Annotated in this window: 142 protein-coding genes, 4 tRNA genes, 4 pseudogenes and 2 riboswitches; of the genes and pseudogenes, 69 read left to right on the top strand and 81 right to left on the bottom strand. The window is 59.0% G+C overall.

From position 1 onward, the window contains the following. Nucleotides 1–108: 108 nt before the first annotated feature. The 7 genes and pseudogenes from ltrA to ACM6J5_RS03640 form a co-directional block, all read right to left on the bottom strand. Nucleotides 109–1,565: pseudogene (ltrA, locus tag ACM6J5_RS03670) on the bottom strand (group II intron reverse transcriptase/maturase). A 548-nt stretch (nucleotides 1,566–2,113) separates the two neighbouring features. Next, complete coding sequence (locus ACM6J5_RS03665; RefSeq protein ID WP_414927846.1) at nucleotides 2,114–2,971, bottom strand: hypothetical protein; 858 nt, start codon at nucleotides 2,969–2,971, stop codon at nucleotides 2,114–2,116. A 188-nt stretch (nucleotides 2,972–3,159) separates the two neighbouring features. Then, the gene (locus ACM6J5_RS03660; protein WP_414927845.1) at nucleotides 3,160–3,543 is read right to left on the bottom strand and encodes a nuclear transport factor 2 family protein; all 384 of its coding nucleotides are present in this window, start codon (nucleotides 3,541–3,543) and stop codon (nucleotides 3,160–3,162) included. Between the two features lie 69 nt (nucleotides 3,544–3,612). Then, complete coding sequence (locus ACM6J5_RS03655) at nucleotides 3,613–4,848, bottom strand: MFS transporter (protein ID WP_414927849.1); 1,236 nt, start codon at nucleotides 4,846–4,848, stop codon at nucleotides 3,613–3,615. Nucleotides 4,849–4,961: 113 nt separating this feature from the next. Then, a complete protein-coding gene (locus ACM6J5_RS03650; protein ID WP_414927844.1) occupies nucleotides 4,962–5,585 on the bottom strand; it encodes a malonic semialdehyde reductase in 624 nt (207 codons plus the stop codon). Nucleotides 5,586–5,608: 23 nt separating this feature from the next. Beyond that, the gene (locus ACM6J5_RS03645) at nucleotides 5,609–6,604 is read right to left on the bottom strand and encodes a 2,4,5-trihydroxytoluene oxygenase (RefSeq protein ID WP_414927843.1); all 996 of its coding nucleotides are present in this window, start codon (nucleotides 6,602–6,604) and stop codon (nucleotides 5,609–5,611) included. Between the two features lie 264 nt (nucleotides 6,605–6,868). Beyond that, a complete protein-coding gene (locus ACM6J5_RS03640) occupies nucleotides 6,869–7,735 on the bottom strand; it encodes a fumarylacetoacetate hydrolase family protein (protein WP_414927842.1) in 867 nt (288 codons plus the stop codon). Nucleotides 7,736–7,971: 236 nt separating this feature from the next. Between ACM6J5_RS03640 and ACM6J5_RS03635 the strand changes: the two genes are divergently transcribed. After that, the gene (locus ACM6J5_RS03635) at nucleotides 7,972–8,592 is read left to right on the top strand and encodes a TetR/AcrR family transcriptional regulator (RefSeq protein WP_414927841.1); all 621 of its coding nucleotides are present in this window, start codon (nucleotides 7,972–7,974) and stop codon (nucleotides 8,590–8,592) included. A 35-nt stretch (nucleotides 8,593–8,627) separates the two neighbouring features. Here the strand turns inward: ACM6J5_RS03635 and ACM6J5_RS03630 are convergent, their stop codons facing one another. After that, entirely contained in the window at nucleotides 8,628–9,362 is a 735-nt protein-coding gene (locus ACM6J5_RS03630) for a GntR family transcriptional regulator (RefSeq protein WP_414927840.1), read from the bottom strand. Nucleotides 9,363–9,546: 184 nt separating this feature from the next. Between ACM6J5_RS03630 and ACM6J5_RS03625 the strand changes: the two genes are divergently transcribed. The 5 genes from ACM6J5_RS03625 to ACM6J5_RS03605 all read left to right on the top strand — a co-directional run bounded on the left by ACM6J5_RS03625 (nucleotide 9,547) and on the right by ACM6J5_RS03605 (nucleotide 16,017). Further along, nucleotides 9,547–10,380 carry a fumarylacetoacetate hydrolase family protein gene (locus ACM6J5_RS03625; RefSeq protein ID WP_414927839.1) on the top strand — a complete coding sequence of 278 codons (834 nt, stop codon included), beginning with the start codon at nucleotides 9,547–9,549 and terminating at the stop codon, nucleotides 10,378–10,380. Nucleotides 10,381–10,465: 85 nt separating this feature from the next. Then, nucleotides 10,466–11,404: a VOC family protein gene (locus ACM6J5_RS03620; protein ID WP_414927838.1), complete on the top strand. Its 939-nt coding sequence runs from the start codon at nucleotides 10,466–10,468 to the stop codon at nucleotides 11,402–11,404. A gap of 40 nt (nucleotides 11,405–11,444) precedes the next feature. Further along, nucleotides 11,445–13,211 (top strand): FAD-dependent monooxygenase, encoded by a 1,767-nt coding sequence (locus tag ACM6J5_RS03615; protein ID WP_414927837.1) that lies wholly within the window; start codon nucleotides 11,445–11,447, stop codon nucleotides 13,209–13,211. Between the two features lie 134 nt (nucleotides 13,212–13,345). After that, entirely contained in the window at nucleotides 13,346–14,704 is a 1,359-nt protein-coding gene (locus tag ACM6J5_RS03610; RefSeq protein WP_414927836.1) for an outer membrane beta-barrel protein, read from the top strand. Between the two features lie 68 nt (nucleotides 14,705–14,772). Further along, entirely contained in the window at nucleotides 14,773–16,017 is a 1,245-nt protein-coding gene (locus tag ACM6J5_RS03605) for an MFS transporter (RefSeq protein WP_414927835.1), read from the top strand. 604 nt (nucleotides 16,018–16,621) lie between these two features. Here the strand turns inward: ACM6J5_RS03605 and ACM6J5_RS03600 are convergent. The 3 genes from ACM6J5_RS03600 to ACM6J5_RS03590 form a co-directional block, all read right to left on the bottom strand. Continuing rightward, nucleotides 16,622–16,708 (bottom strand) — tRNA-Leu (locus tag ACM6J5_RS03600). A 609-nt stretch (nucleotides 16,709–17,317) separates the two neighbouring features. Further along, nucleotides 17,318–17,707 (bottom strand): YkvA family protein, encoded by a 390-nt coding sequence (locus ACM6J5_RS03595; protein ID WP_095946377.1) that lies wholly within the window; start codon nucleotides 17,705–17,707, stop codon nucleotides 17,318–17,320. Between the two features lie 115 nt (nucleotides 17,708–17,822). Beyond that, nucleotides 17,823–19,322 carry a sensor domain-containing diguanylate cyclase gene (locus ACM6J5_RS03590; RefSeq protein WP_150673984.1) on the bottom strand — a complete coding sequence of 500 codons (1,500 nt, stop codon included), beginning with the start codon at nucleotides 19,320–19,322 and terminating at the stop codon, nucleotides 17,823–17,825. Between the two features lie 351 nt (nucleotides 19,323–19,673). On the opposite strand from ACM6J5_RS03590, the gene ACM6J5_RS03585 reads away from it, so the two are divergent. Then, complete coding sequence (locus tag ACM6J5_RS03585; RefSeq protein ID WP_150673985.1) at nucleotides 19,674–20,087, top strand: CBS domain-containing protein; 414 nt, start codon at nucleotides 19,674–19,676, stop codon at nucleotides 20,085–20,087. Between the two features lie 432 nt (nucleotides 20,088–20,519). Here ACM6J5_RS03585 and ACM6J5_RS03580 read toward each other — a convergent pair whose 3' ends face one another. The 8 genes and pseudogenes from ACM6J5_RS03580 to ACM6J5_RS03545 form a co-directional block, all read right to left on the bottom strand. Next, a complete protein-coding gene (locus ACM6J5_RS03580) occupies nucleotides 20,520–21,470 on the bottom strand; it encodes a hypothetical protein (protein ID WP_414927834.1) in 951 nt (316 codons plus the stop codon). Continuing rightward, complete coding sequence (locus tag ACM6J5_RS03575) at nucleotides 21,437–21,946, bottom strand: response regulator (protein ID WP_150673988.1); 510 nt, start codon at nucleotides 21,944–21,946, stop codon at nucleotides 21,437–21,439. Before ACM6J5_RS03575 ends, ACM6J5_RS03580 begins: the two co-directional genes overlap by 34 nt. Nucleotides 21,947–22,252: 306 nt before the next feature. After that, a tRNA-Cys gene (locus tag ACM6J5_RS03570) sits at nucleotides 22,253–22,326 on the bottom strand. 46 nt (nucleotides 22,327–22,372) lie between these two features. Next, nucleotides 22,373–22,448: transfer RNA gene (locus ACM6J5_RS03565), tRNA-Gly, on the bottom strand. A 63-nt stretch (nucleotides 22,449–22,511) separates the two neighbouring features. After that, nucleotides 22,512–23,072 carry a CDP-diacylglycerol--glycerol-3-phosphate 3-phosphatidyltransferase gene (gene pgsA, locus ACM6J5_RS03560; protein ID WP_150673989.1) on the bottom strand — a complete coding sequence of 187 codons (561 nt, stop codon included), beginning with the start codon at nucleotides 23,070–23,072 and terminating at the stop codon, nucleotides 22,512–22,514. Nucleotides 23,073–23,104: 32 nt separating this feature from the next. Continuing rightward, entirely contained in the window at nucleotides 23,105–24,928 is a 1,824-nt protein-coding gene (gene uvrC / locus ACM6J5_RS03555; RefSeq protein WP_150673990.1) for an excinuclease ABC subunit UvrC, read from the bottom strand. Between the two features lie 2 nt (nucleotides 24,929–24,930). Further along, entirely contained in the window at nucleotides 24,931–25,572 is a 642-nt protein-coding gene (gene uvrY / locus ACM6J5_RS03550; protein WP_032829778.1) for a UvrY/SirA/GacA family response regulator transcription factor, read from the bottom strand. A 96-nt stretch (nucleotides 25,573–25,668) separates the two neighbouring features. Next, nucleotides 25,669–25,908 (bottom strand): annotated as a pseudogene (locus tag ACM6J5_RS03545) (GNAT family N-acetyltransferase); the annotation flags it as partial. 559 nt (nucleotides 25,909–26,467) lie between these two features. Here ACM6J5_RS03545 and ACM6J5_RS03540 point away from each other — a divergent pair. After that, the gene (locus ACM6J5_RS03540) at nucleotides 26,468–27,544 is read left to right on the top strand and encodes a 3-deoxy-7-phosphoheptulonate synthase (RefSeq protein ID WP_095941914.1); all 1,077 of its coding nucleotides are present in this window, start codon (nucleotides 26,468–26,470) and stop codon (nucleotides 27,542–27,544) included. A gap of 61 nt (nucleotides 27,545–27,605) precedes the next feature. On the opposite strand, the gene ACM6J5_RS03535 is transcribed toward ACM6J5_RS03540, so the two are convergent. After that, complete coding sequence (locus ACM6J5_RS03535; RefSeq protein ID WP_414927833.1) at nucleotides 27,606–28,670, bottom strand: hypothetical protein; 1,065 nt, start codon at nucleotides 28,668–28,670, stop codon at nucleotides 27,606–27,608. A 335-nt stretch (nucleotides 28,671–29,005) separates the two neighbouring features. Here ACM6J5_RS03535 and ACM6J5_RS03530 point away from each other — a divergent pair, with 335 nt between their 5' ends. The 12 genes from ACM6J5_RS03530 to ACM6J5_RS03475 all read left to right on the top strand — a co-directional run bounded on the left by ACM6J5_RS03530 (nucleotide 29,006) and on the right by ACM6J5_RS03475 (nucleotide 45,146). Further along, nucleotides 29,006–29,887, top strand: coding sequence for an esterase/lipase family protein (locus ACM6J5_RS03530; protein WP_095941924.1), 882 nt, complete (start codon nucleotides 29,006–29,008; stop codon nucleotides 29,885–29,887). A 107-nt stretch (nucleotides 29,888–29,994) separates the two neighbouring features. Beyond that, a complete protein-coding gene (locus tag ACM6J5_RS03525) occupies nucleotides 29,995–30,276 on the top strand; it encodes a peptidylprolyl isomerase (RefSeq protein WP_008051985.1) in 282 nt (93 codons plus the stop codon). Nucleotides 30,277–30,411: 135 nt separating this feature from the next. Continuing rightward, nucleotides 30,412–32,280, top strand: a complete 1,869-nt coding sequence (locus tag ACM6J5_RS03520; RefSeq protein WP_150673993.1) for an extracellular solute-binding protein — start codon at nucleotides 30,412–30,414, stop codon at nucleotides 32,278–32,280. Next, nucleotides 32,280–33,341, top strand: coding sequence for a microcin C ABC transporter permease YejB (locus ACM6J5_RS03515; RefSeq protein WP_150673994.1), 1,062 nt, complete (start codon nucleotides 32,280–32,282; stop codon nucleotides 33,339–33,341). Before ACM6J5_RS03520 ends, ACM6J5_RS03515 begins: the two co-directional genes overlap by 1 nt. Next, nucleotides 33,341–34,363, top strand: coding sequence for an ABC transporter permease (locus tag ACM6J5_RS03510; protein WP_172435287.1), 1,023 nt, complete (start codon nucleotides 33,341–33,343; stop codon nucleotides 34,361–34,363). Before ACM6J5_RS03515 ends, ACM6J5_RS03510 begins: the two co-directional genes overlap by 1 nt. Before the next feature lie 27 nt (nucleotides 34,364–34,390). Further along, entirely contained in the window at nucleotides 34,391–35,968 is a 1,578-nt protein-coding gene (locus tag ACM6J5_RS03505; protein ID WP_414927832.1) for an ABC transporter ATP-binding protein, read from the top strand. A gap of 141 nt (nucleotides 35,969–36,109) precedes the next feature. Next, nucleotides 36,110–37,525 (top strand): sigma-54 interaction domain-containing protein, encoded by a 1,416-nt coding sequence (locus ACM6J5_RS03500; RefSeq protein ID WP_414927831.1) that lies wholly within the window; start codon nucleotides 36,110–36,112, stop codon nucleotides 37,523–37,525. Nucleotides 37,526–37,810: 285 nt separating this feature from the next. Continuing rightward, nucleotides 37,811–39,202, top strand: coding sequence for a GntP family permease (locus ACM6J5_RS03495; protein ID WP_095941907.1), 1,392 nt, complete (start codon nucleotides 37,811–37,813; stop codon nucleotides 39,200–39,202). Nucleotides 39,203–39,209: 7 nt separating this feature from the next. After that, complete coding sequence (locus tag ACM6J5_RS03490; protein WP_095941906.1) at nucleotides 39,210–39,983, top strand: 3-hydroxybutyrate dehydrogenase; 774 nt, start codon at nucleotides 39,210–39,212, stop codon at nucleotides 39,981–39,983. A gap of 123 nt (nucleotides 39,984–40,106) precedes the next feature. Further along, the gene (locus tag ACM6J5_RS03485; protein WP_414927830.1) at nucleotides 40,107–42,062 is read left to right on the top strand and encodes an acetoacetate--CoA ligase; all 1,956 of its coding nucleotides are present in this window, start codon (nucleotides 40,107–40,109) and stop codon (nucleotides 42,060–42,062) included. A gap of 191 nt (nucleotides 42,063–42,253) precedes the next feature. Beyond that, on the top strand, nucleotides 42,254–44,791 hold the full coding sequence (locus tag ACM6J5_RS03480; protein WP_414927829.1) for a PAS domain S-box protein: 2,538 nt from the start codon (nucleotides 42,254–42,256) through the stop codon (nucleotides 44,789–44,791). Between the two features lie 79 nt (nucleotides 44,792–44,870). Then, nucleotides 44,871–45,146 carry a peptidylprolyl isomerase gene (locus ACM6J5_RS03475; RefSeq protein WP_007898282.1) on the top strand — a complete coding sequence of 92 codons (276 nt, stop codon included), beginning with the start codon at nucleotides 44,871–44,873 and terminating at the stop codon, nucleotides 45,144–45,146. 125 nt (nucleotides 45,147–45,271) lie between these two features. Here ACM6J5_RS03475 and ACM6J5_RS03470 read toward each other — a convergent pair whose 3' ends face one another. The 8 genes from ACM6J5_RS03470 to ACM6J5_RS03435 all read right to left on the bottom strand — a co-directional run bounded on the left by ACM6J5_RS03470 (nucleotide 45,272) and on the right by ACM6J5_RS03435 (nucleotide 51,948). Beyond that, on the bottom strand, nucleotides 45,272–46,204 hold the full coding sequence (locus ACM6J5_RS03470) for a sugar kinase (protein WP_414927828.1): 933 nt from the start codon (nucleotides 46,202–46,204) through the stop codon (nucleotides 45,272–45,274). A 132-nt stretch (nucleotides 46,205–46,336) separates the two neighbouring features. Next, the gene (locus ACM6J5_RS03465; protein WP_414927827.1) at nucleotides 46,337–47,554 is read right to left on the bottom strand and encodes an amino acid deaminase; all 1,218 of its coding nucleotides are present in this window, start codon (nucleotides 47,552–47,554) and stop codon (nucleotides 46,337–46,339) included. Nucleotides 47,555–47,593: 39 nt separating this feature from the next. Further along, entirely contained in the window at nucleotides 47,594–48,358 is a 765-nt protein-coding gene (locus tag ACM6J5_RS03460) for an IclR family transcriptional regulator (protein ID WP_095941901.1), read from the bottom strand. 144 nt (nucleotides 48,359–48,502) lie between these two features. Next, nucleotides 48,503–48,892 carry a RidA family protein gene (locus tag ACM6J5_RS03455; protein ID WP_150723638.1) on the bottom strand — a complete coding sequence of 130 codons (390 nt, stop codon included), beginning with the start codon at nucleotides 48,890–48,892 and terminating at the stop codon, nucleotides 48,503–48,505. A gap of 30 nt (nucleotides 48,893–48,922) precedes the next feature. Then, on the bottom strand, nucleotides 48,923–49,717 hold the full coding sequence (locus ACM6J5_RS03450) for an amino acid ABC transporter ATP-binding protein (protein ID WP_414927826.1): 795 nt from the start codon (nucleotides 49,715–49,717) through the stop codon (nucleotides 48,923–48,925). Continuing rightward, a complete protein-coding gene (locus ACM6J5_RS03445) occupies nucleotides 49,714–50,376 on the bottom strand; it encodes an amino acid ABC transporter permease (protein ID WP_414927825.1) in 663 nt (220 codons plus the stop codon). Before ACM6J5_RS03445 ends, ACM6J5_RS03450 begins: the two co-directional genes overlap by 4 nt. A 9-nt stretch (nucleotides 50,377–50,385) precedes the next feature. Next, nucleotides 50,386–51,048 carry an amino acid ABC transporter permease gene (locus ACM6J5_RS03440; protein WP_032829783.1) on the bottom strand — a complete coding sequence of 221 codons (663 nt, stop codon included), beginning with the start codon at nucleotides 51,046–51,048 and terminating at the stop codon, nucleotides 50,386–50,388. A gap of 51 nt (nucleotides 51,049–51,099) precedes the next feature. After that, complete coding sequence (locus ACM6J5_RS03435) at nucleotides 51,100–51,948, bottom strand: transporter substrate-binding domain-containing protein (RefSeq protein WP_414927824.1); 849 nt, start codon at nucleotides 51,946–51,948, stop codon at nucleotides 51,100–51,102. A gap of 444 nt (nucleotides 51,949–52,392) precedes the next feature. On the opposite strand from ACM6J5_RS03435, the gene ACM6J5_RS03430 reads away from it, so the two are divergent. Further along, complete coding sequence (locus tag ACM6J5_RS03430) at nucleotides 52,393–53,121, top strand: hypothetical protein (RefSeq protein ID WP_095941897.1); 729 nt, start codon at nucleotides 52,393–52,395, stop codon at nucleotides 53,119–53,121. A gap of 86 nt (nucleotides 53,122–53,207) precedes the next feature. On the opposite strand, the gene ACM6J5_RS03425 is transcribed toward ACM6J5_RS03430, so the two are convergent. Further along, a complete protein-coding gene (locus tag ACM6J5_RS03425) occupies nucleotides 53,208–53,612 on the bottom strand; it encodes a MerR family transcriptional regulator (protein WP_150673394.1) in 405 nt (134 codons plus the stop codon). A 77-nt stretch (nucleotides 53,613–53,689) separates the two neighbouring features. Between ACM6J5_RS03425 and ACM6J5_RS03420 the strand changes: the two genes are divergently transcribed. Continuing rightward, nucleotides 53,690–54,916 (top strand): NADH:flavin oxidoreductase/NADH oxidase family protein, encoded by a 1,227-nt coding sequence (locus ACM6J5_RS03420; protein ID WP_414927823.1) that lies wholly within the window; start codon nucleotides 53,690–53,692, stop codon nucleotides 54,914–54,916. Between the two features lie 7 nt (nucleotides 54,917–54,923). Here the strand turns inward: ACM6J5_RS03420 and ACM6J5_RS03415 are convergent, their stop codons facing one another. The 5 genes from ACM6J5_RS03415 to cobW form a co-directional block, all read right to left on the bottom strand. Further along, nucleotides 54,924–56,570, bottom strand: coding sequence for a phospholipase D-like domain-containing protein (locus ACM6J5_RS03415; RefSeq protein ID WP_414927822.1), 1,647 nt, complete (start codon nucleotides 56,568–56,570; stop codon nucleotides 54,924–54,926). A 188-nt stretch (nucleotides 56,571–56,758) separates the two neighbouring features. Further along, nucleotides 56,759–57,304, bottom strand: a complete 546-nt coding sequence (locus tag ACM6J5_RS03410; RefSeq protein WP_414927821.1) for a vWA domain-containing protein — start codon at nucleotides 57,302–57,304, stop codon at nucleotides 56,759–56,761. A gap of 119 nt (nucleotides 57,305–57,423) precedes the next feature. Next, nucleotides 57,424–58,431, bottom strand: coding sequence for an ATP-binding protein (locus tag ACM6J5_RS03405; RefSeq protein WP_095941892.1), 1,008 nt, complete (start codon nucleotides 58,429–58,431; stop codon nucleotides 57,424–57,426). A gap of 160 nt (nucleotides 58,432–58,591) precedes the next feature. Then, complete coding sequence (gene cobN / locus ACM6J5_RS03400) at nucleotides 58,592–62,419, bottom strand: cobaltochelatase subunit CobN (protein ID WP_414927820.1); 3,828 nt, start codon at nucleotides 62,417–62,419, stop codon at nucleotides 58,592–58,594. A 3-nt stretch (nucleotides 62,420–62,422) separates the two neighbouring features. Continuing rightward, complete coding sequence (gene cobW / locus ACM6J5_RS03395) at nucleotides 62,423–63,493, bottom strand: cobalamin biosynthesis protein CobW (RefSeq protein ID WP_095941890.1); 1,071 nt, start codon at nucleotides 63,491–63,493, stop codon at nucleotides 62,423–62,425. 102 nt (nucleotides 63,494–63,595) lie between these two features. Further along, nucleotides 63,596–63,809: riboswitch (cobalamin riboswitch) on the bottom strand. A 173-nt stretch (nucleotides 63,810–63,982) separates the two neighbouring features. Beyond that, nucleotides 63,983–64,209, top strand: a riboswitch (cobalamin riboswitch). Nucleotides 64,210–64,329: 120 nt separating this feature from the next. Here cobW and ACM6J5_RS03390 point away from each other — a divergent pair. From ACM6J5_RS03390 to cobM, 4 genes are all read left to right on the top strand, one after another. Next, a complete protein-coding gene (locus tag ACM6J5_RS03390) occupies nucleotides 64,330–64,521 on the top strand; it encodes a CbtB domain-containing protein (protein WP_095941889.1) in 192 nt (63 codons plus the stop codon). 11 nt (nucleotides 64,522–64,532) lie between these two features. Beyond that, nucleotides 64,533–65,240 (top strand): CbtA family protein, encoded by a 708-nt coding sequence (locus ACM6J5_RS03385; RefSeq protein ID WP_150673388.1) that lies wholly within the window; start codon nucleotides 64,533–64,535, stop codon nucleotides 65,238–65,240. Beyond that, nucleotides 65,237–65,650, top strand: a complete 414-nt coding sequence (locus tag ACM6J5_RS03380) for a cobalamin biosynthesis protein (protein WP_095941887.1) — start codon at nucleotides 65,237–65,239, stop codon at nucleotides 65,648–65,650. The genes ACM6J5_RS03385 and ACM6J5_RS03380 overlap by 4 nt, the downstream gene beginning before the upstream one ends. A gap of 83 nt (nucleotides 65,651–65,733) precedes the next feature. Then, nucleotides 65,734–66,480 (top strand): precorrin-4 C(11)-methyltransferase, encoded by a 747-nt coding sequence (gene cobM / locus ACM6J5_RS03375; protein WP_414927819.1) that lies wholly within the window; start codon nucleotides 65,734–65,736, stop codon nucleotides 66,478–66,480. Nucleotides 66,481–66,645: 165 nt separating this feature from the next. Here cobM and nfuA read toward each other — a convergent pair whose 3' ends face one another. Together nfuA and ACM6J5_RS03365 are read right to left on the bottom strand one after the other, a co-directional pair. Further along, nucleotides 66,646–67,230: a Fe-S biogenesis protein NfuA gene (nfuA, locus tag ACM6J5_RS03370; protein ID WP_007912592.1), complete on the bottom strand. Its 585-nt coding sequence runs from the start codon at nucleotides 67,228–67,230 to the stop codon at nucleotides 66,646–66,648. Between the two features lie 218 nt (nucleotides 67,231–67,448). Then, the gene (locus ACM6J5_RS03365) at nucleotides 67,449–69,746 is read right to left on the bottom strand and encodes a fatty acid cis/trans isomerase (protein ID WP_414927818.1); all 2,298 of its coding nucleotides are present in this window, start codon (nucleotides 69,744–69,746) and stop codon (nucleotides 67,449–67,451) included. A 156-nt stretch (nucleotides 69,747–69,902) separates the two neighbouring features. Between ACM6J5_RS03365 and metH the strand changes: the two genes are divergently transcribed. After that, the gene (gene metH / locus ACM6J5_RS03360) at nucleotides 69,903–73,613 is read left to right on the top strand and encodes a methionine synthase (protein WP_095941884.1); all 3,711 of its coding nucleotides are present in this window, start codon (nucleotides 69,903–69,905) and stop codon (nucleotides 73,611–73,613) included. Nucleotides 73,614–73,761: 148 nt separating this feature from the next. Here metH and ACM6J5_RS03355 read toward each other — a convergent pair whose 3' ends face one another. Further along, nucleotides 73,762–80,424 carry an NEL-type E3 ubiquitin ligase domain-containing protein gene (locus tag ACM6J5_RS03355; protein WP_414927817.1) on the bottom strand — a complete coding sequence of 2,221 codons (6,663 nt, stop codon included), beginning with the start codon at nucleotides 80,422–80,424 and terminating at the stop codon, nucleotides 73,762–73,764. A 167-nt stretch (nucleotides 80,425–80,591) separates the two neighbouring features. Between ACM6J5_RS03355 and ACM6J5_RS03350 the strand changes: the two genes are divergently transcribed. After that, a complete protein-coding gene (locus ACM6J5_RS03350) occupies nucleotides 80,592–80,810 on the top strand; it encodes a DUF2970 domain-containing protein (RefSeq protein WP_095941882.1) in 219 nt (72 codons plus the stop codon). 6 nt (nucleotides 80,811–80,816) lie between these two features. On the opposite strand, the gene ACM6J5_RS03345 is transcribed toward ACM6J5_RS03350, so the two are convergent. Continuing rightward, nucleotides 80,817–81,902, bottom strand: coding sequence for an ABC transporter substrate-binding protein (locus ACM6J5_RS03345; RefSeq protein ID WP_150673383.1), 1,086 nt, complete (start codon nucleotides 81,900–81,902; stop codon nucleotides 80,817–80,819). Nucleotides 81,903–82,424: 522 nt separating this feature from the next. Here ACM6J5_RS03345 and ACM6J5_RS03340 point away from each other — a divergent pair. Beyond that, complete coding sequence (locus tag ACM6J5_RS03340; protein WP_095941880.1) at nucleotides 82,425–84,083, top strand: nitrite/sulfite reductase; 1,659 nt, start codon at nucleotides 82,425–82,427, stop codon at nucleotides 84,081–84,083. Beyond that, nucleotides 84,067–84,561, top strand: a complete 495-nt coding sequence (locus ACM6J5_RS03335) for a DUF934 domain-containing protein (protein WP_095941879.1) — start codon at nucleotides 84,067–84,069, stop codon at nucleotides 84,559–84,561. Before ACM6J5_RS03340 ends, ACM6J5_RS03335 begins: the two co-directional genes overlap by 17 nt. A 51-nt stretch (nucleotides 84,562–84,612) precedes the next feature. Here ACM6J5_RS03335 and ACM6J5_RS03330 read toward each other — a convergent pair whose 3' ends face one another. Then, the gene (locus tag ACM6J5_RS03330; RefSeq protein WP_414927816.1) at nucleotides 84,613–88,500 is read right to left on the bottom strand and encodes a dermonecrotic toxin domain-containing protein; all 3,888 of its coding nucleotides are present in this window, start codon (nucleotides 88,498–88,500) and stop codon (nucleotides 84,613–84,615) included. Nucleotides 88,501–88,786: 286 nt separating this feature from the next. Here ACM6J5_RS03330 and ACM6J5_RS03325 point away from each other — a divergent pair, with 286 nt between their 5' ends. Further along, on the top strand, nucleotides 88,787–89,374 hold the full coding sequence (locus ACM6J5_RS03325; RefSeq protein WP_414927815.1) for a hypothetical protein: 588 nt from the start codon (nucleotides 88,787–88,789) through the stop codon (nucleotides 89,372–89,374). 142 nt (nucleotides 89,375–89,516) lie between these two features. Here ACM6J5_RS03325 and sohB read toward each other — a convergent pair whose 3' ends face one another. Then, nucleotides 89,517–90,539 (bottom strand): protease SohB, encoded by a 1,023-nt coding sequence (sohB, locus tag ACM6J5_RS03320; RefSeq protein WP_414927814.1) that lies wholly within the window; start codon nucleotides 90,537–90,539, stop codon nucleotides 89,517–89,519. A gap of 201 nt (nucleotides 90,540–90,740) precedes the next feature. Between sohB and ACM6J5_RS03315 the strand changes: the two genes are divergently transcribed. The 5 genes from ACM6J5_RS03315 to ACM6J5_RS03295 all read left to right on the top strand — a co-directional run bounded on the left by ACM6J5_RS03315 (nucleotide 90,741) and on the right by ACM6J5_RS03295 (nucleotide 95,161). Continuing rightward, nucleotides 90,741–91,451: a histidine phosphatase family protein gene (locus ACM6J5_RS03315; protein ID WP_095941875.1), complete on the top strand. Its 711-nt coding sequence runs from the start codon at nucleotides 90,741–90,743 to the stop codon at nucleotides 91,449–91,451. 64 nt (nucleotides 91,452–91,515) lie between these two features. Next, on the top strand, nucleotides 91,516–91,830 hold the full coding sequence (locus ACM6J5_RS03310; protein WP_007946492.1) for an SCP2 sterol-binding domain-containing protein: 315 nt from the start codon (nucleotides 91,516–91,518) through the stop codon (nucleotides 91,828–91,830). Between the two features lie 139 nt (nucleotides 91,831–91,969). Continuing rightward, a complete protein-coding gene (locus ACM6J5_RS03305; protein ID WP_095941874.1) occupies nucleotides 91,970–92,833 on the top strand; it encodes a LysR family transcriptional regulator in 864 nt (287 codons plus the stop codon). Between the two features lie 106 nt (nucleotides 92,834–92,939). Then, nucleotides 92,940–94,085, top strand: coding sequence for a sterol desaturase/SRPBCC family protein (locus ACM6J5_RS03300; RefSeq protein WP_150673381.1), 1,146 nt, complete (start codon nucleotides 92,940–92,942; stop codon nucleotides 94,083–94,085). After that, nucleotides 94,082–95,161, top strand: coding sequence for an SMP-30/gluconolactonase/LRE family protein (locus tag ACM6J5_RS03295; RefSeq protein WP_150673380.1), 1,080 nt, complete (start codon nucleotides 94,082–94,084; stop codon nucleotides 95,159–95,161). The genes ACM6J5_RS03300 and ACM6J5_RS03295 overlap by 4 nt, the downstream gene beginning before the upstream one ends. Before the next feature lie 272 nt (nucleotides 95,162–95,433). Here the strand turns inward: ACM6J5_RS03295 and ACM6J5_RS03290 are convergent, their stop codons facing one another. The 3 genes from ACM6J5_RS03290 to ACM6J5_RS03280 form a co-directional block, all read right to left on the bottom strand. Then, nucleotides 95,434–95,667 (bottom strand): DUF465 domain-containing protein, encoded by a 234-nt coding sequence (locus tag ACM6J5_RS03290; protein ID WP_095941871.1) that lies wholly within the window; start codon nucleotides 95,665–95,667, stop codon nucleotides 95,434–95,436. 164 nt (nucleotides 95,668–95,831) lie between these two features. After that, nucleotides 95,832–97,943 (bottom strand): ATP-binding protein, encoded by a 2,112-nt coding sequence (locus tag ACM6J5_RS03285; protein ID WP_414927813.1) that lies wholly within the window; start codon nucleotides 97,941–97,943, stop codon nucleotides 95,832–95,834. Between the two features lie 213 nt (nucleotides 97,944–98,156). Then, nucleotides 98,157–98,846, bottom strand: coding sequence for a GntR family transcriptional regulator (locus tag ACM6J5_RS03280; protein ID WP_007973313.1), 690 nt, complete (start codon nucleotides 98,844–98,846; stop codon nucleotides 98,157–98,159). A 140-nt stretch (nucleotides 98,847–98,986) separates the two neighbouring features. Between ACM6J5_RS03280 and ACM6J5_RS03275 the strand changes: the two genes are divergently transcribed. From ACM6J5_RS03275 to ACM6J5_RS03245, 7 genes are all read left to right on the top strand, one after another. Then, entirely contained in the window at nucleotides 98,987–100,072 is a 1,086-nt protein-coding gene (locus ACM6J5_RS03275; RefSeq protein WP_095941869.1) for an ABC transporter ATP-binding protein, read from the top strand. Between the two features lies 1 nt (nucleotide 100,073). Then, nucleotides 100,074–100,991 carry an ABC transporter permease gene (locus ACM6J5_RS03270; protein WP_414927812.1) on the top strand — a complete coding sequence of 306 codons (918 nt, stop codon included), beginning with the start codon at nucleotides 100,074–100,076 and terminating at the stop codon, nucleotides 100,989–100,991. Beyond that, complete coding sequence (locus ACM6J5_RS03265) at nucleotides 100,988–101,776, top strand: ABC transporter permease (protein ID WP_008050662.1); 789 nt, start codon at nucleotides 100,988–100,990, stop codon at nucleotides 101,774–101,776. The genes ACM6J5_RS03270 and ACM6J5_RS03265 overlap by 4 nt, the downstream gene beginning before the upstream one ends. Nucleotides 101,777–101,790: 14 nt before the next feature. Then, nucleotides 101,791–102,843 carry an extracellular solute-binding protein gene (locus tag ACM6J5_RS03260; protein WP_150673378.1) on the top strand — a complete coding sequence of 351 codons (1,053 nt, stop codon included), beginning with the start codon at nucleotides 101,791–101,793 and terminating at the stop codon, nucleotides 102,841–102,843. A gap of 140 nt (nucleotides 102,844–102,983) precedes the next feature. Next, nucleotides 102,984–104,180 (top strand): amidohydrolase family protein, encoded by a 1,197-nt coding sequence (locus tag ACM6J5_RS03255; RefSeq protein WP_414927811.1) that lies wholly within the window; start codon nucleotides 102,984–102,986, stop codon nucleotides 104,178–104,180. Then, entirely contained in the window at nucleotides 104,177–105,664 is a 1,488-nt protein-coding gene (locus tag ACM6J5_RS03250; RefSeq protein WP_095941865.1) for an amidohydrolase family protein, read from the top strand. Before ACM6J5_RS03255 ends, ACM6J5_RS03250 begins: the two co-directional genes overlap by 4 nt. 12 nt (nucleotides 105,665–105,676) lie before the next feature. Continuing rightward, nucleotides 105,677–106,363 carry a flavin reductase family protein gene (locus ACM6J5_RS03245; protein WP_095941864.1) on the top strand — a complete coding sequence of 229 codons (687 nt, stop codon included), beginning with the start codon at nucleotides 105,677–105,679 and terminating at the stop codon, nucleotides 106,361–106,363. 80 nt (nucleotides 106,364–106,443) lie between these two features. Here the strand turns inward: ACM6J5_RS03245 and ACM6J5_RS03240 are convergent, their stop codons facing one another. The 6 genes and pseudogenes from ACM6J5_RS03240 to ACM6J5_RS03215 all read right to left on the bottom strand — a co-directional run. After that, nucleotides 106,444–109,542, bottom strand: coding sequence for an error-prone DNA polymerase (locus ACM6J5_RS03240; RefSeq protein ID WP_414927810.1), 3,099 nt, complete (start codon nucleotides 109,540–109,542; stop codon nucleotides 106,444–106,446). Further along, a complete protein-coding gene (locus ACM6J5_RS03235) occupies nucleotides 109,518–110,933 on the bottom strand; it encodes a Y-family DNA polymerase (RefSeq protein ID WP_414927809.1) in 1,416 nt (471 codons plus the stop codon). Before ACM6J5_RS03235 ends, ACM6J5_RS03240 begins: the two co-directional genes overlap by 25 nt. A 7-nt stretch (nucleotides 110,934–110,940) precedes the next feature. Beyond that, nucleotides 110,941–111,558 (bottom strand): translesion DNA synthesis-associated protein ImuA, encoded by a 618-nt coding sequence (gene imuA / locus ACM6J5_RS03230; protein ID WP_414927808.1) that lies wholly within the window; start codon nucleotides 111,556–111,558, stop codon nucleotides 110,941–110,943. Continuing rightward, nucleotides 111,558–112,175: a transcriptional repressor LexA gene (gene lexA / locus ACM6J5_RS03225; protein WP_095941860.1), complete on the bottom strand. Its 618-nt coding sequence runs from the start codon at nucleotides 112,173–112,175 to the stop codon at nucleotides 111,558–111,560. Before lexA ends, imuA begins: the two co-directional genes overlap by 1 nt. Before the next feature lie 175 nt (nucleotides 112,176–112,350). After that, nucleotides 112,351–112,782, bottom strand: a pseudogene (locus ACM6J5_RS03220) (DUF3010 family protein). A 21-nt stretch (nucleotides 112,783–112,803) separates the two neighbouring features. After that, nucleotides 112,804–112,962: pseudogene (locus tag ACM6J5_RS03215) on the bottom strand (helix-turn-helix domain-containing protein); the annotation flags it as partial. 210 nt (nucleotides 112,963–113,172) lie between these two features. Here ACM6J5_RS03215 and ACM6J5_RS03210 point away from each other — a divergent pair. The 9 genes from ACM6J5_RS03210 (at nucleotide 113,173) to ACM6J5_RS03170 (ending at nucleotide 123,634) form a co-directional block, all read left to right on the top strand. Then, complete coding sequence (locus ACM6J5_RS03210) at nucleotides 113,173–113,397, top strand: hypothetical protein (protein WP_414927807.1); 225 nt, start codon at nucleotides 113,173–113,175, stop codon at nucleotides 113,395–113,397. Beyond that, on the top strand, nucleotides 113,394–114,785 hold the full coding sequence (locus ACM6J5_RS03205) for an ATP-grasp domain-containing protein (protein ID WP_095941858.1): 1,392 nt from the start codon (nucleotides 113,394–113,396) through the stop codon (nucleotides 114,783–114,785). The genes ACM6J5_RS03210 and ACM6J5_RS03205 overlap by 4 nt, the downstream gene beginning before the upstream one ends. Continuing rightward, nucleotides 114,786–116,348 carry an asparagine synthetase B family protein gene (locus tag ACM6J5_RS03200; protein ID WP_095941857.1) on the top strand — a complete coding sequence of 521 codons (1,563 nt, stop codon included), beginning with the start codon at nucleotides 114,786–114,788 and terminating at the stop codon, nucleotides 116,346–116,348. It abuts the gene before it with no gap. Between the two features lie 5 nt (nucleotides 116,349–116,353). Next, nucleotides 116,354–117,466, top strand: coding sequence for an arginine 2,3-aminomutase (gene blsG / locus ACM6J5_RS03195; protein ID WP_414927806.1), 1,113 nt, complete (start codon nucleotides 116,354–116,356; stop codon nucleotides 117,464–117,466). A gap of 75 nt (nucleotides 117,467–117,541) precedes the next feature. Then, nucleotides 117,542–118,381, top strand: a complete 840-nt coding sequence (locus ACM6J5_RS03190) for a hypothetical protein (protein WP_414927805.1) — start codon at nucleotides 117,542–117,544, stop codon at nucleotides 118,379–118,381. Nucleotides 118,382–118,418: 37 nt separating this feature from the next. Further along, nucleotides 118,419–119,759, top strand: a complete 1,341-nt coding sequence (locus ACM6J5_RS03185; protein WP_095941854.1) for an MATE family efflux transporter — start codon at nucleotides 118,419–118,421, stop codon at nucleotides 119,757–119,759. A 128-nt stretch (nucleotides 119,760–119,887) separates the two neighbouring features. Then, on the top strand, nucleotides 119,888–120,976 hold the full coding sequence (locus ACM6J5_RS03180) for an aspartyl/asparaginyl beta-hydroxylase domain-containing protein (RefSeq protein WP_172435285.1): 1,089 nt from the start codon (nucleotides 119,888–119,890) through the stop codon (nucleotides 120,974–120,976). A gap of 18 nt (nucleotides 120,977–120,994) precedes the next feature. Continuing rightward, entirely contained in the window at nucleotides 120,995–122,122 is a 1,128-nt protein-coding gene (locus ACM6J5_RS03175; RefSeq protein ID WP_414927804.1) for a pyridoxal phosphate-dependent aminotransferase, read from the top strand. Between the two features lie 162 nt (nucleotides 122,123–122,284). Beyond that, nucleotides 122,285–123,634, top strand: coding sequence for a KamA family radical SAM protein (locus ACM6J5_RS03170; protein WP_218194537.1), 1,350 nt, complete (start codon nucleotides 122,285–122,287; stop codon nucleotides 123,632–123,634). Nucleotides 123,635–123,947: 313 nt separating this feature from the next. Here the strand turns inward: ACM6J5_RS03170 and ACM6J5_RS03165 are convergent, their stop codons facing one another. The 11 genes from ACM6J5_RS03165 to ACM6J5_RS03115 form a co-directional block, all read right to left on the bottom strand. Continuing rightward, on the bottom strand, nucleotides 123,948–124,226 hold the full coding sequence (locus tag ACM6J5_RS03165; RefSeq protein ID WP_414927803.1) for a DUF971 domain-containing protein: 279 nt from the start codon (nucleotides 124,224–124,226) through the stop codon (nucleotides 123,948–123,950). Then, complete coding sequence (locus tag ACM6J5_RS03160) at nucleotides 124,223–125,185, bottom strand: HEAT repeat domain-containing protein (protein ID WP_414927802.1); 963 nt, start codon at nucleotides 125,183–125,185, stop codon at nucleotides 124,223–124,225. Before ACM6J5_RS03160 ends, ACM6J5_RS03165 begins: the two co-directional genes overlap by 4 nt. Beyond that, complete coding sequence (locus ACM6J5_RS03155) at nucleotides 125,182–126,030, bottom strand: ABC transporter ATP-binding protein (RefSeq protein WP_150673364.1); 849 nt, start codon at nucleotides 126,028–126,030, stop codon at nucleotides 125,182–125,184. Before ACM6J5_RS03155 ends, ACM6J5_RS03160 begins: the two co-directional genes overlap by 4 nt. Continuing rightward, nucleotides 126,030–126,812 carry an ABC transporter permease gene (locus ACM6J5_RS03150; protein WP_414927801.1) on the bottom strand — a complete coding sequence of 261 codons (783 nt, stop codon included), beginning with the start codon at nucleotides 126,810–126,812 and terminating at the stop codon, nucleotides 126,030–126,032. The genes ACM6J5_RS03155 and ACM6J5_RS03150 overlap by 1 nt, the downstream gene beginning before the upstream one ends. A gap of 137 nt (nucleotides 126,813–126,949) precedes the next feature. Beyond that, on the bottom strand, nucleotides 126,950–128,356 hold the full coding sequence (locus ACM6J5_RS03145; RefSeq protein WP_191628403.1) for an ABC transporter substrate-binding protein: 1,407 nt from the start codon (nucleotides 128,354–128,356) through the stop codon (nucleotides 126,950–126,952). A gap of 241 nt (nucleotides 128,357–128,597) precedes the next feature. Then, complete coding sequence (locus ACM6J5_RS03140; protein WP_008050632.1) at nucleotides 128,598–128,843, bottom strand: ferredoxin family protein; 246 nt, start codon at nucleotides 128,841–128,843, stop codon at nucleotides 128,598–128,600. A 26-nt stretch (nucleotides 128,844–128,869) separates the two neighbouring features. Next, on the bottom strand, nucleotides 128,870–130,600 hold the full coding sequence (locus ACM6J5_RS03135; RefSeq protein WP_095941846.1) for a fumarate reductase/succinate dehydrogenase flavoprotein subunit: 1,731 nt from the start codon (nucleotides 130,598–130,600) through the stop codon (nucleotides 128,870–128,872). Beyond that, on the bottom strand, nucleotides 130,597–131,349 hold the full coding sequence (locus tag ACM6J5_RS03130; protein WP_095941845.1) for a GntR family transcriptional regulator: 753 nt from the start codon (nucleotides 131,347–131,349) through the stop codon (nucleotides 130,597–130,599). Before ACM6J5_RS03130 ends, ACM6J5_RS03135 begins: the two co-directional genes overlap by 4 nt. Nucleotides 131,350–131,569: 220 nt before the next feature. After that, complete coding sequence (locus ACM6J5_RS03125; RefSeq protein WP_414927800.1) at nucleotides 131,570–132,538, bottom strand: Gfo/Idh/MocA family protein; 969 nt, start codon at nucleotides 132,536–132,538, stop codon at nucleotides 131,570–131,572. Nucleotides 132,539–132,554: 16 nt separating this feature from the next. Further along, on the bottom strand, nucleotides 132,555–133,442 hold the full coding sequence (locus ACM6J5_RS03120; RefSeq protein WP_095941843.1) for a Dyp-type peroxidase: 888 nt from the start codon (nucleotides 133,440–133,442) through the stop codon (nucleotides 132,555–132,557). A 90-nt stretch (nucleotides 133,443–133,532) separates the two neighbouring features. Then, nucleotides 133,533–134,573, bottom strand: a complete 1,041-nt coding sequence (locus ACM6J5_RS03115; RefSeq protein WP_414927799.1) for an AraC family transcriptional regulator — start codon at nucleotides 134,571–134,573, stop codon at nucleotides 133,533–133,535. A gap of 238 nt (nucleotides 134,574–134,811) precedes the next feature. Here ACM6J5_RS03115 and ACM6J5_RS03110 point away from each other — a divergent pair, with 238 nt between their 5' ends. Beyond that, a complete protein-coding gene (locus tag ACM6J5_RS03110) occupies nucleotides 134,812–135,729 on the top strand; it encodes a transporter (protein WP_371918206.1) in 918 nt (305 codons plus the stop codon). A gap of 105 nt (nucleotides 135,730–135,834) precedes the next feature. Here the strand turns inward: ACM6J5_RS03110 and ACM6J5_RS03105 are convergent, their stop codons facing one another. From ACM6J5_RS03105 to ACM6J5_RS03095, 3 genes are all read right to left on the bottom strand, one after another. Further along, on the bottom strand, nucleotides 135,835–137,043 hold the full coding sequence (locus ACM6J5_RS03105; RefSeq protein WP_414927848.1) for a DSD1 family PLP-dependent enzyme: 1,209 nt from the start codon (nucleotides 137,041–137,043) through the stop codon (nucleotides 135,835–135,837). 74 nt (nucleotides 137,044–137,117) lie between these two features. Continuing rightward, complete coding sequence (locus ACM6J5_RS03100; protein WP_414927798.1) at nucleotides 137,118–138,512, bottom strand: D-arabinono-1,4-lactone oxidase; 1,395 nt, start codon at nucleotides 138,510–138,512, stop codon at nucleotides 137,118–137,120. 22 nt (nucleotides 138,513–138,534) lie between these two features. Continuing rightward, nucleotides 138,535–138,921 (bottom strand): c-type cytochrome, encoded by a 387-nt coding sequence (locus ACM6J5_RS03095; protein WP_095941838.1) that lies wholly within the window; start codon nucleotides 138,919–138,921, stop codon nucleotides 138,535–138,537. Between the two features lie 264 nt (nucleotides 138,922–139,185). On the opposite strand from ACM6J5_RS03095, the gene ACM6J5_RS03090 reads away from it, so the two are divergent. After that, nucleotides 139,186–140,811, top strand: coding sequence for an NADP-dependent glyceraldehyde-3-phosphate dehydrogenase (locus ACM6J5_RS03090; protein WP_414927797.1), 1,626 nt, complete (start codon nucleotides 139,186–139,188; stop codon nucleotides 140,809–140,811). 68 nt (nucleotides 140,812–140,879) lie between these two features. On the opposite strand, the gene ACM6J5_RS03085 is transcribed toward ACM6J5_RS03090, so the two are convergent. After that, the gene (locus ACM6J5_RS03085; RefSeq protein WP_095941836.1) at nucleotides 140,880–141,773 is read right to left on the bottom strand and encodes a DMT family transporter; all 894 of its coding nucleotides are present in this window, start codon (nucleotides 141,771–141,773) and stop codon (nucleotides 140,880–140,882) included. Nucleotides 141,774–141,909: 136 nt separating this feature from the next. Between ACM6J5_RS03085 and ACM6J5_RS03080 the strand changes: the two genes are divergently transcribed. Then, on the top strand, nucleotides 141,910–142,347 hold the full coding sequence (locus ACM6J5_RS03080) for an Lrp/AsnC family transcriptional regulator (RefSeq protein WP_007987480.1): 438 nt from the start codon (nucleotides 141,910–141,912) through the stop codon (nucleotides 142,345–142,347). A gap of 56 nt (nucleotides 142,348–142,403) precedes the next feature. Beyond that, nucleotides 142,404–142,733 carry a YceK/YidQ family lipoprotein gene (locus ACM6J5_RS03075; protein ID WP_095941835.1) on the top strand — a complete coding sequence of 110 codons (330 nt, stop codon included), beginning with the start codon at nucleotides 142,404–142,406 and terminating at the stop codon, nucleotides 142,731–142,733. A 59-nt stretch (nucleotides 142,734–142,792) separates the two neighbouring features. Here ACM6J5_RS03075 and ACM6J5_RS03070 read toward each other — a convergent pair whose 3' ends face one another. Further along, nucleotides 142,793–143,464, bottom strand: coding sequence for a Bax inhibitor-1/YccA family protein (locus ACM6J5_RS03070; RefSeq protein ID WP_056724337.1), 672 nt, complete (start codon nucleotides 143,462–143,464; stop codon nucleotides 142,793–142,795). Nucleotides 143,465–143,587: 123 nt separating this feature from the next. Between ACM6J5_RS03070 and ACM6J5_RS03065 the strand changes: the two genes are divergently transcribed. The 7 genes from ACM6J5_RS03065 to ACM6J5_RS03035 all read left to right on the top strand — a co-directional run bounded on the left by ACM6J5_RS03065 (nucleotide 143,588) and on the right by ACM6J5_RS03035 (nucleotide 149,259). Further along, nucleotides 143,588–143,675: transfer RNA gene (locus ACM6J5_RS03065), tRNA-Ser, on the top strand. A 571-nt stretch (nucleotides 143,676–144,246) separates the two neighbouring features. Beyond that, entirely contained in the window at nucleotides 144,247–145,080 is an 834-nt protein-coding gene (locus ACM6J5_RS03060) for a phytanoyl-CoA dioxygenase family protein (RefSeq protein ID WP_414927796.1), read from the top strand. 14 nt (nucleotides 145,081–145,094) lie between these two features. Continuing rightward, nucleotides 145,095–145,511 (top strand): RidA family protein, encoded by a 417-nt coding sequence (locus tag ACM6J5_RS03055; protein WP_414927795.1) that lies wholly within the window; start codon nucleotides 145,095–145,097, stop codon nucleotides 145,509–145,511. 83 nt (nucleotides 145,512–145,594) lie between these two features. Next, a complete protein-coding gene (locus ACM6J5_RS03050) occupies nucleotides 145,595–145,891 on the top strand; it encodes an EthD family reductase (RefSeq protein WP_414927794.1) in 297 nt (98 codons plus the stop codon). Nucleotides 145,892–146,071: 180 nt separating this feature from the next. Then, the gene (locus ACM6J5_RS03045; RefSeq protein ID WP_414927793.1) at nucleotides 146,072–146,779 is read left to right on the top strand and encodes a TetR/AcrR family transcriptional regulator; all 708 of its coding nucleotides are present in this window, start codon (nucleotides 146,072–146,074) and stop codon (nucleotides 146,777–146,779) included. A gap of 315 nt (nucleotides 146,780–147,094) precedes the next feature. Then, nucleotides 147,095–148,582: a flavin monoamine oxidase family protein gene (locus ACM6J5_RS03040; protein WP_414927792.1), complete on the top strand. Its 1,488-nt coding sequence runs from the start codon at nucleotides 147,095–147,097 to the stop codon at nucleotides 148,580–148,582. Further along, on the top strand, nucleotides 148,582–149,259 hold the full coding sequence (locus ACM6J5_RS03035; RefSeq protein WP_414927791.1) for a c-type cytochrome: 678 nt from the start codon (nucleotides 148,582–148,584) through the stop codon (nucleotides 149,257–149,259). The genes ACM6J5_RS03040 and ACM6J5_RS03035 overlap by 1 nt, the downstream gene beginning before the upstream one ends. Before the next feature lie 148 nt (nucleotides 149,260–149,407). On the opposite strand, the gene ACM6J5_RS03030 is transcribed toward ACM6J5_RS03035, so the two are convergent. The 14 genes from ACM6J5_RS03030 to ACM6J5_RS02965 form a co-directional block, all read right to left on the bottom strand. Beyond that, the gene (locus tag ACM6J5_RS03030; RefSeq protein ID WP_414927790.1) at nucleotides 149,408–150,070 is read right to left on the bottom strand and encodes a hypothetical protein; all 663 of its coding nucleotides are present in this window, start codon (nucleotides 150,068–150,070) and stop codon (nucleotides 149,408–149,410) included. Between the two features lie 35 nt (nucleotides 150,071–150,105). Continuing rightward, nucleotides 150,106–150,762 carry a c-type cytochrome gene (locus ACM6J5_RS03025; protein WP_414927789.1) on the bottom strand — a complete coding sequence of 219 codons (657 nt, stop codon included), beginning with the start codon at nucleotides 150,760–150,762 and terminating at the stop codon, nucleotides 150,106–150,108. Between the two features lie 9 nt (nucleotides 150,763–150,771). Beyond that, complete coding sequence (locus tag ACM6J5_RS03020; protein WP_414927788.1) at nucleotides 150,772–152,250, bottom strand: flavin monoamine oxidase family protein; 1,479 nt, start codon at nucleotides 152,248–152,250, stop codon at nucleotides 150,772–150,774. A 114-nt stretch (nucleotides 152,251–152,364) separates the two neighbouring features. After that, a complete protein-coding gene (locus tag ACM6J5_RS03015; RefSeq protein ID WP_414927787.1) occupies nucleotides 152,365–153,729 on the bottom strand; it encodes an NAD(P)/FAD-dependent oxidoreductase in 1,365 nt (454 codons plus the stop codon). A gap of 11 nt (nucleotides 153,730–153,740) precedes the next feature. Then, entirely contained in the window at nucleotides 153,741–154,979 is a 1,239-nt protein-coding gene (locus tag ACM6J5_RS03010) for a thiolase family protein (RefSeq protein ID WP_414927786.1), read from the bottom strand. Between the two features lie 17 nt (nucleotides 154,980–154,996). Further along, on the bottom strand, nucleotides 154,997–156,556 hold the full coding sequence (locus tag ACM6J5_RS03005) for an AMP-binding protein (protein ID WP_414927785.1): 1,560 nt from the start codon (nucleotides 156,554–156,556) through the stop codon (nucleotides 154,997–154,999). A 10-nt stretch (nucleotides 156,557–156,566) separates the two neighbouring features. Beyond that, a complete protein-coding gene (locus ACM6J5_RS03000; protein WP_414927784.1) occupies nucleotides 156,567–157,700 on the bottom strand; it encodes a saccharopine dehydrogenase family protein in 1,134 nt (377 codons plus the stop codon). A gap of 54 nt (nucleotides 157,701–157,754) precedes the next feature. Further along, on the bottom strand, nucleotides 157,755–159,038 hold the full coding sequence (locus ACM6J5_RS02995; protein ID WP_414927783.1) for an acyl-CoA dehydrogenase family protein: 1,284 nt from the start codon (nucleotides 159,036–159,038) through the stop codon (nucleotides 157,755–157,757). Next, nucleotides 159,038–159,196, bottom strand: coding sequence for a hypothetical protein (locus ACM6J5_RS02990; RefSeq protein WP_414877149.1), 159 nt, complete (start codon nucleotides 159,194–159,196; stop codon nucleotides 159,038–159,040). The genes ACM6J5_RS02995 and ACM6J5_RS02990 overlap by 1 nt, the downstream gene beginning before the upstream one ends. A 308-nt stretch (nucleotides 159,197–159,504) precedes the next feature. Continuing rightward, entirely contained in the window at nucleotides 159,505–160,488 is a 984-nt protein-coding gene (locus tag ACM6J5_RS02985; protein ID WP_414927782.1) for a PAS domain-containing methyl-accepting chemotaxis protein, read from the bottom strand. A 165-nt stretch (nucleotides 160,489–160,653) separates the two neighbouring features. Beyond that, nucleotides 160,654–161,619, bottom strand: a complete 966-nt coding sequence (locus ACM6J5_RS02980) for a WD40/YVTN/BNR-like repeat-containing protein (RefSeq protein WP_414927781.1) — start codon at nucleotides 161,617–161,619, stop codon at nucleotides 160,654–160,656. A 13-nt stretch (nucleotides 161,620–161,632) separates the two neighbouring features. Then, complete coding sequence (locus ACM6J5_RS02975) at nucleotides 161,633–164,047, bottom strand: efflux RND transporter permease subunit (protein ID WP_414927780.1); 2,415 nt, start codon at nucleotides 164,045–164,047, stop codon at nucleotides 161,633–161,635. Nucleotides 164,048–164,055: 8 nt separating this feature from the next. After that, nucleotides 164,056–165,702, bottom strand: coding sequence for a DUF1302 domain-containing protein (locus ACM6J5_RS02970; protein ID WP_414927779.1), 1,647 nt, complete (start codon nucleotides 165,700–165,702; stop codon nucleotides 164,056–164,058). 23 nt (nucleotides 165,703–165,725) lie between these two features. Next, complete coding sequence (locus ACM6J5_RS02965) at nucleotides 165,726–167,150, bottom strand: DUF1329 domain-containing protein (protein WP_414927778.1); 1,425 nt, start codon at nucleotides 167,148–167,150, stop codon at nucleotides 165,726–165,728. A 148-nt stretch (nucleotides 167,151–167,298) separates the two neighbouring features. Here ACM6J5_RS02965 and ACM6J5_RS02960 point away from each other — a divergent pair, with 148 nt between their 5' ends. The 3 genes from ACM6J5_RS02960 (at nucleotide 167,299) to ACM6J5_RS02950 (ending at nucleotide 169,428) form a co-directional block, all read left to right on the top strand. Continuing rightward, nucleotides 167,299–167,595, top strand: coding sequence for a hypothetical protein (locus ACM6J5_RS02960; protein WP_414927777.1), 297 nt, complete (start codon nucleotides 167,299–167,301; stop codon nucleotides 167,593–167,595). Nucleotides 167,596–167,597: 2 nt separating this feature from the next. Then, nucleotides 167,598–168,179, top strand: a complete 582-nt coding sequence (locus ACM6J5_RS02955; protein WP_414927847.1) for a TetR/AcrR family transcriptional regulator — start codon at nucleotides 167,598–167,600, stop codon at nucleotides 168,177–168,179. A 349-nt stretch (nucleotides 168,180–168,528) separates the two neighbouring features. Next, entirely contained in the window at nucleotides 168,529–169,428 is a 900-nt protein-coding gene (locus ACM6J5_RS02950; protein WP_414927776.1) for a lytic transglycosylase domain-containing protein, read from the top strand. A 134-nt stretch (nucleotides 169,429–169,562) separates the two neighbouring features. Here the strand turns inward: ACM6J5_RS02950 and ACM6J5_RS02945 are convergent, their stop codons facing one another. Beyond that, entirely contained in the window at nucleotides 169,563–171,017 is a 1,455-nt protein-coding gene (locus tag ACM6J5_RS02945; protein WP_414927775.1) for a TrkH family potassium uptake protein, read from the bottom strand. A 306-nt stretch (nucleotides 171,018–171,323) separates the two neighbouring features. Here ACM6J5_RS02945 and ACM6J5_RS02940 point away from each other — a divergent pair, with 306 nt between their 5' ends. From ACM6J5_RS02940 to ACM6J5_RS02930, 3 genes are all read left to right on the top strand, one after another. Further along, nucleotides 171,324–172,736 carry an NAD(P)/FAD-dependent oxidoreductase gene (locus ACM6J5_RS02940; RefSeq protein WP_414927774.1) on the top strand — a complete coding sequence of 471 codons (1,413 nt, stop codon included), beginning with the start codon at nucleotides 171,324–171,326 and terminating at the stop codon, nucleotides 172,734–172,736. A gap of 16 nt (nucleotides 172,737–172,752) precedes the next feature. Then, entirely contained in the window at nucleotides 172,753–173,724 is a 972-nt protein-coding gene (locus ACM6J5_RS02935) for an alpha/beta fold hydrolase (RefSeq protein WP_095941831.1), read from the top strand. Nucleotides 173,725–173,816: 92 nt separating this feature from the next. Next, the gene (locus tag ACM6J5_RS02930) at nucleotides 173,817–173,966 is read left to right on the top strand and encodes a hypothetical protein (RefSeq protein WP_172435280.1); all 150 of its coding nucleotides are present in this window, start codon (nucleotides 173,817–173,819) and stop codon (nucleotides 173,964–173,966) included. Between the two features lie 26 nt (nucleotides 173,967–173,992). On the opposite strand, the gene ACM6J5_RS02925 is transcribed toward ACM6J5_RS02930, so the two are convergent. Continuing rightward, a complete protein-coding gene (locus ACM6J5_RS02925) occupies nucleotides 173,993–174,433 on the bottom strand; it encodes a CBS domain-containing protein (protein WP_095941830.1) in 441 nt (146 codons plus the stop codon). Between the last annotated feature and the right edge of the window lies 1 nt (nucleotide 174,434).

The following is a 174,434-nucleotide window of genomic DNA, read 5'->3' as shown; positions in this document are numbered from 1 at the left end:
AGAGCGCCATGCTGGCTTTAGCCCAAAACGGAAACGGTGAGGATTCCACCGAAAGCCAACCGTTTTGTAGGGGTAAAAACGTTATAAAATCGGTATAGGGGACGGCCTTCATAGGCCGTTCCCCTGCCACACCACCCGGCATGCGGGTCCGCACCGGGCGGTTCGAGAGATTGAGGTCAGGAGAGACGCGGTAAACCCGTTCTGTCGAACCACGCTATATCGAGCACTCGGTTGAGTTCAAGAGCGCTATTGCGCCACCAGCAGCGAGAGCTTCCCGCTACTTTGCGAGCAGTAGCCTCACTTGCACCCAACCTGCGTAGCTCTCGATAGATTGTTGAACTACGCCGCCATTGCTTGAGCTGGATTGCTCGTAGTCGGTGTCGTATCCATTCATCTAACTCTCGCCAGATTCTGGGAGTTTGCGACAAGCCGAAATACCCCTTCCAGCCAAGCATGTAGGGCCTTAATCGGTCGACAACTTGTTGCAAGCTGCGGCCACCTGAGCACCGGGTAAACCAGCGGATGCACTGTTTGAAGCGCTGACGCGCTTTGACCGCTACTGTCCTTTTGACGCCTTGTGGAGAAGCCCAGAACGCGTAGCCCAGAAATTTGCGACCAAATACACTCGCCACCGCACTCTTGCTCTCGTTGACGCTCAAGTGCAGCTTTTCATACAGACGCTTGAGCAAGGCCATCACTCGCTGCCCGGCCTTCTTGCTGCGAACATACACGTTCGCATCGTCGGCATAGCGCACGAAGCAATGACCTCGATGTTCAAGCTCCCGATCCACTTCGTCCAGCAGCACATTTGCCAGCAGCGGCGACAGTGGGCCGCCTTGCGGCGTCCCTTCTTGCCGTCGGCTAGCGATACCTCCCGACATGATCCCGGCCTCGAGGTAACGGCGGATCAGCCTGAGCACTCGTTTGTCGTCGACTTGACGCTCTATATGGGCCATCAAAACGTCGTGATTAACTCGATCAAAGAACTTTTCAAGATCAAGTTCCACGCACCAGCGGTGTCCCGCCGCCACATGGCCGCGAGCGGTTTCGATGGCTTGATGAGCGCTTCTGCCCGGACGGAAGCCGTAGCTGTAGTCCGAAAACAGAGGATCGAAGATCGGCGTGAGCTGTTGCAGCAAAGCCTGCTGAATCAGGCGGTCCACGACGCAGGGAATGCCCAGCTGCCTTGTACCGCCTTTGGGTTTGGGGATGTTGACGGCGCGCACACCTTGCGGGTGATACTCGCCAGCCAGCAGCCGAGTCTTGAGGATCGGCCAATACTGTTTAACGTAGCCTGCCAATTCGTCGACCGTCATGCCATCGGCACCCGGCGCACCCTTGTTGCTGACCACGCGGTGATACGCACGCTTGAGGTTGGTCGGTGCAAGCACCCGCTCCATCAGCGTGTCCGGCTCCGCGTTCGCCCACGTCACAGACGCCGCTGTTACCTGTGCGCTGTCAGCCGTCATCCTCGGATTCTGTCCGGGACTCGGAGTGACAGTCTTCTCTGGGAGAAATTTCTGCATTTCGGTATTCAACGAGACTCTGACGCCTACTGACGGCATAACCTGTTCGGCCCTTGGTGACGGAGTTACTCGTCACTTACTACGGCTTCGGCTGACTTCTGCACGTTCATCCCGTCGCCTCTCGACGCTCGGTAGCACAGTGGCAAACGTGCAGATCTCCCAGGGTAATTCGCGCGACCTTCCTGCTTATGCCTGTCGGATTTACGTCACAGCGTTCCGTGCAAGTATTGGGCTTTGACGATTTGGGCCGTCTTACCCCGCTGCGCCGCCTCTATCCGCTTCCTGTTCGTCAGGCCAGCATTTTGCCTCGGGCTTCCTTCAGATTCGCGGTCGCCCGCGACACCCTTGCCTCTGGCTAACACTTCCCCTTGCCGGGTGTGTAGAGGACTTTCACCTCCAAGTCACCAGCGTGGCCACCACAGCCAAGCTGGTTGCGCTTGCGCGCAACGCGCTATACCTGGCGCACCCAAAAAAAGGCGCCACCAGGGCGCCTAAAACCGCTTCCAACCAAGGGAGCAAAAAGGAAGCAGTTACTGCCTGGTCAGCGAACGCGTTGAACAGGGGTCGCCAGCACTAGGCGGGTCGGTTCAAAAGTGCCACTCAAGATGCACTGTGGGTGCGTAGGTGTCGGTACCCGGTTTGTTGATAGATCCATATTTGTGTTTCCAGTACTCGTAGCCCGGCCCGATCAGCAGTTTGTTCTTGCTGCCGAAGGTCATTTGCCCCACATCGACCATCAACGAAGCACGAACCAGGCTTTCCTCGCCGGTATCCTGTTTAAAGTAATCCTTGCCCTTCTGCGTCTTGTAGCTGGCGAACCCCTGGAACTTGAGCGGCACGCTGCCCATCTGAAATGGGAAACCCCACACCATGTGCAGCACGTAATACGGATCAAACTGAATGTTCTCGGTCTGGCAAGCGTTCAACCCACAATGGTTCCATTCAATGGCGTAAAGCAGGCTGATATCCAGGTATCCGGGCACATCGAACTTGAGTGTCGGACCCACCACCAGCATGCGCTTACGGGTCGCGAATTCGGTGTTCTTGTAGTTGAGTTCGACCCCACTGCTCAGCGCCACTTCCTTGACCGGACCGAAAGCCATTGAACGGTCAAAGACCTTGCTCAGAAACAGTTGATGGCGATAGACCAGGTAGGCTTCCGTCGCACCAGAGTTACTGTCCTTCTTCGGGTCATTACTGTCGGACTTCAGGACATCCAGATTGAAGAAGTTGGAACCTGTGTCATTGCCGCTGACATGACCCAGCTGGTAGATCTCCTTCTGGACCTTACCCCGCACGCTGGGTTCGGTGAAGTCGGTACCATAGCGAAACCCGACAAAGGTATCGCTCCATTCCTTGGCGTTTACGCTAGTCGTGGCCAGGCTCATTACGCCAGCAGCCAGAAGTGCCTTGAAATACGTTTTTTGTAGTTGTTGTACGTACATGGTCAAGATTCCAATGAGTTCGGCCGTGGGTCGGCCGCATCAACAGTGCTTCCAGCGCTATGGATTTCAGGCATGAGCGTGCCGTGCCCGATTAGCGATAACGACCGGGATCAAACGATCAAATGCATTGTTAGTGACTAAAAACTGTCGGGCGCAGACCGTGAAACAGTTGCGCATTCAAACCAACTTCAAGCTTTGGAATATCGAGTGGACTGCCAGGCCATCATCTGCCAACCAGCGCCGCCCTCTCTCCAGAGACTGATATAGCGCGAGTTCAATAGCATGGGCTCACCCCGAATAATCACATCCATGTCGATCAACCCGGTAATGACGGCGCAGGTTCCTACCATACGAATGCGCTCTTGCTGGCTTTCGAAACTTCGATAGTGCCAGATCCCTGCGCGCATTCCCTGAAGATAGCCACTCTTGCTATCGCTCTTACCATCGGAGTGGCTATAAGTAAGATCGTCGGTATAGATGCCTTCCAGAAAGTCCATGTCCAAATCGATCATCGCCTGACGACGGCGTACTTCAAGTGCTTCAATGTGTTGTTTTATGTGTTGCTCTAACATGCTTGAAACTCCGTGCTTGGCAGTTGATCGCGTACGCGAATAGCGGAATGACCGAATGAGTAATCTCGTCTACAAATGGCTGGTTCCCAATGGCGCACTTTGCGCAGGATTTACCTGGGGGATTTCCGCGTGGGGCATGAAGAACATGGTGATCGCTGCCAAGGCAAAGAAGCCTGCGCAAACCAGCAACCCCAATGCCAGGCTGTAACTGGTGGCAATACCACTCAACAGTAACGGGGCAAACGCCGCCAGGCCGCGGCCGAAGTTGAAGCAGAAGCCGGCACCCATAGTGCGTACCCGGGTGGGGTAAAGGGCGCTGAAGTACGACGCGAACAGACTGGCAAAAGCATAGAAGAAGGCATAGACCGGCCCCAGCCAGAACAGGATGGCGTTCTGTGTGGTCAGGGCATAAATCGACAGCATGACAGCACTGCCCAGCAGCGAAAGCAACGTAGCGTTTCTTTTGCCGATGTGGTCGGCAATGAAGCCGAACGCGTTAATCCCGATGAACGCGCCGATGTTCAGGATCGCCATGAAATTGGCCATCATGCCCATGTTCAGACCACGCTCTTGCACCAGGTAGGTCGGCAACCAAGTGCTCGCGCCCCAGAAGCCGATGACTGCGCAACTGGCTGCCAGGGTACCCAACAGGGTCAGCCGCAGCAGTTCAAGGGAAAAGATTTCGCTGACCGAGACGCGCCTATGCAGCTTGGGGCTGGCAAGGCTTTTGGCCTTCTGTTCCTGCCATTCCCGGGATTCTGGAACAAAGAAAAAGAGGTAGGCCACAGGAATCAGCGTCGAGATTCCCGCCACCATAAACAACATCTGCCAGTCCGGCAGGTAGCTTGCCGCGGCCATTGCCGCGATGGCAGCCCCGATCGGGAAGGAACTCAGCACAAAACCAGTCGCTCTTGCACGCTGATGCGCAGGCCAGGTCTCCGTCACATAGGCCGAGACAATTCCCCAGACACCACCCAGCCCTAACCCGGAAAGGAAGCGAAGCAGCAGGAGCAAGGCCCAGCTGTGGGTAGTTGCAACCAGGGTGGTCAGTACACCAAACACAATCAGCGATATGAGCAGCGCCTTGCGCCGTCCAAAGTTATCGGAATACCAGCCGGTGGTGATGCTGCTAAAACCGATACCCAGCAGTGTCGCCGAAGCGAGCATGCCGGCCTCGTTGAAGCTCAGGCCGAGATCCTGACGGATCACCGGCAGCGCGATGGTCAGCAGGATGATTTCCATGGCATCGAACAGATACGCCAGGAAGCCGCCGACAAGCACATGCCATTTCGAAATGGATTTCATCGTGGTTTTCCTTATTTTTGTTGTTGTGCCAGTCCGATGGATCGGGCGCGATGTGTCGCAGCGCGCAATCAGTCGGGCTGGAGGATTTACTGGTTTTACGGATGCGTAGTCAGCTACAGGAGCAGGCAAGCTTCCTCAAATTCGAGGCGTGGGCTGCGTGCAAACAACTTGCCGGTATCGCCATAACCGAGGTTGCAGAGGAAGTTTGATTTGATCTGCATGCCGGCAAAGGCAGGCGGCCGGTCGGTGTCAGGGGCAAAAAACGCTTGATCCACACATTGATGATCAAACCCGGACATGGGTCCGCAGTCGAGCCCCAGCGCACGCGCCGCAAGGATGAAGTAGCCACCTTGCATCGAACTGTTGCGCAGCGCCGTTGACTCGATCAACTCCGGCTGCCCGGCGAACCAATCGCGCACGCCGCGGTTGTGTGGAAACAGCTTGGGCAATTGCTCGTGGAATAGCGTGTCGTATCCAATGATGGCCGTCACCGGTGCACTTAACGTCTTTTCGACGTTGCCGGCGCTCAGCGCCGGAAGCAGGCGCTGTTTAGCCTCGGCGCTGCGCACAAACACGATACGTGCCGGACAACCATTAGCGCTGGTCGGTCCCCAACGCATCAAGTCGTACAGGTTTTTGAGAGTGTCATCGCTCACTGTTTTATCGAGCCAGCCGTTCTGGCTGCGGGCCTGGCGAAACAGCAGGTCGAGCCCCTGCTCGGTCATTGCTTTGTTCATGGCATCGGTCCTTTTGAGAAAGATCAATTGCGCCGCTGGCGGGACGCCGCAGACCGAGCTCCGGTCTGTTGCGTTTCACACTTGCCGCCAAGGAAATACTCCACCGACATCGGTGGCCCCCACTGATAGAGGCTATCGTCACAGGCTTGGGTGAAGCCTTCCGGTGAGTCCTGGTTGAACAAGTCGCCGTCCGTGAAATGCTCGATGAGGTTGCCGGACGGGTCGCTCCAGTAATCGAAGATCTGGCTGCCCAGCACATGCCGGCCCACCCCCCAAAATGGCGACCAGCCTTGCTGGGTCATCCAGGCATGTCCCAGGCACTGCGCATCGAAGTCTTGAACCTCGTAGGAAACGTGATGGACAAAGTCTTTTTCCGCCTGGAACAGTGCAATGGTGTGATGGTCGGTCCATGCACTCCCACGGTTCAATCGCAGGAAGGCGGCAGCCGGGCAGTCCCGATTGGGTTCTTCAACCACCAGATCGGAGGGCAGCATGCCCAGCACCTGCTTGTACCAGTCCAGATGCGCGACCATGTCCTGTACGCCGATTGCCGCGTGCCCGAGACGCAGCACCTGCGCGGCACCTTTATCGGGGCGTTGCACATCGCCGAAGCGCTGTTTCTCTTGCGCCGAATTGAGGGTCAACGCCGCGCGCAGGGTTAACGACCCCACCGGTTCAATGCCGTAGACCAACTCGATCCGGCGGCCGGACGGATCATGCAGCGCGACATATTGCCCCCCCCCTGGCCCTTCCAATGCGTGAATGGTTGACGCACCTGGCAGTTGTGTTGCCTGGTGCAGGTCGTCGAGACTCTCGACAGCGAACGCGATGGCGCCAAAGCTGCTGTGTTCGGACTTCTCGGCGATATACACATAGGGCAGCGAACAGGCCCCACGCAGGTACAGCCGTTGTTCGGTTCGATGCATGACGACCAGGCCGAAATCGGTCAGGAAGCGTTCGATCACCGCGAGATCGGGGTGACGGTAGACGACGTGGTTGATGTCTTTTATCTGCAACACAATAGTTCCTCCTCGGCCGCTTTCAGAGTGCTGTCTCTAAAAAGGGCCATCAGCAAAGGTGAAGGCTGCCTGGCCAAGTATTTGCGAGCTCACCATTCAATTAAACCGAGTAACAGACCGGTCGATTTGAAGGCAGCCGAGTCCGAGAACTGCAAAGCAATTCGCAAGAAAGTTGGCCACTATGAATAGCAGTCTCGGCGGTCTCCCCCAGGTGCAGTCGGGGCAGTTACTCCGCAATCTCGAAAGTAAGGCAGATGCTTGGCTTCAGGCCGGTGAATGCTCGTCGGCGATCAAATTGCTTAGCATGCCGAGCCTTTCGATTTCTACGGTGCACAGATCACCAGGCTTCATGAACAGCGGCGGACGACGCGCCCAGCCGATCCCCGCAGGCGTGCCGGTGACGATGACATCACCGGGCTCCAGGGTGACCGCTTCACTGAGGATGGCAATCAGGTCGACGACACTGAAAACCATGTCGGCGGTATTGCCCTGCTGCACGATCACACCATTGAGGCGAGTTACCAACCTCAGGCCGCTGGCACCTGGCGGCAATTCGTCGGCACTGACGAATGTCGGGCCAAATGCGCCCGTGGCATCGAAGTTCTTGCCGATCGTCCATTGCGGCGATTTGAACTGGTAATCGCGGATTGAAGCTTCATTGAAAATCGCGTAACCGGCGACATGTTCCAGCGCACGATCCTTGGCGATGTGCCGGCCACCGGTACCAATGACGACCGCCAGTTCACCTTCGAAATCCAGTTGTTCGGAGACACGGGGACGAACGATGGGTTCGCCATGGCCAATCAGACTTGAGGTGAAACGAGGAAAAAAGGTTGGGTAGGACGGCTGCTCGTACGGGCTTTCCTTGGTGTGATCGGCATAGTTCAAGCCGACACAGACAATCTTGCTCGGACGCTCCAGAGGTGGCAGGTAACGTATTGTCGACGGATCAAGCAAACGCGCATCACTCAAGCGCTCGTGGGCGGTTTTCAATGCGCCCTTGCCTGCCTGGAGCAGCTCGTGGAGCGAGCCCGGGTAGCCGGCATCATTTTCATTCAAACCGCGCAGAACCCCATCTTGCTCAATACCCAGGCCTTTGGAAGTGCCTTCCACGAATTGTACAAAACGCATGATCTGTACCTCTATTGTTCTTATTTGCTGGCGTGATGGTACGGTACGTTACCGTACCCTTACGACGAAAGGTGCACCCAAACGAAAAGCTGGTCAAGAGTGGTGAACATCTTTTTTTGTAAATTTTTTGGCTGATTTAAACGGTCGAAGCACACCTGCCCGGCTGGAAGGCACACCTGGAGCGGCGTACGCTATGGCGAACTTCGCAGCGTACTTTTCAGGAATACCCGAGCCACATGGAAACCCCTACCCCCAAACAGGCAGCAAAGCGGCAAAGCATTCTCAAAGTAGCGACTGACATGTTCCTGACGGATGGGTACTCCGGGGTCAGCGTCGATGGGCTTATTGCGAAAACCGGTGGCTCAAAGCGTACGATCTACAGCTACTTTGGCGGCAAGGAGGGACTGTTTTCGGCGATTATCGAGCAGCTCTGTGCAGAGAATGTCAGCCCCCTCACCCACATGGATCTCAAGCAACAACCCTTGCAAGATGCCCTGTCGACCATTGCGAAGATCTTCCTTGATGTGGTGCTTTCACCTCGCACCATCGCCCTGCACCGCCTGATTGTTGCCGAAGCGCTGCGTGCTCCGGAGGCAGCGCAGTCGTTCTTTGACGCAGCACCAGCAACGGCTTACAACTGCCTGGCCGAGTACTTCAACTGGGCCGAAGAGGCCGGGCTGATCACCCCGGGCAACGCCCATACCCGCGCAAAGATTTTCCTCGATGCGCTGACAGGCGACCTGCAACTGCGTTGTCTCCTCGGGCTTGGCAAGTGCCCATCGAAATCGGAAAGGGCGCACCTGATCACAGAGACCATTTCCATTTTCACCAACGGGTTGTTGCCGAAGGGGCGCTAGGCCGTGCGATTGCCTGGCGCCGGATCCTTGTCCTGTCAGACTTTCCGAGTTTTCGCCGAACCTGTACTGCCCTGAAGCAACTCATGACTCAGTACACGCTGAGTAGTTTCTTCATAGTGCGCAGAGAGGATCTCACAGGCAGCCTTGACGTCTTTACTCAGAGCAGCGTCAAGCAAGCTCTTGTGCTCGCCCCTTACGTCGCGTGACTCACTGTCGTCGTAATGCATGGAGAGCAGACGATAACGCGCCGTCTGGTCGCGCAGCGTTGCGGCAAAACGCAACAGCCAAGATGAGCCGCAGCTGGACAATAGTGCTTTGTGAAAGGCGTCGTGGGCGATTTCCCACTCGGGTTTGAGAAGGCGCTCTGGGCCCTCGATAACCGGCAAACGATCAAGGCGATGGTGCGCCGCGAGCACCCTGCTCTCCCACTCTACATCGCCCTGACTGATCGATAATGCGAGCGCCCTGCACTCGATATGCAGACGCGTGTCCGTGATGTCACGGATCTCCTGCGCGGAAATGCGCCCAACGCTGAAACCCTTCTGATCCTCCGCGTCAACAAATCCCGTCGCCGCCAATCGCGATAGCGCCTCGCGCAACGGAATTACGCCGGCTTCGTAGAAGTCCGCGAGTTCCTTGAGCCGCAATCGGCTACCGGGTACCAGCCGGCCATTGATGATGTCCAGGCGAACACGCACCTCCAGCTGCGACGCCATGGTGCGCTTTTCAAGGGGCTCGCTTCTATCGGGCCATTGTTCGGGTTGATTCATGGGAAAACATCATCCTGCGACGGGTCATGGCCAAATCATACACAGGGGCAGGATTAATAGAAAATACCCTTAAAATATATTTTTTGTTGACGTTATATTTTTATGGCGTTAGCTTTTTGTCCTACAAACCGCCGTGTCCTGGTGGTCGCTCCAACCCAAACAACCACAACAAGAGGTTCACCCCATGCGATACGTTTACTTCAACCATCAGGGCCGCGCCGTACTGGGCGTACGCACCGCCGATGGCGTCAAAGTGCTGGGCGAAGAGACGCTGGAGTCCCTGCTTGAGCGTGGCGTGAATTTGGCCACCTACGGTGCGAACGCCCCGGGGCCTGTTGTTGAAATCGGTGAACAGGACTACCTGCCGCTGATGCGTAAACCGGGGAAGATCATTTGCGTCGGCCTCAACTACGCGGATCACACCAAGGAATCTCCCTATGCCCAGCCGGACTATCCGACGCTCTTCCCGCGTTTCAACAGCAGCCTGACCGCCCACAACAAACCGCTAATTCGTCCAAAAATATCCGACACCCTGGACTACGAAGGCGAAATGGCCGTGGTCTTGAAGAGCGGCGGTCGCCACATCCCGAAAGACCAAGCCCTGGAGCACGTCGCCGGCTACGCGCTGTTCAATGAAGGTTCGGTACGTGATTACCAGTTCAAATCGCCGCAATGGACCGTGGGCAAGAACTTTGACGATACCGGTGCATTCGGCCCGGATCTGGTCACCGCCGACGAACTCCCTGCCGGTGGCAAGGGCCTGTTGCTGGAGACCCGGGTCAACGGCAAAGTCGTTCAATCCGCCAATACCAATGACATGCTTTTTGACGTCGCGACCGTCATCTCCACCCTCAGCGAAGCGGTCACCCTGCAAGCGGGCGACGTCATCGTCAGCGGCACCCCGGCCGGTGTCGGTTTCGGCATGAACCCCAAGGTCTACCTCAAACCGGGTGACATGGTTGAGGTGTCGATCGAAGGTATCGGCAAGCTGGTCAACCCGGTCGTTGACGAAGCGTAGAGGCAGAACAGCCCATGCCGACCCGGCATGGCTCGACAACAAGAAAGCGGCCCGATGCAGGCCGCGACAGTTGGAGGAATACGTAATGACCTTGTCCGACAAGGCATTGGACGGTTCGCCCCGCCCGTTGGGAGTCCACTCGCTGGACCACTACGCCCTGGATGTACCCTGCCTGGACACTGCCCGGGATTTCTACACCTGCTTTGGCCTGGATGCGCGCGAAGAGAACGGAGCGTTGGTGCTACGTACTTTCGGTGATCCGCACCCGTGGGCCTACCTTCACAACGGCCCCGGCAAAAAGCTTCGGCATATCGCTTTTGGTGCCTACGCCGAGGATCTGCCCGCATTGCGAGCACAAGTCGAGGCCGAGGGGAGCGAAGTGTCACCACTCGCCGACCAAGGCTTCCGCTTCGTCGCCCCGGATGGCACGCAGGTCGAGGTGCGGCTTGCCGCCAAGGTCACGCCCGATTGCAAGCCCGCCGTCAGTTTCGAAAGTGCCAGCGGTGGTGAGCGTGGGTCACCTTATCGCCGTCACGCACCGCCAGTTCGGCCGCGGCGCTTGTCGCACATCATGCTGTTCACCCCGGACCTGGCGCGCATCATCGGGTTTTACCAACGCGCGCTGGGTATTCGCCTGTCGGATCGCTCGGAACACGTTGTCGCCTTCATGCACACCGTGCACGGCGCTGACCATCACACCGTTGCCTTCGTGCAGTCGCAAGCCACTGGCTTCCACCATTGCAGTTGGGATGTCGCGTCAATCAACGAAGTCGGCCTCGGTGCCATGCGCATGGCTGACCAAGGCTGGAAGCAAGGGTGGGGGTTCGGCAGGCACGTGCTGGGTTCCAACTACTTCTATTACGTGCGCGACCCATGGGGCAGCTACAGCGAGTACTCCTGCGATATCGACTTCGTCCCGGCGGGTGTCAAGTGGGAAGCCGGCAACCACCCACCAGAGGATTCGCTGTACCTCTGGGGGCCGGATGTGCCCGACGAGTTCATCGTCAACTACGAAGCGCTATGAATCGGCCCGTTACACAAGAACAAGATTGCGGAGCAAAGAAATGAATCAGCAACACTCCACCGAAATCCTCGAAGTTCCTGTATTGATCATTGGCGGAGGGCCGGCCGGCCTTGCCGCCTCGCTACTGCTGTCGCGCTATGGCATCAAAAGCCTGTTGATCAACAAGTACCGCTGGACGGCCAACAGCCCACGGGCACACATCACCAATCAGCGCACCGTCGAAGTGTTCCGCGATGCCGGTGTTGAAGCCCAGGTCGTTGCCGCCGCCTCGCCACACGAACTGATGGCCAATAACGTGTGGGCCACCAGTTTTGCCGGGCAGGAACTGGGCCGTCTGCTGACCTGGGGCAATGCCATTGAGCGCAAGTCCGACTATGAGACGGCCAGCCCTTCGGCGATGTGCAATATCCCTCAGCACATACTAGAACCCATCATTGCCAACGAAGCGCTACGAGCCGGTAGCGAGATGCGCTTCAACAGCGAACTGCTCGACTTCACCCAGGATGCCGACGGTGTCACCGCACGCATTCTCGATCGCACCGTGGGCCACGAGTATCAGGTTCGCGCCCAGTACATGATCGGCGCCGACGGCGCGCGCAGCCGAGTGATGGAGCTGCTCGGAATCCCGCTGGAAGGCGAAACGGGCCTGGGTTGCGCCGTAAACGTCTGGCTGCGCGCCGACCTGCGTCGCTACTGTGAGAGCCGTCCCGGCGTTCTTTACTGGATGGTCCAGCCGGGTAACGACTATTGGGTGGGCAGCGGCACCTTCATCTGTGTAAAACCATGGACTGAATGGGTGATGCTCTACATGTACGACCCCGCTCAGGGCGAGCCGGACCTGAGTGAGGCCGCCGTCATCGAACGCGCGCGCCGGGTCATCGGCGACGCCGACATCCCTGTCGAAGTTCTCTCCACCAGCAAGTGGCAGATCAACCATGTGGTCGCCAACCGCTACGCCCAAGGGCGGGTGTTCTGTGCGGGCGACGCGGTTCACCGCCACCCGCCAGCCAACGGTCTGGGTACGAACACCTCGGTGCAAGACGTCTACAACCTGGCCTGGAAACTCGCCATGGTGCTCAAGGGGCAGGCCGGTCCCGGCTTGCTGGACAGCTACAACGCGGAACGCCAACCAGTCGGCCGGCAGGTCGTGGACCGAGCGATGGCCAGCGTGCGCAACATGCTGCCGATTGCCAATGCCTTGGGCTTCAAGCCAGGACAAAGTGAAGAAGAAGGCTGGGCCAGCCTGGGCGAGTTGTATGCCGAAAGCGAACTCGGTCGTGAGCGCCGCGCCGAACTGAACCAGGCCATTGCCCTGCAAAACTACCAGTTCAACTGCCATGGAGTGGAACTGGGCCAGCGCTATCGGAGCTCGGCGGTCATCGACGATGGCAGCGAACAACCGGCCTATACCCGCGACCGCGAGCTGTATTACCACCCCACCACCTGGCCCGGCGCGCGCCTGCCCCATGCCTGGCTTAACGATACGCAAGGGCGTCAGGTGTCGACACTGGATATCTGCGGCAAGGGTCACCTGACCCTGCTCACCGGCCATGGGGGCACGGTCTGGTGCCAGGCCGTCGAGTCGGCGGCCCGTGAGCTGGGCATCGAGGTGCAAGTTCGGCGCATCGGTATCGGCCTGGACTATGCCGACAGCTATGGCGACTGGGCCCGCCTGCGCGAGATCGAAGAGGACGGTTGCCTGTTGGTACGCCCTGACAATCACGTCGGTTGGCGTGCACAGAACGGCAAGCACGCCAACGGGGCGGTTCTGCTCGATGTACTCAAGAACCTTCTCGACCGCCGCTAAACCGCTACACCACCTGAACGCATGAGTTTTCGCGCGGGCTGGCAACGGCCCGCCACGGGCATCGCTCGCCCGTGAAAAGACACGTGTGACGGTTTCGCGTCACCGGCAATAACAACAATAAAAAGAGGCAGGTTATGTTAACCATCGGCAAAAAAATGCTCGGTGCGGGTTTGCTCGCCCTCGCATCCCTGCATGTGCAGGCGCAAGCACAGGAAAAGGGTGAGGGCTCGCTGGTACGCGGTCTTTTTGGCCCAAGCCTGGAGCAGGATTATGGAATCAAGGTGTCAGGGCTGCTCGACATCGGTTATGTGCGCAACAACCGTTCTACCGGCGATGAGCGCGACGATGGCCTGAGCAACCTGCCGTTGACCGGATACTCCGATGAGGGCCTGGAACTGGCGTCAGTCCACGTGTTTGTCGACAAACCATTGGTTGCCAACGTCATCCCCCGCGTCACACCACTGCCGGGACCAAGTCCGGAGCAGTTTTCCTTCGGTTTCAGCATGGAAACCCTTTACGGGCGCAATGGACAGTTCGCCCGTACCTTCGGCTGGGATATGCACTGGGATGCCAATTCGCCTGGTGACGATGACGCTGACTCGGCCAAACGCCACAAGCAGAAATTCGTCGCCACGCCCAACCTGTTCGCCTCGATGTACATGCCGTACGGCCCCGGCGTCAGTGTGATGGCAGGGATCTTCGGCCCGGCCATCGGCTACGAAATTCCACCGAACATCCGTGAGGCACGCAACCCGTTTGCCAGCAAGACCTACGCCTTCGTCACGGAACCCAGCACTGTATCCGGCGTTCTTGCCAGCACTCGTCTGTTCAATGGCGAAAGCAGTCTGCTCGGTGCCGAGCTGGGGGTGGTGCAAGGCTGGAACAATTTGCGCGACAACAACCACGGTAAATCGGTGATGGGTGCCCTGCGTTGGCGTACAGCAGACATGCGCACCTGGGTCGACTACGAGTTCATGGTGGGTGACGAGGAAAACCATAACGTCGACGACGTGCAAGCACCCACTGCACGGCTGATTTCGCCCCACGGTCAACTTCGTCAACAACATTCGCTGAACGGTTGGCACGCCTTTGACACGCAATGGTCGATGGGTGCCGAGTTGGTTTACGGCCAGCAGTCCGGCGATGGCAAGACCGATACCGTGGACATCGTCACCGGTCCTGGTTTCGACGGTGCTTCCTGGTGGGGCGTCAACAGCGTGCTGACCTACCAGTCGCGCCCAGATCTGGCGTTCTCGCTACGCGGTGAACACTTCAGGGACCATGACGGTTTCGTGCTGTTCCCCACCAGCACTGCGCGAGGCGATTTCAACGCCCTGACCGTCGGCTTTCGCTGGGACGTCAGCAAAAACGTCAGCCTGCGTCCCGAACTGCGCTACGACTGGTTCGAACCCCTTGAGCACGATCGCATCTACGGCAACGGCCGCGACCGTACGCAAATGACCGGGCTGGTCGAGGCCCTCGTTTATTTCTGACCCTTCTATTGTGCGTCGACTTTCGTCGGCGCCCTGTCCACCCATGCCCGCAAGGGCGGAGAACTGCCATGAACAACAAGAAATGGGACTCGGCTTACGAATGGAAAGCCGTCGCGCTACTCGCGCTGGGCTTCGGCCTGGTTGGCCTGGATCGATTCATCATTCTGCCGCTGTTCCCGGTGATGATGCGTGACCTCAACCTCAACTATCAGGACCTGGGCAACATCTCTGCGGTGCTGGCCCTCGCGTGGGGGATTTCCTCGATTTTCATGGGACGCATGTCCGACCGGATCGGCCGGCGCAAGGTGATCATTCCTTCTGTGATCATGTTTTCGTTACTGGCTGGTTTGTCTGGCCTGGCAACAGGTGTCGGGGCGCTGTTGCTGATCCGCGCGGTCATGGGTGTCGCCGAGGGGGCTTTCACACCGACCTCTATCGCCGCCACTGCCGAGGCTTCCCACCCAAAGCGACTGGGCATGAACATCGGTATCCAGCAAGCCTTCTTCCCCCTGTTAGGGCTCGGTCTGGCGCCGATCGTCGCGACCCAATTGCTGCTGATCGTGCCGTCCTGGCGTTGGGTGTTCGTGCTGGTGTCAGTCCCGGGATTCCTGATCGCCTGGGCGCTGTACCGTGTACTGCGTGAACCCCACAAGACTGCGCCGGCGGTGCAACATGTAGAAACGCCCAACACTCGCTGGACGACGGTACTGCGCCAACGCAATGTGTTGCTCAACATCGCCTGCATGTTCTGCATGCTGACTTGCTTGTTCGTCAGTTCGGTCATGCTGCCTAACTACCTGACTGACTACCTGCACATGGGCATGCAGCAGATGGGGTTCGTCATGTCGGCCATCGGTTTTGGTGGTTTCTTCGGCATGGTGGTGATGCCCACCCTCTCCGACCGACTGGGGCGCAAACCGGTGGCACTGCTTTCTTGCCTGGCCACAGGCTTGGCACTTTGGCTGATGATCCAAACGGGAGCCGAACCGGTGAAACTATTCCTGCTGCTGTTCGCGACCACCTTCTTCAACTTCAGCATGATCTGCCTGACAGTCGGTCCACTCACCAGCGAGTCAGTGCCGCCAGCTTTGGTCTCTACGGCCACAGGGCTGGTCGTTGGCATTGGGGAGGTGTTCGGTGGCGGCGTTGCGCCGGCGCTGGCTGGGTACATTGCCCAGCACCACGGTATTGAAAACACGCTCTACCTGGCCCTGAGTGGCGCGGTACTGGGCCTGGTCGTTGCGTTGCTCCTGCGCGAAACGGCGCCTCATCGCATCATGTTGAAAACCAAAATCAAAGCGGAAGCGGCATAACCAGGTCACGTCTTTCGCGAGACAAAAGCAAAGCAATTCACTCTCCCACCGGAGAAGACAGGACGTCGGAATGGAATATACACCATTGAAACAAAGTAGATTCCGAGCCATGCACAGGAAGTGTGTATGCCATCGCCCTGCGCCACAAACGACGAGCGATGTTTAACTCTCTTAATGCATCAATGCTTGATAGGCAGCCGCCAAAAGCCGCTGCCTCATTTAAGCCGACGTACGTTAAAAGGTATGTTGGAGTCAACTAAACATGCTTCTCATTTATGGAGGGTCACGAGCCTCGTTCTATCATTTCCGACAAATTAGGGCGACCCCCTTTATCTCGGCTCCGCTGGCGATTTCCTTGCCGTCCGCCACCGCCATGCTGTCAGCCCCCAGAGCAGCAGCCTCATTAAAGGCCAGAGCAGTTGTGCGCGACATAAGGGTATCATCCTTAATCGAACCAAAGACTACCCCTAACTCTACCCTCTAAATGACTGGATTCCAGAAGAATGGACGAGAATCCGACGGAATGCTAAAACGAAAAAACCCGCCAGAAGGCAGGTTTTTCAGGGCTTCCAAAGAACTCAAAAGCGCTCAGTGGAATGCAAGATGGTGCCCGAAGCCGGAATCGAACCGGCACGCCCTTACGAGCGGGGGATTTTAAGTCCCATGCGTCTACCAGTTTCGCCATTCGGGCGGTAGCGCGGTGAAGCGTTCAGGTTTTGCCAGATAACGACCCGGCAGATCTGACGCTTGTGCAGCAGAGGTGGAAATATATACATCCCGCCCCGGTGAAGCAAGTTCGCAAATACCCTTTTCAAGACTAAATCTTGCAGGCTATGCAAATAAAAAAGCTACGTAAATCATGGATCTACGAAGCTTGTTTATTAGTGGAGGCCGAGGTCGGAATCGAACCGGCGTTGGCCGATTGGTAATCGACCAACAAAGCCAAGTAGATCAATAGGTTAGCATGACATGCATTGCGCAAGCTACTGATTTACAACGAGCTACGTCCAACGGTATTCAACAAGCGGGTTTTAAGTTCTGGAGCCATTTTCCGGTGCTAGCCGCACTCAACCTCATCAAGGTTGTCCTTGGGCCGATGACAGAAAACAGCGAACCATTGGCATATCATCCGCTTTGGTGGGCCGATTGCGCGGACCTCATGATTTTGCATCTCCCCGTTGCAGCGCAATTTTCGACGGTTATGCTGAACTGACCACGAAGAATTCACGATGCCTGACTGAAACCTGCGCCCTTCCCGGCTCTTCAAAATCAATGAAAACCAACTCGTCCCTGGCGATCTCTATTCAAAAAAGCAAGCCCCAAAGATCCCCGCAGTAACGAACCAAACCAATACAACGATTACCGCAGCAAATATGTTGATTGGCCGTTTCACATGGCTTTTCTCCCACTCACTCGCTTTGACCTGACACTCATCGAGCACCTGCGCAGGTATCAAGCGAATAGCGAGCAGAATGCCAAGCGGCAAAATGATCACGTCGTCCAGGTATCCAAGTACAGGAATGAAATCAGGAATGAGGTCGATTGGGCTCAACGCATACGCCACGACAAAAACCGAAATCCATTTGGGTAACCAAGGTGTTTGTGGATGCTGATAGCAAAACCAGAGAACCATGGTTTGCCGTTTTAGCTTTCTGGCCCAGCCACGTAAACGATCAAGTATGCGTTTCATGTCGTAATTGTCAGTACCTTAAGGAGCGTGCGAGCGTAGCGCCTTGGGTGATAAACGGCTATGGGTCGAGGCGGTGTAAAAACCGTCAATGCTGCGTGTCATTCCTTACAGTGCTTCAGTGCTTCACAACCTGGTTTCGTCCAAGTGCCTTGGCGCTATACAGCGCCTGATCTGCAGCTTCGATTAAACCTTGCAATCGGTCCAATCGGGAACCAGCGGCAGCGGCGATCCCTATACTTAGACTCACTTGACCCAATGGGCTGGCTTCGTGGGAAATGTTCTCTTGTTTCAATCGGTCCAGGATGAGTTGCGCCACAATCTGCGCACCATATATGTCCGTATCAGGCATGATTACGGCCATCTCTTCACCACCATATCGCGCCACTAGATCCGATGGTCGACGTACGCACGCCTCCACGATCTTGCCGACACTTTGCAGACAGGCGTCGCCGGCAACATGCCCATAGGAATCGTTGAACAGCTTGAAATAGTCGATATCAATCATCAGTAGCGCCAAAGACGTCCCCTCTCGCTGTGCTCGTCGCGCCTCCATGGCCAATGTGACATCAAAGTAGCGTCGATTCGCCAAACCGGTAAGGGCATCCTTCATCGCCAGTAGCTCCAGTTGCCGATTCGATGAGAGCAATTGCTGCTGAGTGCCCCTTAACCGACCTTCAACCTTGGTTCGCCGACGGATATCCAGGATCAAAAACCAACCGATGAGACCGGTAAGCCCCAGCAGACCAGACACCACTATTGCCGACAACAGTGCCTCTATTCGCCATGCAGTGAGCGCTTCGCGCCTCCCGATAGCGACGGTAGTTATCAGCGGCAGCTTGTCACTCTTTCGGAACGCATAGAGCCGCTCCACACCGTCCAGGCTGGAGGTAAACGAGGCGGTGCCAACTGTTTGGTCCACAAGATACTTGGCATAGATTGGCGACTTCGAAAAGTTGCGCCCCATGTCCTGCTCGCGGAAGGGATAGCGAACCAGCAATGTACCATCGGTATAGGATAGCCCGATGGCTCCCTCCTGCCCCACGTCGATCTTTCCAAACAGCCGCAGGAAGTTTTCTATTCCCAATGTTACCGCCACCACCCCGGCAAACTCTCCGTGAGCATCATTGAAACGTCGACTGACTGTGATCACCCACTCGTGATTGGAACGGCTTTGGATGGGTGGACCGATAAAGGTCTCACCGGACGGATCGTCGCGATGATGAATGAAATAGGCACGATCACTGCTATTCGCCCCGACCGGAATCGGCCGATTGGAGGACATTAACCAACGTCCCTGATTGTCGTAGATGGTAATACCACTGAGTTGTGGCATCAGAGGCTGCTGCTTACTGACCAGTGCACTTAGCCGCTGGATCTGTATTGGGCCACTACCTTCAGTTTCCAGGCGTTCGACGAGACCGAGCAAAAGCAAGGAACTTTGGCGCACAATGCCTTCGGAGTAGGTTGCCAGTGCCTGGGTAAGATTCAATCCGTGGACACTCACATCCTCCAACGCTCGATCACGGGAGGCCAGCACCTTCCAGACAGTCAGTGATGCCAGAGAACAGCAGATAACCAACAGCAAAAGCACAACCAGGCGGGTATCACGCTTCACATCTCTACCTTATGGAAAGTCCGGTTTTCCGTTCCAGTTGCTGTTGGAGCATGGCCATAACGGCAACTGCTTATTCTCGTCCTGAATAAGAATACAAGCAGTGACGCATAGTTGCAGCAACAGATTATGGCGTCTCAAGACAACGACTCTCATCAGTCAAAAACCACCAAATCAATTCGAACTATTCACAGGACAATTTTTCAACACCAGTATGGTGTCACCAAACCAACGCCATCCTTGATTCAGAAATAGGTTTACCTATGACCGTCTCATTGAATACTCAAATACCTCACTAATTATTTGTATCTATCAAAAGGGGTATCCATCAAGAATTCGCCAATGGAGAACATCATGAAAATCAGCGAAATCATGAGCCGCGAAGTACGCACTGTAACGCCTTCGACCACCTTGCGTGAGGCCGCCGAAATCATGCGGCAGGCAGATATTGGTGCTTTGGTGATTAATGACAACGATAGAATGAGCGGCGTCATAACCGACCGCGACATTGTCATTCGGGGCGTGGCAGATGGCTTGGACTTGTCTACCCACATCAACGCTCTCATGAGCGACGATGTGTGCTTTTGCTACGACGATGAAGAGGTCGATCACGTAGCGAAGAACATGGCACAGATCGAAAAACGCCGACTACCAGTCGTCAATCGGGATAAACGCTTGGTAGGCATAATCTCGCTAGCCAATATCGCTACGTGTAACACCGATAAACTTAGCGCCAATTTGCTCCGCAGTGTTGCGCAAGCACATTGATACCCAATACTTTCGGCATTTTGCAAGCCGGTGAAGTTTGCCGCCTATCCAGGCAATGATGGGAGTAAATATAGAAAGCAAGACCTTTACTGTATGGACAAACAGATTGCAGGACTGCAGCGTTTCATGTATGAAAAAAGAGCCTTGGCGGGACTTGCAGGGAGCATCTGCAGGGACCGCGACCGGGCCGGATGTTGATGCATCCAGTCCGGTCGCTCTTCTTGTCCTGATACTTGGTCGCCACCGCCTTGTGCGCATTGCGATCGCCCAGACGGAAGTGCCAGCAGCTGACATCGCCGCTCACACAATCAATAGCCGATCATCATGATCTCCTCCATTTAAAACATTGATTCAACATGAATGCAGCGTGCACTCCGTGCTCAACTTGCGAATACCGATTCCTGAGTCTTTTCTGACCCGTGCAATTTGGTCTCACGCATATCCTGAAGCGGACGAGAAGGTTCGGGCGGCCGCCAGGGGGGGAGATGCGGGATCATAAATGGAGAGCCCGAGTGGAGCTCGCTCAGTCTCGCTGCCAGTGTTCGCATCCCGCCGGACCAGCTCGGCGGCGTCGAAGTCATATTCCCAGTGGCCTGCCTCATTCCATTTGTGGAGAAAGAAGGTATAAAACGGCACAAACAGTCCCTGGCTCGGCTCTGCGTATTGCAGCCCGAACACGTACTCGGGCTGGTCCTTCATTTCACGACCACTATGGCAATGCTGGACCCAGGCAAGGTCGTCGAGGACGACAACCTTCCAGAACGGGTCGTGGTCGTAGAACTTCAGCGAAACTTTCTTTCCACTTCTGCGGCACTCGTTCAGGAACGCAATGCTGGCGGCAAGTTCCTCTTGAAAGGTCAGGGTCGTAATTTCCTCTAGTAGTGAGTCGACTCGCCTGCATGCTGCTTCGCTGAGCGGATTAAGCAGCATGACGCGGATTTCATACGCCGTCGCGAAGACGCCCTTCAACAAGCTATCCGGAGCAGTCAGGGTTTCGTATCCCGTGAGAGAAAGGATGGAGGCATCACGCGCCGCCGGTAAAGAGCGGACCAGACTCCGTTCCTGAAGGCTCGAAAGCCATCCCTTGCGAGGATGCCTCGTGAAGAGCAGAGAGGCCATCTTCGCGCTTGTCAGACGATGGCGGTTGTCCCATGCGCGCTTGCACAGATAGAACAGAACCATCAAGGTTGAGGCCATCGCGATTTCTGTTGCAAGCAGCAGATTGGCGTTCAACTCCACGCGCGGCCACCATACATAGAGGATGTACCGCGCAGCACCCGGCGTGGCAAACGCTATGGCCATTGCGAGCAAGGTGATGACGCCATGTGATACGACCTGCTGCAGCACGGCTAGAAAGTCGTGTTCTTTGCTGATTGGTTCCATGGGGTACTACTCCCATTTGGTGATGATTGCCAACAGGAAAAATAATTTGATAGCAGGGACTTGGCTAAACGCTCCAACATGCGGCGCATGATGGCAAGTTCATGGTTCTTGTCGTAGAAGGCGTAGGCTCCCGCTTTTGTAAAGTACTTCCAATGTGTCGGATCCGCGCAATTGCTGACCACTATGACTTTGGTCAGCGGATACTCGGCTGCGACCACACGCAATACTTCCATGGCATTACCGTCGCTGAGGTTGATGTCCAGCAAGACGACATCGGGTGGTTCATGCCGGATGGCGTCGATGGCGGTCGATGCGCGATGGAACACCCCGGCAAGTGACAGGCCCGCGATCGGCGGCGACAGCGTGCGCCGCAGCGCTCGCACGACGTTCGAATCCTCAACGACAAACAGGCGCAAAGGGCCTGAACTTCTGGCAGGCATCAGTGCAGTCGATGGTTCTGTGTTGGTGACCTGCATGATTTCACCTCACTTTTTTGACATGGCGATACAAGACGCTGATAGAAGACGACTCCATTCAGCGAACGAAATTTTGCGCAGGGGTAAATATGCTTAAGCAGAATGGAGCCCACTATCGACGTTAACAGGACGTTTTTGTGGAGATATCGGCCAAGCGCTTGTAGTGATTCCCACTACAGGCAGGCTGGATCGAAACGATTCAATGATGCCCGGGCGTTTACCGCAGAGTGCGGAGATCGGGTGGGAACACTTTTTTGAAGATGATAAAAAACCCCGTAGATCACTGATCTACGGGGTTGTTTATAGTGGAGGCCGAGGTCGGAATCGAACCGGCGTAGGCGGATTTGCAATCCGCTGCATAACCATTTTGCTACTCGGCCTCAAAACATTTGTTGTCAGTAGCGCGACATCAAATGCGTACAAACTTGGAGCGGGAAACGAGACTCGAACTCGCGACCCCGACCTTGGCAAGGTCGTGCTCTACCAACTGAGCTATTCCCGCGTCTTGGTGTGGCGCATTCTATAGAATCCAGAAGCCCCGTCAACCCTTTGATTCAAAAAAGTTTTATTTCTTTTCAACGTCGGTCTTCAGATGTGGCCAGGCAGCCCGCAAGTACTGGACCATCGACCACAAAGTCAGGCCAGCCGACACCATCAGCAAGGTGTAGCCCAGCAAGACCCAGAAACTGAAATCCTTGGGATTGGCCAGCAGGATCACCAGCGCCAACATTTGCGCGGCGGTTTTCCATTTGCCCAGGTTCGAAACGGCGACGTGGGCGCGAGCGCCCAGTTCGGCCATCCATTCGCGCAGTGCCGAGACGACAATCTCGCGACCGATGATCACGGCAGCCGGCAGCGTGAGCCACAGGCTTCCGTGTTCCTGCACCAACAGGACCAATGCAACCGCAACCATCAGCTTGTCGGCAACCGGATCGAGGAAAGCCCCGAACGGTGTGCTTTGTTCCAGACGGCGGGCCAGATACCCGTCCAGCCAGTCGGTCGCCGCAGCGAACGCGAAGACCGAAGCGGAGGCCAGGTAGCTCCATTGGTAAGGCAGGTAGAACAGCAAAATGAAGATCGGTATGAGTAGAACGCGTAGAACGGTAATCAGATTAGGGATATTCATCGGCACAACTGGCTACGAGGTGAGGGGGCATTCTACTCGCTGTGCAGATTTGCATAAATCAACTCTGCGAGCTTTTTACTGATCCCGGGGGCTTTGGCAATTTCTTCGATGCTTGCACGAGACAGCTCCTGCAATCCACCAAAATGTTTCAACAAATCACGCCGACGTGTGGGTCCGACGCCGGCGATGCCTTCCAGTGTAGACGTTCGGCGGGTTTTTCCACGCCGCGCGCGGTGCCCGGTTATGGCAAACCGGTGGGCTTCGTCGCGAATCTGCTGGATCAGGTGCAGCGCGGGAGAATCACCGCGCAAGGTAAACTCATGCGCAGCGTCGTTCAGGTACAGGGTTTCGAAACCGGCCTTGCGCGTCGCACCTTTCGCCACGCCCAACAGAATGAGATCAGGCACGGCCAATTCATCGAGCACGTCGCGGGCCATGGACAACTGACCTTTACCGCCGTCCACCAACAGGATATCCGGCAGCTTGCCCTCCCCGTCCTTCAGTTTGCTGAAGCGTCGGGTCAACGCCTGGTGCATCGCCGCGTAATCATCGCCGGCCGTAACGCCCTCGATGTTGTACCGGCGGTAATCGGCCTTGATCGGGCCTTCGGGGCCGAAGACCACGCAGGACGCCACCGTCGCCTCGCCGCTGGAGTGACTGATGTCGTAGCACTCAAGCCGCTGTGGAGGCTCATCGAGCTTCAGCACCTCGGCCAGCGCATCGAAGCGTGCCGTAATGTGCTGACGGTTCGCCAGGCGCGCACTCAGTGCCTGCTCGGCATTGGTCACCGCCAATTGCTGCCAGCGCGCCCGCGTGCCCCGCACGCGATGGCTGATGGTCAGTTCACGACCGCGCAACTCGTCGATGGCGGCGATCAGTGTGGGAAAGTCATCATGGACCACGTTGACGATCAACTCGCTGGGCAAGTCGCGTTCAGGGCTGCTGATGAAGTACTGGCCGAGAAACGCTGCCATGACTTCACTGACGTCTTCCTCAATACCGACCTGAGGGAAGAAGTTCTTGCTTCCCAGTACCCGCCCGCCCCGCACGCTGATCAAGTGAACACAGGCACCGCCCGGGTTGACGAAGGCGGCAACCACATCGACGTCCCCGGTCCCGCCTTCCATGCTCTGTTGATCCTGGACCCGGCGCAGTAACGCAATCTGGTCCCGCAACTCGGCTGCTCGTTCGAATTCGAGATTGATCGCCGCCTCTTCCATCCCGGCGGACAACTCGTCAGTCAGCGCATTGCTGCGCCCTTCAAGAAACATCACCGAATGGCGCACATCCTCGGCGTACACCTGGGGTTCCACCAGCCCGACGCAGGGCGCCTTGCAGCGTTTGATCTGGTATTGCAGGCAAGGGCGCGTGCGGTTCTTGTAAAAACTGTCTTCGCATTGGCGAACGAAAAACGTCTTTTGCAGCAGGCTCAGGCTTTCGCGGATCGCACCGGCACTCGGGTAAGGACCGAAGTACTTGCCTTTGGCCTTTTTCGCACCACGATGAATGCTCAGGCGCGGAAACTCTCCGTCGGAGAGAAAGACGTAGGGGTAGGACTTATCGTCGCGCAGCAGGATGTTATAGGGCGGGCGCCATTCCTTGATCAGCGTCTGCTCAAGCAGCAAGGCCTCGGTTTCATTGGCGGTGATCGTCGTCTCGACCTGAGCGATACGCGCTACCAGTGCGGCGGTCTTGGGGGCAAGCCCGGTCTTGCGAAAGTAACTCGACAGACGATTCTTGAGGTTCTTCGCCTTGCCGACGTAGAGCAACCGCGCTTCGCTGTCGAACATGCGGTACACGCCGGGGCGCCCGCTAACGGTCGACAGAAAGGCGCTCGGATCAAAGGTGTCGTTCATTTTCAGAGGCTGGCGTCGACCATGCCATGACGAACCGCCAACAGCGTCAACTCGACATCACTGCTGATCGAAAGCTTTTCGAAGATGCGGTAACGGTAGGTGTTCACGGTTTTCGGGGACAGGCACAATTTGTCGGAAATGATCTGTACTTTCTGGCAACCGACGATCATCAGCGCGATCTGGATTTCCCGCTCCGACAAGGCATCGAAAGGCGAATCATTGGTGGGCTGGAAGGACTTGATCGCCAGTTGCTGGGCAATTTGCGGGCTGATATAGCGTTGCCCGGCAAACACCAGGCGGATGGCCTGGACCATTTCCGGCAAACCTGCCCCTTTGGTCAGGTAACCTGCCGCACCGGCCTGCAACAGCCGCGTAGGAAACGGGTCCTCTTCACACACGGTCACCGCGACGACCTTGATATCCGGATGACTACGCAATAATTTGCGAGTCGCTTCAAGACCGCCGATACCCGGCATCTTGACGTCCATCAACACCACATCGGGTTTCAGCTCGCGCGCCTTGATCAGGGATTCCTCACCCGACTCGGCCTGGCCGACTACTTGCAGGCCATCGATGTCAGCCAGCATTCGTGTAATGCCTGTACGAACGAGATCATGGTCATCGACTACTAGCACCCTAATCAAGCAGACACCTCGCGATATGGTCTTATTGGTTGCCAGACACCTTAGCAAAAAGCATCTGGCAGACCTAGCGGAAAGCGTCAGATTAAAAGTTTCAATTCATCTTGAAAGGCTTGTCGCAAGCGTGTCGCAGCGATCCAGGCCGGGGATATCCAGCTGCATCCTCAGGAAACACTCGTCCTTGCCCACCACCCTCAATCCCTTGCGCTCGTACAACGCTTGCGCCGGGTTGTTTTCGATAACCGTCAGGCGCAACGCCGGGCGCCGCTCCTGGCGCGCCAGAGCCAGTACCTGATCGATCGCCCAGGATCCAGCACCCTGCCCACGAAACGCTTCGACGAATAGAGAGCGCCGTCGTTGGCCGATAGTATTTTCTGATTGAATCTGCGTACCTGCCTCTAGTAAGCTCGGACCATCCATCGGAGACAGACCATGTTCAACGCCCTCTTACAGCTTCGTACCGCCAGCGCCCTGCGCTCGGTTGCGGCTGCCCGGGTGAACGAGGGTTGTGCTCCGGTCAGCTTTTATTTTGGGTATTGGTTTAGCCACTGGCGCGCCTGATACCCACACGGCGCCCACTTTAAACGGGTCGCCACCAGAGAATTCTCAACCCCCGGTCGGCCTCCCGACCGGGGGTTTTGTTTTTTCAGCCCCAACACATTTAACGACACACCAGACATTCAGAGGATTCAGAACATGAACTACGCCACTTATTACCGCTACGACAGTTTTACCGCCTGGCGATTTACCACCCTCCGCTCGGGACAGCCTGCCGCCTCCGATCGGTCACCCACAGGTGGCAAGCACACACACGCAGCCAATCCGGCCAATTGTCGAACACCCCAGTAGGGCCGAGCGCGCGGGCACGAACCCGCCGCCAGCCCAGGAAGCCTTGAATATGAACTCGTCCGTCTCTGCACTGCCGCTGTCCACCTTGAGCCCTGCCAATGAAGCGCTGACCCTGCGCCTGCCCAGCTCATTGCAACTCAAACAGCAATTGCCCCTCAGCAGCGCCCTGACCCGGCAAGTCACCGCCCACCGCCAGGCGGTTCGCGCGATCCTCAACGGTGAAGATTCCCGCTTGTTGGTCATCGTCGGCCCCTGCTCGATACACGATCCGGAATCAGCCCTCGAATACGCCGGTAACCTTGCCCGCCTCGCCGCCGAAGTCAGCGACGAAATGCTGCTGGTGATGCGCGCCTACGTCGAAAAGCCCCGCACCACGATTGGCTGGAAAGGCCTGGCCTACGACCCGCACCTCGATGGCAGCGATGACATGGCTGCCGGCCTGACGCTGTCCCGCGAGCTGATGCGCGAAATGCTCCGCCTGGGCCTGCCCGTCGCCACCGAACTGTTGCAACCGATGGCGGCCGGTTACTTCGACGACCTGCTGAGTTGGGTGGCGATTGGCGCACGCACGACGGAGTCGCAGATCCATCGGGAAATGGCCAGCGGCCTGGGCATGCCGGTAGGGTTCAAGAACGGGACAGATGGCGGTGTCGGTGTCGCCAGCGACGCCATGCGCTCCGCCGCCCATCCTCATCGCCATTTCGGTGTCGATAGCCAGGGACATCCGGCGATCATTCAAACCCCGGGCAATGCGGACACACACCTGGTATTGCGCGGCGGCCATCACGGGCCGAACTACGACAGCGCCAGCGTCGCCCAGGTGAACAGCGACCTGACCAGGTTGAAGATTCCGGCTCGAATCATGGTCGATTGCAGTCACGCCAACAGCGGCAAAAACCCGTTGCGCCAGCCAGCCGTTTTCAACGATGTACTTGAACAACGCCTGCAAGGTGATCGTTCGCTGATCGGCATGATGATCGAGAGTCATTTGTTCGAAGGCTGCCAGCCGCTGGGTTCGACGCTGCAATACGGCGTGTCGGTAACCGATGGTTGCCTTGGTTGGGCCGAGACAGAACAACTGTTGCTTGAAGCAGCAGACCGGCTGCGAGCGTCAAACAACGCCTGATCATCGGCATCCTCCGTGCGCCCTCCAGCCTTCATGGAAAGACTGGAGGGCAAATGGTAAATCAATGCCCCAACAGGGACTGCACTTGAACCAGTGTCACCCCCGATTGCTGACGGGTGCCGTCAAGGCGCTGGACTGAACAGGAAACACGGATCGCGCAATCTCGATGTTCCCTCCAGAACGGGTAGGGAACGATGAACACCAACGGCTCGCCTGCGGTGTCCCTGGTTATTTCACGGTCGTCATGGTGATTGAGTTTCTCCCCATCGCACTCCAGGTAAATCCGTTCGCCTTTTTCAGCCCCGGGGTTTTCGATGACGACGGTCACGCCATCCTGCGCATCATGCAGGTCCACCCAACCTTCGTCGGCTTCCAGCACAGCGGGTGCTTGCAGTGGTCGCCGTTCCAGGATGCCAATCATCAGTGCCGTTACTTCAGAATAACGAGGCCCCTGCCCTGCCTGCTTGACGCAATAGTCGACGGACACGCAAGAGCCCAGATTGAGCGCAATGCACTCTGGACTGACCCAGAACGACAGTTCGTCCCCCACAGCGAAAGCCTCGACCTTGAGTGCATCACTGAAGCTTGCTTCGACCGTAACGCCCGCCCAGGTCAGCAACACCCAGTCGCCCGCCGCCATGCGCGCATAGGGTTTGATCGTAACGATCGCCCCTTCCTTCACCCGATCCGGATCAAGCGTTCGACCCACCGTATCGCCCACCGTCGCGGGCAACAGGTCGCATTGCACATCACCGACACTCAACTGCAAACGATGGGAGTGCACCGGCCCGGTAAATCGAGTGCTCGTGAGTGAGTAACCGATGTCCAGTGAACCGCCCTCAAGCGCAGCGATATGTGCGCACCCCACGGCAAAAATCATATCCTCGCCAACCCGTTCCTCACTGACAAAACGCGCAACCTGATGATTGTGAGCGAAGCCATCGGCATCCAGCCCCGCCCAATTCAATAGCAGTTTGTCGCCGCAGGTCATGCCGGGATATGGCCGGACCCTGATGACGGCTTTTATGTCAGAGGGGTTCAGAACGCCATTTTGCGCCTGCTCAAGCATGGGAGGTGGTAATGGTTGCTGCGCGAGATTCGAGGTGTCGGGTTCATAAACAGTCATTCATTCGCTCCATTCCCTGGAATAAACACCGGTCAGTTGGCCGGCTCCGGACGGTTATTTAACCCCATGGCAAACAGTCGCGATGTCGGCCTCTCACTCTGGTCCGCTCGGAAAGTCGATACATGCAAAGTAGGTCTTTGATCAGTAGCAACCTGATTGGCGCGAAAAGTCCTCAAACTATTCCGACCAAGGCTTCAGCCACCCTTGAGCATTCGCACTTGTTCTATTCCGTTTTCCGCAAGTTTCGGCGGACTTTTCATACATCGTGCCAACCTCGAGTGTTTTAGAGTGAAGCGCCATGCAGTCCCAATGAACTTCTGCGTAAAGGTATGAACATGCAAAGGAATGCAAGCACCTGTTATCCAATCCTGCTGGTCCACGGCCTTTTCGGCTTCGAAAGAATCGGCAAATTCGAGCTCTTTCACGACATCAGGCAGGCGCTGAGGAACGCCGGAGCGAGGGTGTTCGTCCCCCACTTGTCGGCCGTCCATGACAACGAGGTACGCGGAGACCAATTGCTCGCACAGATCGAGCGGGTACTGGAGGGAACCGGTGCACGCAAAGTCAACCTCATAGGCCATAGCCAGGGCGCACTGACCGCACGTTATGCCGCAGCGATTGCGCCACACAGCGTGGCGTCGGTCACCTCCGTCAGCGGGCCGAACCATGGTTCGGAACTGGCCGATTTCCTGCGCAAGGCATTGACACCGGGCGACCTGCCGGAACATGTGGCCGAGACGGTGGTGACCCTGTTCGCCGACTTCCTCGCGACATTAAGCGACCATCAGTATCAACCGCGCAGCGCCATTGCCGCCCTCAATGCGCTGACCACCGAAGGCGTACGCGCATTCAACGACAAATACCCGCAAGGACTGCCCACCACCTGGGGTGGCAAGGGCTGCGAACAGGTCAACGGTGTTCGTTACTACTCGTGGAGCGGCGTGCTGTTGCCGAATGTTCTCGAAGAAGGGCTCTATGCGCTCGATCCGCTCAACGCCTTCTGCCGGGCCCTTTCCGGTTATTTCGTCACGGAAAGCGAGCAGAACGACGGTTTGGTCGGTCGTTTCAGTTCCCACCTGGGCACGGTTATCCGGTCCGACTATGCGCTGGATCATCTGGACACCATTGGCCAGCCGGCCGGTCAGTTGCGCACAGGTGTCGACCCGGTTGAACTGTATGTCCAGCATGCCAGACGCCTGAAGGACGCCGGCCTTTGAGGTCCCGCCTGCCGTGGATCCCGCGCGGAACGGAACTTTGAGGAGAAATAGCTCACTGAATCCGGTAGGCTCAGCACTTTATCGAGTATTGAAAGGAGTATTTTCCCATGGCTAAAGCCACTGCCCGTCACATCCTTGTTGCCTCCGAAGCCAAGTGCAACGAACTCAAGGCCCAAATCGAGGCTGGCGCCGATTTCGCCGAAGTTGCCAAGGCAAACTCCACTTGCCCATCCAGCCGCCAGGGCGGTGACCTGGGTTCGTTCGGTCCGGGCCAGATGGTCAAGGAATTCGACACCGTGGTCTTCAGCGCACCGCTCAACGTGGTCCAGGGCCCGGTCAAGACCCAGTTCGGTTTCCACCTGCTGGAAGTGACCAGCCGTCAGGACTGATTGACGCCTGAGCTATTCACACGACGGCCCGCCTATTGGTGGGCCGTTGTGTTTGTGATGCGCAATACGGCTGGCGAGGGACGCGCCGCTAGCGTACAAATTGTCGTTAACGACCACCCGGCTCTAAGGCTGACAATGCGACTGGCTTTCCCTACCTTGCTGTTCACGGCCGTGGCCCTGCTGATGGGTACCCCGGGTGTGCATGCGGCACCGCAACCGTCAATGACCGTATACGGCGAACCGGCGAAATACCCTGCCGGCTTCAGTCATTTCGCCTACACCAACCCGCAGGCCCCCAAGGGCGGCACGATGCGACGCTCGGCGATCGAAATCGGTCAGTTCGACCATGTCTTGCCTTACATCGACAAAGGCATCGGCGTTACACAGATCGACGGCTTGCTCTATTCACCGCTGGCCCAACGCTCCCTGGACGAGCCTTACACCGTGTACGGCCTGGTGGCGGAGAAGATGGAGCGCTCCGAGGACGGCCTGTCCCTGCGCTTTTACCTCAACCCCAAGGCACGTTTTGCCGATGGTAAACCCATTACCGCCCAAGACGTGCGATACACCTTCGACCTGCTGATGACCCAGGGCAGCCTGCGCTACCGCACCCAGTTCGCCGACGTCAAAAGCGTCGACGTGGAATCGCCACTGACCGTGCGTTTTGATTTCAAGAACAACGAAAACCGCACCCTGCCCCTGGATATCGCGACCCTGCCCGTGTTTCCCGAACACTGGTGGAAGAGCCGCGATTTTGCCGGTGGCGGTGGTTATGAAGCGCCGTTGGGCAGCGGCCCCTATAAGGTCGGCAAGATCGATTCGGGGCGCAGCATCACCTTCGAGCGCAATCCCGACTGGTGGGGCAAGGACCTGCCGGTCAGCCGTGGCCTGTACAACTTCGATCATTTCAGCATCGAGTACTTCGGCGATACCGACGTGGCGCGCCAGGTCCTGCGCGGGGGCGCCTATGACTACAATCGCGAATTTTCCGCCACCGGCTATTCCATCGGCTACGACAGCCCTGCCCTGAGCGACGGGCGCCTGCAAAAGGCTCACCTCGCCACCGAGGCGCCGCAGCCATCCCAGGGGTTTGTCTTCAACCTGCAAAAACCCATGTTCCAGGACCGTCGCGTGCGCCAGGCGCTGGCGATGCTGTGGGACTTCGAATGGAGCAACCGGCAGATGATGCGCGACATGTACATCCGCCAGCAGAGCTTCTTTTCCAATACCGACCTCGCCGCCCGGCAACTGCCGGATGCCGGTGAGCTGGCGATTCTCGAACCGTTGCGCGGGCAGATTCCCGATGAAGTCTTCACCCAGGTGTTCGAGGCGCCGAAGACCGATGGCAGCGGCGTGATTCGCGACAAGCAACTGCAAGCCCTGGACTTGCTCGAACAGGCCGGCTGGAAACCCGATGGCGACCAACTGGTCAATGCCGCCGGCGAGCCGCTGAGCTTCACCTTCCTGGTCAGCCAGAACGGCATGGACCGCCTGCTGTTGCCCTATAAACGCACGTTGAAACAGATCGGCATCGACCTGAACATCCGTCGTATCGACTCGTCCCAGTACGTCAATCGCCTGATGAGCCGCGACTACGACATGATCGTCACCGGCTACCCGGTCACCACCTCTCCAGGAGGTGAACTGGTCAATTATTTCGGCTCGGCGGCGGCTACCGACCCAGGCTCCAACAACTACATGGTGTTGAAGAACCCGGCGGTGGACACCCTGATCACCGGGCTGATCCGCGCCAATACTCAGGCTGACATGTTGCACTACGCCCATGCCCTGGACCGGGTGCTGCAATGGAATTACTACTGGATTCCCAACTATTACCCACCGGGCACCTCGACGGTGTGGTGGAACCGCTTCGGCATCCCGAACGTACAGGCGAGCAATGACGAAGCCATCGAAAGCTGGTGGGAAATGAGCACCACGCCATTGACCAACCAACAGATGACGGCCGAGCGTATCAGCCGTGGCAAACCCGGAGGGCCGCACTGATGTGGGCTTACATATTGCGGCGTCTGCTGTTGATCATTCCGACCCTGGTGATCATTCTCCTGGTCAACTTTGTCATCGTCCAGGCCGCGCCGGGCGGGCCGGTGGAACAGGCCATCGCGCACCTGCAAGGCATTGGCGGCGCCGCGGTTGGCGGCGGTTCCGGCGACTCCATGAGCGGCAAGTCCCGCTCCAGCCGCGGGCTCGATCCGCAGCTGATCAAGGACATTGAAAAACAGTACGGCTTCGACAAACCGGCACACGAACGCCTCTGGCTGATGCTCACCAGCTACGCGCGCCTGGACTTCGGCAAGAGCTTCTTCCGCGGCGCCACCGTCACCGACCTGATCCTCGAAAAAATGCCCGTGACCCTATCCCTCGGGCTCTGGGCGACGCTGATCACCTACCTCGTGTCGATTCCCCTGGGCATCCGCAAGGCCGTGCACCATGGCAGCCATTTCGACATCTGGAGCAGTACCGCGATCATCATCGGCTATGCCATGCCGGCGTTCCTGTTTGCGATGTTCCTGATCGTGGTCTTTGCCGGCGGCACTTCGCTGAACTGGTTTCCGGTTCGCGGGTTGGTCTCGGACAACTTCGAATCGCTGTCGACCCTTGGCAAGGTGGCCGACTATTTCTGGCATCTGGTGTTGCCTGTGACCTCGCTGGTGATCGGCGGATTCGCCACACTGACCATCCTGACCAAGAACTCGTTCCTCAATGAAATCACCCGCCAGTACGTGGTCACTGCCCGGGCCAAGGGCTTGAGTGAACGACGGGTGCTCTACGGACACGTGTTCCGCAACGCCATGCTACTGGTGGTGTCGGGCATTCCCCAGGCGTTCATCAGTGTGTTTTTTGCCGGCTCCCTGCTGATCGAGGTGATCTTCTCCCTCGACGGCCTGGGCCGCATGAGCTACGAAGCGGCGGTATCCCGGGACTATCCGGTGGTGTTCGGCTCGCTGTTCATCTTCACCCTGTTCGGCCTTCTGATAAAACTGGTCGGCGACCTCTGCTACACCCTGGTCGACCCGCGTATCGACTTCGCCGCGAGGAACGCCTGATGCTCAAGCTTTCACCGCTGGCGCGTCGCCGCTTCGAACGCTTCAAGAAAAACCGTCGGGGCTGGTGGTCGCTGTGGCTGTTTATCGGTCTGTTCGCATTGACCCTGGGCGGTGAGTTGATCGCCAACGACAAGCCGCTGATGGTCAGCTATCAGGGCCAGTGGTACTTCCCGGTCTTCAAGCGCTACACCGAACAGGCCTTCGGCGGGCACCTGCCGTTCCAGGCCGACTACCGCAGCGACTACGTGCAGAAACTGATCAAGAAGGATGGCGGCTGGTTGCTGTTTCCACCGATTCCGTTCAGTGACGACACACCCAACTACGACCTGAACACGCCCGCCCCCAGCCCGCCCTCAGGCGTCAATTGGCTGGGCACCGACGACCAGGCGCGGGACGTTCTGGCCCGGGTGATCTTCGGTGCCCGGGTGTCGATCCTGTTTGCCTTGATGCTGACCTTTGTCAGTGCCCTGATCGGCATCGCGGCCGGGGCTCTGCAAGGCTATTACGGCGGCTGGGTGGACTTGCTCGGCCAGCGTCTGCTGGAGGTGTGGTCCGGGTTGCCGGTGCTGTACCTGCTGATCATCCTGTCGGGCTTCGTCGAGCCGAATTTCTGGTGGCTGCTGGGGATCATGGCGCTGTTTACCTGGCTGGCCCTGGTGGACGTGGTGCGCGCCGAGTTCCTGCGCGGGCGCAACCTGGAATACGTCAAGGCCGCCCGCGCGCTGGGCCTGACCGACCGCAAGGTGATCGTGCGGCACATTCTGCCCAACGCCATGAACGCGACCTTGAGCTACTTGCCGTTCATTCTGACCGGGGCGATTTCCACCCTGACGGCGCTGGACTTCCTCGGTTTCGGCATGCCTGCGGGCAGCGCTTCACTGGGCGAACTGATCGGCCAGGGCAAGCAGAACCTGCAAGCGCCGTGGCTGGGCCTGACGGCGTTTTTCACCCTGGCGCTGATTCTTTCTTTACTGGTGTTCATTGGCGAAGCGCTACGCGACGCTTTTGATCCGCGGTCTTGACCCGCGTTCTTGATTCGGAATGTTGAAATGATCAACCTGATCGAAATCCGTGACCTCAGCGTGGCCTTCAGCGGCCAGACCGTGGTGCGCAATCTGTGCCTGGACATCCGCCCCGGCGAATGCCTGGCGCTGGTGGGTGAGTCGGGCTCGGGCAAGTCGGTGACGGCCCACTCGATCCTGCAATTGCTGCCGCAAACCGAGTCCGAGACGACGGGCAGCATCCGCTATCGCGGTCAGGAACTGGTGGGCGCCGATACCGGCAAGTTGCGACAACTGCGCGGCAATCGCATCGCGATGATCTTCCAGGAGCCGATGACCTCCCTCAACCCGCTGCACAGCATTGAAAAACAGATCGGCGAAACCTTGCTGGTGCACAAAGGCCTGGCGGGCAAAGCGGCGCAAGCGCGGATCCTCGAATTGCTGCACCTGGTGGGCATCCAGAAACCCGAGGAACGTCTCAAGGCCTATCCTCATCAATTGTCCGGCGGGCAGCGCCAGCGGGTGATGATCGCCATGGCCCTGGCGTGCGAACCGGAACTGCTGATTGCCGACGAACCGACCACCGCACTGGATGTGACGGTGCAGCGCAAGATCCTGCTGCTGCTCAAATCCCTGCAACAGCGGCTGGGCATGTCGCTGCTGCTGATCAGCCATGACCTCAATCTGGTGCGCAGCATCGCTCAGCGGGTGTGCGTGATGAAGGCTGGGGAAATCGTCGAGCAGGCGCCTTGCGAAACACTGTTCACCGAACCCAAACACCCTTACAGCTGCGTATTGCTGCACGCCGAACCCGAGGGCGAAGCCTTACCCCGGGACGAGCGCGAAAACGTACTGGAGGTGGACAACCTGCAGGTGCGGTTTCCCGTCGGTGGCGGCCTGTTTCAGCGCAAGACCTGGTTGCGGGCCGTGGATGGCATCAGCCTGAACATTCAGCGCGGCAAGACCCTTGGCATCGTCGGCGAGTCCGGTTCGGGCAAGTCCACCCTGGGTCAGGCGATTCTGCGCTTGCTCGACTCCGAAGGCGGCATCCGCTTTCAGGGCCAGGCGCTGGATGGCCTGACGCAAAAACAGCTACGGCCGTGGCGCAAGAAGATGCAGGTGGTGTTCCAGGACCCCTTCGGCAGCCTCAGCCCGCGAATGTCGGTCGCGCAGATCATCAGCGAAGGCCTGGAAGTGCACAGCCAGTTGAGCACTGAAGAGTGCAATGCCGAAGTGATCCGGGCACTGAGCGAAGTCGGCCTTGACCCGCAAAGTCGTCATCGCTATCCCCACGAGTTCTCCGGCGGCCAGCGTCAACGCATCGCCATCGCCCGGGCGCTGGTGCTCAAGCCGGCGCTGATCCTGCTGGACGAACCAACCTCGGCGCTGGACCGCACGGTGCAAAAACAAGTGGTCGCCCTGCTCCGCCAGCTTCAGGAAAAATACGGTTTGACCTATCTGTTCATCAGCCATGACCTGGCTGTGGTGCGCGCCCTGGCCCACGACATGATCGTGATCAAGGACGGCAAAGTGGTGGAGCGCGGCGCCAGCCATGAGGTGTTTGCCTCACCACAGCATCCGTACACCAAGGAGCTGTTGGCGGCGGCGATGTTGGGGCAGGCATAATCTGGTCGTTAGACCGCATCGCAGCCATCGCGAGCAGGCTCGCTCCCACAGGGGATTTGTGAACGACGCAGATCAACTGTAGGAGCGAGCCTGCTCGCGAAGAGGCCGGCACAGGCAATACACAACCAGGATCATGTACCGATGAACACCACCGAAAGCCTCAAGGACTACCAGCGCGTTCGCCTGCTGGCGATCCGTTCGTTGTTCGAAATCATCGAGCAATCGAGTGAAGGCACGGTGATTGTCGACCGCGATGCCAACATCGTCTGGATGAATGAGCGATACGCCCGGCGCTTCGGCCTGCCATCGGCCGAAGTCGCGATCGGCAAGCCCTGTGAAAGCGTGATCCCCGGCAGCCTGCTGCGTGAAGTGGTGCGCACCGGCCGGCCGATTCTGCTGGATATGCAGGACACCCCCAAAGAGCCGCTGGTGGTCATGCGCCTGCCGATTCACGACGATGCTGGCGTAGTCATCGGCGCCATCGGATTCGCCCTGTTCGACGAGTTGCGCAGCCTGTCGCCGATGCTCAAGCGCTACATGAGCATGCAAGAAGAACTGGCCTCCACCCGCTCGCTGCTGCGGGCGCGGCAGACCAAATACAACTTCGCCCACTTCATCGGCACCAGCGCCGCCAGCCTGGAAGTCAAGCGCCGCGCCCGGCGCAGTGCGAGCACCGAATCGCCGGTGTTGCTGCTCGGCGAAACCGGCACCGGTAAGGAATTGCTGGCCCAGGCGATCCACAATGCCTCGCCCCGCGCGCACAAGGCGTTTGTGAGCATCAACAGCGCGGCGATTCCCGAATCGTTGCTGGAGGCCGAATTCTTCGGTACCGCCCCGGGCGCGTTTACCGGTGCCGACCGCAAGGGCCGCGCCGGCAAATTGCAGATCGCCCAGGGCGGCACACTGTTCCTCGACGAAATCGGCGACATGCCGCTGCCCCTGCAGAGCAAACTGCTGCGAGTGTTGCAGGAAAAGGAATTCGAACCGGTGGGCTCCAACGAAGTGATCCAGAGCGATGTACGGGTGATCGCCGCGACCTCTACGGACCTGGAAGCGGCCATCAAACGCGGCGAATTCCGCGCCGACTTGTACTACCGGCTCAACGTGCTGCCGATCCAGGTCCCGCCCCTGCGCGACCGCCTCGATGACGTGCCGGCGCTCAGCGAAGCCATTCTCGAAGAACTGCGCAGCCAGCATGAACTGCACCACGAAGCCCTGGAACTGTTGGGCCAACACGCCTGGCCGGGAAACATCCGGGAACTGCGCAACGTGCTGGAGCGGGCCGCGCTGCTCAGCGATGACTTGCGCCTGACGACAGCGGATATCCGCGCGGCGATTGGTACATTCACACCGGTGGAACGCGAGGCACCCTTGACCATCGAACCGCTTGCCCATGAGACATTCAGCGCGGCGCGGGAGCGGTTTGACCGGCAGCTGATCGAAGCGACCCTCGCGCAATGCGGGGGCAAGGTGGTTGATGCGGCGGCGCGGCTGGGGCTTGGGCGGTCGACGTTGTACAAGAAGATGGCGGCGTTGGGGATCGCAGAGTCTCCATAAAGAGACATGCATCTCCATTGTTAGACAGACCTTCGCGAGCCGGCTCGCTCCCACAGGAGATGGTGCTCTACCGATCAACTCGGTCAACTGTGGGAGCGAGCCTGCTCGCGATGAGGCCAGCACTAGCGCCAGAAATCTCAGATTAGAGACAAAGCATTCAAACCCAGCCCACAACAATCAACTATATCCTTATATTTCAACAACTTAACAAGATGGCACAAAACTCGCTATACGCCTCTCCTACAAAGTTTCACCCAACAAAAATAACAACCCAGGAGACACACCATGAGTGTGATCATTGCCTTGGCAGCCCTCGCGCTGCTGATGCTGGCTGCCTACCGTGGCTATAGCGTTATCCTTTTTGCCCCGATTGCCGCCCTCGGCGCTGTCCTGCTGACCGACCCGTCTGCCGTCGCCCCCGCTTTCACTGGGGTGTTCATGGAAAAAATGGTCGGTTTCATCAAACTGTATTTCCCGGTGTTCCTGCTCGGCGCGGTGTTCGGCAAGCTGATCGAACTGTCCGGTTTCTCGCGCTCCATCGTCGCGGCGGCGATTCGCCTGCTCGGCACCCGCCAGGCGATGCTGGTGATCGTGCTGGTCTGCGCCCTGCTGACCTACGGCGGCGTCTCGTTGTTTGTGGTGGTGTTCGCGGTCTATCCGTTTGCCGCAGAAATGTTCCGCCAGAGCAACATCCCCAAACGGCTGATCCCGGCGACCATTGCCCTGGGCGCCTTCTCGTTCACCATGGACGCCCTGCCCGGCACGCCACAAATCCAGAACATCATCCCCAGCACTTTCTTCAACACCACCGCCTGGGCGGCGCCGTGGCTGGGGGTGATCGGCACGATCTTCGTGTTCTGCGCCGGCATGCTGTTTCTGCAGCGCCAGCGCAACAAGGCCCAGCGTGCCGGTGAAGGTTATGGTTCGGACCTGCGCAACGAACCGGAAACCGCCGCCGACCTCAAGCTGCCCAACCCGTGGCTGGCGCTCTCGCCACTGCTGGCGGTGGGCATCATGAACCTGCTGTTCACCCACTGGATTCCACAGGTGTACGGCAAGACCCACAGCCTCGCGCTGCCGGGCATGGCCGCGCCGGTGACCACGGACATTGCCAAACTCACGGCGATCTGGGCGGTCCAGGCAGCCTTGCTGGTCGGTATCCTCATGGTCCTGGCGTTCGGCTACAAGGCGATCAGCCGCAAGCTGGCCGAAGGCAGTAAAAGCGCGGTCAGCGGTGCGCTGCTGGCGGCGATGAACACCGCCTCGGAATATGGTTTCGGTGCCGTGATTGCGTCCTTGCCGGGCTTTCTGGTACTGGCCGACTGGCTCAAGAGCATTCCCAACCCACTGGTCAACGAAGCGATTACCGTAACCCTGCTGGCCGGCATCACCGGCTCCGCCTCGGGCGGCATGAGCATCGCGCTGGCGGCGATGTCCGAGCAGTTCATCAGCGCCGCCCATGCGGCGAACATTCCCCTGGAAGTGCTGCACCGGGTCGCCGCGATGGCCAGCGGCGGCATGGACACCCTGCCGCACAACGGCGCGGTGATTACCCTGCTGGCGGTCACCGGCCTGACCCACCGCGAAGCTTACAAAGACATTTTCTGTATTACGCTGATCAAGACCCTGGCGGTTTTCGTGGTGATCGGCACTTTCTACGCCACTGGCATTGTGTGAGGTATTCATGACGACTCTTTCGGGCAAGACCGCACTGGTCACCGGTTCCACCAGCGGCATCGGCCTGGGGATCGCCCTCAGCCTGGCCAAGGCTGGAGCCAACCTGATCCTCAATGGTTTCGGCGATGCCTCCAAGGTGATTGCCGAAGTCGAACAGTTTGGTGGCAAGGTCGGCCACCACCCGGCCGATGTCAGCGATCCGGCACAGATTGCCGACATGATCGCCTACGCCGAGCGCGAGTTCGGCGGCGTCGACATTCTGGTCAACAACGCCGGCATTCAACACGTGGCGGCGGTGGATGAGTTCCCGGTGGAGCGCTGGGATTCGATCATCGCCATCAACCTGTCGTCGGTGTTCCACAGCACCCGCTTGAGCCTGCCGGGCATGCGTGCCAAGGGCTGGGGCCGGGTGATCAACATTGCCTCGGTGCATGGCCTGGTGGGCTCGGTGGGCAAGTCAGCCTATGTCGCCGCCAAGCACGGGGTGATCGGCCTGACCAAAGTGGTCGCGCTGGAAACCGCGACCACCCAGGTCACCTGCAACGCTATCTGCCCTGGCTGGGTATTGACGCCGCTGGTGCAAAAGCAGATTGATGATCGTGCCGCCAGTGGAGTTGACCCGCAGCAGGCGCAGCATGATCTGCTGGCTGAAAAGCAGCCATCACTGGAGTTCGTGACACCGCCGCAACTGGGTGAACTGGTATTGTTTTTGTGCAGCGAAGCCGGCAGCCAGGTACGCGGCGCGGCGTGGAATGTTGATGGTGGTTGGTTGGCGCAGTAATCATCTGCCAGACCGCGTTATCGTTCTTCGCGAGCAGGCTCCCACAGGGGATCGCATCTCCTTGTGGGAGCGAGCCTGCTCGCGATCGAGTGCACAGCACTCGCCAACAAAAAGAGGCAAACCATGTCCGACATCCTCTGGCAACCCGACGCCAAACGCATTGGCAAGACCCGCATGGAGGCCTTCCGGCGCTTCATCAATCAGCGACACCACCTCAAGATCGACGACTACCCTGCCCTGCACCAATGGTCCATCGACCAACGCCCGGACTTCTGGCAGGCCATCGTCGACTTCTTCGACATCCGCTTCCACGAGCAACCCGACGCCGTGCTGCTCGAAGGCCCACGGATGCCCAGCGCCCAGTGGTTCCCCGGCGCAACACTGAACTTTGCCGAGCACCTGCTACAGCGTCGCGATGATGCTATCGCCGTGGTAGCCGTTGGTGAAAACGGTCAGCGTGAACATTTGACCTGGGCCGAACTCGCGGAACATGTTGCCGGCTTTCAAAACGGTCTGATAGCGGCCGGTGTCGGGGTTGGCGACCGGGTCGCCGCCTGTATGCCCAACACCTGGCAAACCCTGGTGGCCATGCTCGCCACCACCAGCCTTGGCGCCATCTGGTCCTGTTCTTCGCCAGACTTCGGCACCCAGGGGGTGGTTGACCGTTTCGGCCAGATCGAACCGAAAGTGCTGGTGACCTGCGCCGGCTACCACTATGCCGGCAAGAAGATCGACCAGACCGCCAAGGTCAACGAGATCCTTGAGCGCCTGCCTTCGCTGCAACAGCTGATCGTCGTGCCTTACGCACGTCCACACGCACACATCGAAGAATTCCGCACCCAGGCCAACGTGACGCTGTGGGACGAGTTCTACGAACCCGGCGGCGAACCGGATTTCGTCCCCGTACCCTTCGCCCATCCGCTGTACATCCTCTACTCCAGCGGCACCACCGGTGTGCCCAAATGCATCATCCACAGTACCGGCGGCGTGTTGCTGCAACACGTCAAGGAGCACGGCCTGCATGGTGATCTCGGCCCCGGTGAACGGCTGTTCTACTACACCACCTGCGGCTGGATGATGTGGAACTGGCTGGTATCGGCGCTGGCGACAGGCAGCTCCGTGGTGCTGTACGACGGCTCACCGTTCCACTCCGAGCCGCAACGTTTGATCGACCTGATCGACGACGAACGCATCAGCGTCTTCGGCACCAGCCCCAAATACCTCGCGACCCTGGAAAGCAGCGGTATCAAACCCCGTGACAGTCATGACCTGAGCAGCCTCAAGACGTTGCTCTGCACCGGCTCGGCACTGTCGCCCCACAGTTACGACTACGTCTATCGCGACTTCAAGGCTGACGTGTGCCTGGCCTCGATGTCCGGTGGCACCGACATCGTCTCGTGCTTCGTCAACGGCAACCCGATGTCGCCCGTGCGGCGCGGCGAAATCATGGGCAAGAGCCTGGGTATGGCCGTCGAAGTGTGGAACGACGAGGGCCAGCCGGTGATCGGCGAAAAAGGCGAACTGGTTTGTACCCGTCATTTCCCGGCGATGCCCATTGGTCTGTGGAACGACCCCGATGGCGAGAAACTGCGCCAATCCTATTTCAGCCTGTTCCCCGGCGTCTGGGCCCAGGGTGACTACGCCGAACAACTGCCCCATGGCGGGATGATGATCCACGGTCGCTCGGATGCCGTGCTCAACCCCGGCGGCGTGCGCATCGGCACGGCGGAAATCTATCGTCAGGTGGAGAAAGTCCCCCAGGTGCTCGACAGCGTGGCCATCGGTCAGCAGTGGCAGGACGACGTGCGGGTGGTGCTGTTCGTACGCTTGCGCGACGGGCTCGAACTGGACGAAGCCCTGCAACAGCAGATCCGCCAGGTGATTCGCGCCAACACCACGCCGCGTCATGTGCCGGCGAAAATTGTTGCAGTCACGGACATTCCCCGGACCATCAGCGGCAAGGTCGTTGAGCTGGCGGTGCGCAATGTGGTGCATGGACAGAAAGTGAAGAACACTGATGCGCTGGCCAATCCCGAGGCGCTGGAGCAATTTCGCGACCGGCCCGAACTGATGGATTGAAATGAGATTACCTGTGGGAGCGAGCCTGCTCGCGATGGCGTAGCGTCAGGCGACATTGACTTTGAGTGGATCGCCCTCTTCGCGAGCAGGCTCGCTCCCACATTTACCGCTCAGACCTCTGAATCAACCTGCGCCTGCCACCTGTGCAAGAATAGACGTCAGCCAAAGCGACTCATGTGCAGGACTCCCGGATGAACGCAACACCCACCGCCAGCGATGCCCAGGCCTTGATCGCCCGAATCGACTGGGCAAGCAGCCCGCTGGGCGCTGCCAGCACTTGGCCACAAAGCCTGCGAACCGCCGTGGACATCGTCATTCACTCACCGATGCCGATGCTGCTGCTATGGGGCCCACAGCTGACGCAGATCTACAACGACGGCTTCGCCCTGCTCGCCGGAAGCAAGCATCCACACGCCTTTGGTCAACCGACGCACCTGATCTGGCCAGAGTTGCAAGACTTTACCGACCCGATCTACAGCGCCGTCCTGCAAGGTCAGGTGCGAACCTACAGCGAGCAACGCTTTACGCTGCAGCGCGGGGGACGGGAATCTGACGTCTGGCTCGACCTGACCTACAGCCCGATCCGCGATGAAGGCGCAGAGGTGGCCGGGATCCTGGTCACCGCCATCGAAACCAACGAACGCCGGCGTATCGCCCTCGAACTCGAACAGCGCTCGGCGGCCAGCCTCAAGGCCCAGCGCGAAACCGAGGAACGCCTGCAACTGGCCCTCGCCGCCACCGATGCGGTCGGCACCTGGGACTGGGACATCAGCGAGGACCGCTTCATCGCCGATGCGCATTTTGCCCAGTTGCACGGCATCGACCCGGTCATGGCCAGTCAGTTGCCGATCAGTGAATACCTGCACGGCGTACACCCCGAAGACCGCGCCCTGATCGCCCGCAGCATCAAGCATTGCATCACCCACGGCACCGAATACGCCGAGGAATATCGCCTGCTGCAGACCGACGGCCAGATGCGCTGGGTGTTTGCCCGCGGTCGCTGCTACAAGGACCACCACGGCCGGCCGATGCGCTTCCTCGGCGCCGCTTTGGACCTGACCGAGCGCAAACACACCGAACAGGCCCTGCGCCAGAGCCAGACCGAGCTGCAACTGATCATCAACGCCATGCCGGTCCTGATCAGCTACGTCGACCGCGAAGAACGCTTTCGTCTGAACAATGCGGCGTACCTCGACTGGTACGGGCTGACGCCGCAAGAGCTTTACGGGCGAACCATTCTTGAAGTGATTGGCGAAGAAGCCTATGCGCTGCGCGCCCCGTACATCATTGAGGCACTGTCCGGCCGGCCCTGCTGTTTCAGCATCAGCACACCACACCGCGACGGCAGCATCCGCCAGGCCTTGATGAATTACCTGCCACGCCACGGCGCGGATGGCGCGGTGAACGGTTTCTACATCTTCGTGATCGACGAAACCGAGCGCAAAAAGACCGAAGAAGCCCTGCGCATCCTCAACGAAACCCTTGAAGAGCGGGTTGCCGCCCGCACCCGCCAACTGGCCGAGGCCAACGAGCGTCTGCAAAACGAGATGTTTGAGCGCGAACGTGCCGAAGACGCCCTGCGTCATGCACAGAAAATGGAAGCGGTCGGCCAGCTTACCGGCGGCATCGCCCATGACTTCAACAACATGCTCACCGGCATCATCGGCAGCCTCGACTTGATGCAACGCTACATTGCCGACGGCCGCACCAGCGAGATAGGCAGGTTCACCGAGGCGGCCGTGTCCTCGGCCAACCGTGCCGCCGCCCTCACCCATCGCTTGCTGGCGTTCTCCCGGCGCCAGTCGCTCAACCGCAAGCCGCTGAACCCCAACGAGTTGATACATTCGCTCGAAGACTTGTTCAGGCGTACCAAGGGCGACCACATTGAACTCAAACTGCAACTGGCCGAGGACATCTGGCGGGTCAGCACCGATGTCAGCCAGTTGGAAAACGCCTTGCTCAACCTGGTGATCAATGCCCGGGACGCCATGCCCGATGGAGGCGAGCTGCAGATCGAAACCGCCAATGTGTACCTCGACGGTAGCGACATCACCACCCTGGAACCGGTCAAGGCCGGTGACTATGTGATGATTGCCGTCAGCGACAACGGCACCGGCATGACGCCCACGGTGCTGTCCAAGGCATTCGACCCGTTCTTCACCACCAAACCCATCGGCCAGGGCACCGGTTTGGGCTTGTCGATGATTTACGGTTTTGCCCAGCAAACGGGGGGCCACGTCAGCCTGTTCAGCCTGCCCGGACGGGGCACCAGCGTGCGCGTGTACCTGCCGCGCCTGCATTCGAGCGAGCCGGAAAAAGTCCTGTCGACCGTCGCCGGCGAGGCACCGGCGGCGATTGCCGGCGAAACCGTGATGCTGGTCGAGGACGATGCGGCCGTGCGCATGCTGGTGCTGGACCTGCTCAAGGAGCTCGGTTACCGCGCCCATGAAGCCGAAGATGCCAAGGGCGCCCTGCCGCTGCTGGAATCGGACCTGCGGGTGGACCTGCTGGTGACCGACGTCGGGCTGCCGGGCATGAACGGCCGCCAACTAGCGGAAATCGCCCGCCAGCACCGTCCCGAACTGAAGGTGTTGTTCATGACCGGTTACGCCGAGATCGCGGCCGAACGCCAGGGTTTTCTCGAAGAGGGCATGGACATGGTGGCCAAGCCGTTTTCCATCGACCTGCTGGCCAACAAGATTCGCACGATGATCAGTCAACCGGACTGAGTTGAGGCATAATCGCGCGCCCCCGCTGGCACCCACATAGCCGCCCACATAGCCACCACCGTTGCAAGGTAACCGCCCCATGAAAGCTCAAGCCCGCCATATTCTGGTGAAAACCTCGGAAGAAGCCGAGCAGCTCAAACAACGCATCGCCAAGGGTGAAGCGTTCGATGTGCTGGCCAAGAAATATTCGACCTGCCCATCAGGCAAGCGCGGCGGCGATCTTGGTGAAGTGCGGCCGGGGCAGATGGTTGGCGTGATCGATGCAGTGATCTTCAAGAAACCGCTGCGGGTGGTGCATGGGCCGATCAAGAGCAAGTTCGGGTATCACCTGGTACAGGTGTTTTACCGGGATTGATCGGTTGGCTTTAGTGCGCCATCGCGAGCAAGCTCGCTCCCACAGGGGATCCGCGCCGTGCACAAATCAAATGTGGGAGCGAGCTTGCTCGCGATCCGATGGCGCAGCCAACGGCCATTCACCGCTCACCTTGGAATCAACGCCCCCGGCACCTGAATCACCCGGCTCGCCAACCGATGCCCGGCCTCGGCGGCGTCTTCAGGGCTACCGCCCTTGAGCCGCGAAGCCAGGTACGCCGCGCTGAACGAATCACCCGCCGCCGTGGTGTCGATCACCCGCTCGACCTTCTGCGCCGGCACCTCGAATGACTCGCCATCACAACGAATCAGGCACGCTTGGGCGCCGCGCTTGAGCACCACTTCCGGCGTGCCGATCTGCTCGTACGCGGCAAACACCGCCTCACAATCGGCATAACCAAACAACGCCTGTTCGTCATCCACCGTCAGCAACGCCAGGTCGACATGCGCCAGCACACGGCGATACGCCCTTTGTGCCTCCTCGAGCGATGCCCACAGCCGCGGCCGGTAGTTGTTGTCGAACACGATCCGCGCATCGCGCTGACGGGCTTCGATCAGGGTTTCCAGCAGTTTTTCCCGGCCTTGCACGCCGAGTACCGCCAGGGTGATGCCGCTGAAATACAGCACATCGTAATCCGGCAGCGCAGCGAGGATCGGCGCGGCAGCCGGGGTGGTGAAGCAATCGCGGACGGCCGCTTCGTTGCGCCAATACAGAAAGCGTCGCTCACCGGCGGCGTCAGTCTGGATGCAATACAAACCCGGCAGGCGTCCGGGCAGACGCTGGACCATGCCGAGCCCGATATTTTCCGCCGCCCAGCTCTGGCACATCGCGTCGCTGAAACTGTCATCGCCCAGTGCGGTGACGTAGTCCACGGCGCCGTCCTCTCCCAGTTCCCGGGACAGGTACACCGCCGTATTCAAGGTATCGCCACCGAAGCTTTGTTGCAGACTGCCGTCGGCGCGATGCTGCAACTCGATCATGCATTCGCCGATCAGGGCGATGCGTGGAATGTTGGGGCCCAGGGTGTTGATGGTGTTCATTGTTGTGGGGGTCTCTGGTGTTTCTTTGTTGTCTGGGCCGCCGCTATCGCGAGCAGGCTCGCTCCCACATTGGGATGCATTCCCCTGTGGGAGCGAGCTTGCTCGCGATGGCCGCAACTCGGTCTCAAACCCTTAGAAACAGGTTTCCATGGTCTCGATGACATTCAGTTGCTCATCCACCAGGCAGCCGACACGCCACTTGTCGAACGTCAGGCACGGGTGCGAAGTACCGAACGAAATGATGTCGCCCACCCGCAGATCAACCCCCGGCGCCACAGTCATGAACGCATGTTGGTCCATCACTGCGGTCACTTTGCAGGCGCTCACATCATCGCCTTTGTCCGGCACGGCGCCTGCCTTGTAACGCAGCAATGGCACCGGCAAACCAGCGTCGTAGGCCACGTCGCGTTTGCCCAGGGCAATCACCGCAAACCCCGGCTCCGGCAAAGACTGCACGTGCGCCCATACTTCCAGCGCCGGACGCAGGCCTTCGTGCAGGTCGCTGCGACGGTCGAGCACGCAGCACTGCGCTTCCTTGTAGATGCCATGGTCGTGAGCCACATAACTGCCCGGACGCAGTACGCTGAGGAAACGCCCGGCGGCGTTCTGTGCCTCGAAGGACTCGGCAATCAGGTCATACCAGGCGGACCCCGACGCGGTGATGATCGGCTTGGCAATGGCGAAGGCTCCGCTGTCCTGCAATTGCACCGCCAGACGCACCAGTGACGCGGCGAAATCGCGAATGCCGGTCACGGCGTGATCACCATGGATCACGCCTTCGTAGCCCTCGATCCCGGTCAGGGCCAGGGCCGGTTGCGCGGCGATGGCCTTGGCCAGATCGAGCACTTCCTGCTCGCTGCGGCAACCGCAACGACCACCGACCACGCCGTATTCGATCATCACGTTCAAGCGTACGCCGCGTGAGGCGAAATAGGCGCCGAGGTCGGCGACGTTGTCCGGGTGGTCGACCATGCAATAGAAGTCGAACGTCGGGTCGGCCAGCAGGTCGGCAATCAGCGCCATGTTCGGCGTGCCGACCAACTGGTTGGCCATCAGCACCCGTCGCACGCCATGGGCGTAGGCCGCGCGAGTTTGCGTGGCGCTCGCCAGGGTGATGCCCCAGGCACCGGCGTCCAGTTGGCGGCGGAACAACGCCGGGGTCATGCTGGTCTTGCCATGGGGCGCCAGTTCCGCGCCACTGTCGCTGACGAACGCCTGCATCCAGCGAATGTTGTGTTCCAGCGCCTCGCGGTGCAGTACCAGCGCGGGCAGGCTGACGTCACGCACCAGGCTGGCACCGATCGGGGCAGCGCCTTTGTCGACGTTGGCAGTATGGGGGGCAGAAGACATGGTCGAACTCCTCGTTCACGCGGCCGCAGGCAGCCGCTGTTACTCGTTGATGCGACGGGCCAGGCTGTTGGCGCTTTCGATCAGCACCTGGCGATAGTCGTTGTAGTTTTTCTTCGCATCCGCCCGTGGGGCGACGATGCACAGGGTCGCGATGGCCACGCCGTTGGGGTCTTTGACCGGCGCGGCGAAGCAATGGGTAAAGGTGTCGGCGACGCTATCGAAGGAAAAGAAGCCATCGATACCGGCCTGACGGATTTCCTTGAGAAACTGCTCCAGAGGCAAGCGTTCGCCGTCGGGCAGAATGAAGTCGTCGTGGTCGATCAGGTCGACGATTGCCTGGTCGCTCAGGTGCGCCAGCAGCAGGCGCCCGGATGCGGTCCAGGGGATGGGCGCGTTTTCGCCGATGTCCGAGGAAATGCGGAAGTGCCGCTCCCCCTCCTTCATCAGCGCAACGGTGTACTTTCGCCCGTTGAGCAGGCACATCTGCGCCGTTTCATGGGTCTGGCTGACGATGTCCTGCAAGGCGTGATCGGCCTCGCGAGTCAGGTCGAAATGGCGCAGGTGTGCCTGCCCGAGAAAGTACAACTGACGACCGAGGTAGACATGACCGTCCTTGCCCACCGGCTCCAGGATCCGTCGTTCCAGCAGCGAGGCCACCAGTTCGTAGACCGTGGATTTTGGGCTGCCGATACCGTTGGCGATGTCGTTCGGGCGCAGGGGCTGGCCGATCTCCTTGAGGAAATCGAGGATATCGAACGCCCGGTCCAGACCGCGTGCCCGGCGCTTGATGGTGTCTTCGGTCATATCAGTGGTTCCCATTCGTAATGCCGGGAGTTTACCCAGAGTGCGGCGGCGACTGTTAGGCCGCCATCGCCAGCAGGCTGGCTCCCACAGGGAAACGCATTCCAAATGTGGGAGCCAGCCTGCTGGCGATGAAGCCACCTCGGTTCAGGCCTTTTTCTTGTAGGCAATACAGTCGATCTCGACCTTGCAGTCGACCATCATGTTCGCCTGCACACAGGCCCGCGCCGGGGCGTGCTCGGGTTTGAAGTACTCGGAAAAGACCTTGTTGAAACTGGTGAAATCCCGCGGATCCTCCAGCCATACGCCAGCACGCACCACGTCTTCCAGGCCATAACCGGCCTCCTCCAGAATGCCGATCAGGTTCTTCATGGTCTGGTGGGTCTGTTCGACAATGCCGCCAGTAATGATCTCGCCGTCCACCGCCGGCACCTGCCCGGACACGTGCAGCCAGCCATCGGCTTCAACGGCGCGGGCGAAAGGGCGAGGCTGACCGCCCGCGGCGGTGCTGCCGGTGCCGTAACGAGTAATGCTCATGAGTGTTTCTCCTGATTGAAAATTGAAGGATCAAAAACGGGTACTTTTGAGAAATTCCGCCAATCGTGGCGACTGCGGGCGTTCGAACAGGTCCTTGGGCGGCCCCTGCTCTTCGATACGCCCCTGATTCATGAATACGATCTTGTCCGAAACCTCGAAGGCAAAGCGCATTTCGTGGGTCACGAGCAGCATGGTCATGCCGTCTTCGGCCAGGCCCTTGATCACGCTCAACACTTCGCCCACCAGTTCCGGGTCCAGCGCCGAGGTCACTTCGTCGAACAGCATCAGGCTCGGGTTCATCGCAATCGCCCGGGCGATCGCCACGCGCTGCTGCTGACCGCCAGACAACTGACCGGGAAAGTGATCGCGCCGTTCCAGCAGGCCAACGCGCTCCAGCCATTTCTCGGCCAGGGCCACGGCCTCGTCCTTGTGCAGCTTCTTGACCTTGAGCAGGCCCAGGGTGACGTTCTGCAATGCGCTCAGGTGCGGAAACAGGTTGAACTGCTGGAACGCCATGCCGGTCATGGCGCGATGGCGGGCAATGACTTTTTCCGCGTGGCGAATGCGTTTGCCGTTGACCTCGTCATAACCGATGGATTCACCGTCGAGCAGGATCTGCCCGCCCTGGAACTCTTCAAGCATGTTCACGCAGCGCAGCAGCGTAGTCTTGCCCGAACCGCTGGAGCCGATCAACGTCACCACGTTGCCGCGCTGCATGCTCAGGTCGACGCCCTTGAGCACTTCGAGCTGGTCGTAACGCTTATGCAGGCCGCGAATGTCCAGCAACGGCTGACCGTTTTGTGCATTGGTTTGAGTCTGAGTCATGGCAAAGCCACCCGCTTTTCAATGTGCCGGCCGAGTAACTCGATGCCGTAGTTGATGACGAAGAACAGGAAACCGGCGAACAGGTAAAACTCCAGGGTCATGAACGTCCGGGCAATGATCTGCTGGGTACTGAGCAGCAATTCCGCCACGCCGATCACCGACAACAGGGTCGAGGCCTTGACGATCTCGGTGGACGAGTTGACCCAGGTTGGCAGGATCTGCCGCAACGCCTGGGGCAACAGCACGTAACCGAGCGCCTGGTAGAACGTCAGGCCGATGGCCTTGCTCGCCTCCATCTGCCCGTTCGGCAATGCCTGCAACGCACCGCGCACGATCTCGGCGACGTGGGAGCCGCAGAACAGCGTCAAACCCAGCGCACCGGCCTGGAAGGCGCTGATCTGCCAGCCCAGTGCCGGCGCCATGTAAAAGCACGCCAGCACCAGCACGAACACCGGCGTGCCGCGAATCACATCGACATAAAAACGAAACGGCGCGCGCATCCAGAACTTACCGTAGGTCAGCACCAGACCGGTGACGACACCTACGAGCGTGCCGAGCAAAATCGCCAGCACCGACACCTGGACACTGGTCAGGAAGCCTTGCCACAGCACTTCCCGCGCCACCCACAACTCATGCAACCAACTGGGGGATTCGTACATGGGGGCCTCCTATCGGCGAATCGCCAGACGCTGTTCGAGGTAACGCAGCATCATGGCAATGAGGTAACAGGCCGCCACATACAGCGCCGTGGTCACCAGCCAGGTTTCGATCACCCGGTAGCTCTCGACATTGATCTTGCGCGCGTAATAGGTCAGCTCCGGTACGGCAATCGCGGCCGCCAACGAGGTGTCCTTGAACAGCGAAATGAAATTGTTCGACAGCGCCGGCAACACATTGCGCAGCATCACCGGCACGGTGACGTAGGCCTTGACCTGCCACTCACCCAGGCCAATGGCCAACCCGGCTTCACGCAGGCCCTTGGGAATGCTTAGCAGACCACCACGGAACACTTCGGTCAGGTACGCCCCGGCATACAGCGACAGGGTGATGATGAACGAGGGGATCTTGTCCAGCCGGATCCCCAGGCTCGGCAACGCAAAGTAGATCAACAGGATCAACACCAGGATCGGCGTGTTACGGATCACCGTGACATACACCGACGCCAGCACCCGCAATGCGCGGTGCTTCGACAGCAAAGCAAACGCCATCATCAGGCCGATCACGCAGCCGATGGCGATCGACACCAGGGCCAGTTCAAGGCCCATGCCGAGCCCCGCCAGCAAGGTGTCGAAATCGCGCCACACGGCGGCAAAGTTCAACTGATAGTTCATGGTCAGCAGTACCTTGAGCGAGGCGACTCAAATCGCCCCGCTCTCACGGGATCATTTGAATTCGACGGGGAAGCCGATGGCCGGGGTCGGCAGCTCTACGCCGAACCACTGTTTGAACGACGCCGCGTAAGTCGGGAACTCAACACCGGTCATGGCTTCGTGCAGGGTGGTATTGACGAAGTTCAGCCAGTCCTGATCGCCGCGTTTGACCGCGCAGGCATAGGTCTGCGGGCTCCAGGCGTAGGCCGGGCTGCGGTAGCGGCCAGGGTTCTGCACCATCAGGTACTTCACCGAAGACTGGTCGGTGGCCGCCGCGTCGGCGCGGCCGGAGTTCACGGCCTGGTACATCAGGTCCACGCTGTCGTACTGATCGACCTTGGCCTTGGGCAGCGCCTGGTGCACCAGTTCTTCGGCATAGACATTTTGCAGCACCGCCACGGTGAGACTGTCACCGGCGGCTCTCATGTCATCGATTTCCTTGTACTTGCTGTTCGCCGGCAGCAGCAGGCCGACACCTTCGCGGTAGTACGGCAGGGTGAACGCCACTTGCTGGGCGCGGCTGGCCGTCACGGTGATGAACTGGCAGCTGATGTCGACCTTGTCAGTCAAAAGGTTGGGAATCCGCGCATCGGACGACTGCACCACGTACTCAACCTTGGTCGGATCGTTGAACAAACCCTTGGCGATCATGTGCCCGATATCGATATCGAACCCCTGCAATTTGCCGTCCGCGCCCTGGAAGTGCCACGGCGCGTTGGTGCTGCCGGTGCCGACAATCAGTTTGCCACGGGCCAGAACGCTATCGAGCTTGCTGTCCGCCGCCTGGGCCACGCCCATGGCAGCGGCAGAAGCCGCGAACAGAAAAACACACGCTTTGAACAAGGAAGGTCGGCGATGCATGGCAAGCACTCCAGGGTAATGTTTATTCCGCTATACCGGAACTTGGTATGTAACAACGGAATAGACAGCAGAAAGTGTGCCACAGGATGTGGAGGGAATGTGAGGGGGAATGAAATTTGTTTTGAATCAGGGGGATGCATGCAAACTGGAAAAAACGTTACCAAACGCACGGAACCCTGACCGCTACCGTTGGCTACAAAGGGCGGGTATCTGGTTCACAACCGGGCGCGCAATGAACCAATTCAAGACAATCAAAAAATGATCTATCCCACCCTCGGCACATAGCGTTTCTCATCACTAGCCGAACGCTGTGTGCCCATTGAAAAACATCTGTTTAAACCCGGACAAACTGATCACTACTGTCAACTATGACAGTAGACGCTTCGGAGTAGGCGAGGAAATACTGGCGGCGTATCTGACTGTCGACACCAAAGGGAATCGAACATGAATACGGCGAAAACTTTATTTTTTTGCGCGACGCTGGGAATGGGTTTGACAGCTTGCAACGTTGATCCCGACGCGACTGTTTCCACGGTCAGCGAAGAATGCAGCAGCTTGGTCAATGGAAAGTTCATCGGCCAGAATGGCCCTGAAGTTTGTGTCACGACACCACTTTCAAAAAGTGCCACATCCATTTCGGGGACTATCGTTGGAACCACGTTTGCAGGTCCTTTCATGGTAACGGCGGTAACCAGTGATGGCGTCATCTTGAAGCAGGTATCCACGCTGTCTAACGGCGACTTCACGATGTCTCAATTGAATCTGCAAAACCTGCCGGGAAAGGGCATTTCATTTTCGGTGTTTGTAAACGGTATCAGCTCACCGCCCACCAAACTGGTCGTCGGGCAGGAGCCACCGTCAACATGCTCCCGTAACGATCCAAACTATCCGTTATGTGGCACTTATCCAAGTGCGATCTTTTTTCCAATCAAAACCTCCATCACCACCATTTTTTCTGTTTCACCTGGGGAATTTTATACCGGGGCTACCTTGCTCCCGTATCTCATGGGTTTATATACAACGCGCTGGAGTGAAGACCGATACATCAGTTCTTTTCCTAACGTTCCTGCTCCCATAAAGCCAGGAGATGAGCAGACCGTTTATGCGACTATCGATAACACCGAGTCTTTTGCCTATCCAGTCAAACAAACTGTTTTGCCCGTTCAACAGTAAAAGTCCTGCGAACAATGTGTTCACAGTCGGACGCACGTGGGGCCGCTACGCTGATGCGCAATCCGGTTCCCGTGTCCCTGCCCGACCTAGTGTTTGAATGTCGTCATCACCCTCTCGGCATTTTCATCGCAGCTCATGCCTTCGGGCCTGGCCTGTATGGTGTCGATCCAGCCCAGCAACTGCGCCTTGCTATGGGCCAGGTGCCGTTGCATCTCGTCGATCTGCTCGATCTTGCGATGCAGGCCGGCCATCAACTCGTCGTGCTTGAACGCGCCCGTCACAGTATCCGGCAGCAACTGCTTGAGTTCCTCCAGGCTGAAACCGGCTTGTTGTGCGCATTGGATGAGTTGCAGGGTTTGCAGCGCCTGTTGCGAGTAACGCCGATAACCGTTGGAAGAACGCTCGACCTGCCGGATCAAGCCCTGAGACTCGTAAAAACGGATGCGTGATGCGGTCAACCCGCTCAACTGCGCCAATTCGCCAATTTTCATTGCGGCCTCATTTTACCTGCTTGACATTAAAGTTAACTTTAAGCTTAGCCTCTGCTCATCACTTTGAGGAGTCAAGCATGTCACCCTTCCAAACCTTGAATTTGCCCAACGGCCAGACCATCGGCAATCGCATTGCCAAAGCCGCGATGGAAGAGAACCTCGCCAACACCGATCAGGTGCCCGACCAGGCGCTGTTGCGCCTGTATCAGGCCTGGGCCGAGGGTGAAGCCGGCTTGTTGCTGACCGGCAATGTGATGATCGACCGCCGCGCCATGACCGGCCCCGGCGGTGTAGCCCTGGAAGACGAGCGCCACCTGGATCGTTTCCGCCAGTGGGCCAGTGTCGGTCGGGCCGGCGGTGCGCACTTCTGGGTGCAGCTCAACCATCCTGGCCGCCAGACCATGGCCAACCTCGGCCAGCAAGCCTTGGCGCCATCGGCGGTCGCGCTGGATCTCGGCCAGTTTTCGAAGATGTTCGCCGAACCCAAGCCCATGACCGAGGACGACATCCAGGAGGTGATCCGACGCTTCGCCGCCAGCGCCGCACTGGCCGAGAAAGCCGGTTTTACCGGGGTGCAGATCCACGCCGCCCACGGTTACCTGATCAGCCAGTTCCTTTCGCCACTCACCAATCGGCGCACCGATCAATGGGGCGGCGCCCTGGAAAATCGCGCGCGTCTGCTGTTGTCCGTTGTCGAGGCGGTTCGCCAGGCGGTGTCGCCGCAATTTTGTGTGTCGGTGAAGCTCAATTCAGCGGACTTCCAGCGCGGTGGTTTCGATGCCGATGATGCACGGCAAGTGATCCAGTGGCTCAACGAACAAGCGATCGACCTGCTGGAGCTCTCCGGTGGCAGTTACGAAGCACCGGCCATGCAAGGCGAAGCGCGCGACGGCCGGACCCTGGCACGGGAGGCGTACTTTCTGGAAATGGCCGGTGAATTGGCCAGCGTGGCGCGGATGCCGGTGATGGTGACCGGCGGGATCCGCCGTTTGGCAATCGTCGAACAGGTGCTCGACAGCGGCATTGCCATGGCTGGCATCGGCACCGCACTGGCCGTGGAACCGCACCTGGTCAAGCACTGGCGCGAAGGCCGGGACAGTCATCCGCAACTGCCGCCGATCCGCTGGAAGCGCAAGCCCCTGGCGGCGCTGGCGAGCATGGCGGTGGTCAAGTTCCAGCTGCATCGCTTGAGCCGTGGGCGCAAAACCCGACCCAAGGTTTCGGCGTTGTTGGCGTTGATTATTGATCAGTTATACATCGCCAAACGCACGCGTCAGTATCGCCGGGCCATGAGCGCGCAATGATGGATCGCTATTGGCCGGTAAACCGCAGTCGCGACAACATCCGTAGATTCCCCGCGCGGTAATAGTCATCAGTCCAGCTGTTATCCGTCGCCAACGGCTGGACCTGCTTGAGCGCTAGCTTTTTCGCGAAATAGCGAAAGCGGTAATGCTCGTAGAACCGCAGCAACTCCAGGCCATAACGGTCTGCCAGATCGGTATCGCCGCGAATGATCAGATAGTTTTCGTCATTGCCGTTGCTGGCTGCGGCGCTGAGGTTGTGGCTACCGCTGATGATCGTCGGCGCATCACTGGTGAAGTCAGTGACGATGGCTTTGGTGTGCACCAGGATATTACCCTTCTGACCCTCCCTGCTTTCCTGGAGCCAGCCTTCCAGCCCTTTGTCGAGCAGGGCAACGGTGGTGAATTCAGCGGTGCGGTCGGCGTGAAACCCGGTGATTTCGCTGGTGGTATTTTGCAGGCCATAGCGCAGGATGTCGTCATGGGGCAAGCCGAGCAAGGCGTTGAGGATAGCGTCGGGCAAGGCGAACGCAGTGACGAACAGCACGTCCTTTTTCGCGGCATTGATGATCGAGACGAATTCATCCAGATCCCCCCCGCCCGAGCGCGGCGAGAACCCGGCGAAAAGGGCCTGCGTCGGATCCATCGGGTTGTGCTGCGTGATCCATTGCCGCGTGGCGCCGACATCTGCCGGCGTGCTCCAGACCTGCTCGAAGGTTTGCAGATAAAGGGTACTGAGCCGCGTATCGTCCAGCACATGCACCACGTTGGCCTGACGGTAAACGCCGTTGGGGGTGAAGTTGGTGCTGCCGCAGAGTACCGCTTCGGGCTGATGCTGCCCCGCTGCGTCAAGCCGACTCAAGACCATGAACTTGTTGTGAAAGATATTGTGGGTGACCCGCCCGCGTTTGTTCGCCTGGGGGATATTTTTCAGACTGACCTCGTTCAAGGCGGTAGTGTCTTCGCCCGGTTGCGCGTGATAAAGGACGCGAACTTTCACGCCGCGTTCCAGCGCAGCCTCCACTGCGTCGACAATCACCTGCAACTGGTACTCATAGATGGCGATATCCAGCGCCCACTGGCCATCGACAGCACGCTCGATAAACCCCAACAAGCGCCCGAGCAAACCGTTCTCCAACCATCTACGCGGGGCATCGGGCCAGGCTTCGATGGGCAGCTTGTGCTTTTTGCCGATGAGTGCATCGAGATCGGGAAACTTGCGCTCGAACGCCTGACTGGCGGCTACTGCGCGGTTGAAGTTGACGCTTTGGTTGCCAGGATGGCCATCGTCGGAGGTGACCGTTACCGCCAGGCACTCACCCAGTTGTGGCGCATTGTGGCTGCCGTAGACCGGATAGACCCGATAGTGGATCGTCATCCCCGGATTGACCGCGTAATCGGCCCAACGGAATTTCTGTAACGGCGCAATATCGCTGGGCGTGGCGTGGAACCGGGGGAAGGTATGGTCCTTGTCCGGGAATGTCAGGCTATTGAACAGAAACATCCAGGGTTTGCTGCCCTGCTGTTTTTCAATGGCAAAACCCAACAGGCCAATGCGACGGGATTCGGCCAGGTCCATGGCCAACAGCACGCCATTGGTGCCGGCGTAGGCTTTGACACGAAAATCGTCCTGATCATTGCGGGTTAGAACGCGCATGGGTCACTCCTGTGGATGGCTTGCTTACAGCAGCATAGGGCAGCGATGCGGGTAACCGTAATTATCCAATACCCGAGGGATGCCATCGCGAGCAGGTCGAATCGTCGCACCGTCGCTCCCACAGGAGAGTGCATTCCAATGTGGCAGCGAGCCTGCTCGCGATGGGGCCGGCACTGTCAGCACAAAACTCAACCTGAAATCAGCTCATCGATGTGTCGATAATCAACCTGCATCTGCGCTGCCAACACCTTTGCCCGGCCAAGGTGAATCGGCCCGCGTTCGATGTCGATCACCAGCCCTGGACATTCGATTGCCGGCAGCATGGACCAGTCCTTCAGCCGCCCATCGGTCACCAATAAAAATCTTTGCTGTTCCGCCGGAAAACGCTTTTGCCGCGCGGCCAGCCAGTGCCTCGCCTCACCCAGCGCCGCCAGCAACGGCGTTCCGCCGCCTGCGCCGAGCCCATCGAGCCAATGGCGCAAACCGTTGGAAGCCTTCAACCCTTGCACCTGCCACTTGGGCACCGAGCCGCTGGCGGTCAGCAACGCCAGTCGCGCACGTTGGCGGTAGGCATCATCGAACAGCTGCGCCAGCAAGCCTTTGGCATCACTCAACGCCTGATGACGGCGGGTTGAAGCCGACGCATCGACAATCACCAGCCACAGTTCATGGGGCGAGCGAGTACGCAGGTGAAACAACAGGTCGTCGCGCTGACGCGGTCGGCCATTGAGCAATGTGCCAGGCCAGTTGACGGAGCCGCCGGGGGCTGCGTGTCGCTTGCCCTGTTTGCCGTGGTCCAGCCGCCCGGCACGGGGTCTGGCATTCGCCCCCGCGTCGCAGCGAAGGCGAATGCCTAGGGCTTTTTTGGCCAGCTCGGCACTTCACGTCGTGCGCCGACCGAGAGCGCCTGGGCAGGCAACTCGCCCCACTGGCCCTGACCTTCGCTCGGATTGGCGTTCTGCGGTGCAGCGGGTTGCGCAGCCTGGGATGGCTGAGGTGCCGGTGGTGAATGCTCGCGACGACGATGGCGCAAGGCGAACTCGGCAACGGCGTCGATATCGTCCTCGGCGATGGTATGCGCCCCGCGCCAGGCGGCGTGTGCCCGGGCGGCACGCAGCCAGACCAGGTCGGCGCGCAAGCCATCGACGCCGGCGGCAAAGCAGCGCTCAGTGATGTGTGCCAGCGCTTGGTCATCGAGAGGAATCTTTGCCAGTGCGTTGCGTGCGTTCTGGCAACGTTCGCGCAGAGACGCCTGCGCGGATTCCCATTCGGCGCAGAAACCTTGCGGATCGCTGTCGAAATCCAGGCGACGGCGGATGATCTGGCCGCGCTCGGTCGGCGCGGTGTGGCCACCGAGGGCGACGTTCAAGCCGAAACGATCCAGCAATTGCGGACGCAGTTCACCCTCTTCCGGGTTCATGGTGCCAATCAGCACGAACTTCGCCGAATGCCTATGGGAAATACCGTCACGTTCCACCAGATTGGTGCCGCTGGCGGCCACATCGAGCAGCAGGTCAACGAGGTGATCGGGCAACAGATTGACTTCGTCGACGTAGAGCACGCCTCCGTCAGCCTTGGCCAGTACGCCGGGGGAAAACTGTGCGCGACCTTCGCCCAGCGCCGCGTCGAGATCGAGGGTGCCGACCAGCCGCTCCTCGGTGGCGCCCAGCGGCAAGGTGACGAACTGACCGCTGGCCAGCAGGTCCGCCAGACCACGGGCCAGGGTCGATTTGGCCATGCCACGCGGGCCTTCGATCAGTACGCCACCGATTTTCGGGTCGATGGCGGTCAGGTACAGGGCCAGTTTCAAATCGTCGGCGCCGACCACGGCGGAGAGCGGGAAATGCGGGATGTCGGTCATTGTTTTATCTCGGTCATGGTCGGTGATCTCACAGGCACCCCAATCTCTCTAGGAGCGAGCTTGCTCGCGATGGTCGTTAACGATGACGCGTGTTTACTGGAAAAACGCGTCGCCCTTAAGTCCATCGCGAGCAAGCTCGCTCCTACAGGATTTGCGGTAATTAGCCGTCTTCTTCTATATCCAGCAACAAATTCTCCAGCGCCTCGCGGTACTCGCCGGGCTCCTTCCACATCCCGCGCTGTTGCGCCTCGAGCATGCGCTCGGTCATGTCGCGCAAGGCATGGGGATTGTGTTCGCGAACAAAATCCCGGGTGTCCGGATCGAGCAGATAGGCATCGGCCAGCAACGCGTACTGGTGATCGTCGATCAACTGCGTGGTGGCGTCGAAGGCGAACAGGTTGTCGACCGTCGCGGCCATTTCGAACGCCCCTTTGTAGCCGTGACGCTTAACGCCTTCGAGCCACTTCGGATTGGCCGCCCGGGAGCGGATCACCCGGTTCAGCTCTTCCTTCAAGGTGCGAATCTTCGGCAGGTCCGGCTGACTGTGGTCGCCATGATAGCTGGCCGCCGTCTCGCCCTTCAGGCTTTCCACCGCCGCGAGCATGCCGCCCTGGAACTGGTAGTAATCGTTGGAGTCGAGCAGATCGTGCTCGCGGTTATCCTGGTTTTGCAGCACCGCCTGTACCTGGCTCAGGCGCTGGCTGAACTGTTCGCGGGCGGCGGTGCCTTCGTCGGAACCGCCGTAAGCGTAGCCGCCCCAGTTGAGGTAGACCTCCGCCAAGTCCTCACGGCTCTGCCACAGGCGACCGTCGATGGCGCCCTGCACGCCCGCGCCGTAGGCACCGGGCTTGGCTCCGAATATCCGCCAGCCGGCCTGACGTCGCGCAGCCTCTTCATCGAGCCCTGACTGCAGCAAGGCTGCACGCTCGGCGCGTACCTTGGCCGCCAACGGGTTGAGGTCGTCCGGCTCATCGAGGTCGGCCACCGCTTGCACCGCCGCGTCGAACAAGCGAATCAGATTGGCAAAGGCATCCCGGAAGAAACCGGACACGCGCAAAGTCACGTCCACCCGCGGACGGTCGAGCAAACTCAACGGCAGAATCTCGAAATCGTCGACCCGCTGGCTGCCGGTGGCCCAGACCGGACGCACGCCCATCAGCGCCATCGCTTGGGCGATGTCATCACCGCCAGTGCGCATGGTCGCGGTGCCCCACACCGACAGGCCGAGCTGGCGCAAATGATCGCCGTGGTCTTGCAGGTGCCGCTCGAGGATCAGGTTGGCCGACTGGAACCCGATGCGCCACGCCGTGGTGGTCGGCAGGTTGCGCACGTCCACCGAATAGAAATTGCGACCGGTGGGCAGCACGTCCAGGCGACCACGACTCGGCGCGCCGCTGGGACCGGCCGGGACGAAGCGACCGCCCAGGGCATCGAGCAATCCGCGCATTTCCGCCGGACCGCAGGCGTCCAGACGCGGGGCGACCACCTCGCGCAGGTTGTCGATGATGGCTTGCACCTCGTGTAGGAGCGAGCCTGCTCGCGATGGAGTGTCAGTTGGCATCAATGTGGCTGACACTCCATCGCGAGCAGGCTCGCTCCTACATGGGTCGGCCAATGCCTGCGAGATCAGTTGTGTGGCGAACAGCTCGAGGCGTTCGCGGGTATCCCCCGCCGTACGCCAAGACTCGTCGCTGACCAGCAAAAGCGGCTCGGGACGCGGCCCCGTCCACGGCTCGGCCAGCGCGCAATCCAGTGGGTCGAAGCCCAACCCGAACGCCTTGGCCAGCGCCCGCAGCAGGCTCGACTGCGCCCCCCGGCCATCGCCTCGTGGAATGCGCAGCAACGCCAGCAAGGTATCGATGCGCAAACGACCGGTGGGCGATTCGCCGAACACATGCAGGCCGTCGCGGATCTGCGACTCTTTCAAGTCGCACAGGTAGGTGTCGAGCCGCGGCAACCAGATCGCCGCGTCGGCATCGCTGTCGAGCTGCTCGTCCAGTTGCAGTTCGCGGTCGATGTGGGTGTCACGCACCAGCTGCAGGATGTCGCGCTGCAACTCTCGGGCACGACGTGGGTCCAGCAACTGCGCTTCGTAATATTCATCGGCCAACAATTCGAGGTTGCGCAGCGGGCCGTAGGTTTCGGCGCGGGTCAAAGGTGGCATCAGATGATCGATGATCACCGCCTGGGTGCGCCGCTTGGCCTGGGCGCCCTCGCCCGGGTCGTTGACAATGAACGGATAGATGTTCGGCAGCGGCCCGAGCAAAGCATCTGGCCAACAATGTTCCGACAGCCCGACGCCTTTGCCCGGCAGCCATTCGAGGTTGCCGTGCTTGCCGACGTGGATCACACCGTGGGCGCCGTAGGCGTTGCGCAGCCAGAAGTAGAACGCCAGGTAACCGTGGGGCGGCACCAGGTCCGGGTCGTGATACACCGCGCTCGGATCGACCTGATAACCCCTCGCCGGTTGAATGCCGACGAAGGTCAGGCCCAAGCGCAGGCCGGCGATCATCATCCGTCCGCTGCGGCACATCGGGTCGCTTTCCGGCGCGCCCCAACGTTCGAGCACCGCCGCACGGTTGGCTTCGGGCAGTGCGTTGAACATCGCCAGATAATCATCCATGCCCAGGCTTTGCTGGCACGGGCGCAGGTCGAGGGTCTCAAGATCGTTGCTGACGCCACCCAGCAACTGCTGGATCAGCGCGGTGCCGCTGTCCGGCAACTCAGCCGGCAACGGATAACCTTCGGCATGCAGCGCCCGCAGGATATTCAGCGCGGCGGCCGGGGTATCGAGGCCGACGCCATTGCCGATGCGGCCGTCGCGGGTCGGGTAATTGGCGAGAATCAAGGCAATGCGTTTTTCAGCATTGGGCACCCGCGCCAGATCGACCCAGCGCCGCGCCAGTTCGGCAACGAAGTCCATGCGCTCAGGTTGGGCCCGGTAGCAGACCACATCCGACTGACTGCGCTCACTGCGCCACGCCAGGTCCTTGAAACTGATCGGGCGGCTGATGATGCGTCCGTCCAGTTCAGGCAAGGCTATGTGCATCGCCAGATCACGGGGGCCAAGGCCCTGTTCGCTGGCGCGCCAACCCGGTTCGTTGTCCTGGGCGCAAATCGCCTGGATCACCGGAATATCGCGGCGAAACGGGCGCAGATGCGGTGCTTCGGGACTGGATTGGGCGAAGCCAGTGGTGTTCAGGATCACCGAGACGCTGGCCTCGTCCAGCCAGTCCTCGACCACGCCAAGGCAACCGGGCTCTTTCAGGCTGGCCAGGGCAATCGGCAACGGATTCAACCCCGCCGCCTGCAAACGCTGGCAAAAAACATCAATGAACGCGGTGTTCGCCGCCTGCAAATGCGAGCGATAGAACAACACCGCCGCCACCGGTTGACCGGCCTGCCAGTCGGCCTGCCAGTCGCTCAGTGCGGCAGAATGTTTGTGCGGATGGTAAACCGCCGTGCGTGGCAGGGTTTGCGGCTCGCCCCAGGTGTAATCACGGGCCAGCCAGCGGTTGGCCAGGCAGCGGAAGAAATCGAGGGCGTTGCCCATACCGCCCTGACGCAGAAACTGCCAGAGCCGGTCGCGATCTTCGGCACCGACGGTGCTCAGGTCACTGAGCTCCGGGTCCGGGCGATCATCGCCCGGCACCAGAATCACCTGCACACCGCGCTGCGACAGCTCGACCAGGCGCTCGATGCCATAACGCCAATAGGCGATGCCGCCGTGCAGCGAAATCAGGATCACCCTGGCGTGACGCAGCACTTCATCGACGTACAAATCCACCGAGGCATGGTTTTGCACCTGCATCGGGTTGGCCAGGCGCACGCTCGGGTAATCGTCGGGCAACTGTTGCGCCGCTTCGGCAAGCAGCGCCAGGCTGGAATCGCCGCTGCACAGGACAACCAGCTCGGCGGGGGTTTGTCCAAGGTCGGCGATATTGTCATCCGACACGAAACCGCCGGGCTGGGTCCTGAGCAGGTGCATGGCTTACACGCTGAGCGCGGCGCGCAATTGCGCTTCGAGAACAGTGGCGTCCAGTTGCTGGCCGATCAGCACCAGGCGGGTGACTCGCGCTTCTTCGGCGCCCCACTGGCGGTCGAAATGCTTGTCGAAACGCGTGCCCACGCCCTGGATCAGCAGGCGCATCGGCTTGTTCGGAATCGCCGCAAAACCCTTGACCCGCAGGATGCCGTGCTGGACCACCAGTTGGGTCAGCGCGTCCAGCAGCAGGCTTTCATCGGCTTGCGGCAGTTCGATGGAGATCGAATCGAAGGCGTCGTGATCGTGGTCGTCATGATCGTCGTCGCCATCGTGATGATGGTCGTGGTGGCTGTGACGGCCGTCGATGTGTTCTTCGGAGCCGGCACCCAGGCCGATCAGCACGTCCAGCGGCAGGCGACCGCTGCTGGCTTCGATGATTTTCACCGCTGGCGGCAATTCCTCGGCGACTTCCAGGCGCACGCGGGCCAGGTCCGCCGGGGTGATCAGGTCAGCCTTGTTGAGGATCACCAGGTCAGCACTGGCCAGTTGGTCGGCGAACAGTTCGTGCAACGGCGATTCGTGGTCCAGGTTCGGGTCAAGTTTGCGCTGGGCGTCGACCTGATCCGGGAACGCGGCGAAGGTGCCGGCGGCCACGGCCGGGCTGTCGACCACGGTGATCACCGCATCCACCGTGCAGGCACTGCGGATTTCCGGCCACTGGAAGGCCTGCACCAGCGGCTTTGGCAGCGCCAGGCCGGACGTTTCGATGAGAATGTGGTCCAGATCGCCGCGACGGGCCACCAGTTCGCGCATCACCGGGAAGAATTCTTCCTGGACGGTGCAGCACAGGCAGCCGTTGGCCAGCTCATAGACACGGCCGTTGGCTTCTTCTTCGGTGCAACCGATGGAGCACTGCTTGAGGATTTCGCCGTCGATGCCCAGCTCGCCAAATTCGTTGACGATCACCGCGATGCGGCGACCCTGGGCGTTGTCGAGCATGTGCCGCAGCAGCGTGGTTTTACCCGAGCCGAGAAAGCCGGTGACGATGGTGACGGGGAGTTTGGCCAGTGTTTTCATCGGATGCCCTATGGCTTAAGTGGCGGGCATACGGGACGACGACCGGCAACACGGACGCGCGTGCCTGAAGAGTTCGCCACCGGATCACCCCGCCCGGTTGAAAGTGAGAATCTGTGACGAGGCAGGTCTCCTGGCTGACGGTGTGCCGGCCTTGAGCCTGGCATTCGCTGCGCCTTCCCGCCGGCCTCATGATTTGAGCCTGCAGTGGCGTGGCAACGAACATCACCGTTCACAGTTGCGGGGGCAGCCGCGGCATCGACCGCGTTCCCTTCTTAGCTTCGACAAACGCCGAAGAACCTCGAAAGCGCAAGGCTACGCATGGTCTTGGGGCGGGTCAATGTCTTGTAGCGCCGCCGGCCCCATCGCGAGCAGGCTCGCTCCTACAGTTGATCGCATTCCCCGGTAGGAGCGAGCCTGCTCGCGATGAAGTCACCTCGGTTTCGAGTTGAGAACCCTTGCCAATTGACGCCCAACCCCCGCCCATGCTCTCCTACACGCCTTGTTACGGGTGCCCTTCACAGGGTGAAACGGGAAACCGGTGAATCATGTGCTTTACTCTTAAGCCATGTCAGTCCGGTGCTGCCCCCGCAACGGTAAGCGAGCGAAGCGTCAGATCCACTGTGCCTGCAAGGCATGGGAAGGTGATGTTTTCAGGTTCAGGCCAAAGCCTTTGCCCCTCGTGAGCCCGGAGACCGGCCCGCAACACAAAGTGACCAGTACGGTCACTGAACCAACAAACCCGCGGTGGGCGGGCGCTGTTTGAACCTCTGCGCGCCTGGTCGTGCGGGTTTTTGCATGCGCTCTTATTCCCCGCTGACAGACCAGAGGGAAACGCCATGTCGATCATCAGCAGCGCCGAACACACAGCCGCGAGCACCACCTCAACCCTGACCCAACGTCTGACCGCCGCCGTCTGCGCGTCGATTCTGGGCGCCTGCCTTGTGTATTTCGCCGGTTTCTCGCACATCGAAGCGGTGCACAACGCCGCCCATGATACCCGTCACAGCTCCGCGTTCCCGTGCCATTGAGAGCTGTCGACATGATCAAGCGTATTGCGCAAACCGCAGGTTTCACAGGGCTGCTGGCCGCCCTGTTGTTGACCCTGCTGCAAAGCTTCTGGGTCGCCCCGCTGATTTTGCAGGCCGAGACCTACGAAAAATCCGAACCGGCCGCTGTTGAAATGCATGAACACGCCGACGGTGCGACGGCTGCCCACACTCACGATGCGCAAGCCTGGGAGCCGGAAGACGGCTGGCAGCGCGTGCTGTCGACCACTGGCGGCAACCTGGTGGTGGCCGTCGGTTTCGCCCTGATGCTCGCTGGCCTGTACACCTTGCGTGCGCCGACCAGAACCTCGCAAGGCCTGCTCTGGGGCCTGGCCGGTTACGCGACCTTCGTGCTCGCGCCGACCCTCGGCCTGCCACCTGAACTGCCCGGCACCGCCGCCGCCGACCTGGCACAACGGCAACTGTGGTGGGTCGGTACCGCCGCCTCCACCGCCGTCGGTATCGCACTGATCGTGTTCAGCCGTCACTGGCTGATGAAAGTCCTGGGTGCAGCGATCCTCGCCGTTCCCCATGTGATTGGCGCACCGCAACCGGAAGTGCATTCGATGCTCGCTCCAGAGGCGCTGGAAACCCGGTTCAAAATCGCTTCGCAACTGACCAACGTGGCGTTCTGGCTGGCCCTGGGCCTGATCAGCGCCTGGTTGTTCCGTCGCAAAAGCGATGGTCAATACCACGCATGATCGATATCAGCACAGCGCCGACCCTGGTGGTCGGCCTGGGCTGCCAGCGAGGCTGCCCTGTCAGCACGTTGTTGGCGCTGCTCGATCAGGCGCTGGAGGCGCACCAGATTGGGCGTCAGGAAATCAAGGCACTGGCCAGCATCGATTCGAAGCGCGACGAACCTGCGTTAATCGAACTGGCTCAGCAGCTTGGCCTGGAATTGATGTATTTCAGCAGTGAACAACTGGCCGCTTATGAACCGCAACTCAGTCATCAATCGCAAATAGCGTTTGAACGCACCGGTTGCTACGGCGTGGCGGAAAGCGCCGCACTGGCCCTGGCGGAACAACTGGCCCAGGCCCCGGCAAAACTGCTGATTCCACGACAAAAATACGCCCAGGCAACACTGGCATTGGCCGGCGCTGCGTAAAAAACCGATAATCCCCGCCTTTGATCATGAACATTCTTCATCTGAAGCCCTGTTCAGCCTCTATTTCCCCACAGGAACCGACCATGACCGTCTACTTCATTGGCGCAGGTCCCGGCGACCCCGAACTGATTACCGTCAAGGGCCAGCGGCTGATTCGCAGCTGCCCGGTGATCATTTATGCCGGCTCCCTGGTGCCCGCCGCCGTGCTGGAAGGTCACTGTGCCGAACAGGTGGTCAACAGCGCCGAACTGCATCTGGAACAGATCATCGACCTGATCAGGAGCGCCCACGCCAAAGGCCAGGATGTCGCCCGGGTGCACTCCGGCGATCCGAGCCTGTATGGCGCCATTGGCGAGCAGATTCGCTATCTGCGTGAGCTGGGCATTGCGTTCGAAATCGTACCCGGCGTGACGGCCACCGCCGCTTGCGCGGCGCTCCTGGGCGCGGAGCTGACCCTGCCGGACATTTCGCAGAGCGTGATCCTGACTCGCTACGCCGACAAGACCGCCATGCCACCGGGAGAGGAATTCTCCAGCCTGGCGCAGCACGGCGCGACCATGGCAATTCATTTGGGGGTCAATCACCTGGCGAAGATCGTTGAGGAACTGCTACCTCATTACGGCGCCGATTGCCCGATTGCGGTGGTGCACCGCGCAAGCTGGCCGGATCAGGATTGGGTGGTGGGCACGCTGGAGGATATTGCCGGGAAGGTTGAAGCCAGGGGCTTTCGCCGTACGGCATTGATTCTGGTGGGTCGGGTTCTGGGCAATGATCAATTCAGCGAGTCATCGTTGTATCGCGCCGGGCATGCGCATCTCTATCGCCCATAAGCCCCCTTCGCGAGCAGGCTCGCTCCCACAATGGTCTGTGCGGGGCACAAGTCCCTGGTTACTGAAGATCTACTGTGGGAGCCTGCTCGCGAAGGCGTCAGTGAATTCAACCCGTAAAAAAACGGCGCTCACGGGGCGCCGTTTTTTCATTTCGCAGCGAACACCTTAGTAGTAGGCGTTTTCTTTCTGCGTGTGGTCGGTCACGTCGCGAACGCCTTTGAGCTCCGGAATGCGCTCGAGCAAGGTGCGCTCGATGCCTTCCTTCAGCGTCACGTCGGCCTGGCCGCAGCCCTGGCAACCACCGCCGAACTGCAGGACAGCGATGCCGTCTTCGACCACATCGATCAGGCTGACCTGACCGCCGTGGCTGGCCAGCCCCGGGTTGATCTCGGTTTGCAGGTAGTAGTTGATGCGCTCGTTGACCGGGCTGTCGGCGTTGACCATCGGTACTTTGGCATTTGGCGCCTTGATGGTCAGCTGGCCGCCCATGCGGTCAGTGGCGTAGTCGACAACGGCATCGTCCAGGAAGGCTTCGCTGAAGTGGTCGATGTACGCGGTGAAGCTTTTGAGCCCCAGCGCGGTGTCTTCGGGTTTTTCTTCGCCCGGCTTGCAGTAGGCAATGCAGGTTTCGGCGTACTGGGTGCCAGGCTGGGTGATGAAGACGCGGATGCCGATGCCCGGGGTGTTCTGCTTGGAGAGCAGATCAGCCAGGTAATCGTGGGCGGCGTCGGTGATGGTAATAGCGGTCATGGAAACTCCTCGCAGGCTTGGGCGCAGTTTACGCCAATCAACGCGCCGGACAAAGTCCTAGTATTTTTGTCGGGAAAGATTCCGACTATTCCCCTGGTTTTCTGTAGGAGCGAGCTTGCTCGCGATGGTCGCCAACGATAACGCGCACTCCCGGGTTTACGCGGAGCACTTAAGACCATCGCGAGCGAACTCGCTCCTACAAGGGGATTTGTGGCGGATCAGAGGTTCTCGTAGCGGTTCATGTCCAGCACGCCCTCTTCCACCGGATCGTTTTCCTGGATATAGCGGCTCAGGTCATGGAAATAGAACCAGAATTGCGCATGACTGCGGCGTATTCCCCAACGTTCGACGATTTTCTCCAAGCTGTCGCTGTCCTTGGCGCTTTCCATCGCATCCACAAAGGCCGGCACTTGCCCGGCCGGGATGTTGAACATGAAGTTCGGGTAGCTGCTGAGCACACCCGGGAAAATCGTCAGGGTGTCGAGACCTGGTTGGTAGCGCAGTGACTCACCGAGCAAAAACGCCACATTGCTGTGCGCACGATTGCGTAGCAGGCTATAGACCTCTCGCTTGCCGCTACTGGTTTCGATACGCAGCAGGGTGGCTTCCGGCAACTGATCGATGACCTTCAGCCCGGCGGCCGGACGCGAAGTCAGGCGGCTCAACGCCTGCTCGGCACTTTGCAGGTCCGGGTCGATGTTCGGCCGCGAACAGTAAGCGCCATCGCAACGGTTGATCGGGTCGGGCCTGGCATTAAGGTCGCCGTATCGGGCCAGCAACTGATGGGCAAAGTCACGCTTGGGATCAGCCGGGCTCAGACTCAGCGCGGTCGGTTTATCGTCATCGATGGTCTCGTAGTCCAGCCACATCTTGAACTTGCCACTATTCTGATACCAGTCATCCAGGTAGTCGTCCCGGGAATCGGCGGGCATCAGGCGCAGGAAATTTTGCTCGGCACCGTTGCGGATCAGGTCGAAATACAGGCGCGTCTGGGCCTGGTGGGACAGGTTACCGAACACATCGAAGTTCACCGCCAGTTGATAGTAGGTGCGCTCCAGCAGCGGATAGTCGAACAGCCATATGGTTTGCGGCACCTCACCGATCAGGCCTTTGGTCACCGAAGCGCTGTCGAAATGGCGGAAGATGCTCAGTAACGCATTGTCGTTGCCGGCCCACAGGGTCGACCAGCTCGGCGCCGGCTCATCGGCGTAGCTGTCCCGGCGCAAGGCTTCGTATTCGTTGCGCTTGTCGCGGTAGTCGTGCCACAGGCTGAGGACGCTGCCGACATCATCGTTCTGCCCCGGCATGGCCAGCAACGGCGTGGCTTGCCCGCGATAGTTCGGATCGGTGACATACAGGTCGTGCTCGGGCGCCTGGAACAGCGCCCAGAAATTATCGCGGATCACGTCCGTGGCGATCTGACCACGACACACCGGCCCACGGATAAAGGTGCGCACGAAGTACTCGGCATTATCGAGCATGAACTGATAGCGCGCCTGGGCCGGAATCGCTTCGAAGGTGGCAAACGGGTTGGCCCGGCTCTGCGGTCCATAGCCCGGCAACGCGTCGACCTGCCAGTTGCCGCTGTAGAACAGGCTCTTGACCCGCGCCAGCTTTGCTGGACTCAGCGGATAGGTGATGTGGGTCTTGTGCACGATCACGCCCTGCACCGGCCACAAGCGATAGTAGAACTCCGTGCCCGGATCATCGTTGGGGCGACGGGTGTTGATCAGGTCGATCGGCTGGCCGCTCGGGGTGCGCGAACGCACCCACTGGAAGAAATGCCCAGGCTCGCCGTCCCTGAAGTAGAGATGGGCGAGGAACCAGTGCTCGTACAGCCAGCGCCCCACCAGACTTTCCCGGGCGCCCGGCGAATTGAGCAGATTTTCCCATTGCACCACCTGCAAGGCTTCCCTGGCGCTGGGCGCCAGCGCCTGCTGATCAATCGGCGCGCCCGCCGCCAGCCAGCGTTGCAGCGTCTGGTACTGCTGGTCGGTCAGGCCGGTCACTGCCAGCGGCATGCCCTCCTTCGGATGCCTGGCGGCGTAGCCGTCGAACTCTGCGGGCATGGCACACATGTTTTCCCGATTCAGGCCCAGGACGATGTCCTCCGGCAGTTTCGCGTTGGGTTGCAACGAAGTCCTGTGGCCAAGCTCCAGCATCCGCGCCATCAGTGCAGCCTGGCTGCCCTGGGCATCGAGCACCGAATAGAAGCCCTTTTGCTGCCAGGCCTGTTTGCCGGAGGCGTCATAGAACAGTCGGGTCGGTGCCACCGCTTTAGTGCGGTCACCGTCATAAACCGGGACTTTCGTCGCACCACGTGCCGCGCCCTCACCGCTGCCCAGGTTGAGCTGACAGGCGGCGTCGTTGCAGGCGTGGCAGGCCACGCACTTTTCAGTGAAGATCGGTTGAATGTCGCGGCTGTATGAAATGGCAGAGGAAATCGCCGGTCCTTGCGCCACGGCGCCCCAGCTTGAAAACAGCAGCAATGTGCCGATGACGAAGCGATACGACATGTCCCTGGTCCTGAATCCTGAAAAAACGCCGCGATTCTACCGGTCTGTCATCCTTACCAACATGAACGATATTCATGCAAATTCGAGTCATGCTCCAAAAGCGCACAGGTTTGCTATCATCCCGGCCCTTCGTCATGGTCTTACCGAGTAGTCCAAATGTCCGATCGCAGCGTTCGCCTTCAAGCTCTCAAGCACGCCCTCAAAGAGCGCATCCTGATTCTCGATGGCGGTATGGGCACGATGATCCAGAGCTACAAGCTCGAAGAGCAGGATTACCGTGGCAAACGCTTCGCTGACTGGCCAAGCGACGTCAAAGGCAACAACGACCTGTTGGTACTGACTCGTCCGGACGTGATTGGCGGCATTGAAAAAGCCTACCTGGACGCCGGTGCCGACATTCTGGAAACCAATACCTTCAACGCCACCCGGATTTCCCTGGCTGACTACGGCATGCAAGGCCTGACGTATGAGTTAAACGTAGAAGGCGCACGCCTGGCGCGCAAGGTTGCCGACGCCAAGACCCTCGAAACCCCGGACAAGCCGCGCTTCGTCGCCGGCGTGCTCGGCCCGACCAGCCGTACCTGCTCGTTGTCCCCGGATGTGAACAACCCCGGCTACCGCAACGTGACCTTCGATGAACTGGTGGAGAACTACACCGAGTCCACCAAAGGCCTGATCGAAGGCGGCGCCGACCTGATCCTGATCGAAACCATTTTCGACACCCTCAACGCCAAGGCCGCGATCTTCGCCGTGCAAGGCGTGTTCGAGGAGTTGGGCATTGAATTGCCGATCATGATTTCCGGCACCATCACCGATGCCTCGGGCCGCACCCTGTCGGGCCAGACCACCGAAGCGTTCTGGAACTCCGTGGCCCACGCCAAGCCGATTTCCGTCGGCCTGAACTGCGCTCTCGGCGCCCGCGAATTGCGCCCGTACCTCGAAGAACTGTCGAACAAGGCAGGCACCCACGTTTCCGCGCACCCGAACGCCGGCCTGCCGAACGAATTCGGTGAGTACGACGAACTGCCGTCGGAAACCGCCAAGGTCATCGAAGAGTTCGCCCAGAGCGGCTTCCTCAACATCGTCGGCGGCTGCTGCGGCACCACGCCGGGCCACATCGAAGCCATCGCCAAGGCCGTGGCCGGTTATGCGCCGCGCGAGATTCCGGACATCCCGAAGGCTTGCCGCCTCTCGGGCCTTGAGCCGTTCACCATCGATCGCAGCTCGCTGTTCGTCAATGTCGGCGAGCGCACCAACATCACCGGTTCCGCCAAGTTCGCCCGCCTGATCCGCGAAGACAACTACACCGAAGCCCTGGAAGTCGCCCTGCAGCAGGTCGAAGCCGGTGCCCAGGTGATCGACATCAACATGGACGAAGGGATGCTCGATTCGAAGAAGGCCATGGTGACCTTCCTCAATCTGATTGCCGGCGAGCCGGACATCTCCCGCGTACCGATCATGATCGACTCCTCCAAGTGGGAAGTGATCGAAGCCGGCCTCAAGTGCATCCAGGGCAAGGGCATCGTCAACTCGATCAGCATGAAGGAAGGCGTTGAACAGTTCATCCATCACGCCAAGCTGTGCAAGCGCTATGGCGCTGCGGTGGTGGTGATGGCCTTCGACGAAGCCGGCCAGGCCGACACCGAAGCGCGCAAGAAGGAAATCTGCAAACGCTCCTACGACATTCTGGTCAACGAAGTGGACTTCCCGCCGGAAGACATCATCTTCGACCCGAACATCTTCGCCGTCGCCACCGGTATCGAAGAACACAACAACTACGCCGTCGATTTCATCAACGCCTGTGCCTATATCCGTGACGAACTGCCGTATGCGCTGACCTCCGGTGGCGTGTCCAACGTGTCGTTCTCGTTCCGTGGCAACAACCCGGTGCGCGAGGCGATTCACTCGGTGTTCCTGCTCTACGCGATCCGCGCCGGGTTGACCATGGGCATCGTCAACGCCGGGCAACTGGAGATCTACGACCAGATCCCGGCGGAGCTGCGCGACGCCGTCGAAGACGTGATCCTCAACCGCACCCCGGAAGGCACCGACGCCCTCCTCGCCATCGCCGACAAGTACAAGGGCGACGGCAGCGTCAAGGAAGCCGAGACCGAAGAGTGGCGCAACTGGGACGTCAACAAGCGTCTGGAGCATGCGCTGGTCAAAGGCATCACCACCCATATCGTTGAAGACACCGAAGAGTCGCGCCAGTCCTTCGCCCGCCCGATCGAAGTGATCGAAGGCCCGTTGATGGCCGGCATGAACATCGTCGGCGACCTGTTCGGCGCCGGTAAAATGTTCCTGCCGCAAGTGGTGAAATCCGCTCGCGTGATGAAGCAGGCCGTGGCGCACCTGATCCCGTTCATCGAACTGGAAAAAGGCGACAAGCCAGAGGCCAAGGGCAAGATCCTGATGGCGACCGTCAAAGGCGACGTGCACGACATCGGCAAGAACATCGTTGGCGTGGTGCTGGGTTGCAACGGCTATGACATCGTCGACCTCGGCGTGATGGTGCCGGCGGAAAAAATCCTGCAAGTGGCCAAAGAACAGAAGTGCGACATCATTGGCCTGTCCGGCCTGATCACCCCGTCGCTGGATGAGATGGTCCACGTTGCCCGCGAAATGCAGCGACAGGACTTCCACCTGCCGTTGATGATCGGTGGTGCGACCACGTCCAAGGCGCACACAGCGGTGAAGATCGAGCCCAAGTACAGCAACGATGCCGTGATCTACGTCACCGACGCCTCCCGCGCCGTGGGCGTGGCGACGCAGTTGCTGTCCAAGGAGCTCAAGGCCGGTTTCGTCGAGAAGACCCGCCAGGACTACATCGAGGTTCGCGAGCGCACTGCCAACCGCAGCGCCCGCACCGAACGCCTGAGCTATGGCGCGGCCATCGCCAAGAAGCCGCAATTCGACTGGGCCAGCTACACACCGGTCAAGCCGACCTTCACCGGCACCCGGGTGCTGGACAACATCGACCTCAACGTCCTGGCCGAGTACATCGACTGGACACCGTTTTTCATATCCTGGGATCTGGCCGGCAAGTTCCCGCGCATCCTCCAGGACGAAGTGGTCGGTGAAGCCGCCACCTCGCTCTATAAAGACGCTCGGGAAATGCTGACCAAACTGATCGACGAGAAGCTGATCAGCGCCCGCGCAGTGTTCGGTTTCTGGCCGGCCAACCAGGTGCATGACGACGACATCGAGCTCTATGGCGATGACGGCAAGCCGATGGCCAAGCTGCATCACCTGCGCCAGCAGATCATCAAGACCGACGGCAAGCCGAACTTCTCCCTGGCCGACTTTGTCGCGCCAAAGGACAGTGAAGTGACCGACTACGTGGGTGGTTTCATCACCACCGCGGGGATCGGCGCCGAAGAAGTGGCCAAGGCCTACCAGGACGCCGGCGACGATTACAACTCGATCATGGTCAAGGCCCTGGCCGACCGCCTGGCCGAGGCCTGCGCCGAGTGGCTGCACCAGCAGGTGCGTAAAGACTACTGGGGTTATGCCAAGGATGAAGCGCTGGATAACGAGGCACTGATCAAGGAGCAGTACAGCGGTATCCGTCCGGCACCGGGCTACCCGGCTTGCCCGGATCACACCGAGAAAGCCCAACTGTTCGCCCTGCTTGATCCAGAGGCCCAGGAAATGCGCGCAGGCCGCAGCGGCGTGTTCCTCACCGAGCACTACGCGATGTTCCCGGCGGCGGCAGTCAGCGGCTGGTACTTTGCCCACCCGCAGGCGCAATACTTTGCCGTGGGCAAGGTCGACAAGGACCAGGTGCAGAGCTACACCTCGCGTAAAGGTCAGGAATTGAGCGTGACCGAGCGCTGGCTGGCGCCGAACCTGGGTTACGACAACTAAACTGCTTTGCCGACCACAACATCGTGGTCGGTAAAGATCCCTTGTGCGAGCCTGCTCGCGATGACGGAGTAACATTCAACATTAATGTTGACTGATAGACCGCTATCGCGAGCAGGCTCGCTCCTACATTAGTTAGCCAGCGGCTGATTTAGCTATTCCTGGCCGATGTCCCTGGTTGCGGTTCTTCACCCGCCAGCTCCGAGACTTCCTTGCGGGACAACTCGATCATCTTCGCGTTGCGCGCCGCCGCCTGTTCGAACAGCAGGTTCAGGAATGCACCATCATCGGCGCTATCGGCACCGTCATCCTCCCCTGCCTGACTCTGCGCCTCATCGAGTGCCCTGAACTCTTCAGGGTATTTCTCCTTGAGGTAATCCACCCAATAGTCGCGCTGGATCAAGTCTTCGAAAAACCCGTCGGACCGCTCCGCATTACCGACCTCCACGCGCGCGTCCACCAGTTGTTGCCGCGTGACACCAGAGGCATAGGTCATGTGTTTCGGCTGCCCCGGCAAGGTCAGACCGTCATCCCAGCCTGAAGTCAGGCCGATTCGATAGCCCAGGCGCACCTCGGCCTCATCCTCGCCGGTATTCGCCGCGGCCTTGGTCGCCAGATCATCGATCCTGTCCAGTCGAAACAACTGCCTGGACAGTTTCAGCAATGCCTGGCCCTTCACACTCAAGCCTCCAGGCGGCATGTCGAGCAAGGCATTGTGGGTGAACACTTTGCTTTCCAGCCCGCTGAACGTGAGGATTCGCCCGTCGACACAGGTGCCATGGGTAGCCGAACTGGCGAACAGGACTTCCCGAAGTTCGCTGTTACTGGCCGCGGCTTCCATCACTGTCCAGACCCGTCGCGTCAAGTCGGCATTGGCCACCCGGAACTCCTGGGTGTCCTGCAATCGTGATAGCAAATGAAAGAACGCGGCATTGTCCGGCTCGGCCGCCAGTTGATCCCAGATCCGGCTTTTACCGGCCAACTCCTCCGGGGTCAAATTGGTTAACCAAGGGGCCTTTTGCGCGGAATCAGGCTCAACCTCAGGCAGCTCTTCATCCGACTCGATGCTGTCGCTTTGGTCGTGAGCATCATCCAGCGCCTCGTCGAGTTCAGTCCGCGAGATCCCCAGCACGGTGTCCCGTGCTCCCGAGTCTCGGTAGGCCCTCAAGCGCTCGAGACTCTCGAGCGCCAGGTTGTTGTCACTCAGGTCGATGCCGATCATAAGGACATTGTGATTGCCATCCAGAACCTGCGCCGGAACCGATGTGATGTAGTTACCACTCAGATTCAGGACTCTGAGGTGGGCCGCATCCAGCACGCCCCCCGGCCATTGCGTCAGATAGTTATTGCGCAGATCGAGTGTCACCAGCGCTTCGAAAATGTCGAGATCGAAGGAGTCCAGTTCGTTGTAGCCCAGGTCAAGACGGTTCAGACGTTCCAGATTGCTCAACGAGGCGTACAGGTGTTCGGCATCACTCAGCCGGTTCGAAGTCAGTTCAAGGCGTTCGAGCGTACCCATGTGCTGGACCGGCTCGGGTATGGCCTCCAGCCCATTGCCGTTGAGTTCCAGGGTCTTGAGCCGGGTAAAGGCGGTGAGGAACCCGTCGGAGCCTGCCCGGGTCAGTACTACACCGGTCAGGTTCAACCTGCCGACGTGCTCGAACGTTGTCGGCATCTCCGGGAGATCACCCAGTTGCAGGCCGCTCAGATCCAATACGGCATCGGCTACCCTCTCCACGCCAGCCAGGCCTTCGCGCCAGCATTCGAGGATGCGCAAGGCGCCCAACCTGCGAATGCTTGAGGACGTTGTCCAGCCTGTGCCGCGGACTCCCCGTGTAAAGATCCAGCCATTCAACTGACGGATAAGCGCTTCGAAGCTTTGTTCCCAACCGGCAAGGCGCTCGCTGATTTGCACCTCGGTCGCCCCGCGCTCACGCATCTGTTCCAGTGCTTGCAAGGCTTCATCATCGGCCAGTGTCGGCTTCAAACGTTGCAGGCGTTTTGTCAGAACCTCGCCCCCCTCTCCCGCCGGAACCTCAGGCAGCACCAGCAAATGCTGCGCAATGGAAAACCCACTCTCGGGCGGAGGGAAAGCAAGCGGTATCGGTTCCATGTCGAACCGCTGCAGGGTGCCCTCTGGCAGCCCCCTGGCCAATTCCGTTCGCTGCCAGGCGGTCCGGAGCATTGCGCCAGCCTGAGGGGTCAATGGCGAACCGCCGAGATTGGTTTTGAGCAACACCTCGTTTTCCAGCACCGCCACCGGCAGCTCGGAAATCCTGCTGTCGCGCAAGTCCAGCCAGGTCAGCTCCGGCAAGCTCTGAGCACCTGCCGGCCATTCCCTCAGCCCAGTCGCGCGCAGGTTCAAGGCCTTGAGGTGAGCCATTGCGCTGAGGTCCAGGGTGTTCAGGGGGTTGCTGCTCAGGTCCAGATACTCAAGCGTCTGCAACCCATCAAGACCTTGCTGAACCCCTGGATCGACAACAATCCCGTTACTGGAGAGATCCAGCTGAGTCAATTTTCCGAGATCGCCGGGGCCGATGGGGATTTCAGTCAGGCCGCAACTACGCAAGTCGAGTGCTTGAAGACCGGAAAACCCGCTGATGAAACCGCGAATCTGTGCTGCGGGCGCTTTACTCCCCCTCAGATACAACGTTCGCACCTCTTGGAAAGCACCGGCCGGCAGCTCGGGAAAATCACTGAGCCCCAGATTGGGCAAGTCGAGCACCGAGGCATTGACTGTGGCGCCGTAGCGCTTGAAAACGCCGTTGCGCCAGCAGGCTCTCAGGGAATTCGCCGCCAATGTCCGACCTGTCATTTCGTTGATCGCCGTCGGTACCTTAAACACACGATAGGACCAGTCGTTGAGGTTGCGGTTGAGTACATGGTGTTGCTCACTCAAGGCTTCGATCGCCCCGTACCTCGCCTCGGCGTCCTGCCACTGCTCGACAAACTGAGTGAGTAACGCCTCGTAATTCTCGTTGGAGCCATCCCCAAGGCGTCTCAACTCACCCTTGCTGTAATCACTGACCATTGTCTCGAGATCAACACGGTGTGGGGATTGCCGTTTGGCGTACTCATACGCCGGCCTGAAGTTTTCACGAAGGAAATTCGACCAGTCCAGCGACAGTCCGGACCAGAGTTTTTCATGTCCGCTGAAAATGCCGTCGGGCAAGGTTCTGATCCCGGTGCCCTTGAGATTCAATCGCTCAAGTCGCGGCAGATCGAGAACCCCGGCGGGCCATTCAAACAACGAAGGTGCAAGCACTTCCAACAGGCGCAGATTGCGCAATTGGCTGACATCCAGCGCAATCGGCGCGAACCCCGAACAATGGACATTGAGGTACTCAAGCCTGGTCAGCGCACCCAGCCTCGACGGCATGTCGGCGGCGTAGGGAGCGGATGAATACAGGTTCAGGTCGGTGAGCTCCGGCATCCTGCCGATGACCTCGGGCACATTGCTGAACTGATTACCCGTGGCGGTGATCCGCAGTTTTCTCAACCTGGGGAAATTGCCCAGCAGTGCATCGGCATTGGCGTCGGTGATGCACCGGCCCCGGACGTACAGATCACGCACATGGGAGAAATCCGCCGACAACGCAGGCAGCGCTTCATCACAGGTCAGGTCAAGCAATGTGAAGCGCGCGTGCTCCGCGGCCAACGGCGAGTTGCGCCAGCTATCCTTGAGACTCTGCGCGACCGAGGCCTTGCCGCCCAACATGCGCTCCAGGGCAGAGCCCGACGATGGCTCGCCAACCCAATGATCGAGCGTCGTTTCCAGCGCCTCCCACTCGCGCAGGCGGGCCTGCAACAAACCGTAAATCTGCGCGTCGGTTTTTCCCGCCCGCAACTGCGCCAGGACAAATCCGTTGGCCTGCTGTTCGGTCAGCGCCGGATAGACATCCCGTACCCGCGTTGCCAGCGAAGGGTTGATCCCTTGCCCGCGCCCGCTGGCGTAGTACCCCACCAACCGTTCGTTGACCCGAACCGGCGGCCTGAACGTCGCATGCTTGTCAGTACGTGCCTCCAGGCTCTGTGCCAGCTCGGCACGATGGGCGAAGGCATGGTCGATGATTGCCGTGCGCAACTGGCTGCCCTGAGTCACATGGGGAACGCCCAGCGCCTGGCGCGCCTCGTCGGGCAAGGCATGCATGATCGACGAGTAAAAATTGTCGCCATCTCGAGGAATGCCGTTGAGCGCCTCACCGCGCTCATCAAACGCCTGGTAAGCCGGCCCTTTCTTGACCACATATTTGCGCGTGTCGGCAGTCTCACTGCCAATGCCATCGATCAGCGGCCCCTCGACGTGGCCGTCGCGCACTTCCAGGCGCACGCTGTCGGACCAGCCCGGCAGCTTTTCCAGGGAATGCAGTGCAAGCCATCGGCTGTCCGCCGACGCCATGCGCTCCAGAGGCAACCCGGCAAATGCACGGTTGACGCGCCCTTGCCGCGCATACCAGCGGGCCTCTTCAAGCATGTTCAAGGGGATCCGCCGCGTCGCTTGCCACCGCGCCAGTTCCTCGGCATTGGCATCGAGCAACACCCTGTGGGCAGCGGATTCACTCAGCCCCGGGCAAGCACGCTGCAACATCGCCACCGGCCCCTTGCCCGCCTCGGTGCTCCCCGGGCCAGCCTCGAACGCCGACAACAAATCGGCCAGCCCCGGAGGTGGAGGCAGGTGATCCAAGTGCATCTTGCGCAGGGCATTGTCACTGATACCGCTGGCATCGGCGATGGTGAGCAGTTGTTCGTCCGTCAGGGCTTCGGTCGCATGGCCCATGCGCCGCAACAGGGTCAGTCGGTCCCACTTCAGAGGACGCTCCAGCGTATGGCGCCAGGCACCGTGGCCGTTGTGTTCGAGAATCGGTCGCCAGGCCCCGGTATCGGAAGGGTGTTTGATGCGCCACTTTCTCACCGATGAATCAAAGGTGATCTCATACACCTTGCCCGCCTGGCGGATGTAAGTCCTGCGGTTCGCACGAAACTGTCCCAGGGCATTGGGGGCGATTTCATCGTCCAACACAACGCTGGACTCATAGGCCTTCAGGTCGGGTTTCCACAGCCGTGTCGCACCATCGGGGCGCTTGATGGCGTCCAGCCCTTCGATCATGGGCTCGGGTGCAACCCGCACCCTCTTGCCCAGTACCTTGCCGCCCCCGGCCATTACCGCCATCAGCGCCAGGTTTTCTGCCACATCGACCAAATGCGCCTTGGCAGCAACGCGATCACCTTCGCTCCATTCGATAACCCCTTCGAACGATTCATACAGCAATTGCCCGGCCATCACCGTCAGCATGATCTCACCCAGCACCGGCACGAACATCGACACCATGTTCAAGCCCAGCATGCCGATTTCCAGCAGGTGATTGAGCTTTTCTGCCCGCACCTTTGCATCGACGTCAGCCGAGGGCACGGCATGGCTGCGCGCATCGGCAATGACCTTCGCGCGGTTTTGCTCGTAGAGATAAGTCCACAGATCGGTGTTGGCGGACCAGATTCCGGCTACGTCTTTACGCGTCGTGCCCATTGGGTCCAGGTAAGGATCTTCCACCGGTTCGCGCTTGCCCTGGGTCTCAGGGGGCAGTTCCTTGATACCGACGAACGTAGAGGCCGGTGGAATGTACCGGGCGACCTTGACCCAGATGGAGTGCAACGGATCGCTCGGAGAATCCGCGGCCTTGCGGGTGAACTGGCTGAAGTAGTAAGGGCGGTCGGCGTAAGCCACGAATTGACTGAAAAACCGCTGGTGCGCGGTCGGCTTGCCATCGCTTGCGGACCGTGAATTGCCGGCCGTGAACTGGCGCTTGAATTCGTCACGCAACTGCGCCGAGGTGTAGCGCTTGAGCGGATGCTCGGGATCATGGGGAATGTAGACGATGAAATCGCTGGTGTAGCGATACTGTTCGCTGATGCTGAACACCACACAGCCGGTCATCCGGCGCTTCATCAAGATGAGGTCGCGGAACCAGACCTGTCTGTCGCCCATCCGGGGATGGACTTCCCCGCCAATGACCGAAAGGATCATCGAATAGTCTTGCGGTTCGATGTCCTTTTTCAACAACGCCAACTCGGCAGCCGCCCTCATCGCGGTTTTCTGGCTGTCGATGAATTGCTCGCGCAGGTTGGCTTGCGCCTGCGTATCGGCTGGCTGGAAAAATCCGTTCACGCAGGTTTGATACTGTGCTCCGATGTCCAGGGTTCTGCACAGCGACAAGAACTGCCTGACCGTCATGTCCAGCGCAACATCCCGGAATGTACCGGGGGTCGACGTTTCGACGACGAAGCCTGAATCACGGTGGAAGGCCCCTTCTTCACACTCCGAGGCCTCAAAGTTGTGCAATGCTGCCTGGAGCAAGGACAGCTTCAACACCTCGAAAGACGTGATTTCGACTTCGAGCACGCCAACCTCCAGGGGGCGCCGCAGGCACACCCAGGTCTTGTTGACATCGACGTCGATCGAGAACCTGTCCTTGAGAGCCTTGGTCAATATCGGCCCGGCGAATGTTTCGGCATCGTGCAGCGCGGACATTGCCTGGTCCAGCCGGGTCTGCGAGATAAAACTGGCGTTGAAGCATTCCCTCAGTGCCTGCTGTTGCGCGCCGGATGCGTGCCGGTACCAGTCAGGCAGGCGTGTTGCGCTATCTTTGATCGCGGCGCGCCTTGGCGACGTGGCGTCGATCAACCAATCGGGGGTCATGCGTTCAAGCAATTCACTGTGCATACTGCTTTTGCCGGGCAGCAACGGCTTCGACACTGAACCTTCAATAGGCGACTGCACCTTCGACGTCGGGGACGAAGTGCGGGATGAAATGCTCATACTGTCTCTCCTGGTAAATGGAGCGACAGGACACCACCCCGAGCCTGGACACCTGCGGTACATAGTTACCGCAAGTTCGAAAAGGCGAGACAAAGCGTTTCAGGCAGCCACGGCATGAATCGGCAGATTGGCTATGCTGTGGGGACCCAATTTCAGGCGAGGGTTTTATGGACGATCCGGGCAACAACAAGCCACCGACCTTCTGGCAAATGCTGCACAGTGTCATGGCGGCGGCGTTCGGGGTGCAGAGCGGGAAGAACCGGGCCCGTGATTTCACTCACGGCAAGCCGAGTCATTTCGTGATTCTGGGGATTGTGTTCACGGCGGTGTTTGCATTGACGCTGTTCGGCATCGTCAAGCTGGTACTGCTTCTGGCCGGGGTTTGACGGTATTCAGTGCATCAGGGTCTGCAGGGTGAACGGGTAACGCCAGGACGCGGGACGCCCCTTGGCCGAGAGTTTGTGGAAATCCACGCCGAAGTCCTGCGCAGTGCCCATCGCCAGCAGTCGCCTGGCCTGTGTCCGATCGATCAGTTGCAACAACGGGATCTGGCGATCACGGCCACCGTACTGGCTGAAGTCCACGCCTTCATCGTAGTCATGCAATTGCACCAGCGCCCAGCCACCGAGGCTGAAGTGCCCGCCCAGCAAGACACTCAGGCGATGGTCCAGCAGTGCCTGCAACGCCGCGGGTGAATTGTTGATCGCGCCGAACAGCGCGCCCTTGCCTGGCACACCTCCCGCTTCGACATACGCCTGCATCACGCCGAACACCATTTCGTCATTCGCGGCCCAGACCAGCGACGTCTGCGGGTAGCGCTTGAACAGCAACCTGGCCTGCTCATAGGCACGCTGCCGGGTCCAGCCGCCGTACACCAGTTGCCGTAAACGCACCTCGGGGTGCTCGGCCAAGGCACGCCGCATGCCCTTCTCACGAAATTGCGCGGACGGGGTGATCTTCAATCCGGAAAAAGCCAGCAACTCGATGGTCTGGCCGGGGGCCACCGGGCCGTGCTGGCGGATCAACTCCTTGAGCATCAGGTAGCCGCCCTCCTCGTCGTTGGGCACCAGGCTGCCGAGCAAATCGGGATATTTGTCTGGACGGGCGTCGATCAGCTTCATCTGATCCGGAGTCAGGGCGTTGTTGACCATGAACAGCTTCACGCCACTGCCTTTGGCCAGCCGCAGGATTTCGGGGGCGATGTATTGCTCGTTGACGAAGACCAGGTAGTCGGGGCGATGGTGGCCCTGAAGGGCTTCGCGAGCCTGGCCGATGGTGTTTTCAGAGATGCGGTCGGAATACTGGATGCGCAAATCCATCCCCAGGTCGGTCGCCGCGGCCTGCATGAACTGCGAGTAACTCATCCAGAACGCTTCCGTGGGGGTTCCCGGGTTCAGGAACAGCACAGACGCCGCCTGGGCACAATGTCCCACCACCATGCCCAGTGTCAGTAATATGCCACACAGCAACTTCAACATTGGTCGTCCGAGCCCCGGAAATTCGCCGCGCATTATAGCCAGCGAACATCCGCAAAACGGCGATTTTTCCGGTTTTTGTCAGACAATCGTCGGAACCGGGCCCGGACGGGGTCGCTTACTGATGACTGACCCAGAAAACAGCCGTCCCCACGACCAGAATGATCAGGAACAAAATGGCCCATGCATCAACAGTGCTATCGCTTTTCCGTGCTTTGGTTGGGTTGCTCATTGCATCGCCTCTTGTCGGTTTTATCGGTGATTGCATAAAGACTCGAGCAGAGTAAAGACGACGATTGCCCGCATCACAAACAGGGTCTTTGCAACAACGATTCTCATTAGGCGATTTGGTTCTTTACATATGCTCAAACATCACTTTTACGCATAACTGCAAACTGGTATCTTGCCCCGGCTCCGTAGGGAGTGCGCGGCCGTGCGCGCAGAATTGCCGAGGTTTTATCGGACGCCAGCAAGCCAAAATACGCCGCTGTTTCCGACCGGCCCAAGCCTGAGAACAGGACTTATATGTACGTATACGACGAATACGATCAGCGGATCATCGAGGACCGCGTCAAGCAGTTCCGTGATCAGACCCGACGCTATCTGGCAGGCGAGCTGAGCGAAGAAGAATTCCGCCCCCTGCGCCTGCAAAATGGCCTTTACATCCAGCGTTTCGCGCCGATGTTGCGAGTCGCCGTGCCTTACGGCCAACTGACTTCGCGCCAGGTGCGAATGATGGCCAGGATTGCCCGCGACTACGACAAGGGCTACGCCCACATCAGTACCCGGCAGAACGTGCAGTTCAACTGGCCGGCCGTGGAAGACATTCCGGACATTCTCGCTGAACTGGCCACCGTGCAGATGCACGCGATCCAGACCAGCGGCAACTGCCTGCGCAACGTCACCACCGACCAGTTTGCCGGTGTCGCCGCCGACGAACTGATCGACCCGCGCCCATGGTGCGAGATCGTGCGCCAGTGGACCACGTTCCACCCGGAATTCGCCTACCTGCCGCGCAAATTCAAGATTGCCGTCAACGGTTCGACTTCCGACCGCGCCGCCATCGAAGTCCATGACATCGGCCTTGAGCCGGTGCACAACGCCGCGGGCGAACTGGGCTTCCGTGTCCTGGTCGGCGGTGGCCTGGGCCGTACGCCGGTGGTGGGTGCATTCATCAATGAATTCCTGCCGTGGCAAGACCTGTTGAGCTACCTCGACGCCATCCTGCGGGTCTACAACCGCTATGGCCGTCGCGACAACAAGTACAAGGCGCGGATCAAGATTCTGGTCAAGGCGTTGACGCCTGAAGTCTTCGCACAGAAAGTCGATGCGGAAATGGAGCACCTTCGCGGTGGCCAGACCACGCTGACCGAAGCCGAAGTGCAGCGCGTCGCCAAGCATTTCGTCGACCCGGACTACAAGGCCCTGGACAATCAGAGCGCCGCCCTGGCCGAACTCGACCAGCAGCACCCGGGCTTCGCCCGCTGGCGCGTGCGCAACACCCTGGCCCACAAGAAGCCGGGCTATGTGGCCGTGACCTTGTCCCTGAAGCCAACCGGCGTTGCACCGGGCGACATCACCGACAAACAGCTCGACGCCGTGGCCGATCTGGCCGACCGCTACAGCTTCGGTCAACTGCGCACCTCTCACGAGCAGAACATCATCCTGGCCGACGTCGAGCAGGACAAGCTGTTCGCCATGTGGGGCGAATTGCGCGAGCAAGGCTTCGCCACGCCGAACATCGGCCTGCTGACCGACATCATCTGCTGCCCGGGCGGCGACTTCTGCTCCCTGGCCAACGCCAAGTCGATCCCGATCGCCGAATCGATCCAGCGCCGTTTCGACGACCTGGACTACCTGTTCGACATCGGCGAACTGGACCTGAACATCTCCGGTTGCATGAACGCCTGTGGTCACCACCACGTCGGCCACATCGGCATCCTGGGGGTGGACAAGAAAGGCGAAGAGTTCTATCAGGTTTCCCTCGGCGGCAGCGCCAGCCGTGACGCCAGCCTGGGCAAGATCCTCGGCCCGTCCTTTGCCCAGGAAGCCATGCCTGACGTGATCGAAAAGCTGATCGACGTGTACATCGAACAACGTACCGAAGACGAACGCTTCATCGACACCTATCAGCGTATTGGTATCGACCTCTTCAAGGAGCGTGTCTATGCAGCGAATCATTAAGAACAACGAGGTCGTCGACGAGACCTGGCACCTGCTGCCCAAGGACTTCAACATCGATGAGATCAGCAACTGCGACGACCTCATCGTGCCGTTGCAGCTGTGGCGCGAACACAGCCGCATGCTCCTGGCCCGCGATGGCGGCCTGGGCATCTGGCTGGACGCCGATGAAGAAGCCGAGGAAATCGGCGAAGACGTGGCACAGTTCCAGGTCATTGCCCTGAACTTCCCGGCATTCACCGATGGCCGCAACTACTCCAACGCCCGCCTGCTGCGTGACCGTTACGGTTTCAAGGGCGAGTTGCGGGCCATTGGCGACGTGCTGCGTGACCAGTTGTACTACATGCATCGCTGTGGTTTCGACGCGTTTGCCATTCGCGCCGACAAAGACCCGCACGAAGCCCTTGAAGGCCTCAAGGACTTCTCGGTGACCTACCAGGCCGCTACCGACGAACCGCTGCCGCTGTTCCGTCGTCGCTGACCGTTACGCCTTGAACCCAGGCTAAGGGTTCAAGGCGCTTCACCCTCCCCGTTAAAACAGCGGATAGTCGGCCAGCGGCATTGGCCGCCCCATGGCGACCCAATCGCGGTACAGCCGGACTCGATCCTCCAGCACCACGAACAACCGGAACGGATTCTGCGCATCGCCCCTCCGCGTTTCGACACACTGACGCAACCAACCCCATAACTCTTCTGACGTATCCGCTTCCTGCAGCAAGCGCCATACCCGTGCCTGCAACGACCGGTAGCCGACCTGGAAATCCGCCGTCAGGCTCAATCCATCCATGACCCGGAGCAACGCACTGCCCGATGGCTTGACGACCAATCGTTGCCAGATCTGTTGCCGCGCTTCGCGAACGCTTTCATCACTCTCCTCCAGCCAGGGCGTCGCACTGCCATAATCGGCACCCGGCTCGCTCAGCCACAGATTGATGCCGGTGCGTTCACGATGATCGACCAGACGCAGCAACGTCTCTTCATCCGTCAGTGGATTACCCCACAGTTTCACCCGGTCCCGGGAGACCGCCTGATTGAGTATCGCGTAGGGAACCCGGCTGATCCGGTTGCCTTGCAAGTCCAGGGAAGTGAAACAAGGCTGATCGGCGATACCAATCGGGCAATGGCTGATCCCGGTGTTTCTCAGGTTCAACACACGCAACTCATTCATCCCCAATACCACGGGCGGGACAGTCAACGGGTTTTCACTCAGATCCAGCGTTTGCAAATTCACCAGATCACGAAACTGCGAAGCCGTGTTCTCCTGAAGCCGAAGAAAGGTGGAACTCAGGTTGAGCGTTGTGAGTCGAGTCATTTGCCGAACAGGTGGAGGCAATACCGCCTCCAGCACATCATCTGCATTGAACCGACGCAGATCGACGCTTTTCAGGTTAAGTGTGTGCAGATTGGGGAAACTATCGAGAAAAGCGTTCAGGCTCTCCCGCTCGACGATATGCAGGCGCGGCATCGAAAGCTCTACGACTTCATTGAAGCGAACGTTCATTGTCGGCAAGCGGTGGTAGTCCAGATACCCCAGGTCCAGTCTGTAACCGAGCAACACTTCGCCGGACAAGACTCGATTGATCTGGGGCGGGCACTTTTGCCAGATGCTCATCAGTTCGTCGCCCAGTTCGGTTCGCATTTCACGCTCGTAGTCGATCACGTTTTGCAGCAGTTCGGCATTGTGCGCCGCCACCTGCTGAGGACTCATCCCCGCCGCGTCATCATCGCCCACCGCGAGAAAATCCACGTCCATGTCATTGACATCCAGCACGGCCTGGTCAACCCAGTGACGCAGATCGGCATGCAACTGCCGCACCTCGAGCGTCAGGCGATCCAACAGCGCCAGGGCCCCGGCACCCGCCGTCAGGAGTAACTCGTCCGCCTGGGCATTGGAGAATTCCGGATACAGATCCCTGACCTGCATGCGCATGATTTCGTGAGCCAGCACAGCGCCCGGTGGCGTGTTCGGAAAGCCGCCGCCGCGCAATCCCCCGGCTTCGAACGACAGCCGCGAATCCATTCGATCCAGGCCGAGCAACAGTTCGGCGCGGGACAAGGCATGCGCGCCAATACGCAAACGCAACTGGCTGGCTGTGTCGGACGCGCTTAGCGACATCGCCGCGCGTTCCTCCCCGGACAATAGATCGACCAGCGCGGTAAACAGATCCGAACCCTCGCCGTCGGTAGCTGCCACCCTGGTAGGCCGATAGCGATCACCGACCTTGATCAAGCGCCGGCAATCCGCTGAATCACGAGGGCCACAACGGTCCAGGACCCGGCCACTGATCGACCCGTCGAGCACCTCGATGCGCAAGCCTTTCGGCCAACCGGGCAGACGCTGCAGGGAATGCAGCGCCAGGACATCGGAATCGGGATGACTGATCGAGCGCAAGTACAGGCCCTCATAGGCCCGGTTGAGTCGTACATGCTGCTGATACTCGCGCGCCTTGTTGTCCAGGCGCTTGAACAGTTGCAGTGCCTCGACAGCATCAATGGGCCGATCGATGTCAACTCCCGAACGGTCGAGGATCTGCTCCACGGCACTTTTCGGCAAACCCTGGTACTCGCGCTGGAACAGGCGAATCCAATCCTGATCCGTGTGCTGGAGCGCCTGATAGCGGGCATTGAACAATCCGGCCCGCGCTTGCGGATCGGCGACGGCCTCGAGCGCCTGATCGAGCTTGAAGCGAGTGATGGTGTCGGCAAGCATCGGCGTCGGCGCGCGACCGGTCTGCATCAGGCGCAACATATCGTCGTCGACCGTGCTGACCCGGGCGATCTGCGCCAATACCTCGTCACTGAAGGCAGCAAGCGGTGCGCAAACGCCTCGCATCAGCTCCACACGCGTCGGCATGGGCACCGCAGACGAACCGGGCGTGGGCTCGGCCGGCGCTCCGGGATGAGGTTCGCTCCCCGGTTCCCCCGGCTCGTGCAGCGTTCCGGCGATTTTTTCTTCGCCCTTGAGTGCCGCCACCGCCCCGGCCAACGGGAGCGCATTGAGCAAGCCGAACACCGTGCGCGTCACGCCCTCGGAGCGCTGCCCGGGTGTTTTACCGTTGATGGCCTGATTGAGGCCGTAACCGGCGTCGATCAGACCGGCCAGCACCAGGACGCCCTCACCGCCCGGAATGAACAATGCCAAAGGCCCCAGCCGGTTGATCCACTGCACGAGCGGCTCCACCACCGCGCTCAGGTTGTCGCGATTGACCTGGGCATCGTCGCGGATGGTTTTGACGCTGGCCATGGAAGCCTGCTTCATGGTCAGCACCAGTTGCGCGAACGGATCGGTATCGGACGGCGCACGCTCAAGGTCTATGTAGTCCTGCGGGTCCCAGAAACCATCGTTGTTGAAGAACCCCGCGTTCTTTTTCAGCCAGTGTTCCTTCGGGTACACCGCCATGCCGTCCAGCGCCGTCAACACGCCCGCATGGAAAGTGCCGTCTTCACGATCGTCCTCCGCAAAATGCGCGACCAGCGCTTGCCGTGTCGCGACAACCCGGCCTTGGGCCACGACCCATTGGCGCAGCTGCGACCAGTCGGCGAACTCATGCAAGGGTGAGGAGTTGCCGGGGATATTCAACAAGATCCGGCCGCTGCGGCGGTGGCAATAACACCAGATATCGTCCGATGTGTAACGATAGATCGTCAGCCGCCCGACCTCGATCGGCGGGCTGACGCGAGTGGGTGCCTGTACCTGTTCGATGGTCAACGCACTCCAGGCCTGCTCCGCTGGCAAACCGGCGGCCTGCATGGCCAGGGCCAGCCCCTCCTGACTCAAACTGCCCTCCTGATGTTGCAGGCAGGCGCTCATGATGAAAGCGGCCCTGGCCGAGGTTCTCAGATCGAAAGGCGCCGCCTGGAGGATTCGCTTATCGGAGGGCCAGGCGCGATCAAGGTAAGCCTGATAGCGGGTCTGCAGATCCAGATCCCATACCCACTGTTTGAACGCCGCCGGCCTCAGGGCAATTTGTGTTGCCGGCCCATACACCTGGGGCGTGGTCCGGCGATAGATGCCTTCGTAGGTGTGGTGGTTGCCGTTGCCGTGGTCGGCGAATTCATCGACATGATCCACGATGCGAATGGACGGACCGACATCGGGCGGCGTGAACAAGCCAAACAGACTTTCGGCAAAACGCCCGTCACCGACACTCTGGTAGTTCTTCAGCAACGCCTGCACCAGGGTTTGCGAATTTGCCACCTGGCCTTGCTCGATACCGTCCTGCGGCGGGTGCCCGCGATAGCGATAATCCAGGGTGACCAGCAGCGCTGTGTGCGGATCGATGTCCTGCCCCCATTTTTCCTTGATCAACTGTGCACCGAACTGCTCGGGAGACTGCGGCAAAGCCGCGCTCACCACAGACTTGAGTGTTTCGCCCAGCGGCAGATGTTCGGCGTGAAGCGGTGTCCGATGGTCATTCATGTGCGTTCCATGGCAACTGTTTTTGGAACACCAACATAACCAGCCGCTACCTTGCCGAAAGCAGGAACGGTCGCCTGCTGCCTACGGAGATTTCGCCAGGCCGTGGAGGACATCGGGCAAGCGTTCGCAGGCAAAAAAACGGGACACAACTCAAACCAGCTAATCGGCCAGACAGCCAACGTCGCAATATTGACTTGAAAACCCCAGTAATAAACTCCGAGCAATACTTTTAAGTTTTTCGCGATAGAGTTTGCCCCACCAACTAACCGCAAAAGGATTTTGCACAATGTATATTTCCGATCAAGCCCGAAACTCCGCATTCAAGACACTTTGGAAAGAAGAAGATCTTAGTTATCTCGCCATTTTATACTGCGATGCCAATGGCGATATTGGCTACACTCCCATCAAGACTGATAACACTCTCATCTATATTAAACACGAGGAATGGCCAAAAATTGACGATGTTCGCTTCAAGAGCCTCGATAACCTGCTTGATGCCCTGGAGGCAAATGGCTTTAAACAGGTTCCAGGTGAAATGGACAGCTTAGAGCTGCCATGGTCTTCATATCCTGATCTACCGACTACATTACAAGAGCAACTCAATGAACCCGGGATGTTTATGCTCGACCGCCTCTATAAATTCCAGTTTCAGTTCAATCGCCATGCGCCAGGACCATCGGCGTTTCCAATATCGGTTGATGACGATAGTGTTTATCTGAGAAAAGGACTGATCAGCGCCATGGATGAAATTCGCTTTGCCGACATCGATTCACTGATCAAGGCGTCGGCCACTTATGGCGATAATGGAAGGATCCTGGATTGGAATATCAATAACAGCCTTGTCCGAACTCCAAAAATAACATGGCAGCACTGAGCAACGGATAAACACTTGCCCCCTTAAGTTTTCAGTCTCCATAAAAAAGGCCTTGAATATTGCCTGCATGGCATCGTTCAAGGCCTTTTAATCGTTCATGGTACAAAAGCGGACAATAGCGTTTAGTTGATTGAGCGCATAATTACCAGAAGCGTTGCTGGGTCAAACGGCTCCACCAGCTCAGCAACACGCGATCGACCGAACCGCTGGCCGCCATGCCGATACGCTCTTGCAGGCTCTTACGCTCGGCGTAGTGCAAGTGATAGAGCTCGGACTGCTTGGCGCGCTCTGCCAGGTATTCGTCACTGGTCTTGAGTTCATCGACCAGGCGCTTGTCCAGCGCCGCGACACCGAGCCAGATTTCGCCGGTGGCCACCTCATCGATCGCCAGCTGCGGGCGATAGCGCGACACGAAGTTCTTGAACAGTTGATGGGTGATGTCCAGGTCTTGCTGGAATTTCTCCCGGCCTTTCTCGGTGTTTTCACCAAACACGGTCAGGGTGCGTTTGTATTCACCGGCGGTCAGCACTTCAAAGTCGATGTCGTGCTTTTTCAGCAAGCGGTTGACGTTGGGCAACTGCGCCACCACGCCGATCGAACCCAGAATAGCGAACGGTGCGCTGATGATCTTCTCGCCGATGCACGCCATCATGTAGCCGCCGCTGGCTGCCACCTTGTCGATGCACACGGTCAGCGGCACGCCAGCCTCACGGATACGCGCCAGTTGCGAAGACGCCAGGCCGTAGCTGTGAACCATGCCGCCGCCGCTTTCCAGGCGCAGTACCACTTCATCTTTTGGCGTGGCGAGCGTCAGCAGCGCAGTGATTTCGTGACGCAAGCTGTCGGTAGCTGACGCCTTGATGTCACCGTCGAAGTCCAGCACGAAAACCCGTGGTTTGGCCTCGGGTTTTTTCTTCTGTTTTTTCTCGGTCTTGACCTGCGATTTGCGCAGCGCCTTGAGCTGGTCCTTGTCGAGCAAGGTCTGCTCCAGGCGTTCGCGCAGCCCTTTGTAGAAATCATTGAGCTTGCTGACCTGCAACTGGCCGGACGACTTGCGCCGTCCCTTGCTGCGCAAGGCCGCAAAACTGGCCAGGACCACCAGAATGGCGATCACCAGGGTCACGGTCTTGGCCAGAAAAATGGCGTACTCGGAAAAAAACTCCACAGGGACTCCTCAAACGATGCGCGGCATGATCGCGCGCGGGATACCTCCAGCATACCCATGCGCCGACCTTGCGACCAGCCGTGAAACCTCTGGCAATAGGCCTGTAACAAGCATTTCAAACAAGCGTATGTTTTTTCATTGACAGCACACCGCCATCCTCATAACCTCGCCAAACCTTCAACGTACCGGGAAGACGCGGACGTGGGCAGCATCTATTTGATTCGACATGGCCAGGCCTCCTTCGGTGCAGACGACTACGACGTCCTGTCGCCGACCGGCATTCGTCAGGCTGAAATCCTTGGCCGGCACCTGGCCGAACTCGGGATCAGCTTCGACCGCTGCCTGGCGGGGGACCTGCGTCGCCAGCAGCACACGGCCAACAGCGCACTGGAACAATTCGCCGCGGCGGGCCTGCCGGTGCCGCTGCTGGAAACCGACTCCGCCTTCAACGAGTTCGACGCCGATGCGGTGATCCGCGCGCTGTTGCCGGCCATGCTGCCGGACGAACCCGAAGCCCTGGACATCCTGCGCAACGCCACGCAAAACCGTGGTGAATTCCAGCGTATCTTCGCCCTGATCATCGAGCGCTGGCTGGCCGGAACCTATGACACACCGGGCCTGGAAAGCTGGCTGGGGTTTGTCGAGCGGGTGCAGGCGGGCTTGCAGCGCATCCTCGACCAGGCCGACAACACTCAGAAAATCGCCGTGTTCACCTCCGGCGGCACCATCACCGCCCTGCTCCACCTGATTACGCAAATGCCTGCCCGGCAGGCCTTTGAATTGAACTGGCAAATCGTCAACACCTCGCTCAACCAGCTTAAGTTTCGTGGTCGCGAGGTGTCGCTGGCTTCCTTCAACAGTCATGCACACCTGCAACTGTTGAAGGCCCCGGAACTCATCACATTTCGCTGAGTCCGGACTATTGTGACCCTGGCTGTAATCACCCAGCTCTTATTACCCAAGAAAGGATCGAACCATGACCTCCGTAGCTGATGCCGTACAAGCAATGAAAGCCAAGTTCAACCCAGCCGCCGCTGCCGGTCTGGACCTGGTCTTCGGTTTCCGCATCGACGACACCAAGAACTTCTCGCTGATCGTCAAGGACAGCACCTGCGAGCTGCAGGAAGGCGAGAACCCGGACGCCCAAGTGACTCTGGTGATGGACGGCGAAACCCTGCAAGGCATCGTCGATGGTTCGACTGACGGCATGCAAGCGTTCATGGGCGGCAAACTGCGCGCTGAAGGCGACATGATGCTGGCGATGAAACTGTCCGAGCTGTTCCCGTCGTAAGCACCTGACTCCCGGCTGTCGGGAGCGTGCCTGCTGTAAACGAATCCCGCCCTTAGTGGCGGGATTCGTCGTTTTTGCCCCCTCGCCACAGGTTCGGTGGTGCTCATACAATATCCGCACTCCCCACACCGGCCACCCCATGGACATCGACCTCGCCCGCACCTTCCTCGAAATCGTCCGCCATGGCAGCCTGGCTGGCGCCGCGGAAAAACTCCACGTCACCCAGACAGCGATCACCGCACGGGTGCAAAAACTCGAGAGCCAACTGGGCGGCACCCTGTTCGTGCGCAACCGTGCCGGCGCCCGTCTGACGCCCAACGGCGAAGCCTTCGTGGTGTACGCCAATCAGCTGGTGCAAACCTGGGAAGCCGCGCGGCGTGATTTGCCGTTGCCCGAGGGTTATCGCGATGTGCTGCACATCGGTGGCGAGGTGAGTCTGTGCAACCCGCTGATGCTCGGCTGGGCCGGCGAAATCCGCAAGAACATCCCCAGCCACGCCCTGCGCATGGAAATCCGCGACGGCGAAAACCTGCTGCGGCAACTGGAGCTGGGCGTTCTGGATGCCGCGCTGGTGTATCAGCCCGAGTACTGGCCGCGTCTGCAGGTCGAGCAGATTCTCGAAGAAAAGCTGATTCTCGTGCGCCAGGCCGACAAGCCCGATCCTTATGTGTACATCGATTGGGGCGCTGATTTCCGGCGCCAGCACGATGCCGCGCTGCCGGAAAAAGCCAAGGCTGCGCTGAGCTTCAATCTCGGTCCGCTGGGCTTGCAGTACCTTCTCGAAAACGGCGGCAGTGGCTACTTTCGCACCCGCGTCGTGCAGAGTTATCTGCAAAGCGGCGCCCTGGAACGGGTGCCCAAGGCACCGGAATTCAACTACCCGACCTATCTGGTCTACTCGCGCGATCGTGACTCGCCGACGCTGCAACACGCCTTCGACCTGCTGCGCAAGGTCATCGACTCCGACGAAGACTGGTCGCAGCGCTGGGATCCGCTGACCTGAGACCGGTTTGCACCGGATCATGGCCGTTGTGTCCTCAAGGTTCGGTCCGTCAAATCACCGGGATCGGCTAATCTGAGAGAGATAACAAAAACGACAGGTGATTGCAGTGAGGCAGACCACCGAAGGATTCCGCAGTCGTTACCGCGCCGACATTCATCCGCTCTACAACCCCTGGCTGCACGGCGCGTTTGTCCTGATGTTCGGGGCAGTGGCGATGAGCGTCTTCTGGAGCAACGTACATCAGGTGCGGCCAGCGGAATGGCTGGCAGTGCCGGTCACGCTGCTGTTGTTCAACCTCGGCGTGTACACGGTGCATCGCCACCTGGGGCATCATAAAAAGAGCTTCGCCCGGCTGTTTTATGCCCGTCACGCAGTCGACCACCACAGCTTTTTCACCCCCGGCCACATGACCTACGACAGCGCCCGCGACTGGCGGGTGATCCTGTTTCCGGCGTGGCTGATCGTGCTGCACACCCTCGCCGTCGCCCTGCCCCTCTGGTGGCTGCTCAAGCACATCAATAGCAACGTCGCCGGGTTGGTCGGCGGCCTTCTTGTCCTCGGTTACCTGACTTACGAAGTGTTTCATGCCTGCGAGCACCTGCCGTCGCGCAACCCGCTCACACGGCTGCCGTGGATCCGCCAGATGCGCCGGCTGCACGAGCTGCATCACCGTCGCGAACTGATGCAGGAGCGTAATTTCAACATCGTGTTCCCGCTGATGGATTACCTGTTCGGCACCCTCTACTGGGAGCCGGAACCCGAGCCGCTCAACCCGACGAGCCCCCCCATGACCCGCATGCAGCATCAGATTGTCATTGCCGCAAACCCGGTAAACGTACTGGCCTACGCCAGTACCGTGACCCTTTGGCCGCAATGGCATCCGTCTTCGCTGCACATTGATGGGCCAAAAGGTCCGTTGCATGCCGGTGCACGTTTCGAGGAAGACATTCGTGCCGGCGGGCGCGACGGGCACTTGCGCTGGGAGGTGGCGGAGTACCTGCCCGGGCGGCGCTGGAGCGCCGATGCCCGGGGTGACCACGGCCTATCGCTGGTGGTGACCTATGAATGCGAGGCCACGGGCGAGGCCACACGCTTTGTCCGCACCCTTGAGTATCAATTCAGCGGCCTGGCGATGCGGCTTGCCAACCGCTTGTTGCTCAAGCGGCGCATCGATCGGGAATCGGCGGCGTCGATGCTGGCGTTGCGCGACATGGCGCAGAAGTATCTGGCGGTGACGGGGGGCGGCGCGTGAGCAGAACTTCCAAATGTCTGTTGCTGGCCGTCGTCGCCGTCGGCGCCTTCCTGCTGCTGATGCCAACCAAGGTGCGACCGGTCGCCTGGACGCCACAACCTGCACCGTCCCTGACCAGCGGAATCTACGCCGACAATCAGCGGCTCAAGGACGTGGAACGCGTGGGTGCCGCCAACATCGACGGGCCGGAAGCCTTGTTGCTCGAAAACGACACGCTCATCACCGGCCTGCACGACGGTCGCCTGATCCGCACGAGCCTGGACGGCAAGACCACCAAAGTTCTGGCCGTAACCGGTGGCCGGCCACTGGGCCTGGCCCGGCATCCCAATGGTCTGCTGGTGATCGCCGATGCCGTCAAAGGCTTGTTGTCCCTCGATGCCCAGGGACGTCTGGTGGCCTTGGCCACAGAGGCCGGCGGCGTTCCCTTCGGTTTTACCGACGATGTGGTCATCGACAAATCCGGTCACTACGCTTATTTCAGCGATGCTTCGAGCCGCTTCGGCTATGGGCACGACGGTGAGGCCGTGATCGAACACGGTGGCGATGGTCGCCTGCTGCGCTACGACTTCCAGACCGGCAAGACGTCGGTTGTGCTGGATAAGCTGGAGTTTGCCAACGGCGTGGCCCTGGGACCGGACGATGCCTATGTACTGGTCAATGAAACCGGGGCCTACCGCATCAGCCGTTATTGGCTCAGCGGTCCGAAGGCCGGCACCCACGACCTGTTCATCGATAACCTGCCGGGGCTGCCGGACAACCTGTCATTCAATGGCCGCGACCGCTTCTGGGTGGCCCTGTATGCCCCCCGAAATGCCTTGCTCGACGCCACGGCGTCGCATCCGTTCGTGCGCAAGATGATCGTGCGGGCCATGACGGTCTTGCCCAAGCCCGTGGAAAAGCGCGGATTAGCCCTGGGCCTGGACCTTGACGGCAAAGTGATCGCCAACCTGCAGGACGGCAGCAGCGACAATTACTCACCGATCACCACGGTGCGCGAGTATGGGGACTGGTTGTACTTCGGTTCGCTGAAAGCCCCGAACATGGTGCGATTGCCGTTAAGCAAGGCATTGCAATGAGCAGCACCCCTATCTGAATTCACCGCAGAACCACTGTAGGAGCGAGCCTGCTCGCGATGGCGCCGGGCCAGTCAACACATGCATCGCCTGTCGGCCCGCCATCGCGAGCAGGCTCGCTCCTACAGGGACAGCGTTCAGTTTCGGGATATTCGGGCCGGGTCATGAGGCACCTCGTTGAGAGCCGTGACATCGGTCTCCGGGTATTCGAGGTGCCGTTTTTTTGTGCCATTTCAACTGTTCAGCCACCGGCCGTCGGTGACAGGCACGCTGGGTCAGGACGACGAGCCAAGTTGCTTGACGATCTTGTCCTTGACCAGCAAACGTGTCTCCTTGAGCTTCCTTACGGTGTCATCGTTGGACTTGGCCTCCTCTGCTTTCACCACTTCGGCATCCGCCTGGGAATACTTGTTAAGCAGTGAATCCAGTAACGGATCCTTGGTGCGTTTCTGCTGGATTTCTTCCTTTGAGCGTTTCAGATCCTGATAAAGGTCATGGGGCACCGGCATGGAACACCTCCGTTAGTTGATCGGCAGCGAAACGCGATCAATTGCGTTCACCAACTATCAGAATGGCCTCGGTTTGGCCGTTCTGTCGACCACCTGTCAGACCAGCGGCGTCCGTTCGTCGTCCGGTCCCCAGGCGATAAAAACCTTTGCCTGCGCCAGCGGTTTCAGCCGTTGAGCACCATGCGCACCATTTGCCTGAGTGCTTCGGGATTGTAGGGTTTGCTCAGCAAGTGGGTGTCAGGGCTGAGCTGGTGATTGCGCGAGATGATGTCGCGGGTATGCCCTGAGGTGAACAGCACGGCCACCGGTGGGTCCTGCACTTTCGCCCAGGCCGCAAGGTCCGAACTCTTGATCAGGCCGGGCATGACCACATCGGTGAATATCAGGTCCACCGCCAGCCCTTCCAGCAACATTTGCATGGCCACGTCACCGTTGGTGGCCGTGAGGATTTGATAGCCCTCTTCGCGCAACAACTCCACCGCCGCCCCCCGTACGGCCTCATTGTCCTCGACCACCAGGATGCGTTCGTGACCACCCCGTTGCGGCACATCAGGGTTCGGTGTTTCGCTGGCCGCAGCGCGCAAGGTGCGAGGGAAGTACAACTGCACCCGGGTTCCCTGCCCCACGTCGCTGGCGATTTCGATATGACCGCCACTTTGCTTGACGAAACCAAACACCATGCTCAGGCCCAAGCCGGTGCCCTGCCCGTCGGCCTTGGTGGTGAAGAACGGCTCGAATGCCTGGGCCAGCACCTGCGGCGGCATGCCGACCCCGGTATCCGTCACGGACACCCGCACATAGTCCCCGGGGGGAATGCCCTTTGCTGCGCAAAATTTGTGGTCGAGGACAATGTTTTCCGCGCACAGGTCAATCCTGCCCTCGCCTTGAAGGGCGTCACGGGCATTGATCGCCAGATTGAGAATGGCGTTTTCCAGTTGATTGCGATCGACAAACACATTCCAGGCGTCTTCGGGTGCCGTCATGTGAACCTGAAGGGTTTCACCCAGGGCACGCAGCAACAGTTCCGCCAGGCCATCGAAAATTTGCCGCAACGTGAAGACCGCGGGCGACAAAGGTTGGCGTCGGGCGAATGCAAGCAATTGCGAAGACAGCTTGGCACCGCGCTCGACGGCGGCGATCGACGCCGAGACCCGGCGCTGCACATTGGCGTTAGCCCGCTCATGGCGCGCCAGCAAGTGCAAGTTACCGGCGATCACTTGCAACAGGTTGTTGAAGTCATGGGCCACACCGCCGGTGAGGCTGCCGATGGCTTCCAGCTTCTGTGCCTGGCGCAGTTGTTCTTCCGCCGCCAGCCGCGCCTCGACCTCATCGGCCACCCGCTGTTCCAGGTTGCGGGTGAACTTGAGCAGGGACTCTTCGGCGTTCTTGCGTTCGTGAATATCGATCAGCACGCCGGGGAAACGAAACGCCTCGCCCTGCTCATTGAACTCGCAACAACCACTGGCGAGTACCCAGAGGTAGCTGCCGTCGGGGCGCTGGATCCGGTATTCGACGTTGTAAGGCTCGCCCGTCTCGACCGACAGTGTGACGCGTTCCTGAACCCAACTGCGGTCATCCGGATGGATCCGGCTTTCTGCGATTTCCCGAGACAGGTTTTGCAGGTCTTGCCCGGGCGGATAAGAGAATGTGCGGGCGTAGCGCTCGTCACCCGACAGCACGTTGGCCTTGATGTCCCAGACAAAGGAACCGAGCAAGGCGCCAGCGTTCAGCGCCAGGCGTACCCGTTCGTTGTCGGCACGATAGGCATCTTCAGCCACTTGTCGCCGTTGCTCGGAGATCACCCGCTCCGTGGTTTCCACCACCATGGACATGACCCCGGCCGGACGTCCGTCATCGTCGGCCACCGGGCTGTAATAGAGATCCATCCAGACATCTTCCGGAACCCCGTCACGCAGCAGCTCCAGTTCTTTGTTGCGATAGGACAAGGTGCCGCCCGCCAGGCAGGTGTCGACCACGTGGCGATTGAATTCGGCGACTTCCGGCCAACCCAGTTCCACAGAGGAGCCGAGCAGATATGGATGACGCCCACCGGCAAACTTCGAATAAGCGTCGTTATAGATCATGTACCCGGGCTGGCCCCAGAGCATCACCATGGGCAGCGGAGACGCGAGCATCAACTGCACCGCGCTGCTCAGGCTCCTGGACCAGGAATCGAGCGGGCCAAGTTCGGTCAGGCTCCAGTCGAACGCACGAATGCGCCCGGCCATTTCGCCGTTCCACCCGGAGCATCCGTGGCTATCCTCTAGAAACTGCATGGCTTGGCTCTATCCCGGTAAGTTGCACCCGTTTGTTTCGAGCATCCTGCGCGCTATTCGTTTCATAGAGGTATAGCTGATTCTCGCGGGCCTTTGCAGAATCCTTGTAGGAGCGAGCCTGCTCGCGATAGCGGTGCGTCGAACGACATCCAAGTCGACTGTACCGTCGTTATCGCGAGCAGGCTCGCTCCTACAGTTTGGTGTTCAGAGGGGTCAGACCTCAATCAGATGCTTGAGCGGGTTGTAACTGCTTTTCAGCGTGGCCGCGACATCCAGAATGGCCTTCTCGATCCCGTTCAAATGCATGCAGGTCAGCTCGATGGCCGCGCTCTGGTTGCCCGCTTCGATGTACTCGATCAGCCGCAGGTGTTCGTCGTCGCGGCAGGCTTCGTGGCTGTCGTCATCCAGCGCAGCGGCATACAGCGAAGCCCGGGAAATCAGCTTCTGGAACCAGTCGAGCAGCACCGGGTTGTTCAGGCTGCGGGCCAGTTTGATGTGGAACTCGCCGAGCAGGTGAATCAGCCGTTCGTGATCACCGCTCTGATGCGCTTCATCTTCGAGCAGCAAGTGATCGCGCAGGTCCTGGGTCACCGCCGTATCGCGACGACGGCACAGTTCGCTGACGATACCGATCTCGACCAGGCGACGGGTTTCGAATAGCGAACGGATCTCTTCGTCACTGGGCAGCGACACCGATGCACCTTTATTGGGCTCGGTGGTGACCAGTCCGTCGGCCTCCAATTGCTTGAGCGCGGCCCGGACAGACGTGCGGCTGACATTGAACAGTTCGGCCAAAGAGGCTTCGCCGAGCTTCATGCCCGGACGCAACGAACGCTTGCTGATCGCCTCGTAAACCCCTTGGTAGACGCGGTCGACCGTGGTTTCCAGTTTCTTTTCCGTCATTCATCAACTCCTCGCGCCCTGCGCAACCGCCCCTGGCGAATGAACAGCCATTGAAAAAGGGGCTTGCACGGGCAGATTAATCCGGGTATTTCTAAATTGCATCCAGATTTTGCATACAATAATTAGAGGAATGCACCATAATGGGTCATCCAACAGCAATCGAAGTGCGAAACGTCTCAAAGCGATATTCCGACGATCCAGGACTGGCGCCAGCCCTCGATAACGTCTCGGTGGACATTGCCGACAACGAATTCTTCACCCTGCTCGGCCCCTCCGGCTGCGGCAAAACCACCCTGTTGCGCACCATCGCCGGCTTCGAGCATGTCAGCGACGGTGAGATCCTTCTTGCGGGCGAACCGGTCAACGATTTGCCGCCGTTCAAGCGTCGGGTCAACACGGTGTTCCAGAGTTACGCGCTGTTTCCACACATGAGTGTTGCGCAGAATATCGCCTTCGGCCTCGAGATGCAGGGCCTTGATCGCAAACTGATCCCGCAGCGCGTCGATGAGATGCTGGCGCTGGTGCAAATGCAGCACCTGGCCAGGCGCAAACCGGCCGAACTGTCCGGCGGCCAACAGCAACGGGTGGCTCTGGCCCGGGCCCTGGCGCCGAAACCCAAAGTGCTGTTGCTGGATGAACCGTTGTCGGCCCTGGACCTCAAGTTGCGCAAGGAAATGCAGGTCGAACTCAAGCGCGTGCAGAAAGAAGCCGGGATCACCTTCATTTTCGTCACCCACGATCAGGAAGAAGCCCTGACCCTGTCCGATCGCATTGCCGTGATGTCCGCCGGCAAGATCCTGCAAATCGGCACGCCCAATGAAATCTACGAGCGCCCGCAGCACCGGTTCGTTGCGCAATTCATCGGCGACATCAACTTCCTCCCCGGTCACCTCAAGCGCGGCCAGCAGAATGAAAAGCTTTTCGTGCCCAACGGCATGCCCGTGGAAATCCCCTGCCCGGCCCAGGGCTTTGACGGCAGCAAGGTGCAACTGGCGTTCCGCCCCGAGCGTTCGCAACTGGTCGAGCCGACACAGCCCCATCACCTGCGCGGTGTGATCGAAGCCGTGCTGTATGTCGGCACGGCCACGCTCTATCAATGCCGCCTGAACAACGACATCAAGGTCATGCTGCGCGAGAACAACGAAGGCCTGAACCACGGGCGGGTGGTGGGCGATCGCGTCGCGGTCAACCTGCCGCCCCACGCCTGCCTGTTGATGGAGGCCTGAGATGAGCGTCAGCAGCACTTCCCCAGCCCTCAACCGAGCGCTGTTGCTCAGCCCGGTGGTTCTGACCCTGCTGGCCCTGATCGCCATCCCGCTGGGCATCATGGGCTACATCAGCCTGCTGCCGCGCAACGTCTATGGCGGCGTCGACTGGCAGGCCGACTGGCAATTGCAAAGCTACGTGCAACTGTTTTTCCAGGAAGGTTTCGATGGCGAACTGGAACTGAACTGGGTCTACGCCCAGGCGTTGCTGCGTTCGGTGTTCCAGGCCGGTGGCACCACGGTCCTGTGTTTCCTGTTCGGCTTCCCGGTGGCGCTGTGGATGTCGAGCCTGACACCCCGTCGGCGCAACCTGATGGTGTTGCTGATCACCATCCCGTTCTGGACCAACCTGCTGATCCGCAACTACGCCTGGCTGATCATCCTGCGTGAGCACGGCTGGGTCGCCCAGAGCCTCAACGCGCTACTCCCCCAGGCCGGTGGCATCACCCTGCTCTACAACGACTTCGCGGTCAGCGTCGGCCTGGTCTACAGCTTCCTGCCGTTCATGATCCTGCCGATCTATTCGACCCTGGAAAAACTCGACTGGCGTCTGGTGGAAGCCGCCTACGACCTCGGTGCCAACCGCTGGCACGCGCTACGGCGGATCATCCTGCCGCTGTCGATGCCGGGGGTGATCGCCGGTGCGTTGCTGGTGTTCGTGCCAAGCCTGGGTGCCTTCATTACCCCGGCGATTCTCGGCGGCGGCAAGACGCTGATGATCGGCAACCTGATCCAGCAGCAGTTCGGCACCGCGCGCAACTGGCCGCTGGGCAGTTCGCTGTCGTTCCTGTTGCTGGGGATCATGTTGCTGTCCCTGGTGCTCTACGCCCTCTATAGCCGCAATGCCGCCAAGACCCAGCGCCCAGGAGCCCAAGCATGATCGCCCTGCACCTGAAGAAACTGCCCCTGACCCGTGAAGTCAGCCTGTTGATGCTGGCCTATCTGTACCTGCCGATATTCGTGCTGATCGCCTACAGCTTCAACGCCAACCGCTCGGCAACAGTGTGGACCGAGTTCTCGTTCGACTGGTACGGGCGAATTCTGGCCAACCCGTCGATCCAGACCGCGGCGCTCAATTCGATCATCGTCGCCAGCATCGCCACGGTATGCGCCACGGCGATTGCATTGCTCGCGGCCTTGGCGACCTACCGGCCGTTCTACGGACAGAAAATGGTCGAGGGCGGGATCAACCTGCCGCTGATCCTGCCGGAGATTGTCACCGCCGTGGCCACCCTGCTGCTGTTCATGGCGTTGGGGATCAAGCTCGGTCTGCTGACGGTGATCGTCGCGCACATCGGCTTCTGCATTCCCTTCGCCTACCTGCCGATCCGTGCGCGGCTCAACGACCTGGACAAGAGCCTGCTGGAGGCGGCGAACGACCTGTACGCCAACCCCTGGCAGGTGTTTCGCCGGGTGACCTTGCCGCTGCTGTGGCCGGCGGTGCTGTCCGGTTCGGTGCTGGCGTTTGTGGTCAGCCTCGACGATTTCATCATGACTTTCTTCGTCGCCGGACCGGGTTCGACCACTCTGCCGGTGTACATCTTCTCGGCGATCAAGGCCGGCGTGACGCCGGAGATCAATGCGATATCGACCCTGATGCTGGTGATTTCCATCGTGCTGGTGGTGCTGGCCTTCTGGCTGGGACAGCGCGGCAAAAACCAATGATCCTGGAGCAAAGCATGAAAACAAAAAGCATGTGTTTCGCTGTAGCCGGTCTGGCCCTGAGTTGCTTCACCACCTTCAGTGCCCAGGCCGCCGAGCCCAAGGAACTGTTCTTCTACAACTGGACTGACTACTACCCGGTCGAGCTGCTGGCCAAGTTCGAAAAGGAGACCGGCATCAAGGTCACCATGGACGGCTACGACAGCAACGAAACCCTGCTGGCCAAGTTGCAGGCCGGTGGCGCGGCCTATGACGTGATCGTTCCGTCGCAATCGATCATGCGCACCCTGATCAACCAGGACCTGCTGCTGGAAATCGACGCCTCGGCCCTGCCCAACTTCCAGTACGTCAAACCGGCGTTCCGCGACCCGAGCTTCGACCCCGGCCGCAAATTTTCGGCACCGTACCTGTGGGGCACCACCGGGTTCTCCTATGACAGCGCGCGGGTGCCTGGCGGCAAGCTGGATGACTCGTGGAAAGAGTTCTTCGAACCGCGCAAGGAACTGCAAGGCCAACTCGCCGCCCTCGACACCTCCAGCAGCGTGATCAATGCCGCCAGTCACTACCTGAATGTCGACGAATGCAGCGAAAACCCCCAGGACGCCAAGCGCATCCTCGAACTGCTGCAAAAACAGAAACCCTTCCTGAAGATGTACAGCTCGGACAACACCGTCGACCGCATGGCCTCCGGTGAAGTGATCATGATGCAGAACTGGAACGGTTCTACAGCGCGGGCCACCCTGCAGAAGAGCACCATCAAGTACGTGTATCCGAAGGAAGGCCTGGCGATGTTCCAGGACAACTTCGCCGTGCCGAAAAGCGCGCCGCACCCCGGCAACGCGAAGATCTTCATCGACTGGATGATGAAACCGGAAAACGCCGCCGCCGTGTCCAACGCCATCGCCTACGACAACGGCATTCAGAGCGACAAGCTGATCGACACCAAATGGCGAGTGATGGACGCCATCAACATGCCCGACGAATTCGCCTCGCGCCTGCGCCCGGAAAAGGAATGCAGCAACAAGGCGCGGGAGCTGCAGGACCGGATCTGGGCCAAGCTCAAGGGCTGATTGCCTGACTTGAAACCGAGTCGCGGCCATCGCGAGCAGGCTCGCTCCTACAGTGGATCTTCGGCGTTCACAAAATCCCTGTAGGAGCGAGCCTGCTCGCGAAGAGGCCCTCCCGAACAACACAGAATTTGAGGTTCTACATGACTCACCCCCGCTGGCTACGCAACGTGCGCCCCTACGGCGCCCCTGCCGAAGACCTGCTGATCGAAAACGGCCGCTTCAGCCAACGCCGCCCAGCCTCGACCACCGAGCTGCTCGCCACCGACATCGACGGCCAGAACCAGTTGCTCACCCCCACCCTGGTGGAAAGCCACGTGCACCTGGACAAAACCCTCTGGGGCCAACCCTGGCGCCCGAACAGCGCCGGCCCGACCCTCAAGGACTACATCGCCAACGAGCGGCGCATCCTGCGTGAAGTCACCGCGCCCATCGCGCAACGGGCTGGCGCCCTGCTGGAGAACTGCATCGCCCGGGGCTCACTGACCATGCGTTGCCACGTCGACATCGACCCGGAATTCGGCCTGCGGCATGTCGAGGCCATGCAACAACTGCGTGAAAACTACCGCGACCTGATCGACCTGCAACTGGTGGTGTTCCCGCAGACTGGCTTGATCAGCCGCCCCGGCACCGCCGAACTGATGCGCGAAGCCATGGCCCTCGGTGTGGAGAACGTCGGCGGACTGGACCCGTGCGGCATTGACAACGATCCTGTCGCTCAACTCGATTTCGTCTTCAAACTGGCCAACGAGTTCGACCGGGGCGTCGACATTCACCTGCATGACAAGGGTGAGCTGGGCCTGTGGCAGATTGCCCTGATCGCCGACTACACCGAGCGCTTCGGCCGCCAAAACCGGGTAATGATCAGCCACGCGTATTGCCTGGGGATGTTGCCGTGGAGCCAGGTCAAACCGGTAGCGGAGCGCCTCGCGGCGTTGGGTATTTCGTTGATGAGCTCGGCACCGGCCGATTGTGCGGTGCCTCCGTTCCTGGCCCTGCGCGAAACCGGCGTGAATGTGTGCCTGGGCTCCGACGGCATTCGTGATGCCTGGTCGCCCATGGGCAACGGCGACATGCTCGAACGGGCGATGTTGCTGGCGTTCCGTTTCGATTTGAGCAAGGACGAAGAGCTGGCGGCAGCGTTCGAGGCGGCAACCGTTAACGGCGCCCAGGCTTTGGGGTGCGAAGCTAATCGCCTGGAGATCGGCCAGCCGGCGGACTTCCTGTTGATGCCGGTACAGACACTGGGTGAGGCGGTGGTTTCGCGACCGCTGCGTCAGGTCTATCGTGCGGGTCGGTTGATTGCTGCGGGTGGCCGTTTGCTGGAAAGCCGTCTGTGAAGCGCATCGGCTTGCGGGCCAGTTGCGTGGTCGGCTTCGACGGCACGCAGCATGTACTGTGGCGCGACGGCGAAGTGGTGTTCCAAGGCGCTCGCATCGAGTTTGTCGGGCGCGGTTATGCGGGGCCGGTGGATCAGTGGGTTGATTACGGTAATGCGCTGATCGGCCCCGGCTTCATCGATCTGGATGCCCTCGGCGATCTCGACTCCACGGTGCTGACCCTGGACAACGGCGACGAGCGCGACATGGGCCGGATGTGGTCGGCGCAGTATCTGGCGCATGGATCGCGGGAAAGCTACAGCCCCGAAGAAGAAGTCTTCAAATACCGCTACGCCTTCACGCAACTGATCCGCAACGGCATCACCACGGCCATGCCGATCACTTCGATGTATTACCGCGAGTGGGCCGAGACCTACGACGAATTTGCGGCGGTGGCAGGCGTGGCGGTCGAACTGGGACTGCGCACTTACCTCGGCCCCTGCTACATGAGCGGCATGAGCTACTGGCAAGCCGGTGGAACCCTGGCGCACCACTGGGACGAAGCCCGGGGCATGGCCGGCCTCGATGCCGCCGAACGGTTTTTCCGGGATTTCGACGGCGCGCACAACGACCTGATTCGCGGCGCGCTGCTGCCCGATCGCATCCAGACCTGCACCCCGGCGTTGCTGCAACGCACCGCCGCACTGAACCGGGAACTGAACGCGCCGATACGCTTACACTGCTGTCAGGGCCTCGGTGAAGTGACGATGGTCGAGCAACTTCGCGGTACTTCGCCACTGGGCTGGTTGCAGCAGCTTGGGCTTTTGAACCCGCGCAGCCTGCTGCCCCACGGCATCTACACCCGAGGCGATGATGACCTGCAACGCGTGATCGAAGGTGGCGCGAGCCTGGTGCATTGCCCGGTGGTGTTTGCCCGGGACGGCGAGGCGCTGAATTCGTTTGGCCGCTATCGGGCCAAAGGCATCAACTTCGCCCTGGGCACCGACACCTGGCCGGCGGACTTGCTGGACAACATGCGCCAGGGCTTGAACATCGCTCGACTGATGGAGGGCGGTAACGACCTGACCAGCACCCTGGACCTGTACAACGCCGCGACCCTCGGCGGTGCCAAGGCATTGGGCCGCGACGATCTCGGCCGGCTGGCACCGGGGTGCAAGGCCGACATCACCGTATTCAACCTGCGCGAGATGCACCTGGGGCCGCTATTCGATCCGCTGAAGAATCTGGTACTGGCCGGCCGCGGTGACGACTGCATCGCCAGCTACATCGACGGCCGCTGCGTGATGCGGGACGGCCAGGTCGAAGGCGTCGACTACCCCGCCCTGCAACGCCAGGCCCAACGCCAATTCGAGAAACTGATGCGCAGCCACAGCGACCGGGCCTTTGGCCAACCGGACTGGAAAAGCCTGTTCCAGCCAGCCATTCCGTTCGCCGACGACTACAGCGCACAGGCGCCACTGTGCGTCATTGACCCTCTCCTTTAGAGACTTCTGCCTATGCAAAGCTTCGACTTCAGCCAACTGAGCCCACGGGACAAATACAAGATTCTGATCGGCAGTGTGGTGCCCCGCCCTATTGCACTGGTCACCACCGTCGACGGCGAAGGTCGGATCAACGCGGCGCCGTTCAGCTTCTTCAATGCGCTGTCGGCCGATCCGCCCATCCTCGCCCTGGGCGTGGAAAACTACGGCGACCAAAGCCCCAAGGACACCACCCGCAACATTCAGCTCAACCAGGAATTCACCGTGAACATCGTCAGCGATGCCCTGGTGGAAGCCATGAACGTCTGCGCCGTGCCCTTCGCTCCCGGTTTCGACGAACTGACCGCCGCCGGCCTCACCGCCATCCCCGGCACCACGGTCAAATGCCCGCGCATCGGCGAAGCCCCGGTGGCACTGGAGTGCCGGCGGATGATGGCCCTGTCCATCGGCCAATCCCGGGAGATCATCTTTGGTGAAGTGCTGATGGCCCATGTGCGGGACGAACTGATCGACCCGAAAACCCTGTACATCGACCAGTTGGGGCTGGATGCCATCGGACGCATGGGTGGGCATGGCTATGCGCGCACCCGGGACTACTTCGATTTGCCGACAAGGTCATTGCAGGCGTGGACCGATGCGCCGGGAGGTGGCGAGCGGTTTTGGCCGCTGAGTAGGAGCGAGCCTGCTCGCGATGGTGGATAACGATAACGCGGGCTAACTGAATGAACGCGGCGCTCTCAAGTTCATCGCGAGCAGGCTCGCTCCTACAGGGTATGCATGGATCAGTGGAAATCCCGGCTGCGCACAGTGATCCCGTCCAACAATGAACTCAGATCACTCAACCGCCCGGCAATCAGATGCCGGACCTCACCCTCCTTCTCCCAACGCCCATCGACCTTGAGCAACTGCGAGCCGACCAACACCTGGCGCTGCCGCTCGGCGAGGTCGCGCCAGACCACCACGTTGACGTTGCCGAACTCGTCCTCAAGGGTGACGAACGTCACGCCGCTGGCGGTGGCCGGGCGTTGTCGGCCGGTGACCAGCCCGGCAACGCTGACTGGCCGACCGTGCTCGACGTCCAGCAACTCCTTCGAACTGCGGCAGCGCCGCGCCTTCAACTCACCGCGTAACAGGGCCAACGGATGCGGCCCTAGGGTGGTGCCGACACTGGCGTAATCGGCTTGCAGGTCCTCGCCCACGGTCGGCTTGGGCAGCGCGATGGCGTCCTCTTCCTGGCTGGGCAGACCGATGAACAAACCGAGTTGTTTCTGCACCCCCGCCACTTCCCAGCGTGCCCGATGCCGGTCGCCGGCCAGGCCGCGCAACGCGCCGGCATCGGCCAGTTGCTCCTGGGCGCGGGCATCGAGTCGCGCCCGTTCGCCGAGGTCGGCGATGTCGACAAACGCGCCTTTGGAGCGTGCCGCCTCGATGCGTCGGGCATCGTCCTCGCGAAAGCCCTTGATCATGCGTAGCCCCAGGCGAATCGCCGGTTGTGCACCGGCGATCGGCTCCAGGCTGCAATCCCAGTCACTGGCGCGCACGTCCACCGGGCGAACATGCAAATGATGACGCCGAACGTCCTGCAGAATCTGGTCCGGGCTGTAGAACCCCATCGGCCAACTGTTGATCAGCGCACAGGCGAAGGCCGCCGGCTCGTGACATTTCAACCAGCAACTGGCGTAGGTCAGCAAGGCAAAACTGGCCGCGTGGGACTCGGGAAAACCGTAGCTGCCAAACCCCTTGATCTGCTCGAAGATCTGCGCGGCGAACTCGGCGGTGTAGCCGTTTTTTTTCATCCCGGCGGCCAGCCGTTCCTTGTGCGGTTCGAGCCCGCCGTGGCGTTTCCACGCGGCCATGGAACGACGCAACTGGTCGGCCTCGCCGGGGCTGTAGTCGGCGGCGACGATGGCGATCTGCATCACCTGCTCCTGAAACAGTGGCACGCCGAGAGTGCGCTTGAGCACCACTTCCAGCTCCGGCGACGGATAGACCTCCGGTTCCTCCTTGTTCCGTCGCCGCAGGTACGGATGCACCATGCCGCCCTGGATCGGCCCCGGCCGAACGATGGCGACCTCGATCACCAGATCGTAAAACGTCTTCGGCCTGAGCCTGGGCAGCATCGACATCTGCGCCCGGGATTCAATCTGGAACACGCCGATGGTGTCGGCCCGACCGATCATTTCGTAGGTGGCCGCGTCTTCGGACGGGATGGTCGCCAGACTCAGATCCAGCCCCCGGTGCCGGCGCAGCAGATCGAAACATCGGCGAATTGCGCTGAGCATGCCCAGTGCCAGGATATCGACCTTGAGCAGGCCCACTGCATCGAGGTCATCCTTGTCCCACTGGATGATGGTGCGCTCGGCCATGGCGGCATTTTCCACCGGCACCAGACTGTCCAGCGGCTGCTCGGAAATCACGAAACCACCGGGGTGCTGGGACAGATGCCGGGGGAAGCCGATCAGTTGCCCTGTCAGGCGGAGCACCCGGTGCAGCATCGGGCTCTCGGGGTCGAACCCGCCCTCGCGCAGACGCTCCACGGGTGGTGTCTCATCGCTCCAGTGACCGCAGCAATCGGCCAGGGCGTTGATCTGGCCCGGCGGCAAGCCCAAGGCCTTGGCCACATCGCGCACCGCACCGGCCGCATGGTAAGTGCTGACTACCGCCGTCAGCGCGGCGCGGGCCCGACCATAGCGCTGGAACACGTACTGCAAGACTTCCTCGCGGCGTTCATGTTCGAAATCAACATCGATGTCCGGCGGCTCGTTGCGCTCTTTGGACAGAAAGCGCTCGAACAACAGCGTGGTGCGATCCGGATCGATTTCGGTGATGCCCAGGGCAAAACACACCGCCGAGTTGGCGGCAGAACCACGCCCCTGACAAAGAATCTGTTGCTGACGGGCAAAGCGGACGATGTCGTGGACCGTCAGGAAATAGCTTTCATAGCCCAGCTCCGCGATCAGTTGCAGCTCCTTGTCGATCTGCTCCAGCACTTCGCTTTTCGGCCCTTTTGGCCAACGCCACGCGATGCCTTCTTCGGTCAAATGACGCAGCCATGAGGTAGCCGAGTGCCCTTGCGGCACCAGTTCGCGGGGGTACTGATAACGCAACTGGCCAAGATCAAAGGTGCAACGCTGGGCGATATTCAGTGTTTCCGCCAGCAAGGCCGGTGGGTAAAGCGCCTGCAACACGTCGAGGCTGCGCAGATGGCGTTCGCCGTTGGGATGCAGGCGCAACCCGGCATCGGCCACCGGCAGGTGATGACGGATCGCGGTCATGGTGTCCTGCAAGGCGCGCCGGCCGCGCGCGTGCATGTGCACATCGCCACTGGCCACGGCCGCAATGCGCAACTCCCTGGCCAGGCTCAGCAAATCGTTCAGGCACCGGGCATCGTCCTGGCCGCGGTGCAACTGCACCGCCAGCCACAGGCGCTCGGCGAAGACCTGCTTGAGCCAGTGGCCCTGTTCAAAGGCATCGACAGCGTCCGGCACCCACAACGCCAACAGCCCCGGCAAGGGTTCACTGAAGTCCTCACGCAGCACCTGGTACTGGCCTTTCTGCATGCGGCGCCGGGCGCGGGTGATCAATCGACACAGCACCTGATACCCCTCGAGGCTCTCCACCAGCAGCACCAGTTTCGGACCGTTCTCGATGCGTATTTCACTGCCGATGATCAGCGGCAACTCCACGGACTTCGCCGCCTGCCAGGCGCGAACGATGCCCGCCAGGGTGCATTCGTCAGTGATCGCCAGCGCTTGATAACCCTGCTTTTTCGCGCGCTGGAACAGCTCGAGGGCACTGGAGGCACCGCGCTGGAAGCTGAAGTTCGACAGGCAGTGCAGTTCGGCATAGTCGCTGCTCATGCGAACCAGCCCTGCAACCACAGCGGGCCGTCCTCACCGACCGCCCGGTAGGCCCAGCCCTGTTGGCCGGCACGGGTTTCGATCAGGTAATAGTCACGGCGTACGTCGTCGCCGTCCCACCAGCCGGACTCGATACGCTCCGGCCCCATGAGGATGCGCGCCGAGCCCTGATGCACGGCCAGCGGCTCAGTCAGCAACCAGCCCGGCCGTTTCACCGCCGCTGGCACCGCGCAGGGCTGGCTGTCGGCACAGGTCTGCCACGCACACTCGGGGCGGTGATCGGCCTGGAAGCGCAGGCCATGCACCGCGTCATCCCCCAGCCGCGCACGCAGGCGTTCGCGCAGTTGCTCCCAGGGCAAGGACTGCTGCGGGCGATCGTCGAACAGTTCCTGATGCTGAGGCACGAAGGTCGGCAAATCCTCGGCGCGCAGACGAAAGCCGCGCACCGGCGCCTCGACCTGGACTTGCTCCAGCCGCCCCCGGGCCAGTTCGAAGAGCATCGCCGGATCGCGCTCGGCGCTGAGCAGGCCGACCTTGATGAGCGTATCCGGCAACCCGGCGTGTTCCAGATGCAGGTCGAAACGCTGTACGCCGCTGTCGCGACCGCAGAGGAACGCCGACAGGTCGCCGGTCAACCGGCGTAACGGGAACAGCAAGGCTTGATGGGACTGCACATCGAAATTGAGTTCGATACGCACATCGAAGCGGTCCGGCGGCAGGTAAAACGCCAGCGCCAGCCGCCGCAAACCGAACAGGGCATCCAGATGCTTGAGCACCTGGGCCTCGAAACGCCGGGCCAGGCTATGCCGGGGCAGCGCCTGCACCTGGCTCAAGGTGCGCAGGCCCATGCGCGACAAGGCCGTGGCGACCGAGGCTTCGAGGCCGATCCGGTCGACGGGCATTTGCCCCAGGTGATGCTGCAAGGCCTGATCGTCCGGGACCACCAGACCGTCATAGGCGTTGGCCAGCACCCGTGCCGCCACCGGGTTGGGCGCGGCCACGATGCGGTGCCGAAATCCCAGTTCGCCGAGTTCACGGCGCAAAAGCGCTTCGAATTGCGGCCAGGCGCCGAACAGGCCGAGGCTGGATTCGATCTCGAACACCAGGGCCCGGGGGTAATGCACGCTGACCTGGGAACTGAATCGATAGGCCCAGGCGGCGAGAAACTGCTGCCAGTGTTCGATTTCGGCGGCGTCGTATTCGGCCGTGACAAAGCCTTTGCTCAGGGCCTGTGCCGCGCTCATGGACTGGCCGGGACGCAAACCCAGCGCCCGCGCCGCACCGTTGACGGCCTGCAGCACCCGGCGCTGGGCCGGGCCGGTCAGCAACGCCAGGGGTTCATCGGGATCGGCGCGCTGACGCAGTACCGCGTCCAGCGCCAATTGCGGGAAAACAATGCAAACCCAGCGCATGGCAACCTCAATGCCCCACGGCGAAGGCAATCGGCGCCGAACGGGCCAGGCCGCCGCGGCACTTGAGCACGCGCAGTTGTGCCGGTCGGGCATCGATGGCAATGCGCAAGGCCGCCGGCGAAGGGTTGATCGCTTCACCGAGGGGGCGATAGGCGAAGGCCAGGGTCTGGCCGGTTTCCGCCGCCACCTGCAAGCGGCGCAAGGCGCGGTCATCGGCCTTGTGCGGCCAGCACAGCACCGCGCCGCAACTGCCCGAACGCAGGCATTGTTCGGCGGCCCACAGCGCATCGCGCTCGCTGGCCTGGATGATCGACAACTGACGCAGATCGACCCCGGCGCCCTGCCACGCCTGGGGATACGGCACATAAGGCGGCGCCACCAGCACAATGCGCTCGCCCGCCGCCGACAACCGTGCCAGCGTCGGCCACACCAGTTGCAGCTCGCCCACACCCTGCCCGGCCAACAGGATTTCCGTCAGCGCCGCCTCCGGCCAGCCACCGCTGGGCAACGCGGTGTCCAGCGCGGCATGCCCGGTGGGCTGCGGGCTGGCGGCCGGTGGCGCAGGCCGACCCCTCCAGACCTGGCCACCATTGAACAGCGTATCCAGCGCAACGACGGCGCCCATCAGCCTTGCCTCACCAGGCCACAGAACACGCCTTCGATGGCCAGGTCCCGGTCGGCCTCGACAATGATCGGCCGGTAGGCCGGGTTGCGTGGCAACAGGCGAACCACATCGCCGAGCCGCTCGAAGCGCTTGATGGTGACTTCGCCGTCGAGCCGCGCCACGACGATCTGGCCATTGACGGCCACGGGGCTGCGGTGCACGCCCACCAGGTCGCCGTCGAGAATGCCGTCCTCGATCATCGAATCACCGCGCACCCGCAACATGTAGTCGGGTACCCGCGAGAAGATCGACGGATCGAGCAACAAGCGGCTATGGATTTGCGCATCGACACCAATCGGCGCACCAGCCGCCACCCGACCGAGCACCGGGATGTCCAGCAACTCAGGGCGCGGCGGCTGCCCGAGCAGGCGAATGCCCCGGGCCTGATGCGGGTTGACCTCGATAAACCCGGCTTCGGTCAGCGCCAGCACATGCTTGCGCGCCACGCTGCGGGAGGCGAAACCGAACGCCTCGCTGATCTCGGCGAGGCTCGGAGGCTGACCGTGCTCGGCGATGCGATCGCGGATAAAGGTCAGGATGGCGGTACGGCGGGGAGTCAGAGTCGTCATGGAGTACATTTGTACTCTTTTGGCTTTTTCCTGGCAAGGGCCGTCAGTCATCCGATGGCAGAACCGATAACCTGTGGGAGCCTGCTCGCGATAGCGGTCTGTCAGACACATACATGTCGACTGGTGCACCGCCATCGCGAGCAGGCTCGCTCCCACAATTGATCTTCTCTGTCAGGAAGGCCGGTTACTTCTTCAGAAGCGCCGAACACGCCACCTTGTACGCCTCATGCTGGTACTTGTTCAGCGTTCCCGGCAAATTCGAAGTTGTACTTCTTGGCCTGGGCATTGATGGTCTGCGGCGACAACAGCGTCACCTCGCAATTCTCCAGCAACTGGAACACCCCTTCGATCTTGAACGTGGTCGGCCCACCGGCGAACTCACCTTTCTTGCCGCGCTTCTTGATCGCGATGCGGTCGACGGAGTTTTCACGGACGAACGACGCAACCTGCGCGGCGAACAGCTTGACGTTGGCCGCCTCGTCATCATCATCATCATCATCATCATCGAGAGCGATTTTCTTGGTGTTGAGGGCGACGTGACTCAGGGCCGTACCGTCGAGGATGCCACGGCGATGATCGCTTCACTGCCTTTGATTTCGATGCCACAGATTTTCATTTCGATCCCTTTCACAGCCGAAAGCTCAAGTTGATTAGCGGTAATACCAAACGCAGCTGCTATTTTTTCGCGAGTGGCCTTCCGAGGCTTTGAGAGGGGCTTTTGCTGGGCAAATGCCGGCGGAGAGACACCCATCCGTTTGGCCACTTCATCCTGTGTAAGGTTCAAGTGCTTGCGCCATGGAGCGCTGTCCGAGGGAAGATCAACGGATCTGTGAAAGCTTGATTGAAATTGTCTTGCACCTTGTCGAGCAGAAATTTCTGTAGGATTTTTAGTATCCATTATTGCGAAATTTCTTTTTCCTTCCTGTGACTGTGAGTTCGGCGGTACGAATTATTTAGTTTGTGCCGCATCATTCATGGACACCCTTCACAGATAAGGATTTTGGAAATGAATGCTCCCCTCTCATCTGTGTACACCAATGAAGCCTCCCCAGATTTTCTTCGCAGCCAAAAAGATCACCTTTTCTCGCAGCAACTTGACGGGGCGAACAAAGACGTCTTGAGGATTATTGAGCAACAACGGGCTTACGCCAATGCTCATCCCCCACAGCCAACCAATGCTCGCTATCTCGTTTTACAACAAGAAAATATGATCATGGGCCTATATATATGAAGCCAGAAATATTAATTTTCATAGATAACGACTATTTATCAACCTCACTATACTTGTATAGAAGATTACACTTTCAAGCCGCAGCAAAAGAAGGTATCAGATGCATAACAATAATCGCAAAAGATAGCAAAAATATTAGGGAAGCCAGCGATGAAAGTGATGAAGTTGTCTTGGTAGATGGTATTGAAACTAGCGAAGTACTCTGCGCAGTAGAACGTTTAAGCCGGACATACAGTGTGAAAGGACTGTTTTGCTACCCAGCGCATGTCACACCGCGTGGGAACGCTAACCCTGTAGTTGAAGATATCGCCAAGCGATGCGGGCTTAAATATTACAGCGCCGAGTCGCTAGAGAACTGCAACAATAAATACTTAATGCGTTCGCAACTTAGCAATATAAAAGAAATTAGGTCGGTAGATTTCAGGCTCTTCAACGGAAATTTCGAAGCTCTGAATGACCTCGTATTTCCCGTAGTGATGAAGCCGGTATACGGGGGCGGCTCGGCGTTTGTCTCGATATGTGATGACCGAAAGAGTCTTGAGAAAGCATATAATCACTTCATACAAAGATTTCCTGACGTGCCTGGAGCCTATTCTTTCTCGGGAGCTGAAAAATGGCTTAGCTCCCCAAAAAAAGGTCCTGTGTTATATACGCCGGGCGTTTCCGTGCTAATTGAAGAATTCATTGAGGGGCCAGAAGGTTCTTTAGAATGCTTGGTTATCGACGGCAACATTCACCCGATGTTGATATTTGAAAAAATGATAACAAGCAACACCTCCAATACGGTTTTAGAAAAGGTTATAGTTACACCACCGCAAAGCTTTTCTAACGACCAGATATCGATGATCGTATCAACTATTAGCAACTCTATAAAAGCACTGAAGGTAAAGAACGGATTTTTACACGTTGAGTTCAAATTATCCAAAAACGGCCCCCAAGTGATTGAGGTGAACCCGAGGCTGGGCGGATTCTTCGTGGACGAGGCACTTCAGGATCTGTGCTCATGTGATGCGTATGCCTTAAACGTCAATTACATAACAAGTAAGCCAGTAACCATAGGGCACCATTTGGCGGATAACCTTCCGATCTTGCCGGAGGACGCCGTCTACGCGATGCTTCTATTCTATCCAACTTACTCAGGCTACATCAAAGCTATAAAGCTACCAGAAATTGATTCTGCGTGTGAGATTTTATCAAAGGTACTGCCTACTACTAACGGCCACAAAGATGGCTTCTTCGATGTAGAGAACGAAGAGGCTTATATCGCAAAAATGTGGGTGAGGGCAACGTCTATAGACGAGATACTTCATATCCATAAAGAGTATGAGAGAAACATTAAAGTCGAAACATCTGAATATCGTGAAGACAAATTACTGGAGCAGTGCTAAATGTGCGGGATAGCTGCAATTTTTGAGACTTCTACCCGTTCTGATGAAAAGCGCGACTTTGAGGCTACTTTATTAAAAATGTTGGGGAGAATCTCCCATAGAGGCGCTGCTGAAAGCTTTGGAGAGCGCTTTATATTTTCTCATGCTGCTATTGGTACCAACCGCCTGCCTATCGTGGAGAGAGAAGACAACAATCAGCCGTTCATAGATAACATTTCTGGTCACGCAATTATATTTAATGGTGAAATTTACAACTTGAATGAGTTGCGATTAATTTTATTATCACACGGAGTTAAGTTTTTAGGCTGTTCAGATACCGAGCTAGTTCTTAGAGCCTATACTCACTGGGGGAAGTCTTGTCTAACCCGACTCAATGGTATATTCGCGTTTATTATCTACTCACCGGGAGACAACACCGTTTTCGCTGCGAGGGATCGGCTGGGCGTAAAGCCTCTATACTTGACTCAAGAAGGAACTGTCCTCTATTTTGCATCGGAACTGAAAGCACTAATTGGGTTGACCAGCAAGACACAAGAAATCCTCCCTGGACATTATTGGGTGGACGGTCGACAGAACGCATATTATTTAATTGGCGAAAGCATAGGGCCGCGACTAGATTACAAGTCTACGGTAAATAAATGCAATGAGCTACTGCACCTCTCGGTAAAGCGTCAAGTCAATACGGATCTTCCGGTAGGCGTAGTTTTCTCTGGCGGGCTAGATAGCGCGATAATTCTTTATCTTGCTAACCTATACCATAAGAACGTCACCGCCTACACGGTCGGAGTGGCTGGCTCAGCTGACGTAGTATTCGCGCAGAGACTATGCAAAGAACTTGGAATTAAGATAGTTATTTCTGATGTTGATCGTGTAGATCTGATGCAGTCTATTAGAACCAGCATATATGTATCTGAACAATTTGAACCCGTAGATATAACTGATGCATTAACTATACATTCTGCTTTCTCGCGAATGAAAGAAGACGGGATACGTATAGCTCTATCTGGAGATGGAAGTGATGAGCTATTCGCTGGTTATGACTTCTTTCAAGGGGCCAGTGACCGTCGCGAGCTTCAGCTACATAAAGTTAAGAACTTGTATCGAACTGATCTACAGCGTGTGGATAGAATGGGCATGTTCAATACAGTGGAATGCCGTGTACCGTTTCTCGACAAAGATCTTTTCGATTTTATAATATCGGCACCGATGGAGTTCCATGTAAGAGATGATTTTACAAAAGCTCTACTGAGGGACGCTTTTTCCCTCGAGTTACCAGATTATATCACTCGGCGACCAAAAATGAGGATGTCTGAAGGGTCAGGTATAGGCGGACTCATTTTTGACGCACTTCAATCAATGAGTGAGAGCCTGGATAGCAAGCCTTTTCCATTAGAAGATAATGCAATTAATAATGCTGCTTTGATATTCCAAGAGTTCGGCTTTGAGCTTCCAGACAATCGATATAAGGTACAAGGTCTCGACTATCATAGCGGCGGGTGGACGACCTCGATAACTAAAGACAGTGATAAAAACCTCGTCAACTCCTCTGTCAGCGAAGGATAATAAAAATGATTATTGCAAAGGACACTTTGAGCAAGCAGGATTTACTGTCTTCCGACCAATGGGGCGACCACAAATTTCAAATGAAGAATGCCATTCGCACCAAGGCCCAGTTGGAAGCCTGGGTAACTCTCAGTGATACAGAATTGAAGGGCATTGAGCAAACAGAGAGCCAGTATAAGTGGATGATTACTCCATATTATGCATCACTGATGGACGAGACCAATGAGAATTGTCCGATTCGGCTGCAAAGCATACCCCACCCAAAAGAAGTTGATGAGAGTAATCAGCAGGAGGATGTAGACCCGGTGGGTGATATGGTTTATATGAAAACCAGACGCGTCGTACATAAGTATCCAAACCGAGTCATATTCCTAGTGTCGGATACTTGCCCAGTTTATTGCAGGCATTGCACTAGAAAGTTTCACACAACTGACAAGTCAGGCAGTTATTATAACAAAGAGCTTCCCGCCTCATATGATCAAGACATAGAGTACATCGCAAACAACAAAAACATCAGCGACGTATTACTTACCGGAGGCGACCCGCTAATTCTTTCCGATAAGCTTTTACATAGCATTATATCTAGGCTCAATGCAATCCCCCACGTAGATTTTGTACGCATTGGCTCACGGTACCCGGTTTTCCTTCCGCAGCGGATAACAGATGATTTTTGTAGGATGTTGTCCGAATTCAAATCGATCTGGTTTAGCACTCATTTCAATCATCCCGTAGAAGTGACTCCTGAAGCCTTAAGCGCGGTAGATAAACTTCTTTCCCACGGTATACCGGTTCAAAACCAGACAGTGCTGTTGCGTGGTGTGAACGACGACGTCGAGACACTTAGAACGCTGAACCGGATGCTGGTGAAAGGCAGGGTAAGGCCTTATTACCTATACCACGCGGACAATGTTCAAGGCGTATCGCACTTTAGGACGTCGATAGAAAAGGGCCTTGAGATTATGCAGCAGCTGCACGGTTATGAAACTGGTTTCAGCGTCCCACAGTATGTTTACACCACTAAACTTGGGAAGATCCCTTTGAATAACCAGTACTTCTACAAACTAGGCTCTAAGAATTTTGTGCTTGGCTATGATCATAAAACGCTTGAAGTTCCCTGAGGTCAACTGACTCGCGAGTGGGTCACTACCTGGAGGCTTTGAAACTAACCAATTTACCATTTCTTCGGTGCTGATATGATATTTGCTAAATTAGACTACTCAATGTTAAGCCCAGAGTCTATTGCTGCTCAATTTAAAGAGGACTTTAGTTTTTCATCTGATGTCACAATATTAGAGCTTCCTAAAGCCAATCAACAGCGACCGACGCCGAAACATTGGAGGGACGACTGCCATTCAAACTACGATGATTTATTTCTTCAACTTTCAAGGCATATTGGTGATGTCTTCGGTTATAGCGACCTGCAGAACGGTAAGCTTATTCAAGAAATATTCCCAATTTTCAAAGATAGAAATAAGCAGTTGGGAAGTGGTTCTGTGCATTTAGAACTGCATACTGAAGACCCCGCTTTACCTTATAGGGCCGATGTACTAGGTTTTTTATGCGTAAGAAACGACGATAAAGTCCCAAACTTGCTGTCTTGCCCAGACTTTTCAGCTGTTGATGCAACACTCAAGCACAGGTTAACTGAGACCCGCTATACCATTCTTTCCGACCGACCCTCTACGATCGGATATAAGCCAACAGCTCTAGAGACGGCGGTATTGCTAGAATCACCTACCGAGGGCTACAGCTTCATTTATGATCCTGTCTATGTTGACTACAGCAAAATGTCTCATTGCGAAGAACTAGATTTTAAGGATTTTATCAAGCTGGTTGAGTCAGCAACCTTTGACTTATCAATGAACGAAGCACAGGTTTTGTTTATCAACAACTATAAGTGCGCTCATGGCAGGCCACAATTTACGCCAAAGTACGATGGAACGGATCGATGGCTGAAAAGAGTACAGATTTCCAAGGATGTGTCTAAACACCTAGACCGGGAGTACAGTCTTGACGTTATCACTGATATATAACCGTGCCGCGAGGCTTTCCCGTAGATATACATCCGAGATGCGCGAGAGTTCTCGGCTCTCGCTAGCCTTTGTATCTGGCAATATCGCGCATGTGATTATTGCGACTACGGACGTAATAATGGCAGGATGGATTAGTACCGAGGCGTTAGCTGCGTCGACTTTGGCACAGGGCCTCTACTATCTTCTGTTTTTATTATTCTCCGGGCTACTCATCTCTACCATTCCGTTTATTACTGATGCATTGGGATCTAAGGCAAAAGAAGAACAATATGCGTCTGTATCGACCAGCTGCATTCAGCTCATAGTAGCTGCGTTTTTAATATGCATAGCAATGCTCTATTTTACGAAAGAAATATTAGTTTTTTTTGGCCAGGATCCGCTTTTGTCTCTCGAAGCTCAGAGATACATGAATAGCCTGATGTGGAGCATCGGCCCAGCGATTTTATTTGTACACCTCAGAAATGTGTTATCAATAATGGGATCAGCGCGATATACAGTTATCGCAATTATTATAGCAGCGATATTTAACTTCGTTGCTAACCTAATTCTAATATTTGGTTTTTTGTGGATACCCCCCTTGGGTTTGTTCGGTGCAGGTATCGCCACAACGCTAACAAACATCTTGCTTTGTATATTGCTGGTCTTATTAGGCTTAATTAATCCGCAGTTCAGGGAGCGGCAGCATTGTATAAACCTGACAGTAGTGAGAGGGTGGTTGATGCTGCCTATTTTAAGAAATGGTATTCCGGTCTCTTTAACGCAGGTAAATGACACGCTATTTTTCTTCATCCTCACAATCATAGTGGGTAAGTTTGGAGTCGTTGCGTTGGCTGCTCATGGTATCGCAATGCAAGTTCTTCAAGTCGTATTTACAATACCTAATGGCATTTCTCAAGCTGCTACTACGAGAATAAGCCTCTGCTCGCCTTTGGGTGTGTATTCGCGGCGGACAAGTGACGCCGGGTGGAGTGCTTTATGGCTCGGCTGGATAGTACTCACTGTAATATCTTCTATCCTGATTATTTTTTCCCATGATATTGTTCAGCTATTTGTTGCTCGCGGTGAAGGTGGAGATGACGAGCTCATCAAGCTTTCTAGCCTTTTTGTCTGCATTTTAGGAATATTCCATTTCTTTGATGGAAGTCAAATGGTACTGCTCGGTATATTTAGGGGCTTGAAACAGACCGTCTTTCCGATGTTGCTTTCGATTATTTGTTTTTGGCTAGTGGGGCTACCGCTCGCTCTCTTCTTAGCATTTTGTACTGACCTAGGAGCAGTGGGTGTATGGTGTGGCGTAGGGCTTGGACTTATAGCGCTGTTCTCTCTACTTCTATTTAGATGGATCCGATACAAGGCTCCGGCGCAGGTTGCGGCATGAGAAATCTATACGGCATTCGAGGCATAAATTACATACTGAAACACAGTATATTCGTGATAGCTTGCTTAGTATCACTATCTATATTGCTTATTCTGGCGGTACCGAATGGTTTTTTGTCGATATATTCGGTGTCTTACTGCAGCTTGTTATTTTTTCTTCTCTATTCCATCAGCGCCTGGCCGATTATTCGCTCCCAATTTGATATGCTCAATATCGTCGTACCTTATTCCACCGTGCGACGTTTTAGTAGCTACATCTGCTGGCTCGTTCCGCTCTCCATTTTTACGTTGGTGGCGGGACTCTATAACAGAACTGAATTAGTCGGATTTGGACTTTTAGTATCAAGCCAGTTATTACTACTTTGCCTCATAATCTGGTTATATGCGACGGTTGTGATTTCCTGCAGGTCTGCTCTAAAGTGGCGGGAGCCGGTGCTCACATTATGGTACGAGGCATTAGATGACCTTGGCGATATTGATGATAAAACTCGCGAGTGTATCCTCGATCTAATTGAGTCGGAATTTCATGGAAGAGAATTATCACGCTCTAGCCGCCTATCCAGCGGTTTGCTTAAGCCTGTCATGCCTATACCTTATGCTACGAATATAAATATCAATGGATTTAAGTCGTCGTTCGGCCCCAGAAAGCCTCTTTGGTCTAAAGACGATTTCAGCTTCCTCTCAGGCATTGATACGCTTCTTGCCGAGATGACGCAGGAACTAATCCAGCTCTATGAAAAACACAAGAACACCCAGGAAAAATATCCCTTTCATGGCGATCCTTTGTGGAAATCAGTTCCACTTTATAAAGGAGGTCAAAAAGTTGCTGTATACGCTGACCTCGTTCCAAATACGATTCGCTTTGTCGAGGATGTTGTGCAAGGCGCTACTATCAGAGAGGTTGTGCTTTCAAGCCTAGAACCGGGCGGTCACATCGAGCCGCATCTGGATTATGTTTATCCTATGCTGACGTTACATCTTCCTATCCTTTGTTCTGACGATGGATTATCTGGACTGAGAATCGGGGAAGAGATCGTCAGTTGGAGAACGGGTGAAATAGCAATCATTGACACGACTTTTCAGCATGAGTCTTGGAACCATAGTGAGTGTACTCGTGTAAATCTGATGTTTGATTTCTGGCCTGGGGACCTGAGCCCGTCGGCGAAAGCGTTTTTCACTGAAGTCTACTCGCGGCAGATGCTGCGACACTTAAAATAATTACAGTTGGTGAAAATCATGTCAAATCCGAGCCAGCAGTTATCGAAGGTTTTGAGTGAAGGTCCTAAAATACGTGACTTAATTCAGATGCACGACGGTGAGCTAAACCTTGAGGTCCCGCAGGAAGTTTCTCGCGCGACGATTGACGCCTTAATAAATGGGCACACTGGCTATTGTAATCTTACTGGCATAGATGTTTTAAAAAACGCGTTGATCGAGAGATGCTTTCAACAGCATAGTAAGTTGTGCGACCCGGCCGAAATTTTAGTTTCCAATGGTTCAAGCCAGGCTTTGTTTATGTTGATGAAATGCATATTATCCAACGCAGACGAGGTTCTGATTCCGAATCCATGCTGGCCCGCCTATAGATCTTATATAGAACTTAACGGAGGTATTCCCGTCGATTACGAAATGGGAAATAAGGGTCTCAACATAGTTGAAATTCGTAAGTTGGTGACTCTAAAAACCAAGGCGTTGATTATTAACTCACCTCACAACCCCACTGGCTTGATTCTCAGTCGACAAGATATTCTAGAGTTGACGGCATTATCTCAAGAGTTTGGCTTTCTACTCATCTCCGATGAAGCCTACGAAGGCATCATTTTCGGTAGCGGTGAATATGTTAGCCCTCTGGATCTTATGGCGGACTCTAGCCTGCTGGTGGTTACACGTACGTTCTCAAAACTGTTCTCTATGTCTGGTTTTAGAATAGGCTATATGTTCGCGGATAGAAAAATCATCGACCGATGCTCCACGCTTCAGGGCGTCATGACGGACAATGCGTGTACATTTGCGCAGCACGGTGCCTTGGCAGCTACAGCGTTGCCTAAGAGCATCCTTAAAAAACGTATTGATGAGTTGCAACACCGAGCCTATTACTGCCATCAATTATTAAGCACTACGTTTGACATTGTACGGCCGCAGGGTGGTTTCTTTCTATTTCCTGACATTTCCCGAGTATTGGGTGCTACTTGGAATTCGGATACCCAATTTGTAGACGACCTCCTCAATGTTAAATCCGTTTCGACCACGCCAGGGTCTTCTTACGGTATGAAGGACCATATCCGCATCTCTATTGCTTCCGTTAATGAAGCTGAAATTAAAGAAGCGTGCGGGAGAATTATTGATCTTGTCCACCATCGCTGATTCTCATACGACTGCTGTTACTAGTGTGGAAACCGTTGTCGCTTGGAGGTTCCATGGTTTCATCAGATATTATAGTTGGTCGCGGCATTTATTCTAGGCTAAGACAGCCCCATATCTTACAGCGACCTATGTTCCGGCCTAAAATTTTATTGGTCACTAATTATGTATACTATTGAAAATATAGCGGTAAGTGTTGAAAGCCTCACAGAAAAATTCGAGGTCGAACGTTTCAAGGTTTATACTTTGAATCAAATTGACAAGATTCCTCAGCTTGCTAAATTAGACAGCCGGACTATTTGGGCGATGAAAGTGGTGGCAAGCGTTCTGCCATTTCGAGTCAATGAATATGTCATCAAAGAATTGATCGACTGGCACAATATTCCAAACGACCCTATATACCAGCTTACCTTCCCCCAGAAGGACATGCTGGATAACGAGTCTTTTGATCTAATAGCATCTTTACTTTTAAGGAACTCCGACCGCTCATCCTGTGAGGTCGCGATAAAAGCGGTCAGAGCTAGACTCAATCCCCATCCAGCAGGACAGCTGGAGCGTAATATTCCTTCACTGTCTGGCGTGACAGTAACGGGTGTCCAGCACAAATATCGTGAAACTGTGCTGTTTTTTCCAAGCGCTGGTCAGATTTGCCATAGCTATTGTACTTTTTGTTTCCGTTGGGCCCAATTCACGGGTGACCAATCGCTCAAGATTGCTGCTAAGGAAAACGCCCAGCTATTGGATTATCTTCGGGCCAACCCTAAAGTGACTGATGTTTTAATTACTGGCGGAGATCCGCTAGTTATGAAGACAAGCAATCTATGTGCTTACCTAGAACCTCTTTTGACGCCTGAATTCGAGTACATCCACACTATCCGAATTGGTACGAAGGCGCTTTCTTTCTGGCCTCAGCGATTTGTGACTGACAGCGACGCAGGTGAACTTCTTGATCTATTTAGGAAGATCATCAACAGCGGTAAACACTTAGCGTTAATGGCTCATTATAATCATTGGGCGGAACTTGAGCCTGCCATTGCTCGAGAGGCTATTCTTCGTGTTCGACAAACAGGCGCTCAAATACGTAGCCAGGGCCCGTTGCTGGCTCATATCAATGACTCAGCTGACGTCTGGGCGCGACTCTGGCAGACGCAAATTCAACTAGGCATTATTCCTTACTATATGTTTATCGAGCGTGATACTGGGGCCCGCCGGTATTTTGAAGTCCCTCTTGTATGTGCGTGGGAAATTTACCGGGACGCGGTCAAACAAGTTTCAGGTATTGCCAGGACTGCCAGAGGACCTTCGATGAGCGCAGATCCGGGGAAAGTTGAGGTCTGCGGTTTAGCTGAAATTCGAGGAGAAAAGGTGTTTGTTTTACGTTTTATCCAAGCACGAAACCCGGATTGGGTGCAGAGGCCATTCTTCGCACGATTTGATCCCGATGCTACGTGGTTCGATCAACTAAAACCGGCTTTTGGGGAGACTGCGTTCTTTTTCGAGAGGGAAGTTACTTAACCCGTTTTTGCCAGCGTTGCCGCTGATGATCAAACTGCCAGGCTGGGACAATGTGCTTCCACTCTATACTCTGTGCGCGGTTTTCATGGATCCGCGTTTCATAACCGCAGGACGCGAGATCAACTGGTCGCGGTAGGAATGGCAGTCACCTGCCACCCCCCGCACAGATCCATACGTGCGGAATTACCGCATACGGCTGCTGCCTTGGGTTTTAACGCCGAAGCGGGTTGTATTCGCAACATAAGTAACTGGAAACGCACACGGGGGAGCTACCGCAGACCGCGACAGCTCCCAATGAGGTATGGAGTTCGATTCAGTCGGTAAGCCCAGCAAGATAAGCCCACGGATAAATCCCCCGCTCATGCCCATCGCTGAACACCAGTTGCAGGCCATACCCTTGCGGATTCAGTTCGATCACCTGAACCCGCGCATCCACCAACGGCGTCATCCCCCGCAACCGAAATGCCCGGCACTGCGAGCACGGGCACTGCCGGCGCAATTGCGCATGATCCAATAGCTGTTCGCGGCCATCCGGCCAGTTCAGGCGCAACTGCTGTTTACTGCGGGAGTTGCCAATCGCCAGCGGGTTCATTGCAGTTGGCTCAAGGCAATGCGCACGGCCTTGCGCACTTCAGGGTCGCCGTCGTCCTGCGCGGCCTGCAATGGCGCAATGGCCCGTGGATCGTTCAATTCGCCGAGGGCCAACGCGGCTTCCTTGCGCAGGTTGCTGATGGGGTGGCCGAGGGTGTCGATCAGCGCTTCGAGCGCCGGCACAAAACGCAAGCGACCGAGGCTGCGGGTGGCGCGCAGGCGCACCTGCCAGTAATCGTCGTTCAGGGCGTCGATCAGGGCCGGGCCGGCGTCGAGGTGGCCGACCTTGCCCAGGGTGGTGGCGGCTTCCTCGCGGACTTGCCAGGCATCGTCGCGCAAGGCCTGGCGCAGGGCCGGCAGCACCTGTGCGTCAAACGCCAGGCCCAGGGCCCCGGTGGCGGCACGCCGCACGTCGGTGTCCGGGTCGTCACTGGCCAAGCGCGCCAGTGCCGGCAAGGCATCGAGTTGCTTGAGCCAGCCGAGCACGCCCACCGCCTCGCGGCGCACGCTGGCGCTTTCATCAATCAGTGCCCGGGCAGCCGCATCGGCGGCATCGGGGCAACGCAACTCGCGCAACGCCCTGAAGGCGGCGATGCGTACGCCGCTGTCGGCGTGCCCGGTCCACGGCAGGATGACCCGGCCCGCCGCTTCACTCTTGAGCAGGCTGAGGCTTTGCGCAGCGGCCACCTGCACAGCCGGGGATGGATCCGTCAGGGCCTGGCACAACGCCTCGACCACCGGCTCGTCCTCCCAGGCTTCCAGCAACCGCGCGGCTTCGGCGCGCACCTCTGCAATCGGGTCTGCGGCCAGTCGATCGGTCAACCACAGCAGGCCGTCCGGTTCCTCGAGATCGGCCAGTTCGATCAGCGCGATCCGGCGCACGCAGGGGTCGTCATCGGTCAGGCGCGGTTGCAGGGCAAGGATGTCGTCGTTATCGGTTACATCGAATAGTGAGGTCATAGGGCAAATCGCGGCAGTTTGGTTTCAGGGGGAAGTCCGAGCGGGTTCAGACGCGGCAGTTGCCGGCCGTCTTCATGCCGCAGGAGTTCGAGGCAATGGCGTTTGAGGTGCGAGAATTCAGGGCGGGTCATCAGTTCCGTGCTGCGCGGCCGGGGGAAGTCCAGGTGCAGGTCTTCGATGATTCGCCCGGGGCGCGAGCTCATGACCAGCAAGCGGTCGGCGAGGAACAGCGCTTCGTCGATGTCATGGGTGACAAACACCACGGTGGTGCGGATGCGCGTCCAGATGTCCAGCAGCAGTTCCTGCATGTTCAATCGGGTCAGGGCATCGAGGGCGCCGAAGGGTTCGTCCATCAGCAACAGGCGCGGACGGTTGACCAGCACCCGAGCGATTTCCACTCGTTGTTGCATGCCGCCGGAGAGCTGATCGGGCCAACGCTCGGCAAAACCTTCGAGGCCCACCAGGGCGAGGATTTCATCCGCCGCCTTGTGCCGTTCGGCCTTGCCGATGCCTTGCATTTTCAAGCCGAACGCCACGTTGTCACGCACCGTGCGCCACGGAAACAGTGTGTGCTGCTGGAATACCATACCGCGTTGCGGCGATGGCCCCGATACCGGCGCGCCATCCACGTTCAAGGTGCCGGTGCGCGGTTGCAAGTGACCGGCCAGCGCGCCGAGCAAGGTGGATTTACCGCAACCGGACGGCCCGAGAATGCACACAAACTGACCCGGCTCGATCTGGCAATCGAGGCCCTGCACCGCTTCGAAGGCAGTGTCGCCCTCGCCCAGGCTGATCGACAGCCCGCGAATATCGATACGCCCTTCCAGGTGTTGAAAAACGCTCATCAGGCTTTTCCTCGCGGTCGATGCCAGGGCGTGAACAGCCCGCCCAGACGCTTGATCAACAGGCTGCTGCCCATCCCGAGCACGCCGATCAGCAACATGCCGACCACGATATCGGCGTAATTCTGGATGGTGTAGGACTCCCAGGTGTAATAGCCGATGCCGAATTGGCCGGAGATCATTTCCGCCGTCACCAGGCAGAACCACGAGGTGCCCATGCCGATGGCCAGGCCGGTGATGATGCTGGGCGCAGCGCCCGGAAGAACGACCTCCAGCAGGATGGCCCGGCGCCCTGCCCCGAGGCTTTTCGCCGAGGCGATCAGCCGCGGGTCAACGCCTTCGACGCCGTGTACGGTGTTGAGCAGGATCGGGAACAGTGCGCCGGTGAAGGTGATGAACAGCATCGACAGTTCCGAGGAGGGAAACATCAGGATCGCCAGGGGAATCCACGCCACGGCCGGGATCGGGCGCAGCACTTCCAGGGGCGGCAGCAACAGATCCTCGGCCCATTTCGAGCGGCCGATGGCCAGACCCAGCGCCACGCCGATGATCAGTGCCGCGAGGTAGCCGGCGAACACCCGGCCGAGGCTGCTGCCCAGGTGCTGCGCGAGCTTGCCGGAGTCGCCGAGGCCGAGGGCGGCTTCAATGACCGCCAAAGGTGTCGGAACGTTGGCGAAGGTCACCAGGCCGAGGTTCCAGTGGTGGCTGGCGGCGAGTTGCCAGAACAGCAGGCAGAGCAGCAAGGATGCGGCCCTGAGAATCCAGCGTGAATAGGATCGGTACACAATTATTCCTCTCAACCGAGATCCCTGTGGGAGCGAGCCTGCTCGCGATAGCGGACTGACATTCAACATCGATGTCGACTGACCCACCGCATTCGCGAGCAGGCTCGCTCCCACAATGGACTGCGGTGCTTTCTCGGTTAGCGAACAGCCACGGCCTGAGCAGTGGCATCGGTAAAGTCAAAGACCTTGCCGCCCTGCGCCGTGGCAAATTGTTGGGCCTGGCCTTTGAGCAGGAACGCGCTCAGTTGCCCTTTCCCATCAGTGGCAAACCACGCCTGATCCGCCAGCAACTTGATCCCGCTGTCGCTGGCCTGGGCGTACACCGCGCGGATGTTCTTGCCTTCCTGTTTCAGCGCTGTCAGCGCGGTAAATGCCGACTCCGCCGAGGCGTACTGGCGGACTTTCGGCTCACCGCGCACCCAGATTTCCGCCACGTGGCTGAAGTCGGTGATGGCTTGGCCGCTGGCGGCATCGACGGCCTTGAGCGGCGCCTGCCCGTAACTGGACAGTTGCGCGCTGTAGTCCAGGTTCGAGGCCTTGAAGGCGGCGCGGATGTATTGGTCGTCGATGAAGGTGTTGAGATCCAGACCGCGATCAGCCTTTTTCAACAACTTGAGGGTATTGATGGCGGTGCCCACGGCCTGACGGTATTCCGGCTTCCAGCTCAGGTCGCGGGTCTGCACACCGAGAGGGCCATGGAACAGGTAATTGACCTCGGCATCGACCCCGGTGACCTTGGCGATCAACTCGCTATATTTCTCCGGCTCAGCCGTCAGCAGCTGGTTGGCTTCGATACTCGCCCGCAGGTAAGCGACGACGATCTCCGGGTACTTTTTCGCATAGGCCTGATCGACCAGTGCACCGTGGAAGGTCGGCGCGTTGGCCTGGGCACCGTCATAAATCTTGCGGGCGAAACCCCGGCTCGGAAACAGCTCGGCGAAGGGCACGAAGTCAGCGTGAGCATCGATCTTGCCGGCCTGCAACGCGGAGCCGGCGACTTCCGGCGGCTGGGCGATGATGTTCACGTCCTTGAGCGGGTCCCAGCCCTGGGCCGCGACGGCGCGCAGCAGCATGCCATGGGCGGTGGAAGCGAACGGCACGGAAATGGTCTTGCCCTTGAGCTCTGCCAGCGACTGCACGCCCGATGCGCTTGGCACCACGATGCCGTTGCCGCTGCCCTTGATGCTGCCCGACAGCACGCTGATGAACAGGCTGTGCTTGCCCGCCGTTTCGAACGCCACGCCGTTGAACGCGCCGGGGAAGTCAGCCATGGCGCCGAAGTCGAGTTTGCCGGCCACCATCTCGTTGGTCAGGGGGGCGCCACTGGTGAAGTTTTTCCACTGCACCTCGTACTGGGCGTCTTTGTAGGGGCCATCGTGGGGCAGGTATTTGTCCAGCAGCCCGAGTTCGCGAATCAACAATCCGCCGGCGGCGCAATTGATGGTGGTGTCCTGGGTGCCGATGGCAATGCGGATGGTTTCGGCCGAAGCCGACAGGGTGAATGAAGCCAGTACCAGACCGGCCAAAGCTGCACGCAACATCATGAGTGTTTCCCCTCGAATCATTTATTGGATGTTCGTCTCCGCCACGATCAGGGCGTGGTGGGAAACGAGGGGTGTTGTGAATCAGGCGTCCGGTGGTGGCCGGATGGCTTTGAATATTATTTGAGCAGCCCACGATCCACTGTAGGAGTGAGCCTGCTCGCGATGGCGTCCTTTCAGTCAATGGAGATGTCGCCAGTGCTGGCTTCATCGCGAGCAGGCTCGCTCCTACATTGATTTGTGTTCAGCGCAGCAGGTACGGGATTTCGACTTTCACCGCGCCAGTCGGGCAGTCCTTTTCACAGGGCATGCAATACCAGCACTCATCGAACGCCATGTAGGCCTTTTGCGTGGCCGGGTTGATGGCCAGCAGGTCCATCGGGCAAACGTCGACGCACACGGTGCAGCCTTTGTGGGCGATGCATTTGTCCTCGTCGACGGTGACGGGGGCGTTGGAACGGAAGAAGATTTCCTGGGCTTGATAGGCCATTTCACGGTCTCTCTCTTGGGTGATGCTCAGGCGGCATCCGCGCCGACCCGCAGCCGGTCGTAGGCCTGCATCTCGTCGGCATCCAGCGGGATGATGTAAGGCTCGACGGCTTTCTTGAAACTGCTCATCAAACCGTTTTCGTCTTTCTTCAGGTGGCAATGGCAGAACCAGTCGCGGTCGTTGCGTTGTGGGTGATCGACGCGGTGGTGGTAAAGCCCCCAGCGGCTTTCGGCGCGGAACAATGAAGCGCGGGCGGCCATTTCTGCGCAGTCGCGGATCATGCTGACTTCCATGGCGCGCATCAGTTCATGGGCGTTGTGGGCCTTGATCTGGTCGAGGTCGCGCTGGATGTCGCTGAAGCGTTGCAGGCCGATCTGCATCTTTTTCGTCACTTTCGGCGGTTGCAGGTAGTCGTTGACGAAGCGCCGCAGCTTGTATTCGACCTGGGCCGGCGGCAGGCCATGCTCGCGATCCAGCGGTGCATAGACCCGTTGCTTTTCGGTTTCGACCTGCGTGGCATCCAGCGCTGAAAACTCGCGCCCGGCGACAAAATCCGCCGCGTTGTGGCCGGCGAACCATCCATAGGTGAACGCACCGAGCATGTAGTTGTGCGGCACGGCAGCCATGTCCCCCGCCGAGTACAAGCCCTTGACCGAGGTCTCGGCCTTCTCGTTGACCCACACCCCCGACGCCGAATGCCCGCTGCAAAAACCGATTTCCGAGATGTGCATCTCGACCATCTGCGTGCGGTAGTCGGTGCCGCGATTGGCGTGGAACTGGCCGCGACTCGGACGCTCGTTGCTGTGCAGGATCTCTTCGATGTTCTGAATGGTTTCCTCGGCCAGGTGATCGAGCTTGAGGAACACCGGACCATTGCCGCTTTCCAGTTCCTGATGGAACTCCCACATCATCTGCCCGCTCCAGTAGTCGCACTCGATGAAGCGCTCGCCCTTGTTATTGGCGGTGTAGCCACCCAAGGGGCCGGTGACGTAGGCGCAAGCCGGGCCGTTGTAGTCCTTGATCAGCGGGTTGATCTGGAAGCATTCCAGGTTCGCCAGCTCGGCCCCGGCGTGGTAGGCCATCGAGTAGCCGTCGCCGGCATTGGTCGGGTTTTCGTAGGTGCCCATCAGGTAGCCCGAGGACGGCAACCCCAGGCGTCCGGCGGCACCGCAGGCGAGGATCACCGCCTTGGCCTTGATCACATGGAAGTCAGCGGTGCGGCAGTCGAAGCCCATCACGCCGTTGACCGCGCCCTCTTCGTCCGTCAGCAATCGGGTGCAGACCAGGCGATTGGTGATGCTCACCCGCGCACGTTTCAACTGCCGATAGAGGACTTTCTTGATGTCGTGCCCTTCCGGCATCGGCAACACGTAGGCGCCCATGTGGTGGACCTTCTTCACTGCGTAGTCGCCGGTTTCGTCCTTCTCGAATTTCACGCCCCAGCGGTCCAGTTGCTCGATCGTCTCGAAGCTGTGGGTGGCATAGGCGTACACCGCGGCCTGGTTGACGATGCCGTCATTGGCGATGGTGATTTCCTTGGTGTACTGCTCTGGCGTCGAATGGCCGGGAATGATCGCGTTGTTCAGGCCGTCCATGCCCATGCTGATCGCGCCGCTGCGCTTGACGTTGGCCTTGTCGATCAACAACACCCGCAGGTCGCGGTTGCGTTCCTTGGCCTTGATCGCCGCCATGGGGCCGGCGGTGCCGCCGCCAATGACAACGATGTCGTATTCCTGCTCCAGCGTGCTGCGCGTCATGCCTGCTCCCCTTTTTGCCGGTCGATCCGCAGGCGGTACTGGAAAGCATCGCCACGGTAGTAAAGGTGTTCGAAGTCCAGTGGCCAACCGTCGACATCGTGGGTCAGGCGTTCGATACGCATGATCGGCGAGCCGGGTTCGACGCTCAGCGCCCGAGTCAGGTCGCTGTCGGCCAGTACCGCATCGATGGCCAGGTCGGCATGCCCCAGGGTCAGGCCGCAGTCGTTTTCCAGGATCTGGAAAATGTCGCGGGTGACCAGGTCGGCTTTTTCAAGGCGTTCACCAATGGCCTTGGGCAGGTAAGTGATTTCCAGGGAAATCGGCTCGCGATTGATCAGGCGCACCCGTTTGATCTGCGCCACGACCTCGCCTTCAGCCACCTGCAAACGCTCGGCGACGAGTTTGTCAGCGGCAATGAATTTGAAGCTGCGCAGGCGGTTGATCACCTCATAGCCGCGACCGGTCATGGACTCGGCCAGGCCTTGCAGGGTGCTGACGTTCTGGAAGGTTTTCGGCTTGGCGACAAAAGTGCCCTTGCCGTGGATCTTGAAGATCAGCCCTTCCTTTTGCAGGTCACCCAAGGCCTGGCGCACGGTGATGCGGCTGACCTTGAACAACGTGCCAAGCTCGCTTTCGGAAGGCATCTGGCTGTCTTGCGGGTATTCGCCGTCGAGGATGCGGGCGCGCAGCACGTCACGCAGCTGGGTGTGCAACGGGACGCTGCTCAGGGATAGAACGTTATCGGTCATGGCGGATCACTTGTTATAACGAGTTATGACGTGATCTTAGAGAAGTCATGACAGACTTGAGAAATACCGAATGCGCATAAGGTTAGAAGTGCAACGCAATCCAAAACTGTAGGAGCGAGCCTGCTCGCGATGGCGGCGGGTCAGTCGATTTCAATGTTGAATGTGAAACCGCTATCGCGAGCAGGCTCGCTCCTACAGGGGATTTGTGTGATCTGAAGATTCAGTGCCGCTTGAGTATCCGGTCCATCACCCAATCGGTCTTCAGCGCCTGCTCGGCCACGGCCGGGTGCTGCGCTTCGCCACGAATATGCGCATTCATGCCCAATACGTGGTGCCACTGAATGTGGGCGTGATGCTCGATGTTCAGGCTGAGGTGCTCATCGGCGTGCAGCTCGATCGGGTGTTCATCGAACACTGAAAAGCTGATCCGGCCTTTGCTGCCAATCACTTCGACCCGGTCTTCGCGACGGTCAGCAACGAAGTTCCAGCAGCCCATGCCCAGTGCCCCGCTGGCAAACCGCCAAGTGGCGCTGACGGCATCTTCGGCCGCGTACAAACCGGCCTGCCGCGCGGTGAACCCGGCGACTTCGACGATATCGCCGAACAGGTACTGAAACAGGTCCAGGCCATGGCTAGCCAGATCGGCGAAGTAGCCACCACCGGCAATCGCCGGGTCGGTGCGCCAGTTATCGCTGCCGTTTTGATCCGCTGCCGACGGGGCTTTGGTGAGGGTCCAGCTCAAGTGCCGGACCTCGCCGATCCGCCCGTCCTCCAGCCACTGCCGCACTTGCCGGAAGCGTGGCAGCGAACGTCGGTAATAGGACACGAACAGGTGCAGCCCGGCATCGGCAAACACCTGCTGCATTTCACGGCTTTGCCCGGCATTCAGCGCCATCGGTTTTTCCACGCAGCAATGCTTGCCGGCGGCGGCCACCTGCAAGGCATAGGCGTGATGGCTGTCGGGCGGCGTGGCGATGTACACCGCGTCGACTTCGGGATCGTTGATCAGCGCCTGCGCATCGGTGTAGACCCGCACGATGCCGTGGCGCTCGGCGTAGTCGGTGACGGCTTCAAGACGCCGGCCCATCACCGCCACCAACGCCGATCCGGGCGCCTTGTAGAAGGCTGGCCCGCTTTTGCGTTCAGCGACGCTGCCACAACCGATCATGCCCCAGCGCACCACATTCATAGGTTTTCCTTGCTGCTTAGCCGACACGCAATGCGCGCAGGTCCAGTCGACCGTCCTTGAGCGGCGGGCACCAGTAGTAACCACCGGTGATCGGACGGCTGATGCGGTACAGACCGTCGGTGATGCCGTCTTCCAGGCCACTCATGCGGCGCAGTTGGGCTTCGAAGGCATCGAGGGAAAAACCGAAGGCCAGGAACATCAGGCCGGCGCGGTCGCCTTCGATCCACGGCATCGAACGGCGCACCACGAAGGCCTCGGGCGCAAAGCTTTCCTGGGCGGTGCGTTTGACGTGGGCGGAAACCGGCGCGTCGTCAATCTCTTCGTTATCGCTCAAGCGGCGGCCCATGATGTTGTCTTTTTCATCCGCCGACAGCCCATGGAATCCTTTCAAGTCATGCTGCCACTGCTGGATCGCGGCGAAGCTGCCACCGACCAGACCGTCCGCGCCCTCACCCACCAGGGCGGCGGCCACGGCGGCTGCGTCGTGGGGGTTCTCGGTGCCGTCTTCGTAGCCGGTCAGGTCATGGCCGCTCATGTGGCGGAAGGTTTCGTTCATCTGTACCAAGCGTAACGCCGGGGCCAGTGCCGCGGTGATGGCGTTGCTGCGGTTGAGCAACTCACCACGGTCCTCACCGTGTAACCAGCACCAGAGCGCGTGCTGGGTCGACGGGTTGTCGACGCCGACGCCAGTCAGTGCCGGGAAAGTGCGCAGGCCTTCGATCTGCCCCTCCAGTGCCTTGACCAGGGATTCGCCGAAGCCGACGACCGCCGATTTCCCGTCCACCCGTTGCATCAAGTTGTCGAGTGCAGCCGGCAATGCTTCGGCGGATTCGAGGGCGAAGAACATATGGCGGGCTTGAGGCGGAACGGGGGTGGCGAGAATGCCCGGCTGGTAATGGCTCATATGAACTCCTCGAAAAAGAGCACAGAGTTTAACCGGAGTACGAGGGTTTGTGTGCCGTCAGAGGCCACAGAAGCCGCTCGCCACAAAAGATCAAACCGCGCTGGGGCTTTCGTTGCGGAACGCACTCGGGCTCATGCCGGTCCAGCGCTTGAACGCCCGGCGAAAGCTGCGCACGTCGCTGTAGCCGACCTCTTCGGTGATGCGTTCGATGGACATGTCCGGGTTGGCCAGCAGGCTCATGGTGCGGGCCTGGCGCACTTGCTCCAGCAGCGTTTCGAAGGTCAGCGCATGTTCGGTGAGGCGGCGGCGCAAGGTGCGGCTGCTCATGTTCAGGTCGCCGGCGATTTTCTCGATGTGGCTGCCCTCGGTCAGGTCCCGGGCAATCGCCCGTTCCACGGCCTGGATCAGATCCATTTTCCGGTGCACCTGCGCGGCTTCCAGTTCGAGCAGTTTCACGGCCTGACGCAGGGCCAGGGAGTGGTGATTGGGCAGGTGAACGCCCAGCCAATGCGCCTCGATCACCATGCGGTTTTGCAGGCAACCGAAACGCACGTCCACCCCCAGCAGGCGCGAATATTCGCCGAGATAGTCCGGCGCGGCATGCATGAACTCCACGGCCATCGGCTTGAAATCCGCCCCGACCAGCGCCCGGCCGTACACCAGCAGGCTGGCGAAAAACTCCTCGACCGCGAACAACTGCACGTCGGCGAACGGCAAGCGGCATTCAACGTCGACAAACACCCGATCCCCCGCCTCCTCCACACTCGACACGACAATGCCGCCAGAGGTGTGTTGATGGCGAATGCCCAGCTCGAACGCATCGCGCAGGGTCTTGCACAGCGACAACACATGCCCCAACAACCCCAGCGTACCGAGCACATTCTGCGCGCCGACCCACAAGCCCAGCCCCTGATTGGGCAAAGCCTTGAGCGCGCGCTGAATCATCGCCACGGCCTGGCGATAGGAAATACGCTGCGCCGGGTCCTGCAGGTCTTCAAAGGTAAACCCCAACCCTCGGCACAGGCTCTGTGGGTGGATGCCTTTTTGCTCGGCGACTTCGGCCAGGGTCTGCAGGAGAAACGGCGACACCAGCGCCAGTTCAAAGGTGGGATCGGTCACTTTCATTTGCATGGGGCCATACATTCCGGGTCGAGCTGCATTCTTATTTTTGTAACCGGTTATGTCGAAGCAAGTTAGCACAGGGTTCAACGGCTGTCCGCAGAAGTCCCCCTAAATGGCCGCCAATACCCTGCCTTGCAGGGCGCAGACAGCTTATTTCTATGTTGCGGCCCTCGTATGGATGCCGGACAGCCCGCTAACAATAATAATGAGTACACCCATGATCCCGACCCGCACGACACTTCCCTTGATGGTCATTGGCCTGGCCGGCGTCTGTGCCCTGCAACCGGCGCTGGCCACCGAGGCTGGCGTGGACAATATCGGCACCGGCACCGACGGCTTTTTCATGTTGCCGCTTTCGCCCGACAGCCTTCCGGAGAACATGGTTGCGTTCAACCTCTACTACAACCACTACAAAGCCACGAAGCTCAACATCAGCTCCCTCGGCGGCAAGGTGCCGAACGTCGAGATCGAGTCCACGGCGGTCATTCCGCGCCTGGACTACCTCAGCCCGGTGCGAGTGTTTGGCGGCCGGCTGGCGGGCTATATCGCGCAGCCCTGGCTCAAGCAGGAGGTCTCGGTGTTCGGCTTGCCGCAGGACACCCGTGAAGGCATGGGTGACACAACGTTTGCGCCGATCATTCTCTGGGACATGGGCCCAGACCTGACCCTCGGCGCCGCCATTGAAGTCACCGTGCCGACCGGCGAATACAGCGTCGATCGCCTGGCCAACACCAGCAACAACTTCTACACCTACAAACCGCTGTTCTCCTTCACCTGGCTGCCGACGGACAGAACCGAGGTGTCGATGAAGACCACCTACAGTTTCAACGGGAAAAACAAGGACACCGATTACAAGTCGGGGCAGATTTTCCACTTCGATTACTCGGCCAGTTTCAAGATCACCGACAACCTGATGCTCGGTTTGAACGGCTACTACCTCAAGCAAACCACCGACGACAAACAATTCGGCCACACCGTGCAGTTCAATGGCCAGGACGTGAACGACGGGGTGCGCGGCCAGGTGTTTGCCATTGGCCCGGCGCTGCACTGGACCTTTCTCGAATACGCCAGCGCGGAGATTCGCTGGGCCAAGGAGTTCGACGTGGAAAACCGGCCTGAAGGGGAAATGCTTTGGGCGAAGGTCAGTATTCCCTATGCGTTTTGACTGAGCTGACGCTATCGCGAGCAGGCTCACTCCTACATTGGAATGCATTCCTAATGTGGGAGTGAGCCTGCTCGCGATAGCGGTTTAACAGACTCAGAATCTTCTTCAGGAATACACAGGCCAGCTCTCCACAATCTTCCCACCCCGAACCGCCAGCAAATCCCCGAACTGCAACAACACCGACTCGGTCTGGATTGGCCGCAAGAACACCTGGTCCTCTACCGTCAGCCCCACCGCCGCCGAACCATTGACCATTTCCTGGTTCGAGCTGCGGCCATACACGCCATTGCTCTGCAACCCCGCTGGCGATTCGAACTCCGCCATCCAGTTACCGCCATAAATGAAATACGTCTCGCGCTGATTGGTGTCCCACCAGGAAAACAGCCTGGACTTGTCATCCAGCGCCGGAATATTCACCTCCCCGGTGCTTTTCAACACCGGCGTGGCGATATAAGCGGCCGGCACATGCTCCGCCAGAGACGGCAAATCATAGTGAGTGGGCTTGAGCATCGCCGTCCCCACCGACACTTCGCTGCTCAGTTGTTCATGCTCATGCATGCGATAGCTCGGGCTCCCGGCCGTGTTGAGGGTCAACCCTTCGCGCCACAAACCGGGGTATTGCTGACGGGTGAAATCGACGCAGCGGTGATAAATCACCATCACCTTGGCGAACAGTTCCTCGGGCGAGCCCAGAATCCCCGGCACACCCATGCCCACGAACGGGTCGTAGCCCATGAACCCGGCGAATTCCAGGTGCTGCGGGTGCTGGCTGATCAGCGCCAGCATCTGCCCGAGTACGCCAAGGTCGCTGACGCCACCGCGATGCAGCCCGACATCCAGTTCGATGTTCACCCGTATTCGCGTGCCCAGCCCCTGCGCCAGGGCAAGGTATTGCTGCAAGCGTTGGGGCGTATCAAGCAACCATTGCAGTTGTCTGGAAGGGTCGAAAGGCCCCTTGTGCGATTGATAGAACAGCTCGGCTGACCGCACCGGCAGCGGCTTGCCCAACAGAATGTCGGCCTCGGCAAACTGCACGGCGTCATGATTGAGAAAGGGTTGGTGAAACGACATCAGCCGTCGGGTGCCGGCGCGCTGGGCGATGTAGGCCAGGAGCCCCGGTGCCGGCAGTGATTTTTCCACCAGGCGCAGGTGCTTGCCGGCGCGCTTGACCGATTGCATCACCACATCGATGTTGTGATCCAGCCGATCAAGGTCGATCAACATCACCGGTCGCATCGGCCCGCGGTCCTTGAGTTCGCGGTTCAGCGTACGGAAGTAATCGCTGTACGGCGCGCCTCGGTCACCCGGCCGCAGCCACGCCCCGACACCCACCAACAAGGCGCCGACGCCTGCGCTGCCAAGCAAGAAATTGCGGCGATTGACGGCCATCAGCTCACCCCCAGAATGGAAGACAGATGCGCGTTGAGAAATTTGCCGCTGGGGTCGAGCGCCTGCCGCACCTGGCTGAATTCCTGCCAGCGCGGGTACAGCGGCCGCAGGTTTTTCGCGTTCAGCGTGTGCAACTTGCCCCAGTGGGGCCGGCCGTTGTACTTCCAGAAAATCGGCTCGATGGCGGCAAAAAAGTTGTGATGATCCATCTGGTAATGCTGGTGCACCGAAATCGAACAGCTGTCGCGGCCTTCGAACATGCTCAGGGGTATGTCGTCGGCCTTGACGTACCGGTATTCAATAGGAAACCAGGTGCGCAGGTCCTTGTCCTGGATCAGTTTGAGGATCTCGCGCAAACAGGCCGGGCCGTATTCGGCCGGCACGGAATATTCCATTTCGTTGAAACGCACCGTGCGCACGTTGGCGTAGATGTCGAACGAGTCACCCACCCGATCATCGAAACTGGCCAGGTGGCGCAGGCTGTTGAGCAGGGTGCGGCGCAGGTCCGGGAAGTCGCTGGCGTATTTGTCGATTTTCTCGATCAGCGTAACGAATTCGTTGCCGCCCTCCTCATCCGCCGGCACCGGCGGTGTGGCCGGGTCGGTGGTTTCGTTCAGGGCGATCGACAAGGCGTAGTCGGAATGGGTCACCACGAGCATTTCCCAGTGCTGGTTTTCCCGGGTGTTCTTGTCCAGGTCTTCCAGCAGCTCTTCGGTTTTAGCGATCCATTGGCGCTCCCGCAGGCGATAGGCCGGGCGATTTTGCAGACGAATTTTCGTGGCCACCCCGAGCGCGCCGAGCGATACCCGGGCGGCGTTGAACACTTCAGGATGACGCGTGCTGTCGCAGTCCACTACCTCGCCGCTGGCGGTCACCAACTGCATGCCGCAGACATGCGCCGAACAGGATTGAAAGTGCTTGCCAGTACCGTGGGTCGAGGTCGAGATCGCGCCCGCCAGGGTCTGGTAATCGATGTCGGCCATGTTCTGCAGGGCCTGGCCGATGTCCTTGAGCGGCGTGCCCATGCGCGACATCGGCGTGCCGGCGGCGAACTCGGCCTGCAGGGTTTGCGCATCGTGATCGAGCAAACCTGTGAAATAGCTCAGCGACAGCAAGGTACCGTCGGTGGGCACCAGCGCACTGAAGGAATGCGCCGAGCCCACCGGCCGAATCTTGCCGGGGGCTTGGCGCACCACGTGTGTCAACTCATCCAGGTTCTTGGGCGCCAGCCGCGCCGCCGGCAGGCAACTCTGGCCGCCCGACCAATTGCGCCAGGGAATCAGGCGCGGTGCGCGCAGCAGCTCGGCCAGTGCCGGTGTTGAGCCGAGCGCGGTAAAGGCGCCGATGACGCTCGCCCGTTGCAACAACTGACGCCGTGTCAGGTCCATCGTCATGAATCGCACCTTGCCGTTCTTGTCATTGGATGGGCTGGCCGGACATAAAGGCAATCAGCGCCAGGAACTGTTCTTGCGAACACTGCATGCACATGCCCATCGGCGGCATGCCGTTATAACCGTTGATCGCGTGGTCGAGCAGCGTGTCGGCGCCCTGCAATACCCGTGGTTGCCAGGCCTTGATGTCGCCGGTCAGCGGCGCCCCGGCCGCCGGGTTGGCATGGCAAAGCTTGCAGCTGTTGTCGTAGACCTGCGCCAGCTCGGCGTCGGCGGGCCTCGCGGTGCCTGCTTCGCTGCGGGTCGGCGGGTTGTCCGGCGCTTCGCCGCACCCCGCCAGCAACGCCGCAAAGACGCACCCCACCAAGGCCAAACAAAGGCTAGGCTTTTCAGTTAATCGGCATGCCCGCATGGCTGTTCTCTCATTGGCTGCCCGGCCAGTCGGGCACAGCCTTTTTTGTTGTGATCAAGGAGAGTCAACATTAAGGCACCCCGCGCGGGCGGGTTGAGGGCATTGGGGGCCAACAAGGGGAGCTTCTGAGGCCATGACACAAGGCCCGATAAATCCCCGAACACCACGCTGTGCGGAAAAACGCTGAGATGAGTCATGACAAGCGTTGCCGAGGTCTGCTAAAACGATTCATCAGTGCATCACCCAATCCAGAGGGGTAGCGACATGACCACAGCCAATATTCTCCAGAACCTGTTCCCAAGCCCCGCCGAGATCCCGGAAAAGTACCGCCTCGGCGGCCAGACCGAGCAGCGCGAGTACCTGGTCGATGGCGAACTCAGAACCTGGAGCGGGCCGCTGGCCCAGGTCCGCAGCCCGGTGTACGTGGCAGGCCCGAATGGCGATGAGCAGGTGATCCTCGGCAGCACGCCGCTGCTGGATGCCGACACCGCCTTGACCGCCCTCGACGCCGCGGTCCGTGCCTACGACCGTGGCCAGGGCCTGTGGCCGACCATGCGCGTGGCCGAACGCATCCAGCACGTCGAAACCTTCCTGGGGCGCATGCGCGAGCAGCGCGACGCCGTGGTCAAGTTGCTGATGTGGGAAATCGGCAAGAACCTCAAGGACTCGGAAAAGGAATTCGACCGTACCTGCGACTACATCGTCGACACCATCAACGCACTGAAGGAACTCGACCGCCGCTCCAGCCGTTTCGAACTGGAACAGGACACCCTCGGCCAGATCCGTCGCGTGCCGATGGGCGTGGCCCTGTGCATGGGGCCATACAACTATCCGTTGAACGAAACCTTCACCACGCTGATCCCGGCGCTGATCATGGGCAATACCGTGGTGTTCAAACCGGCCAAGCTCGGCGTGCTGCTGATTCGCCCGCTGCTGGAAGCCTTCCGCGACAGCTTTCCGACCGGAGTGATCAACGTCATCTACGGCAGCGGCCGCGAGACGGTCAGTGCGTTGATGGCCAGCGGCAAGATCGACATCTTTGCCTTCATTGGCACCAACAAGGCCGCCAGTGACCTGAAAAAACTCCATCCGAGACCCCACCGCTTGCGCGCGGCGCTGGGCCTGGATGCGAAAAACCCTGGGATAGTCCTGCCGGAAGTGGATCTGGACAATGCGGTCAGTGAAGCGGTGACCGGTTCGCTGTCGTTCAATGGCCAGCGCTGCACCGCGCTGAAGATCCTGTTTGTCCACGAAGACGTGGTCGAGTCCTTCATCGACAAATTCAACGCCAGGCTCGCCAACCTCAAACCCGGCATGCCCTGGGAAAGCGGCGTAGCCCTGACACCACTGCCCGAATCGAGCAAGGTCGACTATCTGCATTCTCTGGTGGCGGATGCTGAAAGCAAAGGCGCCAAAGTGGTCAACCCCAACGGTGGCGAGGCTCGTGCGTCGTTCTTCTACCCGGCGGTGCTGTACCCGGTCACGCCGCAGATGCGCGTTTATCAGGAAGAACAGTTCGGCCCGGTCATCCCCATCGTGCCGTACCGTCATCTGGATACCGTGATCGACTACGTGCTGGAGTCGGACTTCGGCCAGCAATTGAGCATCTTCGGCACCAACCCGGTGGCGGTCGGCCGGCTGGTGGACACCTTCGCCAATCAGGTCGGGCGCATCAACCTCAATGCCCAGTGCCAGCGCGGCCCGGACACCTATCCCTTCAATGGTCGCAAGAACTCGGCCGAAGGCACCTTGTCGGTCCATGACGCACTGCGGGTGTTTTCGATCCGCACATTGGTGGCCACCAAATTCCAGGAGACCAACAAGGACCTGATCAGCGAGATCATCAGCGGCCGCAGTTCGAGCTTCCTGACCACCGACTACATCTTCTGAGTCATTGGACGGTCAGGCCATTACCGCCGACGAACATCGCCGGAACATCTGACGCCCCTGGGTGACGCTCAGGGCGTCACCGTGCGCCGAAACCTCATTGACCAGCCTTGTTGCATGCCGGCAGCCGCCAGCAAAATCGCCGCGACGCCAATCCATTGCAGCGGTTCCAGGCGATGGCCGAAAGCAAACCAGTCGACGAAAATCGCCGCAATCGGGTAGATGAAGGACAGCGCCCCCGTCAGCGCAGTCGGCAGTTTTTGAATCGCGCCGTACAGCAACACGTACATCACACCGGTGTGCACCATGCCCAGCGTCACCAGGCTGGCCCACGCACTCGGTGCCTGCGGCAATACCGAAAGATTCGCAAATGGCGCGAGCAACAACACGCCCGTGCCGACCTGGATCAGCGCGATCAAATGCGGCGGGGTTCCCGTCAGGCGCTTGATGATCAGAGCGGCAATCGCATAGAGAAACGCCGCGCCCAAGGCCAGGGCAATGCCCACCAGGTAATCGCTGCCGCTCTCGCCCTGGCTGCCATGGGCGCTGACAATCGCCAGCATCCCGAGAAACGACACGCCCAGCCAGGTCAGTTTCTGCGCGGTGATCTTTTCGTTGAGGAACAGCGCCGCCAGCCCGACCAGCATGAACGGCTGGACGTTATAGACGGCGGTGCCGATGGCAATCGATGCCCGGGAATAGGACGCGAACAACAGCACCCAGTTGCCGACAATCGCCACACCGCTGAGCACCGCCAGCAGGAAGGTCGTGCGGGTCAGAATGCCGGGGCGCAGAAAGCCGAAGGCCGCGCAAATCAGCAGCAAGGTGCCGGCACCGAACAGGCAGCGCCAGAACACCACATCCAGCACCGGTTGCCCGGACACCAGCACGAACCAGCCGATGGTGCCGGAAATCAACATGGCGGCCGTCATTTCGAACGAACCGCGGCGTAGGGTTTTGTCCATCATCAGACTCCTGTGTTTGTGGCCAAAGTATGCCAATGCACCCTGGCGCTACTCCAGAGCAAAAAGCAGGCTAAACTCGGAATCTACCTTTTTTATCAAGGCTGTTTCGGAAAAACGCCTAACAGAGGATTTCGCCATGACCGATGACATCGACCAAGTGCTGATCACGGCGCTGATGGAAGACTCGCGACGTTCGCTCAAGGCCCTGGCGCAGATCAGCGGCCTGTCCTCCCCCAGTGTTGCCGAGCGTCTGCGCCGTCTGGAAGAACGCGGCGTGCTCAAGGGCTACACCGTAGAAATCGACCCGAAATGCTTTGGTTATCAACTCCAGGCCATCGTGCGCATTCGCCCGTTGCCGGGGCAATTGCAGGAAGTGGAACGGCAAATCATGGCCATTCCCGAATTCACCGAGTGCGACAAGGTGACCGGCGACGACTGTTTCATTGCGCGCCTGCATGTGCGCTCGATGGAACAACTGGACACTCTGCTCGACCGCCTCAACACCCACGCTGAAACCAATACGGCAATCGTCAAGAAAACCCCGGTCAAGCGCCGGTTGCCGCCCATGGCGTGAGTGATATTTGTTTCAGACTGAAGTAGATTGATGGTTTCCGGCGAAGGATTGACGGCATGAAAACTCAGGCAATGCTACTCGTGGCAATGATGCTAGCGGGTTGCGGCACGATTCAGACGGTCGTACGCAGTGACGAAGCGGCCGCAAAAAGCCTCAAGGACCACAAGAGTTATTGCGGCGCGGTACCACGAATCTACAGCGGCGTGACCTACGATTTCTGCTACCTGAACGCGGCCCTCGAAGACGGTCGGGATGCGCAGGTACATGGCCCCGCCCCCGCTATCGTGCTGCTCGACGTGGTCGTGTCCGGGGCGATGGATACCTTGCTGCTGCCCTACACCATCTACCGCCAGCAAGCCGACGGCAGCATTGTCATTGCAGAGTGAGCCTGAATTTCAGGTAAAAAAAACCCGCCTGAGCGGGTTTTTTACTTCAAGGCCAACGATTAATCGTCGCGGCCCATGATGCCGAACAGCTGCAACAGGCTGACGAACAGGTTGTAGATCGATACATACAGGCTGATGGTCGCCATGATGTAGTTACGCTCGCCGCCATGAATGATGGCGCTGGTCTGGAACAGGATGCAGACCGAGGAGAACAGCACGAAACCTGCGCTGATCGCCAGTTGCAGGCCGCTGATCTGGAAGAACAGGCTCGCCAGCGTTGCACCCAGCAGCACGAAGAAACCTGCCGTGATGAAACCGCCGAGGAAGCTCATGTCCTTGCGGGTAATCAGCACATACGCCGACAGACCGCCGAACACCAGCGCCGTCATCGCGAACGCCGAGCTGACCACTTCAGCGCCGCCCTGCATTCCCAGGTAACGGTTGAGGATCGGGCCAAGCAGGAACCCCATGAAACCGGTCAGGGCAAATGCCGACACCAGGCCCCAGGCCGAATCGCGGAGTTTGTTGGTGAGGAAGAAAAGACCATAGAAGCCGATCAGCACCACGAAAATGTTCGGGTAGCCAACATGCATCTGCTGGGCAACGTAGGCTGTCACACCGCTGAAAGCCAGGGTCAGGGCGAGCAAGCCGTATGTGTTGCGCAGGACGCGGCTAACCTCTAGCTGCTCAGCCTGCACGCTGTTATTAACTGCGTAATCCTGTTCGCGCATGGCGACACTCCTGTTGGTTTGAAACGTTCAGTCGCAAAGATCATAACAGACGCCCTGTAACAAGCTATGCAGAGAGTTTGACAGTGTGTTTCATTCAGGTATTATGGCGCCCGCAACGCAAACGGAGGTGTGGCCGAGTGGTTTAAGGCAACGGTCTTGAAAACCGTCGACTGTAACAGGTCCATGAGTTCGAATCCCATCGCCTCCGCCATCTTTATACGACAAAGCCCTGATTATTCAGGGCTTTGTCGTTTCCGGGGTTTGGAAAAACCTGCCAGCCCATACCTTGGCTCTTGGCTTTCCATAGCTGTACGTGGAGCGCCTTGATACGGGCCAAGTGCGTCGACGGGGAACCCTGCCAGACGCCGTCGTGACCTATCACCGGCATTTGCCAATATCGAGGGGGCAACAGGCAAGTCCACCCGTAGCGCCCCAATCCAGTTCGCCCTGGTTATCTCTACGAGAGGAGCTATGGCGTGCCGGTCAACCAGCAGCGGCAAGAACTCGAATCTGATAGAGGCTTGCGTCTACTACTTCTTCTAGCGTCCCCCCCCCCATTGCTTCACGCATATTTCCTCGCCGATTGTTCAAGCGGCCTAATTGATACGACAGCGAACCGGCAACCTGTTCGAGGGGAAAAGCTGCCCATAGCCGACGCCATCACATCCAGGAAATTGGCACATTCGGTGCCAGTCATAATTAGAATAACGACTGTTGCGTTAAATAAATCTGGCTGCTAGGATCAATCTCACCTTAGTAAAATTTCGTGGGAGAAAGCCGCCATGCAAGACTCTCTGCGCAAGGCATTTCTGGAAGATGGGGCAGTCCTGATCAAAGGGCTTCTGAACGAGGAGCAACTAGCTCAGTGTCGGACTGCCTATGACTGGGCAGTCGAGAACCACGGCCCCAACGCGTTTCGAATGTTCGATGGGACCTTGCAACAGTCGCACGTCGACAACGCCAATCCGCTCGCCAAAGAGCGCCTGGAGGCGTTGGTGTCTTCCCTCCCCTTTGGCCAGTTGTTCGCACACCTCTGGGGTTCCGAAAACGTCTGGTATTTCGCCGAGGAAGTGTTCCTCAAGGCCGGCGGACGCGGTTCGCGCACACTCTGGCATCAGGACACCTCTTATTTGCCCTGGGCCGGCATGCATTGGGGCAATGCATGGATCAGCTTCGAATCCGTTCCCAAGCAGAATGCACTGGAGATCATTCGGGGCTCACACCGCGGAACGCGTTTTGATGGCACCACCTTCCTCGACCCGAACGACCCAACCCAACCCTTGCATGGAGGCGGCATGCTGCCTCGCCTTCCCGATATCGAGGCTGAGCGCGAGCAGGCGCCCGATGCATACGAAATTCTGTCGTGGGCAACGGAGCCCGGGGATGTGGTCGTGCTCCATCCCGGCTCGCTACATGGCGGCGCGCCGGTCGACGAAGCCTTCCCGGATCGCCACACCTTTGTTTTCCGCTTCTTTGGTGACGACGCAACCTTTAACCCCCTGCCGGACCACAGTGATGCGGGTTATCCGAAGGAAGGCGTTCTCTTCACCGAAGAATTGATGACCTTGAAGCCGGGAGAACCCTTCCGTCACCCCACCTTCCGCCAGCTCGTATGATCGGAGATCAAGCAATGAGTACCCAGAACCTGAAACGGCAAACCATCACCCCTCCCCAATCCCAAGTGTTCTACGATAACTATCACTTTCCGCAAGCGACGCGTGTCGGGGACATGATCTGGGTTTCCGGCCAAGTCGGAATCGACGCCACAATGACACCGGGCAATGGTATCGAAGAGCAGGCGCACCTAGCCTTCCAAGGCTTGAAAATCGCCCTTGAGGCGGCGGGCGCGACCCTGGCGGATGTTGTCGAGCTGATGACATTTCATACTGAGCTTCAAACTGACACGCACGCATTCATCCAGGTCAAGCACCAGTACTTCCCCGACCGGTATCCGTCATGGACCGCCATCGGCATCTCGCAACTGGCCCTTCCCGGGCTTCGCGTAGAAATTCGCGCCGTTGCGGTCGTGGGTTGCGGCGAAAGCTGATTTCACAAAAACATCACGCCTCAGGTTGCCGAGGCGCGCGTCATGCCCTCTCTACCCCATCACAACAAGAGCAAGGACTACCCATGGCTACCCTTATCGTGAGCTACCCCTTAACCGAAGATGCGAAATTCGACCGGGAGTACTACCTTTCCACCCACATCCCGCTTGCGCGCTCCGCATGGGGTGAGTTTGGACTGCAATCGGCCGAGATCCTGTTTCCGGCCGTCGGTCCGCAGCCCTTGGCAGGCCTGGTGATTCTGCGCTTCAACAATCAGACCGGAATAGATGCCGTGCTCACCTCCCCCAGGACGGCTGAGGTTCTCGGCGACGTGGCGAATTTCACCAATATCGCTCCACTGATCTTCCGCGCGGACGACTGATGCATCGCACGGCTGCCCGAAGGCCGCTGATGCGCCCTTCGGGAGAGCCCCGGTATCAAGTCTTGCATGGGTGCTTTCTTTAAATAAATTCCATATGCTGAGCCGCAAATAGCAAGTTGCAGCTTTTTCAGTGCAACTGTTACTCCGATCAATTGAGCCAGCGAAAATTACCCATTTCCTATGCCTGATTCACGACCCCAGCCTCCCATGAACAACAGCGCTCAAGCGAGTGATCGCGAATCCGAACCGGTCTCCCGCCGGGGTCGGCCCGTAGGCGACCACAAGGCGAAACGGGCCGAGTTGCTGGCAGCGGCGATCGCGGTGATCGCACGCGAGGGCTATGCCGGAGCTTCGATGCGCAAAGTGGCGCAACACGCCGGGTGCACGACGGGAGCGGTGACCTACTACTTCGCAAACAAGGAGGAGATGATCACCGCTGTCGCACAGAGCCTGTTCGACCAGATCGATACTTTGCTGGAGAACAACCAGGAGCGGATCGATATCAAGGCTCTCATCGAACAATGGCTCGACTGGACGAACACCGACGAGCCGGACGCATGGCTCGCATGGCTCCAATTGCTTGGCTACGCAAGGCACGAACCGGCTTTCGCCGGCGTCATCAAGCAACGATATGCAAGGTTCCGCCAGGTGTTTACATCGGTACTGGAGAGAGGGCAAAGCCAAGGCATAATCCGCGACGACATCCCCGCCGAGCTGCTCGCCGATCAGCTCAGCGCGATCAGCGATGGATGGATGATGATGTTGCCGATCGAACCTGAACGGTTCGGTTCGAGCCGAGGTCAATCCCTTCTCGATGCCCTCATGACCTTGATCACTCCACCCCAACCGCAAAAACCATCTTCCAAGAGAAAGGCCGTCGCCAAGTAAAGCAGTTAACGCGCGCAGCTGAGTTGGCCTTCACGAGCAGCGCGCTTCTCCAGGATCATCAGGTCGGGGCTGAGCACCGCGCTTTCTTGCCAAGACCATTAAATGGCACTGGCTGCCTTGTTCTGACCGCCCTATCCAGCAGGACACCTGCCCTTATCATGCCGCGGCGCACTCCACCGGTGCCAACGCCTGCGTCGCCCCCACCCCACTCAATACCAAACGCCCTTCTATTCTGCTTTGCACGGTTTCAAATGTGCTGTATTTTTACACAACAACTGTTATGTAAAACATACAATAGATATGACAGAGGCGAAGATGGATTCAGATAACGATGAATTGTCGCTGCCGGCGCGCCAGCGACGCTTGCTGCTTCAGGCGATTGGAAGCGTCACCTTGATCGGAGGGGTTGCTCTGAGCGGGCGGGCCACGGCTCAGGTGCCACATGCTGGCCAGGACGACGTCCTTGACGTCTCCATCATCGGGGCAGGACTGGCCGGCCTGACTTCGGCGCGGGACCTGCGCCGCGCTGGCTGCGAGTCTTTCGTCGTACTCGAGGCCCGGGACCGTGTCGGTGGGCGCACCTACAACCACGACCTGGGCAAGGGCGTTGTGTCGGAAGCCGGTGGCGAGTGGATCGGCCCCGGCCAGACGGCCATTTTCGACCTGGCCCGCGAACTCGAGATCGACACCTTTCCGACCTGGTACCATGGCAAAAACATCTACCTGGTGGGTGACGCTAAATTCGAGCAGGACCTGACCAAAGGCCAGAACTCCAACGCCTCGATAGTCGAGAAGCTGAATGAACTCGCGCGGGGAGTGCCCAGCAAGGAGCCATGGACCGCGACGGATGCGACCGCCCTGGACAAACTGTCGGTCGGCGAGTGGCTTGCACAGCAGGGAGTCAGCAATGAGAGCAAGCTCGGCTTCGACACCTCCATCGGCCTGACAACGGGTACCCCTCCCTCAGTCCTGGCGCTATTGCACTACCTGTCCCTCATCAACTCCGCCGATTGCCGCATGGAAAAACTCGAGGGGTTCAAGGGCGGCGCCCAGGAAACTCGCTTCGTCGGCGGCTCACAGATCCTCAGTATCAAGATGGCAGAGGCACTGGGTGACAAGGTCAGATTGTCCTGCCCGGTGCGCAAGATCGTCGGCTGGGACCAAGATGTGGTCGAACTGCATACCGACCAGGGCGTCATTCGCGCCCGACAGGTCATTGCTGCACTGCACCCGGCCTTGTGCAACCAGATCAGCTTCGATCCTCCTCTCCCCAGCGGACGCGCGCAGTTACAGCGCCTCTGGCCGTCCCATGCCCCCATGCGCAAGACCGTGCATGTCTACGAGCGTCCGTTCTGGCGGGACAAGGGCCTGAACGGCCAGATCACGCAAGCCGACGGACCGCTGATCCTGTCCTATGACAACTCGCCTCCGGATGGCGGCGTCGGTGTCCTCAGCGCCTTTGTCAGAAGCGGCCAACTGCCCCATGATGCCAACGCCGCCCAAAGCGCCCTGTCAGCCATCTATGCGCAAGCAATGGGCGACGAAGCGTTGCACCCCATCCAGTTCCACGACCACGACTGGGGCAAGGTCGATCCCTGGACCCTTACCTGCGTCGCGTCGATACCACCCGGTTTCCTGACCAAATGGGGCCAGTACCTGAAACCGTCGGTCGGCTGCCTGATCTGGTCGGGCACTGAAACGGCCGATCTCTGGGCCAGTTCGATGGATGGTGCTATCCGTGCCGGCCACCGCGCAGCACTCGAGGCGCTCCAGGCGTTGGTTAAACGTCGGAGGAGCGTGTGATGAAGCGAGCATTTGTGATTGGGGCGGTCGTAACTGTGGCGGCCCTGGCAGTATCGAGCGTGATATATGGCCCGGAGATGGTGGCGGGCTATCGCTTCATGGACGCCCTCGACCAGCATTATGCCAACTACGAGGCCAATGGCGGCGCCTGGCCACAGATTCAGGATTCCTGCGCACTTTGCCACGGCGCCAATGGCCAGCCCCGGGACGCGCAGTACGCTTCCCTGGCCGGTCTACCCGCGCCATACATCGAAGCCCAATTGCACGCCTTCGCCGAAGGGCATCGACACAGCCCGCAAATGAGCCCGCTCGCGGCACATCTGACTACAGATCAAATCAAGTCCCTGGCGGGCTATTTCGCGCGTCAGCAGCCGGAAAGGACAGAGTCCCCGAGCCGCGATGAAGCGCTGGAACAACGCGGACAAGCCACAATCGCGACCAGGGGATGCGCCGCCTGCCATGGCGAGGGTCTGTCGGGTAGCCCGCTCGCTCCCCGAATTGCGGGCCAGGGCGAACGCTACTTGATAGACCAGCTCACCGCCTTCAAGCAGGGGCAACGCAAGGACCCCAGCCAGGTCATGAACGCTATGACCAGTACACTCTCGGAGGAGGAGATCAGGGCCACGGCCCACTTCCTGGCCAACCAGACACCAACTTCGCCCCCGGGAGCCAAATAATCCGTTGTTCGTGAAGGTGGGAATGGACGCTCACCTGCCGCGCATTCCCATTCGAAAGACAGAACTCCCCCCGGATCTACAGAGAGGCCGGAGTCAAGGAATGAGCCGCCAGAAAATGGCGGCTCATTCCATGCAACTCGCAAATCGGTCAGCGGGCCTGCACAAGCGATCGAGACGAACCTCCCATCGCGCGCGCCAGCGCGCCATAGGCGTAATACAGTTGGACCATGGTGTAAGACCAAGTGGTCAAGGCAAAGGTCATGAATATCATTTTGGTGTCGTCACCCGCGATCGGGAAGAAGTCATAAACGAGAGCCACGACCAGGGCGACCGCAGCACCCACCGCCGTGGCCAGGGCGTGCAGGTTCTCTCGGGCACAAACCAATTGCCAGGTGAAATACGCGAGATAAATTGTGTAGCCCGACCACATGATCACATAGAAGTACGGGAGCGGTTCGCGAACGAAATCAGCCAGGACGAGCACGAAGGTGGCAGCGAATGAAGCCGCGAATATCACGACATCCTTGGAAACCGATGGTTTGTAATTATGGGTGACCGCCATCAGGCCAAGAGTGGCAACAATCGGTATACCGAACCCGCGGGAAAAGGCATCGAGAAAGAATGAGATGCTGTAGTTAAACTTCCACTCAGTGAGGAGGTATATCAGAAGATTCGACCCGGAGAAGGCAACGATCAGCCACTCGAAACCGAGCAGATAATTCTGTTTTTTAAGAAACTTGATCCCGTAAGTCACTCCGCAAAGAATCAACAGAGCGCAAGCAAGCAACGCAAAGGTATCCTTGATTTCCATAGTAATAGCCTCTATCAAATACTGAACTCAATACATCACTTCGCCACAGGAGCGAGTGCCGCGAGATAATGGGCAAGTGCTTTGCGATCATCCGCGGACAACGTCGTGACAATGGCGGTCATCGCGCCTGACGGATCCTTGCGGCGACCCAGCGCAAAAGCATTCAGCTGCGCCAGCAGGTAGTCATGCCCCTGCCCGGCCAACCGCGGGAATTGGTCGTGCCCCATCAGACCTTCACCATGACAAGCGGCGCAGCCCCCGCTCGCCACCAGCTTCTTGCCCTTCTCCTGCAGAGCGGGATCAGGCCTGAACGACCCGTTTTGAGCAGCAGGGTGCTTGGCGAAGTACTCCGACAGGAGCTGAATGTCAGCCTCACTCAGGCTCAACGCCAGCGGGCCCATGTTCGGGTTGGCTCGCTCGCCGCTGGCGAAGTGGCGCAACTGAGCCGCCAGGTAGGGAGCCGGCTGGCCCGCGAGGCTGGGGTAACCCTGATGCAGCGAGTTGCCCCGGGCGCCATGACAACCGACACATGCATCGGTCAGGCGGGGCCACGCCCCACCATCAGCCTGCCGCGCCTCGCTGGACGTGCTGATGTGAGTCAGCAGGCGATAAAGATCGAGCAGGTCCCGGCCGTAAACAGCCAGCAGGCCGGCAACGACCGTAACAAATCCCAGCAAAATCCACTTCTTCATATTCACCTCCTATGCCCGACGCAAGGCGTTAAGGGCCTGCAGGGCACTCTGGTGGCCCGAGCGCACGGCGCCATCCATGTAACCGGCCCAGATATCGGCGGTCTCGGTACCGGACCAGATCAGATTGCCGCAGGCCGGCCGCAGCGCCTCGCCATGGGTGCTCCAGAATCCCGGAGGTATGGCCGAAATGCAGGTGATCGACCAAGGATCGTCACGCCCCCAATCCTGATCGTGATAGGCCACGGGCTGCAGCGCTTTGTCCCCCCAGGCGCGCGCGTAGAGTTCCGTCAGGATGCGCTTCGCCGTTGCAGGGTCCGAGGGCAGATTGGCGTTGGAGATGAAGGCATTGATGACGCCCACGTCCCCATTGGGTGGCGAGTTATCCCAGGCCCAGATAATGGGACCGTTGAGCATGATGATGTGCCCGTTCAGGCCCTTGTCGCGCCAGAACGGCCGGGAATACACCATGGCTGTCTTGCGCGCCGGGGAGTGCGCTGGCCAGGCACGCTGCAGAGCGGCACGCGCTGGCGGCAGGGGCGGATCGAACTGCACCTGGTTGCAGAGGGCAGGATGGATGGCCACGATAACCTTGCGCGCACGCACCAGCCCCTGGTCCGTGTGTAGTGTGACGACCTCGCGATCCCAGTCGGCAATCCTGCGGACCGGGCACTGCAAGCGCACCTTGTCCCCCAGTTGCCCAGCCATTCTGGTGCTGAGAATCTGCGAGCCGCCGACAAACCGAGTACCCTGGGCGCTGTCCTTGATCGAGTCGAGCTTTTCGTAATCACAGCTAGCTGAGTTGATCATGGACAGGAAATGCAAGAGCCCCATTTTGGCCGGCGTTACACCACCGCTCAGCGTCATGCTGGCATCCCAACCTGGCTGATCCTCGGGTTTGATGTTTTGCCGGGCCAGCCAATCGCCAACCGAAAGCTTGTCCAGCTCCGCTGCCTTCGGCGAATTCCAGGGCGCCCCCGAGGGCACATCGCGCGAAAGCTCGCTGAGCTTTCCAGCGACGGTCATATCAGTGCCGAAGGTTCCCTTGAGATCGACCTCAAGGCGGCCGTCGCCGCCGAGAATGACCGTGCTGCCTTCGTAGAAGCTCGGGAAGGTTCCCACCTCCAGCTGCCGCGCGAGATCCTCGACAGCGGTCTGACCCGGCCCGATCCACTGGCCACCGACCTCGGAAACATGGCCGTTGCCCATGTCGAAATTGAGGGTTCGACCTCCCACGCGGTCCCGTGCCTCGAGGACCACGAAGGACTGGCTGCCGGCCAACTGCAGGTCCCGGGCGGCAGTCAATCCAGCCAGGCCAGCGCCTATGATGGCGACATCCAGAACATCGCCCGCCTCGCCAGTGGCTGCACCGGCATGCGCCAGCCCCACTTTCAGGCCGAAACCTCCTACGGCCACGGAGGCACCGGCGAGTTTCAGAAATTGTCTACGTTTTGAATCGAGTCCGGTATCGGAGTCAGGCCTCTTGGCCATGGCTAATGCCTCACGCAGCGGTTAATCGAGATCACTGACCAACAGGTATTTCGCTGCGCAACATTGGCGAAGCGAACATGATCAGTGGCATGGGAAACATCGGAACAACGATGATCAGCTACGCCGCTGCAGGGCCCTCCAGTTCGTCCACTCATCAAGCGCTTTGGCCGCCACGAGGCCAACATTCATGGCGCACCACTGCAGGGGTTCGGGAAGCATTGAAGGTGTCTTGTGGTGCAACGCCTCCAATAGCGGATTCTCGACACCACTGATTCGCTCGGCGAGTAGCAGCCCCATGAGCGATTGGGTAGCAACACCGTGCCCCGCACACCCAGCCGTGTAGAGGATGTTTTGCTGTGCCCCGGTTGCGCCCACCACCGGCAGAGCGTCGTACGCCATGCTGACGTAACCGCTCCAGCAGGATTGGATGCCAAGGCCGCGCAGGGTCGGAAAGCGCTCGTGCAGCGCCAGCGCCAATGCGCGATAGGCGCTGTCGTCCGGCACGTTGGGTGTCTTCGAGCCATAGACGTAACTGAGCTGCTTGGTGGTCAGCACCAGCGTGTTACGTGCAGTCAGGCGGTGACTCTCCATGGTGATATGCGGCGTCACAATGCCTTCGCGCCCTCGCCAGCCGAGCGATGACAACTGCGTCGCGGACAGCGGCCGGGTTTCGATCGCAGAAACCCGGAACGGCGCGACCTTATTGCGCAGCAGGCCCAGTTGTGGGGTAAAGGCATTGGTGGCCAGCACCATGATTGGCGCACTCGCGCTACCGTGCGAGGTCTTGCAGGTGATGGTTCGCCCCTCGCTATAGGACAGCAGCGGAGTTTGCTCGTACAGCTTCACGCCCGCCTGAATCGCTGCACGGCGCAGCCCCAGTACGTACTTGCCCGGATCCAGCGTGCCGCCGTGCTGTGTGCAACCGAACAGGAAGGCTGGCGGAATCCCGCGTGCACGCATCTCGGCCTGATCCACGAAGCGCGTGATCGAACCCAGATCGAGCCCGACGTCCATGCTCTTGCGCAGTCGCTTTTCCTGCGAGGGATGAACGGCGGCGCGGATGAGCCCGGAAGGGTTGTAGTCGCAGTCGATGCCCAGCTCGATCAACCGCTTTTCCACATAGGGGACGCCTGCATCGTAGAAACGGACGATCTGCTTCGCCTGCTCGCGCCCCACTCGACTGACGAACAATTCGAACTCAAGCCCCATGCTGCCGGCAAGGTAGCCCGCATTGCGCCCACTGGCGCCAAAGCCGGCAAATTCTTGCTCGAGGACGATGACTTTGGCCCCGCGAGCCGTCAGCTCCAATGCGGTGGACAATCCAGCGAAGCCGGCACCGACCACTATCACGTCGGCGCTGACATCGTCCTGTAGCTGCAGTTGCAGATCGTCCGGCTTATCCATCCACCCACCAAAGCGTCGAAACTGCCCCGGATCGGTGAGGGTTATGAGGTTTTCGTTGCGATGGTGGGTAGACATGGCGGGTTCTCCTAGCGAGTCAGAATATGGACAGCCACGGCGCCTTCCTCGATGCCGATGAGTCCCCCTCCGTTTTCCTGGATCGCATGGCGTGCGCCCTGGACCTGGCGAGCCCCTGCCTCGCCCCGCAGTTGGGTGGTCAGCTCGAACAACTGACCAATGCCCGTTGCGCCGAGCGGGTGACCTTTGGATTCCAGGCCGCCAGAGGGATTGATCGGTATCCGACCGCCCACGGTGAAATCACCGCGCTCGGCACAGATCCCGCCTTGCCCCAGGGGCGCCAGGCCGAGATTTTCCGATTGAATGATCTCGCCCATCGCGGAGGCGTCATGGACCTCGGCGACCTGCATGTCCTGCGGGCCTAGCCCGGCGATCTCGTAGGCCTGAAGCGCGGCCAGGTGGCTGACATGCTTCTCGGGTTCGGCCAGGTCGCGCAGGGTGAAACTGCGAATCACGCTGGCGGCGATCCGCACGCAACGTTTGGGGTCGGCACCTATGCGCTTCAGGCCCGCCTCGGTGCAGATGATCGCGGCTGCAGCGCCGTCGGTCATCGGTGCGCACATCGGCAGGGTGATCGGATAGGTGATCGGCGGCGCGGCCAGCACTTCTTCGATGGTGAATGGCTTGCGAAACTGCGAATAGGGGTTGTGCACCGAGTGATTGTGATTCTTGGCGCACACCGCGGCGATCTGGCGCTGGGTGGTGCCGTAGGTCTTCATGTGCCAACGGCACATGGCCGCGTAGATGGCCATGAACTTGCTGTACGGTCGATCAGACTCGGAGCCCGCCGGAAGGACGATGCCCTCCCCCATCCTCACTAGCGTCGCGTAGTTCTCCTCGGCGGTGGAGACGTCCCAGCCAGCCTCGAACAGGGCAAGGGTTTTCATCTTGTCGGGTACGACCATCTTCTCGGCGCCCAGGGCCAGCGCCACGTCGGTGGCGCCGGCGCGCAGGCTCTGCACTGCCAGATGAACGGCGGTACTGCCCGAGGCGCAAGCATTTTCGACGTTGTAGATCGGCCCCCCTTCAATGCCGATCTTGCTGCACACCACCTGCCCGGGGATCGACAGCTGCCCCTGCAAGTGGCCGTTGGTGATGCCGGCGTAGAAGACGGCACCAATATCGGAGCGTTGGGCGCGGGCATCCGCCAGCGCACCATTGAGTGCCTCCAGGGCCATGTCCTGGAGGCTGCGATCCGGATGGCGCCCGAACTCGGTCATGGCGATGCCGGCAATATAGATTGGTTCCATCAGATGACTCCTGGACTTCAGATTTGCCGTTTAGCGTCTTGCCAATAACGGGCACGCAGGTCTTTCTTCAGCACCTTGCCGACCGGGCTGCGCGGTAGGGACAGCACTATGTCCACCGTCTTGGGTGCCTTCACCGAGCCCAGCTGTTCCTTGCATAGGGCAATCAGCACTTGCGCGTCGACGGTTTGACCCTCGTTCAACTCGATGACGGCCTTGACCGCCTCGCCCCACGTCTCGTCCGGCACACCGATCACCGCACAGTCGCGCACAGCGGGATGCCCCCAGATCACCTGCTCGACCTCGCTCGGATAGACGTTGAAGCCACCCGAAATGATCATGTCCTTCTTGCGGTCGGTGATATGCAGATAACCATCGGCATCGAGATGACCGATATCGCCGGTATGCAGCCAGCCATCGATGATGGTTTCGGCGGTCTTCTGCGGGTCCTTGTAATAGCCCTTCATGATGAGATCGCCGCGTACGCAGATCTCACCAGTTTCTCCCTGCGGCAGAATCACGTTGTCGTCGTTCATGATCTCGACGCGAACCAGGGGATTGGGTCGGCCGACGGAGGACAGCCGCTCATCACCCGCAACATGTCCATCTACAAAGTGCTCGCCCGGCGTCAGATGCGCGATGGCGCCTGGTGCTTCGGTCTGTCCGTAGCCTTCCATCATGACTGGCCCGAAGACCTCGATCGCCTGGCGCAGCTTCTCGACCGACATCGGCGCCGCACCGTAGAGGAAGTAGCGTAATGACGAGAAGTCGACCTTCTTGTTCAGATCGGGAATGTCGAGCAGCCGATAGATGACAGTCGGCGGCAGGAAGAACTCAGTCACCTTGTACTGCGCGATTGCCGCGAGCAGCAGTTGCGGTTCCGGCTTAGTGATCACGACAACCGTCCCGCCCCTGGCCGTGCAGGGCATGGACAGCATGCCGGCGGTGTGGGTCATCGGCGCCGCCGCCAGATTCACAGGCCTGGCGTTGGCCGGATAAGGGGTATTGATCATGAAGTGCGCAAAGCTGGTCTGCACGCTGCGATGCGTGTTCATGACGCCCTTGGGCAAGCCCGTCGTACCGCCCGTGGGACCCACCCAGATTACGTCTTCCTGATCAATGTCCACTTGCGGGTTGGTTGCCGGCTGCTGCGCGACGAAGTGCTGAAGCGACTCGGCACCTTCCACCTCGCCGTCGATGCAGATCCACCGGCGGATCCCGGGCAATTGCGGCCGCAAGGCAGCAATCACCTCGGTAAACTCGCGCTGAAAGAACAGGATCTCGCAATCGAAGGCGTCCAGCACGTATCGGTTTTCCTCGGGCGCATTGCGCGCGCCCACCGGAATCCAGCACAGATTGGCGCGCCAGAGGCCTAGCGCACAGAGCCAGGCCGTCACATCGTTGGCCGCCCAGACCGCGCCCTTGACTCCGGACGCGAACCCCTGCGTGAGGAGCGCGTTGGCGATGCGGCAGGACAGTTCCCCCGCTTCAGTAAAGGTCGTGACCTTGCCGTCCTGGATGTATGCCGCGCCATGCGGATTGATCCGCCAGCCACGATCGAAAAAATCAATAATCGCCATCTTCGTCACTTCACAGTTGGGTAATGGTGGCGCGTGCCAGGCCGCGCTGCTCGAGGAAGCCGAGCATGTAGCGGTGACCGAAGGCCTTCGAGGACGAGGCGAAACCCACCTTGGCGACGTCGTTGTCCAGCAGCTTGGCCACTGCCGCCGCTTGCAGGGCGCCGGTGGCGATGTAGGGGGTGATGCCGTGCACGGTCGCACGGACTGCCGTCAGTTGACCGCGGCCGATCGCGAAGTCCACTGTGCGCTGCAGGGTGCTGCGCTCACGGGGCGGCATGCTCGGCGTGGTCGAATCCACAAGACTCTGGATCACCTCATCCTGCTGTTCCTTCGGCAGGTGCTTGTATTCGGCTTCCCACTTCTGCCCCAGCGCGTGGACACTCTTCATCACAGGGTTGTCGTAGAAGCCGACGCAGGACATGCAGCTGCGCACACGCGCATCCTGCTCGAAATACACTGGCAGCGAGGTTCCGCCCCAGGGCAGGCAGAACACCGACTCCATCAGATTGGGGCAAACGATGTTGAAGCTCGCGTTGGGCGCATACGGAACCAGCGCCTTGTCCCACAGATAGGAGCCCTGATGGCGAAAGCCTTCGAAGATGGTGGCGGTGGAGCCCACGGTCACACCGGCGGCACCGACACGCGGTCCACGGGTCAGAGTCGCGGTTTCCAGGGAGTCCACGCCGGGGGTTTCCAGGGCCAGCTCGGCAGCGATCTCGGCGAAGGTGTACATGTAGGCGAGCGACGGCGACAGCAGCAGGCCAGCCTGGCGGAACAACTCGCCGAACTCATCACGCAGTGCACGAATGTGCTCCTGCTCACCGGCAGGGTCCAGGTAGTGACAGCCGGCCTTGAGCGCGGCCTCGACCGCCACCTTGCCGAAATTGACGAACGGGCCGACGGTGTTGCAGACCACGCGCGCGCCCTTGAACACCTTTACAAGCGCTTCGACCTCGTGCGGGCACTCGATGATTTCATATTTGGCCGACTCCAGGCCGACGACGCGTTGCGCCATCATTTCCTGGGCACGACCGGCGTTGCGCGCCACAGCAGTGAAAGGAATGTTCTGGTCGATCAGCCAGTCCATGGTCAGCATGCCGGTGTAACCACTGGCGCCATAGACAACGACAGGATATTTGGCCATTTCGTGTTCCTCGCTTTCTTATTGGATGATTTTTACAGGGTGGGTTTTGTCGGCTCAGCCCTGGGCCCAGCCTTCGGCGTAGAGCTGCTGGGCCAGCAACCCCAGGCGCATGGTCAGGACACGGTTTTCACCGTCCTCGATCAAAGCGGCCTGTGTGTCTCGCAACAGCTTTTCGATCGGGTATTCGCGCGTCGTCCCGTTACCCCCGAACAGGCGGAAGGCTTCCTCGACAACGGCCAACGCCTCTTCAGTCACCGTGACCTTGGCGGAGGCAGTGGCGTAAGGGTGGGTTTGCGGCGACAGACGAGCAAAGCTCAGCGAACGACGAGCCACGGCGCGGGCGATCTCTACGCGGCGCAACATTTCGCCCAGACGCAGGCGCGTCATCTGATGGTCAATCAATATCCGACCGCCCTGGCGACGCTCGTGGCAGTATTGCAGCGCATACTCGAAGGCTGCCCGAGCGACGCCAGTGAAGACTTGGCTCATGTGAGTACCGGCATAGGACCAGGACGAGCTGACGGCGCCGTAGTAGGCATCTCGCTCGGCGATGGCAAAGCGCCGAGGTACCCGCACACTGTCAAAATAGATCTCACCCTGAGGCAAGGAACGCTGCCCGATCTTGTCCAGCGGCTTGCCCTTGGAAACCCCCTTGAGGTCCAGCGGGATGACCACGGCGATGCCATGGGGCAGTCCGTTGCTATCGAAAAAGCCGTCACCGTAGTCGGCGCACATCAGGCCAAAGGCGACCTGCGCTACTGCGCCATTGGACACCCAGGCCGAGCTCTGTCCATTGATGATGATCTCGTCGCCGACGACCTTTGCGGTCAGGTTGCCGATGTTAGCCTGCTGCCCCGCGGGCCAATCGCGCGCTATATCGAAGAGTTGATTGTCGCTCCCTCGATCAGGCTGGGTGGCCATCCAGCAACCGATTCGGCCCTGACAAAGCTCCACCAGTTCAGCATTGCCGGCAGCGGCCGCCATCTGTAGCGGGAAACCGGCACAGCCGAGAGAAACCGCCAGGCCTGCATCACCCCAGCCAAGCTCTTCACCGATCAGGGATTCGATCCGCACCGCCATTTCCGGCGGCAGCTCTGCCAGCAGCGCGGGATCCAGTCCCAGCTTGGCGAACTCACTGAAGAGTGAGTAATAAGGCGAGCCAGGAGCGATGACCTCCTCGGCTTTCATCCGGTCCAGTTCACGACCCAGCGGCCGCAGCACCTCTTTGGAGAAACGGTGTACCGAGGCCTGGATCGCTGCTTCTTCTTCGCTCAGGGGGGATTCGAAACCGGACAACCCGGCAGCCGGCAACGTCATGGTGGATTTGAGCGTAATCATCAGAGCACCCTCGCCGGAACCGGCCCGCAAGTCATTGGCTGGCGACCGCTCAGGCAGTTGAGTTCGATAGTGGATGGGGCCTTTGGCGTTTCGCCCAGAAAGCCTCTGGCAACGGCCAAGCCGTTGTTCGGACAGGAACCAGCCTTGGAATCTTTCATGTTCGACCTCCTGGGGGCCTTTTGTTGTTTTGTCGACTTTAACAAGGAGTTTTATTTTACGCAACGACTGTTATGTTAATAATAATCACGCACAAGACTTTCCCTGAAAGCGAGCCCTTATGGTTCGCCAGTCGTTCAACCGGGAGATGGAAGACCCAGTGCAGGCACCACCTGACAACAGGCCAAAAAGTACGACGTGCCCTGCTCATCCAGCGGGTTCCTGGCATGCAGGCTGTGGGAGCAACGGACACTTGCGCGCAGATAAATCCGCTATGCAGGGTGCCCCGAAAGGACGCCCTCTCCGATGACTAAAGCGCCTTTGAAGAGAGCATGTCCTGAATCGTCTGAGTGGCTTCTCGAGTTCTGCCCGCGAGCTTCTTCACCTCATCTGCCACTACGGAAAATCCGCGCCCCGCATCACCGGCTCGTGCCGCTTCGATTGCTGCATTGAGGGCGAGCATGTTGATCTGGTCAGTGATGCTCTTGATCACGTTCACGACCTGCGAAATCTGTTCGTAAGTCGCCTGTATGCCAGCCAACTCGCGCGCACGGAGCGTTTGCGCAAGCTTTTCGTCCGAGATATCACGTACAGCCCCGATGATGCGGCGCAGCCTGCCACTGCGATCCATCACGCCCTGGCCCCTTTCGCGGTACCAGATCTCGCCTTTGAATTTGTGCCTCATTCGGTACTCGACCGTATAGCCTGAGTAAGGGTCCGCGGCATTGAGGTATTGCGTCACCACCTTCATGACATGCTTCAGATCATCCGGATTGACGATTGAAAAATACCCCTCCCAGTCATCCTTGAAATCCTGTTCCGAATAGCCCACGAGTTCGCGGAACTGCTTCGACCAGCGAAGCTGGTTTTCAGGGTGATCCGGATTTCCGTCAACAATAAACAGCTCCCAGCAAACCTCTGTGAGCGCATTCTTGGTCACTTCCCAGACCTGTTCCTTTTCCCTGCATGAAACCAACTGCTCATTCAGATCGGACAGCTTCAGGTTGCTCTCCTTGATTTCACATTGAAGCTGGTGCATTTCATCCCGAGCGGCTTGCAGAGAATTTTTCAAATCCCTGACCAGAGCACTTTCAGAGTCATCTGATCTCTGACCAGCACTGATATGCTCCTGATGGTTGAGCCGCCGCGCCAGCCCATCGAAGCTGTCAGCCAACCATGGATATTTGCTGATCAAATCGTCTTGGAAATCGGGGGCTGGCTGACCACTCAACAGCGACGATATTCGCGAGCTGACCTCTTCAGCCAGACGCTTGAGCTTTCTTCCGGAAAACATGGGTCCTCCTTAAAAACAGTCGAATTCATGATTGGCTGATTTCAAAAAAAAGGGACCGGACGTCGGATCCGACGAGGTCCCTCAAAGGGAGGAATCAAAATCAGCTATGGGGTCAAAGAACAGAGTCAACAACTCGCCGTTCCAGCGACGTCTCGAGAGATGCCTTTACTTGATTTTTACCGGCACCACACCACGTCGAGAAAACAGAACGGGATAGTCATTGCCGCTGAGTAATGCAGCCGTCAGCGAAACGCCATCGGGCGTCTTCTGCTCCTGGAAACTCCCTCCTCCATCGCTGCTGCGTACCATCAGCCCATCCAGACCGACCACGACTACCTGCTTTCCCGACACCGCGATGGCCGTGATTGAACTCTTGCTCTCCAGAGGCACGCGTTGCCAAACCTGTCCGTCCGCGGTGCCATGCAGCAGTGTGCCGCGCTGGCCACCGACCAGCAGGGTGCCATCGGCCAACACGGCTCCCGACCAAAGCGTGCCCTCATAGCCGGTATCCAGATAGCTCCAGCTTTTCCCATAGTCATCGGAACGCAACACCTGGCCTCGTTCGGCAGCGGCATACACGCTGCCGTGAGCGTCGACGAAAAGCCCCATCAAGTTCAGATCGGCACGGCTAGATCCTGGTGGGGCTTTAAGCTTCTGCTCATCCCAGGTTTTTCCGCCGTCATCGGTCGTCAACACCAGTGACCAAAGGCCGACGGCGACACCTTGTTCGGCGTTGAAAAAATGCACAGCGAACAGTGGCCGATCCTCATTGCTGGACAGTCGTTGAATCTGCCAGGAGTCACCACCGTCGTTGCTGGCCAGAACCGCCCCCCAGTGACCCACCGCCCAACCTTGCCTGGAATCGACGAATGAAACACCGGTCAGTGGCGTGGACAACGGTACCGAGCTTGCCTGATGGAAGCTTTTCCCTTGATCATCGGAAAGCAACACCATGCCATGATCGCCAACGGCGACCACACGATCCTTTGCCCATGCAGCATCCAGAAAGGTGGCCTGCGTGGCGTTGCTCGAAGGGACTGCCGGCACAGCTTCCAATGCAGATGCCTGAAGTGTGACCAGTGGCAGCACTGCAGCGAGTAAAGCCCCCATGAATGAAATCATGTATCGCATGTTGCTTTTCTCCTCAGTGCGCCAGTGCGCCGACCATGCGCACAGCGCGCTTACGCGGGAACACCCGCTCGAGCCAGACGGCGAAAGCCGGTAACACGGTCATGGCCATGACCATGTTGACCATGAACATGAAGGCGAGCAGCTTGCCCATATCGGCCTGGAACTTGAGGTCGGAGAACGCCCAGGTGGCGACGCCGACTGCCAGAGTAATCGCGGTAAAGATGGTTGCCACACCGACTTCGAGCAAGGCGTGCTCGACAGCCTTGGCGATCGGCAGGCCTAGAGATTGATGCAGTTGCATGCGGTTGTAGATGTAGAAGGCGTAGTCAACACCGATGCCAACCGCCAATACCATCACCGGCAGCGTCGCGATGGTCAGACCGATCTGTAGTTCCTTCATGAACCAATAGCCGATAAAGGTACCAATGGTCAGAGGAAGGCAACACACCAGCACAGCGCGCAGATCCCGATAAACGACAAATACCAGCAGCGCGATTGCGGCATAGACATACAGCATCATGGGTGTCTCACTTTTTTCAACTTCCTCGTTGATGGCTGCGATCACCCCTGCATTACCCGAGGCCAGTCGCACCGTCACCCCTGGCATCGGGAATTCGCGACGAAAGGCCTTGGCGGCTTCGATCACCTTGTTGATAGTCGTTGCCTTGTGGTCCGCCAGGTACAGGTGTACGGCGGCCATGCTGCAATCAGAGCGCATGATTCCCGGAATACGAGCCACTTCGGTAGCCAACGAGGAGTAGTTCGCCGGATCGATGGGCACCGCATTCATTTTCGGATTGCCCTCGTTATAACCCTCGTTGAACTGGCGCATGCTGGTGGAAAATGCGGCAACCGATACCACTCCGGGTACGCCTTCCATTTCCCACACAAAGCGATCCTGGTACTGACCCAGGGCGACCTCTTCGCAGGCGACTGAAGCGCCGTCACCAGACTTGCCCGGATTGACCTCGAAGACGACGCTTAGCCAATCCAGGCCAATGTCGTAGCTGCTGGCGATGGCTACTGCATCTCGGTTGAAGCGAGAATCCTCACGCAATTCCGGTGCTCCTGCCTGCAGGGAACCAACGACTCGGTCATGGCTTTGCCAGACCGCCGCGAGAAAGACGAGCAAAGCAACACAAAGCACCCATTTGGCATTACGCCATTCGGTGAGCCTGACCAGTCCATGCAACCAACGGGCACGGCGTTGACGGGAGGTCTCCTCGGTCGCGGCGTAGTCACCGTCGACCCGCAGCATCGACGCCACCAACGGCAACATCACCAGATTGGTGATGATCTTGAAGGACACACCGAGCGACGCGGTGATGGCCAACTCGCGTACCATCGGAATCGGGATCAGCACCAACGTTACAAAGGAAACAAAAGCGGTCACCAGTGCCAGCGTGCCGGGGATCAGCAAACCGCTGAAGCTGGAACGCGCCGCCTCCTCGACGCACTTGCCATGGGCGATTTCCCGCACGATGAAATTTATCTGCTGCACGCCATGGGACACGCCGATGGCGAACACCAGAAAGGGCACCAACACGGCAAGCGGGTCGAGGCCATAGCCAAGCAACCTTAGACTGCCAAACTGCCAGACCAGCGACGCCAATGAACACCCCACTGCCAGCAGAGTGAAACGTACGGAGTGGCAGTACCAGTACACCGCAACGGCCGTCAGCAGCAATGCCAGCAGGCAAAACTCCAATACTGCAGACGCGCCATCGGCAATATCGCCGATCTGCTTCGCAAAGCCGATGATCTGAATGTCGAAATCACCGTCCTCGAACTGCTGACGAATTTGCTTTTCCAGGACCTGGTTGTAGGCCACATAGTCCAGACGCGCGCCAGTGGCATCAAACTCGTTGAGTTCGACGGTGATCATCGCGCTGCTCTGATCCCGCGAGACCAGCGTGCCGATAAAGCCCCCCTGAGCCGTCGAATCGGCGATCCTGGCAATGGTTTCATCATCGAGGCGTTCGGGGGTTACCGTACCCGGTACAAGTGGATCTGCACGGAAGCCCTCCTCGGTTATCTCGTTGACGAAAGCGTTCGGCGTCCACAACGAACGCACGCTGCTACGCGAAACATTGGGCAGAAAGGTGACTGCCTGAGTGACGTCATACAGACGCTTGAGAGCCGTCTCGCTCCAGATCTTGCCTGCGCGAGCCTTGACCACGATGGTCAGGCGATTCGCCCCCAACAGGTCATTGCGGTATGCCTCGAACGTTTCTACATATTCATGGCCGATGGGTAGCTGCTTTTCAAAGCCGGCATCCATACGCAACTGAACAGCAAACCAGGCCATGATCAGAGTGAAGATGACCAGACTCGCCAGTACTAACCGGCGATGCCCGAAAAGCCAACTTTCGATGCAAGGCAGCACACCACGCCCCCGTTTGACGGGCACTTTTACGGAAATATTCAAGACATGCCTCACAGAGTGCGCGAAATCACGAAACCGACATAGTCGCGATCACCCAACAATTGATCGTAGGGGGTATCGCCTCCCATGAACTTCGCGTAGTTGAAAGAGACCTGCCAACTTGCGGGGTTACGCACGAGGTTCAAATACAGGTTCATGCTGCTGGCACCCTCGGTGAAGGTTGCAGACAGATTGGGTGTCCGTCCGCCCAGGGAGCGCGAATAGAAGATCCCAGGCGTAACCTGCCAACCCGGAAGCAACGTCCCGTCATAGGTGAGGCTGAAATCCACATTGACGCCCGATGAGGTTTTGTCGCCCTTGGCCGTCGGCGGGGTCGATGGATCCAGCTGCCAGGTGTTCAAACCCGCGGAAATCAGCTCACCGTCGACACTGTCATGCAGATCGGGATACTTCACGACCACCAATTCAGACAGCAAGGTGCCCGTGCTGGCGCCAGTGAAGTCAAGCAGCCCTGGGGAGTTTGAGGGTGTCAGGCTGTATAGGCCGGTCAGGTGCCACTGGAATTTTTTCTGGTCGTCCCAGCATTTGCCGCCATTGTTTGCACAGAGATCAAGAACAGGGTTGAGTGGCACTGCATCCTTGGGACGGTAGGACAACTCCGTGCCGACAGCCCAGTCGCCAATCGGCATGTTGGCGCTGATGCCATAGAGCATACGATCTTCCGGATATACCCACTTTTGCGAAAGGGCGAAGGTCTCCGGATCGAGCACCTGCACCGTCAGCGACGGCAGCTTTTCGTGATAGCGCATCACGTAAAGGCCGAGATTGAGATCGGTGTCATCCGGTTGCCAACGCAGCGAGATGCCCCACTGTCCGCTATCCCGAGCGCCCTTATCGTCGAACCCGTAGGATTGCATGCCCTCACCGAGCCCGTGAGTGGTCGACCAGTAACTGCCAACGGGCGGCAACTCGCTCTTGTTCCAGCCGAACTGATAGTAGGCCTCTATGTTCAGACCCGAACCCAGACCCGAAGCGAGGCTGAGCATCGGGGCCGGCAGCACGGCTTCCTTGAGTTGGACACCAGGACGCGCGAGGGCCTGGTAATCGTAAGCGTTGGTGTTGTTGATGCCACCCACCACGAACAGGCTTTCGCCCCAGTTGATCACCTGGTTGCCCAAGCGAGCCCGTACGCGCTGATCGCCGACATCGAAGCTCTTGCTCACCCACAGGTCGAGCAGGCGAGCCTTGAATTCGAGGTCGTCACGCGCATCATTGGTAAGACCGTCGCCGCCAACGTCCGCGGGTGTGTTGAAAGACAGGGCGCCGGTGGTATCGGTGGCGGCGAAGTCACGAATCCAGCTTCCACGCGCCATGAAGGTGAAGTCCTCCGGTAACTTCAGCAGCAACTCATGGGAGCCTTTGATGTAGTTGGTGAACAGGTCACCCTTGTCGTAGTTCAAGTTGCCCTGATCACCAATGCCAGAAGTTTGTGCCAGGCAACCACTGGGCGGGTTGTGTCCGGTAGCGCCGGTATTGACCAGATTGCAGGATTGCGAATCGGTGCGCAGGCCCATGCCCAAGGCGATGGTGGAATCGAATGAACCACGGATGTTCTCGGTTTCAAACGTGAATGCCATTGCCAAAGGGGTTGCACACACGATGACAAGGCCTGATGCTTTTGTGATTATTTTTTTCATGATGGCTCTCGATCGATCGCTTTTTAGCGTTCACTGATGGCACGCAAGTTGTCGGAGGTGTAGAAGTCACGCTTCAGGCGGGGGTTGCCGGTACTCTCGGTGAGCCAGCGGTGATCGTTCTTGCCCACTCCGACAGACGTCATGTCGTACAGGTAGCGACCGTCAACCAGGTTGTACTGCGCCTGTGCCTCCATATCGCAGGTGCCTGTCTCGTAGACCGGGATCGTATAGCCTTCGCGAACCTTCCAGATTTGCCCTTGCTTGTCGTAGTCGACAGCCATCAGCGCGTTCCAGCTATCCTCATCGATGTAGAAGAGTCGCTTCGGAGCCTGGTGGCGCATGCCCTGGCGAACTGTGGCCTCGACGACCCAGACACGATGCAATTCATAGCGGCGTGATTCGGGCGCGATGTAATCACGCTTGGCCACATTCTCAATGTTGGCAGAGGCGTCATAGGCCCCGAAGGCGTTGTAGGGCACCAACAACTCCTGCTTGCCGACCAGCTTCCAGTCGAAGCGGTCCATCGGCCCGAAGAACACGTTCGACTCATCGATGGTGTACTGATTGTCGAGACCAATTTGCGGAGAGTCGTAGGAGTAGGCGGGCATGCGACGCACACGACGCTGACCGGGGAAGTAATAGAACGTGGTCGCCTGTTCGCCAGCCTTGGTAGTCACCACACCGGCCTGTCCGGCAAGGGCAGCAGGATCCAGATAGGAGAAATAAGTGGCGACTTCCAGGCGATCGAAGGAAGAGAACAACGCACTGCCCTTTTCTCCCCATGGGGTATACATGAACCAGTCCGTCGAAGTACGCAGCCAGTCGCTCCCCCCCTTGCGCGGCGATATCCCGGAAACGGTCTTGGACATATCGAAACCAACGCCGCGGTAGCGCATTTTCATGTTCCACATCACCTCGGCACCGGTGCTCGGCATAGGGAATGGAATACCGGGTACGTGAGCTTCTTTCAGGGCCAGACCATCGGCATCCAATGTGGCGAATCCGACGTTCTTCCTGGTGTTATCAGCGACGAAGTCGGGCACACCGCAGCTACGACGGGTCGGATACACATCCATGCGATAGCCCGGGATTTTCTTGAACAGTTCCACCTGACCGGGTGAAAGCTTTTCCGCATATTGCGAGACATTGTTGGAGTCGATACTGAAAAGCGGCTTGTCGTTCTTGAATTTCCAGGATTGACCACGCACCTGGCCATAAGACCAGCCACTGCCCTGCGGACCGGGTGATGTCCAGGCCGGGATGACCCCATCAGCACTTGCCGCGACCTCCCCTCCCAGCGGCGTTAGCTTCGTACCGAGCAGCGCAGGATCCTTCTGTGCAGCTTGAACAGTGCCGATAGCAGCCATTGCTGCCAATGCCACGATCAGATGCCTGACTCCACTTCTGGTGGAGATGCCGGCGCAGGGCCGCTCAATAACTTCATTCATTGGAAGATCCTCATGGGGCTGGAACCGGCGGCGCGACCTTCCTGGAGGGAAGACTCGGGCTGTGCCACACTCTATAATCAATTGACTTGATCACTTGACCAAGTCAATTGACCACAAAGCAAACCACATGCCAAACCATGGAGGTAAAATGAATTTGCTTAGTTATCAATGTGTTAGAAATTTGATCAATCGGCCAGGCAACACTGCTCACTCACCGACGCACCAGCTTGTTTCAGCAGGCCGCACCAATCTGGGAATTTACGAAACAGTTGTTACGTATTATCACCGCATTGGAATGAGCTATTCACGTGTGCCATTGGCAACAAAACCCATGCGCCGCTCCACGCCGGCTCATGACTCGCAGACCCGTCATGCTGTAGCATCCGCCGGCGTTGACGCCGCCCCCCAGGCAGGCGCTACTGCAGTAACAAAGGAGATTGCTTGACTATGGCCAGAGTGGGCGCTGAATTGCGTAGACAGGACTTCGTGGAAGCCACTGTCAAAGTGATTGCTGAACATGGGGTTGCCAATGCAACGACTCGACGTATCGCCGCTGCCGCAGGCTGTCCTCTCGCGTCGCTGCACTACGTGTTTCATACAAAAGACGACCTCCTCTATGCCGTCTATGAGTCTCTTTTCAACTTGCCACACCAGGCCCTGACGAACGTGCCTGCGGGGACTACCGCAGCCGAAACGACAGCGGAAATGCTTCGCCAATTAGTCACGTGGTTCTGCACCCACCCCGACATAGCCAAGGCACAAACCGAGCTTTTCTTCTGGGCCATGCGCAACAATCCCGAGATGGCGAGCAGGATCTACGCGGTAGCAATAGAAGCAACGGAACAGGCCATGGAAAAAGCTATCGGTGCACAATTCGACAAGACCTTCTTGAAGGCCACAAGTCGACTGTTGGTTCACCTTGTAGATGGTCTGATCATCGCCTGGTCCGCTCATGGTGACTTGGCACGGCTGGAGGCAGAAACTGAAACGGCCTGCGAAGCGGTAGCGCTATTAGTGGCCAGTCGCTGAACATTTCGATCCGCATCTACCTGACGATCATCAACCTGTACCCCGGTGGAGGTTGGTCGCCAGCATCCTGACTCGTGTCGTCCCGACCGATTCTTCAAGACATAAGATCGCTTGTCTTTTCGCCCACAGAGGCGAGTGCGACGACGACGAGATGTGCCACACCCTCGAAGGCACCATGCGCCTCGCCTGGAAACGCCGGCAGCCCGTACGTCAACGCAAGTTCCAAGGCCGGTTACAAGGGGTATAACTATCAGAACAAAAGGCGGGGCACCCAGAACAGGCCCTCCAAAGGTAGCGCCCGGGCCAGGCACCCCAGGCCTGATCGGCGCCTGCGGCGCGGAGCGATGTGATGAGATCCAGAGCATGGCGATGGGCTCGCAAGAGCCTTCTTGGCTGCATCGAGCTGGCCTTGCTGGTCGCTCCACTGTGCGCCAGCGCCACGTTCAAGTGCCAGGCCAGGGACGGAGCCATCAGCTACACCAGCCAAGCCATCGCCAGCGCCCGCTGCACTCGCCTGAATGGCATGACGGGCGCAGGTAGAGGCGCCAAGGCAACGGCCCCGCCACGGGTTGTACGGGACAACGACTCAGGCGCAGTGCGGATTCGGGTGTTCACCTTCATCCACAAGGGTATTCGTCAATTTGTGAGCCGACGCCCCGTCGGGATCTCCGCACGGATCGATGTCCTTGAGCTCTATTACATCAAGGGCTGCTATCTGTGCATGGCGCCGAAGGATTTCAAGGTCGCCTCACTGCGCCTGGACACCCATGCCTATCGACAGGAGATCGAAGCCGCTTCAGGTCATTATGGTGTCGACAGGGCGCTGGTCCGCGCAGTGATACATGCCGAATCGGCGTTTCGCCCCAACGCCATTTCCGAAGCCGGCGCCCAGGGGCTGATGCAGTTGATGCCCGCCACCGCCGAGCGCTTCGCCGTGGACGATCCGTTCGACGCACGACAGAACATTCGTGGCGGCGTGCGCTACCTGGCCTGGCTGCTCAAGCGCTTCAACGGCAACCAGGTGCTGGCGTTGGCAGGCTACAACGCGGGCGAAGCATCCGTGGTCGAGTACAACGGGGTGCCTCCCTACGCCGAGACGCAATCCTACGTCACCCTCGTGCAGTCCTTGACCGAACGCTATCGCAACCATCGCGAGTACCGTAGGACGCATAACCTGGAACAGGTAATACGCCGGGCGGGGAATGGCTCAACCGAACTTCCACGCTCACCGGTCGCTATCGACCCCTAGCGACCCTCCGTGAGGCCAATAGCGGTCAATCGTGACGCTGTCTTCGCCGCGTCTCTAAAACACAACATTGTCGCTGGCGAGATGACGTAAACCAGCGGCATGCGCCTTTTAGACTCAGAGCCTGACAAAGTGGATCAATATCTCCAGAAAACGGGAGTGACGAGCACCAACACTGTCAGGATTTCCAGCCTTCCCAGAAGCATTCCAACGGTCAGTAGCCATTTGGCAGCATCCGGTAATGATGAGAAATTACCGGCCGGCCCAATGATCGTGCCAAGCCCCGGCCCGACGTTACACACCGCAGTAGCGGCACCGCTCAACGCTGTTGTCCAGTCAAGCCCGATGAGAGCCAGGCCCAAGGCGATGGCCGCGATGGTGATGGTGAAGAAAAACGAAAAGGTCAAAAGCGAGCGCACGATCTCCTCGTCAATGGGATGACCGTTGTACTTCTTCTGAATGACGGCTCGAGGATGGATCAACTGCTTCAAACTACTGACCAGTAGAGCGGCAGCCACCTGAAAACGGAAGATTTTCAGACCGCCTGCAGTGGAGCCGGAACATCCACCCACGAAGGTCAAATAGAAAAACAGCAAGACAGCGAAGCTGCCCCACAAGGTGTAGTCACCCACCGCAATTCCGGTGGTCGTAACGACCGAGGTCACATTGACCGCCACGATACGAAACGCATCCCACCATCCGTAATCGCTGTGAAAGCACAGCCAGGTACCCACGGCCAGCGATGTGACGAGCAAGAATCCAATGAATCCACGTACCTGGTGATCCTTGATCAGCGCACGCCGATTGCCCCGCAATGTCGCGACGTACAAGGTGAACGGCAGGCTGCCCAGAATCATGATGGCCACTGCCACCCAGTGAATCGCGGGTTGCGTCCAATGCCCAAGTGAGGCGTCCGATGTTGAGAACCCACCGGTAGAGATCAACGACATTGCATGGTTGACTGCCTCAAATGGCGTCATCCCAGCGAGCCAGAGCACCAGGGCGCCGATGCCGGTAAGCCCCAGATAGAGCAAAAGAATGTACTTGGCGGCCACATGGGAACGTGGCGTCACTTTCTCCGACCAGTCTGAGGACTCTGTCTGGAACAGACGCATGCCGCCTACTCGCAACAGTGGAAGGATCGCCACAGCCATGCCGATAAAACCGATACCTCCCAACCAATGCAGCATGGAGCGCCATATCAACAAGCCGGGAGATGCGCTATCCAGACCGGTGAGTACGGTCGAGCCCGTGGTTGTGATGCCAGACATCGTTTCAAAAAATGCGTCGGTGTAGCTGATATGGCTGATGAACACCATTGGCAACGCTGCGAAGGTGCACACAACCACCCAACTGCCAGTCGTCAGCAGGTACATATCCCTGGGGCGAAGCTGGGCAGCATCCGGGCGCCCCCGCACAATCAACAACAAGCCACAGATGAAGGTAATCAAACTCGACCAGAGAAAGGCCGACAGATCGTCGCTACGCTCATAGGCCACCAGTGTGATCATGGGAATAGCCATGCTTATGGCCAGCGTGATCAGAAAAATGCCCAGGATGAAGCCGATAAGTCGAATTGCTGCGAGGGACATAACAGAGCCTTCCAGATTAGCACCGGGCAGTATTGGATACTCAACCACAAGGCCCCGTAAATTTTACGTAAAAATTTCTACTGGCAGCCTGATTTTCTACCTCGCGGTCATTGACTACCGTTTAACTGAAATCCAGGCCACGCAGTTGGATGTTTCTTCGCGCACGCCGGCTTGAGTATGGACATTCAGGCTGCTGCCATTAATTCCATTGGTTATGTGGGTGAGGAGCATTCGTTCTATGGCGCGCGGCATGGGTGGCTAATCTACGGAGGTTGAGGGGGGCCACCGTCAGGAGGGTGCAACCATATGGACGCAAATCCGATCGAAACCGACTACCTGATCATCGGGGCTGGCGCGACGGCCATGGCCTTCGTCGATACGCTACTCAAGGAAACGAATGCACACATCGTGATGGTGGATCGACACGGTCGACCTGGCGGGCACTGGAATGATGCCTACCCCTTTGTCCGATTGCACCAGCCCTCGGCCTTCTATGGCGTCAACTCACGGGAACTGGGCAGCGGCACGAAAGACACGACGGAACTGAACGAGGGCTTGTATGAGCTGGCCTCCGGCTCCGAGGTGGTGAGCTATTTCGACCAGGTGATGAATCAGCAGTTTCTGCCATCAGGTCGAGTCCGTTACTTCCCCATGTGCAACTACACCGGCGACCGCATTGACGACCACCGGTTTACCTCGCTCGTCAGCGGCGAAAACCATCAGGTCCGGGTGTACAAAAAGGTGGTGGACGCCACCCATGCCCAGACAGCCGTGCCCTCGACCCACCCGCCCAGGTACAGGGTGGAGCCCGGCGTGCAATGCGTGCCACTGAACGACTTGCCGGAAATCCGGCACCCCTACTCCAGTTACGTAGTGGTGGGATCGGGCAAGACCGGGATCGACGCCTGCCTGTGGTTGCTGCAAAACGGTGTTGCGCCCGCAACAATCTGCTGGATCATGCCAAACGATCCGTGGCTGATCGACCGGGCCAACATGCAACCCGGCCTCGACAGCTTCGAACGAACAATCGGCGGCCTCACGGCACAGTTCGAGGCCATCGCAGCCGCAGACTCGATCCCGGACCTGTTCTCCAGGCTTGAGGCAGCGGGTCAGCTCTTGCGCATGGATACGTCCGTCGAACCCACTGCTTACCGCTGCGCCACCGTCACTCAAGCGGAATTACGCGAGCTGCGACGCATCGACAACATTGTGCGCCTGGGGAGAGTGCGCGTTATCGAGCCAATGCGCATCGTGCTCGAGCAAGGCAGCATCGCCACGAGCCCAAATGCTCTGCACATTGATTGCAGCGCCAGTGCCATCCCGACACTCCCTGACATGAAGGTGTTCGACGGCGGCAAGATCAACCTGTTGATGGTAAGCAGCTGCCAGCCCGTGTTCAGCGCGGCCTTGATCGCCTATGTGGAAAGCCACATGGTCGACCCGGCACAAATGAACTCGCTGTGCATGATGGTCCCCCCGCCTCACGTCCCCACGGACTGGATCAGAATCTGGGCGGTCTACCTGGGTAACCAACTACGCTGGGGAAGACATGAAGGTTTGACCCGCTGGATCAAGCAGTCGCGTTTGTACTTTATGACGGCGGTGGTCAGGGGCTTGCAAGAAACCGACACCGAGAAACTGGCACAGCTGCATCGGCTCTCTGTCAGCAGGCAGCAGGCTCAGGCGAGTTTGCCACGGTTGCTGGGGTCCATCGCTTGAATCTCAGGAAGCGCATATGAACGAGCCACACCTCGAACTGCTCGACATCAATGGCATCCGCATGCAGATAGCAACGCAAGGTGGCGGCCCGCTGGTCTTGCTATGCCACGGTTTTCCGGAGCTGTGGTACTCGTGGCGCAACCAGCTTGCTGCGCTGGCGGCCGCCGGCTACAGAGCGGTAGCGCCCGACATGCGCGGCTATGGCGGCACGGATGCGCCAGCCGAGCCCGACGCCTACACCACGCTCCACCTGGTCGGCGACATGGTCGAGTTGGTCAACGCACTCGGCGAACAGCAAGCCGTGATCGTCGGCCATGACTGGGGCGCGCAGGTGGCCTGGAGCGCGGCAATGATGCGACCCGATCTGTTCCGCGCAGTGGTCGGCATGAGCGTTCCCTTCTCGCCACCGGCGCGCGTGGACCTCCTCAGCGCGCTGGCCTCGCGGGGTATCAGCGACTTCTACATCCAGTATTTCCAGACGCCGGGCGTGGCCGAGGCCGAGCTGGAAAGGGACGTCGAGTCGTCGATCCGGCGCATCTACTTCAGTGGCTCGGGTGACGGCCCCGATTGGCCGGTGTTCGGCCGGCTGCAGCCGGGCCAGGGTTTCCTGGGCGCGATGATCGAGCCCGAAACCCTGCCAGACTGGCTAAGCCTCGAAGATATTGCCTACTACACCGGCGAATTCAACCGCAGCGGATTTCGCGGCGGCTTGAACTGGTACCGCAACATGACGCGCTCATGGGCACTGCTGGCACCTTGGCGCGGTTGCGTTATCCGGCAGCCGTCGATGTTCATTGCCGGGAGCCGCGACGGCGTGCTGAAGTTTCCGAGCTCCCCGCGGCAGATCGAAGCCTTCGCGCAGACACTGCCGGAACTGCGCGGGTGTCATATTCTCGAAGGTGCCGGTCACTGGATACAGCAAGAGCGCGCGACAGAGGTCAATGAGCTGCTACTCGACTTCCTGAAGAAGCTCTCATCAGAAGGTTGAATTTTTATCCATAATTGAAATGCCATAGAACATGCAGGCGGCGCCAACACCGGGCCGGTGTTGGCTATAAGGATTCAAGACTGGAGGGAACCATGAGCAATCTCATCGCCACCGACGAGCCACCTGAAGCCGTTCGCCTCATGGTCAGGGTTTACGCCTGCTTGCTGCTCGCAGGATTTGCGTTTGTTCCGGCCTATCTCATAGCCCGGACTATCAAGGCTGGCATCGCTGAATTTCTGTGAGGTGATCCACCCTGCCCCCGGTCGTTTTAATGGCCGCGAATGTAGTGTTCCAGTTGCCGGATCAGCTCGGTCTGCTCGACGATGGCTTCCTTGACCAGATCACCAATCGACAACAGGCCGATCAGTTGGTCGCCCTCCACCACCGGTAGATGGCGCAGATGACTGTCGGTCATGACCGCCATGCAACGCTCGATGCTTTGCTGACTGTCTGCTGTCACGACTGGCGCGCTCATGATGGCCCGGACCGGCGTACCGACCGAAGAGCGCCCCTGCAGAACGACCTTGCGCGCATAGTCGCGTTCGCTGATCACGCCGACCACCTGTCCCTCCTCCATGACGGGTAGAGCACCGACATTTTTTTCCGCCATCATCTTCAACGCTTCAAGCACCGTCTGGTCTGGCGCGATGCTATGCACCCGCCGGTTCTGCACGGCCTTGAGCTTCAGCAGTTGCGCAGCTGTTTTCATA

It is taken from the genome of Pseudomonas sp. IT-P74, from assembly GCF_949768175.1.
In the GTDB taxonomy this organism is placed as follows: Bacteria; Pseudomonadota; Gammaproteobacteria; order Pseudomonadales; family Pseudomonadaceae; genus Aquipseudomonas.
Note: the sequence above shows the minus strand (reverse complement) of the source record. Positions and strands in the feature narration are given on the sequence as shown.

Excerpts from the sequence above, each read along its gene's own strand:
- ACM6J5_RS03425 (WP_150673394.1), bottom strand. The coding sequence starts at position 53,612 with ATGAAAATTGGCGAATTGGCGCAGTTGAGCGGGTTGACCGCATCACGC.
- ACM6J5_RS03510 (WP_172435287.1), top strand. The coding sequence starts at position 33,341 with ATGCTCAAGCTTTCACCGCTGGCGCGTCGCCGCTTCGAACGCTTCAAG.
- ACM6J5_RS02970 (WP_414927779.1), bottom strand. The coding sequence starts at position 165,702 with ATGAAAAAAATAATCACAAAAGCATCAGGCCTTGTCATCGTGTGTGCA.
- ACM6J5_RS03480 (WP_414927829.1), top strand. The coding sequence starts at position 42,254 with ATGAACGCAACACCCACCGCCAGCGATGCCCAGGCCTTGATCGCCCGA.
- ACM6J5_RS03525 (WP_008051985.1), top strand. The coding sequence starts at position 29,995 with ATGGCTAAAGCCACTGCCCGTCACATCCTTGTTGCCTCCGAAGCCAAG.
- ACM6J5_RS03585 (WP_150673985.1), top strand. The coding sequence starts at position 19,674 with ATGAAAATCAGCGAAATCATGAGCCGCGAAGTACGCACTGTAACGCCT.
- ACM6J5_RS03460 (WP_095941901.1), bottom strand. The coding sequence starts at position 48,358 with ATGACCGAAGACACCATCAAGCGCCGGGCACGCGGTCTGGACCGGGCG.
- ACM6J5_RS03665 (WP_414927846.1), bottom strand. The coding sequence starts at position 2,971 with ATGTACGTACAACAACTACAAAAAACGTATTTCAAGGCACTTCTGGCT.
- ACM6J5_RS03265 (WP_008050662.1), top strand. The coding sequence starts at position 100,988 with ATGATCGCCCTGCACCTGAAGAAACTGCCCCTGACCCGTGAAGTCAGC.
- lexA (WP_095941860.1), bottom strand. The coding sequence starts at position 112,175 with ATGTACTCCATGACGACTCTGACTCCCCGCCGTACCGCCATCCTGACC.
- cobW (WP_095941890.1), bottom strand. The coding sequence starts at position 63,493 with ATGAAAACACTGGCCAAACTCCCCGTCACCATCGTCACCGGCTTTCTC.
- ACM6J5_RS03270 (WP_414927812.1), top strand. The coding sequence starts at position 100,074 with ATGAGCGTCAGCAGCACTTCCCCAGCCCTCAACCGAGCGCTGTTGCTC.
- ACM6J5_RS03440 (WP_032829783.1), bottom strand. The coding sequence starts at position 51,048 with ATGAACTATCAGTTGAACTTTGCCGCCGTGTGGCGCGATTTCGACACC.
- ACM6J5_RS02940 (WP_414927774.1), top strand. The coding sequence starts at position 171,324 with ATGGACGCAAATCCGATCGAAACCGACTACCTGATCATCGGGGCTGGC.
- ACM6J5_RS03095 (WP_095941838.1), bottom strand. The coding sequence starts at position 138,921 with ATGCGGGCATGCCGATTAACTGAAAAGCCTAGCCTTTGTTTGGCCTTG.
- ACM6J5_RS03535 (WP_414927833.1), bottom strand. The coding sequence starts at position 28,670 with ATGACTGTTTATGAACCCGACACCTCGAATCTCGCGCAGCAACCATTA.
- ACM6J5_RS03625 (WP_414927839.1), top strand. The coding sequence starts at position 9,547 with ATGCGATACGTTTACTTCAACCATCAGGGCCGCGCCGTACTGGGCGTA.
- ACM6J5_RS03135 (WP_095941846.1), bottom strand. The coding sequence starts at position 130,600 with ATGACGCGCAGCACGCTGGAGCAGGAATACGACATCGTTGTCATTGGC.
- ACM6J5_RS03235 (WP_414927809.1), bottom strand. The coding sequence starts at position 110,933 with ATGCGCTGGGTTTGCATTGTTTTCCCGCAATTGGCGCTGGACGCGGTA.
- ACM6J5_RS02980 (WP_414927781.1), bottom strand. The coding sequence starts at position 161,619 with ATGCGATACATGATTTCATTCATGGGGGCTTTACTCGCTGCAGTGCTG.
- ACM6J5_RS03045 (WP_414927793.1), top strand. The coding sequence starts at position 146,072 with ATGCCTGATTCACGACCCCAGCCTCCCATGAACAACAGCGCTCAAGCG.
- ACM6J5_RS02950 (WP_414927776.1), top strand. The coding sequence starts at position 168,529 with ATGAGATCCAGAGCATGGCGATGGGCTCGCAAGAGCCTTCTTGGCTGC.
- ACM6J5_RS03455 (WP_150723638.1), bottom strand. The coding sequence starts at position 48,892 with ATGAGCATTACTCGTTACGGCACCGGCAGCACCGCCGCGGGCGGTCAG.
- ACM6J5_RS03165 (WP_414927803.1), bottom strand. The coding sequence starts at position 124,226 with ATGAACCCGCTGGCGATTGGCAACTCCCGCAGTAAACAGCAGTTGCGC.
- ACM6J5_RS03160 (WP_414927802.1), bottom strand. The coding sequence starts at position 125,185 with ATGACCTCACTATTCGATGTAACCGATAACGACGACATCCTTGCCCTG.
- ACM6J5_RS03580 (WP_414927834.1), bottom strand. The coding sequence starts at position 21,470 with ATGGAACCAATCAGCAAAGAACACGACTTTCTAGCCGTGCTGCAGCAG.
- ACM6J5_RS03380 (WP_095941887.1), top strand. The coding sequence starts at position 65,237 with ATGATCGATATCAGCACAGCGCCGACCCTGGTGGTCGGCCTGGGCTGC.
- ACM6J5_RS03005 (WP_414927785.1), bottom strand. The coding sequence starts at position 156,556 with ATGGCGATTATTGATTTTTTCGATCGTGGCTGGCGGATCAATCCGCAT.
- cobM (WP_414927819.1), top strand. The coding sequence starts at position 65,734 with ATGACCGTCTACTTCATTGGCGCAGGTCCCGGCGACCCCGAACTGATT.
- ACM6J5_RS03475 (WP_007898282.1), top strand. The coding sequence starts at position 44,871 with ATGAAAGCTCAAGCCCGCCATATTCTGGTGAAAACCTCGGAAGAAGCC.
- ACM6J5_RS03175 (WP_414927804.1), top strand. The coding sequence starts at position 120,995 with ATGTCAAATCCGAGCCAGCAGTTATCGAAGGTTTTGAGTGAAGGTCCT.
- ACM6J5_RS03040 (WP_414927792.1), top strand. The coding sequence starts at position 147,095 with ATGGATTCAGATAACGATGAATTGTCGCTGCCGGCGCGCCAGCGACGC.
- ACM6J5_RS03080 (WP_007987480.1), top strand. The coding sequence starts at position 141,910 with ATGACCGATGACATCGACCAAGTGCTGATCACGGCGCTGATGGAAGAC.
- cobN (WP_414927820.1), bottom strand. The coding sequence starts at position 62,419 with ATGCACCTGCTCAGGACCCAGCCCGGCGGTTTCGTGTCGGATGACAAT.
- ACM6J5_RS03650 (WP_414927844.1), bottom strand. The coding sequence starts at position 5,585 with ATGAACAAAGCAATGACCGAGCAGGGGCTCGACCTGCTGTTTCGCCAG.
- ACM6J5_RS03025 (WP_414927789.1), bottom strand. The coding sequence starts at position 150,762 with ATGAAGAAGTGGATTTTGCTGGGATTTGTTACGGTCGTTGCCGGCCTG.
- ACM6J5_RS02960 (WP_414927777.1), top strand. The coding sequence starts at position 167,299 with ATGAATTTGCTTAGTTATCAATGTGTTAGAAATTTGATCAATCGGCCA.
- ACM6J5_RS02930 (WP_172435280.1), top strand. The coding sequence starts at position 173,817 with ATGAGCAATCTCATCGCCACCGACGAGCCACCTGAAGCCGTTCGCCTC.
- ACM6J5_RS03660 (WP_414927845.1), bottom strand. The coding sequence starts at position 3,543 with ATGTTAGAGCAACACATAAAACAACACATTGAAGCACTTGAAGTACGC.
- ACM6J5_RS03345 (WP_150673383.1), bottom strand. The coding sequence starts at position 81,902 with ATGTTGAAGTTGCTGTGTGGCATATTACTGACACTGGGCATGGTGGTG.
- ACM6J5_RS02955 (WP_414927847.1), top strand. The coding sequence starts at position 167,598 with ATGGCCAGAGTGGGCGCTGAATTGCGTAGACAGGACTTCGTGGAAGCC.
- ACM6J5_RS03365 (WP_414927818.1), bottom strand. The coding sequence starts at position 69,746 with ATGTCGTATCGCTTCGTCATCGGCACATTGCTGCTGTTTTCAAGCTGG.
- ACM6J5_RS03445 (WP_414927825.1), bottom strand. The coding sequence starts at position 50,376 with ATGTACGAATCCCCCAGTTGGTTGCATGAGTTGTGGGTGGCGCGGGAA.
- ACM6J5_RS03435 (WP_414927824.1), bottom strand. The coding sequence starts at position 51,948 with ATGCATCGCCGACCTTCCTTGTTCAAAGCGTGTGTTTTTCTGTTCGCG.
- ACM6J5_RS03615 (WP_414927837.1), top strand. The coding sequence starts at position 11,445 with ATGAATCAGCAACACTCCACCGAAATCCTCGAAGTTCCTGTATTGATC.
- ACM6J5_RS03055 (WP_414927795.1), top strand. The coding sequence starts at position 145,095 with ATGAGTACCCAGAACCTGAAACGGCAAACCATCACCCCTCCCCAATCC.
- ACM6J5_RS03070 (WP_056724337.1), bottom strand. The coding sequence starts at position 143,464 with ATGCGCGAACAGGATTACGCAGTTAATAACAGCGTGCAGGCTGAGCAG.
- ACM6J5_RS03505 (WP_414927832.1), top strand. The coding sequence starts at position 34,391 with ATGATCAACCTGATCGAAATCCGTGACCTCAGCGTGGCCTTCAGCGGC.
- ACM6J5_RS03385 (WP_150673388.1), top strand. The coding sequence starts at position 64,533 with ATGATCAAGCGTATTGCGCAAACCGCAGGTTTCACAGGGCTGCTGGCC.
- ACM6J5_RS03405 (WP_095941892.1), bottom strand. The coding sequence starts at position 58,431 with ATGACCGACATCCCGCATTTCCCGCTCTCCGCCGTGGTCGGCGCCGAC.
- ACM6J5_RS03060 (WP_414927796.1), top strand. The coding sequence starts at position 144,247 with ATGCAAGACTCTCTGCGCAAGGCATTTCTGGAAGATGGGGCAGTCCTG.
- ACM6J5_RS03110 (WP_371918206.1), top strand. The coding sequence starts at position 134,812 with ATGGTCATTGGCCTGGCCGGCGTCTGTGCCCTGCAACCGGCGCTGGCC.
- ACM6J5_RS02995 (WP_414927783.1), bottom strand. The coding sequence starts at position 159,038 with ATGATTACGCTCAAATCCACCATGACGTTGCCGGCTGCCGGGTTGTCC.
- ACM6J5_RS03035 (WP_414927791.1), top strand. The coding sequence starts at position 148,582 with ATGAAGCGAGCATTTGTGATTGGGGCGGTCGTAACTGTGGCGGCCCTG.
- ACM6J5_RS03285 (WP_414927813.1), bottom strand. The coding sequence starts at position 97,943 with ATGCAGTTTCTAGAGGATAGCCACGGATGCTCCGGGTGGAACGGCGAA.
- pgsA (WP_150673989.1), bottom strand. The coding sequence starts at position 23,072 with ATGAATATCCCTAATCTGATTACCGTTCTACGCGTTCTACTCATACCG.
- ACM6J5_RS03540 (WP_095941914.1), top strand. The coding sequence starts at position 26,468 with ATGAACTCGTCCGTCTCTGCACTGCCGCTGTCCACCTTGAGCCCTGCC.
- ACM6J5_RS03420 (WP_414927823.1), top strand. The coding sequence starts at position 53,690 with ATGTCACCCTTCCAAACCTTGAATTTGCCCAACGGCCAGACCATCGGC.
- ACM6J5_RS03260 (WP_150673378.1), top strand. The coding sequence starts at position 101,791 with ATGAAAACAAAAAGCATGTGTTTCGCTGTAGCCGGTCTGGCCCTGAGT.
- ACM6J5_RS02935 (WP_095941831.1), top strand. The coding sequence starts at position 172,753 with ATGAACGAGCCACACCTCGAACTGCTCGACATCAATGGCATCCGCATG.
- ACM6J5_RS03325 (WP_414927815.1), top strand. The coding sequence starts at position 88,787 with ATGTATATTTCCGATCAAGCCCGAAACTCCGCATTCAAGACACTTTGG.
- ACM6J5_RS03610 (WP_414927836.1), top strand. The coding sequence starts at position 13,346 with ATGTTAACCATCGGCAAAAAAATGCTCGGTGCGGGTTTGCTCGCCCTC.
- ACM6J5_RS03495 (WP_095941907.1), top strand. The coding sequence starts at position 37,811 with ATGAGTGTGATCATTGCCTTGGCAGCCCTCGCGCTGCTGATGCTGGCT.
- ACM6J5_RS03145 (WP_191628403.1), bottom strand. The coding sequence starts at position 128,356 with ATGATGTTGCGTGCAGCTTTGGCCGGTCTGGTACTGGCTTCATTCACC.
- ACM6J5_RS03280 (WP_007973313.1), bottom strand. The coding sequence starts at position 98,846 with ATGACGGAAAAGAAACTGGAAACCACGGTCGACCGCGTCTACCAAGGG.
- ACM6J5_RS03485 (WP_414927830.1), top strand. The coding sequence starts at position 40,107 with ATGTCCGACATCCTCTGGCAACCCGACGCCAAACGCATTGGCAAGACC.
- ACM6J5_RS03465 (WP_414927827.1), bottom strand. The coding sequence starts at position 47,554 with ATGTCTTCTGCCCCCCATACTGCCAACGTCGACAAAGGCGCTGCCCCG.
- ACM6J5_RS03415 (WP_414927822.1), bottom strand. The coding sequence starts at position 56,570 with ATGCGCGTTCTAACCCGCAATGATCAGGACGATTTTCGTGTCAAAGCC.
- ACM6J5_RS03200 (WP_095941857.1), top strand. The coding sequence starts at position 114,786 with ATGTGCGGGATAGCTGCAATTTTTGAGACTTCTACCCGTTCTGATGAA.
- ACM6J5_RS03520 (WP_150673993.1), top strand. The coding sequence starts at position 30,412 with ATGCGACTGGCTTTCCCTACCTTGCTGTTCACGGCCGTGGCCCTGCTG.
- ACM6J5_RS03030 (WP_414927790.1), bottom strand. The coding sequence starts at position 150,070 with ATGGAAATCAAGGATACCTTTGCGTTGCTTGCTTGCGCTCTGTTGATT.
- ACM6J5_RS03050 (WP_414927794.1), top strand. The coding sequence starts at position 145,595 with ATGGCTACCCTTATCGTGAGCTACCCCTTAACCGAAGATGCGAAATTC.
- ACM6J5_RS03470 (WP_414927828.1), bottom strand. The coding sequence starts at position 46,204 with ATGAACACCATCAACACCCTGGGCCCCAACATTCCACGCATCGCCCTG.
- ACM6J5_RS03655 (WP_414927849.1), bottom strand. The coding sequence starts at position 4,848 with ATGAAATCCATTTCGAAATGGCATGTGCTTGTCGGCGGCTTCCTGGCG.
- uvrC (WP_150673990.1), bottom strand. The coding sequence starts at position 24,928 with ATGAACGACACCTTTGATCCGAGCGCCTTTCTGTCGACCGTTAGCGGG.
- ACM6J5_RS03430 (WP_095941897.1), top strand. The coding sequence starts at position 52,393 with ATGAATACGGCGAAAACTTTATTTTTTTGCGCGACGCTGGGAATGGGT.
- ACM6J5_RS03310 (WP_007946492.1), top strand. The coding sequence starts at position 91,516 with ATGACCTCCGTAGCTGATGCCGTACAAGCAATGAAAGCCAAGTTCAAC.
- ACM6J5_RS03155 (WP_150673364.1), bottom strand. The coding sequence starts at position 126,030 with ATGAGCGTTTTTCAACACCTGGAAGGGCGTATCGATATTCGCGGGCTG.
- ACM6J5_RS03355 (WP_414927817.1), bottom strand. The coding sequence starts at position 80,424 with ATGAGCATTTCATCCCGCACTTCGTCCCCGACGTCGAAGGTGCAGTCG.
- ACM6J5_RS03100 (WP_414927798.1), bottom strand. The coding sequence starts at position 138,512 with ATGACGATGGACCTGACACGGCGTCAGTTGTTGCAACGGGCGAGCGTC.
- ACM6J5_RS02925 (WP_095941830.1), bottom strand. The coding sequence starts at position 174,433 with ATGAAAACAGCTGCGCAACTGCTGAAGCTCAAGGCCGTGCAGAACCGG.
- blsG (WP_414927806.1), top strand. The coding sequence starts at position 116,354 with ATGATTATTGCAAAGGACACTTTGAGCAAGCAGGATTTACTGTCTTCC.
- ACM6J5_RS03390 (WP_095941889.1), top strand. The coding sequence starts at position 64,330 with ATGTCGATCATCAGCAGCGCCGAACACACAGCCGCGAGCACCACCTCA.
- ACM6J5_RS03120 (WP_095941843.1), bottom strand. The coding sequence starts at position 133,442 with ATGAGCCATTACCAGCCGGGCATTCTCGCCACCCCCGTTCCGCCTCAA.
- ACM6J5_RS03630 (WP_414927840.1), bottom strand. The coding sequence starts at position 9,362 with ATGAATCAACCCGAACAATGGCCCGATAGAAGCGAGCCCCTTGAAAAG.
- ACM6J5_RS03170 (WP_218194537.1), top strand. The coding sequence starts at position 122,285 with ATGTATACTATTGAAAATATAGCGGTAAGTGTTGAAAGCCTCACAGAA.
- ACM6J5_RS03515 (WP_150673994.1), top strand. The coding sequence starts at position 32,280 with ATGTGGGCTTACATATTGCGGCGTCTGCTGTTGATCATTCCGACCCTG.
- ACM6J5_RS03350 (WP_095941882.1), top strand. The coding sequence starts at position 80,592 with ATGGACGATCCGGGCAACAACAAGCCACCGACCTTCTGGCAAATGCTG.
- ACM6J5_RS03595 (WP_095946377.1), bottom strand. The coding sequence starts at position 17,707 with ATGAAACGCATACTTGATCGTTTACGTGGCTGGGCCAGAAAGCTAAAA.
- ACM6J5_RS03185 (WP_095941854.1), top strand. The coding sequence starts at position 118,419 with ATGCGCGAGAGTTCTCGGCTCTCGCTAGCCTTTGTATCTGGCAATATC.
- ACM6J5_RS03275 (WP_095941869.1), top strand. The coding sequence starts at position 98,987 with ATGGGTCATCCAACAGCAATCGAAGTGCGAAACGTCTCAAAGCGATAT.
- ACM6J5_RS03020 (WP_414927788.1), bottom strand. The coding sequence starts at position 152,250 with ATGGCCAAGAGGCCTGACTCCGATACCGGACTCGATTCAAAACGTAGA.
- ACM6J5_RS03605 (WP_414927835.1), top strand. The coding sequence starts at position 14,773 with ATGAACAACAAGAAATGGGACTCGGCTTACGAATGGAAAGCCGTCGCG.
- ACM6J5_RS03090 (WP_414927797.1), top strand. The coding sequence starts at position 139,186 with ATGACCACAGCCAATATTCTCCAGAACCTGTTCCCAAGCCCCGCCGAG.
- ACM6J5_RS03245 (WP_095941864.1), top strand. The coding sequence starts at position 105,677 with ATGCAAAGCTTCGACTTCAGCCAACTGAGCCCACGGGACAAATACAAG.
- nfuA (WP_007912592.1), bottom strand. The coding sequence starts at position 67,230 with ATGACCGCTATTACCATCACCGACGCCGCCCACGATTACCTGGCTGAT.
- ACM6J5_RS03530 (WP_095941924.1), top strand. The coding sequence starts at position 29,006 with ATGCAAAGGAATGCAAGCACCTGTTATCCAATCCTGCTGGTCCACGGC.
- ACM6J5_RS02945 (WP_414927775.1), bottom strand. The coding sequence starts at position 171,017 with ATGTCCCTCGCAGCAATTCGACTTATCGGCTTCATCCTGGGCATTTTT.
- ACM6J5_RS02985 (WP_414927782.1), bottom strand. The coding sequence starts at position 160,488 with ATGTTTTCCGGAAGAAAGCTCAAGCGTCTGGCTGAAGAGGTCAGCTCG.
- ACM6J5_RS03450 (WP_414927826.1), bottom strand. The coding sequence starts at position 49,717 with ATGACTCAGACTCAAACCAATGCACAAAACGGTCAGCCGTTGCTGGAC.
- ACM6J5_RS03140 (WP_008050632.1), bottom strand. The coding sequence starts at position 128,843 with ATGGCCTATCAAGCCCAGGAAATCTTCTTCCGTTCCAACGCCCCCGTC.
- ACM6J5_RS03000 (WP_414927784.1), bottom strand. The coding sequence starts at position 157,700 with ATGGCCAAATATCCTGTCGTTGTCTATGGCGCCAGTGGTTACACCGGC.
- ACM6J5_RS03085 (WP_095941836.1), bottom strand. The coding sequence starts at position 141,773 with ATGGACAAAACCCTACGCCGCGGTTCGTTCGAAATGACGGCCGCCATG.
- ACM6J5_RS03125 (WP_414927800.1), bottom strand. The coding sequence starts at position 132,538 with ATGAATGTGGTGCGCTGGGGCATGATCGGTTGTGGCAGCGTCGCTGAA.
- imuA (WP_414927808.1), bottom strand. The coding sequence starts at position 111,558 with ATGGGCGCCGTCGTTGCGCTGGATACGCTGTTCAATGGTGGCCAGGTC.
- metH (WP_095941884.1), top strand. The coding sequence starts at position 69,903 with ATGTCCGATCGCAGCGTTCGCCTTCAAGCTCTCAAGCACGCCCTCAAA.
- ACM6J5_RS03115 (WP_414927799.1), bottom strand. The coding sequence starts at position 134,573 with ATGCAAATGAAAGTGACCGATCCCACCTTTGAACTGGCGCTGGTGTCG.
- ACM6J5_RS03340 (WP_095941880.1), top strand. The coding sequence starts at position 82,425 with ATGTACGTATACGACGAATACGATCAGCGGATCATCGAGGACCGCGTC.
- ACM6J5_RS03015 (WP_414927787.1), bottom strand. The coding sequence starts at position 153,729 with ATGTCTACCCACCATCGCAACGAAAACCTCATAACCCTCACCGATCCG.
- ACM6J5_RS03010 (WP_414927786.1), bottom strand. The coding sequence starts at position 154,979 with ATGGAACCAATCTATATTGCCGGCATCGCCATGACCGAGTTCGGGCGC.
- ACM6J5_RS03635 (WP_414927841.1), top strand. The coding sequence starts at position 7,972 with ATGGAAACCCCTACCCCCAAACAGGCAGCAAAGCGGCAAAGCATTCTC.
- ACM6J5_RS03205 (WP_095941858.1), top strand. The coding sequence starts at position 113,394 with ATGAAGCCAGAAATATTAATTTTCATAGATAACGACTATTTATCAACC.
- ACM6J5_RS03500 (WP_414927831.1), top strand. The coding sequence starts at position 36,110 with ATGAACACCACCGAAAGCCTCAAGGACTACCAGCGCGTTCGCCTGCTG.
- ACM6J5_RS02990 (WP_414877149.1), bottom strand. The coding sequence starts at position 159,196 with ATGAAAGATTCCAAGGCTGGTTCCTGTCCGAACAACGGCTTGGCCGTT.
- ACM6J5_RS03305 (WP_095941874.1), top strand. The coding sequence starts at position 91,970 with ATGGACATCGACCTCGCCCGCACCTTCCTCGAAATCGTCCGCCATGGC.
- ACM6J5_RS02965 (WP_414927778.1), bottom strand. The coding sequence starts at position 167,150 with ATGAATGAAGTTATTGAGCGGCCCTGCGCCGGCATCTCCACCAGAAGT.
- ACM6J5_RS03210 (WP_414927807.1), top strand. The coding sequence starts at position 113,173 with ATGAATGCTCCCCTCTCATCTGTGTACACCAATGAAGCCTCCCCAGAT.
- ACM6J5_RS03330 (WP_414927816.1), bottom strand. The coding sequence starts at position 88,500 with ATGAATGACCATCGGACACCGCTTCACGCCGAACATCTGCCGCTGGGC.
- ACM6J5_RS03620 (WP_414927838.1), top strand. The coding sequence starts at position 10,466 with ATGACCTTGTCCGACAAGGCATTGGACGGTTCGCCCCGCCCGTTGGGA.
- ACM6J5_RS03130 (WP_095941845.1), bottom strand. The coding sequence starts at position 131,349 with ATGACCGATAACGTTCTATCCCTGAGCAGCGTCCCGTTGCACACCCAG.
- ACM6J5_RS03335 (WP_095941879.1), top strand. The coding sequence starts at position 84,067 with ATGCAGCGAATCATTAAGAACAACGAGGTCGTCGACGAGACCTGGCAC.
- ACM6J5_RS03640 (WP_414927842.1), bottom strand. The coding sequence starts at position 7,735 with ATGCGTTTTGTACAATTCGTGGAAGGCACTTCCAAAGGCCTGGGTATT.
- ACM6J5_RS03575 (WP_150673988.1), bottom strand. The coding sequence starts at position 21,946 with ATGCAGGTCACCAACACAGAACCATCGACTGCACTGATGCCTGCCAGA.
- ACM6J5_RS03490 (WP_095941906.1), top strand. The coding sequence starts at position 39,210 with ATGACGACTCTTTCGGGCAAGACCGCACTGGTCACCGGTTCCACCAGC.
- ACM6J5_RS03290 (WP_095941871.1), bottom strand. The coding sequence starts at position 95,667 with ATGCCGGTGCCCCATGACCTTTATCAGGATCTGAAACGCTCAAAGGAA.
- ACM6J5_RS03190 (WP_414927805.1), top strand. The coding sequence starts at position 117,542 with ATGATATTTGCTAAATTAGACTACTCAATGTTAAGCCCAGAGTCTATT.
- ACM6J5_RS03075 (WP_095941835.1), top strand. The coding sequence starts at position 142,404 with ATGAAAACTCAGGCAATGCTACTCGTGGCAATGATGCTAGCGGGTTGC.
- ACM6J5_RS03255 (WP_414927811.1), top strand. The coding sequence starts at position 102,984 with ATGACTCACCCCCGCTGGCTACGCAACGTGCGCCCCTACGGCGCCCCT.